The sequence below is a fragment of the Arthrobacter sp. P4_F10 genome (assembly GCF_056401435.1).
The window spans coordinates 112,253-339,116 of sequence record NZ_JBFUJJ010000005.1 but is presented as its reverse complement, the minus strand read 5'-3'; the positions used below and the strand labels follow the sequence as shown (position 1 = coordinate 339,116).

General features: G+C 67.3%; 207 protein-coding genes and 5 tRNA genes (2 of these 212 cut by a window edge). 81 read left to right on the top strand and 131 right to left on the bottom strand.

What is annotated here, in order from left to right:
- Positions 1–540, bottom strand: partial view of a class II fructose-bisphosphate aldolase gene (gene fbaA / locus AC1DR1_RS08825; protein WP_091565009.1) — the 5' portion only. Its footprint begins 480 nt before the window's first position; the window shows 540 of its 1,020 coding nt (coding positions 1–540); its start codon is at positions 538–540; its stop codon lies beyond the left edge, outside the window.
- A gap of 236 nt (positions 541–776) precedes the next feature.
- Positions 777–1,430 carry a TrmH family RNA methyltransferase gene (locus AC1DR1_RS08820; RefSeq protein WP_229995978.1) on the bottom strand — a complete coding sequence of 218 codons (654 nt, stop codon included), beginning with the start codon at positions 1,428–1,430 and terminating at the stop codon, positions 777–779.
- Between the two features lie 96 nt (positions 1,431–1,526).
- Between AC1DR1_RS08820 and AC1DR1_RS08815 the strand changes: the two genes are divergently transcribed.
- Positions 1,527–2,381 carry an HAD-IIA family hydrolase gene (locus tag AC1DR1_RS08815; protein ID WP_229995976.1) on the top strand — a complete coding sequence of 285 codons (855 nt, stop codon included), beginning with the start codon at positions 1,527–1,529 and terminating at the stop codon, positions 2,379–2,381.
- Between the two features lie 8 nt (positions 2,382–2,389).
- Here AC1DR1_RS08815 and AC1DR1_RS08810 read toward each other — a convergent pair whose 3' ends face one another.
- The 4 genes from AC1DR1_RS08810 to pyrE all read right to left on the bottom strand — a co-directional run bounded on the left by AC1DR1_RS08810 (position 2,390) and on the right by pyrE (position 5,622).
- On the bottom strand, positions 2,390–3,418 hold the full coding sequence (locus AC1DR1_RS08810) for a thioesterase domain-containing protein (protein ID WP_229995975.1): 1,029 nt from the start codon (positions 3,416–3,418) through the stop codon (positions 2,390–2,392).
- A 107-nt stretch (positions 3,419–3,525) separates the two neighbouring features.
- The gene (locus AC1DR1_RS08805; RefSeq protein ID WP_229995974.1) at positions 3,526–4,071 is read right to left on the bottom strand and encodes a hypothetical protein; all 546 of its coding nucleotides are present in this window, start codon (positions 4,069–4,071) and stop codon (positions 3,526–3,528) included.
- Between the two features lie 95 nt (positions 4,072–4,166).
- Entirely contained in the window at positions 4,167–4,940 is a 774-nt protein-coding gene (locus tag AC1DR1_RS08800) for a GAF and ANTAR domain-containing protein (protein ID WP_229995973.1), read from the bottom strand.
- A 97-nt stretch (positions 4,941–5,037) separates the two neighbouring features.
- A complete protein-coding gene (gene pyrE, locus AC1DR1_RS08795; protein WP_229995972.1) occupies positions 5,038–5,622 on the bottom strand; it encodes an orotate phosphoribosyltransferase in 585 nt (194 codons plus the stop codon).
- Positions 5,623–5,709: 87 nt separating this feature from the next.
- On the opposite strand from pyrE, the gene acsA reads away from it, so the two are divergent.
- From acsA to AC1DR1_RS08770, 5 genes are read left to right on the top strand one after another with little or no spacing between them, the layout of a single operon-like run.
- Complete coding sequence (gene acsA / locus AC1DR1_RS08790; RefSeq protein WP_476992464.1) at positions 5,710–7,572, top strand: acetate--CoA ligase; 1,863 nt, start codon at positions 5,710–5,712, stop codon at positions 7,570–7,572.
- The gene (gene pdhA / locus AC1DR1_RS08785) at positions 7,569–8,639 is read left to right on the top strand and encodes a pyruvate dehydrogenase (acetyl-transferring) E1 component subunit alpha (protein ID WP_476992463.1); all 1,071 of its coding nucleotides are present in this window, start codon (positions 7,569–7,571) and stop codon (positions 8,637–8,639) included. The genes acsA and pdhA overlap by 4 nt, the downstream gene beginning before the upstream one ends.
- Complete coding sequence (locus tag AC1DR1_RS08780) at positions 8,636–9,616, top strand: alpha-ketoacid dehydrogenase subunit beta (protein ID WP_476992462.1); 981 nt, start codon at positions 8,636–8,638, stop codon at positions 9,614–9,616. The genes pdhA and AC1DR1_RS08780 overlap by 4 nt, the downstream gene beginning before the upstream one ends.
- Positions 9,609–11,033, top strand: a complete 1,425-nt coding sequence (locus AC1DR1_RS08775) for a 2-oxo acid dehydrogenase subunit E2 (protein WP_476992461.1) — start codon at positions 9,609–9,611, stop codon at positions 11,031–11,033. The genes AC1DR1_RS08780 and AC1DR1_RS08775 overlap by 8 nt, the downstream gene beginning before the upstream one ends.
- Before the next feature lie 13 nt (positions 11,034–11,046).
- A complete protein-coding gene (locus tag AC1DR1_RS08770; RefSeq protein WP_476992460.1) occupies positions 11,047–11,289 on the top strand; it encodes an acyl carrier protein in 243 nt (80 codons plus the stop codon).
- An 82-nt stretch (positions 11,290–11,371) separates the two neighbouring features.
- On the opposite strand, the gene AC1DR1_RS08765 is transcribed toward AC1DR1_RS08770, so the two are convergent.
- The 16 genes from AC1DR1_RS08765 to AC1DR1_RS08690 all read right to left on the bottom strand — a co-directional run bounded on the left by AC1DR1_RS08765 (position 11,372) and on the right by AC1DR1_RS08690 (position 33,689).
- Positions 11,372–12,619: an FAD-dependent oxidoreductase gene (locus tag AC1DR1_RS08765; protein WP_476992459.1), complete on the bottom strand. Its 1,248-nt coding sequence runs from the start codon at positions 12,617–12,619 to the stop codon at positions 11,372–11,374.
- Between the two features lie 183 nt (positions 12,620–12,802).
- Positions 12,803–15,076 (bottom strand): gluconokinase, GntK/IdnK-type, encoded by a 2,274-nt coding sequence (locus tag AC1DR1_RS08760; RefSeq protein WP_364747103.1) that lies wholly within the window; start codon positions 15,074–15,076, stop codon positions 12,803–12,805.
- Between the two features lie 25 nt (positions 15,077–15,101).
- On the bottom strand, positions 15,102–16,331 hold the full coding sequence (manD, locus tag AC1DR1_RS08755) for a D-mannonate dehydratase ManD (protein WP_476992458.1): 1,230 nt from the start codon (positions 16,329–16,331) through the stop codon (positions 15,102–15,104).
- 32 nt (positions 16,332–16,363) lie between these two features.
- Positions 16,364–17,803, bottom strand: coding sequence for a glucuronide transporter (gene uidB, locus AC1DR1_RS08750; RefSeq protein ID WP_476992457.1), 1,440 nt, complete (start codon positions 17,801–17,803; stop codon positions 16,364–16,366).
- Positions 17,804–17,862: 59 nt separating this feature from the next.
- Positions 17,863–19,674 carry a beta-glucuronidase gene (uidA, locus tag AC1DR1_RS08745; protein ID WP_476992456.1) on the bottom strand — a complete coding sequence of 604 codons (1,812 nt, stop codon included), beginning with the start codon at positions 19,672–19,674 and terminating at the stop codon, positions 17,863–17,865.
- A 212-nt stretch (positions 19,675–19,886) separates the two neighbouring features.
- The gene (locus AC1DR1_RS08740) at positions 19,887–21,296 is read right to left on the bottom strand and encodes a mannitol dehydrogenase family protein (protein WP_476992478.1); all 1,410 of its coding nucleotides are present in this window, start codon (positions 21,294–21,296) and stop codon (positions 19,887–19,889) included.
- 20 nt (positions 21,297–21,316) lie between these two features.
- On the bottom strand, positions 21,317–22,723 hold the full coding sequence (gene uxaC, locus AC1DR1_RS08735) for a glucuronate isomerase (RefSeq protein ID WP_476992455.1): 1,407 nt from the start codon (positions 22,721–22,723) through the stop codon (positions 21,317–21,319).
- Between the two features lie 83 nt (positions 22,724–22,806).
- Positions 22,807–23,883, bottom strand: coding sequence for a LacI family DNA-binding transcriptional regulator (locus tag AC1DR1_RS08730; protein ID WP_476992454.1), 1,077 nt, complete (start codon positions 23,881–23,883; stop codon positions 22,807–22,809).
- A 94-nt stretch (positions 23,884–23,977) separates the two neighbouring features.
- Positions 23,978–25,144 carry a Gfo/Idh/MocA family protein gene (locus AC1DR1_RS08725; protein ID WP_476992453.1) on the bottom strand — a complete coding sequence of 389 codons (1,167 nt, stop codon included), beginning with the start codon at positions 25,142–25,144 and terminating at the stop codon, positions 23,978–23,980.
- 17 nt (positions 25,145–25,161) lie between these two features.
- Positions 25,162–25,998, bottom strand: coding sequence for a sugar phosphate isomerase/epimerase family protein (locus AC1DR1_RS08720; RefSeq protein WP_476992452.1), 837 nt, complete (start codon positions 25,996–25,998; stop codon positions 25,162–25,164).
- Positions 25,999–26,133: 135 nt separating this feature from the next.
- Entirely contained in the window at positions 26,134–27,009 is an 876-nt protein-coding gene (locus AC1DR1_RS08715; RefSeq protein WP_476992451.1) for an ATP-binding cassette domain-containing protein, read from the bottom strand.
- A complete protein-coding gene (locus tag AC1DR1_RS08710) occupies positions 27,006–28,859 on the bottom strand; it encodes a dipeptide/oligopeptide/nickel ABC transporter permease/ATP-binding protein (protein ID WP_476992450.1) in 1,854 nt (617 codons plus the stop codon). The genes AC1DR1_RS08715 and AC1DR1_RS08710 overlap by 4 nt, the downstream gene beginning before the upstream one ends.
- Positions 28,856–29,797, bottom strand: a complete 942-nt coding sequence (locus AC1DR1_RS08705) for an ABC transporter permease (protein ID WP_229995088.1) — start codon at positions 29,795–29,797, stop codon at positions 28,856–28,858. Before AC1DR1_RS08705 ends, AC1DR1_RS08710 begins: the two co-directional genes overlap by 4 nt.
- A 110-nt stretch (positions 29,798–29,907) precedes the next feature.
- Entirely contained in the window at positions 29,908–31,437 is a 1,530-nt protein-coding gene (locus tag AC1DR1_RS08700) for an ABC transporter substrate-binding protein (RefSeq protein ID WP_476992449.1), read from the bottom strand.
- Positions 31,438–31,765: 328 nt separating this feature from the next.
- Complete coding sequence (locus AC1DR1_RS08695) at positions 31,766–32,773, bottom strand: Gfo/Idh/MocA family protein (protein WP_476992448.1); 1,008 nt, start codon at positions 32,771–32,773, stop codon at positions 31,766–31,768.
- A gap of 67 nt (positions 32,774–32,840) precedes the next feature.
- Complete coding sequence (locus tag AC1DR1_RS08690) at positions 32,841–33,689, bottom strand: sugar phosphate isomerase/epimerase family protein (protein WP_364747045.1); 849 nt, start codon at positions 33,687–33,689, stop codon at positions 32,841–32,843.
- Between the two features lie 232 nt (positions 33,690–33,921).
- Here AC1DR1_RS08690 and AC1DR1_RS08685 point away from each other — a divergent pair, with 232 nt between their 5' ends.
- Together AC1DR1_RS08685 and nadE are read left to right on the top strand one after the other, a co-directional pair.
- Positions 33,922–34,947, top strand: a complete 1,026-nt coding sequence (locus AC1DR1_RS08685; protein ID WP_364747043.1) for a LacI family DNA-binding transcriptional regulator — start codon at positions 33,922–33,924, stop codon at positions 34,945–34,947.
- A gap of 227 nt (positions 34,948–35,174) precedes the next feature.
- Positions 35,175–35,996 (top strand): ammonia-dependent NAD(+) synthetase, encoded by an 822-nt coding sequence (gene nadE, locus AC1DR1_RS08680; RefSeq protein ID WP_229995093.1) that lies wholly within the window; start codon positions 35,175–35,177, stop codon positions 35,994–35,996.
- A 23-nt stretch (positions 35,997–36,019) separates the two neighbouring features.
- Here nadE and AC1DR1_RS08675 read toward each other — a convergent pair whose 3' ends face one another.
- Both AC1DR1_RS08675 and AC1DR1_RS08670 read right to left on the bottom strand, forming a co-directional pair.
- Complete coding sequence (locus tag AC1DR1_RS08675) at positions 36,020–36,925, bottom strand: NADP-dependent oxidoreductase (RefSeq protein ID WP_229995094.1); 906 nt, start codon at positions 36,923–36,925, stop codon at positions 36,020–36,022.
- A 263-nt stretch (positions 36,926–37,188) separates the two neighbouring features.
- Complete coding sequence (locus AC1DR1_RS08670) at positions 37,189–37,959, bottom strand: IclR family transcriptional regulator (RefSeq protein ID WP_229995099.1); 771 nt, start codon at positions 37,957–37,959, stop codon at positions 37,189–37,191.
- 222 nt (positions 37,960–38,181) lie between these two features.
- Here AC1DR1_RS08670 and AC1DR1_RS08665 point away from each other — a divergent pair, with 222 nt between their 5' ends.
- Genes AC1DR1_RS08665 through AC1DR1_RS08655 form a run of 3 tightly spaced genes read left to right on the top strand, consistent with a single transcriptional unit; the run spans position 38,182 to position 40,871 of the window.
- On the top strand, positions 38,182–38,928 hold the full coding sequence (locus tag AC1DR1_RS08665) for a CoA transferase subunit A (protein ID WP_229995095.1): 747 nt from the start codon (positions 38,182–38,184) through the stop codon (positions 38,926–38,928).
- 45 nt (positions 38,929–38,973) lie between these two features.
- Positions 38,974–39,684 (top strand): CoA transferase subunit B, encoded by a 711-nt coding sequence (locus AC1DR1_RS08660; protein ID WP_229995096.1) that lies wholly within the window; start codon positions 38,974–38,976, stop codon positions 39,682–39,684.
- On the top strand, positions 39,681–40,871 hold the full coding sequence (locus tag AC1DR1_RS08655; protein WP_476992447.1) for an acetyl-CoA acetyltransferase: 1,191 nt from the start codon (positions 39,681–39,683) through the stop codon (positions 40,869–40,871). The genes AC1DR1_RS08660 and AC1DR1_RS08655 overlap by 4 nt, the downstream gene beginning before the upstream one ends.
- A gap of 113 nt (positions 40,872–40,984) precedes the next feature.
- Here the strand turns inward: AC1DR1_RS08655 and AC1DR1_RS08650 are convergent, their stop codons facing one another.
- The 3 genes from AC1DR1_RS08650 to AC1DR1_RS08640 all read right to left on the bottom strand — a co-directional run bounded on the left by AC1DR1_RS08650 (position 40,985) and on the right by AC1DR1_RS08640 (position 42,372).
- Positions 40,985–41,503: an ankyrin repeat domain-containing protein gene (locus AC1DR1_RS08650; protein ID WP_356815803.1), complete on the bottom strand. Its 519-nt coding sequence runs from the start codon at positions 41,501–41,503 to the stop codon at positions 40,985–40,987.
- The gene (locus AC1DR1_RS08645; RefSeq protein ID WP_356815805.1) at positions 41,493–41,681 is read right to left on the bottom strand and encodes a hypothetical protein; all 189 of its coding nucleotides are present in this window, start codon (positions 41,679–41,681) and stop codon (positions 41,493–41,495) included. Before AC1DR1_RS08645 ends, AC1DR1_RS08650 begins: the two co-directional genes overlap by 11 nt.
- 109 nt (positions 41,682–41,790) lie before the next feature.
- Complete coding sequence (locus AC1DR1_RS08640) at positions 41,791–42,372, bottom strand: GlcG/HbpS family heme-binding protein (protein ID WP_229995100.1); 582 nt, start codon at positions 42,370–42,372, stop codon at positions 41,791–41,793.
- Between the two features lie 218 nt (positions 42,373–42,590).
- On the opposite strand from AC1DR1_RS08640, the gene AC1DR1_RS08635 reads away from it, so the two are divergent.
- The 7 genes from AC1DR1_RS08635 to AC1DR1_RS08605 all read left to right on the top strand — a co-directional run bounded on the left by AC1DR1_RS08635 (position 42,591) and on the right by AC1DR1_RS08605 (position 50,243).
- Positions 42,591–43,796 (top strand): sensor histidine kinase, encoded by a 1,206-nt coding sequence (locus AC1DR1_RS08635; protein WP_476992446.1) that lies wholly within the window; start codon positions 42,591–42,593, stop codon positions 43,794–43,796.
- Positions 43,793–44,419 carry a response regulator gene (locus tag AC1DR1_RS08630; RefSeq protein ID WP_229993498.1) on the top strand — a complete coding sequence of 209 codons (627 nt, stop codon included), beginning with the start codon at positions 43,793–43,795 and terminating at the stop codon, positions 44,417–44,419. The genes AC1DR1_RS08635 and AC1DR1_RS08630 overlap by 4 nt, the downstream gene beginning before the upstream one ends.
- A 104-nt stretch (positions 44,420–44,523) precedes the next feature.
- The gene (locus AC1DR1_RS08625) at positions 44,524–45,579 is read left to right on the top strand and encodes a zinc-dependent alcohol dehydrogenase family protein (protein ID WP_364747032.1); all 1,056 of its coding nucleotides are present in this window, start codon (positions 44,524–44,526) and stop codon (positions 45,577–45,579) included.
- Between the two features lie 81 nt (positions 45,580–45,660).
- Positions 45,661–46,017 (top strand): hypothetical protein, encoded by a 357-nt coding sequence (locus AC1DR1_RS08620; RefSeq protein ID WP_229993496.1) that lies wholly within the window; start codon positions 45,661–45,663, stop codon positions 46,015–46,017.
- Between the two features lie 120 nt (positions 46,018–46,137).
- The gene (locus tag AC1DR1_RS08615) at positions 46,138–48,912 is read left to right on the top strand and encodes a PEP/pyruvate-binding domain-containing protein (RefSeq protein WP_476992445.1); all 2,775 of its coding nucleotides are present in this window, start codon (positions 46,138–46,140) and stop codon (positions 48,910–48,912) included.
- 26 nt (positions 48,913–48,938) lie between these two features.
- Positions 48,939–49,892, top strand: coding sequence for an alpha/beta fold hydrolase (locus tag AC1DR1_RS08610; protein WP_364747028.1), 954 nt, complete (start codon positions 48,939–48,941; stop codon positions 49,890–49,892).
- 147 nt (positions 49,893–50,039) lie between these two features.
- A complete protein-coding gene (locus tag AC1DR1_RS08605; protein WP_009357211.1) occupies positions 50,040–50,243 on the top strand; it encodes a cold-shock protein in 204 nt (67 codons plus the stop codon).
- Positions 50,244–50,378: 135 nt separating this feature from the next.
- On the opposite strand, the gene AC1DR1_RS08600 is transcribed toward AC1DR1_RS08605, so the two are convergent.
- Positions 50,379–52,355: an APC family permease gene (locus AC1DR1_RS08600; protein WP_229993493.1), complete on the bottom strand. Its 1,977-nt coding sequence runs from the start codon at positions 52,353–52,355 to the stop codon at positions 50,379–50,381.
- Positions 52,356–52,754: 399 nt separating this feature from the next.
- Between AC1DR1_RS08600 and AC1DR1_RS08595 the strand changes: the two genes are divergently transcribed.
- Complete coding sequence (locus AC1DR1_RS08595; protein WP_229993492.1) at positions 52,755–53,813, top strand: magnesium and cobalt transport protein CorA; 1,059 nt, start codon at positions 52,755–52,757, stop codon at positions 53,811–53,813.
- A 61-nt stretch (positions 53,814–53,874) separates the two neighbouring features.
- Here the strand turns inward: AC1DR1_RS08595 and AC1DR1_RS08590 are convergent, their stop codons facing one another.
- The 3 genes from AC1DR1_RS08590 to AC1DR1_RS08580 form a co-directional block, all read right to left on the bottom strand.
- Positions 53,875–54,726, bottom strand: a complete 852-nt coding sequence (locus tag AC1DR1_RS08590; protein WP_364747025.1) for a universal stress protein — start codon at positions 54,724–54,726, stop codon at positions 53,875–53,877.
- Positions 54,727–54,922: 196 nt separating this feature from the next.
- Positions 54,923–56,059: a magnesium and cobalt transport protein CorA gene (locus tag AC1DR1_RS08585; RefSeq protein WP_414645522.1), complete on the bottom strand. Its 1,137-nt coding sequence runs from the start codon at positions 56,057–56,059 to the stop codon at positions 54,923–54,925.
- Between the two features lie 339 nt (positions 56,060–56,398).
- Positions 56,399–56,659 (bottom strand): hypothetical protein, encoded by a 261-nt coding sequence (locus tag AC1DR1_RS08580; protein ID WP_229993489.1) that lies wholly within the window; start codon positions 56,657–56,659, stop codon positions 56,399–56,401.
- 534 nt (positions 56,660–57,193) lie between these two features.
- Between AC1DR1_RS08580 and AC1DR1_RS08575 the strand changes: the two genes are divergently transcribed.
- From AC1DR1_RS08575 to AC1DR1_RS08540, 8 genes are all read left to right on the top strand, one after another.
- Positions 57,194–57,685 (top strand): hypothetical protein, encoded by a 492-nt coding sequence (locus AC1DR1_RS08575; protein ID WP_364747024.1) that lies wholly within the window; start codon positions 57,194–57,196, stop codon positions 57,683–57,685.
- Positions 57,686–58,031: 346 nt separating this feature from the next.
- Complete coding sequence (locus AC1DR1_RS08570; RefSeq protein ID WP_084475820.1) at positions 58,032–58,130, top strand: potassium-transporting ATPase subunit F; 99 nt, start codon at positions 58,032–58,034, stop codon at positions 58,128–58,130.
- Between the two features lie 7 nt (positions 58,131–58,137).
- Complete coding sequence (gene kdpA / locus AC1DR1_RS08565) at positions 58,138–59,805, top strand: potassium-transporting ATPase subunit KdpA (RefSeq protein ID WP_229993487.1); 1,668 nt, start codon at positions 58,138–58,140, stop codon at positions 59,803–59,805.
- On the top strand, positions 59,802–61,940 hold the full coding sequence (gene kdpB, locus AC1DR1_RS08560; protein WP_476992444.1) for a potassium-transporting ATPase subunit KdpB: 2,139 nt from the start codon (positions 59,802–59,804) through the stop codon (positions 61,938–61,940). The genes kdpA and kdpB overlap by 4 nt, the downstream gene beginning before the upstream one ends.
- 10 nt (positions 61,941–61,950) lie before the next feature.
- Positions 61,951–62,580, top strand: coding sequence for a K(+)-transporting ATPase subunit C (kdpC, locus tag AC1DR1_RS08555; RefSeq protein ID WP_476992443.1), 630 nt, complete (start codon positions 61,951–61,953; stop codon positions 62,578–62,580).
- 12 nt (positions 62,581–62,592) lie between these two features.
- Positions 62,593–65,271, top strand: a complete 2,679-nt coding sequence (locus tag AC1DR1_RS08550) for a DUF4118 domain-containing protein (protein WP_229993484.1) — start codon at positions 62,593–62,595, stop codon at positions 65,269–65,271.
- Positions 65,268–65,939, top strand: a complete 672-nt coding sequence (locus AC1DR1_RS08545; RefSeq protein WP_364747018.1) for a response regulator — start codon at positions 65,268–65,270, stop codon at positions 65,937–65,939. Before AC1DR1_RS08550 ends, AC1DR1_RS08545 begins: the two co-directional genes overlap by 4 nt.
- Before the next feature lie 39 nt (positions 65,940–65,978).
- On the top strand, positions 65,979–67,811 hold the full coding sequence (locus AC1DR1_RS08540; protein WP_476992442.1) for a sensor domain-containing diguanylate cyclase: 1,833 nt from the start codon (positions 65,979–65,981) through the stop codon (positions 67,809–67,811).
- On the opposite strand, the gene AC1DR1_RS08535 is transcribed toward AC1DR1_RS08540, so the two are convergent.
- Positions 67,808–68,941 (bottom strand): acyl-CoA dehydrogenase family protein, encoded by a 1,134-nt coding sequence (locus tag AC1DR1_RS08535; protein WP_229993503.1) that lies wholly within the window; start codon positions 68,939–68,941, stop codon positions 67,808–67,810. The genes AC1DR1_RS08540 and AC1DR1_RS08535 overlap by 4 nt on opposite strands.
- Before the next feature lie 308 nt (positions 68,942–69,249).
- On the opposite strand from AC1DR1_RS08535, the gene AC1DR1_RS08530 reads away from it, so the two are divergent.
- Positions 69,250–70,989: an AMP-binding protein gene (locus AC1DR1_RS08530; RefSeq protein WP_476992441.1), complete on the top strand. Its 1,740-nt coding sequence runs from the start codon at positions 69,250–69,252 to the stop codon at positions 70,987–70,989.
- A 2-nt stretch (positions 70,990–70,991) separates the two neighbouring features.
- A complete protein-coding gene (locus AC1DR1_RS08525) occupies positions 70,992–71,498 on the top strand; it encodes a MarR family winged helix-turn-helix transcriptional regulator (RefSeq protein WP_476966104.1) in 507 nt (168 codons plus the stop codon).
- A gap of 24 nt (positions 71,499–71,522) precedes the next feature.
- Here AC1DR1_RS08525 and AC1DR1_RS08520 read toward each other — a convergent pair whose 3' ends face one another.
- The 3 genes from AC1DR1_RS08520 to AC1DR1_RS08510 form a co-directional block, all read right to left on the bottom strand.
- Positions 71,523–72,293 (bottom strand): AraC family transcriptional regulator, encoded by a 771-nt coding sequence (locus tag AC1DR1_RS08520; protein WP_476966103.1) that lies wholly within the window; start codon positions 72,291–72,293, stop codon positions 71,523–71,525.
- Between the two features lie 227 nt (positions 72,294–72,520).
- On the bottom strand, positions 72,521–72,745 hold the full coding sequence (locus AC1DR1_RS08515) for a hypothetical protein (RefSeq protein ID WP_229993479.1): 225 nt from the start codon (positions 72,743–72,745) through the stop codon (positions 72,521–72,523).
- Complete coding sequence (locus AC1DR1_RS08510) at positions 72,742–74,181, bottom strand: glycosyltransferase family 2 protein (protein ID WP_229993478.1); 1,440 nt, start codon at positions 74,179–74,181, stop codon at positions 72,742–72,744. The genes AC1DR1_RS08515 and AC1DR1_RS08510 overlap by 4 nt, the downstream gene beginning before the upstream one ends.
- 187 nt (positions 74,182–74,368) lie before the next feature.
- Here AC1DR1_RS08510 and AC1DR1_RS08505 point away from each other — a divergent pair, with 187 nt between their 5' ends.
- Positions 74,369–77,548 carry a bifunctional cytochrome P450/NADPH--P450 reductase gene (locus tag AC1DR1_RS08505; RefSeq protein ID WP_229993477.1) on the top strand — a complete coding sequence of 1,060 codons (3,180 nt, stop codon included), beginning with the start codon at positions 74,369–74,371 and terminating at the stop codon, positions 77,546–77,548.
- Positions 77,549–77,596: 48 nt separating this feature from the next.
- Here AC1DR1_RS08505 and AC1DR1_RS08500 read toward each other — a convergent pair whose 3' ends face one another.
- The 4 genes from AC1DR1_RS08500 to AC1DR1_RS08485 all read right to left on the bottom strand — a co-directional run bounded on the left by AC1DR1_RS08500 (position 77,597) and on the right by AC1DR1_RS08485 (position 81,986).
- Positions 77,597–78,376: an enoyl-CoA hydratase gene (locus AC1DR1_RS08500; RefSeq protein ID WP_476992440.1), complete on the bottom strand. Its 780-nt coding sequence runs from the start codon at positions 78,374–78,376 to the stop codon at positions 77,597–77,599.
- A gap of 73 nt (positions 78,377–78,449) precedes the next feature.
- Positions 78,450–79,394, bottom strand: a complete 945-nt coding sequence (mmsB, locus tag AC1DR1_RS08495; protein WP_476992439.1) for a 3-hydroxyisobutyrate dehydrogenase — start codon at positions 79,392–79,394, stop codon at positions 78,450–78,452.
- On the bottom strand, positions 79,387–80,487 hold the full coding sequence (locus AC1DR1_RS08490; protein WP_476992438.1) for an enoyl-CoA hydratase/isomerase family protein: 1,101 nt from the start codon (positions 80,485–80,487) through the stop codon (positions 79,387–79,389). Before AC1DR1_RS08490 ends, mmsB begins: the two co-directional genes overlap by 8 nt.
- On the bottom strand, positions 80,487–81,986 hold the full coding sequence (locus AC1DR1_RS08485; protein WP_229993473.1) for a CoA-acylating methylmalonate-semialdehyde dehydrogenase: 1,500 nt from the start codon (positions 81,984–81,986) through the stop codon (positions 80,487–80,489). The genes AC1DR1_RS08490 and AC1DR1_RS08485 overlap by 1 nt, the downstream gene beginning before the upstream one ends.
- A 131-nt stretch (positions 81,987–82,117) precedes the next feature.
- Here AC1DR1_RS08485 and AC1DR1_RS08480 point away from each other — a divergent pair, with 131 nt between their 5' ends.
- Entirely contained in the window at positions 82,118–82,924 is an 807-nt protein-coding gene (locus tag AC1DR1_RS08480) for an exodeoxyribonuclease III (protein ID WP_229993472.1), read from the top strand.
- A 30-nt stretch (positions 82,925–82,954) separates the two neighbouring features.
- On the top strand, positions 82,955–83,872 hold the full coding sequence (locus AC1DR1_RS08475) for a DUF8083 family protein (RefSeq protein WP_229993471.1): 918 nt from the start codon (positions 82,955–82,957) through the stop codon (positions 83,870–83,872).
- Between the two features lie 71 nt (positions 83,873–83,943).
- Here the strand turns inward: AC1DR1_RS08475 and AC1DR1_RS08470 are convergent, their stop codons facing one another.
- The 16 genes from AC1DR1_RS08470 to AC1DR1_RS08395 all read right to left on the bottom strand — a co-directional run bounded on the left by AC1DR1_RS08470 (position 83,944) and on the right by AC1DR1_RS08395 (position 95,718).
- Complete coding sequence (locus AC1DR1_RS08470) at positions 83,944–85,011, bottom strand: LacI family DNA-binding transcriptional regulator (protein ID WP_229993470.1); 1,068 nt, start codon at positions 85,009–85,011, stop codon at positions 83,944–83,946.
- A gap of 102 nt (positions 85,012–85,113) precedes the next feature.
- Positions 85,114–85,368 carry a hypothetical protein gene (locus AC1DR1_RS08465; protein ID WP_229993469.1) on the bottom strand — a complete coding sequence of 85 codons (255 nt, stop codon included), beginning with the start codon at positions 85,366–85,368 and terminating at the stop codon, positions 85,114–85,116.
- Positions 85,369–85,378: 10 nt separating this feature from the next.
- Complete coding sequence (locus AC1DR1_RS08460; RefSeq protein WP_229993468.1) at positions 85,379–86,278, bottom strand: carbohydrate ABC transporter permease; 900 nt, start codon at positions 86,276–86,278, stop codon at positions 85,379–85,381.
- Entirely contained in the window at positions 86,275–87,309 is a 1,035-nt protein-coding gene (locus tag AC1DR1_RS08455) for a carbohydrate ABC transporter permease (RefSeq protein WP_229993467.1), read from the bottom strand. Before AC1DR1_RS08455 ends, AC1DR1_RS08460 begins: the two co-directional genes overlap by 4 nt.
- 7 nt (positions 87,310–87,316) lie before the next feature.
- Complete coding sequence (locus AC1DR1_RS08450; RefSeq protein ID WP_229993466.1) at positions 87,317–88,600, bottom strand: ABC transporter substrate-binding protein; 1,284 nt, start codon at positions 88,598–88,600, stop codon at positions 87,317–87,319.
- A 149-nt stretch (positions 88,601–88,749) separates the two neighbouring features.
- Positions 88,750–89,361, bottom strand: a complete 612-nt coding sequence (locus AC1DR1_RS08445; protein ID WP_476992437.1) for a hypothetical protein — start codon at positions 89,359–89,361, stop codon at positions 88,750–88,752.
- Positions 89,358–90,017, bottom strand: a complete 660-nt coding sequence (locus AC1DR1_RS08440; RefSeq protein WP_476966082.1) for a hypothetical protein — start codon at positions 90,015–90,017, stop codon at positions 89,358–89,360. The genes AC1DR1_RS08445 and AC1DR1_RS08440 overlap by 4 nt, the downstream gene beginning before the upstream one ends.
- Positions 90,014–90,397, bottom strand: coding sequence for a hypothetical protein (locus tag AC1DR1_RS08435; protein ID WP_229993464.1), 384 nt, complete (start codon positions 90,395–90,397; stop codon positions 90,014–90,016). The genes AC1DR1_RS08440 and AC1DR1_RS08435 overlap by 4 nt, the downstream gene beginning before the upstream one ends.
- Positions 90,394–90,585 carry a hypothetical protein gene (locus AC1DR1_RS08430; RefSeq protein ID WP_229993463.1) on the bottom strand — a complete coding sequence of 64 codons (192 nt, stop codon included), beginning with the start codon at positions 90,583–90,585 and terminating at the stop codon, positions 90,394–90,396. The genes AC1DR1_RS08435 and AC1DR1_RS08430 overlap by 4 nt, the downstream gene beginning before the upstream one ends.
- Positions 90,582–91,094: an Asp23/Gls24 family envelope stress response protein gene (locus AC1DR1_RS08425; RefSeq protein WP_476966081.1), complete on the bottom strand. Its 513-nt coding sequence runs from the start codon at positions 91,092–91,094 to the stop codon at positions 90,582–90,584. The genes AC1DR1_RS08430 and AC1DR1_RS08425 overlap by 4 nt, the downstream gene beginning before the upstream one ends.
- Positions 91,095–91,297: 203 nt before the next feature.
- Entirely contained in the window at positions 91,298–91,756 is a 459-nt protein-coding gene (locus AC1DR1_RS08420; protein WP_229993461.1) for a hypothetical protein, read from the bottom strand.
- Positions 91,757–92,027: 271 nt separating this feature from the next.
- Positions 92,028–92,116 (bottom strand) — tRNA-Phe (locus tag AC1DR1_RS08415).
- A 45-nt stretch (positions 92,117–92,161) separates the two neighbouring features.
- On the bottom strand, positions 92,162–92,401 hold the full coding sequence (locus tag AC1DR1_RS08410) for a tyrosine-type recombinase/integrase (protein WP_476966080.1): 240 nt from the start codon (positions 92,399–92,401) through the stop codon (positions 92,162–92,164).
- A gap of 184 nt (positions 92,402–92,585) precedes the next feature.
- Positions 92,586–94,094: a tripartite tricarboxylate transporter permease gene (locus tag AC1DR1_RS08405; protein WP_229993460.1), complete on the bottom strand. Its 1,509-nt coding sequence runs from the start codon at positions 94,092–94,094 to the stop codon at positions 92,586–92,588.
- Positions 94,094–94,741 carry a tripartite tricarboxylate transporter TctB family protein gene (locus tag AC1DR1_RS08400; RefSeq protein WP_476966079.1) on the bottom strand — a complete coding sequence of 216 codons (648 nt, stop codon included), beginning with the start codon at positions 94,739–94,741 and terminating at the stop codon, positions 94,094–94,096. Before AC1DR1_RS08400 ends, AC1DR1_RS08405 begins: the two co-directional genes overlap by 1 nt.
- A complete protein-coding gene (locus AC1DR1_RS08395; RefSeq protein ID WP_229993458.1) occupies positions 94,738–95,718 on the bottom strand; it encodes a Bug family tripartite tricarboxylate transporter substrate binding protein in 981 nt (326 codons plus the stop codon). The genes AC1DR1_RS08400 and AC1DR1_RS08395 overlap by 4 nt, the downstream gene beginning before the upstream one ends.
- 240 nt (positions 95,719–95,958) lie before the next feature.
- Between AC1DR1_RS08395 and tcuA the strand changes: the two genes are divergently transcribed.
- The 3 genes from tcuA (at position 95,959) to AC1DR1_RS08380 (ending at position 98,818) form a co-directional block, all read left to right on the top strand.
- Positions 95,959–97,452 carry an FAD-dependent tricarballylate dehydrogenase TcuA gene (gene tcuA / locus AC1DR1_RS08390; protein WP_476992436.1) on the top strand — a complete coding sequence of 498 codons (1,494 nt, stop codon included), beginning with the start codon at positions 95,959–95,961 and terminating at the stop codon, positions 97,450–97,452.
- A gap of 58 nt (positions 97,453–97,510) precedes the next feature.
- On the top strand, positions 97,511–98,194 hold the full coding sequence (locus AC1DR1_RS08385; RefSeq protein ID WP_229993456.1) for a GntR family transcriptional regulator: 684 nt from the start codon (positions 97,511–97,513) through the stop codon (positions 98,192–98,194).
- A 291-nt stretch (positions 98,195–98,485) separates the two neighbouring features.
- Entirely contained in the window at positions 98,486–98,818 is a 333-nt protein-coding gene (locus AC1DR1_RS08380) for a hypothetical protein (RefSeq protein ID WP_229993455.1), read from the top strand.
- Between the two features lie 247 nt (positions 98,819–99,065).
- On the opposite strand, the gene AC1DR1_RS08375 is transcribed toward AC1DR1_RS08380, so the two are convergent.
- The 3 genes from AC1DR1_RS08375 to AC1DR1_RS08365 form a co-directional block, all read right to left on the bottom strand.
- Positions 99,066–99,141, bottom strand: a tRNA-Phe gene (locus tag AC1DR1_RS08375).
- A gap of 48 nt (positions 99,142–99,189) precedes the next feature.
- Positions 99,190–99,263: transfer RNA gene (locus tag AC1DR1_RS08370), tRNA-Asp, on the bottom strand.
- Positions 99,264–99,378: 115 nt separating this feature from the next.
- Positions 99,379–99,451 (bottom strand) — tRNA-Glu (locus tag AC1DR1_RS08365).
- Positions 99,452–99,629: 178 nt separating this feature from the next.
- On the opposite strand from AC1DR1_RS08365, the gene AC1DR1_RS08360 reads away from it, so the two are divergent.
- Entirely contained in the window at positions 99,630–100,649 is a 1,020-nt protein-coding gene (locus AC1DR1_RS08360; protein ID WP_476992435.1) for a PHP domain-containing protein, read from the top strand.
- Positions 100,650–100,718: 69 nt separating this feature from the next.
- Here AC1DR1_RS08360 and AC1DR1_RS08355 read toward each other — a convergent pair whose 3' ends face one another.
- Together AC1DR1_RS08355 and AC1DR1_RS08350 are read right to left on the bottom strand one after the other, a co-directional pair.
- The gene (locus AC1DR1_RS08355) at positions 100,719–101,264 is read right to left on the bottom strand and encodes a methyltransferase family protein (protein WP_476992434.1); all 546 of its coding nucleotides are present in this window, start codon (positions 101,262–101,264) and stop codon (positions 100,719–100,721) included.
- A gap of 132 nt (positions 101,265–101,396) precedes the next feature.
- Positions 101,397–102,002: a LysE/ArgO family amino acid transporter gene (locus tag AC1DR1_RS08350; RefSeq protein WP_229993452.1), complete on the bottom strand. Its 606-nt coding sequence runs from the start codon at positions 102,000–102,002 to the stop codon at positions 101,397–101,399.
- A 65-nt stretch (positions 102,003–102,067) separates the two neighbouring features.
- Here AC1DR1_RS08350 and AC1DR1_RS08345 point away from each other — a divergent pair, with 65 nt between their 5' ends.
- The 4 genes from AC1DR1_RS08345 to AC1DR1_RS08330 all read left to right on the top strand — a co-directional run bounded on the left by AC1DR1_RS08345 (position 102,068) and on the right by AC1DR1_RS08330 (position 105,432).
- Positions 102,068–102,949, top strand: coding sequence for an ArgP/LysG family DNA-binding transcriptional regulator (locus tag AC1DR1_RS08345; protein WP_476992433.1), 882 nt, complete (start codon positions 102,068–102,070; stop codon positions 102,947–102,949).
- Between the two features lie 109 nt (positions 102,950–103,058).
- A complete protein-coding gene (locus tag AC1DR1_RS08340) occupies positions 103,059–104,039 on the top strand; it encodes a DMT family transporter (protein ID WP_364746979.1) in 981 nt (326 codons plus the stop codon).
- 9 nt (positions 104,040–104,048) lie between these two features.
- On the top strand, positions 104,049–104,501 hold the full coding sequence (locus AC1DR1_RS08335) for a metallopeptidase family protein (protein ID WP_229994756.1): 453 nt from the start codon (positions 104,049–104,051) through the stop codon (positions 104,499–104,501).
- 10 nt (positions 104,502–104,511) lie between these two features.
- Positions 104,512–105,432, top strand: a complete 921-nt coding sequence (locus AC1DR1_RS08330) for a cation diffusion facilitator family transporter (RefSeq protein ID WP_229994755.1) — start codon at positions 104,512–104,514, stop codon at positions 105,430–105,432.
- A gap of 216 nt (positions 105,433–105,648) precedes the next feature.
- Here the strand turns inward: AC1DR1_RS08330 and AC1DR1_RS08325 are convergent, their stop codons facing one another.
- The 11 genes from AC1DR1_RS08325 to AC1DR1_RS08275 all read right to left on the bottom strand — a co-directional run bounded on the left by AC1DR1_RS08325 (position 105,649) and on the right by AC1DR1_RS08275 (position 114,245).
- On the bottom strand, positions 105,649–106,092 hold the full coding sequence (locus tag AC1DR1_RS08325; protein ID WP_476992432.1) for a hypothetical protein: 444 nt from the start codon (positions 106,090–106,092) through the stop codon (positions 105,649–105,651).
- 63 nt (positions 106,093–106,155) lie between these two features.
- Entirely contained in the window at positions 106,156–106,965 is an 810-nt protein-coding gene (locus tag AC1DR1_RS08320) for a hypothetical protein (RefSeq protein WP_476992431.1), read from the bottom strand.
- Between the two features lie 2 nt (positions 106,966–106,967).
- The gene (locus AC1DR1_RS08315) at positions 106,968–107,867 is read right to left on the bottom strand and encodes an ABC transporter ATP-binding protein (RefSeq protein WP_229994752.1); all 900 of its coding nucleotides are present in this window, start codon (positions 107,865–107,867) and stop codon (positions 106,968–106,970) included.
- Positions 107,864–109,384, bottom strand: coding sequence for a PH domain-containing protein (locus AC1DR1_RS08310; protein WP_229994751.1), 1,521 nt, complete (start codon positions 109,382–109,384; stop codon positions 107,864–107,866). The genes AC1DR1_RS08315 and AC1DR1_RS08310 overlap by 4 nt, the downstream gene beginning before the upstream one ends.
- Positions 109,374–109,913 (bottom strand): PH domain-containing protein, encoded by a 540-nt coding sequence (locus AC1DR1_RS08305; protein WP_229994750.1) that lies wholly within the window; start codon positions 109,911–109,913, stop codon positions 109,374–109,376. Before AC1DR1_RS08305 ends, AC1DR1_RS08310 begins: the two co-directional genes overlap by 11 nt.
- A gap of 105 nt (positions 109,914–110,018) precedes the next feature.
- The gene (locus AC1DR1_RS08300; RefSeq protein ID WP_229994749.1) at positions 110,019–110,138 is read right to left on the bottom strand and encodes an aureocin A53 family class IId bacteriocin; all 120 of its coding nucleotides are present in this window, start codon (positions 110,136–110,138) and stop codon (positions 110,019–110,021) included.
- Between the two features lie 208 nt (positions 110,139–110,346).
- Positions 110,347–110,973, bottom strand: a complete 627-nt coding sequence (locus AC1DR1_RS08295; protein ID WP_229994748.1) for a response regulator transcription factor — start codon at positions 110,971–110,973, stop codon at positions 110,347–110,349.
- Between the two features lie 570 nt (positions 110,974–111,543).
- Entirely contained in the window at positions 111,544–111,999 is a 456-nt protein-coding gene (locus AC1DR1_RS08290) for a hypothetical protein (protein ID WP_229994747.1), read from the bottom strand.
- 148 nt (positions 112,000–112,147) lie between these two features.
- Positions 112,148–112,774: a phosphatase PAP2 family protein gene (locus AC1DR1_RS08285; RefSeq protein WP_229994746.1), complete on the bottom strand. Its 627-nt coding sequence runs from the start codon at positions 112,772–112,774 to the stop codon at positions 112,148–112,150.
- Positions 112,771–113,772 (bottom strand): hypothetical protein, encoded by a 1,002-nt coding sequence (locus AC1DR1_RS08280; RefSeq protein ID WP_364746966.1) that lies wholly within the window; start codon positions 113,770–113,772, stop codon positions 112,771–112,773. Before AC1DR1_RS08280 ends, AC1DR1_RS08285 begins: the two co-directional genes overlap by 4 nt.
- Positions 113,769–114,245, bottom strand: coding sequence for a hypothetical protein (locus tag AC1DR1_RS08275; RefSeq protein ID WP_229994744.1), 477 nt, complete (start codon positions 114,243–114,245; stop codon positions 113,769–113,771). Before AC1DR1_RS08275 ends, AC1DR1_RS08280 begins: the two co-directional genes overlap by 4 nt.
- Positions 114,246–114,701: 456 nt before the next feature.
- On the opposite strand from AC1DR1_RS08275, the gene AC1DR1_RS08270 reads away from it, so the two are divergent.
- Positions 114,702–116,207: a C40 family peptidase gene (locus AC1DR1_RS08270; RefSeq protein WP_229994743.1), complete on the top strand. Its 1,506-nt coding sequence runs from the start codon at positions 114,702–114,704 to the stop codon at positions 116,205–116,207.
- 43 nt (positions 116,208–116,250) lie between these two features.
- Here the strand turns inward: AC1DR1_RS08270 and AC1DR1_RS08265 are convergent, their stop codons facing one another.
- The 6 genes from AC1DR1_RS08265 to AC1DR1_RS08240 form a co-directional block, all read right to left on the bottom strand.
- Positions 116,251–117,000: an ABC transporter permease gene (locus AC1DR1_RS08265; protein ID WP_229994758.1), complete on the bottom strand. Its 750-nt coding sequence runs from the start codon at positions 116,998–117,000 to the stop codon at positions 116,251–116,253.
- Positions 117,001–117,187: 187 nt separating this feature from the next.
- Positions 117,188–118,237, bottom strand: coding sequence for an ABC transporter ATP-binding protein (locus tag AC1DR1_RS08260; RefSeq protein ID WP_229994742.1), 1,050 nt, complete (start codon positions 118,235–118,237; stop codon positions 117,188–117,190).
- Between the two features lie 40 nt (positions 118,238–118,277).
- A complete protein-coding gene (locus tag AC1DR1_RS08255) occupies positions 118,278–119,357 on the bottom strand; it encodes a LolA family protein (protein ID WP_229994741.1) in 1,080 nt (359 codons plus the stop codon).
- A 109-nt stretch (positions 119,358–119,466) separates the two neighbouring features.
- Positions 119,467–120,249 (bottom strand): hypothetical protein, encoded by a 783-nt coding sequence (locus AC1DR1_RS08250; protein WP_229994740.1) that lies wholly within the window; start codon positions 120,247–120,249, stop codon positions 119,467–119,469.
- Between the two features lie 80 nt (positions 120,250–120,329).
- Positions 120,330–123,038 carry a PEP/pyruvate-binding domain-containing protein gene (locus AC1DR1_RS08245; RefSeq protein WP_229994739.1) on the bottom strand — a complete coding sequence of 903 codons (2,709 nt, stop codon included), beginning with the start codon at positions 123,036–123,038 and terminating at the stop codon, positions 120,330–120,332.
- Between the two features lie 43 nt (positions 123,039–123,081).
- On the bottom strand, positions 123,082–124,119 hold the full coding sequence (locus AC1DR1_RS08240; protein WP_229994738.1) for a universal stress protein: 1,038 nt from the start codon (positions 124,117–124,119) through the stop codon (positions 123,082–123,084).
- A gap of 472 nt (positions 124,120–124,591) precedes the next feature.
- Between AC1DR1_RS08240 and AC1DR1_RS08235 the strand changes: the two genes are divergently transcribed.
- Positions 124,592–125,221 carry an NAD(P)/FAD-dependent oxidoreductase gene (locus tag AC1DR1_RS08235; protein WP_364747078.1) on the top strand — a complete coding sequence of 210 codons (630 nt, stop codon included), beginning with the start codon at positions 124,592–124,594 and terminating at the stop codon, positions 125,219–125,221.
- 59 nt (positions 125,222–125,280) lie between these two features.
- Here the strand turns inward: AC1DR1_RS08235 and AC1DR1_RS08230 are convergent, their stop codons facing one another.
- On the bottom strand, positions 125,281–125,874 hold the full coding sequence (locus tag AC1DR1_RS08230; RefSeq protein WP_229994737.1) for a copper resistance CopC family protein: 594 nt from the start codon (positions 125,872–125,874) through the stop codon (positions 125,281–125,283).
- Positions 125,875–125,995: 121 nt separating this feature from the next.
- Between AC1DR1_RS08230 and AC1DR1_RS08225 the strand changes: the two genes are divergently transcribed.
- From AC1DR1_RS08225 to AC1DR1_RS08215, 3 genes are all read left to right on the top strand, one after another.
- A complete protein-coding gene (locus AC1DR1_RS08225; protein WP_476992430.1) occupies positions 125,996–127,438 on the top strand; it encodes an NCS2 family permease in 1,443 nt (480 codons plus the stop codon).
- A gap of 170 nt (positions 127,439–127,608) precedes the next feature.
- Positions 127,609–128,568, top strand: a complete 960-nt coding sequence (gene hutG / locus AC1DR1_RS08220) for a formimidoylglutamase (protein WP_476992429.1) — start codon at positions 127,609–127,611, stop codon at positions 128,566–128,568.
- Between the two features lie 141 nt (positions 128,569–128,709).
- Complete coding sequence (locus AC1DR1_RS08215) at positions 128,710–133,587, top strand: NAD-glutamate dehydrogenase (protein ID WP_476992428.1); 4,878 nt, start codon at positions 128,710–128,712, stop codon at positions 133,585–133,587.
- Between the two features lie 129 nt (positions 133,588–133,716).
- Here the strand turns inward: AC1DR1_RS08215 and AC1DR1_RS08210 are convergent, their stop codons facing one another.
- From AC1DR1_RS08210 to AC1DR1_RS08195, 4 genes are all read right to left on the bottom strand, one after another.
- Positions 133,717–133,953 (bottom strand): hypothetical protein, encoded by a 237-nt coding sequence (locus tag AC1DR1_RS08210; RefSeq protein WP_229994734.1) that lies wholly within the window; start codon positions 133,951–133,953, stop codon positions 133,717–133,719.
- 152 nt (positions 133,954–134,105) lie between these two features.
- A complete protein-coding gene (hutH, locus tag AC1DR1_RS08205) occupies positions 134,106–135,698 on the bottom strand; it encodes a histidine ammonia-lyase (RefSeq protein WP_229994733.1) in 1,593 nt (530 codons plus the stop codon).
- A 118-nt stretch (positions 135,699–135,816) separates the two neighbouring features.
- Positions 135,817–137,514 (bottom strand): urocanate hydratase, encoded by a 1,698-nt coding sequence (gene hutU, locus AC1DR1_RS08200; protein ID WP_229994732.1) that lies wholly within the window; start codon positions 137,512–137,514, stop codon positions 135,817–135,819.
- Positions 137,515–137,776: 262 nt separating this feature from the next.
- A complete protein-coding gene (locus tag AC1DR1_RS08195) occupies positions 137,777–138,709 on the bottom strand; it encodes an IclR family transcriptional regulator (protein ID WP_476992427.1) in 933 nt (310 codons plus the stop codon).
- Positions 138,710–139,282: 573 nt separating this feature from the next.
- On the opposite strand from AC1DR1_RS08195, the gene AC1DR1_RS08190 reads away from it, so the two are divergent.
- The 3 genes from AC1DR1_RS08190 (at position 139,283) to AC1DR1_RS08180 (ending at position 141,722) form a co-directional block, all read left to right on the top strand.
- Positions 139,283–140,197 carry an alpha/beta fold hydrolase gene (locus AC1DR1_RS08190; protein ID WP_229993952.1) on the top strand — a complete coding sequence of 305 codons (915 nt, stop codon included), beginning with the start codon at positions 139,283–139,285 and terminating at the stop codon, positions 140,195–140,197.
- Positions 140,198–140,260: 63 nt separating this feature from the next.
- The gene (locus tag AC1DR1_RS08185) at positions 140,261–141,178 is read left to right on the top strand and encodes an SDR family oxidoreductase (RefSeq protein WP_229993953.1); all 918 of its coding nucleotides are present in this window, start codon (positions 140,261–140,263) and stop codon (positions 141,176–141,178) included.
- Between the two features lie 103 nt (positions 141,179–141,281).
- Entirely contained in the window at positions 141,282–141,722 is a 441-nt protein-coding gene (locus tag AC1DR1_RS08180) for a protein-tyrosine phosphatase family protein (protein WP_229993954.1), read from the top strand.
- Positions 141,723–141,741: 19 nt separating this feature from the next.
- Here AC1DR1_RS08180 and AC1DR1_RS08175 read toward each other — a convergent pair whose 3' ends face one another.
- Genes AC1DR1_RS08175 through AC1DR1_RS08165 form a run of 3 tightly spaced genes read right to left on the bottom strand, consistent with a single transcriptional unit; the run spans position 141,742 to position 143,365 of the window.
- A complete protein-coding gene (locus AC1DR1_RS08175) occupies positions 141,742–142,713 on the bottom strand; it encodes an NAD(P)-dependent alcohol dehydrogenase (protein WP_229993955.1) in 972 nt (323 codons plus the stop codon).
- Positions 142,710–142,943, bottom strand: a complete 234-nt coding sequence (locus AC1DR1_RS08170; protein ID WP_090579051.1) for a helix-turn-helix transcriptional regulator — start codon at positions 142,941–142,943, stop codon at positions 142,710–142,712. Before AC1DR1_RS08170 ends, AC1DR1_RS08175 begins: the two co-directional genes overlap by 4 nt.
- Complete coding sequence (locus tag AC1DR1_RS08165) at positions 142,937–143,365, bottom strand: hypothetical protein (RefSeq protein ID WP_476992426.1); 429 nt, start codon at positions 143,363–143,365, stop codon at positions 142,937–142,939. The genes AC1DR1_RS08170 and AC1DR1_RS08165 overlap by 7 nt, the downstream gene beginning before the upstream one ends.
- Positions 143,366–143,740: 375 nt before the next feature.
- On the opposite strand from AC1DR1_RS08165, the gene AC1DR1_RS08160 reads away from it, so the two are divergent.
- Both AC1DR1_RS08160 and AC1DR1_RS08155 read left to right on the top strand, forming a co-directional pair.
- Positions 143,741–145,237: an amino acid permease gene (locus tag AC1DR1_RS08160; protein WP_229993957.1), complete on the top strand. Its 1,497-nt coding sequence runs from the start codon at positions 143,741–143,743 to the stop codon at positions 145,235–145,237.
- A gap of 59 nt (positions 145,238–145,296) precedes the next feature.
- Positions 145,297–145,950 carry a LysE family translocator gene (locus AC1DR1_RS08155; RefSeq protein ID WP_229993958.1) on the top strand — a complete coding sequence of 218 codons (654 nt, stop codon included), beginning with the start codon at positions 145,297–145,299 and terminating at the stop codon, positions 145,948–145,950.
- Between the two features lie 52 nt (positions 145,951–146,002).
- On the opposite strand, the gene AC1DR1_RS08150 is transcribed toward AC1DR1_RS08155, so the two are convergent.
- Positions 146,003–146,752 (bottom strand): 3-hydroxybutyrate dehydrogenase, encoded by a 750-nt coding sequence (locus AC1DR1_RS08150; RefSeq protein ID WP_229993959.1) that lies wholly within the window; start codon positions 146,750–146,752, stop codon positions 146,003–146,005.
- 129 nt (positions 146,753–146,881) lie between these two features.
- Positions 146,882–148,264 carry an MFS transporter gene (locus AC1DR1_RS08145; RefSeq protein WP_364746950.1) on the bottom strand — a complete coding sequence of 461 codons (1,383 nt, stop codon included), beginning with the start codon at positions 148,262–148,264 and terminating at the stop codon, positions 146,882–146,884.
- A 131-nt stretch (positions 148,265–148,395) separates the two neighbouring features.
- On the opposite strand from AC1DR1_RS08145, the gene AC1DR1_RS08140 reads away from it, so the two are divergent.
- Complete coding sequence (locus AC1DR1_RS08140; protein WP_229993961.1) at positions 148,396–149,313, top strand: LysR family transcriptional regulator; 918 nt, start codon at positions 148,396–148,398, stop codon at positions 149,311–149,313.
- 28 nt (positions 149,314–149,341) lie between these two features.
- On the opposite strand, the gene AC1DR1_RS08135 is transcribed toward AC1DR1_RS08140, so the two are convergent.
- A complete protein-coding gene (locus AC1DR1_RS08135; RefSeq protein WP_229993962.1) occupies positions 149,342–150,283 on the bottom strand; it encodes a spermidine synthase in 942 nt (313 codons plus the stop codon).
- Between the two features lie 232 nt (positions 150,284–150,515).
- Here AC1DR1_RS08135 and AC1DR1_RS08130 point away from each other — a divergent pair, with 232 nt between their 5' ends.
- The 3 genes from AC1DR1_RS08130 (at position 150,516) to AC1DR1_RS08120 (ending at position 154,635) form a co-directional block, all read left to right on the top strand.
- Positions 150,516–151,442: a universal stress protein gene (locus tag AC1DR1_RS08130; protein ID WP_229993963.1), complete on the top strand. Its 927-nt coding sequence runs from the start codon at positions 150,516–150,518 to the stop codon at positions 151,440–151,442.
- Positions 151,443–151,497: 55 nt separating this feature from the next.
- Entirely contained in the window at positions 151,498–152,505 is a 1,008-nt protein-coding gene (locus AC1DR1_RS08125; RefSeq protein WP_290369362.1) for a zinc-dependent alcohol dehydrogenase family protein, read from the top strand.
- A 177-nt stretch (positions 152,506–152,682) separates the two neighbouring features.
- The gene (locus AC1DR1_RS08120; protein WP_229993965.1) at positions 152,683–154,635 is read left to right on the top strand and encodes a heavy metal translocating P-type ATPase; all 1,953 of its coding nucleotides are present in this window, start codon (positions 152,683–152,685) and stop codon (positions 154,633–154,635) included.
- Here AC1DR1_RS08120 and AC1DR1_RS08115 read toward each other — a convergent pair.
- The 6 genes from AC1DR1_RS08115 to AC1DR1_RS08090 form a co-directional block, all read right to left on the bottom strand.
- Positions 154,616–154,834 (bottom strand): three-helix bundle dimerization domain-containing protein, encoded by a 219-nt coding sequence (locus AC1DR1_RS08115; RefSeq protein ID WP_229993966.1) that lies wholly within the window; start codon positions 154,832–154,834, stop codon positions 154,616–154,618. The two genes, AC1DR1_RS08120 and AC1DR1_RS08115, sit on opposite strands and share 20 nt — an antisense overlap.
- 43 nt (positions 154,835–154,877) lie before the next feature.
- On the bottom strand, positions 154,878–155,666 hold the full coding sequence (locus tag AC1DR1_RS08110; RefSeq protein WP_476992425.1) for a glycosyltransferase family 2 protein: 789 nt from the start codon (positions 155,664–155,666) through the stop codon (positions 154,878–154,880).
- A gap of 5 nt (positions 155,667–155,671) precedes the next feature.
- A complete protein-coding gene (locus AC1DR1_RS08105; protein WP_476992424.1) occupies positions 155,672–157,219 on the bottom strand; it encodes a PIG-L family deacetylase in 1,548 nt (515 codons plus the stop codon).
- Positions 157,213–158,319: an acyl-CoA dehydrogenase family protein gene (locus AC1DR1_RS08100; RefSeq protein WP_229993969.1), complete on the bottom strand. Its 1,107-nt coding sequence runs from the start codon at positions 158,317–158,319 to the stop codon at positions 157,213–157,215. The genes AC1DR1_RS08105 and AC1DR1_RS08100 overlap by 7 nt, the downstream gene beginning before the upstream one ends.
- A 219-nt stretch (positions 158,320–158,538) precedes the next feature.
- A complete protein-coding gene (locus AC1DR1_RS08095) occupies positions 158,539–159,216 on the bottom strand; it encodes an O-methyltransferase (protein ID WP_229993970.1) in 678 nt (225 codons plus the stop codon).
- Between the two features lie 92 nt (positions 159,217–159,308).
- Positions 159,309–159,674: a thiamine-binding protein gene (locus AC1DR1_RS08090; RefSeq protein ID WP_229993971.1), complete on the bottom strand. Its 366-nt coding sequence runs from the start codon at positions 159,672–159,674 to the stop codon at positions 159,309–159,311.
- A gap of 176 nt (positions 159,675–159,850) precedes the next feature.
- On the opposite strand from AC1DR1_RS08090, the gene AC1DR1_RS08085 reads away from it, so the two are divergent.
- Complete coding sequence (locus tag AC1DR1_RS08085) at positions 159,851–160,483, top strand: TetR/AcrR family transcriptional regulator (protein WP_229993972.1); 633 nt, start codon at positions 159,851–159,853, stop codon at positions 160,481–160,483.
- Between the two features lie 37 nt (positions 160,484–160,520).
- Positions 160,521–160,937 (top strand): YkvA family protein, encoded by a 417-nt coding sequence (locus tag AC1DR1_RS08080; protein ID WP_229993973.1) that lies wholly within the window; start codon positions 160,521–160,523, stop codon positions 160,935–160,937.
- On the opposite strand, the gene AC1DR1_RS08075 is transcribed toward AC1DR1_RS08080, so the two are convergent.
- The 5 genes from AC1DR1_RS08075 to AC1DR1_RS08055 form a co-directional block, all read right to left on the bottom strand.
- Complete coding sequence (locus AC1DR1_RS08075) at positions 160,934–161,191, bottom strand: hypothetical protein (RefSeq protein WP_229993974.1); 258 nt, start codon at positions 161,189–161,191, stop codon at positions 160,934–160,936. The two genes, AC1DR1_RS08080 and AC1DR1_RS08075, sit on opposite strands and share 4 nt — an antisense overlap.
- Positions 161,192–161,298: 107 nt before the next feature.
- Positions 161,299–161,610 (bottom strand): AzlD domain-containing protein, encoded by a 312-nt coding sequence (locus AC1DR1_RS08070; protein WP_229993975.1) that lies wholly within the window; start codon positions 161,608–161,610, stop codon positions 161,299–161,301.
- Complete coding sequence (locus tag AC1DR1_RS08065) at positions 161,607–162,377, bottom strand: AzlC family ABC transporter permease (protein ID WP_229993976.1); 771 nt, start codon at positions 162,375–162,377, stop codon at positions 161,607–161,609. The genes AC1DR1_RS08070 and AC1DR1_RS08065 overlap by 4 nt, the downstream gene beginning before the upstream one ends.
- Positions 162,374–162,820, bottom strand: a complete 447-nt coding sequence (locus AC1DR1_RS08060) for a DoxX family protein (RefSeq protein WP_229993977.1) — start codon at positions 162,818–162,820, stop codon at positions 162,374–162,376. The genes AC1DR1_RS08065 and AC1DR1_RS08060 overlap by 4 nt, the downstream gene beginning before the upstream one ends.
- A gap of 99 nt (positions 162,821–162,919) precedes the next feature.
- Complete coding sequence (locus tag AC1DR1_RS08055) at positions 162,920–163,819, bottom strand: glycerophosphodiester phosphodiesterase (protein WP_229993978.1); 900 nt, start codon at positions 163,817–163,819, stop codon at positions 162,920–162,922.
- A 183-nt stretch (positions 163,820–164,002) separates the two neighbouring features.
- Here AC1DR1_RS08055 and AC1DR1_RS08050 point away from each other — a divergent pair, with 183 nt between their 5' ends.
- The gene (locus tag AC1DR1_RS08050; protein WP_414645521.1) at positions 164,003–165,208 is read left to right on the top strand and encodes a DUF445 domain-containing protein; all 1,206 of its coding nucleotides are present in this window, start codon (positions 164,003–164,005) and stop codon (positions 165,206–165,208) included.
- Positions 165,209–165,231: 23 nt separating this feature from the next.
- On the opposite strand, the gene AC1DR1_RS08045 is transcribed toward AC1DR1_RS08050, so the two are convergent.
- The 7 genes from AC1DR1_RS08045 to AC1DR1_RS08015 form a co-directional block, all read right to left on the bottom strand.
- Positions 165,232–166,455, bottom strand: a complete 1,224-nt coding sequence (locus AC1DR1_RS08045; protein ID WP_229993980.1) for an MFS transporter — start codon at positions 166,453–166,455, stop codon at positions 165,232–165,234.
- A 90-nt stretch (positions 166,456–166,545) separates the two neighbouring features.
- Positions 166,546–167,388: a respiratory nitrate reductase subunit gamma gene (narI, locus tag AC1DR1_RS08040; protein ID WP_229993981.1), complete on the bottom strand. Its 843-nt coding sequence runs from the start codon at positions 167,386–167,388 to the stop codon at positions 166,546–166,548.
- Positions 167,389–167,390: 2 nt separating this feature from the next.
- Positions 167,391–168,011, bottom strand: a complete 621-nt coding sequence (narJ, locus tag AC1DR1_RS08035) for a nitrate reductase molybdenum cofactor assembly chaperone (RefSeq protein ID WP_229993982.1) — start codon at positions 168,009–168,011, stop codon at positions 167,391–167,393.
- Positions 168,008–169,726, bottom strand: a complete 1,719-nt coding sequence (gene narH, locus AC1DR1_RS08030; RefSeq protein ID WP_229993983.1) for a nitrate reductase subunit beta — start codon at positions 169,724–169,726, stop codon at positions 168,008–168,010. The genes narJ and narH overlap by 4 nt, the downstream gene beginning before the upstream one ends.
- Complete coding sequence (locus AC1DR1_RS08025; RefSeq protein WP_364746938.1) at positions 169,726–173,436, bottom strand: nitrate reductase subunit alpha; 3,711 nt, start codon at positions 173,434–173,436, stop codon at positions 169,726–169,728. The genes narH and AC1DR1_RS08025 overlap by 1 nt, the downstream gene beginning before the upstream one ends.
- A 96-nt stretch (positions 173,437–173,532) precedes the next feature.
- The gene (locus AC1DR1_RS08020) at positions 173,533–174,282 is read right to left on the bottom strand and encodes a 5-oxoprolinase subunit PxpA (RefSeq protein WP_364746936.1); all 750 of its coding nucleotides are present in this window, start codon (positions 174,280–174,282) and stop codon (positions 173,533–173,535) included.
- Complete coding sequence (locus tag AC1DR1_RS08015; protein ID WP_364746934.1) at positions 174,273–175,163, bottom strand: hypothetical protein; 891 nt, start codon at positions 175,161–175,163, stop codon at positions 174,273–174,275. Before AC1DR1_RS08015 ends, AC1DR1_RS08020 begins: the two co-directional genes overlap by 10 nt.
- Before the next feature lie 125 nt (positions 175,164–175,288).
- On the opposite strand from AC1DR1_RS08015, the gene AC1DR1_RS08010 reads away from it, so the two are divergent.
- The gene (locus tag AC1DR1_RS08010) at positions 175,289–176,662 is read left to right on the top strand and encodes an MFS transporter (protein WP_364746932.1); all 1,374 of its coding nucleotides are present in this window, start codon (positions 175,289–175,291) and stop codon (positions 176,660–176,662) included.
- Positions 176,663–176,765: 103 nt separating this feature from the next.
- On the opposite strand, the gene AC1DR1_RS08005 is transcribed toward AC1DR1_RS08010, so the two are convergent.
- From AC1DR1_RS08005 to AC1DR1_RS07990, 4 genes are all read right to left on the bottom strand, one after another.
- A complete protein-coding gene (locus tag AC1DR1_RS08005; protein WP_476992423.1) occupies positions 176,766–179,096 on the bottom strand; it encodes a glycoside hydrolase family 65 protein in 2,331 nt (776 codons plus the stop codon).
- 94 nt (positions 179,097–179,190) lie between these two features.
- Positions 179,191–179,934, bottom strand: coding sequence for an HAD family hydrolase (locus AC1DR1_RS08000; protein ID WP_229993989.1), 744 nt, complete (start codon positions 179,932–179,934; stop codon positions 179,191–179,193).
- A gap of 164 nt (positions 179,935–180,098) precedes the next feature.
- Complete coding sequence (locus tag AC1DR1_RS07995; protein ID WP_476992422.1) at positions 180,099–181,145, bottom strand: LacI family DNA-binding transcriptional regulator; 1,047 nt, start codon at positions 181,143–181,145, stop codon at positions 180,099–180,101.
- A 174-nt stretch (positions 181,146–181,319) separates the two neighbouring features.
- The gene (locus AC1DR1_RS07990) at positions 181,320–181,937 is read right to left on the bottom strand and encodes an alpha/beta hydrolase (RefSeq protein ID WP_229993991.1); all 618 of its coding nucleotides are present in this window, start codon (positions 181,935–181,937) and stop codon (positions 181,320–181,322) included.
- A 275-nt stretch (positions 181,938–182,212) separates the two neighbouring features.
- Between AC1DR1_RS07990 and AC1DR1_RS07985 the strand changes: the two genes are divergently transcribed.
- From AC1DR1_RS07985 to AC1DR1_RS07960, 6 genes are all read left to right on the top strand, one after another.
- A complete protein-coding gene (locus AC1DR1_RS07985) occupies positions 182,213–182,476 on the top strand; it encodes a DUF6458 family protein (RefSeq protein ID WP_229993992.1) in 264 nt (87 codons plus the stop codon).
- Between the two features lie 596 nt (positions 182,477–183,072).
- A complete protein-coding gene (locus AC1DR1_RS07980) occupies positions 183,073–183,891 on the top strand; it encodes a DeoR/GlpR family DNA-binding transcription regulator (RefSeq protein ID WP_229995964.1) in 819 nt (272 codons plus the stop codon).
- Positions 183,888–184,874 (top strand): 1-phosphofructokinase family hexose kinase, encoded by a 987-nt coding sequence (locus AC1DR1_RS07975; RefSeq protein WP_229995965.1) that lies wholly within the window; start codon positions 183,888–183,890, stop codon positions 184,872–184,874. Before AC1DR1_RS07980 ends, AC1DR1_RS07975 begins: the two co-directional genes overlap by 4 nt.
- A gap of 2 nt (positions 184,875–184,876) precedes the next feature.
- Positions 184,877–186,958 (top strand): PTS fructose transporter subunit IIABC, encoded by a 2,082-nt coding sequence (locus AC1DR1_RS07970; protein WP_229995966.1) that lies wholly within the window; start codon positions 184,877–184,879, stop codon positions 186,956–186,958.
- Positions 186,959–187,028: 70 nt separating this feature from the next.
- Positions 187,029–187,310: an HPr family phosphocarrier protein gene (locus AC1DR1_RS07965; RefSeq protein ID WP_229995967.1), complete on the top strand. Its 282-nt coding sequence runs from the start codon at positions 187,029–187,031 to the stop codon at positions 187,308–187,310.
- A 304-nt stretch (positions 187,311–187,614) separates the two neighbouring features.
- On the top strand, positions 187,615–187,902 hold the full coding sequence (locus AC1DR1_RS07960) for a DUF7218 family protein (RefSeq protein ID WP_364746923.1): 288 nt from the start codon (positions 187,615–187,617) through the stop codon (positions 187,900–187,902).
- Between the two features lie 35 nt (positions 187,903–187,937).
- On the opposite strand, the gene ku is transcribed toward AC1DR1_RS07960, so the two are convergent.
- Positions 187,938–188,927: a non-homologous end joining protein Ku gene (ku, locus tag AC1DR1_RS07955; protein WP_229995969.1), complete on the bottom strand. Its 990-nt coding sequence runs from the start codon at positions 188,925–188,927 to the stop codon at positions 187,938–187,940.
- A gap of 40 nt (positions 188,928–188,967) precedes the next feature.
- On the opposite strand from ku, the gene AC1DR1_RS07950 reads away from it, so the two are divergent.
- Positions 188,968–191,553 carry an ATP-dependent DNA ligase gene (locus tag AC1DR1_RS07950; RefSeq protein ID WP_364746921.1) on the top strand — a complete coding sequence of 862 codons (2,586 nt, stop codon included), beginning with the start codon at positions 188,968–188,970 and terminating at the stop codon, positions 191,551–191,553.
- A 23-nt stretch (positions 191,554–191,576) separates the two neighbouring features.
- Here the strand turns inward: AC1DR1_RS07950 and AC1DR1_RS07945 are convergent, their stop codons facing one another.
- Complete coding sequence (locus AC1DR1_RS07945) at positions 191,577–191,834, bottom strand: hypothetical protein (RefSeq protein ID WP_229995890.1); 258 nt, start codon at positions 191,832–191,834, stop codon at positions 191,577–191,579.
- 369 nt (positions 191,835–192,203) lie between these two features.
- Between AC1DR1_RS07945 and AC1DR1_RS07940 the strand changes: the two genes are divergently transcribed.
- Both AC1DR1_RS07940 and AC1DR1_RS07935 read left to right on the top strand, forming a co-directional pair.
- Positions 192,204–193,796 carry an MFS transporter gene (locus tag AC1DR1_RS07940; RefSeq protein WP_229995891.1) on the top strand — a complete coding sequence of 531 codons (1,593 nt, stop codon included), beginning with the start codon at positions 192,204–192,206 and terminating at the stop codon, positions 193,794–193,796.
- A 194-nt stretch (positions 193,797–193,990) separates the two neighbouring features.
- Entirely contained in the window at positions 193,991–195,043 is a 1,053-nt protein-coding gene (locus tag AC1DR1_RS07935; RefSeq protein WP_229995892.1) for an FUSC family protein, read from the top strand.
- Between the two features lie 12 nt (positions 195,044–195,055).
- On the opposite strand, the gene AC1DR1_RS07930 is transcribed toward AC1DR1_RS07935, so the two are convergent.
- From AC1DR1_RS07930 to AC1DR1_RS07895, 8 genes are all read right to left on the bottom strand, one after another.
- Positions 195,056–195,838 carry an SDR family NAD(P)-dependent oxidoreductase gene (locus AC1DR1_RS07930; RefSeq protein WP_229995893.1) on the bottom strand — a complete coding sequence of 261 codons (783 nt, stop codon included), beginning with the start codon at positions 195,836–195,838 and terminating at the stop codon, positions 195,056–195,058.
- Positions 195,839–195,863: 25 nt separating this feature from the next.
- Complete coding sequence (locus AC1DR1_RS07925) at positions 195,864–196,610, bottom strand: hypothetical protein (protein ID WP_229995894.1); 747 nt, start codon at positions 196,608–196,610, stop codon at positions 195,864–195,866.
- A gap of 125 nt (positions 196,611–196,735) precedes the next feature.
- Positions 196,736–197,080, bottom strand: coding sequence for a GNAT family N-acetyltransferase (locus AC1DR1_RS07920; RefSeq protein WP_229995895.1), 345 nt, complete (start codon positions 197,078–197,080; stop codon positions 196,736–196,738).
- Complete coding sequence (locus AC1DR1_RS07915) at positions 197,077–198,417, bottom strand: acyltransferase family protein (protein WP_229995896.1); 1,341 nt, start codon at positions 198,415–198,417, stop codon at positions 197,077–197,079. The genes AC1DR1_RS07920 and AC1DR1_RS07915 overlap by 4 nt, the downstream gene beginning before the upstream one ends.
- Positions 198,418–198,603: 186 nt before the next feature.
- On the bottom strand, positions 198,604–199,464 hold the full coding sequence (locus tag AC1DR1_RS07910) for a class II fructose-bisphosphate aldolase (protein ID WP_229995897.1): 861 nt from the start codon (positions 199,462–199,464) through the stop codon (positions 198,604–198,606).
- On the bottom strand, positions 199,464–200,930 hold the full coding sequence (locus AC1DR1_RS07905; RefSeq protein ID WP_229995898.1) for a GntP family transporter: 1,467 nt from the start codon (positions 200,928–200,930) through the stop codon (positions 199,464–199,466). The genes AC1DR1_RS07910 and AC1DR1_RS07905 overlap by 1 nt, the downstream gene beginning before the upstream one ends.
- A 119-nt stretch (positions 200,931–201,049) precedes the next feature.
- On the bottom strand, positions 201,050–201,949 hold the full coding sequence (locus tag AC1DR1_RS07900) for an NAD(P)-dependent oxidoreductase (RefSeq protein WP_364746914.1): 900 nt from the start codon (positions 201,947–201,949) through the stop codon (positions 201,050–201,052).
- Positions 201,950–202,005: 56 nt separating this feature from the next.
- Positions 202,006–203,493, bottom strand: a complete 1,488-nt coding sequence (locus AC1DR1_RS07895) for a four-carbon acid sugar kinase family protein (protein ID WP_364746912.1) — start codon at positions 203,491–203,493, stop codon at positions 202,006–202,008.
- Between the two features lie 192 nt (positions 203,494–203,685).
- Here AC1DR1_RS07895 and AC1DR1_RS07890 point away from each other — a divergent pair, with 192 nt between their 5' ends.
- Positions 203,686–204,396: a FadR/GntR family transcriptional regulator gene (locus AC1DR1_RS07890; protein ID WP_476992421.1), complete on the top strand. Its 711-nt coding sequence runs from the start codon at positions 203,686–203,688 to the stop codon at positions 204,394–204,396.
- Between the two features lie 30 nt (positions 204,397–204,426).
- Here the strand turns inward: AC1DR1_RS07890 and AC1DR1_RS07885 are convergent, their stop codons facing one another.
- Positions 204,427–204,684 (bottom strand): metal-sensitive transcriptional regulator, encoded by a 258-nt coding sequence (locus tag AC1DR1_RS07885; RefSeq protein ID WP_229995104.1) that lies wholly within the window; start codon positions 204,682–204,684, stop codon positions 204,427–204,429.
- Between the two features lie 163 nt (positions 204,685–204,847).
- Between AC1DR1_RS07885 and AC1DR1_RS07880 the strand changes: the two genes are divergently transcribed.
- From AC1DR1_RS07880 to AC1DR1_RS07860, 5 genes are all read left to right on the top strand, one after another.
- Positions 204,848–205,783: an SGNH/GDSL hydrolase family protein gene (locus tag AC1DR1_RS07880; RefSeq protein WP_229995105.1), complete on the top strand. Its 936-nt coding sequence runs from the start codon at positions 204,848–204,850 to the stop codon at positions 205,781–205,783.
- A gap of 52 nt (positions 205,784–205,835) precedes the next feature.
- Positions 205,836–206,045 carry a dodecin gene (locus AC1DR1_RS07875; protein WP_011690139.1) on the top strand — a complete coding sequence of 70 codons (210 nt, stop codon included), beginning with the start codon at positions 205,836–205,838 and terminating at the stop codon, positions 206,043–206,045.
- Positions 206,046–206,144: 99 nt separating this feature from the next.
- Positions 206,145–207,116, top strand: coding sequence for an aldo/keto reductase (locus AC1DR1_RS07870; protein WP_229995106.1), 972 nt, complete (start codon positions 206,145–206,147; stop codon positions 207,114–207,116).
- 245 nt (positions 207,117–207,361) lie between these two features.
- On the top strand, positions 207,362–207,625 hold the full coding sequence (locus AC1DR1_RS07865) for a GlsB/YeaQ/YmgE family stress response membrane protein (RefSeq protein ID WP_018774889.1): 264 nt from the start codon (positions 207,362–207,364) through the stop codon (positions 207,623–207,625).
- Positions 207,626–207,783: 158 nt separating this feature from the next.
- Positions 207,784–208,215, top strand: coding sequence for a YtxH domain-containing protein (locus AC1DR1_RS07860; protein WP_229995107.1), 432 nt, complete (start codon positions 207,784–207,786; stop codon positions 208,213–208,215).
- A 39-nt stretch (positions 208,216–208,254) separates the two neighbouring features.
- Here the strand turns inward: AC1DR1_RS07860 and AC1DR1_RS07855 are convergent, their stop codons facing one another.
- The gene (locus AC1DR1_RS07855; RefSeq protein WP_476992420.1) at positions 208,255–209,088 is read right to left on the bottom strand and encodes a putative protein N(5)-glutamine methyltransferase; all 834 of its coding nucleotides are present in this window, start codon (positions 209,086–209,088) and stop codon (positions 208,255–208,257) included.
- Between the two features lie 261 nt (positions 209,089–209,349).
- Between AC1DR1_RS07855 and AC1DR1_RS07850 the strand changes: the two genes are divergently transcribed.
- On the top strand, positions 209,350–210,444 hold the full coding sequence (locus AC1DR1_RS07850; RefSeq protein ID WP_229995109.1) for a lactonase family protein: 1,095 nt from the start codon (positions 209,350–209,352) through the stop codon (positions 210,442–210,444).
- On the opposite strand, the gene AC1DR1_RS07845 is transcribed toward AC1DR1_RS07850, so the two are convergent.
- The 3 genes from AC1DR1_RS07845 to AC1DR1_RS07835 form a co-directional block, all read right to left on the bottom strand.
- On the bottom strand, positions 210,430–210,723 hold the full coding sequence (locus AC1DR1_RS07845) for a hypothetical protein (protein WP_229995110.1): 294 nt from the start codon (positions 210,721–210,723) through the stop codon (positions 210,430–210,432). The two genes, AC1DR1_RS07850 and AC1DR1_RS07845, sit on opposite strands and share 15 nt — an antisense overlap.
- A 64-nt stretch (positions 210,724–210,787) precedes the next feature.
- Positions 210,788–211,282, bottom strand: coding sequence for a MarR family winged helix-turn-helix transcriptional regulator (locus tag AC1DR1_RS07840; RefSeq protein ID WP_229995111.1), 495 nt, complete (start codon positions 211,280–211,282; stop codon positions 210,788–210,790).
- Positions 211,283–211,403: 121 nt separating this feature from the next.
- Positions 211,404–211,476 (bottom strand) — tRNA-Lys (locus tag AC1DR1_RS07835).
- 204 nt (positions 211,477–211,680) lie between these two features.
- On the opposite strand from AC1DR1_RS07835, the gene AC1DR1_RS07830 reads away from it, so the two are divergent.
- The 3 genes from AC1DR1_RS07830 (at position 211,681) to AC1DR1_RS07820 (ending at position 214,379) form a co-directional block, all read left to right on the top strand.
- Positions 211,681–212,334 carry a hypothetical protein gene (locus tag AC1DR1_RS07830; RefSeq protein WP_229995112.1) on the top strand — a complete coding sequence of 218 codons (654 nt, stop codon included), beginning with the start codon at positions 211,681–211,683 and terminating at the stop codon, positions 212,332–212,334.
- 409 nt (positions 212,335–212,743) lie between these two features.
- Positions 212,744–213,361, top strand: coding sequence for a DUF47 domain-containing protein (locus tag AC1DR1_RS07825; RefSeq protein ID WP_229995113.1), 618 nt, complete (start codon positions 212,744–212,746; stop codon positions 213,359–213,361).
- A 7-nt stretch (positions 213,362–213,368) separates the two neighbouring features.
- On the top strand, positions 213,369–214,379 hold the full coding sequence (locus AC1DR1_RS07820) for an inorganic phosphate transporter (protein WP_476992477.1): 1,011 nt from the start codon (positions 213,369–213,371) through the stop codon (positions 214,377–214,379).
- 12 nt (positions 214,380–214,391) lie between these two features.
- Here AC1DR1_RS07820 and pstB read toward each other — a convergent pair whose 3' ends face one another.
- The 4 genes from pstB to pstS all read right to left on the bottom strand — a co-directional run bounded on the left by pstB (position 214,392) and on the right by pstS (position 218,580).
- Positions 214,392–215,171, bottom strand: coding sequence for a phosphate ABC transporter ATP-binding protein PstB (gene pstB / locus AC1DR1_RS07815; RefSeq protein ID WP_229995114.1), 780 nt, complete (start codon positions 215,169–215,171; stop codon positions 214,392–214,394).
- A 48-nt stretch (positions 215,172–215,219) separates the two neighbouring features.
- The gene (pstA, locus tag AC1DR1_RS07810) at positions 215,220–216,329 is read right to left on the bottom strand and encodes a phosphate ABC transporter permease PstA (RefSeq protein ID WP_229995115.1); all 1,110 of its coding nucleotides are present in this window, start codon (positions 216,327–216,329) and stop codon (positions 215,220–215,222) included.
- Positions 216,330–217,262, bottom strand: coding sequence for a phosphate ABC transporter permease subunit PstC (pstC, locus tag AC1DR1_RS07805; RefSeq protein WP_229995116.1), 933 nt, complete (start codon positions 217,260–217,262; stop codon positions 216,330–216,332).
- Positions 217,263–217,458: 196 nt separating this feature from the next.
- The gene (pstS, locus tag AC1DR1_RS07800; RefSeq protein ID WP_229995117.1) at positions 217,459–218,580 is read right to left on the bottom strand and encodes a phosphate ABC transporter substrate-binding protein PstS; all 1,122 of its coding nucleotides are present in this window, start codon (positions 218,578–218,580) and stop codon (positions 217,459–217,461) included.
- Between the two features lie 309 nt (positions 218,581–218,889).
- Here pstS and AC1DR1_RS07795 point away from each other — a divergent pair, with 309 nt between their 5' ends.
- From AC1DR1_RS07795 to AC1DR1_RS07780, 4 genes are all read left to right on the top strand, one after another.
- Complete coding sequence (locus AC1DR1_RS07795) at positions 218,890–220,017, top strand: FUSC family protein (RefSeq protein ID WP_229995118.1); 1,128 nt, start codon at positions 218,890–218,892, stop codon at positions 220,015–220,017.
- A gap of 69 nt (positions 220,018–220,086) precedes the next feature.
- On the top strand, positions 220,087–221,460 hold the full coding sequence (gene radA, locus AC1DR1_RS07790) for a DNA repair protein RadA (RefSeq protein WP_229995119.1): 1,374 nt from the start codon (positions 220,087–220,089) through the stop codon (positions 221,458–221,460).
- A 138-nt stretch (positions 221,461–221,598) separates the two neighbouring features.
- The gene (locus tag AC1DR1_RS07785; RefSeq protein WP_229995120.1) at positions 221,599–223,755 is read left to right on the top strand and encodes a copper-translocating P-type ATPase; all 2,157 of its coding nucleotides are present in this window, start codon (positions 221,599–221,601) and stop codon (positions 223,753–223,755) included.
- A 16-nt stretch (positions 223,756–223,771) separates the two neighbouring features.
- Positions 223,772–224,407: a class I SAM-dependent methyltransferase gene (locus AC1DR1_RS07780; RefSeq protein ID WP_229995121.1), complete on the top strand. Its 636-nt coding sequence runs from the start codon at positions 223,772–223,774 to the stop codon at positions 224,405–224,407.
- A 156-nt stretch (positions 224,408–224,563) separates the two neighbouring features.
- On the opposite strand, the gene AC1DR1_RS07775 is transcribed toward AC1DR1_RS07780, so the two are convergent.
- A complete protein-coding gene (locus AC1DR1_RS07775) occupies positions 224,564–225,793 on the bottom strand; it encodes a fatty acid desaturase family protein (protein ID WP_229995122.1) in 1,230 nt (409 codons plus the stop codon).
- Between the two features lie 13 nt (positions 225,794–225,806).
- Positions 225,807–226,864: the 3' portion of a ferredoxin reductase gene (locus AC1DR1_RS07770; RefSeq protein ID WP_229995123.1), read on the bottom strand. Its footprint extends 25 nt past the window's final position; the window shows 1,058 of its 1,083 coding nt (coding positions 26–1,083); the start codon falls outside the window, past its right edge; the stop codon is at positions 225,807–225,809.

Below are 226,864 nucleotides of genomic sequence, written 5' to 3'. Positions count from 1 at the left end.
AAGCTTGTCGTTGATGGCGTTTTCGACGCCGTCCTCCTCGCCGCCAACGGTGCCGATCTCAACTTCGAGGATCATCTTGGCGGCAGCCGTGCGCTCGAGCAGTTCCCGGGCGATCCGCAGGTTTTCCTGCAGGGTCTCGGCGGAGCCGTCCCACATGTGCGAGTTGAAGAAGGGGTTGCGGCCGGCCTTGACCTCTGCCTCGGAAGCGGCGAGCAGTGGGAGCACGAAGCCGTCCAGCTTGTCCTTGGGGCAGTGGTCCGTGTGCAGGGCGATGTTGACGCCGTAGTTCTTGGCGACCTCGCGGGCGAAGGCCGCGAAGCCCAGGGAGCCGGCAACCATGTCCTTGGTGGAGGCACCGGACCAGTAGGCCGCGCCGCCGGTGGAGACCTGGACGATGCCATCGGATTCCGCCTCGGCGAAGCCGCGCATGGCGGCGTTTAGGGTCTGGGAGGACGTGACGTTGACAGCCGGGAAGGCGAAGCCACCCGTCTTTGCACGGTCGATCATCTCGGAGTAGATCTCTGGGGTTGCAATGGGCATGCTGACTCCTAAAGTGAATTTCGTCTACGGGCTGGTGCTCCTGGAGGGAACCTCGTCGGCTAGGAACCATCCTAGTCATTCCTGCGCCGGGGCAGTGTCTCCGGTCACTGTGCCTGTGTAACACTCGCTCCCCCGGCGGTCCCGCCTGCCGCTCACCGCCCGAGCTTCCCGCCCAGACGGCAGTTCGCGGCAGTGTTGGGCGAAAGCATCGCCGTGAAGTGCCATCTCGGCGGCAGTTAGAGGTGCTGGCCGAACACGTGGCGGCGGATCCAGGCGTGCATCGCGATCGCGGCGGCAGAGGCCGCGTTGATGGAGCGGGTGGAGCCGAACTGCTCGATCGACAAGGTGTCCAGCGCCGCGTCGTGGACCTCAGGGGTCAGGCCCGGGCCCTCCTGGCCGAAGACCAGGACGCAGTCCCTGGGCAGTTCGTAGGTTTCCAGCGGGACGGAGTCCGGGAAGATGTCGATCCCGATGATCGCCAGCCCCTCCCCCTGCGCCCAGGTCACGAAGTCCTCAACGGTGGGGTGGTGGCGGACGTGCTGGTAGCGGTCGGTAACCATGGCCCCGCGGCGGTTCCACCGGCGTCGTCCGATGATGTGGACTTCCTTGGCGAGGAACGCGTTGGCGGTCCGGACCACGGTGCCGATGTTGAGGTCGTGCTGCCAGTTCTCGATCGCGATGTGGAAATTGTGGCGCTTGGAGTCCAGGTCCGCCACGATCGCCTCGTGCTTCCAGTAGCGGTATTTGTCCACCACGTTGCGCCGGTCGCCGTCCGCCAGGAGGTCCGGGTCCCAGTGCTCGCCCTGTGGAAGTTCGCCTTCCCAGGGGCCGACGCCGACCTCCGCCTTCGGTTCCGCCACTGCCGCCGGGTCCGCTGACGTCTCTGGCACAGGCTCTACGCCGGCGTCGCCGGGGATCTCGGGTTCAGTCACGCCTCAACATTAGACTGGGAGGCAGGTAGCGGCACACTTACGGCGGAGGACACCATGGCAGATCAGCGCGAAGAGCAGGGGACCGACTCAGACGGGGCACGTTCATATGCCTCGATGTACCGCAGTGGCCAGGAAATCGAATGCTGGCTCACGGACATGGACGGCGTGCTGGTCCACGAGAACCAGCCCATCCCGGGCGCCTCGGAGCTGATCCAGCGCTGGGTGGACACCTCCAAACGGTTCCTCGTGCTGACCAACAACTCGATCTTCACGCCCCGGGACCTCGCGGCCCGGCTCAGTTCTTCCGGACTGGAAATCCCGGAGGAGAACATCTGGACGTCGGCCCTGGCAACTGCCCAGTTCCTCAAGGACCAGGTCCGCGGCTCCGAATCGGGGAACCGCGCCTACACGATCGGCGAAGCAGGACTCACGACGGCGCTCCACGAGGCAGGCTTCATCCTCACCGACCAGAACCCCGACTTCGTGGTGCTCGGCGAGACCCGCACCTACTCGTTTGAAGCCATCACCATGGCCATCCGCCTGATCCTGGCCGGCGCGCGTTTCATCGCCACCAACCCGGACGCCACCGGGCCCTCGAAGGACGGCCCCATGCCTGCCACCGGGGCCATCGCCGCCCTCATCACCAAGGCCACGGGCCGCGAACCGTACATTGTGGGCAAGCCCAACCCGATGATGTTCCGCTCGGCGATGAACCAGATCGACGCGCATTCGGAAACCACAGCCATGATCGGCGACCGCATGGACACCGACATCATCGCCGGCATGGAAGCGGGCCTGCACACGGTGCTGGTGCTCAGCGGCATCACCCACCGGGACGACATCGCCGCGTACCCGTTCCGGCCGAACCAGATCCTGAATTCCGTGGCGGACCTCAAGAACCAGATCTGAGGAAACCCCTAGAACGCGGTCTTCTTCCCGCCGCCGCCCGGCAGCGGAAAGAGGTCGTCCTGGAGTTTGTCGATGATGGGCCGGTAGACGAACGGGCTCCAGCCCGGGCTCGCGTGCTCCGGCCTCGCCCCGTCGGTGCGCAGGTCATCCGAGGCCATGTTGGCTTTGAAGGTCAGCGACCACGTATCCCGGGCGGTCTCGTAGTCCACGGTCTTGTCCCGGGGGTTGCCGATGAACGCCATCTTTGTTTCGCCGAGTTTCCCGACGAAACGGCTTGCCTCAAAGTGGTAGATGTAGGCGGATTCGGACTGGATCAGCACGCTGGACGGCGCGAGCGGAGACAGCTGTTCCAGGGTCTGGTCCACTACTTGGCCCCAACTGCGCTCATTCTTGTGCAGCATCCTCTCGCCGAGCTCGTAGCCACCGCGCAGCACCGTAGGGAAGCGGAACCCGCTTTCGTAGAGCAGCACCACGCCCTCAAACCAGCTCTGGTCCAGCACGTCGTGCCGGCTCGCCGGGCTGGAATCCAGGAGGATGAACGCCACTTCGACGCCGTGCAGCTCGCGCAGCCGGGCAGCCACCTGAGTTGCCACCATGCCGCCGAAACTATGGCCGTAGAAGTAGAGGGTGGTGAGATTGTGGGCGCGGACGTACTCGATCACGGCAATGACCACCTCGTCGATGTCCAGCCCCTCGTTGGAATACCCGACGGCGCCGAGCCGGCCCCTCTTGTTCAAGGATCCGCGCAAGGCGTTCAGGATCCACAGGGCTTCTTCCCAGCCCGTCTTGTAGCCGGGGAACAGGATCCAGCTGGCGTGGGGATAGTACAGTTCGGCGACGTCATCCGGCACTTCGAGGATCCGGGTGACACGCCGATCGGTCTGCACGCGCCGCGTGAACAGCATGTCCGCCGCCAGCAGTGAAGCGGACCCGGCGCCGATCAGGAATGTCCGCCGGGAAACCCGTTTAAGCTCGACGGCGCGGCGGAGCATGCGGGCCTCGGCAGCACCGGGGCCTCGCGGATGGTTCGGTTCCATCTCGGCCGGCACATTACTACCGTATCCACGGTCCGGCGGGGATGAGAAACCCGACCAATCCGGAAGACAGAAGGGCAGCCTGGAGCGGCGTTGCCGCCGCTGGCCGGCTAGACAGGCTCGGGCTCGCGGCCGACCTCGCGACGGCTGATCTCCATGCCGATCTCGTCATACGTTGCCAGCAGTTCCGAGCGGGCCATGTCAGCGGGGTCATCGAGCAGGCCGAACACACAGTCGCTCGCGGCGAAGAGTTCGTCGTCGGAGAACCGGGTCAGCCGCCGGGTGCCGGAGGGATCGACGGAGGACAGGAATTCCCCGGACATGTCCAGGGTGGGCAATGCGGCGGAATCGTCGCGGTGCGCGGTCAGCTCCAGGGAAACGCCGCCGGGGGCGGGCATGCCGGCGATGTCCGAGCCGGCGCTCCCGCCGTCGATCGCGTTGAGGTCGTTGCGCAGGCCGGCCAGCGCCGATGATTCCACAAATGCGGCCAGGCCGAGGTCGACGCGGATGTGCGAGATGATCCCCATGCGGCGAACGCGCTGGACAATGTGCGTCAGGGAGGGGCGGGAGGCTTGCGTGAGGCTCCCCCGGACACTAATCCGGACGACGTCGGAAACGACATCGAGTTTGACGTGGGCTTGCAGTGTCTGGTCCATAGGTACTCCAAAGAAGGATGTCTATGGCCGACGGCTCAACCTCATTCAGCGTATCCGCGCTTGTGGTTGCACACAAGTCATAGGTGGCTGCCGGTTCAGCCCGCCTGTCGCCGGTCCGGCTCTTCGTAGTGCGTCCGGGTTGCCGTTCCGCCCACAGACTGCACCAGGGAGGTGGCGATATCGCGGAGTTTGACGTTGCCGTTACTGGACGCATCGGTGAGGATCCGGACCGCGGTTTCCTGGTCGCAGCGGTTCTGCGCCATGACGATCCCGATCGCCATGTCGATGACGGTCCGGGATTCAAGGGTGGCGCGCAGGTTGGTGGCGCTGTCCGTGTGCAGCGAGAAGCGGACTGCCAGCCGCAGTGCCTGGGAGATTTCACGGGTGTAGCCGCGGGCCCGGACAGCGACGTCGCCGTCGAACTTGTGCGGGACATCGGAGTAGAGGTTCAGCGCCGCCTGGGCTTCGCCCTGGAGGTGGAAAGGCACCGACAACACCGAGCGCAGGCCGTGCGAGGCGACGGCGGAGGCATAGTCAGGGCCCCAGCGGTCCTCGTCGAAGAGGTCAGGGACGTAGACTTCCCGTTCCTCCTTGGCAGCGGTCAGGCATGGGCCCTGGGACAGTGAGTACTGGATCTCGTCCACTTCGCGGGCGGAGTCACTGCTCCACCCGATCGTGGCGGCCTTACGGTCCCGGAGCAAGGTAATTCCGCACAGCGCGTCGTCGCCGGAGCCCGCCACCTGGTGCGCGGAAAAACGCGCGAGTTCGTTCAGGAACACTTCGAAGTCCGCGCTGTCCAGGATCAGGTTCTGGATCTGGTCGACAGTGCCGACGGAGTCAGCCCTCAAGTCTTCGGGGTGCGGGAGCATGGCGCGTTTCTCCAGATGCGGGTACGGACGGGGGTATTTAAGAAATGATAAGTCACCCCCTGTACCCCGTCCATCCCCGTCAGCCGAGGGCGGAGCGCTAGTTGAGGCCCAGTTCGTCCTTGCCGAAGGCGAAGAGATACGGAACACCGGCTTCGGCCTCGATCTTTTCCTTGGCTCCCGTGTCGCGGTCCACGATCACGGCGACGGCCACCACGTTGCCGCCGGCCTTGCGGACGCCTTCGACGGCGGTCAGCGCGGAACCGCCGGTGGTTGAGGTGTCCTCCAGGACCAGGACCTTGCGGCCCTCGACCGAGGGACCTTCAACTTGGCGGCCCATGCCGTAGGACTTCTGCGCCTTGCGGACGACGAACGCGTCCACCGGGCGGCCGGCGTCGACGGCGGCATGCATGACGGCGGTGCCCACCGGATCTGCCCCCATGGTGAGCCCGCCGGCGCACTCGAAATCGATCCCGGCGTCCTCCATCAGGGAGAGCATGACCTGTCCCACCAGCTTGGACGCCTCGTGGTGCAGCGTGATGCGGCGCAGGTCAATGTAGTAGTCGGCTTCCGCTCCGCTGGAGAGAATGACCTTGCCGCGGACGACGGCCAGTTCCTTGATCAGTTCCAGGAGTCGGGCACGGGCAGAGGCAGCGTCAGCTGCGAAGTCACGGGTGGCAGTCATGGGTCCCAGTTTAGTGGCTGGTCCGGGGCCGGCGGCCCGGGACCTTTTACTCTTGGCGGCACCGGCACACGGGAGTCGGATGGAACCATGACGGCAGGAACCGAACCATCCATGCGTTGGCCTGCGATCACCAAAGACATCGGCAGTTTCCGGGTCCGGCCGAACCTGGTGGACTATGACGCGGCGCGCGCGGCGTTCACCTGGGATGAGGGCCGACGCGCCCTGTCCGGGCTCCCCGGAGGCCGCGGCCTCAACATTGCCTACGAGGCAGTGGACCGGCACGCGGCCGGCAGCGGCGCCGGCCGGGAGGCTCTGCGGTTCGTCCGGGCCGATGGCAGCACGCACTCGCTGAACTACGCCGAACTCGCGGAACAGACCAACCGCTTCGCCGGGGTCCTGCGCAGTCTGGGCATCAGCCGCGGGGAACGGGTTTTCTCCTTCACCGGCCGCGGCCCGGACCTGTACGTCGCGGTGCTCGGCACGTTCAAGAACGCGAGCGTGTTCTGCCCGTTGTTCTCCGCGTTCGGCCCCGAGCCCGTGCGGCAGCGCCTCTTGCTCGGCTCCGGCCGGGCGCTGGTGACCACGCGGGCGCTATACCGCCGGAAGATCGCCCAGCTCCGCGAGCAGCTCCCGGAACTGCGCCACGTCCTGCTCATCGACGCCGAAGGCGATCCGGAGCCCGGAACCCTGGACCTGACAGCCCTCATGCGGGAAGCCCCGCCGGACGGGGAGATCGCGGCAACCCAACCCGAAGACATGGCCCTGCTGCACTTCACCTCCGGCACCACCGGCACCCCGAAAGGCGCCATCCACGTGCACGACGCCGTGACCGCCCACCACGCGACCGGCACCTTTGCCCTGGACCTGCACCCCGGGGACGTCTACTGGTGCACGGCGGACCCCGGCTGGGTCACCGGAACCTCGTACGGCGTGATCGCGCCCCTGAGCCACGGGGTGACGGCCATCGTGGACGAGGAGGAAATGGACGCAGACCGGTGGTACCGGATCCTCGCCGAACAGGGAGTCACGGTCTGGTACACGGCCCCGACGGCCTTGCGCATGCTCATGAAAGCCGGGACCGGCCGGGCCGCGGGACACGACCTCTCCGCCCTGCGTTTCGTCGCCAGCGTCGGCGAGCCGCTCAACCCCGAGGTGGTGGTGTGGGGGCAGGAGGCGTTCGGGCAGCCGGTGCATGACAACTGGTGGCAGACCGAAACCGGCGGCATCATGATTTCCAACTACGCCGCCACTGAGATCCGGCCCGGTTCCATGGGCCGGCCGCTCCCCGGCGTCGAGGCAGCCCTCGTGGCCCGGGACCCGGACGGCAAGCCCGTCATCCGCGACGGCGAAGCGGCGCTGGTCACGGCCCCCGACGCCATGGGGGAACTGGCTCTCCGGCCCGGCTGGCCCTCCATGTTCCGCGGCTACCTGCACGAGGAGGAGCGCTACCGCCGCTGCTTCGCCGGCGGCTGGTACCTGACCGGGGATCTGGCCAGACGCGACGCCGACGGCTACTACTGGTTTGTCGGCCGGGGCGACGACGTCATCAAGTCCTCGGGGCACCTGATCGGCCCGTTCGAGGTGGAGAGTTCCCTCATGGAGCACCCGGCCGTGGCCGAAGCCGGTGTGATCGGAGTTCCGGACCCGGTGGCCGGCGAGGTAGTTAAGGCCTTCGTTGAGCTCCGGACCGGCTGGGACCCGTCCGGGGAGCTGGCACTGGAGATCATCGGATTCGCCCGCAAGCGGCTGGGCGCCGCCGTCGCACCGCGGCTGCTCGACTTCACCACCGCGCTGCCCAAGACCCGCAGCGGGAAGATCCTCCGGCGCCTGCTCAAGGCCCGGGAGCTCGGTCTGCCCGAGGGCGATACCTCCACCATCGAAACGCCCCCGGCCCCGGCGAGTGCCCCACACCCCAAGCAGCCGGCCCCGACACAGCAGGCGCCGAAATGACGGGCACGGCGGGCCCGCGCGGAGGCCCCGTGGACGCGGCCCACGGCCGGGAACTGCTGCTGCAGATGCTTCGTGTCCGCCAGCTCGAAGAGAAATGTGTCGAGCTCTACAGTGCCGCCAAGATCCGCGGCTTCCTGCATGTCTACATTGGCGAGGAGGCCGTCGCCGCCGGTGTCCTGTCGTGCCTGGGACCGGAAGACGCCGTGGTCGCGACCTACCGGGAGCACGGCCACGCGCTGTTGCGCGGCGTCTCTGCCGGGGCGATCCTCGCCGAAATGTACGGTTACGTTGAAGGGTGCTGCCGCGGGCGCGGCGGGTCAATGCACCTCTTCGATGCCGCCACCCGTTTCTTCGGCGGCAACGCGATCGTCGCGGGGGGCCTGCCCCTCGCGGTAGGCCTGGCGCTCGCCGACAAGATGGCCGGACGCACCAACGTCACGGTGTGTTTCTTCGGCGAGGGCGCCGTGGCCGAAGGTGAATTCCACGAGAGCCTTAACCTGGCGGCCCTCTGGCATCTGCCCGTGCTGTTCTGCTGCGAGAACAATCTCTACGCCATGGGAACGGCGCTGGCCCGCTCCGAATCGCAGACGGACATCGCCCTCAAGGCCGCCGTGTACGAGATCCCCGCGTGGGCCGTGGACGGAATGGACGTCCTGGCCGTCGAGGAGGGCGCACGCCGCGCAGTGGACGCCGTCCGCTCCGGCGGCGGACCGCACTTCCTGGAGCTGCGGACCTACCGCTTCCGGGCCCATTCCATGTTTGATCCCGAACGTTACCGCACGAAGGACGAGGTGTCGCGGTGGATGGAACGGGACCCGATCACGCTGCTGCGGACCGCACTGGAATCCGCGGGCCAGCTCCCGGCCGCCGGGTGGGAGCAACTGCAGGCGGACGCCCAGGCGGAAATCGCGGCCGCCGTCGACTTCGCCGAGGCCGGAACCCCGGAACCGGTGGAGGAACTGACCCGCTTTGTCTACAGCGAGCGTGTCGCCGGAGAAGGCACGGTCACTGGCGCCGGCACGCAGTCTGCCGGAAAGCGTGCCGGAGAGGAAACTGGCGCCCCATGAAGTCCAGCTACCGTGAGGCGCTCCGGGCGGGCATCCGCGACGCCATGATCCGCGATGAGCGGGTGTTCCTGATGGGCGAGGACGTGGGCGCTTATGGCGGCTCGTTCGCGGTCAGTCTGGGCCTGCTGGAGGAGTTCGGCCCGGACCGGATCCGGGATACCCCGCTGTCGGAATCCGGGTTCGTCGGCGCCGGGATCGGGGCGGCCCTGGGCGGGATGCGCCCGATCGTGGAAATCATGACAGTCAACTTCAGCCTCCTGGCCCTCGACCAGATCGTGAATAACGCCGCCACCTTGCTGCACATGTCCGGCGGCCAGTTCCACGTGCCGCTCGTGATCCGGATGACCACCGGTGCGGGCCGCCAGCTCGGTGCCCAGCACTCGCACAGCCTCGAGGGCTGGTACGCGCATATTCCGGGCCTGCGGATCCTCGCCCCGGCTACCCTCGAAGACGCCCGCGGCATGCTGTGGACGGCGCTTCAGGACCCGGACCCCGTACTCATCTTCGAGCACGGCTCGCTGTACAACGTCCCCGGGGAACTGGCCGACGGCGCCGGCCCCGTGGACATCAGCACTGCCGCCATCCGGCGCCACGGCAACGACATCTCGCTGATCACGTACGGCGGGACCCTCCCCGCGGTGCTCAGCGCCGCGGAACAGCTCGCGGCTGACGGGATCGACGCCGAGGTCCTGGACCTGCGCACGCTCCGACCGCTCGACGACGCCGCCATCCTGGCCTCCGTGACCCGTACGCACCGAGCCGTGGTGGTCGATGAAGGCTGGCGCAGCGGCAGCCTTTCGGCCGAGGTGAGCGCACGGATCACCGAACAGGCGTTTTTCGACCTCGATGCGCCGGTGGCCCGAGTCTGCAGCGCCGAGGTACCGATCCCCTATGCCAAGCACCTGGAACTGGCGGCACTCCCGTCCGAGGCGAAAATCGTGGCCGCGGCCAAAATGACGGTGGATACCAGTGGGTGACTTCCTGATGCCGTCACTTGGCGCTGACATGGAGCACGGCAAGATTGTCGAATGGCTGGTCAAGCCCGGTGACTATGTGCGCCGCGGGGACCTCGTGGCGGTCGTGGATACAGACAAGACCGTCATGGACGTGGAATCCTTCCAGGAGGGGGTGGTCGCCGAACTGCTGGTGGACCTCGGCGAGACTGTTCCGGTGGGAACCCCGCTGGCCCGGATCACCCAGACCCCGGCCGAGGTCGGGGTTCCGGAAGCGGTCCCGCCGCGGACGCCGTCGCCAGCCAGTGCGGCCAAGTCCCAGGTTCCGGAAGCGCCCGGCCCTGCGCCGGGTCCGCCGATCGCGCCACCGGTGCGGCACCTGGCGCACCAGCTGGGCGTGGACACCGGCAGGATCCAGGGCACCGGCAAAGACGGCACCATCACCCGGGCGGACGTGGAACACGCGATGGCGGCCAGGCCCGGCGATGCGGGCAGGGTGCGTGCCTCGCCGCGGGCCCGGCGCCTCGCGGCGGAGCTCGGGATCGGGCTGTCAACCGTGACCGGTACCGGGAGGAACGGCGCCGTGACGGTGGCCGACGTGCAGGGCGCCGCCAGCGCTGCGCGTCCGGGACTTCCGGAGACCGCCCTGCCCGTCGCCGGGCCGGAACTCGCAGGGCCGGAGCCAGGGGTGCCGGACCGCGGCATACCGGCACTGGCGACGCCGGAAGCGCCGGCGGCGCCTACGGCGCCAATAAAAGGGAGGCCGCCGTCGGAGCGCGTGGCCACCCTGCGCCGCGCCATCGGCGCCCTGATGACGCGCTCGAAACAGACCATCCCGCACTACTACCTAAGCACCACGCTGGATCTGCGGGCCGCCGTCGAATGGATGCAGTCCGTCAACGCGCACCGGCCCGTCTCCGCCCGGCTGGTCTCCTCGGCGCTCCTGCTCAAGGCCGCGGCGCTGGCGGCACGGGACGTACCGGAGGTCAACGGATTTTACGACGCCGGCGGGTTCCGGCCCAGCGCCTCGGTCCACCTGGGCATAGCGGTGGCCCTGCGCCAGGGCGGCCTCGTGGCCCCGGCAATCCACGACGCCGACACCCTGCCCCTGGACGTGCTGATGGAGCAGTTGCGGGATCTTGTCAGCCGGGCCAGGTCCGGGCGGCTGCAGCGAGCGGAAATGGCCGATCCGACCCTGACCGTGACCAATCTCGGGGACCTCGGCGTGGACAGTGTCTACGGCGTGATCTACCCGCCCCAGGTCGCCATGGTGGGATTCGGGCGCGTAATGGAACAGCCTTGGGCCCAGAACGGGCTCCTCGGGGTCCGGCACGCTGTCATTGCCACGCTCTCGGCGGACCACCGGGTCAGCGACGGACTGCGCGGCGGCCGCTACCTGGCCCGGATCGACGAACTGCTGCAAGAACCGGAGCACCTGTGAAACCGGAGGAACCATGAACGAACAAGACGCCCGGGCGGCGGTGCAGTCCGCGATAGGCAAGGTGGCACCGGACGTGGACCTGGCCGAGGTGGACGAGGACGCCCGGCTGCGGCAGGACCTCGAGCTTGACTCGCTGGATTTCCTTCGGTTGGTGGAAACGATCGACACGGACACCGGCGTGGACATCCCGGAGCGTGACTACCCGGCAGTGTCCACTCTCAAGGGGCTGATCGGGTACCTCGCGGCGCACGGCTGACCCATCGGCTGCTCCGTAACCGCCGTTTTGAGAGCTCTAAAGGGCGGCTACGGAGCAATCGACGGTGGCGGACAGGCCGCGGCTAGGGCTGCGGCTGGGGTTCGGCCCGGCGTGCGAAGGCCGGTGCGTGCTCCGGGCGCGGACCGAAAGCGATAAAGCGGGGAATGATGGTGCGGAACACCGGAACGTGCCGGGCAAGGAAGAGTGCCGCGGACGGCGCCTTTGACCGCTTACCGGTCATGATCGGGACGAAGACCGCCCGCTGCATGACACGTTGCACGGTCTGCACGATGACGGTGGGCAGCCGCCGGCGTCGTTCGACTTTCTTGAGGTCTTCCGTGCTCACGCGGCCGCGGAGCAGTGCGGGGGCAAGGTACTCGGCGGTGGCCACCGCGTCCTGGATGGCGAGGTTGATTCCGACGCCGCCAGCCGGCGACATCGCATGGGCGGCGTCGCCAATGCACAGAAGCCCGTTGATGTGCCACGAGCGCAGCCGGTTCAGGCGCACGTCCAGCCAGTGGAGGTCATCGAGGGAACGGATGGCGTCAACGCGGTCGGCGAGGTCCGGGCGGAGCGCCGCGACCCGCCGCCGGAACCCTTCGACGCCCTCCGCGCGAATCCGGGCGTCGGTGCCCTTGGCCGCCAGGTAGCCCATTTGGTAGTAGTCGTTGCGGAACAGCGCCAGCAGCGCCTCGCCGGGGCCGAAGGCCGGCACGATGCCCGCCACCTCGCCAGTTTCGGAGGCATACCGCGGCAACCGGAACCACCAGGTATCGAACGGCACGGGAAACTCTTTCGGCGCCAGCCCGGCCGCGGCGCGGAGCACGGAATGACGGCCGTCCGTTGCGATCACGACGTCCGCCAGGAGTTCGTCCTGCGTGCCGTCCGGGGTCCGGAAGCGGACTCCGCGGACACGGCCCCCGTTGCGGACCAGCCCGGTGGCCGTACGGCTCATGAGCACGGTGAATCCCGGCTCTTCGGCTGCGGCGGCGGCGAGGAAGTTCAGGAAATCCCATTGCGGCATCATGGCGACGTAGTTGTACGGCGGCGGCAGGGCGTTAAAGTCGCCCATGGTCACGGGCGGCCCGCCCGGGACGGGGAAAGCGACATTCTTCAGGCGGCTCTGCGGCAGCTGCCTGAAGTCCTGCCCGAGCCCGAGTTCGTCAATCAGCCGGATCGTGGAGGGGTGCACCGTGTCGCCACGAAAATCCCGCAGGAAGTCAGCGTGCTTCTCTAGGACTGTCACCTGCACCCCGGCCCGGGCCAGCAGCAGTCCAAGCATCATCCCCGCAGGTCCACCGCCCACCACCGCGCATCCGGTCTTCTCCATGGCCCCACGCTACGCCTGCACGGGGTGGCGCGGGAGGGGTTTTCGCGCAGGTTTTGGACCTGCGCTGCGGCTTCGGACCGGCGCGGCGGGGATCCGCGTAGCGCCGGCCCGAAACCCTGGCGCCAGCCCGAGAACGCAGCGGCGAGCCGAAACCTGGGCGCCGCGCAGCCCGGCGTCGCCGGCTTAGAGCCTGGTGTCGAAGGAGTCGCAGAAGACGTTCTCGTTGAACGTGCCCTGGAACTCCGACTTGCCCTGGATCTTCTCGATGGTCGCCCGAATGGCCTCGGGCGACCCGGCGTGGGCGTGGATGGCCGTCTTCACCATCGGCACGTCAATCAGGTGGTTGGGCTGGTTGAGCGAGACGAACACGGTGGGGACTTCGGTGGCGTACCAGGGAATCTCGGCCGCCATGGGTGTTGACCACTTGATCCGGATGGCTGCTTCCTGGGCGAAGCCTTTCACGTTGGCGAAGACAAACGCGGCGTCGTACTTCTGCGCGTAATCCGCCGTGGCTTCCTCGGAGATGACCGACATGAAATTCACGCCCTCCTCCCCTGCCGCCTTGCGCTGCGCCGCCGTCTTGAACAGATGGACTTCAAACCCGGCATTCTCGAGCTCGTCCCGGACGGTGTCCAGGTAGGCCAGAGGATCCGCCATGGTGAAATCCGCACCGCCGGAGATGCCGTACAGCCGGATCCGCTTGTGCGTCTCCGGGGTGATGGGCAGGTTCTGCGCAGTATCCTTCACCAACGTGACGGTCTTGTCCGCAACTTCGGCAGCGATGGCCAAATGGGCTGCGCTCCCGATCAGCTGCAGCGCTTCGACCGGCGGGACGAGGGATTCCCGTGCGGCCTTGTGCAGTCCGAGCGAGGCTTTCAGGCCCAGGATCCGGCGCAGGGCGTCCTGCAGCCGCACTTCCGTGATGACCCCGGACTTGAAGCCGTCCATCATGTACCGGAAATCTTCCGCGGGGTTGCGGAAGAACAGGAACATGTCACAGCCCGCCGCAATGGTGGCCGGCACAAGCTCGCTGCGCTTCATGGCCTGGGTGAGGCCGATCATCTGGGACGCGTCGGTGAGGATCAGCCCGTTGAAGCCGAGCTCGCCGCGGAGCAGGTCCTGGAGGAGTTCCGGCGCCAGGGTCGCGGGCAGGATGTCCTCCGCCGCCAGGCCGGGACGGAAATGCCGTGACAAGTCCGGCGCGCCGATGTGCCCGACCATGATGGACTGCACGCCGTGCCCGATCATCTCCCGGTACACATGCCCGTAGGTCCTGGTCCATTCCTCGTAGCCGAACGTGTTGTAGGACGTGACCACGTGCTGGTCGCGTTCGTCCAGGCCGTCCCCCGGGAAGTGCTTCATGGCGCACACGGTTGGCGATTCGCTGATGCCGTCGAAGTACTCCTTGGCCCGTTCCACCACGATTTCCGGGGTGTTGCCGAAGGCCCGGGTGGAGATGACGGTGTTGCGCCAGTTGTAGTGGATGTCCACGATCGGCGCGAAGGCCCAGTTGCAGCCCAGCGCGGCTGTCTCCACACCGGCAACGCGCCCCATCTGGCGGGCGATGTCCTTGTCCGGGTGCGAACCCGCCTGCAGGTGGGTCGAGACGAACGTCCCGTCGTCGCAGCTGCCGGCGCCGCCCATTTCGGGGTTCGACGCGATCAGCAGCGGCACCCGTGTCTTGGACTGCGCGTAGCGGATGTGTTCCTGCACGTCGGCTGATGGCCCCGGCCGGTACCGCATGCCGCCCACGTGGTACTGCTCCAGGACACCGTCGAGGTATTCCGGGGAGTAGTCGTTGTTGTGGTTGATGAACAGCTGCCCGATCTTTTCCTCGTCCGTCATGGAGTCGATGGTGGACTCCACCCAGGCGATGGCGGATTCGTCGAGGTTGAACGGCGCGGCCTTCAGGTCCACCAGGAACCGGGTTGCATCGCCCTGCGGCCCGGCGAGGGCCGCAACAGCGTCATCTACGATCTGCTTCACCGGCGTGGCGATATCCACTACAACACTTGCTTCGTCGGGCTGGAGTTCTTCCAGGGTTTCCAGCTGCGAATCCAGCAGTGAGAGCGGCATGAAGTGTCCCGGGCGTGCGGCCATGCGCTTGTGCAGCAGTTCCCGGGTGCCGTGCAGGTGCACGAACACCACGGATGAGTCCCCGCTGCGGATGATGTCGCGGTAGGAGCGCTTGAGCGCGCTGCACGCGATGACCAGACCGGAGTCCGACGCCGAGAAGCGCCTGCCGATTTCGGCCAGCCAGGGTGCCCGGTCGTCGTCGTCCAGCGGGATGCCGGAGGCCATCTTGTCGATGTTGGCCTGCGGGTGCAGCGAGTCGCCGTCGAGGAATTCCGCGCCGAGGCGGTCGGCGATGGCGGCGCCTACGGTGCTTTTGCCGCAACTCGTCACGCCCATCACCACGATGTGGGCGGGACCGGCGGTCTTCAGTTCACTTGTCATGGCCGGTTCACCAGTCATGGCCGGTTCACCAGTCATGAACGGTGCCGTCGACGAGGCGGTTGTAGGGCAGGTAGGCCTGCTGGTAGGGGTAGGCGGCGGCGGCTTCGGCGTTGAATTCGACGCCGATGCCGGGCTTGTCTCCCGGGTGCAGGTAGCCGTCCACGAAGGTCATGGACTGTTCGAAGACCTCGTTGGTCGCATCCGAGTGCTGCATGTATTCCTGGATGCCGTAGTTGTGGATCGCCAGGCCGACGTGCAGCTGCGCGGCGAACCCGACCGGGGAGATGTCGGTGGGGCCGTGGAAGCCGGACTTGATCTGGTACTGCGCGGCGAAGTCCATCACCTTCTTCAGCGGGCTGATCCCGCCGAAGTGGGTGGACGCGGCCCTCACGTAGTCGATCAGCTGTTCCTTGATCAGACTCTGGTAGTCGTAGACGGTGTTGAAGATTTCACCGATCGCCAGCGGGGTGGTGGTGTGCGCCCGGACCAGGCGCAGCGCCTCCTGGTTCTCGGCCGGGGTGCAGTCCTCGAGCCAGAACAGGTCGTAGGGTTCCAGCGCCTTGCCCAGCTTCGCGGCCTGGATCGGGGTCATCCGGTGGTGCCCGTCGTGCAGCAGCGGGATTTCCGGGCCGAACTCGTTCCGGACCGCCTCGAACACGGTGGGCAGGTGGCGGAGGTAGGCGCGGGTGTCCCAGTCCTCCTCCTGMGGGAACGCGCCGCGCCCGGCCGGTTCGTAGTCGTAGCGTTCGCCCGAGGCCTGCGCCTGGGCCGCGACGCCGTAGACGGCCTTGATCCCGGGSACCGCGGTCTGGATCCGGATCGACTTGTACCCCAGTTCCAGGTGCTCCCGGACCGAATCGAASAGCGAGGGGAGGTCCGCGCCGGAGGCGTGGCCGTASGCGCGCAGCCCGTTCCGGGACGCCCCGCCCAGGAGCTGGTAGACCGGCATGCCGGCCAGCTTGCCCTTGATGTCCCACAAAGCCATGTCCACCGCGGCGATCGCGGCCATCGTCACCGGGCCGCGGCGCCAGTACGAGGACCGGTACAGGAACTGCCAGGTGTCCTCGATCCGGTGCGGRTCCTTGCCGATCAGCAGCTGCGCGACGTGCTCCTTCAAATACGCGGCCACCGCGAGCTCGCGCCCGTTCAGGGTCGCGTCCCCGATCCCGGTCACCCCGTCCTCGGTAGTGATCCGCAGGGTCACGAAATTCCGGGAGGGGCTGGTCACGAAGACTTCAGCGGCAATGATTTTCACAACAGGTCCTTTTCTGGTCTAACGGGGGTGTCTTAGTTGCGGGGCGCCAGCGGCGCGGCCTCCGCGGAAGCGGCGTCGGCGGGAACAGCGGCAGCCGCGGCGGCATCGTCGGAAGCTCCGGCGCTATCGGAAGGTCCGGTGCCGTCGGTGCGGCGGGCCCGGATTTCGGTGAGGATCCGGGCGTGCATGGCATCGGTAAGCGTGTATTTGGCCATCACGAGCACGGCCAGGATGGTCATGACGGCCGGCAGGGCGCCGGCGGCGAGCTGGATGCCGAAGACGGCGTCGGGCGTCTGGACGGCGCCGGACTTGTAGCCGCCCAGGGCCAGGGCGTAGGCCGCGAGCGCACCGCCGACTGCCTGGCCGGTCTTGCGGGTGAAGGAGAACAGGGCGTAGGTGATGCCCTCGGTGCGGACGCCGGTCTTCCATTCGCCGTATTCGACGGTGTCGGCTTCCAGTGCCCAGACCACGATGTTGACCGCGAGGACGCCCACGAGGCTGATCACCAGGCCGGTGAATCCGAGCCAAACCTGGCTTGCCGGGGTGAAGAAGACGATGGCGCCGCCAATGACCGTGAGCAGCGACGAGAAGATGTAGACGCGCTTCTTGCCGAGGCTCCGGACCAGCTTGGGCATGAAGCCCGCCAGCACGAAGGTCAGGACGAGCTGGGTGATGGACAGCACGGGGTACAGGTCCAGCCGTCCCAGGACATCGCGGAGGTAGTACAGCTGGACCGAAGTGAGGGCAAGGTAGCCGGTCAGGAAGAAGAAGGAGCTCAGGCACAGCATCAGCAGCGGCCGGTTGCCCTTGAGCGTGTCCATGCTCTGCTTGAACGTGACGTTCGGGACGGTACGGTGGACCCGTTCCTTGGCGGTCAGGAAGGTGAAGAGGTACAGAGCCGCCCCGATGACGACGAACACCAGGGTGATGGTGGTGAAGGTGGCCTGCAGGTTGGCGCCCGGCTTGATCAGCGGGGCTACGAAGATGCCAAGGGCGGAGCCGACCAGCATCCCGCCGATCATCCGGGCGGAGCCGAGTTTGGCGCGTTCGGCCGGGTCCTGGGTCATGGCGCCGGCGAGGGAGCCGTAGGGGATGTTGACCAGGCTGTAGGCCAGGCCCAGGGCGGCGTAGGTGACGTAGGCGTAGAGCAGGGTGCCGGACTCGCCGAGCGCAGGGACAGAGAAGGTTGCCACGCTCAGCAGCAGCAGCGGGATGGAGCCGAACATGATGAACGGGCGGAACTTGCCGAACCGCTTGCTGTAGGTCCGGTCCACCACGCGTCCGGCGAAGACGTCGGCGAAGGCATCAAAGATCCGCACCACCAGCAACAGTGTGCCGGCGGCCGCGGCGGAGATCCCGGCCACGTCCGTGTAGTACACCAGCAGGAACATCGTGGCGGTGGTGAAGGCGAGATTGTTGGCGGCATCGCCGGCGCCATAGCCGATGATGCTGAGCTTGTTCAGCTTTTTCATGAATGGGCTCCTTTACCCGTTGCCGGACCTCGGGCCCGGCGAAAAATGTGCGTTAAGGCCTACGCCTCAGAAGTGATGTTCTTGGTGCCGGCCAGTGCCGTCCACCGTCGGCGCAGGGCATAGGCGGCGGGTTTGGGCCGCCTGTCCCGGGTGAAGACGCCCTTCTTGTTGCCGTCCACGCGCATGATGCCGTTGGAGGTCTGGAAGTCCGCGAAGTTCCAGACCTGCTCACCGACCATGGCGTCGACCCGGTCGAAGACCCGGTGGTACATGGCCAGGAACGCTGCCTGGTATTCCTCGCTCCAGGGCTGTTCATAGATGGAGTGGAAGCCGGGCATGGTGTCCGGCCCGTACTCGGTCATGATCATGGGCTTGCCGTACTTGGCTTCCCACTCGCGCAGCTCCTTCTCGAGGTGCTGTTCGGCCGTTTCGAGGTCGCCGTTATCGATGTACCAGCCGTAGTAGCGGTTGAGCATGATCACGTCGAACAGGTCCCCGAGCAGTTCCTTGTCCGGGGTGTCGAACAGGACGTTGACGTAGCCGACGGGCCGGGTGGGGTCCAGGCGCCGGGTCAGCTCCACGAGGGGTGCGAAGTACTCGCGGGCGCCTTCCTCGGAGCCGTTGGGTTCGTTGGCGATCGACCAGATCACCACAGAGGGGTGGTTCTTGTCGCGGGCGACGAGTTCGGAAATGGCCTGCCGGTGGTTGGCGGCGGTGTTGGCGTCCACTCCACCCTCTTCGTAGGTCTTTTTCGCGATGCCGCCGAAGACGGCGCCGAAGCCCAGGTGCAGCCCGACGGCGGCGGTTTCGTCGATCACCACGATTCCGTGCCGGTCCGCGAACTCCATGACTTCCTCGGCGTAGGGGTAGTGCGAGGTCCGGAACGAGTTCGCGCCCACCCAGTCCAGGAGCTGGAAGTCGTTGACCATCTGGGCATTGCTGTGGCCCTTGCCGATGGCCACGTGGTCCTCGTGCATGCCGAAACCGGTGAAGTAGAACGGTTCGCCGTTGATGAGGAATTCCTTGCCGCGGACTTCCACGGTGCGGACACCGACCGGCAGGGTGTAGCTGTCCAGCAGCAGGCCGGCGTCGCGGATTTCCGCCGTGAGGCTGTACAGGTAGGCGGCGCCTGGCTTCCACAGCACGACGTCGGCGATCGTCAGGGTGCCGCGGGCGCCGTCGGCGCGCGCGACCTCGACGCCGTCGGCGTCACGGACGGAAACGGTGACCGTTTCGCTGCCGGTGCCGCCGGCGGTGGCAATCGTGTAGTCGACGCTGCCGGTTCTGCCTTCGACGCCGGTGACGACGGTGATGTCATCGACCGTCACCGCGGGGGTGCTGAACAGCCAGAGGCTGCGGTGCAGGCCGGCGTAGTTGTAGAAATCGTGGAGGTAGCTCTGCTGCCGGCGGCCGTCCTCGGTGACGGTGATGGTGCCGGGCGGGATGGTGGCCTGCGTGAGCTCGTTGTTGACGGACACCGTCAGGCGGAAAAGCTGCCCGGGCGTGACGTGCTCGGTGATGTCCGCACTGAAGGGCATGTAGCCGCCGGTGTGCTGGGCCACGAGGGTGTCATCGACCCACACCATGCCCTCGTGCGTGGCGGAGTCGAGGCGGACGTGGATGCGTTCGCCTGCCCAGCCGCGCGGGACGCGGACTTCGCGCTGGTACCAGACGTAGCCAACGTGGTCCCTGATGGCCTTGTCCGGGAAGACGTCGTTGTAGCTGGCCGGGACGCCCATTTCCAGTCCGGTTTCCAGAGGCGCCTTGAACCATTCGTCCCGGTGGCCGGCACGGTCAAAGTCCACCTTGAAGCGGTACAGGCCGTCGAGGTTGACGATCTCGCGGGTTTCGCTGGCCTGGGGCTTGAGCATTTGGGAGGTCCTATCGCGTCTTTGCGGGCAGTGCCGGGGGGAGGATTTTGAGGGCCGGCGCTGGGGGCCGGTTTTTGCTCTTGCTGTAATCCTAATCACTTGGCAATCAAATGGCAAGCGGTTGCCATAATTTTTGTTGAAAGTTTGGCGAAACACTGCTGCCCGGCTCCAGATGGTCCGGGGGCCGGGCAGCAGTGCTTGCGCGCAAGGCGTTACGGGGAGAGCGTCTGCTCCCCGAACGTTCCGCTCAAGCTTTCCATCAGATCCACGACGGAACGCTCTTCTGCGAGGGCCGGATCCACCAGGGCCAGCAAGGCGCGGATCCGCTCGGCGCCGGCGAGCCGGTTGGCTGCGGCGACCTCGTCGGCCAGCGGGTCCTGGAACGCGGCGGAGGCGGCGCTGTAGTCCATCCAGGCAGCAATCATGAGAGCGGCGGCGGCGCCGGATCTGCCCGCGGCACGCTCGGCCTGCAGCACGGGAACGGCCCGCATCCTCAGCTTTGTACTGCCGTCCATCGCGATCTGTGCGAGGTGGTGGGCAATCCGGGCGTTGCCGAATCGCTGCAGCAGGGCGGCGCGGTAGGCCGGGATCTGAAGATCCGCGGCGTGGCCCTCCGGCCCGGCCAGGTTCGCCTCCGCCTCGTCCCAGAACTTCTCGACGGCCTGCAGGCACAGCGGGTCCGCCAGGGCCTGCGCCACGGTGGTGTGGCCGCGAAGCTGGCCGGCGTAGGCCAGCAGGGAGTGCGCGCCGTTCAGGAGCCACAGTTTGCGGTTCTCGTACGGCTCGATCTCTGCCACGAACACGGCACCGGCGTCTTCCCAGCGCGGCCGCCCGGCGGGGAAGTCCCCGCTGAGCACCCAGTTGGAGAAGGGCTCGGCCACTACGGGCGAGTTGTCGCGGTAGCCGCAAGCGGCCTGGACGGCGGCAATGTCCGCGGCCGTAGTGCGCGGGGTGATGCGGTCAACCGAGGTGCTGACGAAGCTGACGTTGGCGTCGATCCATCCGGCCAGCCCGGCGTCCCATGCCCCGGCCATGCCTGCCACGGCGTTGTGCGCCACGATGCCGTTGCTGGAGAGGTTGTCGCAGCAGACGACGGCGAGCGGTCCCGCCCCGGCAGCCCGGCGGGCAGCGAGGGCGAAGACCAGCCGGCCCAGCGGCGTCGTCGGGCTTGCGATGCCGGAAGCCAGCAGCGCAAGGTCCGCGGCGACGTCGGGCGCAGCTCGGTCAAGCTGCCCGTCTGCCCGGAGCCGGTAGGCCGCTTCGGTGATGGTCAGAGTGATCACCGCGGTGGCCGGAGCGGCAACCAGCTCCGCCAGCCGCTGCACATCCGCCCCGTCCACGGCTTCGACGATGCTGCTGACCACAGCGAAGGAGTCGCCGTCGTCGGCCCGGTTCACTACCGTGTAGAGCCCGTCCTGTTCAGCCAGTGCCAGCGCCGCGTCGGGGCGGCGGCCGGTGAAGGCCGCGATGCCCCAGTCCGCGGCGTCGGACGCCTGGTGCGTATACCAAGCCTGGTGCGAGCGGTGGAAGGCGCCCAGCCCCAGGTGAATGATCCGCACGGGCGCCTTGGCGGACGGCCGCAGGCGGCGGTTCAGTGGGGGCAGTTCGACGGCGGGTGCCACCTCGGAGTGCTGGTCGACGCTCACAGCTTGAACACCCGTCGGGGCGAGCCGTCCACGATGTCGACGATCAGTTCATGGGCGCGGTCCTCGCTGACGCGGTGTTCCGCGACGAGCCTGGCCAGGAAGGAGGCCTCGATCCGGCGGGAGGCGTCGTGGCGCGCGGGGATGGAGCAGAACGCGCGGGTGTCGTCGATGAAGCCGGACGAGCGGGAGAATCCTGCGGTTTCGGTCACGGCGGAGCGGAAGCGCAGCATGGCGTCCGGTGCGTCCAGGAACCACCACGGGGCGCCGAGGTAGACGGACGGATAGAAGCCGGCCAGCGGCGCGAGTTCGCGGGAGAACACGGTCTCGTCCATGGTGAAGAGCACCAGATGGAAGTCCTTGGCGGTGCCGAAGTCCTGCAGCAGCGGGCGGATGGCCTCGGTGTAGTTCACCGCAAACGGGATGTCGTGGCCGGTGTCGGCGCCGAAGGCGTTGAACGTGGGTTCGTGGTGGTTGCGGAACGAGCCCGGGTGGATGGTCATGACCAGCCCGTCCTCCACGGACATCCGTGCCATCTGGTACATCATGTGGGCTTCGAAGTCTTCGCGGTCCTGCGCCGTGGCCTGCCCCGAGCGGGCGCGGTCGAACAGCCTGGCCGCGTCGGCGGCGTCGAGCTTGAGCGTTGCGGGGGTACGGACGCCGTGGTCGGCCGAGACTGCGCCGTGGTCCACGAAGTAACGACGCCGGTTCTCCAGGGCGGTGATGTAGCCGGCGTAGCCGGTGGCGCCGTCGCCCGCTGCTGCGATGAGCCGGTCCACGTTCGCGCTCCACGTGGGGTGCGCGATGTTCAGGTAGGCGTCCGGGCGGAAGGTGGGCAGGACGCGGCCGTGGAACGTGGGATCCTCGGCGATCGCCTGGTGGCTGGCGAGGCTGTCCAGGGGGTCGTCCGTGGTGGCCAGCACCTCGATGTTGAAGTCCTTGAAGAGCTGGCGGGGCCGGAAGCCGGGTTCCAGCAGCTTGGCGGAGATCGCATCGTAGCTGGCGTCGGCGGTCTCGGCGCTGATCTCCTGCCGGAGGCCGAAAACGCTGTCGAACTGGGTGCGGAGCCAGTAGCCGGAGGCCGTCCCCTCGAACAGCGGCCAGGCTTTGCAGAACTCGCGCCAGACCGTGCGGGAGTCCGCATCGGCGGCGGCCGAGCCCCGCAGCCGGTCCAGCGGAACGCCGCTGGCGTGGATCAGCCGGGTGACGTAATGGTCCGGGCTGACCAGCAGCGCTGCCGGATCCGGGAACGGGCTGTTGTGCTCGATGACTGCGGCGTCAACGTGCCCGTGCGGGGAAATGATGGGGAGGTCCTGGACGCGCTGCAGGAGGTCTCGCGCAATGCTGCGCGTTCCGGGATCCGCGGGCAGGAGCCGGTCTGGGTTGGCGGCAATCGACTGTGACATAGATCAATGGTCCGGCTTGCTTCAGGCATTTGTCAACCGGTTGCCATTAATTGCCATGAAGTTGCGGGGCTTCGCCGGCAAGGCTACCCCGCGGGCAGCAGCCGTCCGCTCGAGCCCCGCAGCACCAGCTCCGTCTCGACGCGCAGGGTGGCGGCAGACTCCCCCGTGCTTCGCGGGAGATCGCCGTGCAGGAGATCAAGCAGCAGCGTGGCAGCGCCCGAGCCGCACTCCCCCAGCGGCGAGCGCACGGTGGTGAGCGGAGGTGTGGTGAAATCCGCCCCGAAGATGTCGTCGAAGCCCACGATGCTGATCTGGTCCGGGATCACCATGCCGGCGGCCTGGAGTTCCTGCATGAGCCCGATGGCCAGGAGGTCGTTGTAGGTCAGCACCGCCGTGGCACCGCTGGCCCGCACGTCGCGGGCCACCTGGCGGCCGCCGTCGACGGTGGGCTTGGTGGACTCCAGCCGCACGGCCTCGAGACGGGACCATTCGCAGGCCGCCTGCACGCCTTCCCAGCGGCGCGCGGACATCCAGGACTGCGGCGGACCGGCGACAAAGGCAACCTTGTGGTGCCCGTTCCCGGCCAGGCTGCGGACCGCCTCGCTGATGCCCTTGTTCACGTCGGGAACCACGCACGGCACGCCGTCGACCTCGCGGTTGATGACCACCACGGGCTTGTCACGGGCGATCGTGCGGATGTCGTCGTCGTCCATGCGGGGGCTGGCCAGGATGAGGCCGTCCACAGTAGCCATCATCCGGCGGGCTGCCGTCAGCTCCGTGACACCGGACTCGGCGGACTCAGCCAGAACCATGGTGTAGTCCCGCAGTGTGGCCGTCGTTTCCGCCCCGCGGATGATGTCGAAAAATGTGGGGTTGGTGATGTCCGCGACGATCAGGCCGAAGGTATTGGTACGGCCGGTAGGCAGCGCACGGGCGAACGGATTGACCTGGTAGTTCAGCTCGGCGGCGGCATCCTCGATGAGTTTCTGCGTCTTGGCGCTGACGCGGCCTGGCTTGCTGAGCGCACGTGAGACGGTGGATGGGTTGACGCCGGCAACCTTGGCGATGTCGTAGATGGTGGCGTTGGACTTTCCGGACCGGGAGTGCTTCTTGGCCGGGCCTGTTGTTGCGGCAGCGTCCGGCGTCTTGGGTTCAGTCACTGCCCCATCCTAACGAGGAAACAACCCAACTAGCTCGCAGCGGGGGCCGTTTTGAGCGCTCAAAACGGCCCCACCTGCGACTCAGTTGGGTGGGCTAGGGGCGCTCGGGGAACTTGCCTTCGTCTGCGATGCGTTTGTTCAGCTCGGCGAGGAACTCGTCCTCGTCGAAGTCCAGCCCCACCTCCGTGCCCCGCCAGCTGGAGAGGTGGATGGCGTTGGCCAGGCGGACACCCTTGATGCCGTCCGAACCCGGGGCCAGCAGCGGTGTGCCGTCCAGGATGTTGGCGGCGAAGTTCGCCAGGACACCGGAGTGCTGCGCACCCCAGGCGGACTCGAACTCGATGACCTCGGTGGTGTAGTACTCCTCGGGATTCAGCTCGCCCATGAAGAGCTTGCGGACATCGTCCAGGCCCATGCCGTCGCTGAGTTCACGCTCGGGCTTCGTCAGGCGGGTAACGGTGGCGGTCTTACTGTTTTCGACCACGATCTTGCCCTGGTCGCCCAGGATCTCGAAGCGGTCGGTCCCCACGAGGTCGTGCGTCGCGGTGACGAAGACGCCCGTGGCGCCGTTGCCGTAGTCCACCACGGCGGTGACTTCGTCTTCCACGGCGATGTCGCGGCGGAAGCCGTAGGCAACCTTGGAGTAGACGGACTTCGGTACGCCGCAGATCCACTGCCACAGGTCCAGCTGGTGCGGTGCCTGGTTGACCAGCACGCCGCCGCCCTCGCCGCCCCAGGTGGCGCGCCATTCGCTGGAGTTGTAGTATCCCTGCGGGCGCCACCAGTTGGTGATGATCCAGTTGGTGCGGCGGATGCTGCCGATCTCGCCGTTGTCGACGATCTCCTTGAGCTTCTGGTAAAGCGGGTTGTTGCGCTGGTTGAACATGATGGCGAAGGACAGCTCGGGCTTGCTGGCAGCGAACTCGTTGAGCGCCCTGACCTGCTTGGTGTACACGCCGGCCGGCTTCTCCACGAGGGCGTGGATGTTGCGCTTGAGGGTCTCGATGCCCATCTCCGGGTGCAGGAAGTGCGGCACGCAGGTGACGACGGCGTCGACGTCGCCGCTTTCCAGCATGGCGATGTAGTCCTCGTAGAAGGGTGCGTCGGGGTACCGGGAGGCGGCCAGTTCCTGCTTCGCGGGGTCGGTGTCGCAGATGGCGCCGATCACCATGTTCGGGACCAGCCCGTCGGTGATGAACTGGGCATAGGCGCCGCCCTGCTGGCCCAGGCCGATGATGCCAAGGCGTACTTTCTTACTCATGTGGTGATTCTCCCTGTCTAGAAAAGGTTCGAGTGGCCCATGGCCACGAGGTTGGTGTAGGAGGTCTGCAGCGCGTCCCACACCGTGCGCCCGTAAAGTTCGTCCTGCTCCACGAGCAGGTACCGGGCGCCGGCGGCCTGGGCGGCGGGGATGATGGCGGGGAAGTCCAGGTTGCCTTCGCCCACCTCGGCGAACTGGACCACGTCCTTGAACTCGGTCATGAAGCCCTTGAAGTCCCCGGTTTCCAGCAGCCCGAAGGCGCTCTCGGGGAGCTGGCCGATCCGGTAGTCCTTCAGGTGAACCATGGCAGTGCTGCCGGCGTACTTTTCCAGGGTACGGACGGGGTCGAGGCCACCGCGCTGTACCCAGTGGACATCGATTTCCATGCCCATGGCCGGGGAGTTCTCGGCAATGATGTCCAGCATGTACTTGCCGTCAAACTTCGCGAACTCGATGTGGTGGTTGTGGTAGTACAGGCCCAGGCCCTGCTCCTGTAGGCGTTCGGCATATTCGTTGGCCTGTTTGGCGAAGTCAATGACCGCGCCGATCGACTTCATCGCCGGGAACGGCAGCATGCCGATCCGCAGCAGCGTCGTGTCCAGGCGCTTCGCGTCCTCCACGATCTTGTCGAAGTGGTCCTTCAGCGAATCTCCGGGGCGGCCCTTGGGGGTCTCCATGGCCACGGACAAAGCTGCAATGTCCATGCCCAGTTCGCTGCGGGAACGGTCCAGTTCGGCGACGTTCTCCGGGGTCATCGGGATCTGGGAGATCTCGACGGCGTTGTAACCGATCGCACTGACCTTGCGGAGCGTCTCGAACGCCCCCACTTCGGCGAAGCTGTCTCGCAGCATCATCGCTTGTACGCCAATTTTGGCCACTGTATTCCTCCGTGGTGTTCCGGACCCGCAAGGGCCCTCGTTGCCGGTTGGGTGCTGCCGCCAGATTCTGGCGACGACGCCGGCCTGTTCTATCTGACGCCGCAGGTGTCCTCAGGCGAGGACGCCCGCTTGTTCGTGCTGCATCCGCTGCGATTCGAGCAGCCGATGCCGGTCCGCCCGGCGTTGTTCCTGCCGGTCCGGATCGGGTACTGGGGACGCCAGCAGGAGCCGCTGCGTGTAGGGGTGTTCAGGGTCTCGGGTAACGATATCGGCCGGGCCTTGCTCGACGATCTCCCCGTGGTACATCACAGCCACACGGTGGCTGATGTGCCTGACGACGTCGAGGTCGTGGGAGACGAAGAGGTAGGAAACGCCGGTGTCCTTCTGGATCTGCAGGAACAGGTCCAGTACGCGTGCCTGGGTGGAAAGGTCCAACGCGCTGACCGGCTCGTCGCAGACGATCAGCTTGGGCGAGAGGGCCAGGGCGCGGGCGATCGCCACGCGCTGGCGCTGCCCGCCACTGAATTCGCGCGGCAACCGGTTGATGGCGTCAGAGGGCAGGCCCACCTGGTCCAGCAGTTCCTTCACACGCTTTTTGGCCGCCGCGGCTTCCATGCCCTGCACGCCCAGTGGCTCGGCGAGAATGTCACCGATCTCAAGCGCGGGGTTCAGCGAGGTGTACGGATCCTGGAAAACCACCTGCAGGTCCCGGCTCAGGACCCGCCGGTCCTTGCGGGTGGCGTGACTGATGTCCTTGCCGTCGAAGCCGATCTTCCCGCCGGTCACCGGTGCCAGCCCCAGGATGGCGCGGCCCAGGGTGGTCTTGCCGGAACCGGACTCCCCCACCAGGCCGAGGGTTTCGCCGCGGCCGATGGTGATGTTGATGTCCGTCAGGGCTCGGAAGGGCTTTGCCCGGAACTTCTTGCTGGGGTACTCCACCACCAACTGGTCCACGGTGAGCAGCGGCGCGCTTTTGGTGGTGCTCATGCGACTGGCTCCTTTTGCAAGGGGGATACGAGCGTGGACATGGGTTCCTTGCCTTCAAGCATCGACGCCAAAAGTGTCTGTGTGTAGGGTTCTTGCGGATTGCGGAGGATGTCGCGGACGGGTCCTTCCTCCACGAGCCGGCCGTTCTGCATGACGGCCACACGGTCGCAGAGGTCCGCCACCACCCCGAAGTTGTGGGTCACCAGAATGACGCCGATGTTCAGGCGCTGCTGGAGCTCCCGCAGCAGGTCCAGCACGTCCGCCTGCACCGTGACGTCCAAGGCCGTGGTGGGCTCGTCGGCGATCACCAGGTCCGGTTCGCAGCTGATGGCTCCGGCGATCAGCACCCGCTGGGCCATGCCGCCGGAGACTTCGTGCGGGTAGGCGTTGAAGGTCCGTTCCGGGTTGACGATTCCGACGTCGGTGAGCAGTTTCAGCGCCCGTTTCCTGGCCTCGGCCTTGGATATTCCGAGGACACGCACCATGGGTGTGACCAGCTGGTAGCCGATGGTGAAGGCGGGATCCAGGTTGCTCATGGGCTCCTGCGGAATGTAGGAAATCCGCTTGCCGCGCAGTTTGGACAGGCGCTCCTGGCTGACGCGTTCCTCGCCCGGGGCCACGGTGTAGCTGCCGTCGAACTGGATGGAGCCGCCCACAATGCGGGCGTTGTCCGGCAGCAGCCCAAGGATGGAGAAGGCGGTCTGGGACTTGCCCGAGCCGGATTCGCCCACGATGCCCAGGATCTCGCCGCGGTCCACGTGGAAGGAGACGTCGTCAACAACCTTCTTGATGGAACCGTCCGCCTGGGGATAGCCGACGCCGAGATTGGTCACCTTGACGAGGTGGTGCTCCGTTCCGGGGTCGACGGCGGGCACGGACTTGCGCGACGGGCGCGCGGCGGCGGGCGCCGCCGTCGTTCCCTTTACCGAGATTGCCTTCTTCTTGCGGTACGTGATCTTTTCGCCGTCTTCGAGGGCGTCGCGGATGGCGTTGCCCAGCAGGACCAGGCCGCCGATGGTCAGCGCCATGGCAAACGCAGGCCAGAAAAGCAGCGTCGGCGTGAGGTAGACGTTCTTGAATCCCTCGCTGAGCATCACACCCCAGGTTGCCTTGGCCGGATCCCCCAGTCCAAGGAACTCGAGCCCGGACTGGATCGCAATGGCCACACCGGCAATCGCCGCCGTCTGGATAATGATCGGGGCCCGCACTACGGAAAAGATGTGGCGGGTGATGATCCTCAGGTCTGAGAGCCCGGACACCCGGGCTGCATCCACGTAGAGCTCGTTGCGGACCGACTGCACCGCTGACCGCGTCAGGCGGAAGTAGGACGGGCTGATCAGGACGCCGAACGCGATCATGGCAATCCACACCGAGGGGCCGAAGGCCGCGCGGATGGTCAGCAGCACAATCAGGCCCGGAAGGCTCATGAGGATGCTGACAATCCAGTTGGAAACGGCCTCGAATTTGCCGGCGTAGTAGCCCGCGATCAGGCCGGCGGGAAGACCGATCCCGATGGCGACGGCGGCGCAAAGCAGCGCGGAGAGGAGCGTTAGCTGCGCGCCGAACAGCAGCCGGCTCCAGACGTCGCGCCCGGAGCTGTCCGTACCCAGGAGGTTTACAGAGTCGGGGCTGGCCAGGGTTTTGGAGATGTTGGCGAAATTCTCGTCGAACGGGGCCAGAACATCCGCGAACAAAGCCAGCAGTGCCATCCCCAGCAGGATGACGAGGGCGATGATGCCTAGAGGATTCTTGAAGAGCCGTTTGAGAACCGTGGAACGGACTACGGTGCCGGTCTGGCCGGTCGCGCCGGGAACGGGCGTCAGGGCTGTGGTTTCGACGGACTCGGTCACGAGGCACGCACCTTCGGGTTGAGCCAGCCGTTGAGGAGGTCAACGATGAGGTTGACCAAAATAACAACGGCGACGGTGTACATGACGACGCCCATCACCACTGGCTGATCGCTCTGGCCGGTGGCAGCAACGGCGAGCGGGCCCATGCCGGGAAGGGCAAAGATCTGCTCGATGATGACCACTCCGCCCAGCATGCCGATCAGTTGCAGGCTGAGCACAGTGAGTCCGGCTGGAGCAGCGCTGCGCAGGACATGCCTGAACAGGACCTCGCGCTCACCTATCCCGCGGCTGCGCAAGGTGCGAACGTAATCGCGTTCGAGCTGCTTGATGACGGCACTGCGGATCTGTTGCGCACCGCCGGTGACTCCGTTTATCAGCAGGGCGATCACCGGAAGCGTCAGGGACAGCACCCAAGCGGACGCAGGTTCGCCCGGGGAAATGGTGCTGGTGGCGGGGAATATGCCCAGCTGGATGGCGAGGATGGTCACCAGGATGATGCCGATGACGAAGCCTGGAATGGAGTCGCCGACAATGGCGCCGATCTGAACCACCCGGTCCACCCAGCCGCGCTTCACCGCGGCGGCAACGCCGATCAGGGTAGCGATGATGGCGATGAGGATCATGGCCGCGAACACCATTGTCATGGTGACGGGGATGCGGGTGGCGAGAGAGCTGGCCACTGGTTCAGAAGTGAACCAGGATGTGCCCAGGTTTCCGCCCAGGGCGTCCGTGAGCCAGCTGAAGTAGCGCGCGGCGATGGGCTGATCCAGCCCCAGCTCCGCTTCCTTTACGGCCAGTTGCTCCGGTGTTGCCTGGTCTCCCAGGATGTTCCGGGCAATGCTGCCGCTCGATATGTAAAGCAGGAAAAAAGTAAGGACCGAGACGGCGAACAGGACCACTAGGCCGCTGCCGAGGCGTTTGAGGATGAATCTGGTCATTGCTGGCTCCATTGAACTGGCATGGTGTGGCTGCTGGATCCGGCAGCCCGCCGCTTGTGGTGGTCGGGCTGCCGGACCTGCGCCGGTTTTAAGTGGTTACCTGGCCCGTACTACTTGGCGGGTGAGTAGTTGTAGATCGAGGGAACGGCCATCTGGATCTGCGGCGTGACGTCGATCTTGGCGTTGTGGTAGTACATCTGGTTCACACGGAACAGCGGTGCGAACCATGCCTGCTCCACCACGTACTTGTTGACTTCCTGGGCCAGCTTGCCAGCATCCTTGCCGCCGTTCTGGACGGCATCGATCTTGGCCTGGAGTTCGGGTGTGGTGGTCTTGAAGGGGTTGTAGAGCGCCTTGGTGGAGATGATCTGGTTGATGGCCACCCACGGCTCACCCTGGAAGAGTGAGAAGTACATGCTGGTGAACTTCTGGGCTGCGACATCGGTGGTGTAGGTGTTCGTGATGGCGGAGCCCACTTCGAGGGTGACCCCGACGTCAGCCAACTGCTGCTTGATCACTGCCAGCTGCGTTTCAAACCCGGGTACGCTCGGGACCTGGAGTACCAGTCCGGCCTCGTAGCCTGCTTCTTTCAACAGTGCTTTGGCCTTGGCCGGATCGTACGGGTACTTGTTTTCGAGCTCCTCAACCCAGGCGCCGCTGGCCTTGCCGAAGGGCTGGGACGTCGGGGTGCCTTGACCCAGCATGACCTGGTCCAGGATCGTCTTGCGGTCAAACGCGTAGTTGATGGCCTGGCGGACGCGGACGTCCTTCAGTCCGGGGTTCTTGGCGCCGTCGCGGTCGAATAGAGTCAGGCCCTGCCAGTCCACCTCGGTCGCTGCCAGTTTCATCTTTGCGCCCTCTGCCTGCTTGCCGGTCTTGGGATCCAGCAGCGTGGCGTCCACCTGTCCGGAAACCAGGGCATTGGTCCTGGCAGTCAGGTCAACGAGGATCTTGAAGGTGACCTTCTCGAACTTCTGAACGTCCTTATTCCAGTAGTCCTTGCGGGCGGTGAACACCGACTGCGAGTCTTTGACGGTGGCGGCTTTGTCCATGACATACGGGCCGCTGCCCACGGGCTCGGTCTTGATGCCTTCAGTGCCCAGCGCCTTGGGGCTGCCCATCAGGCCCGCGGCCTGGCTGAGGTAGAACTCCAGCGAGGGATCGGGCGCCGTCAGGTCGAGCTCGATGGTGTCAGCATCCACCACTCTGACCCCTGAGACCGCGGTGAGCTGGGCCATCTGCGGGCCATTCGCCTTCTTGAAGTGATCCAGGTTCGCCTTGGCCGCGTCGGCGTCGAACTTGGCCCCGTCGCTGAAGGTCACGTCAGTCCGGAGATCAACGGTCAGCTTGGTGTTGGCGTCGTTGTACTTCCACGCCGTGGCCAGCATGGGGCTGAGCTTGCCGTCCGGTTCCCGCAGCAGCAAGGAATCGTATGCTGCCTGGTACGGCTGCAGGAAGTGTCCTACGTGCGCCTGGGCCGGGTCCCAGGAACGGATTTCCTGTACTGCACCCAATGTCAGCGTGGTTGTTTTGGAGCCGGCAGCGTTGTTGGCGCCCGAGGCGCCGCCGCCACAGGCGGTGAGCGCGAGGGACGCGCTGAGGATGAGGGCAGCAGCTGCTGCCTTGGGACCGAACTTCATTGTTGGCTCCTTTGGATCGCTTGACGAGGTCCGTTTCACGGGACGTTTGCGGCGGCTCTGTGGCCTGGGCCACAGAGCCGCTTGTGGGTTCAGCGTACGTTGGGTTGCCACATCTGGCAACCGGTTGTCATAACCTTTTTGAATTATTGCGGAACGGGGGTGGTTGGGCCGCACGACGGCGCGCCGGAAGCGCGCACGCACTGAGGCGGGGGCGCCCCGGCGGGCACGGTTGGGCAGCCGCGTAGTTGGGGCAATGGTGTAGCTGGGCAGCCGCGTGGCGCACAAGAAGTCCGCACGCGGGCTGGGAACGCCGCGGGGAGGCGTCCGGTTAGGACACTTTTTCCTCAGAGCCGGGGTAGGCCTGCCGGTAGAGTTCCTTCACGATCCGCAGCGACTTCGCCCCTTCGGCGGCGTCAATCCAGAACGGGCCCGGCTGCGCCAGTCCGGCATAGAAATCTGCGATCAGCAGGGCATGCGAAACACCCCAGTAGGAACGCCCGCCCGAGCCGATGGCGCGCTCACGCACCACCTCGCTGCGCCCGTCGTCGTAAGTGACCGTAAGGTCCCCGCGCAGGCTCAGCATTGCCGTCTCGGTACTGATGTCCAAGGTGACCGGTGCGTTGAGGGTGTTGGCGAGGGTGGCGTAGAAGACGCTGCGCGCGCCGTTGCTGTGGAGCGCGGCAAACTCTGCCGTGTCTTCCACCTCGATGGCTTCTGCCAGCGCATGGGTCGAGGCGCTGCCGGCGAGCGCGACGACGTCGCCCATCAGCCACTGCAGCAGGTCAACGGTGTGGATGGCCTGGTTCATCATCAGGCCCCCGCCGCCCTCGCTCCAGCTTCCGCGCCAGGGCCGGCTGAGGTAGTAATCAGGTTGCCGGTGCCACATGACCGTGGCCGAGGCTCCCAGCACCTTGCCCAGTTCGCCGGAGTCCAGCAGCCGGCGCATTGCCTGCACCGGGGCGTTGTAGCGGTTTTGGAAACACAGCCCAATTTTCGCCGTGCTTTCAGCAGCAGCGGCCAGCAGCCTTTCACCCTCGGCCAAGGTGTGCGCCAGGGGCTTTTCCAGCACCACGTGGACGCCGCGGCGCAGGCATTCGATGGCGATCGCTGCATGCTCGTGATGCGGGGTGGTGATGTGCACGACGTCCGGGTCGGCCGCCTCGAGCATGTCGCGGTAGTCCTCGAAGCCGGGGACCCCGTGAGCCTCCTGCGCCGCGGCGCGGCGCGCCGGATCCGTGTCGCAGACCGCCACCAATTCGGCGTCGGCCATTCCTGCAAGTGCTTCAAAGTGAACGATCGACACGTCGCCGCAGCCGATGATTGCCGCCTTTGGCATCCGGAGCTCCCTACTTCTTTAGTGGTGGCTTCTTCAGTGGTGGTGCATTCCTGCTAAACGGGTTCGATTAGACGAGTTCGATCTGGTTCTTGGCGGCCAGCGCGGCGAAGGCGCGCGCCGCGGTGCCGAAGGCCACCGGGCCCGAGAAGCCGCCCAGTTCGTGGGCGCTGGCCAGATGGGGTTCCAGCGAGGCGAAGCCGGCGTACCCGTCCGCCTTGAGGGCGGCGATGGTGGCGTCGAGCTCGCCATCGCCCTCGCCGGAGGGCACCACTTCCCCGGTGGCGGCGAGCGCGTCCTTGACCTGGAAGTACTCCAGGTAGGGGCGCAGCATGGCGTAGCCCTCGGTGTAGGGCTTGACGCCCACCTGGACGAAGTTGGCGTTGTCCCACGCGATCCGGAGTGCGGTTGAGTTTACGGACTCCATGATGTCCAGCACGCGCTGCGGCGTATCGCCGTAGATGCCCTTTTCATTCTCATGCAGGAGCACGACTCCGGATTCCGCGGCGAGCGCCGCGAGGGCGCCCATGCGGACCAGGACGTCCTCGCGGATATCTTCAGCGCTGCGGCCCTCGGCTCGGTAGAAGGAGAAGATGCGAACGTACTTTGTCTCCAGCCCCTTGGCCACCGAAATGATCTGGCGGAGCCGATCCAGTTCATGCTCCACCGGCAGGCTCACGTCCACCTTGCCGATGGGGCTGGCCACAGCCGAGACCTTGAGGCCCTTCTCATCGAAGATTTCCTTCAGCCGGGCAACCTGTTCGGGCTCAAGCTCGGAGACATTGGTGCCCCAGGCGCTGCGCACCTCGATGTGGCTTGCGCCCAGTGCCAGCAGCACGGCCGCCTGAACTGCCGGGTCCGGATCTATTTCGTCGCCGAAGCCTGAAAGCGACCAGACTGCGGTTGATGTGTTGCTCACGCGGATCTCCTGGGTTTCGCGGCCGCCGCGGGCAGCTTCCGGCTCCAGCGCGGTGACGCAGTTCACAAATGGTGTACACCCAGTTTAGTCAGTGCCGCAATCAAATGACAACCGATTGCCAAATGTTGGGAATCTGTGACATTCTTTGCTGACCGGTTCTGTGGCGGCAGTCACAGGGCCGCCCTTCCGACCCGGCCGTACGGCCCGGCCACCACGTTCAGAGAGGAGCGCCGTGGCGACGACGCAACCAGCAGCAGTGGACCGCCCGGCCACCATCCATGACATTGCCGCTCTCTGCGGCGTGGCGGCCTCCACCGTTTCCCGGGCGCTCTCCACCCCGGACCGCGTCAACATCAGGACGCGGCAGCGGATCGAGGCGGCCGCGGCCCAGCTGCACTACACCCCCAACAGCCAGGCGAAGGCGCTGAGTTCCGGCCGCACGGGCGCAGTGGGAGTCCTGGTTCCGGATATCACCAACCCGTTCTACTTCGACCTCATCAGGGGCACACAGCTCCAGCTCAAGGCGGCCGGGTACACCCAACTGCTGGTGGATACGGAGGAATCCGACGAGGTGGAGGCCAGCACCGTGGAGCAGTTGCGCAAGAGCGCTGACGGCATCATCGTTGCCGCATCCCGGCTCAGCGACGAAGCCCTGCTGGACGCGGCGGCGAAGATGCCCATGGTCACCATCAACCGTGACGTGCCCGGCGTTCCCGCGGTCCTGATCGACACACCGGCCGCCACCAGCCAGGCGCTGGACCACTTGATCTCGCTGGGACACACCCGCGTGGCCTATGTGGCTGGCCCGCCGACGTCGCAGTCCAGCGAACGGCGGTGGACTGCGCTGTCCGAGGCAGCCGAGGAGCGCGGCGTGGAGGTGCGCCGGCTGGGTCCCTTCGCCCCCAAGACGCAGTCTGGCGCAGCAGCCGCGGACGCCGCCGTACACAGTGGAGTCACCGCCTGCATTGCGTTCAACGACCTCATCGCGATCGGCATGCTCCAGCGCCTTCGCGAACGCGGCATCCGCGTCCCCGAGGACATGAGCATTGTGGGCTGCGACGACATCTTTGGCGCCGACTTCTGCAACCCGCCGCTGTCCACCATGGCCTCCCCAATCGAACAGGCCGGCCGCGTGGCGGTCTCCATGCTGCTGGCCCAGCTGAACCCGCTCGCCGGCGGCGGCACCCGAAGCCGGTCCGTGATGCCCACCCACCTCACGGTCCGCGGCTCCACCGGACCGGCGCGGCAGGCGTCGTGATGGCGTACGCGGTTTCCGCTGCGCAACCTGGCGGGCGCGGCGCAAAATACCCTGCGCTACGGGTATCTCCGCAGCGCCAACGGTTTGGCGCAGCGCCAGCGGTTTTGCGCAGCGCAGGGTATGGTGCCGCAGCGCCAACGGTGGTGCGCAGCGCCAGTGGTGGTGCGCAGCGCCCAGCTGACAGTCACAGTTGAGCGTTGTTGACAGCGCTGGCTAGGCTGAGGGTCATGCGTGAACTCCAGGCGAAGATCATCGAAGAAATGGGCGTGCAGCCCCGGATCGACCCTGCCGGGGAGGTGCGCAAACGCGTGGCGTTCCTCAAGGAATACCTGACGGCCACCCACACCAAGGGCTTCGTCCTGGGCATCTCGGGCGGCCTGGACTCCTCCCTGGCCGGCCGGCTGGCCCAGCTGGCGGTTGAGGAACTCGAGGCCGAGGGCACCGAGGCGAATTTCGTGGCCGTCCGGCTCCCCTACGGCGTCCAGCACGACGAGGACGACGCCCAGGCTGCCCTGGACTTCGTGCGCGCCAAGACCGAATGGATGTTCAACATCTCGGCCGCGGTGGACGGCTTCGAGGACGAATTCCAGAAGACGGTGGGCACGGAGATTTCCGATTTCCACAAGGGCAACACCAAGGCCCGGACCCGGATGATTGCCCAGTACGCCTTGGCCGGTGAGCACAACTATCTGGTGATCGGCACGGACCACGGCGCCGAATCCGTCACCGGGTTCTTCACCAAGTTTGGCGACGGCGGCGCGGACATCCTGCCGCTGTTCGGCCTCAACAAGCGCCAGAACCGCGCGCTGCTGGCCGAACTCGGGGCGCCGGCCCGGATCTGGGAAAAGATCCCGACGGCGGACCTCCTGGACGGCAAGCCCGGCCGCACCGACGAGGACGAGCTCGGCCTGGGCTACGACACGATCGATGACTACCTCGAGGGCCGCGACGTACCGGATGCCGCGGCCGAACGGATCGAGGCAATGTATCTGCGGACCCGCCACAAGCGCACGGTCCCGGTGACGATTTTCGATACGTGGTGGAAATAGCCTGAGCCCCGCTGAGGTTCCAGTTACGGGATCAGCACGAGCTTGCCCCGGACATGGCCTGCGCGGCTGATGCCCAGCGCCCGGGCCGCATCGGTGAGGGGAATCCGCTCCTGGATGCTGAAGCGGAGCTTTCCATCGGCGGACAGCCGGGCCGTCTCCGCTACCCGTCCGTCCAGCAGCCTGACCGGCGCAATTCCGGCAGCGTTGGCCTCTTTGCCAGGCACAGTGGTCACCGCGGCGCCGTGGCCGCCGAGCAACTGGACCGTCGCTGTAGTAGTCTCCTCGCCGCCATAGGTGTCCACGACGGCGGTGATGGTGCCCAGGGAGCGGACGCGTTCCACGAGCCCTTCGCCATAGGCCACGGGCTCGGCGCCGAGGCCGCGCAAATAGTCATGATTCTGCTCTGACGCGGTGCCAATGACCCGGGCGCCGAGGTGCCGCGCGATCTGGACTGCCGCCGAGCCGACCCCGCCTGCTGCGCCGTGGATGAGGACCGTGTCCCCCACGCCAATGCCAAGCTGGACCAGCGCCGAATACGCTGCGCCGCCGGCTATCGCGACGCACGCCGCCTGCTCAAAATCGATGCCCGCGGGCTTTGGCGTCAGCTGGCTGGCCGGAAGATTTGCCACGGCGCGGTAGCCTCCGGAAATGCCATTCCAGATGACCTCGTCGCCCACCTCGAACCCGGTCACGCCGGGGCCGACGGCGGTCACCGTTCCTGCCGCCTCACAGCCGGGAACTGCGGGGAAGTCCAGGGGAAGGTACCGATCCAGGTAGCCGGCAACGACTTTCCAGTCCACCGGATTGACAGCGGCGGCGCGGATTCCCACCTGGACCTCGCTCTCCCCCGGAGCCGGCAGTTCCTCCTCGCCCACAGTGACGAGGTCCGGGCTGCCATAGTGATCGAAAGAGATCTTGATGTTTTTCATGAGGCTGCGCTCCTTCGGCTCGACGCGATGGTGAGCTGTGCTGCCAGCTTCTGGCACAACCGGCGCCTGCGCAAGAGCCTCGAGACCAGGTGAACCGTCCGAGGTAGCCTGAGCCGAACCGGGGCACTTTGAACCCTGGCTGGACCGTTTCGGCCTCAATTGCCGACGTGTCCGCGTCAAAGTGCCCCACGATGGCCGGGCGGCGATCGAGCGGCGGGCAGCGCCGTCGAGATTCAGGCCCTTGGCGAGGGTCAGGCGCCTGGCTAGCCCTGCAGCAGCGTCGAGATGCGGTGGGCCTCGTCCATGAGCAGCCGCCCCAGCTGCGGGCGCCTGTCTTCCCGGAAGCGTGGCTCGATGCCGGTGAGGGACAGTGCCCAGGCGGGGCGGCCCCGCTGGTTGAAGACCGCCGCGCCCATCCCCCAGCTGCCTTCCAGGACCAGCCCCGGGTTGACCGAATAACCGGCCTGCCGCGTCGCCTCCAGATTCTGCCTGACACGGGCTTCGGTGTGCGCAGCCGCAAAACTGCCGGCGTGCGCTGCCCAGTCCGCGAGCAGTTCCTCCTGCTCTTCTGGCGGCAGGAAAGCCATGATGGCGGTGCCGGCGGAGGCAACCCCGAGCGGAAACCGCACGCCTTCATGCAGCACGAAGGAACGGACCGGGAAGCTGCCTTCCTCCCGGAGCAGGCACACCGTTTCGTTGCCGCGGCGGATGGAGAAGAACGCACTCTCGCCGGTCTCTTCGGCCAGGCGCCGGAGGCTCGGCCTCGCAATGTCCTCCAGGGGGAAACGCGCCGAGGCCACGGACCCCAGCAGCAGGATCTCCGGGCCCAGGACCCAGTTGCCGCTGCCCGGATCCTGGTCCAGCAGGCCCTCGGCCGCCAGGGAGCTGAGCAGACGGTGCACCGTGGGGCGCGTCAGCCCCGAGTCGCGCACCAGCTCCACCAGCGGGGAGCCTTCCGGCTTCTGGCCCACGATCCTCAGCAGGGCCGCGACCCGGCTCACCACCTGGGCGCCCTGCACGGGGACGGAGTTCATCATTTTCCTCGCGATTCCTCGGAATAGATCCACATTGTGGACACCGATTAGCCTACCGTCCACACTGTAAAAATGCACCAGTCCAAGCGGAAATTCGGCGTTGACAGTGCTTCACGCCACACCATAGGCTCCTTCTTCAGAAGAATAGTCCACAAAGTGGATCACGGCGGCGGGCTCCAGGCCCCGCCCGCCGGTGGCTCAAAAGCTCAATGAGGAGATGCAATGTCAAAGGTGAAATCCGGGGCAGCAGCCGCCCTGCAGGACGTGTTGCGGGACGGCATGACGCTCGCCGTCGGCGGTTTCGGCCTCAGCGGGATCCCCGCTGACCTGATCGAGGCAGTGCGGGACTCCGGGGTGAGGAACCTGACGGTGGTCTCCAACAACATGGGCGTGGACGGCAAGGGCCTCGGCATACTGATCGAAGGCGGCCAGGTCCGCAAAGTCATCGCGTCCTACGTCGGGGAAAACAAGCTCTTCGCCGAGCAGTACCTCGCCGGCCAACTGGAGGTGGAGTTCACCCCGCAGGGCACCCTAGCCGAGCGGCTGCGTGCCGGTGGCGCCGGCATCCCGGCCTTCTACACGAAGACCGGTGTTGGCACCCTGGTCGCCGAAGGCAAGCCGCTGGCGGAGTTCGACGGCGAGACTTTCGTCCTGGAACGCGCCATCAAGGCCGACGTCTCGCTGGTCCACGCCCACACCACCGACACCGACGGCAACCTGATCTACCGCTACACCGCCCAGAACTTCAATCCGGTGGTGGCTACGGCCGGCGCAGTGACGGTCGCCGAAGCCGAAGTGATCGTCGAGCCCGGCCAGCTGGACCCGAACCACATCATCACCCCCGGCGTCTTCGTCCAGCGCCTGGTCCAGGCCAGCGGCCGCGTCAAGGACATCGAACAGCGCACCGTCCGCCCCCGCCGCGATGCGGAAGCAGAAGCGGCGCAAGCGGCATCCGCCGTCACCGTCTAATCCGGCCTGCGCGCCGCCCACCCACACCTTTTCAGGAGAATCACCATGGCTTGGACCCGAGATGAAATGGCCGCCATCGCGGCCGAAGAACTGAACGACGGCGACTACGTCAACCTTGGCATCGGCATCCCCACGCTGGTGGCCAACAACCTGCCCGACGGCGTCCGCGTTGTCCTGCAGAGCGAGAACGGGCTGCTCGGCATGGGCCCGTTCCCCTACGAGGGCGAGGAAGACGCCGACCTCATCAACGCCGGCAAGCAGACCGTGACCGTTCTGCCTGGCGGCAGCATCTTCGACTCCGCGACGTCCTTCGGCATGATCCGCGGCGGCCACGTCAAGGTCGCGATCCTCGGCGCCATGCAGGTCTCCGGCGCCGGCGACCTCGCCAACTGGACCATCCCCGGCAAGATGGTCAAGGGCATGGGAGGCGCCATGGACCTCGTGGCCGGCACCCCGCGCGTCGTGGTCCTGACGGAGCACAACGCCAAGGACGGCACCGCCAAGATAGTCAGGGAATGCACGCTGCCGCTCACCGGGCTCAGCTGCGTGGACCGCATCATCAGCGACCTCGCGGTCTTCGACCTGGTGAAGGACGAACAGGAAACAGGCGCCGGCCGGCAGCTGACGCTGACCCGGCTGGCCCCCGGCGTCACCGTGGAGGAGATCCGCGCAAAGACCGAGGCAGAGTTCGGCGTCGGCCCGGAGCTCGAAGGAACCCTTGAGATCGAAGAAACAGTGGAGGTGGCAGGCGCATGAGCCTGAAAGACCAGTTCGGCAAGGATGTCCTGCTCATCGGCTGGGGCCACAGCCGCTTCGGCAAGCTGACCGACGACACCCTCGAGTCCCTGATCGTGCAGGTCGCCACCGAGGCGATCGGCAACGCCAGGATCGAGGCCGGCCAGATCGATGAGATCTACCTCGGCCAGTTCAACTCCGGCATGATGCCGCTGGCCTTCCCGTCCTCGCTCGCGTTACAGGTCTCGGACCAGCTGGCCAACGTGCCCTCCACGCGGGTCGAGAACGCCTGCGCCTCCGGCTCGGCCGCGTTCCAGCAGGGCACCAAGTCCCTGCTGGCCGGCACCGCGAAGACCGTCCTGGTGATCGGTGCCGAAAAGATGACGCAGGCCGGGGCCGACGTCGTGGGCGCGGCCCTGCTCGGTGCGGACTACGACATGGCCGGCAAGGCCTCCACCACTGGGTTCACGGGGCTCTTCGCCGAGGTCGCGAAGCACTACGGGAAGCGCTACGGCTCTGGCAGCCTCGGCGACGTCCTTGGCACCATCGCGGCGAAGAACCACCGCAACGGCGTCGACAACCCCTACGCCCAGCTCCGCAAGGACCTCGGCGAGGAGTTCTGCCGCACCGTCTCGGACAAGAACCCGATGGTGGCAGATCCGCTGCGCCGCACCGACTGCTCCCCCGTGTCCGACGGCGCCGCCGCCGTCGTCCTCAGCGTCGCGCCGACCGGGGGCGTCACCGCCCCGGTCCGGCTCGCCGGCTTCGGCCAGGCGAACGACTTCTTCCCGGCCGAGCGCCGGGACCCGACCGAATTCGCCGCCACGCGGGCTTCCTGGCAGCGTGCCCTGGGGATGGCCGGCGTCGGGCTGGAGGAGCTCGACTTCGCGGAAGTCCACGACTGCTTCACCATCGCCGAACTGCTGATGTACGAGGCCATGGGACTGACCGAACGCGGCCAGGGGGCCCGGGCGCTCGAGGAAGGCTGGGTCTTCAAGGACGGCAAGCTGCCGGTCAACGTCTCCGGCGGGCTCAAGGCCAAGGGCCACCCCGTCGGCGCCACCGGCGTCTCCCAGCACGTCATCGCCGCCATGCAGCTCACCGGGACGGCCGGCGCCATGCAGCTGGCCAACCCGCGCCGGGCCGCGGTGCAGAACATGGGCGGCGTGGGCATCGCCAACTACGTCAGCGTGCTCGAAGCCGTCTAGCCGGGGACGGACACCAAGGCGCCGCCGAACCTCCCCACCTTTGACCGCCTTGACCGGCGCGTTCCGGGCCGCCGCGCGGCCACCGGCGGCAAAGGTGGGGAAATTCCGCACCGTCACCGCGGCTGGTCCCGCTCCCGGATCAGCTTCGCGATGGCGCCGAAGCCCAGGCGTTCCGCGTTCTCCAGGGCTGTGCGGCCCTGGGGGTCACGGATGCCGGAGTCTGCGCCGGCTTCGAGGAGCTGGCGCACCACCTCCTGCTGCCGTGGCCCGCCATTGTTGAGCAGGACGGCTTCCTGCATGGCCGTCCAGCCCAGGCTGTTGACGTGGTTCACGGGCACGCCCGCAGCGATCAGGATCTTTACGGTGTCCACGTGCCCGTGTTCGCTGGCGGGAATCAGCGCCGTTCCGCCGAAGCGGTTGGTGCTCCGCACGTCCGCACCGGCGGCCAAGGTCAGCTGGAGCACCTCGTTGAAACCCTCTGCACCTGCGTAGAGGAACGCCGAGTCCTGGAGGGCGTCCTTGGCGTTGACGTTGCCCCCGGCCCGGATTAGCTCCGCTACAGCGCCGGCATCGTTGGCTTTCGCGGCCCGGATCAGCCTCTGGTCGAGGTCAGCCTGCGCCTCAGGGGACAAGGCGGGACCGGTGGACGGCGTTGCCGCGGCCGTTGGTGGACTTGCCGACGGCGCTGCCGCGACCGTTGGAGGACTTGCCGACGGCGCTGCCGCCACCGTTGGAGGACTTGCCGGCGGCGTTGCCGCGACCGTTGGAGGACTTGCCGACGGCGCTGCCGCGAACGGGCCGGGATCCCAAGCCTGTTGGCAGGATGCCAGGCAGGCAGCCAGGACTGTTGTTGCGATGACCGCCACGGATACCTGCCGTGCCCGCCGCCATGCCCTGCACCGCTGCATGAACCCAGCGCCTACTTCGAGGCCCCGGCAGCGATGGCCTCGGCCCCGGCACTTGCGCAGCCTTCGTCCAGCATGCCATCCGGGGCGCCGCCCACGCCGATCCCGGCCACGGAGACCCCGTTGACCTTGAGCGGGACTCCGCCGGCCAGGAAGAGGGTGCCGGGGAGGTCCGCGATGCTGGGTCCGTTGCCGTTAATGCGCTTGGCAAGTTCGCTGGTGGGCGTGCCGAAGGCGGCAGCCGTATAGGCCTTCTGCTGCGCCGCTTCAATGGTGTGCTCGGCAGCATTGTCGCCGCGGAGCAAGGCCTGCACTGTCCCGAACCTGTCCACCAAGGCCACCGTGACGAACGGCAACTTGTCCACCTGGCACTTGGCCAGAGCGGCCTTGACCGCGTCAGCGGAGGCGCCGACGCTGATCCGGTTCTGGGCAACCACGGTTTCGGGAACCGGCTGGATGTCGACGGCGGGAACAGCGGCGGGAGCGGCGGCCGCCGGAGGAGCGCCGGCTGGGGTGCCGGCGTTGGCTGCAGCCGTCAGCCCGCCCGTCAGGAGCAGTGCTCCGACGGCAGCGGAAGCGGCGATTTTCTTGGACATCTTCACGAGTACTCCTAGGAATCAGGTTCTGGGGACTGCCCGGATTCGTGCCCCGGGCCTCGAATCCATGCTTCCCTTTAGGACCTGGCAGGGCATCGGGCGTTAGTCTGCCGCAACCTCCCCCATCGGGCTGGGCGTATCAGCCAAAAGGCTGAGAGACCAGTAACGGCGCGGGTCATAGCATGGTGGGTAGCACTCCTCCACCGGAACCGGACCCCATGCCCTCCCCTTCACCAGCCCTCCCCACGCCGGGCCCCTCCACCGTCCCGCACAACACCGCTGCCGGAAGCGGCCCGCTGGGCCGGATTGACGCCGTCGTCCATCTTGGTTTTGCCGTCCTGCTGGTGGCGTCGGCGGTCCGCTACGTGATGCGGCACAGCCCGGCGGACAACCTGTGGGTGCTGGCCCTGGCCGCGGCGGTGTGTTCGCTGTACGCCGTGATCGCCGTGCTCTCGCAGCGGCGCCGGCCGTGGGCGGTGTGGATGTTCGTCCTGGTGGCGCTTTGGGCGGTGCTGGTGATCGCGGCGCCAAGCTTCGCGTGGTGCTCGTTCGCGCTGTTCTTCTTGTGCCGGACCGCCTTCAGCGGCCCCGTGGCGTACCTCGCGGGAGGCGCGACGGCGGCAGCCACCGCCGTGGGGCTGTTCCGGCTCAGCGGCGGCAGCGATATTGCCATGCTCCTGGGGCCGCTGGCCGTCGGCGTCATGCTGACGCTGATCTACACCCGCATCGAGCACGACGCCACCGAACAGCGCCGGCTGCACGCCGAGGTGTCGCTGGCGCAGGGCCGGCTGGCGGCCAGCGAGCGCAGGGCCGGCACGGTCGAGGAGCGCGAGAGAGTGTCCCAGGAAATCCACGACACCGTGACGCAGGGCCTGGCAAGCAGCCTCCTCCTTTTGGAAGCCGCGAACAGGTCATGGCCCAGCCCGGCGGCGCGCGCGGACGTCCAAACCGTCAGCGGAATGCTGCGCCGGAACCTGGCGGACACCCGCAGCCTGGTCCACGAGCTCGCCTCCCCCGGGCTGGACACGGCCCCGCTTCCGGATGCCCTGCTTCAGGCGGCGTCCCAGTACGTCCCAGGGGTGCGTCTGCTGGTCACGGGCGAGCCGCGCCCAGTCCCCGCGGATGTCCGGCACGCGCTGCTCCGCGTGGTCCAGAGCGCCGCGGCCAACATCAAACTCCACGCAGCGGCGGCCAGCGCCACGGTGACGCTGGGCTTCCTGCCCGGCGCCGTCACGCTGGATGTTTACGACGACGGCGCCGGCTTCGACCCGCAGTCGCTGGCACCGCCGTCGGACGCGGGAGGTTACGGGCTCCGGGCCATGCGCCAGCGGGTGGAACGGCTGGGCGGCGTATTCTCGGTGGAAAGCACCCCCGGCGAAGGAACCATCGTGGCCGCGCAACTGCCAACTGCGGAGGAACAGTGAATCCGATTACCGTCCTGCTGGTGGACGACCATCTGGTGGTGCGCAGCGGGCTCAGGGCACTGCTGGGAACGCAGCCCGATATACAGGTCGTGGCCGAGGCGGCCTCCGGCGAGGAGGCGCTGGTCCAGATGGAGCAGCTCGGTCCCGCCGTGGTGGTGATGGACCTCGCCATGGGGCCCGGCATGGACGGCATCGAGGCCATCAAGCAGCTGCGCCGCCGCAACAGCAGGCAGGCCGTCCTGGTGTTCACCACCTACGATTCGGACGCTGACATTGTCCGCGCCGTTGACGCCGGCGCCATGGGCTACCTGCTCAAGGACGCCGCGCCAGAGGAGATCTTCGCCGCGATCCGGGGGGCGGTCCAAGGCAAGAGCGTGATGAGCGCGCCGGTGGCGTCACGGCTGTTCCAGCAGCTGCGGAACCCGGACGAAATCCTGACGCCACGCGAAGCCGAGCTGCTGAGCCTGCTGATCGAAGGCCTCAGCAACCGTGAGCTGGGCCAGCGGCTGTTCATCTCCGAGGCCACCGTGAAAACGCACCTGGCGCACATCTATGCCAAGCTCGGAGTGGAAACCCGGGCCGCAGCGATCGCCACCGCGATCCGCCGCGAGGGCATGCGCTAGCGGCCGCCGTCCGCCCGGGACGCAGGGCACGGTTCGAAACGGCCAGCCGCGCAGGGACGACTAAACTCGGTCCAAGCCCACCCACCACCATGCGAGGAGCCCCCATGCGCGCCACCATCATCCACGGTCCCGGCGACATCCGAGTCGAAGACCGCGACTACCCCACCCTCCAGCGGCCCACCGACGTCATCGTGAAGGTCACCGCCTCCTGCGTCTGCGGCTCGGATCTGTGGCCCTACCGCGGGGTCAAGCCCACCCACAAGCCGTCCGCAATCGGACACGAGTTCATCGGGACGGTGGAAAGCATCGGCGAGGACGTCAAGGACCTTGCCGTGGGCGACCTCGTGATCGCACCCTTCGTGGTCAGCTGCGGCGAGTGCCCCCAGTGCCTCAACGGCGTCACGGTCGCCTGCGATCACCTCGCCGGCTGGGGCGGCAAAGATGACACCGGTCACGGGATCGACGGCGGCCAGGGCCAGGCTGTCCGCGTGCCGCTCGCCGAGTCCACACTGGTCAAGGTCCCGGGCGTCACCGATCCCGACGATGCCCTCCGCGCCAGCCTGCTCACGCTCTCCGACGTCATGGCCACCGGCCACCACGCGGCCCTCGCCGCCAAGGCCGGGCCCGGCCGGACGGTCGTCGTGGTCGGCGACGGCGCCGTCGGCCTCTGCGGCGTGCTGGCCGCCAAGCGCCTCGGCGCGGAGCGGATCATCGCCATGTCACGGCACGCCGACCGCCAGGCGATCGCCCGCGAATTCGGGGCCACGGACATCGTCGCCGAACGCGGGGACGACGGTGTCGCCAAGGTCCGCGAACTGCTCGGCGGCGTTCTGGCCGACTCGGTGCTGGAGTGTGTGGGGACCAAGGAATCCATGGAACAGGCGCTGCACAGCGTCCGCCCGGGCGGCGCCCTCGGCTTTGTGGGCGTCCCCACCGGCGGGGCCGAAGCCCCGCTGCGCTTCCTGTTCGACACCAACATCTCGATCGGCGGCGGCATGGCCCCGGCCCGGACGTACATCCCGGAACTGCTGGCCGACGTGCTGGACGGCACCATCAATCCGGGCCGGGTGTTCGACTCGGTCATGCCGCTCGAGGAGGCGCCCGAGGCCTACCGCGCCATGGACGAACGGCGCGCCATCAAGGTCCTGCTGACCCCGTAGCAGGACCCACGACGGCGGCGGCGCCGGAGGCCGCGCGACTGCTTGCCCCCGCCCTTGCACGGGCAGGGGCGAGGGTCTAGCGTGAAGCGCATCAGCATCCGCCGCCGTCGAGGAGCCGTCATGGCCAGGTTTGTGCAGATCATCGAGTTCCAGTCGTCCCGCATCGAGGAGATCGAACAACTCGGCCGCCCGTCAAGAACCGAGGGGTCCACGGCCCCGACCTTCCGCCGCATCATGGCCACCGCCGACCGCGACCGCCCCGGCACCTACCTCACGATCGTTGAATTCGACTCCTACGAGTCCGCCATGGAGAACTCCAACCGGCCCGAGACCTCCGAATTCGCCGCGAAGATGGCCGCCCTGTGCGACGGTCCGCCGGTCTTCCGCAACCTGGATCTCATGTGGGAGGACACCGGCGAGGCCGACGCCGGCCAGTAGGCCTGCAGCAACACTTGGCAGGGATGCCGCACCGGGCGCAGGACCGGCAACCGGCCACGGCTTCAAGCCGCGGCCTGGATACGCGGCTTGAATACGCGGACAGGACGTGGGAGCAGGAAAATGGGTTCTGCAGAGGGCAGGGCGCCGGAAAGCTTCGTCGTGGATCTCAGTGCATTGGGCTCCACTCCCCTGCAACTCGTCGGCGGCAAGGCCGTGAACCTCGGCAAGCTCACCGCAGCCGGGTTCCCTGTGCCGCGCGGCTTCTGCCTCACCACGGCCGCCTACCGGAAGGCCGCCCCGGCCGAACTGGACGCACTGGCGGCCCGCCTGGACGCCGCGCAGCCCGGATCCCCGAACGACGGCCAGCCGGGCCACGCCGTCTTGGACCACCCCGGGCCTGACCTGGGCGAGCTGGCGAGGCAGGCGCGGGAAATGATCGTGACCGCGCCGATTCCCGCCGACGTCGATGCCGCCCTCCGCGCCGCGTATGCCGCGCTCGGCAGCGGCGCCGCCGTGGCGGTACGGTCCTCCGCCACCGCCGAGGACCTGCCCTTCGCCAGCTTCGCCGGACAACAGGATTCCTTCCTCAACATTTCCGGAGCCGATGCCGTGGTCGAGTCCGCCCGCCGCTGCTGGGCCTCACTCTGGACCGAACGGGCCGTGGCCTACCGCTGCGCCAACGCGATCAGCCACCGCGACGTCGGGCTCGCCGTCGTCGTCCAGGACGTCGTCGCTGCCGCCACCGCCGGCGTGCTGTTCACCGCCAATCCGGTGACCGGCACCCGGACCGAAACGGTCATCGATGCGAGCGCCGGGCCCGGCCAGGCGGTGGTCTCCGGCAGCGTGAACCCGGACCATTTCGTCGTGGATACGGCCACCGGACGCATCCTGCTCCGCTCCCCGGAAAGGACCGCGGCCAGGCGGCGGCCGAGCCTGGACGACGCCCGGATCCGCGAACTCACGGCGCTGGGCGATACCGTCCAGCGGCTCTTCGGCGCACCCCAGGATATGGAATGGGTGATTGACGCCGCCGGCAAGATCTGGGTGACCCAGTCGCGGCCGATCACCACGTTGTACCCGCTGCCGGACCCGGCCGCCCCCGAACCCCTTGGCACAGAGTCGGCGGCCTCGGCTGAAACCCGCGTGTACCTGTGCGGCACGCTGCTCCAGGGCCTGACCCGGCCGCTCACCCCGATGGGGCTCTCGGTGCTGGGCTCCATGAGGAACCGAAATGGGCCGTGGCAGTACGTAAACCCAGGGCTGCGCATGTACATAGACATGACGCCCCTGGTTCACAACAAATACGGCCGCCGCTACCTGCTGCGAATGCTCCCGCTGGCGGACGGGAGGTCCGGCGCGGTTTTCCCGGCGCTCCTGGATGACCCGCGGTTCGGCGTGCGCCCACGGCCGTCCCGGCGAACCCGTCCGGCCGTACCGGGCGCGCCGGTCCCGCGGAAGCCCGGGAAGGTCGGCGCTGCAGCGAACACTGCGGCACGTATGGCCAACCTGGGCATGACGGTCCGGCTGATTCCAGCCATGCTGCGGGCCGCGGTACGGCCCGCAGCCGAACTGCGCAGCGCCTTCGACTACGGAAATCGCCTCGAAGCGGAGCTCGTACTGCCGGAACCGGCAACCACCTTTGGCCGGCTCGATCACGCCCAGCGCATCCTGGACAACACCGTGGACGGGTTGATCCAGGCGACGCTGCCCGGACCGTCCGTTGGCTACCTCCTGCTGGCCGGTGCCCGGAGGCTGCTGCGCGGCATCGCGGAACCGCGGGAACTCGAGGCGGTGTTGCGGGGGCTGCCCAACAACGTCACCACTGAGATGGACCTTGAGCTCTGGCAACTGGCCGTCTCCATCGGCGCGAATGACGCATCCCGTGAGGTTTTCCTGGCCCACGCTCCGAAGGAACTGGCTGCCAGCTACGCGGCCGGCGCGCTGCCCGCGGTGGCGCAGACCGGCGTGCACGGGTTCCTGGACCGGTACGGCCACCGCGCCGTAGCGGAGATAGACCTTGGCATGCCGCGGTGGTCGGAGAAGCCGGACCATATCTTCGGCATGATCTCGAACTACCTCCACGTTGAGGACCCCGAACAGGCCCCGGACCGGCAGTTCGCCCGCGCTGAGGAACATGCCGAGGCCAGGATCCGCGACCTTGTGGAACGGACCAGGGCCCGCAGCCGGTTCCGGGCGCATCAGGTCGAGTTCTGCCTGCGCCGGACCCGGCAGTTGTCGGGGCTGCGCGAACTGCCCAAGTTCTACATCGTCCTCGCGCTCGCGGAAATGCGCCGCCAGCTCAAAGAGGTCGGTACCGAACTGGCCCGGACCGGTTCGGTTGCCGCCGCGGACGATGTGTATTTCCTCGAATTCGACGAGGTCCGCGTGGGCTTGCGGGGAGCCGACCTCAAGGGCATCGTCGCGGACCGCCGCCGGCTCTACGACGTCGAACTGCGCCGGCGCCGGATTCCCCGGCTGCTGCTCTCCGACGGCACGGACGTGGAGGCCGCCGTGATGGCCAAGTCCCCCGCCTCCGGCGCCCTCGCCGGGACACCGGCGTCGGCTGGTACCGCCACCGGAACGGTCCGGGTCATCCTGGATCCGGTGGGCGCCCACCTGGAGCCCGGGGAAATCCTCGTGGCACCTTCCACCGACCCTGGGTGGACACCCCTGTTCATGACCGCCGGCGCCCTGGTGATGGAGATGGGCGGGGTGATCTCGCACGGCGCAGTGGTGGCCCGCGAATACGGCATCCCGGCCGTGGTGGGAGTGCCGGACGCTACCACCCGGCTCCGGACCGGCCAGAGGGTGACCGTGGACGGATCCGCGGGAACGGTGCGCCAGGTGGATACCCCGCTCTCCCCCGCGAAAGCCGCCGGCAGCCTGGCCGGCTAAGCAGATGAAGGGGCTATGTTAGGTCTATGGTGTCTGTCGGCCGCAACGCAGAGGGCACACCATTTCCCGAGCCCGAGGGCTTCGGTTCGGGGCTGGTGGACGATGCCGCCCGCCGGGACGCCGCGTTGCCCGACTTCGACTGGGCCGAACTTCCGAAAGGCGTGGTGCGCGGTGAGTTCGCGGCGCCCAGCGGCACGCTGGCGACCATCTCCACCGGAGATCCCGGGAACCCGCGCGTCGTGCTCATCCCGGGTGCAACCGGCTCCAAGGAAGACTTCATCCTCATGCTGCCCGAGCTCGCGGCGGCCGGCTACTTCGTCCTCAGCTGCGACATCGCCGGGCAGTATGAATCCGCCCCGGCCGGGCCGGAAAACCTCGTTCCGCCCCGGCGCCGCTACGATTACGAACTCTTCCGCGACGACCTCCTCGCCATGCTGGATGCCGAAGAAGGCGCGGTGCACGTCGTGGGATACTCCTTCGCGGCGATCGTAGTCCAACTGGCCTTCGCCCAACGGCCAGAGAAATTCCGCAGCCTGACCTTGATCAGCTGCCCGCCCGAGCCGGGTCAGAGTTTCCGCGGCCTGCGCCTGGCCGGCTGGTTCAGTCGCTGGGTCAGCAGCAGGGTCGGCACAGCGTTGATGATTTGGGGTATCCGCAGGAACGTTGCCCGTGTGGCGCCCAAACGGCTGCGGTTCGTGAAGAGCCGGTTCGCGTTTACGCGCCGCGCCTCCGTCATTGACATCATCGGCCTCATGAAGCACACACCGGATCTGCGGTGGGTCCTGGCCGCCGCGACGCTGCCGAAGCTTGTCGCCGTCGGCGAACACGACCTCTGGCCGCTGGCGCTGCACCGCAACTTCGCGCAGTCGATCGGGGCGCGAATTGCGGTCTACCGCGGCGGCCACAGCCCCAGCGAGACCTCGCCGTACCAGATAAGCCGGGACCTGATTGAGCTCTTCGACGCCTCCGTCTCGGCATGACTGAAGCAAGCGGCCGAGACGAAGACCGTCGCTAGACCCTTGCACCGCGGCCCGTCGCACCGTACGTTGGGGACAGCGGACGAATGTCTCCGCAGCCGTTGGCCGCAGGGCCGCCGGAGATCAGCAGCATTTCAGAAGGATAAAGGCATGGCTACAGGCACAGTTAAATGGTTCAACGCCGAAAAGGGTTTTGGCTTCATTGCCCCGGATGACGGGTCGGCCGACGTTTTCGCCCACTACTCGGCAATCGCCACGAGCGGCTACCGCTCGCTGGACGAGAACCAGAAGGTTGAATTCGACGTCACGCAGGGCCCGAAGGGCCCGCAGGCTGAGAACATCCGCCCGCTCTAAGTACGTTGGAATTGCCCCGGCCGCCTGGCCGGGACACTTCCCCGAAGACCACAACGCCCCTCCGGAGGACTCCTCCGGAGGGGCGTTTGTGTTCCCCGGCCCCTGCTGCCGGGCGCCCGGCTCAAGGGCCCGGCGTCAGCCGACGTGGACCCACGGACGCTTTGTGACGTCCGGCTCGGCCTCGCGCAGCACTTCACGGGTGACCGGCGCGATTTCGCCTTCGCCGAACGCCAGGAACCGCAGGAGGTTGGTGAACGGGTTTCCCTCCGTCCATCGGAAGTAGATGTGCGGCATCAGCCCGGTGACATCGCGGATGTGCAGCAGCACGGAGGCGATCGTGTTCGGTACAACAGGCCCGTGGACCTCCAGGATCTGGTACCCATGCCGGATCACCCCGCGGACCTCGAGCGCGGTCTCAAAGTCCGACGAGTCGTCCACCACGACTTCGAGGAATATCGCCTGGTAGTCCACCGGGAGGTGGCTGACCTCAATGGCGGACGTGAGCTTGTCCCGGTACGCCTCGGCGCTCAGCCGCAGCGGTTCGTGGGCAATGATCGCGATGGGGCCCGATTCATTGGCGGCCAGGAATTCCAGGGCAGGGGTGTCCATCCGCACGTGAGTGGCGTGGAGCTCGAAGGAGCGCCGGAGGCGGGAGAGCAGGGAGATCACGATGATCCCGACGATGAAGAGCGCCGCGATCCGAATGCCTTCGGGCCGTTCGAAGATGTTGGCCACCGTGGTGTAGATAAACACGACGGCGATGACGCCGAAGCCGATACTGCGCTTACGCTGCCGCCGGCTGCGCGCGGACAACGTCACGGCAATCGCCGCCGATGTCATCAGGACCAGGACGCCGGTGGCGTAGGCGCCGCCCTGGGCGTCGACGTCGGCGTCGAACAGCCAGGTGATCAGGAACCCCACGAGCGTGAACACCAGGACCAGCGGCCGGACCGCGCGGGCCCATTCCGGAGCCATGCCGTACCGGGGCAGATAGCGCGGCACGAGGTTCAGGAGCCCGGCCATGGCCGAGGCGCCGGCAAACCACAGGATGGCAATGGTACTGATGTCGTAGACGGTGCCGAATCCGTCGCCCAGGTATTGGTGGGCGAGGTAAGCCAGGGCACGCCCGTTCGCCTGCCCGCCCGGCTGGAATTCCTGCGCCGGGATCAGCACCACCGTGGTGAAGCTGGTCGTGATGAGGAAGGCACTCATGATGAGGGCCGCCGTCGTCAGCAGTCGGCGGGCCCCCTTGATCCGGCCCTCAGGGTTCTCCTCGGTGTCCGTGGCGTGACCGCGGATCTGCGGCATGACGGCGACCCCGGTCTCGAACCCGGAGAGTCCCAGGGCCAGCTTCGGGAAGACCAGCAGCGCGATGCCCACCACCATCAGCGGGCTCCCGTGCTGGGTGGTCAGGGCCAGCCACCAGTTGTCCACGGCCACCGGGTGGCTGATGACCTCGAAGATCGTTGTTATGACCACGATCACGTTCAGTCCGAGGTAAATACCCACGAGGACGACGGCGACGCCGATCGCCTCCTTGAAGCCGCGCAGGAACACCGCGGCGAGCAGGGCCAGGAAGACGAGCGTGACCGCGACGTTCTGGCCTTGCATCCAGTCGGGGGCGAAGGGGTTTTCGATGGCGTGAGCGGTCGCGTCGGCGGCGGAGAGCGTCATGGTGATCATGAAGTCTGTGGCGGCGAAGCCGAGCAGCACCAGGACGAGCAGTTTCCCGCCCCAGCGCGGCAACAGCCGCTCCAGCATGGCGATGGACCCTTCACCGCGCGGACTTTCGCCAGCGACACGTCGGTACACCGGCAATGCGCCCAGCAGGGTGACGGCGACGAGGACCAGGGTGGCCAGCGGCGAAATCACGCCGGCCGCGAGCGCGGCAATGGCGGGCTGGTAGCCCAGGGTGGAAAAGTAATCCACGCCGGTCAGGCACATGACCTGCCACCACGTGTGTTTCTTCAGGTGGCTGTCGCTCACGGCCCCGGGCCCTTGGTGGATTCCCTTGGCGTCCTGGAGGCCGAACAGCAGCCAGTTCCTGAAGTGCTCCCCTGCGCCCGGCCGGGGCGCCGAAGGATCTGCCGGGGGCCGGCTGAGCGTGGTCATGATGTCCTTTCTACGCGGCGCACCGCGCCGCTTCCGTCCGCGACAGTACCAGCCCCGGCAACCGCCGCTACCGCCAGGCGAACAATCCTGACGGTTCCTTAACGCGGGCAAGGTATAGCCCACCGCGAAGGCGAAGTGTTCTCCGCCGACGTCCGCGGCCCCCGCCTCATCGATCTCACCCGCGTTGCCTTCGTCAAGGCCTACGACGTCCAGCGGCGGCGTTGGGGACTCGGACCCGGAACGCGTCCGGCACCCTGCGCGACTAGCTGTCTGGACTCTGAATCGTGCGCGCATCCGCGCGATCCTGCGGGGTTGTCCCGCGTCCGGATACAGTGGACCCGCCGGCGCCTTGGCTGTGGGATCGGCCAGGGCTGCATGCAGGAGCGAGGGACAGACATCATGACCATGATCGACAACGCCGTCTACGTTGACGGTCTGCGGACGGACAACCCCAAGAATCTGGATGAAACGTATGAGGTCATGCGGGCACGCGGGGGGATGGCGTGGATCGGGCTGTACCGTCCGGGCCTGGATGAACTGACATCGGTTGCGAACGAGTTCAGCCTGCACGAGCTTGCCGTTGAGGATGCCCTCCACGGTCACCAGCGGGCCAAACTTGAACGCTACGGGGACACGCTGTTCACCGTGCTGCGCCCGGCACGGTATCTGGACGATGTAGAGAAGGTTGAGTTCGGCGAGCTGCACGTCTTTGTCGGTCCGGACTTCGTGGTCACGGTCCGACATGCGGAGTCCCCTAACCTGGCCAAGGTCCGCCGCCGGATGGAGGCCGCCCCGGAGCTGCTGGCGCTGGGCCCGCAGGCCGTGCTGTACGCAATCCTGGACGAAGTCGCGGACCAGTATGAACCCGTCGTCGCCGGCCTGGAAAACGACATCGACGAGATCGAGGACGAGCTGTTCAGCGCCGGCCCGGACGTGGCCCGCCGGATCTACGAGCTCTCCCGGGAAGTCATCGAGTTCCAGCGCGCCACGCACCCGATTCGGCCCATGCTGGAGGCTCTTGAACGCGGTGCGGAGAAATACCATCTTGATCTGGAGCTGCAGCGCAGGCTGAGGGACGTCCATGACCACGTCATCCGCGTCGTGGAACGCGTCGACGCTTTCCGTGTTCTGCTTCAGAGCGCGCTGACCGTCCACGCAACGCTGGTAGCCCAGCAACAGAACGAGGAGATGCAGCGTCTCTCTGAATTGAGCCTGGCCCAGAACGAGGAGATGCGGCACCTCTCCGAAGCGGGCCTGAGCCAAAACGAGGAAGTCAAGAAGATCTCTGCTTGGGCGGCCATCCTCTTCGCCCCCACCCTCGTGGGAACCGTATACGGGATGAACTTCGACGTCATGCCCGAACTGGCCTGGTCGATGGGCTACCCGTTCGCGCTCGGCCTCATGCTCGCCATGGGTGTCGTCCTGTACCTTTCGTTCAAGCACCGCAAGTGGCTCTGAACTGCCAGGCGAGATCCCTGCAAGTGTCATCGGACGTGCTCCGGGCCGGCACCCCGGACCTTCAGGTGCCGGAAGACCGCTGGTGCTGCCCCGGGCGGGTGATAAGCGTCGGGCATTGAACATCCATGAGGACATCCCGGGCGACCGAACCCACCAGGACGTCCAGGCCACCGCGGCCTTTGCATCCAATGACGAGGAGCACGGCATGCGCGCCGGCCCTGACCAGGGCCGGCGCCGGGTACCTGCCGCTCTCCAGCACCGGGTTAACCCGCAATCCGGGATGGTCCTGGGCCAAACTGGCGACGGCTTCAGCCAGAACCGAGCAGGTATCCGTGGCCATTCCGTCAGCTCCGGAGCCTGCTGGCCCGCCGCCGGGTTCTTCCTGACCGTTGCAGACATGGACCACCATCAGGTCCTGGCCAAGGCGGAGCGCTTCCGCGGCGGCCCATTCCACAGCGACGGCCGCGTCCGCGGACCCGTCGGTGCCGACGACAACACCGGACCGGTCTTCGTCGCCGGCCGCGGGCACGACCGCCACCACGCAGTTGCTGATGGCGGCCGTCTGAAAACTGACCGACCCGAAGCCCTCACCGTGCCTGTCCGGGCGCCTGTCGGTTCCTACCACGACCATGTCCGAATCCCCAGAGAGCCGCCGAAGGGTCCTGGCTGTCTCTCCTGTCCCGAGAGTCGTGCTGACCGGGACCGCGGGGTCCAGCGCCGACACCCGCTGGGCTTCCGCAGCCAGCAGCTCAGCGGCCCGGTTCATGGCCTCCTGATACCGGTCGGCGTGCCGGAAGGACCACGGACCAGGAACGACACGCACCAGATTCAGGGGTACATGAAACTGGGCGGCCCGCCTGGCCGCCCACTCCAATGCGGCGTGACCGGCCTTGGAATTATCGACACCAACCACGATCCGGCTGTGCACGATTCCATGCCCTTCGGGGAACTTGCCAGTACATCCAATATCCCGGCGTTGTCCTCGCGCAGCCTAGGGCCGGAAGGCCCCCCGGCACGGGTCCAGGGGATCGCAAACAGCCGCGATGACGGCTTTCAAAAGCAGGTGCCGCTGCGATGAACGGCACGCCGGCAGCTGAGGCTAATTCAGCTTAGATCCAGCTGCGCTTTCTGAAGATCCGATACAGGATGGTGCTGACGGCGATCATCGAAGCGACCGAAAGCGGATAACCGTACTCCCAGTGCAGCTCGGGCATGTTCTCGAAGTTCATGCCGTACACAGTGCCCACGAGGGTCGGGGCGAACAGTATGGCGGCCCAGGCGGAGATCTTCTTCACCTCTTCGTTCTGGGCGTTGCTGGACTCCGCGAGGTGTTTCATTTCCTCATTCTGGCTCTGTGCGACGAGGGTCGCGTTGACAGTAAGGATGTCCCTGAGCATGAACCGGAAGCCGTCGATGCGTTCGTTGACCTGGGCTGTGTGGTCGGCGACGTCGCGCAAGTATTGCTGCAGGTCGTCGGCGATCCCGTATTTCGTGAAGCCGCCGGCTAGGGCCTCAAGGATGCGCGTCAGCGGGTGGGTCGAGCGTTGGAATTCGATCACTTCGCGGGAGAGCTCGTAGATGCGCCGGGACACGGCGGGGTCGCCGCCGAAGACTTCGGTTTCGATTTCGTCGATATCGTTCTCCAGGCCCGAGACCACAGGGGCGTAGTCGTCCACGACGGCATCCAGGATCGCGTAGAGCACAGCCTCCGGGCCCAGCCGCAGCAAAGTTGCGTCGTGCTCGAGGCGCCGGCGGACCTGCACCAGATCCGGCGACCCGCCGTGGCGCACGGTGATGATGAAGTTCGGGCCAACGAAGACGTGAAGTTCGCTGAATTCGATCTCTTCGCGCGAATCCAGATAGCGGGCTGCCCGCAGGACCACAAAGAGGGTGTCGCCGTAGCGTTCGAGCTTGGATCGCTGATGGGCCACGACGGCGTCTTCCACGGCGAGTTCATGCAGGTCGAATTCGGCGGCCAGAGACTGCAGCTCAGAAGCCTCCGGCCGGACGAGACCGATCCACGCCATGGATCCCTCGAAGCGGCCCAGTTCCTGGAACGTCTCCTGCAGCGTCATCGGCGAGGACACCCGCCTGCCGTCCAGATAGATGCCGCTGTCGACAAGGCTGGGCCGGCCCGCGGCTGCCAGGTCCCGGGTCCCGGCAGAGGCCGCAGCGGGGACTCCGATGTCCGGGCGGGGGCGGGAAGCGAGCTTGTACAGGCGCGTGGAAATGCGGCGAGCATTCATGGTGGCGGTCCAGACGTAGGAAGTGCAGGGTGAGATGGCCAAGATGGCCTCTCCCGCCGTGGGCTACGTTCGGATGACGTGTGGAACCCGGGACACGGGGTTCAGGCGGGAGAGGAGATGTCCCCGGCGCCGGTACTTGGAGGCTCGGTGTACACGCGACACGTCCTCTCCCTCAGGTGAAACCCTACAAAATCCTGCCCATTACATCACGGCCGGTCCCGGCCGGACAAAAAATCCCCAGGCGGCAAGTCAGAGCCACCTGCGGCGCTTGAACATCGCACACAGCACGATGCCCCGAGTACCGCAGCAAATTCTTGCTAAGGCTGGCGCGCCTCATTCTCAGACGACTTCCACCAGTCTGATCGTCTCGTTGGTTCGTTCCAGCTCTTGGGACCAATAGCCGGGATCCTTGGCCATCTGCCGGTATTCATGTGCGAAGTCCCGGAAGAGCTCGCTCAGTAAGGTGTCATCGCCTTCCACCACTTGGCGGACAGCCTCGATGTTGAGAGGAACATTCAAAAGCCGTTCGGCAGGGACGACGACTTGGTGAATGTCGTCCTGGAACCGGAGCCGAAACGAGTATTCGATGGCCAATTTCATTGGGTTGCGCCAGCCTTTCGGTCGAGTTCGGTGGAGAACGAAGCGTACCGGGGAGACATTGTAGATCTGCGCCTAATGTAGCGGGGACCAAACCGTCGAGGTAGACCGCTCGGAATCACCGCAGGAGATGATCGCCGGGCCCCGGAAGCTCGCCTGCACGGGAAAAGGGGGCCGCTCGCCAACTCGATGACATGCTGCTGCCTCGGGTCGACGCCCAACGGATTCCCATGCGAGCCCATCTCCGGGCGGCTGCATCTGGGGCGCATTAAGATAGCGCAAATTTGTGGCCTCCCGCCATATGGAAAGCGTTAGGGCCTGTTCCGGTGACGCTCCGCCGGTGCTGTCATGAAACAAGGAACGCTGCAGCCACCGTGGCCGCAATCCGATCCCCAGCAGGAGTCAACCAGCATGCACACCACGTCCCGGCGGATACAGGACACATCCGGTCTTCCCGCCGGAGCCGGTCCCACCCGGGATTTCGTCGCCGTCGATGACAGCGGGGAGTTTTCGTATCACCGGTCGGAACAGGATTTTATGGGGGCCTTTGAATACATCGAAGAAGCTGCGTGCATCATCGACCGCAGCGGCAGTGCCTACCGCCTGGCCTTGGATCCGAATCGTCACCTGATCCTCGGGCGCTCCCATGGCCCAGTGGAATTCCAGTGGCTCCGCCACGCCTGGATGGACGCGCAAAGCGCGCACCCGGAAGGGCACCGGCTCCGCCGCTTCTACCCCGCTACCCGTTACGAAGTGGTCTCGGACCTGTTCGAAACCCTCGCCCTGGAAAGCGGGACAGCACCGGCCGCGGGCGCCTGGTCTCTGGACATCGACGGCTTTGCATCACGCCCGTCCAACATTGAAGAAATCGACCGCCTGCTCGCACGTCAGGACCGGCTGGAGCATGCCCGTGTGAAGGACCCCTTCGGACACATCTACCGGCCCGCAAGACACCGTAAACACCGGTACCTGCCGGCTGCCGGATCCATCCTCTACGTCGAAATCCCCGCCACCGCCGCAGCTCACTGAGACCGATCCTCCGCCGCCGGAATCAATTCGGCCCGGCACCGCCTGCGCTTCCCGCACCCGTTAGGTGCGCTTTTCGCGCCCGTTAAGGTGCGCTTTTCGCGCCCGTTAAGACAGCGTCAAGATCCGCCCTCAAGGCGTTAAGAAAGCATCAGGACCGGGTTTTTTCCCTTTGCGAAGGCGTTGACTTTCAGTAGCCCCGCAAACGGGGCGCAGATGAAAGGAACCCTGCAATGGCCGACCTGGCTGTTATCGGAATCCTCATGGTTGCCATGGGGTTCGTTATGTGGATCGGCCACGTCTTGGCCGGGATGGTCGGCGGTGCCGATGACCGGCCGGAGGGTGGCAAGTGAGCGCCGACGCGATCATGTGGCTCGTCCTGCTGATTGCCGGATTGTGCCTCTTCGGCTACTTGCTGGCCGTCCTGATTCATCCGGAAAAGTGGTGAGCGGATCATGACCTTCAACTCTGCATCTTTTGTTGTCCAGGTGGTGGCGCTGCTCATTGTTCTGGCAGCCCTGCACAAGCCTCTGGGCGTCTACCTGGCCCGGGTTTTCGAGGGCACGACGTCCAGCCGGCCCGAGCGTCTGTTCTACCGGCTGGCCGGGGTCGATGCCGACACCGAGCAGACCTGGTCCGTCTACCTTCGCAGCGTCCTGGCGTTCTCGGCCGTGTCCATTCTGGCGGTGTTCGGCCTCCAGCGGCTGCAGGGCGTCCTGCCGGGCAGCGGTTCCCTGCCCGGCGTGGACCCTTGGGTGGCCATGAATACGGCCATTTCCTTTGTGACCAACACGAACTGGCAGACGTACGTCCCGGAGACCACGGTAGGCATCTTCGTGCAGATGACGCTGCTGGCGGTGCAGAACTTCCTCTCCGCCGCCGTCGGGATCGTCGTCGTCGTCGCGCTCATCCGCGGCATCGCCCGCACGAGGACGCAGCGGCTGGGCAACTTCTGGGTGGACCTGGCCCGGACGTCGTTCCGGGTCCTACTGCCGCTCGCGTTCGTCGCGGCCGTGCTGATGGTCCTCGGCGGAGTGGTGCAGAACTTTTGGTTCACCGAGGTCACGAACCAGGCCACCGGCGTTTCGCAGCTCATCCCGGGTGGCCCGGTCGCGTCCCAGGAAGCCATCAAGATCCTCGGCACCAACGGCGGCGGCTACTTCAACGCCAACTCTGCCCACCCGTTCGAAAACCCCAACGCCCTGATCAGCTTTTTCGAGGTGTTTCTCCTCCTGCTCATCCCCTCCGCGCTGCCCTACGCTTACGGCAGGATGGTGGGCGACCAGAAGCAGGGCTACACGGTAGCCGCCGTGATGGGCACGCTGTGGCTGGCTTCGATTTCGCTGATGGGCTGGGCCGTGGCGTCCGGTCAGGGAACCGCGACGGCGGCCGCCGGCGGCCTGGGCGAGGGTTTTGAGCAGCGCTTCGGCCCTGTGCCGAGCGCGATCTTCGCCACGTCCACCACGCTGACCTCCACCGGCGCCGTCAATGTCGCCCACGATTCCCTGCCGCCGCTGGCCGGCGGAGTGGCCATGGTGAACATGATGCTCGGCGAGGTCGCCCCCGGCGGAACCGGTTCCGGGCTCTACGGCCTGCTGATCCTCTCTATCATCTCCGTCTTCATTGCCGGGCTGATGGTCGGGCGCACCCCGGAGTACCTGGGCAAGAAGATCGGGCCGACGGAAATGAAGCTCGCCGCCATGTACATCCTGGTCACCCCGACCCTGGTGCTGGCCCTGTCCGGCATCACCGTGCTGCTGCCGGACATCATGGCCAATGCGCCGGCCACCGGTCCACACCAGTTCAGTGAAGTGCTCTACGCTTTCACCTCCGGGGCCAACAACAACGGCTCCGCGTTCGGCGGCATCACCACCTCGGGCCCCTTCCTGTCGGTCATGCTGGGCCTGGGCATGCTGCTGGGCCGCTTCCTACCGATCGTCTTGGTGATCGCCCTGGCCGGTTCCCTCGCCCGTCAGGGCAAGATTCCGGCCTCCGCCGGCACCGTCCCCACCCACGGCCCGCTGTTTGGCTCGCTGCTGCTGGGCGTGACAGTGATCATGACCGCCCTGAGCTACTTCCCGGCCCTTGCCCTGGGCCCCCTCGCAGAAGGACTTCTCAAATGACCCGGTCTCACACGGCATTAGCCACGGACACCGACGCCCAGACCTACGCCGACGGCAACCCCCTTGGCACTCCGGGCGAACATAAGCACCACACCAAGGCCCCGGCAAAACTCACGCTCGCGTCCGTCGTCGCCGCCCTGCCACTTGCGGTCCGGAAACTCTCGCCGCGGCAGATGATCCATTCCCCTGTCATGTTCACCGTGCTGGTGGGGGCCGCCCTGTGTACGGCGATCTCGGTGTACCGGCCGTCGGTGTTCGGCATCGCCGTGACGGTCTGGCTGTGGCTCACGGTCCTCTTCGGCACTTTGTCCGAATCCATCGCCGAGGGCCGGGGCAAAGCCCAGGCGGACAGCCTCCGCGCCAGCCGCAAGGGCGTCCAGGCCCGGCTCCGGCAGCCAGACGGCTCCACCAAGGACGTCCCCGGCACGGAGCTGCGTCTCAATGACGTGGTGATCTGCGAGGCCGGGGACGTCATCCCCTCGGACGGCGAAATCATCGAAGGCCTGGCGAGCGTCGACGAATCGACCATCACCGGCGAATCAGCCCCGGTGATCCGCGAATCCGGCGGTGACCGGTCCTCCGTCACCGGCGGTACGAGGGTGCTCTCGGATCGGATTGTCATCCGCATCACGGCCGAGCCGGGACAGACGTTCATCGACCGGATGATCAAGCTGGTCGAGGGCGCCGTGCGGCAGAAGACCCCCAACGAGATCGCCCTCCACGTGCTCCTGGTGTCACTGACCATCGTGTTCCTGGCCGTCACCATGTCGCTGGCACCGTTCGCAGCCCTCGCCGGCGCCACGCCTTCCCCGATCGTGCTGGTCGCCCTGCTGGTCTGCCTGATCCCCACGACGATCGGGGCGCTGGTCCCGGCGATCGGCATCGCCGGCATGGACCGCCTGGTCCAGCACAACGTGCTGGCCACCTCCGGCCGTGCCGTGGAGACCGCCGGGGACATCACCACACTGTTGTTGGACAAGACCGGAACCATCACGTATGGCAACCGCCGCGCTGTTAATTTCTTCCCCGCCAACCAGGTGGAGCGGACCCGGATGATCGAAGCGGCCCGGGTCTGCAGCCTGGCCGACGAAACCCCCGAGGGGCGCTCCATCCTGGACCTCGCCGCGGACAAGGGCGTGACCGGGTCCGATCTGACCACACTCGAACGCTCCACCGGCAAGTTTGCCGTGGTCCCCTTCAGCGCCAGCACCCGCATGAGCGGGCTGGACCTTGACGGGCTGCAGATCCGAAAAGGGGCTGCCTCCACGGTGGCGGCATTCGTTGCCGAATTCGGTGGGCACACTCCGGCGGAGGTCGACCACCGGGTACAGGAAATCTCGGCCCAGGGCGGCACGCCCCTGCTGGTCGCCCAGGTCGACAAGGACGGCCGGGCGGACATCCTGGGAACCATCCACCTCGCCGACGTCGTCAAACCCGGCATGCACGCCCGCTTCGCCGAACTGCGGCAAATGGGCATCCGGACCGTGATGATCACCGGCGACAACCCCATCACCGCCAAGGCGATCGCCGCCGAGGCCGGCGTCGATGATTTCCTGGCGGAAGCAACCCCGGAAGACAAGCTCGCGGTCATCAAGAAGGAACAGGCCGCAGGCCGGCTCGTGGCCATGACCGGTGACGGCACCAACGACGCCCCGGCCCTGGCCGCGGCAGACGTCGGCGTCGCCATGAACTCCGGCACCCCGGCCGCGAAGGACGCTGCCAACATGGTGGACCTCGACTCCGACCCCACGAAACTCATCAACATCGTCGGCATCGGCAAGCAGCTGCTCATCACCCGCGGCGCCCTGACCACCTTCTCGGTCGCCAACGACGTCGCCAAGTACTTCGCGATCGTCCCGGCGCTTTTCACCGCCGCATTCCCGGGGCTCGGACTGCTGAACATCATGGGCCTGGCCACCCCGTCCTCGGCCATCCTGTCCGCGGTGATCTTCAATGCCCTGATCATCATCGCCCTGGTGCCGCTGGCGCTCCGCGGCGTCAAATACCGTGCCGTCTCCGCCAACCAGGCGCTGGCCCGGAACCTGCTGATCTACGGGCTCGGCGGCCTCATCGCACCATTCATCGGCATCAAAATCATCGACCTCATGATTTCGCTCATCCCCGGAATCGGCTAGGAACACCCCCATGAACATCCTCACCGGCTACCTCCGTCAGCTGGGCACCGCCCTGCGGTTCCTGCTCTTCGCCACACTGGTTCTCGGCGTGGCCTACCCCCTGGCCGTTTTTGGCACCGGACAACTGATCGCCCCGTACCAGGCCAACGGCTCCATCATCAAAGACAGCTCCGGGGCCCCGGCCGCGTCCGCCCTGATCGCCCAGGCCGCGGCCAACGATTCCGGCGCCCAGGACCCGCGCTGGTTCCACGCCCGGCCCTCGGCCGTGAAGTGGGACCCGGCGTCGTCCTCGGCCACCAACTTCGGGCCCAACGACCCGAAGCTGCTCGACGCGGTCGCCGCCAACCGGTCCGCCGTCGCCGCGGCTGAAGGCGTGGATGCGGCAGCGGTTCCGGCCGACGCCGTGACGGCCAGCGGTTCCGGGCTGGACCCGGACGTTTCACCCGAGTACGCCAAACTGCAGCTTGCGCGGGTGGCGGCAGCGAACGGCCTGAGCACCGACGCCGTCGCCGCCATGGTGGAGCAGTACACGAGCAGTGGGGTAGTCGCGTTTCTCGGCCAGCCATCGGTCAACGTGACTGCCCTCAACCTCGCCGTGGCGGCGGCCGCACGGCCGTCGCAGCCGGCTCAAACCAAGTGAGAGAATGACGGCATGGCACGTGGAACGCTGCGGATCTTCCTGGGGGCCGCGCCGGGGGTGGGCAAGACCTACGAGATGCTTGAAGAAGCCCACCGGCTCGGCGAACGCGGCGAGGACGTCGTGGTCGCGTTCGCCATGGACCACGGACGCAGCGAGACGCGGGCGCTCCTGGCGGGACTTGAGGTCATCCCGCCCCAGCGCCTGCCCTACCGGGGCACGGAGTTCGAGGAAATGGACCTTGACGCCGTCCTGGTGCGGGCCCCGGGGACCGCGGTCGTGGACGAATACGCCCACTCCAACGTTCCGGGCAGCCGCAACGAGAAACGCTGGCAGGACGTCGATGCGCTCCTTGATGCCGGCATCAACGTCCTCTCCACCGTCAACGTCCAGCATCTGGCGTCCCTGGGCGACGTCGTCAGCGCCATCACCGACGTCCATCAGGCGGAGACGGTACCCGACGACGTCGTCCGGAAGGCGGACCAGATCCACCTGGTGGACATCTCCCCCGAGCTGCTCCGCCAGCGCCTGAGCGACGGCAAGATCTACGCTGCCGAAAAGATCGACGCCGCCCTCTCGAACTATTTCCGCCTGGGCAACCTCACGGCACTGCGTGAACTGGCATTGCTGTGGCTGGCCGACCGGGTGGACGAGGGCCTGGCCAAGTACCGGGCCGAACAGGGCATCGATGCCAGCTGGCCGGCCCGGGAACGCATCGTCGTCGGGCTGACCGGCAGCCCCGAAGGGGAAGTCCTGATCCGCCGCGGGGCCAGGATCCTCAACCGCGTCAACGGCGGGGACCTGCTGGCGGTCCACGTCCGGTCCGCCGATGGCCTCGCCGAGGAGTCGCCCCACGCGCTGGAAGCCCAGCGCCGCCTGATCCTGGACCTTGGCGGCAGCTACCACATCGTGACCGGCGAGGATCCGGCCGCCGCCCTCCTGGACTTCGCCCGCAGCGTCAACGCCACCCAGATCGTCGTCGGCATCTCCCGGCACAAAAAGCTCGCCGGCCTGATCGGAAACCTGCTCGGCGGTGGGGTTGGCACCCGGGTGGTCCGCGATTCCGGGGACATCGACGTCCACATGGTCTCCCATCCCCTGGGCGGCCGCGGCGCCGGGCCGCGCCAGCACCGGGACCTTGGCCGCGTCCGGGTCGCCGTCGGGTTCGCCCTCGCTGTGCTGCTCCCCATGGTCCTGCAGCTCCTGCTTTCGCTCCTGAACCCGGAGCGGAATGTCGCTGCGGCCATGCTGGTGCAGCTCACCGGCTCGGTGGCGGTGGCGCTGATCGGCGGGTTGTGGCCGGCCATCCTGGCCGCACTGTGGAGCAGCCTCCTGGTGAACTACTTTTCGACCCCGCCGCTGGGCACGCTCACCATCAGTGATCCGCAGAACTTCCTGGCCCTGCTGGTGTTTGTAGGCGTCTCGGCCGCCGTTGCCGTTGTGGTCGACCTATCGGCCCGCCGTTCCAAGGAGGCCGCGCGGGCCCGCGCCGAAGCCACGACGCTGGGGGACCTGACGCGCAGTGCCGCCGGCTCGGAGGACACGGTTCAGGCATTGCTGGAACAAGCCCTGAGCGTCTTCCAGGTGCGTGGTGCTGCCGTTTTCAGCCTTGGCTACGGCCCCGCGGACGGCGACAGCGGCGCAGGACCCGACCGGCGATGGCAACTTCAGGCCGCCGTGGGAGAAATTCCAGCCCTGTCCGCCGGCGCGCCAAGGAACGATGGCACCGGCGACAACGTGGAAGAAATCGACGCCGTCACACGCCTCGTGTTGTTCGGACGGATCTTGCCGGCAAGCGACCGGCGCCTTCTGGGGGCGTTCGGAGTTCATCTGGCGGCACAGCTGGAACGCCAGCAACTGGTCGCCAGCCGGCGGGAGATGCTCCGCTTGGCCGAGAGCAACACGATGCGCACCTCCATCCTCCGCGCTGTCTCGCACGACCTGCGCACCCCTCTGGCCGGGATCAAGCTTGCCGTCGGCGGACTGCGGCACGACGACGTCCATTACACCCAGGCAGAGGAGCAGGAACTGCTGGCAACGATAGAGGAGTGCTCGGACAGGCTGGACGCGCTGGTGGGCAATCTGCTGGACATGTCCCGGATCACCTCGGATGCCGTCAATCCCCTGCTCAAACCCGTGCGGTGGTACGAGGTCATCCCGGGTTCCCTGAGCGCCGTCCCCGCGGGGCGCGTGCGAGTGGACCTGCCTCCCAACATGCCCGAGATCGACGCCGACCCTGGAATGCTGGAACGAGTGATTGCGAACATCGTCGAGAACGCCGTGAAATACGCCCCCGATTCGGATATCGTCCTGGTCGGGGCGGCCGGCGGGCTCAGCCCGGCGACTCTCGGAGGGCGCCCTGCCGGCGAGCTCCGGGTCATCGATCACGGCCGGGGAATCCCGGCGGAGAGGGTCATGGAAATGTTCCGGCCATTCCAGCGTCTCGACGACGCCCCGCAAACCACAGGAATCGGACTCGGGCTTGCGGTGGCGAAAGGGTTCACGGATGCCATGGGTGGCAGCCTGAGCGCCGAAGCGACACCGGGCGGAGGGCTGACGATGATTATCCGGCTTCCATTGTCCACGGGGACCCCGTATGACGGACACCGCGCCCAGGCCCCGTTCGAGCCCCGGTCGCTGGTGGCGCGCCGCGCTCATGCGATGCCCCTTTCGTCCGGACCGGACGCAACATGACGGCGGTCCTCGTCGTCGACGACGACCCGCATCTGCTCAGGGCCCTCCGGATCACACTCCAGGCCCACGGCTACGCCGTCACCACCGCCGTAGACGGGACCTCAGCGCTGCTGGCGGCCACCCAGAACCCGCTCTCACTCATCATTCTGGACCTCGGCCTGCCTGACATTGACGGGACCAGCGTCCTCAAAGAGCTGCGCGGCTTCAGCAGCGTGCCGGTCTTGGTGCTGTCCGCCCGGCACGGCTCCGAGGACAAAGTTGAGGCGCTCGACGCCGGCGCGGACGACTACATCACCAAACCGTTCGGCCTGGACGAGCTCCTCGCCCGGCTCCGCGCCCTCCTGCGCCGCAGCGTCGAACCGGACGAATCGCTGGTCGTGACCGAGGCTTTCACCATTGACCTGGGCAAGCACCGGGTTACCCGGGACGGCGAGGACATCCGGCTGACCCCGACTGAATGGAAAATCCTGGAGGAACTGGTCCGGAATCCGGAAAAACTCATCACACAGCAGCAGTTGCTCGCCAGAGTCTGGGGTCCGGCGTACGCCAAGGAGACCAACTACCTCCGGGTCTACATGGCCCAGCTGCGGCGCAAACTGGAGCCGGACACCGCCAACCCCCGCCACCTGCTCACCGAAGCCGGCATCGGCTACCGGTTCATGCCCTGATGGTTTTCCGATGCCGGGCCGGCAATGGATACTGGGGCAATGACTAATCGCAGCCCGCTCAACAGGGACGATGCCGGCCCGTCGGCGCTGCCGGAGATCCCGGCGCAGCTGCGGGCAGTCCTCAACGGGATCCCGGCCATGGTGGGTTACTGGGACATGGGTCTCCGCAGCCGCTTGGCCAACGATGCCTACTGCGAGTGGTTCGGGATCGAACCGCAGCAGTTGAACGGCATGCACGTCCGGGACGTGCTCGGTGACGTGGCCTTCGAAGCGACCCGGCCGATCATCGAACTGGTGCTCGCCGGAGAGGCGCAACACTTTGACCGGACCCTCGTGAATGCCGCGGGCGAGTCACGCTACACCGAGGTCACGTACACTCCCGATACCCGCGACGGCGCGGTGCAGGGCTTCTTTGTCGTGGTCACCGACATCACGGAGCGGGTGCTGGCCGACCGGCGCCGGCAACGGGACATGGACCGGTACCGCGCCTTGGCGCGCAGCGTCCCCGGCGTCTTCGTGCTCCTCTTCGACGCCGAGCTACGCTACCTGATCGCCGAAGGCCAGGAACTGGAGACCTTCGGCTACCGCACGGAAGAGCTCGAAGGCCGGCGCATCCAGGACGTACTCAGGGGCAATCTCGCCAGCGAGCTCGAACCGCGCTACCGCGCAGCCCTCGCCGGCCGCGAGGTCTCCTGGAGCCGGCAGATCGGCCACCGCACCTACCGGCTCAAGGCCGGACCGGTCTACTCCGACGAAGACGGCGCGGCCGGTATGGTGGTGGCCGTTGACGTCACTGAGCGCTTGCAGCAGCAGCAGGTATGGGAGGCCTTGCACGAGATAGCGACCGCCGTCGCCCGCAACGCCGCCCCTGCAGACATTTCCGAGCGGGTCGCCGCCATTGTCCGCGAGCTGTTCAACGTGGACTCCGCCGCCGTGGTCCGTTTCACGGGCCCGTCCTCGGCGGAAATCGTCGCCATGGCCCCGAGCCTCCCGCCGACGCTGAGCCGCCGGCACATCTTCGCCCCGACAGACGAGTCCGCCACCGTCCGGGTGGCCGTGACCGGCAAGCCGGCCCTCGTTGTGTACGGGCCGGAGGGCGGGCCGGCGGCGGAGCAGATGCGCGCCGGCGGATTCCAGTCCGCGGCGGCAGCACCGGTCCGCGTCCGCGGAAGCCTCTGGGGCGTGGTGAGCCTGACCTCGAAATCCCGCACAGGCGTCACGGAAGCCATGATGGAGCGGCTGGCCCAGTTCGCGGAACTCGTCGAGATCGCGATCGGCAACACGGAGGCATGGACCGATCTGGAGCTCCAGGCGACAACCGACGCCCTCAGCGGCCTGCCCAACCGGCGGGCGCTGGAACAGCACCTCGACGAACAGGTGGCGCTGGCCGGGAGACGTGGGACCAGACTCAGTGCCGTCGTCCTGGATATCGACCACTTCAAGAGAGTCAACGACACCCATGGTCACTTGATGGGCGACGTCGTCCTCGCGGAGATCGCGGCCAGGCTCCGGTCGGTCGCCCGCGCCAACGAGATCGTGGCCCGCTTCGGCGGTGAGGAGTTCGTGTGGCTGCTCCCGGAGACTGACGGCGCCGAGGCCCTGTTCGCGGCCGAACGGGCCCGCGAGGCCATCGCCTCCGAACCGTTCGGGGAAGTCGGTTTCCTGACGATCTCCGCCGGAGTCTGCGAGCAGGGCGACGCCACGGCCGGTTCCCTCCTGGATTGCGCGGACCGGGCCCTGTACGAGGCCAAGAACGCCGGCCGCAACCGCACGTCCCGGTACGGTCACGCCAGCCCGGCGGGCCGGACAGCTTCGGGCGGCCAGGCTCGGAACGGCCAGGCGCGGGACGGCACGGACACGCGCGGGGCCTAGACGAAGGCGGACTTCCCCGTCACGGCCCGGGCCACGATCAGCGAATTGATTTCGTAGCTGCCCTCATAGGTATAGAGGATTTCGGCGTCGCCGAAGAGCTTGCCCATCTCATAGTCGCTGCTGATGCCGTTGCCGCCCATGAGGGACCGGCCCATCGCCACCGAGGCACGCGCCAGCCGCGTCGTGGTCGATTTGGCCATCGCGGCCTGGACCATCTCGAGCTTGCCGTCTTCCTGGATCCGCGCCAGCTGGGCCATCAGGGCCAGGGAGGCCGTCGCGTTGCCCAGGATCTCGGCGAGCTGCTGCTGGATGAGCTGAAAGCGGGCCAGTTCCTTGCCGAACTGGCGGCGCTGCAGCGAATAGGCGCGTGCGACGTCGAACGCGGCCAGCTGGATGCCGGCGCCCTGCCAGCCCACCCAGGCCCGTGAATCCCGCAGGAGCTCATTGGCCTTGGAAAAGTCGGTGGCGCCGGGAAGGAGGTTGGCCGCCGGGATGCGGACCTCGTCGAGGACAATGTCGGCGTTCTGCATGATGCGCAGGCCGATCTTGTTGGCGATCTTCGTGGCGGTGTAGCCGGCACGGTCCGTCTCCACGATGAAGCCCTTGATGTGCTGGTCAGCAACGTCCCGGGCCCACACAAGGGCGAAGTCCGCGATGGTGCCGGCGCCGATCCATCGCTTGGCGCCGTTGAGGACCCATTCGCCGCCGTCCAGCCGCGCGGTGGTTTCCAGGCCACCGGCGATGTCCGAGCCGTGGTCCGGCTCCGTCAGGGCGAACGCTCCGAGCTGGGTGAACGCGGTGAGGCCGGGGAGCCAGCGTGCCTTCTGTTCCTCCGAGCCCAGCTCATCGATCATGCCGACAATCAGCTCGTTGTGGATGCCTACGAGCGCCGAGAGGGAGACGTCGGCGCGGGCCACCTCGACGTACATGAGCCCCTTGAAGAGCTTGGACGTGCCGTCCGTTTGCAGCCCGCCCAGACCGTATTTGCCGAGTTCCGCGAGCAGGCCGAAGGGGAACTCCTCGCGGTTCCAGTAGTCGATCGACGCGGCCCGGATCCGGGACTGCAGGAACTCCCGGACCTCCTGGTAGCGGAGCTGTTCGTCCGGCGGCAGCAGGTCCACGATGTACATCAGGTCGGCGTCGGGGAACGGCGGCTGCGCAACTGCTGCTGCGGCGCCTGTCTCCGCCGTGTTCGATTCCGTGTTTGTTTCGGCTGGCGCCGGCTGTCCGCTGGCACGTCCTTGTGGCTGCACGGGCACGTATCCCTTCCTCATGCGCGCCGCCTGCAGAGCAGCGCCGCTCTTCCAAACCCTTGGATGTCCTAGTATATTGCACAGTGATGGGGATCACTAGGCAGGCACCGTGCCGGACCGGCGGGATCCCAGGCAACGGCGCCACGCCCGGAACGGCAGCGCCAGAGTACTTCGAAAGGTGCACCATGACCGTGACTGAGGAATTCCGGGCCGCGCGGGACCGGCTGCTGGCCCTGCGCGGGGACTACGACGGCGCCCGCAGCGAATTCCAGTGGCCGCGCTTCGAGGAATTCAACTTCGCACTGGACTGGTTCGACCAGCTCGCGGCAGACCCGGCCAGGGCGGACAAACCGGCGCTGGTGATCGTCGAACAGGACGGGTCCGCGACCCGGCGCAGTTTCGCGGACCTCTCCCGGCGCTCGTCCCAGGTGGCCAACTGGCTGCGCGCGCAGGGCGTGCGGCGCGGGGACCGGATGATCATCATGCTCGGCAACCAGGTGGAGCTCTGGGAACTTATGCTCGCCGGCATCAAGCTGGGCATCGTCATGATCCCCACCACCACCCTGATGGGACCCGCCGACCTGCAGGACCGGGTGGAGCGCGGCGGCGCATCCTGGGCCGCCGTCGGCAGTGCCAACATCGCCAAGTTCGCCGACGTCGCCGGTGACTACGCGCTGATCGAAATCGGTGGCAGCCCCGCGAGTACCTCCGCAGCCCCAGACAATGTCCGGCAGTACGCCGGCGCTGCCGCCGCCGGAGTGGACTTCACCCCGGACGCCCCCACCCTTGCCAACGAGACCCTCCTGCTGTACTTCACCTCCGGCACCACGTCCAAGGCCAAACTCGTCGAACACACGCACACCTCCTACCCGGTGGGACACCTGTCCACGATGTTCTGGATCGGGATGGAACCGGGCGACGTGCACCTCAACGTGGCCTCGCCGGGCTGGGCCAAGCACGCCTGGTCCAATGTGTTCACCCCGTGGATCGCCGAGGCGTGCGTGTTCATCTACAACTACGAACGCTTCGACGCCAAGGCCCTCATGGAACAGATGGACCGCGAATCCGTGACCAGCTTCTGCGCCCCGCCGACGGTCTGGCGGATGCTGATCCAGGCCGATCTCACCCGGCTGTTGAACCCGCCCACCAAGGTGGTGTCCGCCGGCGAACCGCTCAACGCCGAGGTGATCGACCAGGTCCACCGTGCCTGGGGCCAGAGAATCCGGGACGGCTTCGGCCAGACCGAATCGACGGTGCAGATCGCGAACACCCCGGGCCAGCCAATCAAGATCGGCGCCATGGGAAAGCCGCTGCCGGGCTACGACGTCGTGCTCGTGGACCCCGCTACGGGTGCGGAGGCCGACGACGGCGAGCTCTGCCTGCGCCTCGACCCCCGCCCCGTGGGGCTCATGAAGGCGTACTACGGCGACCCGGACAAGACGGCGGAGGCTTTCCGCGACGGTTATTACCACACGGGGGACATGGCGAGCCGGGACGAACGGGGCATCATCACGTATGTGGGCCGCGGCGACGACGTCTTCAAGTCCTCCGACTACCGGCTGTCCCCCTTCGAACTGGAGAGCGTGCTCATTGAGCACCCGGCGGTGGCGGAGGCCGCCGTCGTCCCCTCCCCCGACCCGCTCAAGCTGTCGGTGCCGAAGGCGTTTGTGGTCCTGGCGGCCGGGCACCAGCCCGGCCCGGAGCTGGCCGAGGATATCCTGCGGTACTGCCGGGACCACCTGGCCCCGTTCAAGCGGATCCGCCGGCTGGAGTTTGCCGAACTCCCCAAAACGATCTCGGGCAAGATCCGCCGGGTGGAGCTGCGGCACAGCGAGGAGCTGCGCCACGGCGGCGGGCCTGTTCCCGAAGGCTTCGGCGTCGAGTACTCCGACTCCGATTTTCCCGGGCTCAAGAGTCAGGGGTGAGCGTGGGAACACCGCTGCCGCGAGATCCGATCGCCGACGCCCGGCTGAACTGGGAGCGCCACGGCTGGTCCGACGTCGCCGCCCCGATGGCCGCGATCACCGCCATCATGCGGACCCAGCAGATCCTGCTGGGCCGGATCGAGGCCGTTCTCAAGCCGTACGGACTCACGTTTGCCCGGTACGAGCTGCTGGCCTTGCTCAGCTTCGCCCGCAGCGGGGCGCTGCCCATGAACAAGGCGAGCGCGCTGCTGCAGGTCCACCCCACATCGGTCACCAACGCCGTGGACCGGCTCCAGGACGCCGGGCTGGTGATGCGCTCACCGCATCCCACGGACGGCCGCACCACCTTGATCGAGCTCACCCCCGACGGGCGCGCCCTGGCCAAACGGGCGACGGCGGTGCTGAACTCCGAGGTCTTCGGCCAATCGGGTTTCGGGGACCAGGACGTGGACCAGCTGATCCGGATCCTGGGCACGTTCCGCCGGAACGCCGGGGATTTCAGCGGCTGACTGGCCGTCTTGCCCGACACATTCCTAGACGGCCTGTGGTGTCGGCGGAGCATATTTGAGATGGCGGTAGGCCGTCGGGCTGAGGCCGAAACGGCGTTTGAAGGCCGCGCTCAGCGCAAACGGGCCCCCGTACCCGACCTGGCCGGCGACCTGGGCGGTGGTGAGGTTCGGGTCCGCGAGCAGCTCGCTGGCGAGCAGCATCCGCCAGTTCGTCAGGTAGGTCATCGGCGGCTCGCCGACGACATCGCGGAAGCGGCTGGCCAGCGTGGCGCGGGAGACGTGCAGGCGGGCGGCGAAGGTCTCGAGCGTCCAGGCTTCGGCGGGGGAATCGTGCATAAGCTCCAGCATCTGGGCCACCAGGGAATCCGTGCCTGCCGCCAGCCAGCCGGTGGCCCGCCCGGGATGCTCGGCCGCCCAGGCGCGCACGGCGTGGACCAGCAGCACATCCAGCATCCGGTCGACCACGCTTCCTTGTGCCGGGGCGTTCGTGGTGATCTCGCCGCCGAGGAACCGCGCCAAGGCTGCATCAACGCCGCCGGCGGGGATGATGGCGACACGGGGCAGCACGGCTGTTACCGCGGAACCGATTTCCGCCTCGGTGGTGTAGGTGCCGACGAGCACGACCGTTTCCCCTGCCGACGCATTGCCCCAGGTGCGAACGCCGTGGCTCATGCTGAGGTGGACAGTCTCGCCGGAAGACGTGGTGCATTCCTGACCGGGATGAATGATGATGGTCGCCGCCCGTCCGGGGTCGTCGGCCAGAAGATAGGGGTCAGGCCCGCGGACGACGGCGATGTCACCGGATTCGAGGAGGACCCGCTCGTTGTCCGCGGCACCCGGATCGACGCCGCTGGAGCAGGCGCGGCGGACTCCTGGCGGACGTTCGAGCGGGCCTGGAACCGGGCCAACACCGTGCGATGCGCATTGTCGATCGCTGGCGCGGCAGCCCTGGCCGCTTCGCTGGCCCGGTGATGCCGCGGCTTCCCGGGCAGGTTCACGGCAGGCCCGCCTGGTGGAAATCCTCAGCGGGGCGCGTCGGGGTGGATGCTCCGGGTCTCGCCGCGTTCATGCGGGGGCCGGAGCCAGCCGGGACGGTGGACCTTTGGCAGCACTTTGGTCACCGCCAGGGCCGCGTACATGACCGTATTGATGGCAACAAACGTCGCCAGGATGGCGAACCACTCCGAGTTCAGGAGCGCTTGCGGGAAGAGAACGCCCGTGGGGACGGGCACGCCGGTGAGGCTCATGCGGACTCCTTGACGGCCTCGGCGGCGTTGGTGCGGGTGACGTGTTTCCAGTTCGCGGTCCGGCCCAGCGAAATGTCGATGATGCCCTTGATGTAGACGACGTTCAGGAACATGTCGAAAAAGAGTTCGGGGAAGAGAGTGAGGGCCAAAATCCTGGCCCGCCAGCCGCCCTTCCAGACGGTGGCGACGCGTTCGATCATGAACACCCCGCCAAGTCCCAGCCAGAACGGGAACCAGATCCACACGTCCAGGGAGAACATCATGAGGAAGATCAGCAGCAGGTAGGCGCTGAGGGCAATCACGCCATAACCGATGCCGAGCTGCTGCACCCAGTAGCGCATCGTCTGGGACGTGACCCCGTACGCGCCAATGTTCTCCAGCGCTCCCCGCTGCCATCGCAGCCGCTGCGCCCACAGCGTGGACCAAGTGGGCATGAGTTCGGTAACCACGGTGCATGCCGTCGGTGAAATCATCAGGGCGCCAAGCGACTTGAGCGCTATGGTCAGTTCGTTGTCCTCAGTCAGCGCCGCGGTATCGTACACGTCGCCCTTCGTCCCGGGAAGCGAATCGCCCCGCTGCTCGGCGATGGTGCGCAGGGCGACCGGGCGAAAAAGCGACGCGGTCCCGGTCAGGACGAAAACCCTCCCCCGCCGGCGCTTGATTTCCCGGCCGTAGCGGAGGTACTCGTTGCGCTGGAACTGGCCGAGTACGCCGTGGCCTTCCTCCCCGTAGAACAGGCCGCCCACCGCCATCAGGGCGCGGTCGTCCACGAAGCGGTTCACGGCCGCGCCGAGGAAGCCGTCATCGAGCTGGGTGTCGGCGTCCATCACCATCATTAGGTCGTTGGCACCGAGCCTGGGAAGGATTTGCTTGAGCACCTGGTTCAGGGCGCCGGCCTTCTTTTTCGTGTTGTCGACCGACTCATAGAGCTCGACGCCGGCGTCGCGGGCGATCTCCACGGTGCTGTCGGTGCAATTGTCCGCCACCACGATGATTCGTTCGGGGCTGTGGGACTGTGCCCGCAGGGAGGCGATCGTGGAGGGCAGTGAGACTTCCTCGTTGTGGGCCGGGATGAGCACGGTGACGGTAACAGGGCCCGCATAGACTCCGCGGGTGGCTCCCATCACGATCTTCGGTGCCAGCGGAGCGATCCGAACGTTCGCCGACCGCCGCGACCGGGTGGTGATCCGGCGCTCCAGCAGGGCGACGCCGGCGGCCAGCAGCACGGCGAGCGCGACCGCCGCGCCCAGGATCCGGGCTCCGGGCGCGTTCGTGCTGTAGAGCACGTTCCACACCCCCAGGATGAACCCGTGCGGCTCCCCTTCGGCTTGTGCGCGTCCCCCCGCGGCGACGGCGGCCCACAGGATCGCCGCCGCGGTGCCGGCGATTACTGCGATGACCAGACCTACAGTCCGGTGAAGTTGTCCTCTGCCCACCGTTGGGATAGTAGCAGGGAATCATTGGCACCACCTGTCACATGAGAATCACCCGCCCCGCCTTGATGGGTGCCTATTTTGCCCGGAATCTGACGGGAGTATCGTGGTTCGGAGCCGGACGGTGCCGTCCGGCCAGGCAGCAATTAGTGCTCACAGAGCGTCGATTGGCGATCGCCTAGGAGGGGCCATGACTTCGCCCAGCATCCCCATACCGCAGCCTCCCACGAAGCCGGTGGTCGGCAATTTGGCCGACATCGACTCCAGCAAGGGAATCCTGGGAATAGTCGAGGTGGCCGAGCGGTACGGCCCCATTGTCCGCATCCAGTTCTTCAACCGCAGCATCATCGCCATCTCGTCCCAGCAGCTCGTCAACGAAGTCTGCGACGAGTCCCGGTTCGGCAAGGTACTGGGCGTTTCCCTGCGGCAGGTGCGGGATTTCATCGGCGACGGACTGTTCACCGCACGAACAGAAGAACCAAACTGGCAAAAAGCGCACCGGATCCTGATGCCGGCGTTCGGGCCGGCGGCGCTGAAGCGGATGTTCAACGGCATGGACGACATCGCCGAGCAGTTGCTGCTGAAGTGGGAGCGACTCGGCCCCGCGGCCCGGATCGATGTACCGGACAACACCACCCGGCTGACCCTGGACACCATTGCCCTGTGCTCGTTCAGCTACCGTTTCAACAGCCTCTACCGGGAAGACATGCATCCCTTCGTCGGGGCCATGGTCCGCGGCCTGGTCGAATCCGGGGACCGGGCGCGCAGGCTCCCGGTCCAGAACAAGATCATGCTGCGCAAACGCCACCAGCTCGAGGAAGACCATGCCCTGATGTTCGAGGTCGCCGACCAGATGATCAGCGACCGGCGGCGCAACCCCAGCCCGGCTGGCAGCGAGGACATCCTGGACACCATGCTCAATGCGGCGGACCCGGTGACCGGCGAGCGGTTGAGCGAGGAAAACGTCCGCTACCAGATGGTTACCTTCCTGGTGGCCGGGCATGAGACCACCAGCGGCCTGCTGTCCTTTGCGCTCTACGAACTGCTGCGCCATCCGGATGTCCTGGCCAAGGCTCGCGCCCAGGTGGACGAGGTCCTCGGCACCGAGAGCGCCCGGTTCGAGCACCTGCCCCGGCTGGGGTACCTGGACCAGATCCTCAAGGAGACGCTCCGGCTGTGGCCCACCGCCCCGGCCTTCAACGTCGCCCCGTTTGAGGACACCACGCTTGGCGGCCGCTACGAGGTCCCGGCAGGCCAGCCCATTATGGTCCTGATCCCGCAGCTGCACCGGGACAAGGCGGCCTGGGGCGAGGACGCCGGGATCTTCGATCCGGACCGATTCTCACCTGTTCGGGCCGCAGAAATCCCTGCCAATGCCTGGAAGCCCTTCGGCAACGGGCAGCGCTCCTGCATCGGCCGGGGATTTGCCCTGCAGGAGGCCATGCTGTTCCTGGCCAAGCTCCTGCAGCGCTTCGAGGTCACGGCGGCGGACCCGGGCTATGAACTTCAGATCAAGCACACGCTGACGATGAAGCCTGAGGGGCTGTTCATCCACGTGCGCAGGCGGGACGTCACGATCGCAGCCGGACCCCCGGCCGCCGTCCAACAAGCCGCGCAGGCTGAAGCGGCCGCGGCGGCCGCCGCGCCCAACGGCGTCCCGATTCGTGTGCTCTACGGTTCCAACGCAGGCACGTCCAAGGACTTCGCCCAGCGCATCGCCAACGACGCCGGACGGCGCGGCTACAGCCCCACCATCGGTCCGCTCGACGAGGCGGCCGGCGGGCTGCCGACGGGGGGCCTCGTCACCGTCGTAACGTCCTCCTACGAGGGCCAGCCGCCGGACAACGCCCGAAAGTTCGTGGCCTGGACCGAAGGCCTGCAGCCGGGCAGCCTCGCCGGGGTGCGGTACACGGTCTTCGGCAACGGCAACAAGGACTGGGCGCGAACGTACCAGGAGGTGCCCAAGGCCATCGACGCCCGGTTCGAGGCTGCCGGCGCGACACGGATCTATGACCGCGGCGAAGCCAACGCCCGCGGCGACTTCTTCGGCGATTTTGACGAGTGGTACGCGGGGTTCTGGCCCGCGGTGGACGCCGCCCTGGGGCAGAGGACCAGCCCGCCGACCGCGCAGCCCCAGCTGGAACTCCAGTTCATCGGCAACGTCCGGGATCCGCTGCTGCGCCAGAACGGGCTGGCACTCGGTACCGTCGTCGCGAACCGGGAACTGGTCGATCTGGCCAAGCCCGGCGCCCGGTCCAAGCGGCATGTCGAGATCGCACTGCCCGAGGGAATGAGCTACCGGACCGGGGACTACCTGGCCGTGCTGCCGCTGAACCCCAGCGCCCTCGTGCAGCGCGCACTGGCCCATTTCAACCTCGACTACGACTCGCACGTCCAGCTGAGCATGGAGCGCGGGGACACTTTCCTGCCCACCAGTGCGCCTGTGGCCGTGGGCGAACTGTTGAGCAGCTACGTGGAACTCGCGGTCCCCGCCACCCGCACCCAGCTCGAGGACCTGGCTGATGTCGCGGCGGATCCTGCCCACCGCGCCGAACTCGAGGCCCTGGCCCAGGACCGGGGGCGGTACGCGGCCGAGATTCTCGACAAGCGGGTCTCCCTCCTGGATCTGCTGGAGACGTATCCGTCATGCCAGCTCTCGTTCACCTCGTTCCTGCAACTGCTGACTCAGCTGACCCCCCGGCGGTACTCCATCTCCTCGTCCCCGCTCTGGAGCCCCGACCACGCGACCCTGACCTTCGCCGTCATCGAGGCTCCGGCGTGGTCGGGCCGCGGCGTCTTCGAAGGCGCCTCTTCCACCTACCTCGCCCAGGCCAGGCCCGGGTCAAGGGTGGCGGTTACTGTCCGGCCCTCGAACGCGGCATTCCACCCGCCACCGTCCCTGGAAGTCCCGCTCATCATGGTCTGTGCAGGGACCGGGCTGGCACCCTTCCGCGGATTCGTCCAGGACCGGGCGCTGCGGGCCGAAGCCGAGGACACGACGCCGGCGCCTGCCCTGCTGTTCTTCGGCTGCCGGGCCCCGGACACCGACTTCCTCTACCGCGCGGAACTTGCGTCGTGGGCCGAGCAGGCCAACCTCGATCTGCGGCCGGTCTTTTCCACCGCCCCCGAAGACGGCCTGAAATATGTCCAGGACCGGCTTTGGGCAGACCGGGCCGACGTCGTCGAGCTGGTCCGGCAGGGCGCCACGGTCTACGTCTGCGGCGACGGCAAGAACATGGCGCCGCAGGTCCGGGACACGTGCGCCCTCATCTACCAGGAAGCGACAGGTGCCTCCAAGGAGGAGGCCGAGGCGTGGATGGATGAAGTTGAACGCACGCATGGCAGGTACGTGGCCGACATCTTCACGTGATGCCGACGTACCGGCTTTTGGCGCCGCCGCGCCCTCGCCGGCAGCTAACTAGCGGTGGTTGAACTCCGGCTGCCGCTTCTCCGTGAAGGCTGCCATGCCTTCCTTCTGGTCCTCGGTGGCGAACAGCGAGTGGAACACGCGCCGTTCAAACAGCACGCCCTGGGCAAGCCCGGTCTCAAACGCCGCGTTCACCGCTTCCTTGGCCACCATCGCCACGGGCTTGGATTTGGAGGCGATCACCTCGGCAGCCTTCAGCGCTTCCTCGACGACGTCCGCGGCCGGGACCACACGGGAGACCAGGCCCGCGCGTTCGGCCTCCTCGGCGTCCATGAAACGGCCGGTCAGGATCATGTCCATCGCCTTGGACTTGCCCACAGCGCGGGTCAGGCGCTGCGAGCCGCCCATGCCGGGGAGCACGCCGAGGTTGATCTCCGGCTGGCCGAACTTGGCATTGTCCCCGGCGATGATGAAATCGCACATCATCGCCAGCTCGCAGCCCCCGCCCAGCGCGAAGCCGGACACGGCTGCCACGACGGGTATGCGGAGCCGGGTGAAGTCCTCCCAGCCGCGGAACCAGTCCGCCGCGTACATGTCCATGTAGCCCTTGGACTGCATTTCCTTGATGTCCGCGCCGGCGGCGAAGGCCTTCGCGGAACCGGTAACCACCACGGCACCGACCGCCGGGTCCGCGTCCATCCCGGTGACGGCCTTCACCAGCTCGTCCATCGTTGCCTTGTTCAGGGCGTTGAGGGCGTCAGGCCGGTTGAGCGTCACGAGGCCCACGCGGCCGCGGCGCTCCACCAGGATGTTCGCGTACTGTTCCGTCATGAGTGGTCCCCTTCGGTGGTGCTCGTCTGGTGCTGGTTCTGGTTCTGTTTCTGCGTGTGGCTTCGGTCCGGGACTAATCCCCGGCCGTGCCGGCTTCTGATTTGTCCCGGATGTCGGTGATGATGCCGGAGAAGTCCCGGCCGGCACCGCCTTCCGCGGCAAAGGTATCGTAAATTTCGGCGGCGAGCGGGCCGAGACGGGCCGCGACGCCGGTGCTCTGGAGCGCGTTCAGGGCCAGGTTGAGGTCCTTGGCCATGAGCGCCCCGGCGAAGCCGGGCTGGTAGTCCCGGTTGGCGGGGCTCGTCGGGACCGGTCCGGGCACGGGGCAATTGGTGGTCAGCGCCCAGCACTGTCCCGAGGCGGCGGAGGCGACGTCGAACAGTGCCTGGTGGGTCAGCCCGAGTTTCTCGCCAAGCACAAAGGCCTCGCTGACGACGATCATCGAGACGCCCAGGATCATGTTGTTGCAGATCTTGGCCGCCTGGCCGGCACCGTGCGCGCCGCAGTGGACCACGCGCTTGCCCATGACTTCCAGCAGAGGTTTGACGGCTTCGAAGTCCTCGGGGAGGGCACCGACCATGAACGTGAGCGTGCCGGCCTCTGCCCCCACCACGCCTCCGGATACGGGGGCGTCGACGGCACGGTGTCCGGCCGCGACCGCGAGTTCGGCGGCCTCGCGGGCCTCGTCCACGTTGATCGTGGAACAGTCCAGGAACATGGTGTCCGGGGCGGCCAGTTCAAGCAGGCCGGGCGCACCGCCGGTCCCACGGTAGGCATCGAGGAGGTGCTTGCCGCTGGGCAGCATGGTCAGCACGACGGCGGCGCCCGCCGCCGCCTCGGCTGCCGTCCCGGCGGTTGGAATGCCGTGCTCCCGTGCGGCGTCCAGGGCCGCCGGCACCACGTCGAAGCCGGTCACCCGATAGCCGGCCTTGACCAGGTTGACGGCCATCGGGCCGCCCATGTGCCCCAAGCCCAGGAAGGCGATGGTGCCGGTAACAGAGGCTCCTGTTTCAGACATTGTTCTTCTCCATGTTCTTCTCCTTCGGAGAAAGCTTCAGTTCGCGCCCGCCCAGCGGGGCGAAGTAGGCCGCGACGTCCGCTTCGGTGACCTCCGCGAGGGTGGCGGGCTTCCAGCGGGGATTGCGGTCCTTGTCCACCACCTGGGCGCGGATCCCTTCGCGGAAGTCCGGCCCGGCGAGGAAGCGCAGGCCCACGCGGTACTCCTGCTCCAGTGCCTGCTCCAGGCCCAGTCCGCGGACGCGGCGCAGGGACTCCAGTGCCACTTTCACCGCCGTCGGCGACTTGGCCTCGATAGTGTCCGCGGCGCCGGCGGCCTCCCCGCCCACCGTGCGCAGCCGGCGCAGGATCTCCTCGGCGTCGTCGCTGGAGTAGCAGGCGTCAATCCAATCCTGCTGTGCGGCGAGGACTGACTGCGGAGCCGGTTCGGCGAACCGGGCGACGGCGGCTTCCACCGCCTCGGTCTCGAGTGCCACCGCCAGTTCAGCCAGGGCGGCGGAGGGCACAAAGCAGTCGGCGAGACCCAGGAACAGCGCGTCCGCGCCGCTCAGGTGGGCGCCGGTCAGGGCCGCATGCGTACCGGTCTCCCCCGGCGAGCCGGAGAGCAGCAGCGTGCCGCCGACGTCGGGCACGAACCCGATCGTTGTTTCGGGCATTCCAGTGCGCGTGCGATCGGTGACGATCCGCACGGAGCCGTGCGCCGAGATCCCCACGCCGCCACCCAGGACCAGCCCGTCCATGAACACCACGTACGGCTTGGGGTATTCAGAAATGAGCAGGTTCAGCCGGTACTCGTCGGCCCAGAAGTCCGCGGTGGCGTCCCCGCCGTCGAGCATGTCCCGGTAGATGGCGACGATGTCGCCGCCGGCGCAGAGGCCCCGGTCGCCGGCGCCGCGGACCAGCACCGCGGCGATCGCGTCGTCGTCGGCCCAGAGCGTGAGCTGTTCCAGCATCGCGGCGGCCATCGCGGCCGTCAGGGCGTTGACGGCCGCGGGCCGGTTGAGGGTCACGACGCCCAGACGGCCGCGCCGTTCAAACAGGACTTCCTCGTTCAAGGCCTCGCCGGCCGCTTCCTGCGCAGCCTCCGCCCCCATCAGCTGCCTTCCGGCATGACGAAGCTGGCGCCCTGGCGGATGCCGGATGGCCAGCGGCTGGTGACCGTCTTGGTCTTCGTGTAGAAGCGGAAGGCGTCGGCCCCGTGCTGGTTGAGGTCGCCGAATCCGGAGGCCTTCCAGCCGCCGAAGGTGTAGTACGCGATCGGCACGGGGATGGGGACGTTGATGCCCACCATGCCCACCTGGACCCGGCTGGCGAAGTCGCGGGCGGCGTCGCCGTCGCGGGTGAAGATGGCCACGCCGTTGCCGAACTCGTGTTCGCTGCAGAGCCGGAGGGCTTCGTCGTAATCTTCGGCGCGGAGCACGCTGAGGACCGGGCCGAAGATCTCCTCTTTGTAGATCTTCATGTCCTTCGTGACGTTGTCGAACAGCGTGGGACCGACCCAGAAGCCGCCGTCATAGCCTTCCACCTTCAGGCCGCGGCCGTCGGTCACGAGGCTGGCGCCTTCCTCGACGCCGGAGGCGATGTAGCCTTCGATCCGCTCCTTCGCGGAGGCCGCCACAACCGGGCCGAAGTCGGAATCCTTGGCCAGGCTGTGGCCGACCTTGAGGCCGGCGATCCGCGCCTGCAGCTTCTCCACGAGGACATCCGCGGTCTTCCGGCCGACCGGAACGGCTACCGAGATCGCCATGCAGCGCTCGCCCGCGGAGCCGAAGCCGGCCCCGATCAGGGCGTCCGCTGCCATGTCCAGGTCCGCGTCGGGCATGATCACCATGTGGTTCTTGGCGCCGCCGAAGCACTGGGCGCGCTTGCCGTTCGCTGCGGCGGTGGCGTAGATGTACTGGGCAATGGGTGTGGAGCCGACGAACCCGATGGCCTGGACCCGGGGATCCTCCAGCAGCGCATCCACGGCCTCCTTGTCCCCGTTGACCACGTTGAAGACGCCGTCGGGGAGGCCCGCCTCGGTGAAGAGCTCGGCCAGGCGCAGCGGCACGGAGGGGTCACGCTCGGAGGGCTTGAGGATGAAGGCGTTGCCGGCGGCCAGCGCCGGCCCGGACTTCCAGAGCGGAATCATGGCCGGGAAGTTGAACGGCGTGATGCCGGCAACGACGCCGAGGGGCTGGCGCATCGAGTGCACGTCGACGCCTGTTCCGGCGCTGTCCGAGAACTCGCCCTTGAGCAGATGCGGGGCACCGGCGGAAAACTCGACCACTTCGATGCCGCGCTGGATGTCACCCTTGGCATCGAGGAAGGTCTTGCCGTGCTCGGAGGACAGCAGGGTCGCGAGCTCGTCCATGTGCTCGTTGACCAGGTCCACGAACTTGAGCAGGATCCGGCCGCGGCGCTGCGGGTTCATCGCGGCCCATTCCACCTGCCCCTTTTCCGCGCTGGCAATCACATTGCGCACTTCCTCTGCGCTTGCCAGCGGCAGCCGGGCCTGGACCTCGCCGGTGCAGGGATCAAACACATCGCTGAACCGGCCGGAGGTGCCGTCCACCCGCTGCCCGTCAATGTAATGGGATAGTTCTCGAACCATGACCGAATGCTCCTTTGCATGTGACCTAGATCATCTCTGCAGCCGAATATACTCGGACTTCCTACTAATTTCCAGAGGACAGAATCCGCTGGCGGCTTCGTCCGGGGGCCAAGTTCGGTAAGTTAGGGACTGTGAAGATAGCTACCTGGAATGTGAATTCGCTCCGCGCCCGCGCCGACCGCGTGGAGGCCTGGCTTCAGCGCACGGACTGTGACGTCCTGGCCATCCAGGAAACCAAGTGCAAGGACGAGAACTTCCCCTGGGAGCTCTTCGAGAGCATGGGCTACGAGGTGGCACACTTCGGCCTGAGCCAGTGGAACGGCGTCGCGATCGCCTCCCGCGTGGGACTGGACGACGTCGAACGCACCTTCCTGGACCAGCCCATGTTCGGCAAGAATGGCAAGGACGCCGTGCAGGAGGCCCGCGCCATCGGCGCCACGTGCGGCGGTGTCCGGGTCTGGAGCCTCTACGTCCCCAACGGCCGCGCCCTCGACGACGAACACATGCCCTACAAACTCAACTGGCTGGACATCCTGAAAACCCACGCCGGCACCTGGGTCAAGGAGGACCCCGAGGCGCAGATTGCGCTGATGGGCGATTTCAATATCGCACCCCAGGATGACGACGTCTGGGACATCGACTACTTCCGCGCCGAACGCCTCACCCACGTCAGCGAGCCCGAGCGGGCCGCCTTCCACGCCTTTGAGGAGGCCGGCTTCCAGGATGTGGTCCGCCCGCACACCCCGGGACCTGGCGTCTACACCTATTGGGATTACACGCAGCTCCGCTTCCCGAAAAAGGAAGGAATGCGGATCGACTTCATTCTTGCCTCCCCGGCCCTGGCGGCACGGGTCACCGGTGCGATGATCGACCGCGAAGAGCGCAAGGGCAAGGGCGCCTCAGACCACGCACCGGTGCTTGCGGAACTGGCGGACTAATGGCTGCCGCCCAGGAAGCGTCGTGATCCAATGACGGGGAACATTTACCATGGACAGGCCGGACTGCCGTTCTCTTCCGCGCTCCGGATCTATGAGCCCCTCGAGGCGTTCCCCGAGAAGCAGCAGGAAACCCTGCGGGCCGCCGGCGCCGGGCAGGCGTCCCGCGCTGCTGTGGAGAACGCCGAGCTCCTGGCGTCCCTCGGCCGCATCACCCGGTCCGACGGGGACCCGTTTCCCACCGGCCGGACCGACCTCGTCCGCGTCGTCCCGGCCCCGGCACGGCGGGCGCCGTCCGGCGCAGCGCACAACGACGCCGAGTCCGGTCCCGGGACTTCCGCCGCACCCCAGGCCGACCGGCTGCTGTACTGCCCCAGCCAGATGGTCCTCCGCGCCGGGCTGGCCGCCAATGCCCTGATGGAAGGCATCCACGGGCCCCTGGCCCAGCTCCTGATCCCGGAAGAACAGCGGGACAAGCACCAGGAACGCATTGATGAGGTGCGGGCCCACGATGGCCTGAGCCGGGTCCATACCCGGGCGTCCACGTGGGGCATTCCCTTCAGCTGGTTCTGCCTCTTCCAGGAATCGGATCCGACCGACGTCGTCGAATCCGAGGGCCACATCGTGACGGTCCGCATCCGTGCGGGCATCGGCAAGGCACTGGAGCGCGTGAGCTACGCGGTGGCGCACCTGGCCCTCGCCGCACCTGATCTCGACATGCTCGAGGACCTGACCCAGCTCACGGAATGGCTTGAGCTCTTCCACCCGGATTCGGCAGTGGAACTCGATTACGGCGGAGTGGCAGACAAGGTCTATCCGGACGATTCGCCCCTGGACGTGCGCCTCGGCATCGAGTGCCTGGCGGAGGGCGACATGACCGGCGCCGCCGCGGCCTACCGCCGGCTGGCCTCACGCTGGGTGCCGATCCGCCAGCTGGCCCGCGCTTCCTAGGCCTCACCGGACCGCAACCCCCTGCGGCGGGCGCGGGACAGCTGACACAGCTGATCCGCCGAACGCCGTCGCTAGCGGAGCCGAGCGGACTTCCGCAGCGGCGGCGCCGTCGTTGTCCGCACAATCAGCCGGTGCGGCGCCACGGCGGACTGAACGGCCCCGGCAATTCCGTCGAGCTCGTCCAGCAGCATCTTGGTGCCGAGTTCGGCTTGCAGGTCCGGCCGCTGCCCGACCGTGGTGAGCCCCATGGCCTCGGCGAAGTCGTGGTCATCGATGCCGATGACCGACAAATCCTCCGGGACGCGCACACCGGCCTTGTTCGCCTCGAAGATGACGCCCATGGCCATCTCATCCGAGGCGCAGAAGATTGCTGTGGGCTTGGACCCGTCGGCGGCCCAGAGCCGCCGGAACGCCTCCTGGCCGCTGCGAACGGTGAAGTCCCCCCACACGTCCCATTCGGCCCGGGCGGGCAGCCGCGCCTCGCGCATGATGTCGTGGAAGGCCTGGATCCGGACCCTGGGGACGTCGAAGTTGAGGTCGGTTTCGTCATCGCCGTGCAGGAGCGCGATGTCGGTGTGGCCCAGCCCGATCAGGTGGCGGACTGCGGTCGCGGCCGCGGCGTAGTCGTCAATGCCAATGTAGGGACACTCCTCGACATGGCCGCCCACCACCACCAGCGGGATATCGATCTTCTGGAGATGCTCGATTTCCTCGTGGGTGAGCGCCATACAGAGGACCAGCAGTGCGTCGATCTGCTTGTAGACCATGGTCTTGCTGAAGAGCCGCTCACGGTTGCTGCCGTGGCCGCCGAGGTTGAAGAGGGAAAGGTTGTACTGACGGGAGTGCAGTTCCCGGTCGGCGCCCTCGATGGCCTTGGAGAAGAACCAGCGGCTGACGAACGGTGCCAGCACCCCAATGGTCTTGGTCCGGCCCGTCGCCAGGCCCGACGCCGAGGACGACGCGACGTAGCCCAGGGATTCGGCAATGCCGAGGATCTTCTCCCGCGTTGCCGGGGAAACGCGGGGCAAACCGCGGACGGCCCGGGATACGGTGGCCGTGGATACGCCGGCAGCGGCGGCAACATCCTCAATGCTGACGCCGGAGTGGCCGCCGCGCTGCGCCCTTTCTGTCCGTGCCACTTGTGTCCCCTTGTTGACGGTCCGCGGAAGCCGGTCGGCTGCCCGCAGACGTGTTGCACCCGCCTCGCCGCGGCGGATAAATAGTCCTGGCCCCTGGGCTGCCTAGGCGCGCCGGCTGGCGGTCCGGCGCGGCAAGCGCCGGCGCAGCCGGATCATGCCGTAGAGGGCCAGCAGCATGGCGAGCAGACCCAGGGCCCAGAAGAGGGCCGGCTGGGCGGTCACCTCCATCCAGACGGTGACCACCAGCAGCACTACGGCCCAGAAGCCCAGGAACCCGATAATGATGTCGAAGTCCTCGCCGGAACGCACCTTTCGACGCGTCGCCGGCACGTGGCCCTGGTTCTGCTCGTCAGTCATGGCGCCGCAGTCACTTAACCGCGCCGGCGGTGAGGCCCGCAACGATCTTACGCTGGAACACGAGCACCAGGATGACCAAGGGAATGGTCACAATGGTGCCTGCAGCCATGATCGCGGTGTACGGAATCTGGTTCGGCTGCGCACCGGCGAAGCTGGCAATGGCCACAGTGACCGGCTGCGTTGCGTCGGACGAGAGCTGGCTGGCGATCAGGAATTCATTCCACGAGGAGATGAACGCCAGGATGGCCGTCGTGAAGATGGCCGGGGCGGCCAGCGGCATGATCACCTTCCGGAACGCCTGTCCCTGCGTGCAGCCGTCCACGCGCGCCGATTCCTCGAGCTCCCACGGCATCTCCCGGAAGAAGGACGTCATGGTGTAGACCGTCAGCGGCAGCACGAACGAAATGTTCGGGATGATCAGTGCCTGGTAGGTGCCCATCCAGCCGATGTTCGTGAACAGCTGGAACAGCGGCGTGATGAGGGCGACGCCCGGGAACATGGAAGCCCCCAGGATGAAGCCCAGCACGAGGTACTTGAACTTGAAGTTCAGGCGGGCCAGGGCATAGGCGGCAAACACGCCAATCACCAGCGAAACCAGGGTGACCACGGTGCCGATGAACAAGCTGTTGAGCAGCGCCTGGCCGAAGTGGTTGCCGAAGGACGTATCGAATGCTGTCTTGAAGTTGTCCAGCGTCACGTGGGTCGGCAGGATCGAAGTGTCGTAGGTGTAGCCGACGTCGCGGAACGCCGTCACCACCATCCAGTAAGCCGGAGCGAGGCACCAGAAGAGGATCACGACCGCACTGATGTAGGTGCGTCCCTGAGCCCACTTCTCGCGGTTCTGCGCGACCTTCCGCCCCCGGTCCTGCTCTGCGCGCAGCTCGGTTGCGGCGCTCGTCGAGGCGGTCATTTCTTCCCCTTACCTGCGCCGGTCTGCTCCACGACGTTCGCTCCAAGGAAGCGTACGAAGATGAAAGCCACCAGAAAGATGATGATGAATGTGATGGTGGACAAAGCCGCCGCCGCGTTGAAGCCCTGCCTGATCTGGTTGATCACCAGGATGGACAGCGTGGTGGTGTTGTTCGCCCCGCCCGTCAGGATGTACGGGAGGTCGAACATGCGCAGTGCGTCCAGGGTGCGGAACAAGATGGCCACCATGAGCGCCGGCTTCACCAGCGGCAGGGTGATCATGCGGAACCGCTGCCAGGCTGAGGCGCCGTCGACCTTGGCCGCCTCGTACACTTCCGCGGGAATCATCTGCAGGCCGGCAAGAATCAACAGCGCCATGAACGGCGTGGTCTTCCAGACGTCCGCGATGATCACGGCCCACCTGGCAGGCCATTCGCTGCCGGTCCACAGGACGGTGGTGTTGAAGAGTTTGTTGCCGATGCCTTCGAAGGCGAAGATGAACAGCCACAGCTTGGCCGTAACGGCGGTGGGGATGGCCCACGGCACCAGGACGGCTGCACGGACCAGGCTGCGGCCCTTGAAGGCCCGTGCCATGATGACGGCCATCCAAAAGCCGAGCACTGTCTCCAGGGCCACCGTGACGATGGTGAAGAAGAAGGTGGTGCCGGTGGCGGACCAGAACTGCGCGCCGAGGGTTCCCGGCGGGCAGTCTACGGTCCCGCCGTCCGGAGCCGGGCATTGCTGGAAGATCCAGTTGTAGTAGTTCGAGAAGCCGGCCGGGCCGCCCTCGACGAAGAGCCCCGTGGCGGGGTCCAGACCGGCATCCTTCTGGAATGACATCACAATGGCGGTGATGATCGGGTACACGATCACTACTGACAATGCGAGGATAGTCGGCGCCAGGAGCCAGGCTGCCCAGCGCCCCTGCGTCGCGATGCGGTTGTCCTCCCCAACACCCTTGGGTGCGTGGTGGATCGGTGCCCCGCCCGACGCCGGTGCCTTGACCGACGTCGGGCCTACTTCAGTTGCCATGATGGACCTACTGTCCCGCGCTAGCGGACTCGATGGACTTCTGCATGTCAGACAGGGCCGCGTCTACGGTCTTCTCGCCCTTGATGGCCGAGTACGCGTTTTCCTGGATGGCCTTGGTGACGGCCGGGTAGAACGGGGTGACGGGACGCGGCACGGCGTTCTCGATCGAGGTCTTCAGCACCGGCAGGTACGGCAGCTTGGCGACGAGCTCCTGGTCATCGTAGAGCTTGCCGAGCACCGGGGCGAGCGAACCCTGGGTGGCGAAGAACTTCTGGGTTTCTTCCGTGGTGAGGAACTTCAGGAAGTCCACTGCGGTGGCCTTGTTCTTCGAGTAGACGCTGATCGCGGCGCTGTGGCCGCCCAGGGACGAGGCGCCCGGGCCTTCCTTGCCGGGGAGGGCGGTCATGCCCAGGACGTCCTTGACCTTGGAGGATCCTTCGGTGGTGGCCAGGTTGTAGACGTAGGGCCAGTTGCGCAGGAACAGCAGCTTGCCGTCCTGGAACGCCTGGCGGCTTTCCTCTTCCTGGAAGGTGATGGCTTCCTTCGGGATCTCGCCATCTGCGTAGGCCTTGGTCAGGTTGGCCATGCCAGCCTTTGCTTCCGCGGTGAGCAGGTTGGGCTTGCCATTCTCGTCCAGCACGGCTCCGCCGGCGGAGTTAATCGCCTCGGAGGCGTTGACGGTCAGTCCCTCGTACTTCTTGAACTGGCCGGAGTAGCAGCCGATGTTGTTGGTCTTGGCGATGGAGCACATGCCCATCATCTCGTCCCAGGTTTTCGGGGGCGTGGGGACCAGGTCCTTGCGGTAGTACAGGATGCCGCCGTCGGAAGATTCCGGTGCCGCGTACAGCGTGCCTTTGTAGGAGGCGGCCTCGACGGTCGGCTTCAGCATGGCCGAGGTATCCAGCGCCATCTTGTCCTTGAGCGGCTGCAGCCAGCCCTTGGCGGCAAATTCGGCGGTCCAGACGACGTCGACGCTCGCAACGTCGTAGCCGGGGTCCTTGGCCTGGAAGTGCTGGACGAGGTCGTCGTGCTGCTGGTCCGCCTGGTCGGTCTGCTCCTTGAAGGTGACCTTCTCGTTCGGGTGGGCAGCGTTCCACTTCTCGATCAACGGGCGGACCACGTTGCTGTTGTCCTTGCCCTGGACGTAAGTGATGGGGCCGCGTCCATCCAGGCCCTGCGAGGCGGCGTCGCTGCCGCTGGTAGTGCCGCCACCTCCGCCGCCACACGCCGAAAGGGTGATGGCCAAAATGCCTGCCGTGGCGGCGGGAAGTAGGAAATTGCGGGTTTTCATACTGGAGTGCTCCTCGCTGAGTACCGGTGAAAAACGGCCGTACTGATGGTGTGCCGACCATCACAGTAATCAACACGTCATGCAGAATGCAAGCGTTTACATGAAACCTTTATGCAAAGGAGATTCCGTGGCCCCGTCGGGGAGCCGCCTCAGCGGACCCGCTCGGCACGGCCAAACCGCGACCGTGCCCCGGATCCGATGTGGATCWGGACGGGGGTGCGCTTGCCGATCACGGCGTCGAGCGCCTCTACCAATGAAGAAACCTCGGAGGCAAGCGCCTGCGGGGCGACGCCCTGTCGGGGCTCCACCCGGATCTTGAGGGCCGGCTCCCCCTTGATCTCGTAGGCGGTTACCGAGACTCCGGTCAGGTCGGGCCGATCCGCAAGGGCCGCGCGGATCGTCTGCTCCGCCACGCCGCCGCCGATTCCGACGTTGCCCGGCACGTCGCCCGGGTCCTCCTCGGCCACGATCAGGCTGGTCCGGCCCTTGCCCTGCTGGGCAATCCAGGCGACCATCAGGCCAAGCACCACCACCAGCACAAAGCAGATGACGAGCCACAGCCAGCTCTCCTGGCGGCGGGGGAACTGCGTCCGTTCGAACAAATCGAGCCAGAAGTTCAGGACGCCGCCCGCCCAGTCATGCCACCACACGCCGACGGCGGGGACGCTCGCCAGCAGCACCACAAGCACGCCAATGGCTAGAAGCTTGATGCCAAGGATGCCGATCAGGATGCGGTTCAGGACCCTGGGAGTGTTGTTCATGCCCCCACCACCCCTGCCGTGGAGACCTGGATCCGCACTTCCGGCATGGGCCAGGGGCCCATTTCCTGCAGCTCACGCCGCACAGCGTCCAGGACGGCGTCCGGGCGCAGCGGCACACCGGAGGTCGGCCGGACGTTGACCATGACCCGGTTCCGCGACACGACCACCATCACCTGTTCCTGAGTCACGTTGGCGGCCAGCCGGGCTCGGCGCGCCAGGGCCGCGGCGATCACCTCATCGTCAACCACGACGGCGGCCCGGCGGTCCGGGAGCAGGTGGCGCGCCCGCCGTCCGGGCAGCACGGCGTTGAGGAAGAAAAACAATCCGGCTATGGCGATCACGACGCCTATGACGAGCAGTAGAAGCGGGCCGATTCCGGCCGGGAGCGCGACCACCCGCTCGGCCGCGGTCTGCGGATCCACGAGCCACGGCGGCTGCCCGACCGCACGGACCGCAGTTTCAAGCAGCGCGTAACCGCACACCGCCATGACCAGGGCGGCGGCCAGCACGGAGACGACGGCCCGCGATGAGTGCGTCTCCCGTTTCAGAATCCGGTCCATGCCCGCGGCACCGGAGCCCAGGGGTTCGCTCCCCGCCACCGCATCTGCGTCGTGCGGGCCGGAGCCGATACCGGTGTTCTGGGTGTCCTGGCTCAACGCACCCGACCTCCCCCGCGCACGGTGGCCCCGCTGATGCGGATGTCCACCCGGCTCAGCTGCGCGCCGGTCAGTTCGGTCACGCGTCGCAGGATCTGGGCTTTGGCGGCGACGGCACGCTCCCAGATGGAACCGCCGAAGCCGGCGACGCGGCCGGGATCCCGGAGAACCACCCTGAGATTCGGGACCGCGACGGGCATGACGAGCGAGAGCGCGAGCAGCCCGTCATCGTCCGACCACTCGGCGCGCACATCGTGCGCCGGCACACCGAGGGCCTCACCCGCGGCGGCCCTCGCCACACTCGTCAGGGCCTGTGTGCTGATGCGGTTATGCCCGGCCATTGCGGCGCCGCGGATCGGCGTTTCAGCCGTCATGTTCATGAGGAGGAACGCCGGCCCGTGAGGGCGTCAAACACGCTGCGCAGGTCCAGCTTCCCGTCTGCGGCCCGGCCCAGGAGAGCGCCGATGCCCATGAAGAACAGGGCACCGAGGAAGCCCCAGACGCCGAACTGGAAGGACATGAAAGCCACAAAGGCCCCCATGGCGATTCCCACTACCGTCAGACTCATTGGATTGCCTCCCTGACCGGACGGGCCTCGGCGGACGGGGCCGGTTTGGCCGGGCCGGGCACATAAACGTCATTGATCTCGATATTTACCTCGATCACCTCGAGCCCCACCAGTTCCTCGACGGCGGAGTAGACGGCGGTGCGGATCTGGTCCGCGAGGGCATGCAAGGGGGTACCATACACCGCGACGAGATCGATGTCCACGGCCACCTGGGTTTCGCCGACTTCCACGCGGACGCCCGCTGCGTGATCGGCGCTGCCGACGGCGTCGCGGATCGCCCCCAGGGCGCGTGACGGCCCTGATCCCAACGAGTAGACCCCTGGTACCGATCGGGCGGCGATGCCCGCGACCTTGGCGATTGCGGCTTCCGATATAACCGTGCGGCCGGTGCCCGCCGGCACGGACAGACCTGCACCGGGCAGCCCGGCAACGGGACCCGAAACGGGCTGACCGGCAACGGGCTGACCGGCCGCGGGACCGGCAACGGGTTGAGAATTCTGGTATTCCATAACGCACTCCCCCTTCTCTTTGACACAACCCTAGTCCCTGCCTTGGGCCGCGCGGGGGAATCTTGCCGCGCCCGTTCCCACGGCCGGCGCAGGTGCGGGCCGTGGGAACCGGCGAAGTGCATCGCGGAGCAGGACTGGCGTCCGCTTGTCAGCTGCGGGACGTCAGCCGGGAGTCGATGCGGGCGGTGGCCTGATCTGACTCCCTACTTGCAGTTGGTGGCGATCCAGGTTGTTACGGGTGCCATGGCGGCCTGGAGCTTGCCGCTGGAGAAGACGGTCTGGTCGGTGACGCCCGCGACGGCCACTTCCTTGAGGTTGGCGAAATCGGCCTTCAGGCTGTCAGGAACGCGCTCGGCCGTCTCGGCCAGGTCGGCTTTGAACTGTTCCAGCTCCGCCGTCTTGCCTTGGGCGGCCGAGAGGGGAAGGAGCGTGGCGCCGGTGGCCTGCTCCGAGATCTTGGTGCAGGCCTCGCCGGCGCTGGCGAAACCGCCGAACGGCCCGGAGGTCTTGCTGGGGCTCGGCGTGCCTGAGGCTGAAGCAGTGGACGGGCCCGCGGCGGACGACGGCGCGCTGCCGGCCTGGGGTGCCGAGCAGCCGGCGAGGGCGAGGGCTGCGAGGAGGGTGGCGGCGGTGAGAGGACGGGCAATATTCTTCGAAATCACGTTGCAGAATCACTTTTCGGTTGAGATTGCGCCGCCTGCCCGGACCGGGCTTCCGACGGCCTTGGTGTTCTTTCCCCAGCGTGCGAGTCTAGTCCGGCCAGCGGCCCGGCCCCCAACCGGTCGCCGCCGTCGGCCCCCGTCGATGCGGCCGTCCGTCTCCCTGTCGATTGCTCCGTAACTGCCCTTTTGACCCTTCAGAAGGGCCGTTACGGAGCGATCGATGGTGTTAAAGAAGAAAAGCACCAGTTCTCAATGAACTGATGCTTCCCAGTGGTGGCTCCGACCGGCGTCGATCCGGTGACCTTTCGATTTTCAGTCGAACGCTGAATGGGCTTACATCCCAACGACAGCAAGGACGCCTCTCTGGCTACCAGAGGTTTACCAGAGGAGGGCTCTCGGTCTTCGTCATTTGGTCAGCGAATCCAGCCCGGCCGCAGCCTTGAAGAAGTCGTCATCGAACAGTGCGCCGTAGGTGTTGATCGTCGTCGTACCGTCCTTGTGACCGGCAATACGCTGCACATGCTTGACGTTCTTGGTCACGGACAGATACAGGCTGACGGCGGTGTGCCTCAGGTCATGGAACACCGGCGGCCGGAAGTCCATGTCCCCAAATTCGAGCACGATACCGGCGGACCGAAGCAGCAAATCGCGCCTGGTGGTTTGTAGCGGAAACGGTCGTATTTGAAGCGGCCGGAACCCGGTTTACTTGAACTGAGGACAGATGGTCGGCTTGCGGTTTTGTCAGTCCGGAAAGATGACAGGCCCCTGGCTTCTCGATTGTCCGTGCGGGCAATCGAGAGGCCAGGGGCCTCGTTTGCGGCTCAGGTGACTAGACCTTCCGGCTGGCCCGGTGGCGGAGGTGCTGGACGGCGCTGAGAGCGAGGGCGGCGGCCAGGACCAGGTAGAGAGTGATGGTGATGGGGCTGTCGATCAGGATGCCCAGGTTGCCCTCGGAGACTGCCAGTGCACGGCGGAGTTCAGTCTCGGCCATCGGGCCGAGGATCACTGCGATCAGAACGGGTGCCAGCGGGATGTTGTAGCGGCGCATCAGGAATCCGACGAGCCCTATGGCGATCAGTAGCCACAGATCAAGCACTGCGGAGCTCACCGCGTATACGCCGAGCATGGAGAAGACGGTGATGCCGGCGTAGAGGTAGTGCTTGGGGATGCTGAGCAGCTTTGCCCAGACGGAGGCGAACGGGATGTTGATCATCACGAGGATGACCAGGCCGATGAACAGTGAGGCCAGCAGGGCCCAGACCAGGTCACCGCTTCGTTCGAAGAGCAGCGGGCCTGGCTGCATGCCGTATTGCTGGAATGCTGCAAGCATGATCGCGGCCGTGGCCGACGTTGGCAACCCCAGTGCGAGCAGGGCGCCCATGGCGGTGCCGGCCGTTGCGTTGGCTGCGGCTTCCGGGGCTGCGAGGCCGTGGATAGAGCCGGTGGTGCCGAAATCCGGATCGTTCCGGCGCTTGGCCAGTTGTTTTTCGGTTCCGTAGGCCAGGAATGTGGGGACTTCTGCGCCGCCGGCGGGGATCAGCCCGAAGGGGGCGCCGAAGGCGGTGCCGCGCAGCCAGGCCGGGAGGGCCTTTTTGAAGTCTGCGAGGTTCAGCCTCGCCCGGCCCTTGGTTTCGATTCGCGTGGCGATCGGGTCGCGGTGGATGCGGGATGCGATGTGGAAGACCTCGCCGAGAGCCAGGAGCCCGACGGTGATGACGATGACGGAGATTCCGTCGAAGAGCTGGGGCATGCCCAGGGTGAAGCGGGCGGTGCCGCTGGGGCCATCAATGCCGACCAGCGCCAGGGCGAGGCCGATTCCGAGGGCTGCGATGCCGCGGATCACGGATTCGGACACGACGGCGGAGATGGCGAGGAAGGCGAACACTGCCAGGGCAAAGTACTCGGCCGGGCCGAAGACCGTGGCCATTTTGACCAGTGTGGGGGCGAAGAAGACCACCAGGGTGGTGGCGATTAGGCCGCCGATGAAGGCTCCGATGGCGCAGGTGGCAAGCGCTTTGGCCGCCTGTCCGCTTTTGGCCATCCGGTGTCCCTCGAACGTGGACGCGATGGCCGAGGAGTGGCCGGGGGTGTTGAGCAGGATTCCTGAGGTGGAGTCGCCGAAGAGGCCGCCGAAGTAGATGCCGGCGAACATGATGAATGCCGCGGTCGGTTCCAGTGAAAAAGTCACCGGGAGCAGCAGCGCCACGGCCATGGCGGAGCCGAGCCCCGGCAGGACGCCGACGGCGGTGCCGAGGAGTGCGCCGATTAGCACCCAGAGGAGGTTGATGGGGGTCAGGGCGCTGGCGAAGCCACCCATGAGGAGTTCGAGTTGTTCCATTAGAGGATCCCTCCTATGAAGCCGGAAGGCAGGCTGAGGCCCAGCCCGGCGCCGAAGGCCAGTTGAATGATTGAGGAGAAGAGCAGGCCCACGCCGATGTCGAAGAATCGTCGGTGGCTGCCGAGGGCGTAGGCAACAACCCAGAACAGCATCGTCGCGCTGATGATCCAGCCCAGCGGTTCCAGCAGCGCGACGAAGGCCACGACCCCGGCCAGCATCAGGCCGACCGTCCGCCAGTCCGAGTACGTCTTCCAGGTTTTGGCTGGGGTTTTGGATGGCGCATCGTCAAACGCTTCGGCTTCTTCCTTCCCCAGGTGACCGAGGTCGTGCAGCATGTCCGCCGAGAACTGTCCGTGTCCGGGGTGAATGGAATTGTCAGGGATCTGCGGTGAGCGGAGGATCTGGATGGCCAGCAGGGTCGCCACCAGATACAGCAGGATGCACACGATGATGGGGAAGAACTGCGGTCCGGGGGCCGATTTGCCCTGCACATGCATGGTCACGGTGCCGATGGTGAGGAGGATGGCCACTGCATAAAGCACGGCGACGACAACGAATTCGCTGCGGCCTGTCCCAAAGCGGCGCTTCGGTTTACCGTGCGGCTCCAGGGCGGATCCTGCTTCTGGCTGGTTCTGGGTGATGCTCATAGGCCGAGGTCCTTTACGATTTCTTGGGCCGTTGCAACTTCGTTGTTGATGAACTGTTCGAATTCTTCGCCCGTCGTGAAGGTGTCCGTCCAGTCGTTGCGCTTCAGCGCTTCCTGCCAGTGGTCGGTGCTGCGCATCTCGGTGACGATCTTGATGAACTCCGCTTTCGCCTCATCTGTGATGCCTGGCGCGGCCACAAATCCTCGCCAGTTGGACATCGCCGCGTCTACGCCCTGCTCCTTGAAGGTGGGAACGTCTACGCCTTCCAGCCGCTCTTCCGAAGAGATGGCCAGGGCGCGCAGTGTTCCGGCCTCGATCTGGTCGCTGACTTCGTTGTAGCCGGACATGCCGGCGGACGTGGTGTGGGACAGGAGCGAGGTCAGGGCCTCACCGCCGCCGGAGTAGGCGATGTAGTTCACTTCCTGAGGATCGATGCCGACCGTTTTGGCGACCATGGCGCTCAGAAGATGGTCGATCGAGCCCAGGGATCCGCCGCCGATTGAGGTTCCGCCGGGGTTTTGCTTCCATGCGGCCAGGAAATCGTCGAGGGTCTTGAACTCAGAGTCAGCCGGGACCACCAGCGCCGCGTAGTCATCGGCCAGCCGGGCGATGGGAACAACGTCAGCCATGGACTCCGGGTTGTCTCCGAGTTCGATGGCCCCCACCATCACACCACCGGTCGCCAGGAGGGCGTCTTCGCGCCCGGGCATCTGGACAAACTGGCTCAGGCCGATGGTCCCGCCGGCTCCGGGCACGTTGACCACCTGAGCGTTATTGACCACGCCGCCGCTCTTGAGCGCCTGCTGCCCTTCACGGGCAAATCCGTCCCAGCCGCCACCAGGTGCTGCCGGGGCGATTAGGGTGAGCTTGTTCCGGGCCGTGCTCGTTCCACCGGCCGTGCCGGCATTGATGAACGCCAGCGTGGCCACGACGGCCACGACCAGGCCGAACACGGCATTGCGTAGGGGATTTTTCATGGTTCTCGTTCCGTAACGACGTTGTTGGGCGGTGCGAAAGTACTCTGCTGGGGCCTTGGCCTCAGCCGCATCCCGGTGATCCACGACTCTCAGAGCACTCAGGGATACTGTTGTACACAATGAAATACAGTTATACCTGTGATGGCAGTCACGGGCAAGTTTTGATCTGCAATATCGATCTTGCGCCATATGCATACGTTTGTATACAGTTGGATTCATCAACCAGTGAAAGGACAGCCAATGTCGATCGGTAATGGAGCCGGACCGCGGATTACGGACAGCGTTGACGTGATTGTGGTGGGCGGCGGGAACGCCGGTTTTACGGCGGCGCACGCTGCAGCGGAGCGCGGGCGGCGCGTTGTACTGCTGGAAAAAGGCGAAAAGGACATGGCAGGCGGCAACAGCTTCTACACCGCCGGCGCCACCCGGATAGTGCATAACGGTCTGGATGATTTGCAGGGCCTGGTGGAACCGGATGAGCGGCACGGCCGCACTGTTGTTCCTCCCTACAGCGCTGAAGAATATGCAGCGGACCTGGAAAAGGTCACGGAGGGCCGGAACGATCCCGCACTGACGGAGGTTCTTATCGCGGAGAGCCAGTCCACTCTGCGGTGGCTCAACAGCCTGGGTCTGAAGTACCGCCTGATGTACGAGCGTCAGGCCTATGAGCGCGCCGACGGGTCCTACCATTTCTGGGGCGGCTTGCATGTGGGGAACGTGGGCGGCGGTGAGGGCCTGATCGAGGACCACACCAGGCTTGCCGCAGAGCTCGGCATCGATGTCCGCTACGGCCACGCGGCACAAAGCCTCGTCGTCGAAAACGGCCGCGTTGCCGGCGTCGTAGTCAAAACCGCCGAAGGCGAACTGCGCCTGACGGCAGAGTCCGTCATCCTCACCGCCGGCGGCTTCGAGTCCGACCCCCAGTGGCGCCAGGAGCACTTGGGCGAAGGCTGGGAAAACGCCAAGGTCCGCGGAACCCCGTACAACACCGGTGACATGATTGCCGCGGCCCTGGCGATCGGCGCGACCAAGGGCGGCGACTGGGGCACCTGCCACAGTGTCCAGTGGGATGCCTTCACGGCCACCAACGAGAGCAACCGCGAGCTCACCAACCGGCTGACCCGGCAGAGCTACCCGTTTGGCATCATCGTAAACACCGACGGCAAACGATTCCTGGACGAAGGCGCGGACTTCAGGAACTACACCTACGCCAAATACGGCAAGGAAATCCTCAAGCAGCCCGGATCAGTGGCCTACCAGATCTTCGACGCAACCCTGCGACCGATGCTGCGCAGCGAGGAATACGACATGCCCAGCATCTCCGTCGAGATCGCGGACACCATCGAGGACTTGGCCGCCAAAATCGGCCTGAACCCAGAGAGCCTGTCCAAGACCATCACGGACTTCAACAACTCGATCGACCGCTCCGTCCCGTTCGACCCCACCATCAAGGACGGCCGGAAGGCCACCACCCAACCGGTCAAAAGCAACTGGGCCGCCCCCATCGAAACCGGACCGTTCTACGCCTACGGCGTCACGTGCGGGATTACGTTCACGTTCGGTGGCATCAAGTCCGACACCCACGGCCGCGTCCTGGACGCAGACGGAAAGCACATCGACGGCCTCTTCGTGGCCGGCGAAATGCTCGGTGGACTCTTCAGCACCAACTACCCCGGCGGCACCGGACTTGCTGCAGGCTGCGTCTTCGGACGGCGCGCAGGCGTTCTGGCGTAAAGTTCCTTTCGAACAAGCACTCTGCGATGACCACTCCAACGCCTCAAGGACCAGCCACGTGACGGACACAGCAACTCCACGTATTGATGGAGAGAGCATCTTCCAGACCCTGCGCAGCGAAATCCTGTCCGGAGTCCATCAGCCTGGCACCGCCGTTCGGGAAACATCGCTTGCCACGCGTTTCGGCGTCTCCCGGACACCTGTCCGGGAGGCGCTCTCGCGCCTGCAGCAGGAACGGCTCCTCGAGCGCGTGGCCAGGGGCCTCCAGGTTCCCCAAGTGGACCCCCAGCAGGTCATCCAAATCTATGACATGCGGATTCTCCTCGAAGAGGAGGCCGCGCGCCAGGCAGCCCGTGCCAGGCAGTTCCCCGACCTGATGCGGCTTGAGGCGTTGCTGCAGCGGGACCGGGAACTTCAAGAACCGGATGACCACACCAGGATCACCACCAACCTGGAGTTCCACGCCGCCGTGTGGAACTGTGCCCACAACCCGGTCCTCCAGGACCTGCTGGATAGGTTGTCAACTCACCTCATCCACGCACCGCGTTCCACACTCTCCACCGCTAACCGCTGGGAGGCGGCACTGGACGAGCACGAGGCCCTGATACACGCCATCGAGCAGCAGGACGCCGATGAAGCGGGAAAGATCGCCCGGCAACACATGGAAACAGCCCGTACCCTGCGCCTGCAGCTTCTTCGAGAGACAGCACTGCAACACCCACTGACCGGTTCCCGCCGCTAAAGCAAGCCACCGACACCTGCACGCGCCGGGCCGTCAAGCCCGCGCGACGCGTCTCGTCGAACGTTTAGCCCGCCAGACAGCGCGCAGAATCCGCGTCATCAGGGCCAGAGACTCCACCGACCGCCGGATCCAATTCCGGCATGCGTGAACCCTAATCCTGCATGCCACCGCAACAGGCAACCCGAAAGACGGGGCGGGATAGAGCCAACGCGAAGGAGGCAGGGTGGCTGGAATGCCACCCTGCCACCTCCAACTCACATCCGCCGCAACCGGCTACCCAAGGACAAGAGCTTGACAACCTACCCACACGCGCCCGGGCCAAAGCAGGAAACACCCCAAAAACCGGAACCCATCAGCAACTGGTACAAACTCTCACGATACGACTACGTGGAAATCTACCGTCAGGGCGAGATCATCGCACAAGGAAATATAGACATGCTTGCCCTCGACGGCAGCGTTCTGTGGCTTCACCAGGACGAAGGAAAAGGCCGACTCATGTTCCTGCAAGATGAAGGCCTGCGAGTCTACAAACGGCCGCATGCCGGCCATACCGCCAAACCCCCAGCGAAGAATCGCGTCCGAAACGATCTCGCCACTCTCTATAACTGCCAAACCGAGCTGTGAAAAAACCGCCATCCCCATCGAACAGTCACACCTGCCGCAGTAAACCAGCCCTGCAAAGGAGAAGTGGCGTCCGGCCCCCGGTTCTCACAAATAGTTCTCGAAACAGGTCGATGTACCAAGGGGATACCAGAGGTCCGTCCCAGAATTTGGCTGATTCCGGCTGACACAGGCTGAATCCTGGGCTTCACGCAGCAACGAAAAAACCCCGCCGCTCCCGTGTAAACACTGGGAACTGCGGGGTTCTAGCTGGTGGCTCCGACCGGCGTCGATCCGGTGACCTTTCGATTTTCAGTCGAACGCTCTACCAACTGAGCTACAGAGCCTAGGTGACATGTCACCTTGATGGCCGGAATTTCTTCCGGCAATCAGAGCGACCCTGACGGGACTTGAACCCGCGACCTCCGCCGTGACAGGGCGGCGCGCTAACCAACTGCGCTACAGGGCCTTGCTTGTTTATTGCTTGTACTGCATGTTTCTTGCTGTCTGCGGTATCGCTACCGCAAATTTTCAAGGCCTTTAGCCTACCAGACTTTTCCATCCGGTTTGACCAGTTCCTTGCGTACCCCCAACGGGATTCGAACCCGTGCCGCCGCCGTGAAAGGGCGGTGTCCTAGGCCGCTAGACGATGGGGGCCAGGACGCCATCCGGTTGAACTTATCGGGGCAAAAATTAAGGGCCGAAGCCTGTCGTTTTTGTCCTTTCGGGTTCCTCCGAACTGGACTATAAAACTATAAGGGCAGACCCCCCGATTATCCAAAATCGGCCCATCCGCCGGTGCAAGTTGGGCGCAAGGTGGGTGCAAGATGGACGGATGGATGCCGTTGATGCCCTCAATGAGATTGCGTTCTGGCTCGAACGCGAGCTCGCCCCCACCTTCAAGATTCAGGCGTTCCGAAAGGCAGCTGGGATTATCGGCGCCTTGGAGCCGGACGAGGTCGCAGCGCGGGCACGCAGCGGCAGGCTGAAGAGCATGAAGGGGATCGGGGACAGAACCTTCGAAGTCATCAGGCAGGCGGTCGACGGCGGCGTACCCGACTACCTTGAGGGCCTGCGGCAACGCGGGCAGCAGCCGCTCGCGACCGGCGGCGCAGAACTGAGCTCCGCCCTCCGGGGCGACCTGCACAGCCACAGCGACTGGTCCGACGGCGGGTCCCCGATCGGACTCATGGCTGACGCCGCCCGGACGTTGGGTCGGGAGTACCTCGCCCTGACGGACCACTCCCCTAGCCTCAAGATCGCCAACGGCCTGAGCGCGGAACGCCTTCGGGAGCAGCTCGACGTTGTTGCGGACATCAACGGGGACGGCGGGGACTTCAGCCTTCTGGCCGGGATCGAGGTGGACATCCTGGAGGACGGCACCCTGGACCAGTCCCCGGACCTGCTGGTCCAGCTGGACATCGTGGTGGCGAGCGTCCACTCAAAGCTCCGCTCCGACCGGCGCACCATGACCGAGAGGATGCTGGGCGCCATCAACGATCCGCACATGAACGTCCTCGGCCACTGCACCGGCCGGCTGTTGCAGGGATCGAGGGGAACCCGACCCCAGTCCGAATTCGACGCCGAGCGCGTGTTCGCGGCCTGCGCCGAGAATAACGTGGCCGTCGAAATCAATTCCCGTCCCGAACGGCAGGATCCGCCGGACGAGCTGATCCGACTGGCCCTGGACGCCGGCTGCCTTTTCAGTATCGACAGTGACGCCCACGCGCCGGGCCAGCTGGATTTCCTGCAGTACGGCGCCGAGCGCGCGGCCTCGAACGGCGTGCCCGCCGAGCGGATCGTCACCACCTGGCCGCTGGATCGGCTGCTGGAGTGGTCCGGGCGCGGAAAGTAGCGGCCGCACCCATGCCTTAGGTCTCGCCCCAGCCCGGTACCGGCCGTGGGTTTGGCCCTAGCCCTGGCACTAGCCCCGGAACGGTTCCGGACCCTCGGGCCGCCACGGCGTGAGCCTGGGCAGCCAGCGCGGGACGTTACGGCGATACTCTTCGTAGGCCGCACCGAACTTCCGGGTCAGTACCGGCTCCTCGTACAGCCGGACGAAGGCCACAACCGGGACGGCGCCGATGCCCAGGGCCACGAAGAGCTTCGGCGCACCTAGCAGGAGTCCCTGCCCGGCGACGGCCGCCGCGACGGAGACATACATCGGATTCCGCACGTATCGGTAGAGCCCACCAACCACCAGCTTCTTGGGAGGGGCAAATGGCGCGGGGGTCCCGATGCCCTCCACGGCGAAATGCACAAAAGAGTTCGCGATCACCGCCGCGCCCGCACCGATCAGCAGGGCGCCGGTGATCTGCGCAGGCACCCCGCCGGGGACCGGGGAGGCCACTTCCCAGCGGGTCAGAAGCCACGGCACCAGGCCGGCGGCCGTTGCGGGGGCAACCGCGAAGACGGCCGTACCGATGGCTGCGCGCTTCCTTTCGCGGGCCGACACTGGGGATGCTGTCATACCAGCAATCGTGACCCCGCCACATTGAGCGGACAAGGGCCTACCGGCCCCTGACCTGAGGGCCGGCTCCGGACCGGCATGGGTTTTCCCACTCCTTGCGCGGTGCTCAGGAACGGGAGGCAGACGCGGTGCTCAGGCGAGCAGGAGCACGGCAAGGGTGATCATCACGACGGCGATTCCGGCGTCGAGCACCCGCCAGGCCGCCCGGCGCCGGAAGAGCGACGTCAGGAAACGCGCCCCCGCGCCGAGGGCGGTGAACCAGGCAATGCTCCCCAGGCCGGCCCCGGCGGCGAACCACCAGCGCCCGGCTTCGCCTTGAGCGGCGGCGAGGGACCCGAGCAGCAACACCGTATCCAAATAGACGTGCGGGTTCAGCCACGTGAAGGCCAGGCAGGTGCCCAGCACGGCGGCCCGGCCACCGGCCGGCTTGTCGCCGGGATTCTCCAGTTGCGACCCCCGGACCGCGCGCCGGGCCGCGAGCGCTCCGTAGACGAGGAGGAACGCGGCCCCGACCCACCGGATCACCACGATGGCAGCGGGCGCCCGGTCCAGGAGGACACCGATGCCCGCGACGCCCAGCAGGATCAGCACGAGGTCCGAAACCGCGCAGACTGCCACCACCATGACGACGTGGGAGCGCTGGATGCCCTGGCGGAGGACAAATGCGTTCTGCGCGCCGATGGCAACGATGAGGGACAGTCCGGCGGAGAGGCCGGAAAACAGTGGAAGGATCACCATTCCACGGTAGGGGTCCGCCGAAGATGAAGCCAGTTAAAGATTCTGCTGATACATAAGATGGTCTAATGATGGAAATTTCCCCCGAGCAGGCCCGGACGCTGGCCGCAATCCTCACGTACGGGAGCTTCGACGCCGCCGCAGCCCATCTGTCCGTGACGCCTTCGGCCGTCAGCCAGCGTGTACGGGCCCTCGAGGCCGCCGTCGGCCGGCCCGTCCTGACCCGAGCGCGGCCGCCCGGGCTTACCGAGTCCGGCGAGGCCGTAGTGCGGTTCGCCCGGCAGCTGGAACTGCTCTCCGCGGACCTGGCCGAGGAACTGCAGCCTGAGCAGCCCCGCGCAGGAACGCGCCTGACGCTGGTGATCAACAGCGATTCCTTGCACACCTGGGCGTTGGCCGGCCTCGCGGCGGCCAGTGAAATCGTCCAGCTGGAGATCCTGCGCGAAGACCAGGAGCACTCGTTGGACCTGCTGCGCGCCGGCGCCGCCGCCGCCGCCATCACTGAGACAGCCAAGCCCGTGCCCGGCTGCTCGTCCAGCAAGCTGGGCATCATGCGCTATTTTCCGGTGTGCGCTCCGGACTTCACCCGCCGCTGGTTTGGGGCAGGGGTGAGCGCCGCGACGGTGGCCGCGGCTCCCGTTGTGGTCTTCGACCGCAGGGACGATCTGCAGGACCGCTGGCTGCGCCGGCTCAGCCACGCACCCCTTCAGCCGCCGCGCCACTACGTGCCGGCCGCCCAGGAGTTTGGCGATGCCATCCGCTGGGGCATGGGCTGGGGCATGATGCCCGAGATCGAAATTGGCGAAGATCTGGAGACCGGCAGGCTCGAGACGCTCTCCCCCCGCGCGCACGTGGACGTCGCCCTCTACTGGCAGCAGTGGCGGCGCGGCTCGGCGGCGCTGACCGACGTCGCGGACGCCGTCCGGGCGGCGGCGCGCGTGCTCCGCTGAGGCCGTCCGGCACCTTGGCGGCCGGCCGTCCGGCAGGTTGGCAGGATCTCGGCTAGACGTGACCGATTACCGCCAGTCCTGACCGTGCTGTAGCGGCTAGATTGGCAGCATGGCTACAACCTCCGCATCCGGCCCCACTCCGTCCGCACGCCCCCACGAAGGGTCTGCGAACGTTGCCCCCGCACCCGCCCCGCAACCCGCACCAACCCGTCCCGGACAGCCGGCCCCGATCAGCAGGCTCGGTATCGCCGCCGTCGTCGTCACCGTGGTCCTGTGGGCCTCGGCATTCGTGGGCATCCGGGCCGTGGGCCCGAGCTTCTCCCCCGGTTCCCTGACGCTCGGCCGCCTGGCGGTCGCCGCCGTCGTGCTGGGCCTGCTGGTGGTGCCGAAGCTCAGGGGGCTGCCCCGGGGCCGCGAATGGTGGCCCATCCTGGCCTACGGCGTCATGTGGTTCGGCGGCTACAACGTGGCCCTGAACGCCGCCGAGCACATGCTGGACGCCGGCACGGCAGCCCTGCTGATCAACGTCAACCCCATCCTGGTCGCCGTGATGGCCGGCGTGATACTGAAAGAGGGCTTCCCGCGCTGGCTGATCATCGGCAGCCTGATCGCGTTCGGAGGCGTGGCCGTGATAGCGCTGGGATCCGGCCAGCGGTCGACGGCGGACGTGGCCGGTGTGCTGCTGTGCCTGCTCGCGGCCGCACTGGCCGCCGTGAGCGTCATCGTCCAAAAGCCGGTGCTGCGCAAGTTCCCGGCCGCCCAGGCCACGTGGTTTGGCATCATGGTGGGCGCGCTCTGCTGCCTGCCCTTCAGCGGCCAGCTGATCACCGAGCTGCAGGCCGCTCCCCTGCCGGCCACGCTGGGCCTGGTCTATCTGGGCATCTTCCCCACTGCGATCGCGTTCACCACGTGGGCCTACGCGCTCTCCCTGATTGACGCGGGGCGCCTCGCCGCCACCACCTACCTGGTGCCGGGCACCACCATCCTGATCTCCTGGCTGGTCCTGGGCGAAATTCCTACCGTCTGGGGCCTGGTGGGCGGCGTGATCTGCCTGGTGGGTGTGGGGCTGACCCGGCGCCGGTCCCGCTAGAGTTTCCCTATGCCTTCATCCCTCCCGCCCGGCCTGCCGATCGTTCCGAACGGCGGGGACGGCAGTGACGGCGGTGGCGGCGAGTCTGACGGACCCTTCCCGATGTCCGAGGCCGATTTCGAGGCCGCGGTCAGTGACGCCCTGGACCGGATCCCGCCGGAGCTGGCGAAGACCATGAGCAACGTCGCGATCTTCATCGAGGACGACTACACCCCGCAGCCCGGGGAGGATCCGGACACCGTGCTGCTCGGGCTCTATGAAGGGGTTCCCCTGACCGAGCGGGACTCCTGGTGGGACGCCGGCTCGCTGCCGGACCGGATCACCATCTTCCGCCAGCCCATCCTGGACATCTGCGCCTCACGGGATGAGGTGATCGAGGAAGTCACCGTGACCGTGGTCCATGAAATCGCCCACCACTTCGGCATCAGCGACGCGCGCCTGCACGAGCTCGGCTGGGGATAGCCTTGTAGGCATGGGACACGACCACAGCCACTCGCACGGTGTAACCGCCACCGGGAAGCACCGGAAGCGCCTGGTCGCCGTCCTGGCCATCACGCTCGCCGTCGTGCTCGTGCAGACGATTGGCGCCGTGGTCTCCGGGTCCCTGGCCCTGCTCGCCGACGCCGGGCACATGCTCTCCGACGCCGCGGGCGTCTTCATCGCCCTGCTGGCCGCGTGGATCGCCGCCCGGCCCGCCAGCGATCTGCGCACCTACGGTTACCAGCGCGCCGAGGTCCTGGCGGCGCTGGCAAACGCCCTGGTCCTGATCGTGATCTCGGTGGTCATCTTCACCGAGGCCATCCGCCGGCTCGGCGCCACCCCGGAGGTCCACACCGACATCATGCTCGCCGCGGCGGTCCTCGGCGCCGTCGCCAACCTGGTATCCCTGCTGATCCTGCGCGGCGCCCAGAAGGAAAGCCTGAACGTCCGCGGCGCCTACCTCGAGGTCCTGGGGGATCTGCTGGGGTCCTTTGCCGTCATTGCGGCGGCGGTGGTCATCATGGTCACCGGGTTCCAGGCGGCTGACACCATTGCCTCGATCCTCATCGCCCTCATGATCCTGCCCCGGGCCTGGCACCTGCTGCGCGACGTCGTGGACGTGCTCCTCGAGGCCACCCCCAAGGGTGTGGACGTGCAGATGATCCGCGAACACATCCTCGCCGTGGAAGGAGTCGTGTCCGTCCACGACATCCACATCTGGACCATCACCTCGGGCGTCCCCGTCTTCTCCGCCCACGTGGTGGTGGAGGACGCGGCGCTGGGTGCCCGGGGCGCCGACCGCGTCCTGGACAAACTCACTAGCTGCCTGGGCTCCCACTTCGACACCGAACACTGCACGTTCCAGCTCGAGCCCGCCACGCATTCGGAGCACGAGGCCCACCAGCACGCCTGACCCGGCACCGGCGCTCGGCAATGCCCTGCGGAGATCGGCCGCGTCTGGGATGGGGCAGCGTGTACGTCCCCTGAGGTGCGCATGCCGCGGGGGTGCAGCCCCTACCACCCCCCAAACCTGTCGTAGGGGCTACACCTTTGATGCCACTCAATGCACACGGTCAGGCCATAGTGGGCGCCTGGAGCATGTCACGCTCCAGAGTCTACTGAAAAAAATTCAGTAGTGAAAATTTCTCAGTCGGGCGGCGCAAGCCTCTCTCCGATGCCGCCGCTGCCAAGGACAGCAGCCGCCGCCAGTACCGGTTGCCGTCAATGACGGCGCCGGCCCGGCGGACCACGGTCCGGCGCAGTGCCAGCTGTCCCGGCCCCTCTGATGGCAACCGTAAACGACGACCAGCGGGACCGTCACCTGAGGGGTCCGGTCCCGCCGACCCACCCGTGCCACGCTCCGGTTGACCACGGTCAGGGTGATGGCGGCCGCGGCAATGCCAGCGACGATGGCGATGAGCCCGCGCAGGCCGATGTTCATGTCCGCCCACAGCGCCAGCCCAATGCTGACGACCAGGATGGTGACGAACAGTGCCACCATCGACGCCGGTTCACCGGGCGGCTTTCTCCGAGAGGAACTGTCCGCATGACGCCGGTCTTTGATCTCTGCCATGGTTTCCTTCGTTGTCGTGTGTGGTGCTGATACCGGCGGGTGAGCCGTGCTCAAGGGAAGGCGTTAAAGGTTCCGGCGGCGGAAGACGGTGAGCGCCAGTCCGCCGAGGACAAGGGCCCACACCGCAAGACCGAACTGGCCGATGAGCAGGCGACCCAGTCCCAGCTCCTCGACTGTCGTCGCGCTGATGGCCCGCATGAACAGAGGCGTCGGTGTCACGTTCACCAAGGCGTCTACAGCCCCGGCCGCCTGCTCAGGGATCATGGCGCCCACAGCGAAGACCGCCAGGGGCAGGAGGACGTTGACGCCGATGAGCAGTAACACGGACCCGAAGGCCCGTCCCACGAGATGGGCCAGGGCCACGGCAACCAGCACCATGCTGGTGCTGCCGACGACGGTTGCCGCCACGCCCAGCAGCCCCGACCCGACAAAGTCGCCTCCAGAAAGGACAAGTCCGAGTCCCGCGAGGACGATCGTGACGAAGGCCGTGCTGACTGCCGTCAGGGCAGCCCAGGACAGGGCCCTGGCCATGAAGAGCCGTTCCCGTTTCGGTGTCAGTGACAGCGCCAGGCCCAGCTGCCCAGTGTGGTCCCGCCCAACCGCGAAGACGGCGGCCACAGAGAGGACCAGCGCACTGACAAACGCACCGGTTTCGACGGATGTGGTGGTGATGACCCTGGTGGGTTCCGAGGCCAGTGACTTCATGATGAGCATCGTCAGTATCCCGCTCGCCACCGCCGCGGTGATCGCGACGATGACCGGGATGGGCACGCCGCCCTTCCGGAGGAGCCTGCGCGCCTCGGCCCTGGTCACGGCGCCAAACCTCTGTTCGGGTGCCATCGTGGTGCGGTCGTCGATCTGTGATTCGGTCATGGTCATTCCCTTCCCCCGGATGCGCTCCGGGCCAGGACCGCGAAGTAGGTGTCTTCGAGGCTTCGGGTCACCCGGGACAGATGCGAGATCCCCGCACCGGACTCCAAGGCGACGGAGGCAAGCTCGGTCGGGTTCGTATGATGGACCAGTATTCCCCCCCGTTCGCGCGTGGCGCGGAAACCCCTTTGTGCCATGGCAACCAGCAGGATCTCGGGGTCCGGGGACTCGAGGTAGTACCCCGTTTCGTCCGGATGGGACACGAAATCCCCGATGCTCCCCTGCCCGAGGATCCGGCCACCGCCAATCATAACGATGTCATCGGCCGTTTCTGCCAGTTCGGCCATATGGTGTGAGGACAGCAGGACCGTTGCACCCTGTGACGCCGCAGAACTCAGGAACGACCTGATCCAGGCAATCCCGTCCGGGTCGAGCCCGTTGATGGGTTCGTCCATGACCAGTACGTCCGGACGGCTCACGGTCGCCGTGGCGATGCCCAGCCTCTGACGCATGCCCAACGAGAAGGTGCGGACCCGGTGTTGGGCCACGCCTGCCAGTCCGACCGTCTCGAGGGTGTCTCTGCCCCACGAAAGTGGCAGTCCCTGCGTACGGCAGACGTAGTCGATGATGCCGGCAGCGGTGGCCTGCTCCGGGAGCCATTCCGCCGATAAGAAAAGTCCCATGGTCTTCCCCGGAAGCAGGGCTTGAGAGAAGTCTTTTCCGTTGACGCTGACGGTGCCCGCGTCAGGACGCACCAGCCCGGCAATGATTTTCAGCACGGTGGACTTCCCTGCGCCGTTGGGTCCGACGAATCCGGTGACCCGCCCCGGTTCGGCGGTGAAGGAAACGTCCTGGAGCACCCTCTTGCTGCCAAAGCTTTTGCTCAGGTTGTCGACGTGGATCATGGATGAACAAACTCCTCGGTGGTGGGCTGCTTGACAGTGGGGTGCCTCCGGAGGGCGGCGATTTCCGGTGAGGTGTCTTCCACCAGGCGGCCCATCTGATCCGGGACCGCCCGGGAGAAGCTGAGCGCAGCCAACGTCTTGGGCCGACCCGCGAAGTAGTGGGCCCGCACGAGGGACACCCTAGCTGCCCGAGCCCCGGTGGCGGACACGGAGTGCAGGCTGGTGGCGGCCAGGACCACCTCATGGTCAACGAAGGAACGGCTGACCCAACCGACCCTGTTTCCCGCTACCGAGAACCGGGCCCTGGCAAGGCGGACCACCAGGGAGAGAACGCACCAGAGGGCCACTGTTGCCACCGCGGCCAGGACGAGGGCGCCACCTGTCACGCGGTGCAGAACCCAACCGAAACCGAGTGCGGGTACGCCGATCGCTGCGAAGAGCACCAACGATCCGGCGACGGATCCGCGGCCCGAGGACTTCAGAAGGGCCGGGCGCGGAAGCTCGGGCAGCGATGTGTCGAGGATCTGCGTCACCTGCCTTCGCGGCAACGACGGGAGGACCATGTTGGTTCCCATCTGTGCATCCGAGTCCGTTGTAAGGAGCGCGACCCGGACCCGGTCGAGAAGCATCTCGATGAGGTTGCGGCGTGCCGTGATCCCGCCGACGGCCGAGGACCTCACGTCACGTTGATTGGTGGAGAGCCATCCGTATCTGATGGACAACCCAGCAGGATCACTGCTCACCGTGAATTCATGGTATTTCACCACCGCAGCGACCGATCCGCCGAGGAGGACCGCCCCGCACAGCGCCAAGCTTCCCGCCAAGGGATGCGAGCCGAAGACCTCCATGGCACCGTCCAAAATCGTCAGTTGGTCCGCCGTATCCACCACCGCGAGAACGGCACCGGTCCCCAGGACCACCACATGGCCATAGATCAGGTTGGCGGCCGCGAGGTCCCTCCGCCTGGCCGTGTACAACACGGTCCGGCCCGTCGTATCCGACAACCCCGGAACCGTGCCGTGGACGCCACTGGCCGCGCTGCCGGAGCGTGCAGACTGTGCCCCCGGAACCCCGTGGGCCCGTGCCAACCCCACGATGGCTTCAAGGTCTGCGTGGTCGATGCCGGGGACATCGATCTTCGCATCGTCCTGGCCGCCGGAGCGCAGGGAGACGACCCCCAGCCCGAACCGGCGGAAGGCCCAGGGTGAGTCGATGTCCACGACCAAGACGTCACGCCAAGCGGTCGTGCTCGTGGTTCTGAATAACAGCCCGCGGGTGAGGGAGAAGTCATCCTTAGAGATCGCGTACCTCAGCGTCGCCCAGGCGTAGACGGGGTGGACCAGCCGGAGGATGAGCAGGCCGCCGATCAGGTAGACGGCCGCCGGCCCGGGCCACAGCCCGGGCCGGTCCCAGTACAGGAATCCGCCGATCAACAGGCTGACCACGCTCGGGGCTCCACGGAGGGACATCGCCGCCATGGCCTTGGCGGGCAGCCGCTGCGGGGCGTCAGTGCCCACCGGTGGACGCCTCTATATAGGTGGACAACGCCTGCCGACGGATCTCTACGGCCACACCACGTTCCACGGGCCCCAGCGGTTCAACGTGGTTGAGGGTGGTGAACCTGACTTTAGCGAGGCCCAATCGCCGCAACAGCGGACCTTCGATGATGGAGACATTCAGGATCTGGGCGGTGGACAGGACCGTGTCCTTGGACAGGAGGTAACCCCGTTTGATCCGCACCGCATCGGCGCCCACGTGGTATGACGTGTGGCGCATCGTAAGGCGGCTGACAATCGGCACATCGACGATCAGACCGGAGATGATGAGGATCGCCATGACAACGAGGGTTGGCAGCCTCCAGCCGTCGGGGACGAGCCAGAGTGCCAGACCGCACGCAAGGGCTCCCGTCATCAGCACCTCGACGGTGGAGCGGATCATGAGGTAGTGCAAGGCCACCGGCGGCAGCGTCAGCGCATAGGCATGCGTACGCGCGGCCCGGCCCGACGCCGACCATTTGCCCCGGCCGTCAGCCTGTGTGCTGGCCACTGAGCCCCCTTCTGTATGTTCTGCTAACGACATGTACTCGGTATTCCCGGAGCACTGGTGTGGCCGGGGGCCGTGGGCCCCGGCCACACCAGTGCCAGACTCATGTCAGCCGATCCCGAGGATCTGCATGATCCACTGGGCGATCGTACCGAAGGTCACGCCCCGCTCAAGCCACCGCTGGACCGTCCCCCAGTTGTTTCTGGCCCACCGGGCGATCGAATTCACGACCCCGACTCCCCAACGCCAGAATTGCTGCAGGACCCACCAAACAAACCTCAATACGGCACCCATTTATAGTCCCCCTCTGAAAGCGAATGATGATGTTTCGGGAATCCCCCAATACGCTGTCAACATTATTTTTCAGATGGATCACTAAACAGTATTCTATTATCCTTTAGATATATACTTTTGGATAAATGACGAGGGAATTTGACTACCGGGTGGCAGCCGGTTCGAGCCCCTCGGACCCGAGCACATTCCCGACCTGCGGCCCGACGCGGAGCACGCCGGCCTCGAGGGCGGCGACGAGCACCTGCAGCCGATCCTGGACGCACCACTTCACCATGATGCGTGAGAGGTGGCCCTTGATGGCCGCCTCCGAGACACCGAGTTCCCTCGCGATGTCTCGATTGGACCGGCCCTGACCCAGGCACTCAACAACCTCGCGTTCCCGGCTCGTCAGTGCGGGCAGATCGGTGCGGGACAGCACCTGTTCGGCGGGACGCGTTCTCCGCACCACCTCCAACAAACCGATGAGAGCGGATCGGGACAAGAAGACGTGGCCCGCCGTAACGTCGGATACCGCACCCTGGATCTCGCGAACCGAAGCATCGCTCGTGAGAATTCCGCGGGCACCTGCATCCATGACGTCCCGGATCCTCTCGGATGCGCCGGCGTCGATGAAGACGATGAGATGGGCCTGTGGATAGAAGCTCAGTACGGGAAGGAGGTCGGGGGCCGCATGGCCGCGGTGCAACCGCGCATCAACGACGACAAGGTCGGCCTGATGCGCCCGGCAATCGGCAGCGAGCTCGAGTGGCGACGTTGCTCGACTGAACAAGGCTCGCGTCTGCGAATTGAAACGAAAGATTGCATTGAGAACTGAATGCAACTGAGCCTCCGAGACACCGACAACCACCGATAATTCCTGCACCGCGACATCATCCCCCTCCCCTTTGCCCCGTTCCCGGGACAAGATAATTCCAGCACAGCTTATGGCGACTCTTCGGATAGAATTTCGTCCTGCGGTACCCAGAGAACCAGTCCTGGATAAGACGTTCTATCAGGTAGATAAACCGCGGTTTCAACGCATGAACGTTGAAACCCCGACCAGGTCCACCACGCCCCTCTGCTCTACGACGCCGGGGACCAGGCCGTTCAGCGCATCGCCGATCCGATTCAGGTCCCGCGCTCCACGATCTACGACCACCTCGACAAACAAGCGCCGGACGGTGCCCCGCCGCCGGCACACGGGCCCGGCGTAACAGCGGCGCCGACCAGGACCCTTGCTACCTGGCCCCACCGGCCAAAGCGCGACGTTCCCGAGCATTGGTTCTCAAGCCCCCATGCGGGCGCCTGGAGCACCCCATGCTTCAGAGTCTACTGAAAAAAATTCAGTAGTGAAAATTTTTCAGTTGGACGGACTTTTTTTCTCGGGCCTGGGCGGAAGGTTTCGGAGAGCTTCAGTCACCGCGCGAAGAGCGTCCACGTTCACTTCTCCCAGGACCCTCGCGGCGAAGTGCTCTACCTCGGCAATGCGGTAAGCCTCTATCAGGCGGAGTTCAGCCTCGACGCGTTCCGGGATCGGACCGCTGCGCTGAAGCAGGTAGTTCTCGTCAACGTCAAAGAAGTACGCCAGTGCCTTCAGTAGCTCCGGATCCCAGCGGTTATCAGGAGAGCCGGCCAGTAACCGGTGCCACCGCGTCCTTGTGAGCGTGAGCCCTTGTTCCGCGAGACCCTGTCGAACGTCTTCATACGTGAAACTGTCGGCGTCTTTGGCATGCACGATGTCGAGAAGAAGCTGGATTTTTGAGGCTAGAACCTCTTTGTCGCTGCGGGAATCTATAGGGTTGTCGTTCGAATTCACGCGTGATCCTGCTCCCGGCCAACAAAGGCGGCCACATCCCGAGGGCAGCGCTTTCCCAGTTGTAGCGAAGTCACAGCCCTCCTTTTTAATCCGTCATGGTTGCACCGTTTGCCAGGCCTGGTGGCTTCGTGGGATGCCACGCGAAGAATCAGCCGACAATGAGAGTATATGAGGCTCCGAAAGCGACTACGCCAGTTATGAACCCGGTAATGACCTGTGGAGCTGAGTGGTCCCGGAGATAGACCCTGGACCAGCAGACAAGAGGGGCCGCCACAACGAACGGAAGCCCCAGCCAGCCGAACATCAGTACAGCTGACACGGTCGCGCCGCCCAATGTCATTGCATGGCCCGATATCTTCCAAATCGGGCTGACCAGAATGAGCGCCACAATCCCGCAGAGAATCCCGCCAACTAGCCCCCAGACTGGCTGGGGTGCGCCCATGATCGAGAGGATTGCGCAGCCAAGCAGCGACGAGCCCAAGGTCCAGAGCATGACCGGGCGGCGTTGTTTCTTGTCCCCAACATGGTGGTCCGTCAACTGGCCCCTCTTGGCAAGCAGCAGTACGACGGAAAACGGCACCAGGCAGATGAAGAGGGCAGCGATAATGCCCGACCAGATGGAGACCATCCACTGGTCACTCAGCAGAGAAGCCAAAATCAGCAGGAGGGACAACACCAGCGGCGGCTGCGCAATCTCGGTTGCGGACCGAGCCACACGCCCAATGGCCGTGGAGGACCTCTCTGATGTGGTTAGGGTCGTGGTTTCTGCTGTCACTGACGTGCCTTTACCGGCAGCACAGATTCCAGAGAACCGACGCCGCCATCAAATCGGGCTTGGACTGCGTCTAGGACACGGTCGGCAAGCATGGGTGTGGATCGCCCCGAGAGAGCGACCTTGTGATCGCTGGAGCGAATAACGTACTGGTACAGGCGGACGGAAGGGTGCTTCGCATAGAAGCCGGTCACAATGGCCGCCAGCCACGCCGCACGGGAGAGTCCCCAATATGCTCTGCCCAGCATGGCCGTAAGAAAGACCAAGGCGGCCCGGTCCCAAAGCTGCAGGCGGCGCCACACCTTAACCACTGGCGGGATGCCAAGCCCGAGAGAAGTCAGCAGAACCCCGCCGTAGAACAGCGGATTGAACAGGACGTACAGAACGTGGTGGAGAGACGAACCGCCCACATCGGTGTGCAAGGCGGTCATGTAGGCGATCTCTTCGACCGACGCGAGTGCGACCAGAGCCATGCCGGATGCAACAACCCGGGAACTCACGCGGACGGGCAGGCTTTCCTGGGGCCGGAGGCAAATTCGAAGAACAGAAACGGCCAACAGCGCCAAAATGCCCATGTAGACGCTGGCGTAGATGAAGACCGGCAACTGCTGGACGTTTTCCGGCACGTAGCTCTGAGTCGTCGGAACGAAGCGCTGGAACAGGAACGGAACGGTAATCGCAGCTGCTCCGAGGCCGGCAGCAAGCGGGCGGTGACTAAGGCGTGACCGGTAGCTCTCATCCGGAGAGTAGGCAGCGAAGATTCCCTCCCGTACCAGCCAGACGGCGCTTGTGACACACAAATTGCGAACAAGGTGCAGGAAGTTGACGCCGCCAACGGCCGCATCGATGGTTTCTTCGGGTACGACGACACCTGTAAGAAAGAGGCCGAGGACACCGATTCCGATCGCACCAACAAAGGCCGTTGAAGCGCCCCAGCGAGCGACAAAATATAGGCGAAAGGCAAATACTGTTGCCAAGATCCAGAACGCAGCGGCGGTCATAGGCCAAACACTCGTTCGGCCTTCGTGGCCTCCTTCACGGGCGTGGCATGCAGAACCCGGGCCAGGCCAAAGGCCAAATTTTCGGCGGCAGCCTCCGCCTCGTCCAGGGGAACGTCCACTGCACGGCACATCCAGCTGACGCCGTTCCGCTTGCCAATACCGGAGAAGAAAGACCCCGCGATAAGTCCGTCGAGAGGCTTCCCCTTATGGCCCAAGAGGATGTGGCTAAGTTCATGTAGCACGACGTGGACACTCCAGGCCTTGGCACCCCGCAGGTAGCGGACGATGCCATGGCTGGGGGTATCGATCCACTGACCGGTGACACCTTCTCCAAGGCTGTCCACTGTGCCTTCCTCGAAGACCAGACGTTTGCCGTACTTTTCTTCGACCGCAGTCACTAGATCGCCCAGATCAGGGTACGCGGGAAGGTTCAAGGTATCGATGACGTCAGCGGTCAGTGTGGACTGTTCCATGTCCCTGCGGCTCCGAAAATCCACTGAATAAATTTCAGTAATCTGGTATGACGCCTGACGGCGCCTTGGCAAGGAGCCACCCTACCAAGCTTCCGAAAACGCCAACTGTCACACACATTAAGGAATCCCAAATGAGTCGGAGCATCTTCATGCCGCGCGCCTTCCCACCTAATAGAACCTGATTCATTTCATGTTGTGCGGGAATTATCTTCGAGACGATCGACTTCGACCACATCACTGGCCAGGGAGACTTTGCCTATTGAGGCCAGTCAGAGACTGAAGGCCCGCTGTCGCGGCCTTCAAAAAGGCCAGTGTTGTTTATGTTATTCATGTGACTTGTGTTGCCAAAGTGACCATTGACCCGTAGCCTCATGCCTGCTGGGTGATCCGCAGAGGGGCTTTCATGTGTCAAATTCCGACCTCGCTCATTCCAGCCTGAGACCTCGAGGGTTGCCCATGAGCTGGACCGGATCCGGTCACAAGACTGCTGTGCTCTGCGCCGTCGTCGTCCTTCTTGGAACGCTCGCGCTCCCGGCACAGGCCGCACCGCTGACTTCCGCGCCGGTCTCCAAGCCGCTGGCGGCCGCCGTCCGGGTTCCGGCGTCGCCGGAGATCCCCTCACCTGAAGAGATCTCAGCCGCCAAGTCCAGTGAAAGCGCGACGGCGGCGGAGGTCACCAGGATCGATGGGCTTCTGGCCGACGCGTCAGCCGGCCAGGAAGCCAGCCTGGCCGCGTCCCTGCAAGCAAACAACGCGTACGGCGAGGCCCTCGTGGAGCTGGCCACGCGCCGTGACGCGGCGGCTGTAGCGGCCGCCAGGGCTGCCGCCGCCGAAGCGGAACAGGCCAAGTCCCGTAAGCAGATCGGCCAACTGGCCGGGGATCTGTACCGTAACGGCGGCCTGAATCCTGCCCTCAGCAGCTTTGTCAGCGGCACCGGACAGGCCCTCGAGGATGCAGCCACGCTGGAGGCTGTAACCGCCGGACGCGCGCGGGCGTTCGAGTCCGCGGAAACCGCTGCTGCTGCCGCGCAGTCACTGACCGAAGCCGCAGCGGACGCCAACCGTGCCGCCGACGAGGCCGCCGCGGCCGCGGAAGACCGCAAGGTCGACGCCGATCGCGCCACCGCGGCCCAGCGCCAGGTGGTGGCCGACGCCAAGGAGCAGCGCAGCGCGCTCGTGGACCAGCTGGCAAGCCTGAGAAACACTACGGCGGCGCTGGAATCGGCCCGGGTGGACGCCCTCGACCGCCAGCGCCAGCAGGACCGGCTCGCAGCACTGACCGCGGCGGCCGGTCCCGCGCCGCAGCCTGGCACCGGTTCACAGCCGGGCACGGGTTCGCAGCCTGCCCCGGCATCACCGGGACGGGACGACTCGGCCGCGCAGCAGCCGGCAGCTCCGGCTCCGGCCGAAGGGCCGGCGGCTCCCGTTCCGGCACCGGCTCCAGCACCTGCTCCTGCTCCAGCACCTGCTCCAGCACCTGCACCTGCGCCCGCCCCCGATCCGGCGCCTGCCCCTGATCCCGCGCCGATTCACGTTCCGGTTCCCGCACCTGTTCCGGTGCCGGCGCCCGTTCCTGCGCCGATTTCCGGCGGGTCAAACCAGACCGCCATTTCAGTTGCGCTCGGCAAGACCGGATCGCCGTTCTTCTACCAGTACGGCGGAACCGGGACCTATGGGTTTGACTGCTCGGGCCTGGTGCAGAGCGCGTTCGCCGCGGCCGGCAAGTACCTGCCCCGCACTGCCTCCCAGCAGTTCGCCCAGGCCCCCGTCCATGTCCCGCTCTCCCAGGCGCGCCCCGGCGATTTGCTTGTCTGGGGTTCGTCCCCGGGCTTCTACCACGTGGCCATTTACATAGGCGGTGGCCGCGTGGTCCAGGCACTCAACCCGGACGCCGGCATCACTGTGACCGATGTTGCCGCCATGTCCGGGATGCAGCTGTACGGCTACGCGGCCCGATACTGAGGCCCGGTTCCTGGGTCCGGTTACGCAGCGGCACGTCGGTCGACTACGAGAGCACGTCCTTGGTGATGAACCTGCCGTAGGCCAGCGCGCCGAAGACGGCGATGTAGCCGCCCTGCAGAAGGGCGTTGACGGCAAAGGAGTCCCAGGACACCGGCTGGCGGAGCAGGTCGCCAAAGTCCAGCCAGTAGTGGCTGAACAGCCAGGGATGCAGCCACTCAAGCTGCGGCAGCGCGTCCAGGACCTGGGCGACGACCGAGAGCACCACGGTGGCCGCCATGGCCCCCACCGGCACGTCCGTCAGGGTCGAGATGAACAGGCCGATCGCCGACAGCCCCAGCAGTGAAACGGCCAGGTAGGCTGCGATCAGCAGGAGCCGGACCACTGCCTCGCCGGGACCGATCGTGTCGCCGGACAGCAGCGTCACCGGTCCCACTGGGAAGAGCGCCGCGCCGATTCCGGCCCCGGTCAGGGCCACCACGAGCGGGGCAACGACCACGAACAGAGCCGTCCCGGCATATTTGACGATCAAGAGACGGACCCGCCCGGCCGGGGCCACGAGCAGGTAGCGCAGGGTTCCCTGCCCGGCCTCGCCGGCGATCGTGTCGCCGGCGACGACGCCGACGGTAAGCGGCAGGAACAGGGGAACGGACACCACCAGGGCCGTGACGCCCACGAACAGGCCGTTCTGGGCGATCCGGTCCAGGAAGGCGGGCCCGCGGCCCGGCGGTACAGCCGAGGAGACCCGCACCGCCACGGCGATCAGGATCGGGATGGCCGCCAGCGCGCACAACATGGCCCACGTCCTGCGGCGGCGGAACAGCACGCCGAGCTCGGACGCCAGCAGTCCGCCGGTCAGGGATCCGCGCCGGACCGGCGGACGGCCTGCCCCGGCGTCGCCGCCCGCGCCGCCGGCCGCTCCACTGCGGCCGCCGGCCGGGGCGACTGACGGACCGGCTGATGGATCGCCCAAAGATGAGCTGTTACTGGACAACGTCGAACCCCTCCCCCGTCAATGCCACAAAGCGGTCCTCAAGGCTGGCCTGTTCGGTCGCGAAGCCGCGGACCCGGACCCCCGCCGCCACGAGGGCAGCCACTACAGCTTCCGGTTCCACGGCCAGAGCCGAACTTGCATCTTCCCGGGCCGCCGCGCCTGGCGGAGCCGCAGGCAGCGAAGCGAACAGGGCTGCGTCCGTCCCGGAGCCAGCGGCACCCGAACCAGCGCCTCCGGAAGTGCGGCCGTCGGTACTCAGGGCGGCCGTAAGGCCCAGGCCGGTCAGCACCTGCGCCGCCGCGCCCGGATCCGGGGTCAGCACGCGGATCCTTGCCTGGCCCGCCCCGCGCAGTTCCGCCAGGGTTCCCTGCGCCACAAGCCGGCCCGCGCTCATGATGGCAGCATGCGTGCAAATCTGCTCGACCTCGGCCAGCAGGTGGCTGGAGACGAACACCGTAGCGCCGTCCGCCGCGAGGGAGCGCACCAGGCTCCGCACTTCACGGGTGCCCTGCGGATCCAGTCCATTGGTGGGCTCGTCCAGCACCAGGAGCTCGCGCGGAGCCAACAGGGCGTTGGCGATCCCCAGCCGCTGCTTCATACCGAGCGAATAGGCCCGGACCAGCTTGTCCGCGGCGTGCGTCAAACCCACCCGTTCCAGGGCTGACTGGACACGGGCGCGCCGCGTCGCCGCCGAACCGTAGGGGTCCGCGGCGTCCATGCGGCGCAGATTGGCAGCGCCGGAGAGGAACGGGTAGAACGCCGGCCCCTCGACCAGCGCCCCGACCCGGGGAAGCACGTCAGCAAGTTTCCGGGGCATGTCCTCGCCCAGGACGCGCATGGTGCCGCCGGTGGCCGTGGCCAGGCCGAGCAGGAGCCTGATGGTGGTGGTCTTCCCCGAGCCGTTCGGGCCCAGGAATCCGAAGACTGCGCCTTTCGGCACGGCCAGATCGACGCCGTTGACGGCCAACTGCTGGCCGAACCGTTTGGTCAGCCCCCTGGTCTCGATGCTCAGCTCGGCCCCCGGCCCGCCGGTGCTCACGCGGCCGTCACCGGACGGCCGCCGGATACCGCGCCCGTAATCACTTCTGCAAGACAGCGGCCTGGAGCCGCTCCAGGGGCACGGAGCCGACGAAGACCTGTCCGTCGTCGAGCACCAGCACGTTCACCAATGCAGTGGACAAGAGCCTGCCGCCCTGGACCGGAACAGTGGCCTGTTCAAGGAGTGCCGCCGCGTCCGGCGTCGAACCGGCGGTTCCCGCCGGGAACTCAGCGACCGATTCCCAGCCGGAGCCGGTAACAACCGGCTTGTGGGTGCTGTCCTTGGCTGCCGGCGGCGTAGCGTTCGCGGACTCCTTGCCCTCCTGATGCTCCGGGACCTGGATCTCCTTGACGGTGGCGCCCGGCGGCGGGCTGAACGTGAAGACCGACGCGTCGGGGGCACCGAGGGTCAGACTCGTGTAGGCGACGCGGAAGGCGGGTTCTGACTGCCCCCGGGCCTTGACCTCGACGCCCAGCGGCAGACCCGTCTGGCCGTCAACGGCAACCGCGATGGATGAGACCAAGGTGGCGTCAGACCTTGGCGTGAGCACCAGGTTGTAGGCCTCCCGTCCGGCTACCTGGACGTCGGCGCCGACGGACACGTCCGTGCTCGGGTCGACCTTGGCCAGGAACATCGCGGCGAGCTGGTCGGGCGTGGCCGTGACGTCTTTACCGGATCCGTAGTGGTCGGCGGTGCCGGCCGGGAGCTGGAGGTGGGAGGCCGTGTTGTCCTTGGAGTTGTAGAACCAAACCTCGTTGCCGTGGCGGACGGCGTTGCGCTCGGCCAGCCGGTCCAGCACCTGGATGCGGGCGTTGTCCGGGCCGTCGCGATAAACCCGCGCGGTGTGCGGACCTGTCAGCAGTTCGAGCCAGGCCGTGCCTGACGAGTCCGAGCCGGCTCCGGTCTTGGGGAGCTCGGGAAGACCAAGCTCGGAGGACTGTTCCAGGGTTCCGGAGAGGGCAGGCTCGCGGTGCTGGGCGATCAACTGCAGCACCTGCTCCGGCGTCCTGGGCGGCAGGGGATCCCCCGCCCTCGCGGGCAGGGATCCGGCCAGCGCGCCGGCGGCAATGACGGCAGGAACGGCGACGGCGGGCAGCCAGCGCAGCCACTTGCGGGTCATCGTGACCGCGCCCCGGCAAGAGATGATCCAAATATCCGCGTCTGAGGAATGCGCGCTTCAGTGCAGCTCATAGGTCAACAGTACGCCTGGCCCCGGCGGCCTGGTTGCCTCACTTCAGCACATTGATGGTCAGTTCCACGGAGCCAAGCAGGAGTGCGAGCACGGAGGTGCCAAGGCCCGCCACGAGCAGCAGCCCGGGGTGGGCGAGGCCCACCACCACGCGCTTCAGCCGCGGCCTGTCCCGCAGGAACTTCTTGGGCACAGTGCCAGGCTCCGGTGTTTGCTTCCAACCCCGGAGCCGGCGCAGGAACCAGGCGCAGCGGATGATGAAGGCCAGCCACAGCACGGAGACCACCAACGGGATCCCGGCCAGCAGGAGGTTGAAGCCCACCGCGGTGACCTCGCGTTCGGACTCGCCAACGAGCGTCTGAACGGTTGTTGAAATCGATGCGCTCATGACCACGGACACCCCCCACACGAGGAAGGCGGCGATCAGGGCAAGGAAGCGGACAAAGAAGTGGTCCAGCACCGAGTCCCGGCGCGGCTTCAGGTAGCGGCGCGGGGTGGCGTGCAGCAGGGCAAGGCTCGCCAGGAGCGTCGGCAGCGCGGCCATGCCGACCAGCACATACCAGGACCAGCCGGCCAGATCCAGGAATTCATCGGCCACGATCAGCACTGCCCAGAACCCGGCCCACGCCCAGCCGGCCGTGAGCGGACGCTCCACGAGCCACGCCGGCAGCCACGCGTCCGGGTCCGCGGACCCGGGGGCGCCGGACCCGGGGGTTTCGGAGCGGGGGTTATCGGGCGACCGGGTATCAGGTACCGGGGTGCCCGCGGCGGGTATTCCGGTGGTCCCGGGGTCCTCGCCCTCGGAACCGCGCACTTCGCTCATGGCCCCACTGTAGCGAGCCGGGGGCCCGCGCAGACGTGCGGGCCCCGCCGCCGTTGCGGCCCGGCGCTATTAGGCCGGCGCTACTTGGAGGGCGTCACGGTGCCGGCGGCGCCGTCGACCGTAAGGTTGTCGCCCGTGGCGATCCTCGCCGTCGCGTCGGGGACCCCCACCACCGCGGGGATCCCGTATTCCCGTGCCACGACGGCGCCGTGGGAGTTGGGCCCGCCCATTTCCATCACGAGGCCGCCGGCCGTCAGGAACAACGGCGTCCAGCCGGGATCCGTGGACGGCGCCACGAGGATCTCGCCGGGTTCCAGGTGCGCGCCCTGGGGGTCCAGGATCACGCGAGCCCGGGCCATGACGGTGCCGGCCGAGGCCGGCGTCCCGGAGAGCTGTCCGGCCCTGCCGTCAGCGCCGACCTGAACAGCGTTGGCCTGCACTGCCTCGGGCTCGGTGCCGTCCGAGAGCAGCACGCGGGGAATGCGCCGGCGGCCCAGTTCAGCCGCGTACGCCGCCCGGCGCTGCGCCACGACACCCTGCAGCGCCGCGCCGCCCAGCCCCCGGTGCGCCTCGGCCAGGTCAACGAAGAAGATATCGTCCGCCGCATCGATGGTCCCGGCCGCGGCGAGTTCGGCCCCCACAGCCGCAAGCTGCTGGCGGACGGCGCCGAGCGCTTCCACGAGATGGTACTTGGGCAGTTCACGCAGGCCCGCGAACATTCGGGTCCGCCGCAGCGCTGCCCGCACCAGTGCACCCCGCAGGCGGCTGCGCTGCCGCGCTGCAGCCACAAGCCGGCCGACCTGCGCCTCAGCCTCACGCGCCGCCTTGCCGAACTGCCGGTCCGGGGCGAGCGCGGGATCATCCACACGCAGATAGTTGGCCAGGACCCCGATGATGTGGGTCGGGTCGTCAGACCAGCGGGGCATTCCGACGTCGATCTCCGCCACGGCGCGGTGGCCGTACCGGCTCAAGAAGTCCGACAGCCCGGACTGCAGGACGCCGGGAAGATCCGCGGCCCGGTAACGCCGGGCTAACTCGGGCAACGGTTCTCCGAACACCGCAGCCGACGCCGGGTCGTTGCGGATGGCTGTAGCCAGCGACCAGAGGTCCAGATCCATTTCTGTTGTCACGTTGTTGGGCAGGCCCCGCAGGACTTCCTGCAGCGCCCCGTTCCCGGGGCTCCCCGCGAGTTTTCCGGCCGCGGCGAGCAAGGCGAACCCCAAAGCGGGCAGCGGCAGGATGGCCGGAACCACGGGAAAGACGTGCCGGCCAAGGATCCGCTCGACGTGGTCCAGGCGCTGTGTGGCGGTGGCGCCGGCGGGCACCGTGAGTGCGGCCCTGAGCTGTTCGCCCACCCGGTCGGACCGGCGCAGCGCCTCCTCGGGCCGGATAAGGCCGCGGATCAGGGTTTCCGGGACTCTCGCCCGCGCCGCCACCGGAATGATGTGGCGCAGGAGCGGCCAGGGCGATCTTATGGTGACGGAGAATCTGGGATCGGCGAAAAGGTTGCGCAGCACGGCCGCCGATCGCGCCTCCATGATGTCGAATACCCGGGGGACGATGGCGCGCCCGGGTTTGCTCCGGAGAACGGGCGTGAGATCGAAGAAAATGCGCTGCCCGGCCTCCGCGTACGGTGCGGGCCCGTCACGGGGCACCGGCACGGGAAAATGCGCTGCCCCCGCGACTGAGGACGCAATCAGCCGGATGCCGGCGAGGCCCATCGGCGTCAGGGGCCGGGTCAGCCCCTGGGCCAGGCTGAAGCAGAGATAGACGCGCGGCGCCGGTCCGGACGGCGTTCTGTCCGGCATCGGGTACAGCGTGGTGATGGGCCTGGACTGCGTCAGCCACACGGTGCCGTCCTGGCCGATGGCCCATTCAAGGTCCTGCGGCGAGCCGAAGTGCACCTCCGCGCGGCGGCCCAGGAGTTCCAGCGCGGCAAGTTGGGCATCGTCCAGGCTGGGCGCCGCCCCTGCGCCAGGTTGGGGCACACGCTCTGTGCCGCCGCCGGGCAGGGGACGGATGAGCATGCCCTTGTCCCCAATGCGCCGCTCGAGGATCCGTCCCGTGGCGCCGTCGATCACGAAGTGGTCCGGGTTGACGGCCCCCGACACCACGGCCTCGCCCAGCCCGGGACTGGCGTCGATGACGGCCTCGTGCCGCCGGCCGGTCACGGGGTTGGCGGTGAACAGCACTCCGGCCACGGCTGCGTCCACCATGCGCTGGACGACCACTGCGAGGGACACGGCGGAGGGCTCGATCCCCTGCACCGCCCGGTACGTCACCGCGCGGTCTGTCCACAGGGAGGCCCAGCACCGGCGGACGGCAGCCAGCAGGGCGTCCGCGCCGACCACGTTCAGGAATGTGTCCTGCTGGCCGGCGAAACTGGCGAACGGCAGGTCTTCGGCGGTCGCGGAGGACCGCACCGCGACCGCGGTGTCCGCGCCCAGCGCCGCATAGGCGGCGCGCACGGCGGCGTCGATGCCGGCGGGGACGTCGGCGTCGAGCACCAGCGCGCGGGCCTTCGCGGCAAGCGCAGCCAGCCCTGCCAGGTCATCGGGGGTGGTCGCGGCGAGGGCCCGGTGCACGTCCGCCAGCGCCGGAGATGCCGTGGCGTCCAGGTAGGCCCGGGTGGTCAGGCAGAAGCCGGGGGGAACCGGAAGGCCGGCCCGTGCCAGCTCGCCCAGGTTGGCCGCCTTGCCGCCGACCTTGGCCAGCATGTCCTGGCCAAGGCGTTCCAAGGCCAGGACCGGCCCGTCCTGGGCAGGGTCCGGCTCCCCGGGGTGCTCCATCCGCAAACCGTCCTTCCGACGCCGGACCTGTGGCCTCGTGACTTTAGGAGTCGCCGAGCATCGGGCCGAAGCTGGCCCTGTCCGCCAGCCGCGGGTCGTCACGGTCCGGCACCACCATGATCGGCCCTTTGGCGTGGTGGAGGACGCCGTCGGATGTGGAGCCCAGCAGCATTCCGGCGAAGCCGCCGCGCCCGCGGGTGCCGACCACCACAAGTTCCACGTGCCGGCTGGCGTCGACGAGGATGTCGACGGGAGAGCCGTCCACCAGCTGTGTCTCCACCTGGAGGGCGGGGAAGTGGCTCCGCAGCCAGGCAACGCCGGCGTCGAGCTGGACCTTGATGTCGGCGAACAGGGCGTCCCGGTCCATCGGGGTGGGCACCCAGGCCAGCGAGCCGGTGTACTGCGGCACGGCGCACACCACGCGCAGCCGGGCGGAGAGCCGTTCGGCCTGGGCTGCAGCCTCCAGTACCGCGATTCGGGCCTGCTCCGAGCCGTCGACTCCGACCACCACAACGTTCTCGACCGGCTGGTGGCCCAGCTTCGCCCGTTCGGCCAGGACATGCTTGTCGTCAGTGGTTTCGCCCAGCCGGTCCGCGCAGATCAGCGGCACAGTCACCGTGGGGCACTTCGCGTGGGCGGGCAGAGCGCTGCTGACGGAGCCGAGCAGCCGGCCCACAAAGCCGCCGCGGCCGCGGGTTCCGAAGACCAGAAGCTCCGCGGTTTCGCTGATTTCCAGCAGCACGCCGGACGCGTCCCCGTTCTCGACGGACGCGTCGACGTCGATGTTGTAAACCGCGACCTTGTCGAGGGCGTGCTTGAGAATGGCTTCGGCGCCCTCACGGATCACTGAGTCGTCCACCGTGGCGTAGCCGCCGTCGAGCCCGGAAGCGGCGAAGATCGGCACCGAATAGGCGGTCACGATGTGCAGCGGGCGGCGGCGGCGCTCAGCCTCGCGGGCTGCCCACACCAGGGCGCAGTGGCTGTGGTCCGAGCCATCCACACCAACAACGATTCCCCGGGGAGGCGCCGGTTCGCCGCCGGCCTCCCACGCCGGGTCCGGGTGCACCTGTTCACGGCCCATGGGGTCCGCCTCCTCGCGATTCTTGCCTGATGTTGCGGCTATTCTGCCAGAAGTACCGCCGCCCGGCGTCCACCGGCGAGGCGACCCGGAATCTGCGTGCAGGAACCCCTGATTTTCCTCACTATTCTCGGTTAATTGCGAACATTCAAGACGGCGGCAGGGCGTCCCTGGCGGCCCGCGTCCGAAGGATTTACGCAGAGTTAACACGCCGTTTCGTTGCGCGGGTTCCCGGGCTTTCGGGACGGTTTCCACAGGTTCCCGGGCACGGAAACCCCCGAAATCCGGGACCACAGCCAATGTCCTACCTCCCCTATCCACGGGCGGGAATCTTCGGTATCCTTCGAGGCATTGCTGAACCGAGACTGGTATTTCAGAACGCAGCCGCTGGGGCTGCGCAACCAGGCCTAGGTTGGCGTCCGGGGTCTTCCCCGCGACTGGCACCATTTCAAGGAGGAACCCTGCAGTGTCGAGCATGCCTTTGTACGGCGGGATCGAGCGGACCACCGCCGTAGTGATCGGGACGGGGCTTTCCGGCCTGGCTGTGGCCAGCGAGCTCCAACGCCGCGGTGTTGCGTCCATCATTGTGGACGGGCTCGACCTCCTGGGTGCCGGCCATCCGGCCAACACGTCCTCGCTCCAGCGCTGCGACGCGGCGGACGCCGCCAGCCTGAGGGAGCGCAACGAAATCCTGCGGCACCTGCGCAATTACGCCGCAAGCCACAAACTCGACGTGCGGAACAACATCCGGGCCCTGCAGCTGGACCTCCTTGAGGCCGGCACGGACGGGGCACCCACCGAGAAGTGGGCCGTCCAGACCCCGGGCGGCGTCCTGCTGGCCGACCATCTTGTCCTGACCCGCTGCGCCCACAGCCAGCTGCGCCGCATGCTCTCGGAGCTTGGCATGGCAGCCGGGCAGAACCTCATGGCGGCGATGCATGCCCTCGGGATGTACCTCGTGGGGGTAGGCGAGCTCATTACGCCGACGCCCAAGGAAGTCCTTCGCCAGGCCAAAGTCGTGGGACAGACGATTTCCGCCAAGGTCTACCCCAATGGCGTCCCCACGCTGCTGCCAGGCGGCTTTGCCCTGGCCGCCCCCGCCTGATACCCGGGATCCCCGGGGTCACGCGGTTCCCGGGCGTTGCTGTGGTTTCCGGTGTTGGGTCAGCTGTCGGCGTCGCTGCCTTCGTCCGGGGTGAGGCGGCGTTTGGCCATCAGGCCCAGGGCCACCAGGATGCCGACCCCCACGGCGACGAAGATCATGACGCTCCAGGGAAACTGCTCCGACCCGGCCGGCGCAGGGGCGGGCGCCTGCGTGGTGCCCGGCTGGGCGGTGCCCATCGTGGGGACCGCAGCAGCCGACGTCGGGCCCGCTGCAGCCGCCGTCGCGGTGAAGGTGAAGCTGCCCTCGATCGGGTGGCCGTCGGAACTGGCCACCCGCCAGTGCACGGTGTACTGCCCGGCAGGAGCGCCGGACTTCAGCTTCTGCGCAGCGACGCTGTCCACGATTTCCACGGGGCCGTCCGCCCAGTTGGCGCCCGTGGCGTCGTTGACCAGGATCTGCGACCCCAGGGCGAGCGGATTGTGGTTGAAAGTGACCGAGACCTGCTCCGGCGGTGCCGCGACGGTTGCTCCGGCAGCCGGGCTGGTGGACTCCGCGGTGTCGTGCGCCGACGCAGGGCTCATGGCTCCCAGCAGGACGGCCACGAGGACGACGGCACCCAGCAGGGCACTGCGAAGCTGGCGGATACGGGGCATGGGCAGGCTACTCCTAGTGTTGGCTTCCTTACAGACTAGGCGAAAACGCAGGGTTGGCCGTCGGGCTCCAAATAGGATTTAAGCAACACCCATCACTCCCGGAGGACTAATGCAAGACCTAATGCTCAAGCAGGGCTCCGCACTCGACCGGTATTTCAAGATATCCGAGCGGGGGTCGAACTTCTCGCGCGAGATCCGCGGAGGGTTCGCCACGTTCTTCGCCATGAGCTACATCGTGGTGCTGAATCCGCTGATCCTCTCCGGGCCCGACTCCACGGGCGCGACCCTCGGTTTCCCCGCCGTCGCCGCCGTCACCGCCTTCGTGGCCGGCATCCTCACCATCCTCATGGGCGCGTGGGCCAAGCATCCCTTCGCCCTGGCCACCGGGCTCGGCGTCAACGCGTTCGTCGCCGTCACCGTGGCCACGAACCCCGGACTGTCCTGGCCGGACATGATGGGCCTGGTGATGCTCTCCGGCATCACCATGCTGATCCTGGTCCTCACCGGCTTCCGGACGGCTGTGTTCAAGGCCGTTCCCGAGGGGCTGAAGACCGCGATCGTGGTGGGCATCGGCCTGTTCATCGCCCTGATCGGGCTCGTCAACGCCGGCTTCGTGCGCCGCATCCCGGATGTCGCCGGAACCACCGTTCCGGTCGGCCTGGGCTTCGACGGCAAGCTCCTGGGCTGGCCCACCTTCGTGTTCGTGTTCGGGCTGATCCTGACCATCGCGCTCGTGGTCCGCAAGGTCAAGGGCGCCATCCTGATCGGCATCGTGGCCTCGACCATCCTGTCCGTGATCCTGGAATCCATCCTGCACATCGGGCCCAGCTTTGACGGCACGAACCACAACCCGCAGGGCTGGTCCCTCGTGGCCCCGAAGTTCTCCGAATGGGCGGCCCCGGACCTGTCCCTGCTCGGCAGTGCCGACCCGTTTGGCGCCTTTGAGCACCTCGGCTTCGTCGCGGCGACCCTTCTGACGTTCGTGATCCTGCTCAGCATCTTCTTCGACGCCATGGGCACCATGGTGGGCCTGGCCACCGAGGCCGGCACCATCGACAAGGACGGCAACATCCCCAACGTCGACCGCGTGCTGCAGGTGGACGCCCTGGGCGCGATCATCGGCGGCGGCGCCTCGGTCTCCTCGAACCAGATCTACGTCGAATCCGGTGCCGGCATCGGCGAAGGCGCACGCACCGGCCTGGCATCCGTCGTCACCGGCCTGCTGTTCCTCGTGGCCATGTTCTTCACCCCGCTGATCAACCTCGTGCCGTTCGAGGCCGTGGCCCCCGCCCTCGTGATCGTCGGCTTCATGATGGTCTCGCAGGTGGGCAAGATCGACTGGCAGGACTGGGGCATCGCGATCCCGGCCTTCCTGACGTTCACCCTCATGCCGTTCACCTACTCGATCGCCAACGGCCTGGGCGCGGGCTTCATCAGCTTCGTGCTGATCCGCCTGTTCCAGGGCCGGGCCCGCGAGGTGCACCCGCTCATGTGGGCCGTGGCTGCCGCGTTCCTGCTGTTCTTCGCGATCGGCCCGATCGAGGCCGCCCTCGGGTTGCACTAGGGCCTGCTCCCCCGTTCCCGCCCGCCGAGACCGCACTTCGTGGCAGTATTTTTCGAAAACATTGCCACGGACTGCGGTCTCGGCGGTGTTTAAACGGGGATTCCGGGATTCCGGACAGTCCGACGGCGGCGCTGCTGGTTTTGCGGCCCGGCATGCGGTGAGCTAGGGGCATGGTTTCTCCCGCGCTCCCCGTTGATGTCCCGCCGCAGCCCTGGACCGGCCGGTTCGACGGCGACGGCGACGAGCACCGGCGCTGGTGGCAGGCCGTGACCCCCTCCACTGCAAGCACGGTTCCGGTGGCTTCCCCCGGTCCGCGCCCCGCCGTCATCCTCGGCTTCGGCAGCGACGCCGGGGTGCGGCGCAACAAGGGCAGGACCGGCGCCGCGGCCGCCCCCGCCGCCATCAGGGCCGCGCTCGGCCCGCTCGCGTTCCACCTGTCGCGGGTCGTCCACGACGCCGGTGACGTCACCGTGGCCGGGGACGCGCTGGAGGCAGGGCAGGCACGTGCCGGGCTCGCCATCACCAGGCTGCTCGACGCCGGCCGGCTTCCCGTGGTGTTGGGCGGCGGACACGAGACTGCCTTTGCCAGCTACCTCGGCGTGGCCGGGTCCGCGGCCGTGCGCGAGGGCCTGAGCGTCGGCGTGTTGAACCTGGACGCGCACTTCGACCTCCGCGACGAGTCCGTGCCGAGCTCCGGCACGCCGTTCCTGCAGATGGCCCGCGCGGAAGCCGCCGCCGGCCGCGAACTGCGCTACGCCGTCGTCGGGATTTCCGAGCCGAACAACACCCGGGCGCTGTTCCGGACGGCAGAGGAGCTCGGCGTGGACTACCTGCTGGATGAGGACTGCTCGGCGGAGGCCGCGGCCACGTTTGTGGCGGCGTTCCTGGCGCAGGTGGACGCGTTGTACCTGACGATCGACCTGGACGTGCTGCCGGCCTCGGTGGCCCCGGGGGTGAGCGCTCCGGCCGCTTATGGTGTGCCGCTGCCGGTGATCAGCGCCGTGTGCCGGCAGGTGGCCGCGAGCGGGAAGCTCCTGCATCTGGATATCGCCGAGCTGAACCCGGAGTTTGATATCGACGGCCGCACCGCCAAGGTGGCCGCGCGGCTGGTCAATACGCTGCTCGGGTAGGGGCGCGCAAGGGTTCGGAGACGGCGCTCCGGCCCCGCAGGGATGGACTGCCCGCCCTGCGCCAGCGATCATGAAAGCAGGCGCGAGGTTTCGGCGACCGCAGCAACACGGCTTCTCCTTGCGCGATGGAGGCGCAGCGCAATGTCCCCAACATCCGGCCCTGCAGATCATGCCCCGGCGGACGCTTCCGCCGGCTCCCCGGACACGTTCCTGACGGACTACTACGAGCATGTGGCCGACGACGACATCCGGAACTACACTGCCGAATCGCTCCGGAGCCGCGCGGAATACCATCGTTCGCTGGCCGCAACCCGGGCCCCGGGCCACGCCGTCATCGGAGTGCTGAGTGAGACGGACGCCAGCGTCGTGGCAATAGTGGCTGAGGACATGCCGTATCTGCTTCCCTCCATCACGGCGGCACTCGCCCGTGACAACGCCGCCATACGCCTGCTGGTCCACCCCACTTTCACCGTTGGCAGGACCCCCGGGACGAACAAGCTCGTGGGCATCCGGCCGGTACCGCTGCGCACTGCTTTGCCGGTGGGCAACGAACCTCCCGCGATGCCGTCGCCGCGTGAATCCACTGGAGATTTGACCTGCACGGAGGCCTGGATCGCCGTCGAAACCGCCAGAGTGCCGGATCAGGCCAGCGCCGATCGGCTCATCCATAATCTCCAAGCGGTCCTGGCCGACGTTCGTGCGGCCGCCGAGGATTCCGCAGCCATCCATCGGCACGTGGCCGCGGAAGTTGCCGCCCTGGATGCCAAAACCGCCGCGGCCAGCGCTGCAGATTCAGTGGTTGCAACAGTGCAGGCAGCCAGGGACTTGCTGCTCTGGCTGGACGAGGGCAACTTCGTGTTTCTCGGATACCGCGGGTATGACATCGCCGACGACGACGGACTGCCGGTCCTCGCGGCACAGCCGGGGTCCGGGCTCGGGCTCCTCCGGCACCGTGAGCAGAGCCGGCCGCTGCGGGGTTCCGCCAGGCCGGGGGCGCGGGGTCCGGCCCCGGCCCTGGCCCTCACGAAAGCAGGTATCCGTTCCACGGTCCTCCGGGACGCCTACTTGGACGAAGTCAGCCTCCTGAGGTTTGACATGGCCGGCAACCCTGCCGGGGAAGTGTGCTTTGTTGGCCTTTTCGCCCCCAGCGCTGCAAACCGGTCCGTACTTCAAATCCCGGTCATCCGGGACAAGGTGTCCACGGTACTGGACCGCTCCGGATTCCCGCCCGGGTCCCATGCCGGCAAGGAAATGTTGGGCGCCATCGAGGCCTATCCGCGTGACGAGCTCTTCCACATCGACGCAAACGATCTGGCCAGCCATGCGCGCGAAATCCTGCGCCTCCAGGAACGCCACAGCACCCGGCTGTTCCTCAGGCCCGATTCCTATGGACGCTTCATGTCCGCCCTGGTTTTCCTTCCCCGCCGCCGCTACAGCACGGCTGTTCGGCTCAACATCGAGCGGGAACTGCGGGAGGGCTTCAACTCGAAAGCCGTCGAGTTCGAAGTCCGTCTCAGCGAGTCGGCCATGGCCAGGGTGTTTTTCCGGATCCTGCTGCCGGGCGGCGGACGGCCCGCCGTCGACGCCTCAGCACTGGAGCTGCGCATCATTGCTGCCACGAGGTCATGGGCGGAGGGCTTGGACGAGGCCCTGCAGCACAAATTCCCCGCCGGCGACGCCGCCCGGCTGTCCATGCAGTGGGCCCAGGCGTTTCCGGCCAGCTACAAGGCCGACTACCAGGCGGAGGATGCCGTCGAGGACATTATCAAATTCGAAAGCCTGGGCGGGCCGGACGGCGGAAACCTCGATGACCCGCTGCTTTCCGTCTACGCACGCCCGGGGACTCCGGTGCTGGCCGAGGACGCCCGGATCCGCCTCTATCTGACACGGCCGAAGAGCCTGACGCAGATTCTGCCGTTCTTCCACAACCTGGGGCTCGAGGTGCTCGACCAACGGCCCTACGACGTCCGGCGTGCCGATGGACACACGTTCTTCCTGTACGACCTCGGGCTCAAATACCCCTCCGGCGTTGACCCCGCGGGCACCAGCGGGCTGCTTGCCGAGTCGTTTTGCGCCGCCATGAGAGGAGACATCGAGTCCGACACCTTCGACGCACTGGTTATCAGGGAAGGAATCGGCTGGCGCCAGACAGCCATCCTGCGCGGCTATGCGAAATACCTGCAGCAGCTCGGAACCACCAACTCCTACGGCTTCATGGCGGACACCCTGCGGACGAATGTCCGGGCCACGCGCGCACTCCTTGCACTGTTCGAGGCAAAGTTCGATCCGGATCTCGACCAGCCAACCCGCCTCGATGGCATGGACTCGGCCAGAAGTGAGCTGACGGCTGCCATCGACGCCGTGCCCGTCCTGGACGCCGACCGTCTGCTGCGGTCCTTCGCGAGTCTTGTCGAGGCGACCCTGCGCACCAATTACTTCCTGAACAAGCCCTACCTCAGCTTCAAGCTCAACCTCTCCGGCGTCCCGGCCGCACCTGCCCCGCGGCCAAAATACGAAATCTGGGTCTATTCGCCCCGGGTTGAGGGGGTGCATCTGCGCTTTGGCGCCCTTGCCCGCGGCGGGCTTCGCTGGTCCGACCGCCGGGAGGACTTCCGGACGGAGATCCTGGGACTCGTCAAAGCGCAGACCGTCAAGAACGCTGTGATCGTGCCAACGGGCGCCAAGGGTGGTTTCTATCCGAAGCAGCTGCCCGACGCCGCCACCGACCGGGCGGCCTGGCTGGCGGAGGGTCAGGAGAGCTACCGGATCTTCATCCGCGGCATGCTGGACATCACCGACAATCTGCTCACATCCCCCGACGGCGCCCACGGGTCCACCGAGCTGGTTGTGCCGCCCGAGCGGGTGGTCCGGCACGATGGCGATGACTACTACCTGGTTGTTGCCGCGGACAAGGGGACGGCCGCGTTCTCGGACATCGCCAATGCCTTGGCTTTGGAGTACGGATTCTGGCTCGGCGACGCCTTCGCCTCGGGCGGCTCGGTGGGCTATGACCACAAGCAGATGGGCATCACGGCACGCGGGGCCTGGGAGTCGGTCCGGCATCATTTCCGCGAACTGCTCATCGATTCCGCGGCCGAGGACTTCACGGTAGTGGGCATTGGCGACATGAGCGGTGACGTGTTCGGCAACGGCATGCTGCTGTCCCGCCACATCCTGCTAGTGGCGGCGTTCGACCACCGGCACATCTTCCTCGATCCAACCCCCGATCCGGCCGCCTCCTATGCGGAGCGGCAGCGGCTGTTCGGGCTTTCCCGTTCCTCCTGGGCCGACTACGACGTCTCGAAAATCAGCGCGGGCGGCGGCGTGTTCTCCCGGCTGGAAAAGTCGATCGAGATCACCGAAGCGGTGCGCCTTGCCCTGGGGCTGGAGCCGGGAACGACGGCGATGAGCCCACCGGAGCTGCTCAAGGCCGTCCTCCTGGCACCTGTGGACCTGCTCTACAACGGCGGCATCGGCACGTACGTCAAGGCCTCCACCGAGACCCACGCGGACGTGGGAGACAAGGCCAACGATCCCATCCGTGTCAACGCCGTCCAGCTGAGGACCAGGATCATCGCCGAGGGCGGCAACCTTGGCATCACCCAGCGGGGCAGAGTGGAAGCGGCGCTGGGCGGGGTCCTGCTGAACACCGATGCGATCGACAACTCCGCCGGCGTGGACTGTTCGGACCACGAAGTGAACATCAAGATCTTCCTCGACCGGATGATCGCCGCGGGAAGGATGTCCTCGGAGGAAAGGACAGGCTTCCTGCACTCCCTGCAGGAGGAAGTCGGACGCTTGGTCCTGAAAACCAATGTGGACCAGAACGTGCTCCTCCTCAACGACCGCCAACTGGTGGGTCAATGGAGCCCGAGCTTCGAGCGCACCATGGACTGGCTGGAGACCGTGACGGACCTGGACAGGAACCTTGAATGCCTGCCCAGCACAGAGCAACTGCACGCCCGCCTGCAGACCGGCGCCGGCCTGACATCTCCGGAGCTTTCCGTGCTGGCCGCGTATGCCAAGATCGAGCTGGCAAGGGAACTCACAATCAGCGGACTCGCCGATGACCCTTGGTTCGCCCGGACGGTACGCGGCTACTTTCCGCGCCAGCTGGCGGAGCGGTTCGGGGAGGAGCTGTCCACGCATCCGCTGCGGCGGCAGATCGTGGCCACTGTTATTGCCAACGACATGATCAACCTGGGGGGCATCGCCTTCGCCTTCAGGGCCATGGAGGAGACCACGGTATCGGCGGCCGCCGTGGCCCGCGGCTTCGTGGTCATGCGCAAGATTTGGGACTTTGGCTCCATCACCCAAGCCCTCGCACAGCTGCCGGCAAGCATCCCCGGCGAGCACGGGTGTGCGGTGGCACTCGACATGCGCCGCCTGCTGGACCGCTCGACCCGGTGGTATGTCACCCACGATTTCCGGGACAAGCCAATCGCCGATGCATTGGCCCGGCTCGAGCCCCCCATGTCGCTTCTGCGCCCAAAGTTCGGCAGCTACCTTCACGGCGTGAATCTGCAGCATGCGCTGATCCGGCTGGCCCACACCGACGCCGTCGGCCTGCCCCATGAACTGGGCGTGCGCGCCTCCGAGATCCTGGTCAGCTACGGTCTTCTAGACATCTCCGCCATATCCGAAGAGCTCCAAGAGCCGGTGGACACCGTGGCCGAAGTGTACTTTGCCGTCTTCGAGCGGATCTCGGCGGTCCCCATTCTTGAACACATCACGGCGCTGCCGCGGGAAACGCACTGGGAGGCCCTCGCACGGGCGGCGCTTAGGGACGACGTGTATTTGGTCCTTGCCGGCATGACGAAGGCTGTTGTGAGGAATACGCCACGCCCCTCCGCCCCCGGAGGCGATCCGGTCGAGCGCATCGTCGCCTGGGAACGCGAAAACATCGAACAACTCGGCAGGATCCAGGAAACCATCCAGGAGGCCATCAAGCCGGGCCCGGTGGACATCGCAGCATTATCCGTTGCGGTCAAGCTGTTGCGGGCCGTGGTCAGCCGCTAGGTAGCACCGCCCCGTTTCCGGTCTCCCCAAGTCCGTCCGCCACAGACAAAAACCGGGGCCCGTTCGCGACACCGCACCACCATGGTGCGGAACGGCGAACGAACCCCGGTTCCTGTTGAAGTGTTGAAGCTACGCCCGGCGCACCTGCACGCCGTCGGACTGCAGGAAAAGCTCCGTCTCGGACGGCCCGGCGGGGACCAACCAGAGCACATTTCCGCTCAGTGAGACTTCTTCGACCTCACCGGCTGCAATGACCTGTGCGTGCTTGACGATTTCGACGCGTTCGCCGACCCGGAGGCCGCTCCAGTCGGAAACCGTAGCTGCGGATGCAAGGCGCCTGGACAGTACCGTGCCGCGTGCTTTCATAGAACTCTTACCCCTTTGTATGTGTTCTTTGCCACAACTTCATTGGTGTGACTTTCCATTTGTACTACAGTTCCCGGGTCCCCGCCTTCCGTGTCGGCCAAAGATTTCGGGGACGCCGGGAATTGTTCAGCCGCCGTGCACTTTATTTCTCTTCAGGCGAGAGTTCCGACGGCGGATTCGGCCGCCGCCCGGACCTTGCCCGACGCCACCAGGACGTCCGCCGCTTCAAGCTCCGGGGACAGGAACCTGTCCGTGCCCGGACCGTCGACGACGTCGCGCAGCGCAGCGATCACGGCCGCGCCCGCAGGACCCGGAGTGAGTTCGCCGCCGGAGAGCTGGGTACGGATGTCCAGGGCACGGGCCGAGGTCACCAGTTCGATCGCCAGGACGCGGCGCAGGTTCTCGACCGCGCGGCGGAGCTTGCGGGCCGCGTGCCAGCCCATGGAAACGTGGTCCTCCTGCATCGCCGAGCTCGGGATCGAGTCCACCGACGCCGGGACGGCCAGCCGCTTGTTGTCCGAAACCAGCCCGGCCTGCGTGTACTGGGCGATCATGAGGCCCGAGTCGACGCCGGGGTCCGAGGCCAGGAAGGCCGGCAGCCCGTGCGAGCGGGCCGGGTCCAGCATCCGGTCGGTCCGGCGCTCGGCGATGGAGCTCAGGTCCGCAACGGCGATCGCGAGGAAGTCCAGCACATAGGCCACCGGGGCGCCGTGGAAGTTTCCGTTGGAGCTGACCCGGCCGTCGGGCAGGACCACCGGGTTGTCGATCGCGGCGGCCAGTTCGCGGGAGGCGACCAGGGCGGCGTGATCAACGGTGTCGCGGACAGCACCGGCCACCTGGGGTGCGCAGCGCAGCGAGTATGCGTCCTGGACCTTGGTGTCGTTGATCCGGTGCGAGGCCACGATCGGCGAGTTGGACAGCACGCGGAGCATGTTGTCGGCGGCGGCGGCCTGGCCCGGGTGCGGGCGCAGCGCTGCGTGCAGCTCGGGCAGGAACACCTGGTCGGTGCCGAGCAGCGCCTCGACGCTGAGCGCCGCGGTGATGTCCGCCGTCGTGAGCAGTTGGCGGATGTCCGCGATGGCCATCAGCAGCATGCCGAGCATGCCCTCGGTGCCGTTGACGAGGGCCAGGCCCTCCTTTTCGGCGAGCGTGACAGGTTCGATCCCGTGTTCGGCGAGGAGCTCCGCGACGGTGCGGCCGCCCTTGGTGCCATAGAGCTCGCCGTCGGGGCCGGTCGCTTCGCCTTCGCCCATCAGGACCAGGGCACAGTGGGACAGCGGCGCGAGATCACCCGAGCAGCCGAGGGAACCGAATTCGCGGACCACCGGGGTGATGCCGGCGTTGAGCACGTCCACCATGGTCTGCAGCACCACCGGGCGGACACCGGTCCGGCCGGAGGCCAGGGTCTTGGCGCGCAGGAACATGATGCCGCGGACCACTTCGCGTTCCACGGCCGGGCCCATGCCGGCGGCGTGGCTGCGGATCAGCGATTTCTGCAGCTGGGTGCGCAGCTCGTTGGGGATGTGCCGGTTGGCCAGCGCCCCGAAGCCGGTGGAGATGCCGTAAGCGGGGACCTCGCTGTGGGCGAGGTCGTCGATGTGGGCGCGGACCTTGGCGACGGCGTCGAGGGCGTCCTGGGCGATGGTCACGTGGGCGTCGTGGCGGGCGACGGCTACGACGTCCTCGGGGGTCACGCCGCTGGAGCCGAGCGTGACGGTGAGCGGTGAGTGGGTGGTGATGGTCATTGAAATCTACCTTGGTCTAATTGTTGGTCCGGCGTCCCCGTCGATTGCTCCGTTGCGGCCCTTTTCAAGGTTCAAAACGGCGTTTTCGGAGCAATCGACGAGGTTTTCGCGGGCTTGGTTAGCGGGACTCTGACATGGGGATGCGGACGCCGCGTTCCTTGGCGACCTCGACGGCGCGGTCGTAGCCGGCGTCGGCGTGGCGGATGACGCCCATGCCGGGGTCGTTGGTCAGGAGGCGTTCGAGTTTCTCCGCCGCGAGGTCGGTGCCGTCGGCGACGGAGACCTGGCCGGCGTGGATGGAGCGGCCGATCCCGACGCCGCCGCCGTGGTGGAGGGAAACCCAGGTGGCGCCGGAGGCGGTGTTGAGCAGGGCGTTGAGCAGCGGCCAGTCGGCGATCGCGTCGGAGCCGTCGGCCATGGCCTCGGTTTCGCGGTACGGGGACGCGACGGAGCCGGAGTCGAGGTGGTCGCGGCCGATCACGATGGGCGCCTTGACCTTGCCCTCCTTGACGAGCTGGTTGAACAGCAGGCCGGCCTTGGCGCGTTCGCCGTAGCCGAGCCAGCAGATGCGGGCCGGCAGGCCCTCGAACTCGACCCGTTCGGCGGCGGCGTCGATCCAGCGGTGCAGGTGCTTGTTCTCGGGGAAGAGCTCCTTGATGGCCTTGTCCGTGACCGCGATGTCCTCAGGATCGCCGGAGAGGGCAACCCAGCGGAACGGGCCCAGGCCCTCGCAGAACAGCGGGCGGATGTAGGCCGGGACGAAGCCGGGGAATTCGAAGGCGCGGCTGTAGCCGCCCTTGCGGGCCTCGTCACGGATGGAGTTGCCGTAGTCGAAGACCTCGGCGCCGGCGTCCTGGAACTCGACCATGGCCTGGACGTGCTTGGCCATCGAGGCCTGGGCCTTCTTGGTGAAGCCTTCCGGATCGGCGGCGGCCTCGCGGTGCCACTCCTCAACCGTGATGCCCTCGGGCAGGTAGCTCAGGGGGTCGTGCGCGGAGGTCTGGTCCGTGACGATGTCCACGGTGAGCTCGCCGGCGTTGTGGCGGCGCAGGATCTCGGGGAAGACTTCGGCGGCGTTGCCGACGTAGCCCACTGACCAGCCGCGGCGCTCTTCCTTGGCTGCCAGGACCTTGGCGATCGCAGCGTCGAGGTCCGTTTCGACCTCGTCGAGGTAGCGCTTGCCGGCCCGACGGCGCAGGCGGGTCTCGTCGACGTCGACGATCAGGCAGGCGCCGTCGTTCAGGGTGACGGCGAGCGGCTGGGCGCCGCCCATGCCGCCGCAGCCGCCGGTGAGGGTCAGGGTGCCGGCGAGGGTGCCGTTTTCGTCACCGGTGAGCTTGCGGGCGATCGCGGCGAAGGTCTCGAAGGTGCCCTGCAGGATGCCCTGGGTGCCGATGTAGATCCAGGACCCGGCGGTCATCTGGCCGTACATCATCAGGCCCTCGGCCTCGAGCCGGCGGAATTCGGGCCAGTTCGCCCAGTCGCCGACGAGGTTGGAGTTGGCCAGCAGCACGCGCGGGGCCCATTCGTTGGTGCGGAAGACGCCGACCGGCTTGCCGGACTGGACCAGCAGGGTCTCGTCCTTCTCCATGGTTTCCAGGGTCCGGGTGATGGCGTCGAATGCGGCCCAGCTGCGGACGGCACGGCCGGTGCCGCCGTAGACCACCAGGTCATCGGGGCGCTCGGCGACCTCGGGGTCGAGGTTGTTCATGAGCATGCGCAGCGGGGCTTCCGTCTGCCAGCTCTTGGCGGTGAGCTCGGTGCCGCGGGCTGCTTTGACCGGGCGGGCACCGGTGGTGAAATCGGCGGGTGCCATGAGGATCTCCTTTGTGGCTGGATGTGTTGCTGGATGGTGTCTGTACTGGATGGTGTCTGTGCTGGGGCGAAATCGGGAGGAATGAGGTTCTGTATCAACTAAAGCCCCTTCACGGCCGTGGAAACAGGCCCATCGCGGGGGTGCTGTCCGGGATTCCAGACCCTTCCCCTCCCCCGTTGCGCTATCAGTTCCGGTTGCCAAAACGGGCGAATGGGAGCCGTAAGTGATAGCGCAACCGGGAGGAGGGGCGGGTGGGGGTGGGTCAGGCGGGGCGGCCGTGGATCCGGACCGAGAGCTCGTCGGCGACCTTCTGGACCCGGGCGGCCAGGACCGGCCACTGGTCCGCGGGCAGCTTGTCCTCGAGGAAGGTCACGGCGACGGCGGCGGTGGGCCACCCCACGTGGTCGGTCACGGCGGCGGCGATCGAGCCGAAACCGGGGGTCACCTCGCCGTGTTCGGTGGCGTAGCCGCGCTGCCGGACCTGGTCCAGATGGGAGGACAGCGCGGAGTACTTCATGATGGGCGATTCGGTTTCGTGCCGGGCAGTGAAGGCGGCAGCGTTCGGGTACAGCGCCCGCACCTGGGACTTCGGCAGCGCGGCAAGAATCGCGCGGCCGCTCGCGGTGAGGTGGCTGGGCAGCCGGACCCCGACGTCGGTCACCAAAGACGGCCGGTTCTTGGCCCGCTCTTCCACGATGTAGAGCACGTCGCGGCCGTGCAGCACAGCCAGATGCGCGCTTTCGCCAATCACGTCCACGAGCGAGGCGAGCATCGGCCGGCCCAGCCGGGACAGCGGCTCCTGCCGCGAATAGGCCGAGCTGAGTTCGAAGGCGCTGATGCCCAGGCCGTAGCGCTGCTCCTCATGCAGATGGAGCACGAAGCCGTTCGCTTCCATCACTCCGAGCAGGTGGTAGACGCTGGAGCGCGGCAGCCCCAGCGCGGTGGCAATGTTCGACGCCGCCATCGGTCCGCGCCGGGAGGCCAGCAGCTTGAGGATGCGCAGGGTGTTCTCGGCGGCAGGGACTTTCGACGTCGCCCTGGTGCCGGCGGCTCGGCGGACCGGGGCGGGAGCCGGTGCCGGCTTGGCCGCCGCGGCGCCGGGCGCGGCAGCGGCAGCGGCAGCGGGAGCGGCAGCGGCAGCGGGCGAATCCGATGCCGCGGGTTGGTGGGTCAGGGTGGTGCTGCTGGCTGGCATGGGTCCTCTTCAAGATCGGGCGGTGTCCGGTATCCCGTACTTAAGAATGCCCCCGCCGGGCGGGTTGCGGTAGGCCATTCAGCCCCACCGGTGTCTGGAATTCCGGACACCTGCAAGGCCGACGTCGGACTTCTCCTAGGGCGACTTCCGAGGCAAGGCAGCAAGCCGCGCGTGCCTGTGGCTGGCGCAGGGGCTTTCAGTCAAATGACAGTGGGGCAATAAATCCAAACAAGTCTCCCCCGGGTGTTCCTTTTGGCCCTTCCCCCGAGCCAAAACACCGGATTACCGTTGAGTCGGCACCACGGCCCGCGGAACCACGGGCGTCAGGGCCGGGATCAGGCGAACAGGCATCGAGGGACTATCGGCGATGGGCTTCACGCAGCGGGTTGAGGACACTGGCGGCGACGACGTCGCGACCGCAGGAGGCAGGGGCGCCAACCTGGGAGAGCTCACCCGTGCAGGCTTCCCCGTCCCGCCCGGATTCGTCATCCTCACTGGCAGCGGCCGGTCCGGTACCTCTACGGCTCCGAATCAGTCTCAGCGACGTTTAGAGACTAGGACCAGGAAGTGACTATGAGTGTTCAACACGAATCCGGCCGCAATGGAGCGGCCACGCTGCGGCGGCACGTCCTTCCGACGGAACTGGGCTCCTGCACGGTGCGGGTCCAGCAGGGCACCGGAAGCCGGTGTCCCGCGCCCGGCACAGCGGATGTCTACCTTCACGGCGCCGCGGGATCCTGGACTTCCTTCCCGCCGTTATTATCCGCGGCGCCAGCCCATGACCGTGTGCTGATTGATCTGCCGGGCTGGGGCGAATCCACGAAGGGTGCCCGGCTGGAGCATTTCAGCATCGAGGCGATGGCACAGGTTGTCACCGAAGTTTTGAACTCGCTCGGCTACCGGCGGTGGAACCTGGTGGGCCACTCCATGGGAGGCTTCCTGGCATTGCACATTGCCGCGGCCTGGCCGGAGAGGACGGCCAGCGTCGCCACCATTTCGGCCACTACATTCGGCGTGTCCGAGGCGGCCCGGCGGCCTCTGCACAGCCTTTCAAGCTTCCCGACGTTTGTCGGCCTGCTGCTGCTCATGCGCTCCATGGCGGCCCTGGGCCCGGCGGGGCCGGCGCTGGTCCGTGCAGTCGGCAGCACACCCGTGACGGGACTGGTATTGTCCCCCTTCTTCGCAGAACCCGCAACCATCCCGGCGGGCGTGCTTCGCGGGCTCGGCGACGACGCCCGGCCGGCCAGCTTCTCCGCAGCAGTCCGGGCCGCGGCGCACTACGACTTTGGCCAGTGGCGCGGCATCAGCTGCCCGGTACTCGCGACGCGCGGGGACAGCGATTTGTTCACGCCTCCTTCTGACCTGAACCGGCTGGCCGAAATAGTCCCGCACGCCCAGCTCGTCACGATCCCGCGTTGCGGACACTTCGCCAATATCGAGCGGCCCGAGTACCTGCAACGGCTGCTCGATGACCTGCGGTCGCCATGAAGTGTCCGCTAAAGATGAATGCCCTGGGCCCGGGAGGGTTCCGCGGAGGAAGGTAGCGAAGGCATGGTTGCAGCGTTGTCGGGCAAGGTCGCCTTGGTAGCAGGGGCCACGCGCGGCGCGGGCCGCGGCACCGCCGTCGCCCTCGGCGAGGCGGAAGCGGTGGTGTACTGCACCGGCCGCACGACCTCCAGCCACCGCTCCGACTACAACCGGCCCGAGACGATCGATGAGACGGCCGGCCTCGTCAGCGCCGCGGGCGGCACCGGGATCGCCGTCGCGGTCGACCATCTCGTACCGTCCGAGGTCGAAGCCCTGGTCCAAAGGATCGACGAGGAACAAGGCCGGCTGGATATCCTGGTCAACGACATCTGGGGTGGCGAGGACTTCATTGAATGGAACACGCCGCTCTGGGCGCACAATCTGGACGCCGGGCTGCAGATGCTCCACCTTGGCCTCGACACCCACCTCATCACCAGCCACTTCGCGCTCCCGCTGCTCGCCCGCCGCCCCGGCGGCCTGGTGGTGGAGATGACCGACGGCACCGGCGAGTACAACGCGCGGCACTACCGGGTGTCGGTGTTTTACGATCTCGTCAAGACCGCGGTGCTCCGCCTGGCGTTCAGCCAGGCCGAGGAGCTGAAGTTGTCCGGGTGCACGGCGCTGGCACTGACGCCCGGCTGGATGCGCTCCGAGATGATGCTCGAACACTTCGGCGTCACCGAGGCGAACTGGCGGGAAGCCGCCAGCACGCAACCGCATTTTGCCGCGATCTCGGAAAGCCCGCTGTTCGTCGGGCGCGCGGTCGCGGCCCTGGCGGCGGACCCCAACGTGCTCAGCCGCACGGGCGGCTCATATTCCTCCGGAGCGCTGGCGCGCGAGTACGGTTTCACCGACACCGACGGCTCGCAGCCGGACTGCTGGAGATACCTCGTCGAAGTCCAGGAAGCGGGACTCGACGCCGATGCCGCCGGCTACCGCTGACCGCTGAGTCCTGGCCCACACCCTCGTGCGCCGGCGGCAGCCAGCCCGGGCACAGCGCGGGCGGACAAGGCCCCACCCCGGCGGAAGGACTACGATCTGGAACATGAAGCAGACGTGGGAACCATCCCAGGACGGCGTCCTGGTTCTTCCGTCCGGCCGAAGCGTCCGCGGCCGGGGACTGCACTACGCGCTGCCCGAGGGCCCGCTGCCTGATTTCGGCCTCTACCTGCTGGGCAAACAGCCGCCCCGGGTGGAGTGGGAGTCCAGATGGTTGCTGTGGCCCGACCTGCGGCTGCCGGCCGACGAGCATGACGCCTTCGACGCATTCCGCGAGGCCTGGCGCCGGGCGGCGGCCGAGCGGGTTGAAGTGGCCTGCTGGCGCGGCATCGGCAGGACCGGAACCGCACTGGCCTGCATCGCCATCCTGGACGGAGTCCCGCCCGCCCAGGCGGTGTCCTACGTCAGGCGCAAGTACCGGCGTCGGACGGTGGAGACTCCGGGGCAGCGGCGGTACGTCGCCCGCTTTCACGCGGACACGCCGTAGGCCGGCTCAGTAGGCCAGGTCAAACAGTGACGACGGCCTTGCCGCGGAGGTGGCCATCGCGCAGGTCCCGGATTGCCGCCGGAGCGTCCGCCAGGGCATAGCACTTGCCGATAACCGGGGTCACCGCGCCCGCCTCGATGAGCCCGGTCAGGAACCGGAGGTCCTCCGCGCGCTCTGCGGACATGACGCCCGTGAGCCGCTGGCCGACAAACACGGAGAGCAGAGCCGCGCCGAGCGAGCGTCCAATGCCTCCGGCCAGCCGCCCTCCGCCTTCCCCGCCGACGATCGCGAGCGTTCCCTTCGGCTTGAGCGCCCGCCGGAGGACGGCGACCGGGCGGTTGCCGGCGGTGTCGACAATGAGGTCGAACTGCCTGGCCCCGTCCGCGAAGTCGTCATGTTTGTAGTCGATGACATGGTCCGCGCCGATCGAGCGGACCAGATCGGTTTTCGCAGTACTGCACACCCCCGTCACCTGCGCCCCGAACGCCTTGGCGAGCTGCACCGCATACGCGCCGACACCGCCGGCCGCGCCGATGACGAGGACCTCCTGCCCGGCCTGGACCCTGCCGGCGTCCCGGAGCGCCTGGAGGGCCGTGACGGCGGAGATCGGGACGGCGGCGGCCTGCTCGAAGCTGAGGTTCTTGGGCTTCAGCGCGAGCCGGGCTTCCTTTGCGCACGCGTATTCGGCGAAGGATCCCTCGCAGGTGCCGTACACCTCATCCCCCGCGCGAAAGCCGACGACGTTCCGGCCGACAGCCTCCACCTGGCCCGCCACGGCCCGGCCCCGGATGCGGGTCTTCGGTTTCCTCAGCCCGTAGCCGACCGCACGGGTCAGGTACGGAAGCCCCGTCATGAGGTGCCAGACGCCCTGGTCGACGCCGGCGGCCCGTACCCGGATCAGCACGTCGTCATCGCCGGGCACGGGGGCTTCGGTCTCGCGCAGTTCCAGCACTTCAACGGAACCGTAAACATCCTGAACGATCGCTTTCATGGTGTTTCTCCTTCAAAGTCGGGGTATTGGAAGACGTCATCGAGCGGAACTTTGAGAACGTGGGCGATCTGGAACGCCAGTTCAAGCGACGGCGAGTAGCGGCCTTGTTCAATCGCGATGACCGTCTGGCGGGTCACACCGATACGTTCGGCGAGCTCCGCCTGGGTCAGCTCGCCGCTTTCGAAGCGCAGGCGCCGGATGGAGTTGGTGACCCGGGTCGGCTTCACCACGGCTGGAAGCCCTTGCGGTAGGCGACCACCTTGGCCACGGATCCCAGGATTGCCGAAAGGACGAAGGCCAGGTAGATGACGTTGGCGATCCAGAAGTGGTCGAGCTCGGCCATGGCCAGGAGGAGCGCCGTCACGGCCCCGACGACGAGGAAGGACTGGCCGATGTACTCGCCGAAGCGGTAGATCTCCTTGTCCCGCTGGTCTTTCATGCCGGCGTCCTTGGCGGACAGGGCCCGGATCACCAGGTGGAGCACGATCGAGAGGCCGATCGAAGCGCCGACCGTCCACAGCAGCGGCGCCACGTACGGCACTTCTGTGAGCGGCATAGTGCCGGCCAGACCAAAAACGACGGCGAGGTACGCGGTGTAGGTTGCGGCCGCAAGCACCCCCATGATCCAGGCGCTCTTCTCTTCAAATGACATCTGCCGCTCCCGCGCAACCAAATCGATGTAAAACAAACCTGACATCCCAAAAGTAAAGAAAACCTGACATGGTGTCAAGAGTTTTCGACTCGCTTTAGGTTTGGGTCCGACGGCGGCGGCGACCGTGCCGCCCGCGATCCGACCGCGCTTGGTCCCCGCGCGGAGTTTCCCCACCTTTGCCACCACGACGCCGGCACGCGCCGCCATCGCGGGACCACACGCCGCAAGGCCCCGCCAAAGGTGGGGAATCCCGGCGGCGGGGACGCCGCACAGTCTGAAATCAAAGACACGAAGTACCCGTGAGACTCATCACAGCAAGGCCGGACATGGTCTGCTGGATAGCGATCCCCCTCCCAATGACGAGAAGGTATTCGCATGCAACAAGCCCAAACCGCCACGAAGCCGGCACCTGACGAAGCAGGCACCGGCAGCGCCGTCACCACCGTCGGCGCAGCCGTTGACTCCGTACTCAGCCGGGGACTCAACGTCCGCCACATCCGCTTCATGGCGCTGGGATCGGCGATCGGCACGGGGCTTTTCTACGGCTCCGCCTCCGCCATCCAGAAGGCCGGGCCCGCCGTCTTGCTTGCCTACATGATCGGCGGCGCCGCAGTCTTCATGGTGATGCGGGCCCTGGGCGAAATGGCGGTGCGGCACCCGGTATCCGGGTCCTTCGGCCAGTACGCGAGCCGTTACCTGGGGCCGCTGGCCGGGTTCGTGACCGGCTGGACCTATGTCTTCGAGATGGCGATCGTGGCCATCGCGGATGTCACGGCCTTCAGCATCTACATGGGATTCTGGTTCCCCGACGTGGAGCGCTGGGTCTGGATCCTGGCCATCATCTTCTTCCTGGCGGCCCTGAACCTGCTCAGCGTCAAGGTGTTCGGTGAGCTGGAATTCTGGTTCTCCCTGATCAAGGTTGCGGCCATCATCGCCATGATCGCGGGTGGGGCGGCGATCATCGTCTTCGGTTTCCAGGCCGGCGGCGCCACCGTGGCGCCCGGGCTTGGCAACCTCGTGGACCACGGGGGCGTGTTCCCCAACGGGTTCGAAGGGCTCCTGGCCTCCTTCGCCGTCGTGATGTTCGCGTTCGGCGGCATAGAAACCCTCGGCATCACCGCCGGTGAAGCCGCCGACCCGAAAAAGGTCATCCCCAAGGCAGTCAACACCGTTCCCGTCCGGGTCCTGCTGTTCTATGTGCTGACCCTCGGCGTGCTGATGAGCCTGTTCCCGTGGGATGAAATTGGCAGCAACGGCAGCCCCTTCGTGCAGATCTTCAGCGGTCTGGGCATCCCGGCAGCGCCCCACATCCTCAACGCCGTCGTGATCACGGCGGCGCTCTCGGCAGTCAACAGCGACATCTTCGGCGCCGGCCGGATCCTCTTCGGCCTTGCCCGGCAGGGCCACGCCCCGGCGAGCTTCGGCAAGGTCTCCCGTCACGGGGTGCCGTGGATGACCGTGGTGATGATGACCGGCATCCTGCTGGTGGGAGTGGTCCTGAACGCCGTGATCCCGGAGGACGTCTTCCTGCTGATCGCCTCGATCGCCACCTTCGCCACCGTGTGGGTCTGGGCCATGATCCTGGCCTCCCATGTCGCCATGAAACGCGAGATCGCCCGCAAGTCCCTGCCGGCGTCGGAGTTCCCCTCACCGTGGTGGCCCGCCGCCTCCGTGCTGACCATCGCGTTCATGGCCCTCGTGATCGTGATTCTGGGCGTCTTCGAGGACACGCGCGTGGCGCTGTACGTGGGCGCCGTCTGGCTCGGCGTCCTGGTACTCGCCTACCGGCTCTGGGTCCGCGGCCACGGCCGGGCGCGGGCGGAACTCGTGGATGAAACGGCCCAGCTCCCGCAGGTTCCCGCCGGGCGGTAAACGGCGCCTCCCCCTCAGGGGCCGCTCCCGGGAGTGGCCCCGCGGGGTTAAGATCAGGCATGGTCCCCGTGCCCAACGTCCTCGCCTTTGCCCTCGCCTCCCTCGTGCTCATCGCCGTCCCGGGGCCCAGCGTGCTGTTCGTGATCGGACGGACCCTGGCCCTGGGACGCAGGGGCGGGCTGTTGAGCGTCCTGGGGAACGCTGCCGGCGAGGTGGTGCAGATCGCCGCCGTGGCCCTGGGCGTCGGCGTGGTGCTGGCCCAGTCCGTGCTGCTGTTCAGCGTGGTGAAATTCGCGGGCGCCGCCTATCTTGTCTACCTCGGGATCCAGGCGATCCGGCACCGGGGCGGCGGACCGGCGACGGCATCGTCCTCGAACCCGTCCTCGACCGCCCGCGTGCTCCGGGAGGGCTTCATCGTGGGTGCGACCAACCCCAAGTCGATTGTGTTCTTCGTGGCCGTGCTTCCGCAGTTCGTGGACTACTCCGCCGGCGCGATTCCGGTGCAGCTCGGAACCCTGGGGGCCATCTTCTTGCTGATTGCCCTGGTCTCAGACAGCACGTGGTCCCTCGCGGCGGGAACGGCCCGGCACTGGTTTGCCCGCTCGCCCCGGCGGATCGCCGCGCTCAGCACCACCGGCGGCGTGATGATGATCGGCCTGGGCGGCACGCTCGCGCTCGTGGGCAACTCTGCGGAGTTCCAGCCGGGCAATTAGCCGGGCAACCCGGCCGGCAAGCGAGCCGCAACCCAGCCGTGCCGGCGACCGGCTACCGCGCGGACCAGCCGCCGTCCATCGTGTAGCTGGCGCCGGTGACCATGCCGGCGTCGTCCGATGCCAGCCACGCCACGAGGGACGCCACTTCCTCGGGTTCCACCAGCCGCTTGACCGCCGATTCGGTCAGCATGATCTTTGCGAGGACCTCGGACTCCGGAATGCCGTGCACCTTGGCCTGGTCCGCGATCTGCGACTCCACCAGGGGTGTCCGGACGTAGCCGGGGTTGATGCAGTTGGACGTGACTCCGTGCGCCCCGCCTTCGAGTGCCGTCACCTTACTCAGGCCTTCCAGTCCGTGCTTGGCCGAAACATAGGCGCTCTTGAACGGCGAGGCCCGCAGCCCGTGCACGGAGGACAGGTTGATGATCCGGCCGAAGTTGTTGGCGTACATGTGCGGCAGCGCGGCCCGGATCAGCAGGAACGGCGCCTCGAGCATGAGGGTGATGATGCGGCGGAAGTCGGCCGGATCGAACTCCTCGATGGGGCTGATGCGCTGGATTCCGGCGTTGTTCACCAGGATGTCGCAGTCCAGGCTGAGCGTCTGGAGGGATTCAACGTCAAGTAGGTTGACGGCCCACACAGTGCCGCCGACCTCGTCGGCGAGTGCTGCGGCGGCGGACTCGTCCACGTCCGCGATCACCACTTTGGCCCCGCGTGCCGCCAGGGCGCGGACGCTGGCTGCGCCGATCCCGCCGGCGCCGCCGGTGACCAGGGCCTTGCGTCCGTTCAGCGTGTTTTCCATAACTCAGCCTTCCATATCTAAAGATTCGATGAGGCGGCCGGCTCCAGCGTGGCTGGAGCCGGCCCAAACTCAAGCGGCCCAGTTACTCAAGCAGCCCAGTAACGCAAGCGGCCCAGTAACGCAAGCAGCTCAGCGCATGGCTGCTACGGGCAGGCCTTCGCGTTCGGCGTCGGCCCGGTCCACGTCCTCCAGTGCGATGCCCTTGGTTTCCTTCAGGCTAAGCACTGCCACGGTGGTGATGGCGCAGGCGACCACCAGGTAGATCGCGGTGGGCAGCCACGAGCCGGTGTCCTTGAGCCACTGGGTGGCCAGGAGCGGCGCCAGCGAACCGGCGAAGATCGAGGTGACCTGCGAGCCCAGGGAGACCCCGGCATAGCGCATCCTGGTCGGGAAAAGCTCCGACATCAGGGCCGGCTGGCCGGCATACATGAAGGCGTGCAGGCACAGGCCGATCGTGACGGCCAGGACGATGATCACCGGATTGCGGGTATCGAACATCGGGAAGGCGAAGAACGGCCAGGTGGCGCCGGCGATGGCCCCGACAAGGTAGACCGGCTTCCGGCCCCAGCTGTCCACGAGGCGCCCGACCTGCGGGATGACCAGGAAGTGGATGACGTGGGCGATCAGCAGGGCCAGCAGCAGCGAGGAGGTGTCGTACTTGTGCACGGACTTCAGGTAGACGATCGCGAAGCTGACCACGAGGTAGTACATGATGTTTTCCGCGAACCGGAGGCCCATGGCCTGCAGGATGCCCTTGGGGTATTTGCGGATGACTTCACGGACGCCGTAGCTGACAGACTGCTCTTCCTCCAGCTGGGCCTTGGCCTCGAGGAAGATGGGCGATTCGGAGACGTGGGTGCGGATGTAGTAACCGACGAACACGATCACGGCGGAGAGCCAGAACGCCACACGCCAGCCCCAGCTGAGGAAGTCGGCGGCGCTGAGCACGTTGGACATGATGAACAGGACCAGGGTGGCCAGCAGGTTGCCCACGGGAACGGCGGCCTGGGGCCAGCTGGACCAGAAGCCGCGGGACTTGTTGGGGCTGTGCTCGGCGACGAGCAGAACAGCGCCGCCCCATTCGCCGCCGAGGGCGAAGCCCTGGATGAAGCGCAGGAAGACCAGCAGCGCCGGGGCCAGGTAGCCGATGGAGGCGAAGCCCGGGAGGCAGCCCATCAGGAAGGTGGAGACACCGATGATGATGATGGTCAGCTGCAGGGTGGGCTTGCGGCCGAGCTTGTCGCCGATCTGGCCGAAGACAATGCCGCCCAGCGGGCGGGCCACGAAACCGACGGCGTAGGTCAGGAACGCCTGGATGATGCCGTCCAGCTCGTTGCCGGTGGCGGGGAAGAAGTACTTGCCGAACACCAGGGTGGCGGCGGTGGCATAGAGGAAGAATTCGTACCACTCGACGACGGTTCCCACCATCGAAGCTGCGACGATTTTCTTGAGCCCGGAACCCTTGGATGCGGGTGCTGCGGGGGTTGTTGCAGAGCGTTCGTTTACGCTCATCTGGTTCTCCTTAGTGTCATCGGTGACACGCGCTGTGACGCACAGCACTGAAATGGCTCCATTGAGTATTGCCGCACATTTACGGCGATTCAATGGCCAAACTGGCACCCGGCATGTGCAGAATTGCAGATATGAACGCCAATCCCGATGACCTGTTGGTCCTGCTCGCGGTGTCCCGTTCGGCGAAATTTACGACGGCGGCCCAGACTCTCGGACTGAACCACACCACCGTCTCCCGGCGGATCGCTGCGCTGGAGAAGGCGCTGGGCGGCCGCGTGCTCTCGCGCGCGTCCGGCGGCTGGGAGCTCACCGAGCTCGGTGCCGAGGCCGTGCGGGTGGCCGAGCAGGTCGAGAGTGCCGTGCGCACCCTGGAGCAGCCCGGGCACACCCCGGACCCCATCACCGGCGTCGTCCGGATGACCGCGACGGACGGCTTCAGCGCCTACATCGCCGCCCCGGCCGTGGCCCGGCTCCGCCGCGACCATCCCGGCCTCAGCGTGGAGATCATCACCGTGACGCGCCGGGCGCTCCAGCAGCGTTCCGGCCTGGACATCGAAGTGGTGGTCGGCGAGCCGCAGGTGCACCGGGCAGAGGCCGCGCAGCTCGGCGAGTACATGCTGGGAATGTACGCCTCCCGCGGCTATCTGGCCGAGTACGGCACCCCGGCCAACGTGGAGGAACTGACGGCCCACTCGCTGGTCTATTTCGTGGATTCGATGCTGCAGGTGGACGATCTGGACGCCCCGCGTCGGCTGGTGCCCACAATGCGGGACGGGCTGAGCTCCACCAACGTCTTTGTCCACGTGGAGGCCACCCGCGCCGGCGCCGGGATCGGGTTCCTGCCCTGCTTCGCGGCCGACCTGCATCCGGACCTCGTCCGGCTCCTGCCCGAGGAATTCGCGGAGCTGCTCCCCTACTGGATGGTGCTCCGGCCCGATTCGATGCGCCGGCCGGCAGTGGCAGCCCTCGTGCAGGCACTGCGGGAACAGACCGCGGCGCACCGCGATGCCCTGCTGGGGCGGGGAGCCACCACATCGATTGCTCCGTAGGCGCCGTTATGGTGCCGCAAAAAGGGCGTTACGGAGCAGTCGGCGGCTCAGCAAGGGTCTCAGCAGGCGGTTCAGCCGGGGTTGAACGTGCCGGGTCGTGGCGGACGGCGGCGCCTGCCGCGAACGCCCGCACCTTCCCGTCGTTCCAGATGTGGGCCGGCACCGCTCCGCCGAGCAGGCGCCGCGCGAGGCCGGGATCGTCGTCGAACGGGCTGTCGCTGCCGGCCATGATCATGTTGCCGTAACGCCGGCCCTTGAGCATGGCCGGATCCGCGATGATCACGGTGTGGGCAAAGGCGTCGGCGATGGTGGCGGCGTCTTCGCGGGCATTCCTGAGGTCAGGGGCGTCGCCGGAGTTCACCACGTAGATCCCGCCGGGTGCCAAGACGCGCTTGGCGTGCTCGGTGAATTCCCGGGTTGTCAGCGGCCGCGGGGTCAGCGAGCCTGCGAAGACGTCGCGGATGATCAGGTCCCGGGTCTGCGGGGTCAGGCTCTCGGTGACTTCCCGGGCTTCTCCCACGCGCAGGCGCAGCAGCGGGGCCTTGGGCAGGTCAAACCAGCCACGGACGTAGTCGGCGAGCTTGCCGTCCAGCTCCACCACCACCTGGCGGGCGTCCGGATAGGCGGCGTGGAAGTAGCGGGCCAGTGAGCATGCTCCCCCGCCGAGGTGCAGGGCGCGGAGCTTTGGCTTCGAATCGCGCGGCCAGCGCGACTCGACAAGGGCGGCGATCCAGCGCATGTATTCAAAGTCCAGGAACAACGGGTCTGCGAGATCAATGTGCGAGCTCATGACCCCGTTGATGCGCAGGAGCCAGCCGGTGGAATTGTCCTGGTCCGGGATCAGCTCGCAGTCCCCCGTGTCGATGTAGTACACCCCGGCCACAGGACCGGCCGGCCGGGAACCTTTGGGCACTTCCACCACTCCGGGTTCCGCGGTTCCGGTGCTTCGCCCCCTGCCCCGCTTGGCCATCAGCTATCCCCCGCATTGTGCATGTTTCAACCCTAGTTCACCGGCAGTGGTTCACCGGCAGGGGTGCCCCGGACCCCGATCCCCGGCTGGAGTGGCCCCGCGCGGCCGGACGCTGGCCGTCCGCTGGCCGTCCGCGGGACCAAAGCCCCTACCCATTCCCGGATCGCAGGGTTCTACTGGGGCTGCACATACTGCCGGGCGAGGGGGTGCGTCCGCCGAGCCGGGAGGAAAAATGTCGGCACCCGCAGGGCAGCAGGGCGGCATCGTGGCGGTCGGCTACGGCGGGTCCGAGGCCGCCCAACTCGCCGTTCGCTGGGCCGCCGGCTACGCGGCCGCCGCCGGCCTGAACCTCCGGGTGGTCCATGCCTGGGTGTGGCCGGTCTTCACCAAGAACCTGGGCCCTGTCAAAGGCGTGGCCGGCAGCGGGCTGCGGCACTCCGCGGAAGCCATCCTCGCCGAGGGCATCGAACTGGCCCGCGCCACCGCCCTCGAAGCGGCCGGAGCCGCGCCGCCCGGCGTCGAGGGTGCCGTTCCCGATCGTGCCGTTCCCGAAAATGCGACGGAACACGCGGCCCCCGCCGTCGACGGCGTCATGGAGGCCGGGCTCCCGGCACCGGTGCTGCGCGACGCTGCCCGGGACGCACGGCTGCTGGTGGTGGGCAGCCGTGGCCTTGGCGCCGTCCTGGGCCAGGTGGCCGGCTCGGTCTGCATCGATCTGGCCGGATCGGCACCCTGCCCGGTGATGGTGATCCGGCGCCCGCGCCGCCCGCATCACCCGGTCGTCGTGGGAGTTGACGCCTCGCCCCGCAGCCCAGCCACCGTGGCCGAGGCCATCGCGCTGGCCGAAGTCCTCGGCGCCCCGCTGCAGCTCGTCCACGTGGATCCGCTCCGGGCCGGGGCACGGGAGGAGCACGGCCGCCATGCCCGGCTCCACGGCCAGGAGCTGCTGGACCGGGCCGTCGCTGAGGCCCGCGGGCTGGCATCCGGCCTGGAGGTTTCCGGGGCCCTGCGCGAGGGCCATGGTGCCAGGGAGCTGCTCGACGCCGCGGACGACGCCGACGTCCTGGTGCTCGGGACCCACAACCCCTCGGCAGGACCGGGGAACACGGTCTCCGCCGTGCTGCACAAGGCGCACTGCAACGTGCTGGTCACCCGCTAGCCGCCGCAAATGTAACCAATTCGGACCTGGGGATGCTGCAGAGAAGGAGGCCGCGGTGCGAGCCTGGCGAGTTGGACTTCCGGGGCCCATGTCCAGCGGTCCCCTCGTCGCCGCCGACTGCCCGGATCCTGTGCCGGGACGCGGAGAGGTCCTGCTGAAAGTGCGCGTCTGCGGTGTGTGCCGCACGGACTTACACCTGGCCGAGGGCGACCTCCGGCCGCGGCACCCCGGGACCATCCCGGGACACGAGGTGGTGGGTGAGGTGATCGGACAGGGACCGGGGGCGGCCAGGTTCGGCCTCGGCGAACGGGTGGGCGTTCCCTGGCTGGGCGGCACCTGCGGCGCCTGCCGGTTCTGCGTGCGCGGCCAGGAAAACCTCTGCCTTTCCCCCACCTTTACCGGCTGGGACCGCGACGGCGGCTACGCCGAGCTCATCACGGTGGCCGAGAACTTCGCCTACCGGATCCCGGAGACGTTCAGCGACGAGGAGGCCGCGCCCCTCCTGTGCGCAGGCATCATCGGCTACCGTGCCCTGAGCCGGGCGGAGCTGCCGATCGGCGGCCGGCTGGGCATCTATGGCTTCGGCGGATCCGCGCATCTGGCAGCACAGATTGCCCTGTACCGGGGTGCCCGCGTCTACGTCATGACCCGGTCCGCGGAGGCGCGCAAGCTGGCCCTGGATCTGGGCGCCACGTTCGCCGGCGGGGCCGAGGAGCAGCCGCCGGATCCGCTGGATGCCGCGATCCTCTTTGCCCCCGCAGGCGGGCTCGTGCCGATTGCGCTGCGCGCCCTGGACCGCGGCGGGACGCTCGCCGTCGCGGGCATCCACCTGAGCGACATCCCGCCCCTGCACTACACCGACGAGCTCTTCCAGGAGCGCCAGCTGCGCAGCGTCACGGCCAACACCAGGGCCGACGGCGAGGAGTTCTTCCGGATCGCCGCCGAGATCCCGCTCCGTCCCACCACCGTGGCCTACCCGTTCGAGGCCGCGGACCAGGCCCTGCGGGACCTCGCGGAGGACCGGATCACGGGGGCGGCCGTGCTGCACATGGAGCCGACCTAGCCCGGGTGGTCCCGCGCCCGCCGCCGTCGAAATCGCCGGAACGGTGCGGGCTCGCCTGACACACAGGGACGTTGCGGCGATCTGGCAGGTATCCGGCGAACTCGCGGCGACGCGGGCGCAAAGAGCGTCGAAGTAGGATTCAGTAGTGAAGGACAGGCCGTCGAAGGCAGAACTTTCGTGAAATTCGTGCTGCGGTATCCGCTCGTCACGGGGACATTCCTTGCGCTGCTGGCGGTGGTGGCCATGTTGGCCGCTGGCCACGAAGGCATAGCCCGGGTCGCCGCGAGCGCCTATGCCCTGACCGTGGCGGCCTACCTCGCCGTCGGGATGGCGCGCCGGCTGGCAGGTGGGCAGTGGGGCATCGACATCCTGGCCGTGACCGCAATCGTCAGCACGGTGCTGGTAGGTGAGTACATCGCCTCGATGATTATCGTCCTCATGCTCGCCGGCGGTACGGCCCTCGAAGACTACGCCGCCGGGCGGGCCAGGGGCGAACTCACCGCGTTGCTCGAACGCGTCCCGCAGACGGCACACCGGGAGCGCAACGGCAGCGCCGCCGCCGGAACCCCCACAGACGGCCAGAACGAGGACGTCGCCGCCACCGACGTCGAGATCGGGGACATCCTGCTGGTCAGGCCCGGCGAGGTGGTCCCGCTGGACGGCGTCCTGCTCTCCGATTCCGGGTCGTTCGATGAATCCTCACTCACAGGGGAAAGCCTGCCGGTGGAACGGTCCGCCGGGGACGGCCTCATGAGCGGGTCGTTGAACGGTGAGGTCGCGGTCCGAATGCGCGTCACGGCACGCGTGGAGGATTCGCAATACAGCAGGATCGTCGCCCTCGTTAAGGAGGCGGCGGATAGCAAGGCTCCCATGGTCCGGCTGGCCGACCGCTATGCCGTTCCGTTCACCGCCCTCGCGTACGTTCTCGGCGCCGTGGGCTGGATCGTCAGCGGCAGCCCGGAACGATTCGCCGAGGTCCTCGTTGTGGCCACCCCGTGCCCCCTGCTGATCGCCGCGCCGGTGGCGTTCCTCGGCGGGATGAGCCGCGCCGCGCGCTCCGGCATCATCGTCAAGTACGCCGGAGTGCTCGAACAGCTAAGCCGGATCAAGACGGCCGCCTTCGACAAGACTGGAACCCTCACGTACGGCCGCCCGGCCCTGGTCGGCATCCGGACCGCCGGGAGCCGCACGGCCGACGAGGTCCTCCAGTTGGCGGCGTCCGCTGAACAGTATTCTTCGCACGTCCTGGCCGCATCGGTGATGGACGCGGCCAGGAACCGCGGGATGGCCTTCTCGTCCGCCACCGAGGCCACGGAAGTCGCCACCCACGGGGTGCGGGCCCGGTTCAACGGCCGGGACGTCGTGGTGGGCAAGCCGGCGTTCGTGGCGGAGTGGGCATCCGGCGTGACGGAGGCGAAGCTCACCAGCGGCGAGCTCGCCATTTACGTCGGTGCCGGCGGCGAATTCGTGGGCTCGCTCGTGATGAGCGATCCCATCCGCAAAGAGGCCCGCCGCACCCTCGGCGAGCTCAAGGCGCTGGGCGTGGGCCGGACGGTCATGCTGACCGGCGACGCGCTCGCCACGGCCCGGCACATCGCGGAGGAGGCCGGGCTCTCAGACATCCGCGCCGAGTGCCTCCCGCCGGACAAGGTCGAGGCCGTCAAATCGCTGCCGGACCGTCCGGTCATGATGGTCGGCGACGGCGTCAACGATGCCCCGGTCCTGGCGGTCGCCGACGTCGGAATCGCCATGGGCGCCCGCGGCTCGACGGCGGCCGGCGAATCCGCCGACGTCGTGATCATCCTCGACGACCTCTCCAAGGTGGCGTCGGCCGTCCGGATCGGACGGCGCACCGTGCAGGTGGCCCTGCAGAGCATCTGGATCGGCATCGGGCTGAGCGTGGTCCTCATGCTGGCCGCCGCCGCGGGGTACGTGCCGGCCATCGCCGGCGCACTGACCCAGGAACTGGTGGATCTCGCCACGATCCTGAACGCCCTGCGCGCCCTCGGCCCCGGCCGCCGTCGAAATCGCCGGAAAGCTGCGGGTTCGCCGGGACGTTACGGCGATGTGGCCGGTATCCGGCGAACTCGCGGCTACCGGGACACTGGAGCTAGTCGTTGGCGGCGCTGATCCCGAACTGGCTCTTCAGCCGCACGCGGGCGCCGCGCTCAACCAGCGTGGGTATGTATGTCCTGATCCGGCCTTCGTTCAGGGCGTCGAATTCCTCGCCTACAATCCCGGCGATGTGCATCCGCGGAACGTGCGGAAACCGGGCGGCTAGGCGGTCGACAACCTGATCAATGCTGGGTTCTTTCGCATCGTCAGTCACTCCTTCAGTGTGGGGCGGTGCGGTCCCGGCGTCAACGAAATCCTCAGCCGGCAGGCGGAGGCAGCAACTGGCCCAGGCTCCGCAGGTACGTGCCAAAGCCGTGCGGTGCCCGGGCGTGGGTCCGGCCGGAGGTCAGGACCCGGGTGCTGTCCGTCGCCGTGACCGTAAAGGCGCGGCTGCGGAGGCTGTGCACCAGGGTCCGGTCTTCTTCGGACGTGACCCGCGCGAACCCGCCGGCGGTTAGGTAGGCCGAGGCCCGGACCCCGAAATTCGCGCCGTAGATGTGGGGATGGTCCTCGTGGAAGGGGTGACGTTCGCGCCAGCGCCGGAGCAGCTCAGGGTCCATCCCGGCGGGGTCCGGTTCCACGGATCCAAGCACAGCATCGGCCCCGGCTTCGGCGAACTCTAGCTGGCGCACCAGCCAGTTCTCCGGCACCCGGGAATCGGCGTCGGTGTTGGCCAGCCAGGTCCGGCCTGCCCAGGGCGGCGGCGTCCAACGCTCGCCGGGCGGCCGCCGCCGTGGCACGCCGATGCCGGAGGCCCGGACGCCCGCGGACCGGCTGGCGCCGGCGCTGCGGTAGCTGACCTCCAGCGCGCTGATACGCGGGTCCGTGGCAGCGTAGGCAGCGGTGATGGCGGCGGAGCCATCCGTACAGCTATCCAGCACCACGGTCACGCGGGTGTCGACGTCGGGCCGGACCTTCTGCAGGGCGTCCGCGGACCGCTGAACGGCCTGCAGTGCCTGCCCAAGGTGGTCTTCTTCGTCGTGCGCGGGCATGACGACGGCGACCCGGTCGATGCGGTGCCCGCGCGGCAACGGCAACGCCGCCATCCGGGTCACCCCGTCCGTTCGGGGGCGCGGTCCGGCTCAGTGTGAGGCGCGGTGTCCGGGGCGGTGCCCGGCTCGGTGTGAGTCGCGGTGTCCGGTGCGGTGTCCGGTGCGGTGTCCGGTGCGAGGAACACTTCGAGGACGAAGTCGCGTTCCTTGTAGATCCCGCCGCCGGTACAGCCCAGGTGCCGCCGGGCCGCTGCGTGGACCGAGTCGCCGTCGAGTTCCCAGCCGGAAACGGGGTGCCGCCAGTGGCACAGCGCGAGGGTCCCGCCAGGCATGAGAGAGCCCTCAATCCGGTCGAACAGTCCGGCGAGCTCTGCCGGCGAGAGGTAGTAACCCACCTCTGAGACCACGATCAGATCGAATGATCCGTCCGGCCACTCGTGCGGGACTGTCAGGTGCCGCGTCGTTGCCGCGGGCAGGTGGGCGAGCCGCCGGGCGGCGCGGTCCAGGGCGGTGCCGCTGGCGTCAACGGCGAGGAAGCTTCCGCACCGCGGCGCGAGCTCCGCGCTCAGGGTCCCGATCGAGCAGCCGATCTCCAGCCCGGCCGTGTAGCTGTCGCCCGGCAGCGCGGCCAGCGTGAGGGAACGCTTTCGCTGCTCGTACCAGCTCGAGGTGTACTGCCAGGGATCCTCGTCCCTGGCGTGGACCGCATCGAAGAGCCGCTCCGCGTCCCCCGCGGCGTAGGGGCGTGCGGATCCGCCCTCGGCCGGGGCTTTCGCCTCAGCGCCGGATCCGCCTTCGGCCGGGCCGTCCGCCGGATGCCAGGCAAATGTCTCCCAGGTCCGCTCAAAGTGCGCCAGGAAGTCCGGAGGCAGGAGCACCTCGTCGCCCGGCAGCCCGGAGAGCGGCTGCACCTGGGACGTATGCGCCGCCATGGCGGCAGCCTTGGCCTGCAGCTCTGCCGGGCGCAGCGGCAGCCGGAACCAGCCCCGCCATGCCCCGCCGGCCGGGTCTTCCGGTCCATCTGGTGCCGCCCACAGCCAGTACCAGATAGGGTATTCGAGCAAAGCGTAGCCCGCCGCGGCGCTGAGCTCTGCGGCAACGGATCCGAGGACGTCGTGGTCGGAGTGAGCGTCGGAGCGGTACGGCGCCACGAGAACTGTCTTGTCGGCGGTGCGCCCGCACGCGGCCGACGCCTCGCGGACCGCGGCCCGGATCTGCTCCCGGTGCCCGGCGAGTTGTCCGTCGGGCAGGCCAAGGCACTGCCAGTTCCGGTCCCCACCGCCGCCCCCGGAAAGGCGTTCCAGGGCGTCACCGAACTCCTGCAGCCGGACCGCGGCGAGCTGTTCCGGCGTCGTCGTTGGCGAGCCGGGATGCGATCCTTCCCCTGCCGTGCACAGCAGCACGCGGACCGTGGCGCCGACGGCGTGCAGCCGGGCCAGCAACCCGCCGGCCCCGAGCGATTCGTCGTCCGGGTGCGCGGCCAGGACAATGAAGGCCCGGCCGGCGAGTGCAGCGTCATCCAGCGGCAGTTCCGGCAGCCCGGCGGCACGGCTGCCGGCCCACGCGGCCTCGCTGGTCCCGGCATCGTTGTGGGTGAAATTCACCATGGGTTGCTTCCTGTCAGCGTCAGGGTGCCCAGTTGCGCGTCGTCGCGCATGGCGTGGTGCTGGCGGATGTACAGGGCGAGATCGGCCATCCGTTTTCCGTAGCGCTCGTCGAAGGCGAGCGGGGCCGGCCCCAGATTTTGGCTCACGAGCGTCTGGACGCGTTCGACGGCGGCGGCCACGCTTCCCCGCACGCGCAGGGCTTCCTTCCACGCGCCGCGGTCCGAGAGCTCCCCGGCGTCGATCCTCGCGGCCGTTCCGGCCAAGTAGGCGGTCAGGGCGGCAAGCGTCCGGTCAATCTCGCCGAGATGGGCCAGGGCTATCTGGTCCGGCTCCCGTCCGCCGTCGGCTGCTTGCTGCAAGGAGGCGGTGAAGCTGCGCGCCACCGCGACGGCGCCGCCCAGCCAGCAGGCGGCCACGCCCATGCCGCCCCAGGCGAAGCCCGGGCGCCGGTAATACCAGCCGGCGCCGCCGAGGGGCACGGCGGGGACGGCCTCGAAGTGGACGGTGCCGCTGGGAATCTCGCGCAAGCCCCGGCTGGTCCACTCCGGATTCGCGAAGCTCACGCCGTGCGCGTGGAGGTCGACGGCGAAGGCCGCCCGGTCCCCGTTCTCCAGATGGGCCGTCAGCACGGCATGGTCCAGCTGCGCGGCGAGCGAGCACCAGGGCTTGGACCCTTGGAGGATCCACCCGCCGGCGGATTCCTTGGCCTCAAGCCGCAGGGCGGGCGCCTCGGCGGCGAACACCCCCCAGGTCCCCTCGAACTCGGCGCCGTCGGGATTCGGGAAGTCGCCGCCGTCCTGTGCCGCCTTGCCTGCGGCCTGGGCGAGGATCGCCACGGCGTCCAGTTGCGGTTCCAGCACGCGTCCGGCAGCGACGTCGACGGCGGTCACGGAGGCCAGAATCTCCCACAGGAACGCGGTCCGGCCGTCCCCGGGCTTCGGCGCCGTCGCCGCTGCCGCCTTGGCCAGGTCCAGCAGCGCCGGGACATCGCCGACGGCGGCGTGTGCCTCGGACAGCAGGGGGCTGAGCGCGTCCAGGGCGGCGGCCGCGGAGCTGATCCTGACAGGTAGGGGGTAGTGGGCGGTGGGGATCCCGTTCATTGCGACTGCCTGTGTTCCTTCGGACTGGGCGGATTCGGGCTGTGCGGAAGGCGTGTGGGCTGGCTACGTGGCTGGAGTCCTGCGCGTCCGCGGCCGCGCCGCCATCGCTGGCGCCGTCGACAAGCAATCTAAGCATACTTAGCACTTGTTGCTGGCCGGCCGGCCCCACGCATGCGATGCCACCGGCGCTCGTGCGCCCTGGCGGACAACCTCCTGCACCTAGCGGACGATCGCGAGGGCGAAGCCGTCCCAGCCTTTCGAACCCACGGTCTGCATGACGGTGCCGTCCAACCGCGGGTCATCGCCCAGCATCTGGAGCGTGCTGATGATTCCGGGGGCGTTCACCGGGTCCATCGACGCGTCCAGCACGGCGCCTTCCCACACGACGTTGTCCACCACGATGGTGGTGCCGGGCCGGCCAAGCCGGATGGCCCAGTCCAGGTAGTGGGGGCTGTTTTCCTTGTCGGCATCGATGAACACGAAATCGAAGGGCGGTCCCGCCTCGCTTTCCAGCTCCTGCAGGGTGTCCAGTGCCGCGCCGACCCGGATGTCCACCTTGTGGCCCAGGCCGGCGTCGTCAACGTTCGCGCGCGCAACGCGGGCGTGCAGGGGGAGGTACTCGCAGGTGACCAGACGGCCGTCGTCCGGCAGCCCCTGGGCCATCCAGATGGTGCTGAAACCGGCCAGCGTGCCGATCTCCAGGACGCGGCTGGCACCGGAGAGCTGGACCAGCAATTTCAGGAGTTTGCCGGCGTTGGGGGCCACTTCGATTGGCGGCATGCCGGCCTCGAGGGCGCTGGTCACGGCGCGCTTGAGCGAACTATCCGGGCGGACCACCGCGTCGGAGAGGAAGTTCTCCACGGCGACCCAGCCGGGGGTGGACTGATGCTCGATCATGTCCCCAGTGTTCCAGCCGCCCGCGCCCGGCGGTAGTCTCCGGGCGCGGTTTCCGTCCGGTTTTGGGCCGGATTCCGGCGTGCGGACCGGCGCTAGGTTTCCGGCGTGGTTGGAATTTGCGGCCCGGTGCCGCCGGGGCCCTGCCCGTCGATGGCGTTTTCGAGCCGCTCCACCTTGCCGGTCAGCTCGCCGCTGTAGCCGGGCCGGATGTCCGCCTTGAGGACCAGCGAGACGCGGGAACCATAGGCGCCGACCGCGTCTGTGGCCCGCTTGACCACGTCCATGACCTCATCCCACTCGCCCTCGATCTCGGTGAACATGGAACTCGTCCGGTTGGGCAGACCCGACTCGCGGACGATCCGCACCGCGGCCGCGACGGCGTCATGGACCGACGCGTCGCCGGGCGCCTGTCCGTTGGCGGGGTCACCGGAGGGTGCTACGGAGAATGCGACCAGCATGTGGTGGTTCCCTTCACTCAGTTCGGACAGCGGGGCGAAAATTCCAGGGCTGTCCGACACTAGTCTTTCACGGGATTCCGCCCCGACAGCGCCCGGGCGAACCGTCGAAACCGTCACATAAATCACTACCCGCCGGTAACAGGTTCGCGCACCCGTCGCGTTGCTAACCTAGGCAAATGAACCGGGCAGTAGATCGCAGGCCGCTCCGCGCAGATGCCGCGCGCAACGTGGACAAAATTATCGCCGCGGCCCGGCAGTGCTTCCGCGAACACGGCCCCGAGGTGCCGTTGCAGACCATTGCCGTCACCGCCGGGGTGGGTCCGGCCACCCTCTTCCGGAACTTCGCCGACAAGGAAGAACTGGTGCTCGCTGCCCTGAACAGGCAGCTCCGGCTTCAGGTGGATCCGGCCATTGATGAGGCGCTGGCCGATCCGGACGCCGCAGCCGGACTCTTTCGGGTCATCGATGCCACGATGCGTGTTGCCAGCGAAGAGGCCAACCTCCTGGGAGCTGTTGCCGGCCGGCGCGGCCTGCTGGCGGGGATCACCGGCGGCCTGGTTGAATCCATCGCCGTGCTGCTGGGCCGTGGCCAGGGCCAGGGCACCCTGCGCAACGATATTTCCATGACAGACATGATCCGCCTGCTGGCCATGCTGATCGGCGCCGTCGACACGATGGAGCCGGGCTCCGACGCCTGGCGGCGCCCCGTGGCGCTGGTCGAGGACGCCATCCGGACGGAGCGGCCGGACCGGGCATTGCCACCGCAGGCCCCGCTGCCGGGCACCGCGTTCGACTCCGTTCTCGGCTAGGGCCGCCGTTCTTGGCAGAGTGGATAGGATCTAGCCCATGGGATGGGAAACCCTTGCCGGGGTAGTCGGCGGTGTACTGGTGGTCTATGCGGTCCTGCTGTTGCTGCTGTGGGGCTATGCCCGCCGGCACCCCGAGACCGTCACCATGAAGGATGCTTTGCGGCTGCTGCCGGACCTTCTTCGGCTCATCCGGCGCTTGCTGGCCGACCGTTCGGTGGCGGTGGGGGTCCGGGTCCGGCTGGCGCTCCTGCTCGTCTACCTGGCCTCCCCGATCGACCTCGTACCGGACTTCATACCGGTGATCGGCTACGCGGACGACGTCGTGATAGTGGCTCTGGTGCTGCGCTCGGTGGTAGCCCGCGCGGGGGGCGACGCCGTCCGGCGCCACTGGCCTGGAACCCCGGAGGGCCTGGCCGTCATGCTGCGGCTCGCCGGGCTCGGGACGCCAGTCTAAGCGTCCTCGGCTGGCTTTTCCTTGGCTTCGAGAAGGTGGTGCTGCAGCTTCTCTTCGGCTTCCCGGCGACGGCGGGACATTTCGCGCATTTCCCTGGTGGACTCAGCCCCTCCAGAAACGAACGGCTCGTGCTGCTTGGACCTCTGATCCTTGCGTGGCTCCGCGACCTCCTGCTCCGCAGCTTCATGCTCCGCAGCTTCATGCTCCGCAGCCGGCTGGTCGGCAGCCGCCTGCTCGCCGTCGTGTTCGCTCATGTTCGAATGCTCCCACGCGATCCCCGCGCCAAGTAGGGACTAAAGACCATTCCGGCCGTACCGCAATCGGATCGCCGAGCAGCACCGCTAGGGGTCCCCTGGGCGGGTCAATCCCAGCCCAGCAGCCGGAGCCCGGCGGCCGCCGCCGCGCCGGCGATCACCACCACCAGGAACGGCGCCCGCAACCACAAAGCGATGCCCGCCGCCGCCAATGCACCCAGCCGCGCGTCCAGGACAAGCGACTGGCCCGAGGCGACGGCATTGACCACCGTCAGGGACGCCAGCAGCCCGATCGTCATGGTGCCGGCAATCCTGGACATCCGCGGGTTGCGGAGCAGGCTGGCTGGCACCAGGTAGCCCAGCAGCTTCCAGGTGTAGGCGAGCAGGCAGGAGAGCAGCAGCCACATCCAAAGGTTCATGCGTCGTCTCCAGTGCGATCGCGGTGGTCGCCGGCGGGGTCGTGGTGGTGGTGCACGTGGTTCTCCGCGTAGGGATCGACGTCCGGTTCCAGGCCCTCGTCGCTGCGGCCGTGGCTGAACCAGCCGATTCCGGCCGCGACGACGGCGGCGACGAGGATCGGCACTCCCGGGGGCACGAACGGCACGGCCAGCACGGTGGCCAGCGCACAGACAACCGCGATGGCGACAGGCTCCCTGCCTTTCAGGCGGGGCCAGAGCAGGCCCAGGAAGGCCGCCACGGCGGCGCCGTCGAGCCCCCACTGTTTGGGATCCCCGAGTGCCCCGCCGGCCAGTGCGCCGAGGGCCGTGAACAGGTTCCAGAGGACGAAGACACCGATTCCGGCTGTCCAGAAGCCGCGCTTCTGCTCGTCCGGGTCCGTCTGCCCCGTGCTGGTGGCGGTCGACTCGTCGATGGTCAGCTGGGCGGCGGCAAACTTGCGCCACCCGCGCGGCTGCAACAGGGCGTTGATCTGCATGCCGTAGATGCCGTTGCGCATGCCCAGCAGCGTCGCGGCGCCCATCGCGGCGATTCCGGACCCGCCGCCGGCCACCACGCCGATGAAGGCGAACTGGGATCCGCCGCTGAACAGCAGCAGGCTCAGGGCCATGGTCTGCCAGAAATCCAGGCCCGAGGTGACGGACAGTGCGCCGAAGGAGACGCCGTAGAGACCGGTGGCAATGCTGATCGACAAGCCGATCCGCACTGCCGGCGACTGCAGGATTTTCACGGGCGCGGGTTCCGCCGCGTCAGAGTCCAGGCCCACGCGATGAGGGGCGCCTGGAGCGGGAGCCGCAAGGTATGCACGCGTCGCGCGCGCGGCGTGCCGTCTGCCCCGTAGGCCCGGCGCAGGGCGTCCACGTGGCCGGAAAGAAACGCGGTGAACAGTGCCGTGACGGCGCCGGCGGCGGCCCTCCGGGTGGCCGGGATCAGGAGCCCGACGGCGACAGCGGCTTCCAGCAGCCCGCTCGCCGCCACCCATTCCTCCCGGGACAGGACGGCCAGGGGGCCGTTCGGCTGCTCACCGGAGTCGTCCCGGCACAGGATGTCGGGAACCACCGGGTGGAAAAATTCGGGTTCGCGGAAGTGCTTGGCGGCGCTCGTGAGCAGCAGCGCGCACATCGCTGCCGCGGACAGGGTCTGGAGGTCCGGGCCGGACCAGCGAAATGGCATGCAACCACTCAACCACAGCGGTCACTCCGGCCGTAATCCGCCGGGGCGCGCAACGGTTTCCGCAGGAATCCGCCCCAGCTCCGCAGCGCGGCCGGGCTCTTAGCGGAGGGGCGGACTGACCGACATCAGCTGGGACAGGACCTGGGCCGGCCAGTTTGTGGTGATCTCGTGGATCCCCAGTTCCCGGCACCGTTCGACGTCGTCCTCGGCGTCGACCGTCCACACCCGGAACCGGAGCCCCGAGGCGAGCCAGCGCTGAACGGTGGGGGCGTGCGCGCGGACGTACCCGATTCCGGGGCCGGCAATGCCCGCCTCAGCCCCATCCAGGATCCGTTCGCCCTCCGCCTGGGCGGCCTTCATCACGTTGGCCAGGGCCCCGCCGGTCAGGGCACCGAGGCCCAGTTCCTCCCTGATGTCCGCCACATTGACGTTGTCCACGAGTTGGCAGACGGCCCCTGCCGGCACGGACTCGAGAAGGTGCTTGACGGAGTCGGGGCTAAAGCTCATGAAGGAAACGACGATCTTGTCCAGCATCGACGTCCGCGGATTCCAGCCTTCGTCCCTCAGGACCTCGAGGACGCGGTCCTCGAGTCCGAGCTGGTACGGGCTCGGGTGCTTGAACTCGATCGCCAGTCCGATCCCGCGGCCCGCCCCGCGCAGGATGTCGATCAGTTCCGGCAGGGTCAGGAGCTGCTCGGACTTGGCACCGTAGGCTTCCGGGATCCGGGCTCCCTTCCAGGAGGAGAAGTCCAGCGGCCGGAGCTCTTCCAGGGTCCGGTCGGCCACCTGGCCGGTGCCGTCCGAGGTGCGGTCCAGGGTGGCATCGTGCAGGAGCACCACGTGCTGGTCCCGGGTCAGGTGGACATCGCATTCCACACCGTCGGCGCCGTCGGCGATTGCCTGCAGGTACGCGGCCCGGGTGTGCTCGGCGAAGGCTCCGCTGGAGCCGCGGTGGGCATAGACCAGAGGACGGGCGGCGGCGGACTCGTCAGTCGTCATGGTGCCACGTTAGCGGACGGCCCGTTTCCGTGGCGGGACTAGGCTGGGCTCATGCAGGTGAATACTGAGCCAACATCCCTGACCGGTGCCGCGGGACTTCCGGGCGGTGTCCGCCCGGATGGTCCCCCCGGACAGCGTGCCGCTGCGTCCAGCGACGCCGAGAAGGCCGCGGCGCTGCGCCGGATGAAGCTCCTGGCCCTGGCGCTCCTGATCGTCATGGCCGTGATCTTCGTCGTCGCGTTTGCCCTGCAGAAGCAGTATCCGGGGCTCGAGTACGTCCGCGCCGCGGCCGAGGGCGGCATGGTGGGTGCCCTGGCGGACTGGTTTGCCGTCACGGCCCTGTTCAAGTACCCCATGGGAATCAAGATCCCGCACACCGCGATCATCCCGCGCCGCAAGGACCAGATCGGCGCCTCGCTGGGCGAATTCGTGGAGACCAATTTCCTCTCCGAACAGGTGGTCCAGGAAAAGCTGGCGTCCGCGGACATTGCGCGCAAGGCCGGCGCCTGGCTCTCCAGCCCCGGCGGCCCGGACCGCGTCGCCAAGGAGGGTGCCGCCGTCATCCGCGGCGCGTTCAAGGTCCTCAACGACGACGACGTCAAGGCCGTGATCGAATCCATGGTCCGCAAGCACCTGCTCACCCCGCCGTGGGGGCCGCCCGTGGGCCGGCTCGCTGAGCGGATCTTCGACGACGGGCACCACCACGCACTGGTGGACGTGCTCGTGGACCGGACGGTGGACTGGGTGCGGGACAACCAGGAGACGGTCAACAGGTTGGTCACCGACCGGTCCCCGACGTGGGTACCGTCGTTCGTGGACGGCCTGGTTGGGGACAAGGTGTACGTGGAGATCCTCAAGTTCACCCGCGCCGTACAGTCCGATCCGCAGCATCAGGTCCGCCTGTCGATCGATAAGTACCTCAAGGACCTGGCGCAGGATCTGCAGCATGATCCGGTGATGATCGCCCGTGCCGAGGGCATCAAGGCGCAGGTGCTCGGCGACCCCGAGGTCCGGGAGCTCGCCTCCCGCACCTGGGACACCATCAAGACGGCCCTGCTCACCGCCGTCGATGACCCGCACAGCGAACTGACCGTCAAATTCAAGGCAGCCATACATGACTTCGGCACCCGGCTGGTGGTCGATCCCGAGCTCGCCGGCAAGGTGAACGCCTGGATCGGCGACGCGGCGGGCTACCTCGTAAAGACCTACCGCTCGGACATCGCGGGGGTCATCACGGACACCGTGGCCCGCTGGGACGCCGAGGAAACGTCCCAGAAGATCGAACTGCAGGTGGGCAGGGACCTGCAGTTCATCCGGATCAACGGCACGGTGGTGGGCGCCTTGGCCGGGCTGGCCATCTTCACGGTGGCCAACATGCTGTTCGGCTAGCTACCCTCCGGTCCCGGCTCCGGTCAGGCAGCGGCGACCTCCGCCTTGGTCCGGCCCTGCATGGCGAAGATCGTGAAGGCCAGCGCCCCGAGCGCTGTCACCACGAGCAGCAGCAGCCCGATCGCGTAGCTGTGCGCTGCGGCGTCGTAGGTGGCACCCATGATCAGCGGCGGGAAGTAGCCGCCGAGTCCTCCGGCGGCGCTGACCACTCCGCTGATGCTGCCCACTTTGCCCTGCGGCGCGAGCACACCCACCCAGGCGAACACCCCGCCTGTGCCCAGGCCGAGCGCGCCGGCCATGGCGACGAACGTCAGGCCGGCGGGGACGTCGCCGTCGGGCTGCAGGTTCACCACCCAGGCGAGCGCCGCGACGCCGGCGAGCGCTACGATCACCACTGGCTTGGGGCCGACCTTGTCCGCGAGCACCCCGCCCAGGGGCCGCGCCAGCACGGCGGCCAGCGCAAACCCTGCGGTGCGGGCGCCGGCCGCGCTGGGATCGAAGCTGTAGACATCCCGGAGGTAGGTGGGCAGATACGTGGCGAAGGAAACGAAACCCCCGAAGAGGACGGCGTAGAGAAAGCACAGCTTCCACGTGACCGGGGTCTTCACGGCGTCGAGCAGCTTGGGCATCACGGGCGCGTTGCTGCGGGTCCAGCCCGGCGCCTCCTTCATTCGGAACCAGATGAGGGCGGCCATGCACGCCAGGATCGCGGCGATCAGCACGTGCGTGGGAACGTAGCCGATGCTCGCGACAAGCCGCGGGTTCAGGAAGGCCGCCAGCGCCGTTCCGCCCATGCCCGCGCCGAAGACACCGGTGGCAAAGCCCCTCCGGGCGGGCTCGTACCAGGCGCTGACGAAGGGGATCCCGACGGCGAAGACCGTGCCGGCGACCCCGAGCAACAGTCCGGCGCCCAGCACCAGCGCGAAGGAGTCGATGGTGCCGCCCACCGCCACCAGCAGGATCGGGATGATGGAGGCCAGCAGGACAAAGGTGAACATGGCGCGCCCGCCGTACTTGTCCGTCAAGGTGCCGACGACGATCCGTCCCAGCGAGCCAACGAAGACGGGCATGGCCACCAGCACCCCGGTGGTGGCCGGATTGAGGTGCAGGTTCTGGGTGTAGTACGCGCCGAGCGTGGCGATGGAGTTCCAGGCCCAGAAGCACGCCACCGACGCCGAGGTGGCGAGTGCCAGGTTGAGCGTCCGGCCGGCGGGGGCGGCGACGAAAGGGGACACTGCTCCGGCCACGGTGGTCTCCTTTTCGGTTCGGCAACGTTCGGTTCGGCAACGTTCAGTTCAGAATGCAGTTCAGCAGTGCAGGTCAGGAATCGCAGGTGTTCACCGGTTCCTGGTGTCGCGGTCCCGGGTCCCGACGGCGGACCAGCCCCGCCGCGCGCCGACCGGGTTCCGGGCACCGGCGGCGCCGGCTGTCCCTTTGGCTCCGGCTCCGCCGGTGTCCCGGTCCCTCGAGCGGTAGACGATGTAGGGGCGGAAGAGGTAGTGGAACGGTGCCGTGAAGGCGTGGACCAGCCGGGTGAACGGCCAGATCACGAACAGCGCCATGCCCACCAGGGTGTGCAGGTGGAAGGAAAACGGCGCCCCGGCCATGGCCGCGATGTCGGGCTGGAAGATGAACAGCGAGCGGAACCACGGGGCGACGGTCTCGCGGTAATTGTGCCCGTGCTCGCCCTCAAAGACGCTGGCCAGCGTGGTCCACAGCCCGAAGACGATCGCCGCCGTCAGCACCACGTACATGGTCTTGTCATTCCCGGTGGTGGCCATGAAGACGGGCCCGGTGGTGCGGCGGCGGTAGATCAGCAGGATGATCCCGCCCAGGGTCCCTACCCCGGCCACACCGCCGACGAACAGAGCGTTGAAGTGGTAGAACTCCTGGCTCATCCCAGCCGCTTGGGTCCACGCCATCGGAATGACGAGACCGAAGAAGTGGCCGGCGATCACGGCGAGCAGGCCGAAATGGAACAGCGGGGACGCGATCCGCAGCAGCCTGGACTCGTACAGCTGGGAGGACCTCGTGGTCCAGCCGAACTGATCGTATTTGTAACGCCAGACCAGCCCGCCAACAAGGACCACCACCATGACGTACGGCAGCACGCCCCACAGCAGGATATCCAGTGCGGAGATGTCGACGGCGGATCCGGTCTCGGCTTCGAATGCCAGCATGGTCAGGCCCCCTTCACGGGCAGCAGCCGCGGATCGTAGGGGTCCAGGCCCACGGCCTCGGTGGGTGGGCCGTAGCCGGCCATCCGCATGACGGCCTGCTCGTCGGCCGGTGATTTCCCCGACAGGGTGGCGCAGACGGCCTGCAGGATCCGGGCGTGCGGGAGCTCGTCCCGGAGCAGCCCGAAGCGGAGCATCTCAAGGCTCGCCCGGAAGCGCGTCAGCAACTCGCGGCCGGCCGCGAGGTCCACCAGCGCGGCGTATTCGAGGACCATCGGGAGGTAGTCCGGCAGTTCGCCGTGCGTGTCCACCAGGATGTCGCTTTGCCGATAGGTCTTCTTGAAGTTGCCCAGGACCTCGCCGCGGCGCCGGGTGTCCCCGTCAGTCCAGTAGGACAGGTGCAGGGCGTGGCGCTTGCCGAGGTCGAACTCGCGCACATACTGGGCCTGGATCTGAATGGGCGGTGTGGACTCCAGCCGGTCCAGGACCTCCACGAAGTCCGCCGCGGCCCCCGGGAACTCGGCCAGCGCGGCCCGCATCAGCGGAACCCGGCCGATCAGTTCCTCATCCGGGTAGGACAGGCACCACGCCGCGGCGAGGTAGAGGACCTGCTGGCGGCGGGTCATGGCTGTTCCCCCGCCGGAGGAGAGTCCGGGGAGTCCTCGGGGGCCGACGGTTTCATGGGAGGCGGTTTTTCCGGAAACAGCCCGGAGGGGGCGCCTGTGCCGTCCCAGTTCAGCAGGTTCACCCTGCCGCGCAGGGTGCTTTCGCCGGGCGCGGAGCCGGAGGTCTGCCGGTCGCGGAGGGCGTTGAAGGTTTCCACCGCCACCGGGACGGGCCTGCCGCTGGCTTCGCCGAACGGGGCCGAATCCTGCATGCCGGGCCCGCCCTCGAAATCGAGCGAACAGCCCATCTCTTCGAGGTCGTGGGCCTGCTCCACATGCGCCTTCGGGATGACGTAGCGCTCCTCGTACTTCGCGATCGCCATCAGCCGGTACATCTCGTACATGCTCTGGCTGTCCATCCCCACGGCCTCGGGGATGGCGTCGTCCGGGTCGTTGCCGAGGCTGATGCCGCGCATGAAGGACCGCATGGCCGCGAGCTTCCTGAGCACCGCGGCGACCCGTTCAGTGTCTCCGGCGGTGAAGAGTTCGGCGAGGTATTCCACCGGGATGCGCAGCGCGTCGATGGCGCCGAAGAGGTTGCCGGCGTCCTCGCCGTCGTGCCCCTGGTCGCGCAGCAGGTCCACAACGGGCGAGAGCGGCGGCACGTACCAGACCATCGGCATGGTCCGGTATTCCGGGTGCAGCGGCAGGGCCACCTTGTAGACCTTGGCCAGGGCGTAGACCGGCGAGCGCCGGGCGGCGTCGATCCAGTCTTCCGGGATATTCTGGGCCCGGGCCTCGGCCTGGACGGCTGGGTCGTTCGGGTCCAGGAGCACGTCCATCTGGGCGTCGTAGAGTTCCTGGGGGTCAGTGACGGACGCCGCAGCGGTGACGGCGTCGGCGTCGTACAAAAACAGCCCCAAATACCGCAGCCGTCCCACGCAGGTCTCCGAGCAGACCGTCGGCAGCCCCACTTCCACCCGCGGGTAGCAGAAGGTGCACTTCTCGGCTTTGCCGGTCTTGTGGTTGAAGTAGATCTTCTTGTAGGGGCAGCCCGTGACGCACTGGCGCCAGCCGCGGCACTTGTCCTGGTCCACCAGCACAATCCCGTCCTCCACGCGCTTGTAGATCGCTCCCGAGGGGCACGAGGCCATGCAGGAGGGGTTCAGGCAGTGCTCGCAGATCCGGGGGAGGTAGAACATGAAGGTTTGTTCGTAGGCGAACTTGATCTTGTCTTCGGATTCCCGCCGGACCTTTTCCACGATCGGATCCAGGTGGCCGTTCTCGGCGGAGCCGCCCAGGTCGTCGTCCCAGTTCGCGGACCAGGTGATCTTGGTGTCCTCCCCGGTGATCAGGGACTTGGGCCGGGCGACCGGGAAGTCGTCGCCGAGCGGCGCGTCCACGAGGGTTTTGTAGTCGTAGGTCCAGGGCTCGTAGTAGTCCTTGAGCTCGGGCTGGACGGGGCTGGCGAAGATCCCGAAGAGCTTCTTGACCCGGCCGCCGGCCCTGAGCACCAGCTTGCCGCGCTTGTTCAGCGCCCAGCCGCCGTGCCACTTCTCCTGGTCTTCGTAGCGGCGCGGATAGCCCTGGCCGGGGCGGGTCTCGACGTTGTTGAACCAGACGTATTCGGTGCCCGCACGGTTGGTCCAGGCCTGCTTGCAGGTCACCGAACAGGTGTGGCAGCCGATGCATTTGTCCAGGTTCATGACCATGCCCATTTGAGCCATGACACGCATCAGTACTGCACCTCCTGGGAACGACGCCGGACGGTGGCCACCATGTCGCGCTGGTTTCCGGTGGGGCCAAGGTAGTTGAACGCGTAGGCCAGCTGGGCGTAACCGCCGATCAGGTGCGAGGGTTTGACCAGCAGCCGGGTCACGGAGTTGTGGATGCCGCCGCGCCGGCCGGTGGCCTCGGACTTCGGCACGTCGATGGTGCGTTCCTGCGCGTGGTGCACGTACACCACGCCGGCCGGCATCCGGTGGCTGACGATCGCCCGGGCCACCAGGACGCCGTTGATGTTCAGGCACTCCACCCAGTCGTTGTCCTTGACCTCGATGGTTGCCGCGTCGGCGGGGCTCATCCAGACCGTGGGTCCGCCGCGGGAGAGCGAGAGCATCAGCAGGTTGTCCTGGTATTCGGAGTGGATGGACCACTTGGAGTGCGGGGTCAGGTAGCGGACCACCACCTCCATGGAGCCGTCCTGGCCGAGTCTGGGCTCGCCGAAGAGCCGGTGCATGTCCAGCGGCGGCCGGTAGATCGGCAGGGCCTCGCCGATGTCCCGGATCCAGTCGTGGTCGAGGAAGAAGTGCATTCGCCCGGTCAGGGTGTGGAAGGGCTTGAGTCGTTCCACGTTGATGGTGAAGGGTGCGTAGCGCCGGCCACCGGTCTCGGAGCCGGACCATTCCGGCGAGGTGATCACCGGCACCGGGGCGGCCTGGGTCTGGGCGAAGGTGATGAATTTTTCCTCGGAGCCCTCGGCCAGGTCCGCCAGTTTCTTCCCGGTGCGGACTTCCAGGTCCTTGAAGCCCTGGACTGACAGCGCGCCGTTGGTGGTGCCGGAGAAGGCCAGGATCGCCTCCGCCATTTTCGCGTCAGTGTCGATCGCCGGGCGGCCGTCCGCGGCGCCGCCGAGCATCACCCCGTTGGAGCGGCTGAGCCTCTCCAGCGGCCCCTGGAGTTTGTAGGTGACGTTCTTGACGGTGAAGCCGAGTTTGTCAGCCAGCGGCCCGACGGCGGCCAGCTTGTCGGCGATGGCGGTGTAGTCGCGCTCCACGACGGAAAAAATGGGCATGTTCTGCCCCGGGACCGCGGGAATGGACATGTCCCGCCAATCCCGCACGATCCCGCCCGGCTGGGCGAGCTGGCCAGGTGTGTCGTGCTGCAGCGGCACGCTCACCAGGTCCCGGCGGACGCCCAGGTGGGTTTTGGCCTGCCGGGAGAACTCCTGGGCCAGCAGGTGGAAGGCGTCGAAGTCCGTTTTGGTCTCCCACGGCGGGTCGATCGCGGGGCTGAAGGCGTGGACGAACGGGTGCATGTCGGTGGAGGACAGATCGTGCTTCTCGTACCAGGTGGCGGCCGGGAACACGACGTCGGAGAGCAGGGTGGTGGAGGTCATCCGGAAGTCCGCTGAGACCAGGAGGTCCAGTTTCCCTTCCGGTGCCTGCTCGTGCCATTTCACGTCCTTGGGCCTGAGCCCCTCGGCATGGTCCGGGCCCAGGACATTGTTGTGGGTGCCCAGCAGGTTCCGGAGGAAGTACTCGTTGCCCTTGGCCGAGGAGCCAAACAGGTTCGAACGCCACAACACGAGGGTCCGCGGCCAGTTTTCCGGGGCGTCCACGTCCTCGATTGCCGGATTCAGGGTACGGTTCTTCAGCGCGTCAGCGATGTAGCCGGGAGTATCCTTCGCGGTGCCGGCGCCGACGGCGGCTTCCGCCTCGTCCGCGAGGTCCAGCGGGTTCCGGTCGAACTGCGGGTAGAACGGCATCCAGCCCAGCCGCGCGGACTGGGCCAGCGCGTCCGCGGTATGCATGCCGTCCAGGCTTCCGGTGGAGAGCGGGGACTTCAGCGCGTCCGCGGAGTAGCCGTCCTGCCGCCACTGGTCCGTGTGCATGTACCAGTAGCCGGTGCCGATCATGGTCCGCGGGGGCCGGGACCAGTCCAGTGCGTTCGCCAGCGACAGCCAGCCCGTGACGGGCCGGGTCTTTTCCTGCCCCACGTAGTGTGCCCAGCCGCCGCCGTTGCGGCCCATGCAGCCGGTCAGCATCACGAGGGCCAGCACGGCGCGGTAGGTGGTGTCGCCGTGGAACCACTGGCAGATCCCGGCGCCCATGATGATCATGGACCGGCCCTTGGACTGCTCGGCGTTGCGGGCGAATTCGCGGGCCACCCGGATGCAGGCCTGTGCCGGGACGGAAGTGATCTCCTCCTGCCAGGCCGGGGTGTAGGGCGTCGCGGCGTCATCATAGCCGGCGGCCCACTCCCCCGGGAGCCCGTCCCGGCCGACCCCGTACTGGGCAAGCATGAGGTCGAACACGGTGGTGACCAGCTGGCCATCCAGTTCCAGGACGGGAACACCGCGGCGGAGCACGCTGCCGTTCCCGCCGGCGTCCTCGAAGCACGGCAGCAGGATCTCGGCGCTGTCCCCGGAGACCTCGCGGAGCGACAGGGCCGGTTCGATCCCCTCAAGGTCCAGGTTCCATTTGCCCTCGCCGCTGCCGGAGTAGCGGAACCCCAAAGAGCCATTCGGCACGGCCGGACGGCCGGTAGCTTTGTCGAACAGGACGGTGCGGAAGGCCGCGTCCTCGGCCCCGGCCTCGTCTGGAAGATCCTTGGCGGTGAGGAACTTGGCCGGGGTGAGGGAGCCGTCGTCGCGCCGTTCCAGCCGGACCAGGAACGGCAGGTCGGTGAACTGGCGGACGTAGTCGGTGAAGAACGGCACGTCGCGCTCGACGAAGAATTCCTTGAGCATCACGTGCCCCATGGCCATCGCCAGCGCGGCGTCCGTCCCGGCCTGGGCGGGCAGCCATTCGTCGGCGAACTTCGTGTTGTCCGCATAGTCCGGGCTGACCGTGACCACCTTGGTGCCGCGGTACCGCACCTCGGCCATCCAGTGCGCGTCCGGGGTGCGGGTCACGGGGACGTTGGAGCCCCACATCATGAGGTACCGGGCGTCCCACCAGTCCCCCGATTCCGGGACGTCGGTCTGGTCCCCGAACACCTGCGGGCTGGCCACGGGCAGGTCCGCGTACCAGTCGTAGAAGGACGTCATCACCCCGCCGATCAGCTGGATGAAGCGGGTCCCGACGGCGTGCGAGACCATGGACATGGCCGGGATGGGCGAGAAGCCGGCGCAGCGGTCCGGCCCGTAGGCCTTGATGGTGTGCACGTGCGCGGCGGCGGCAATTTCGATCGCCTCCTGCCACGAGACGCGCACGAGGCCGCCCTTGCCGCGGGCCTGCTGGTAGCGGCGGCGCCGCGCCGGGTCCCCCACGACGTCGGCAAAGGCCAGCACCGGGTCACCCAGCCGCGCCTTGGCCTCGCGGTACATCTCGATGAGGACACCCCGGGCATAGGGAAAGCGCACCCGGGTGGGCGAATAGGTGTACCAGGAGAAGGCCGCCCCGCGGGGGCAGCCCCGCGGCTCGTATTCCGGGCTGTCCGGGCCCACCGAGGGGTAGTCGGTCTGCTGGGATTCCCAGGTGATGATGCCGTCCTTGACGTACACCTTCCAGGAGCACGAGCCCGTGCAGTTCACCCCGTGGGTTGACCGGACCACCTTGTCGTGGCTCCACCGGTCCCGGTAAAAGATGTCGCCCTTGCGGCCGCCTTCCCGGAACACCGCCCTGCCGTCGTCGGTCTGGTCCCATTTCGTGAAAAATCGGCCCAATTTCAACATTGCATCCGAGGCGGGTCCGTCCAACCCCGCGGCGCCTCCGGCAGTCATGCCTTCAAGCTAGGATGCACTTTCTGGCCCGGATAGGGCCTTAGGACACGGTGCGCACGCCGGCCGGTGCCGGTTTGGGGGCTGCCCGGCCGCGGGTCAGGCGAAACTCTCCAGCTCCACGCCGGCGGCCTCCAGCGCGGCCCGCACGGCGGCGGCAACGCTGACGGAGCCGGGCGTGTCCCCGTGCAGGCAGAGCGAATTAGCCCTCACCGCGATCACCGATCCGTCCACCGCCTCGACCTCGCCCTTCGTGGCGAGCCTGACCGCCCGCTCGGCGACCTGTCCGGCGTCGAGCAGCACGGCGCCTTCCTCCGTGCGCGGCACGAGGGTGCCGTCCGGGAGGTAGGCGCGGTCGGCGAAGGCTTCGGCGAAGACGGGGTGTCCGGCGTCCCGGGCGATTTGCAGCAAGGCTGAGCCGGGGAAGCCCAGGACGGGCAGTCCGGGATCGTAGGCCTGGATGGCGGCGATCACTGCGGAGGCCTGCTCGGCGTCGCGCACGGTGCGGTCATAGAGCGCCCCGTGCAGCTTGACGTAGTCCACCGAGGCGCCCACGGCATGGGCAACGCCGTCGAGCGCGCCGAGCTGGTACAGCACCGCGCCGAACAGGTCATCGAAGGTCATGTCCAGCGAGCGCAGGCCGAAGCCGGCCAGATCCGGGTAGCCAAGGTGGGCGCCGACGTTGACGTCGAGCTCGTAGGCGGCCCGGCAGGTGTCGAGCATGGTCACAGGGTCGCCGGCGTGCATCCCGCAGGCCACGCTGGCGCTCGTGACAAGCGGAAACATCGCGGCGTCGTCGCCCATGGTCCAGGTCCCGAAGGACTCCCCCAGGTCAGCGTTCAGATCCAAAACGTGCCGCCGCCCTTCGTTGGGTTGTTCGGGGTGCCGCTGCTCGGGGTGCCGCTGTCCGGCGTCGTCCCCGGTGGCGTGTCCAGGGAAGTTTCGTAGAGCGCGAGCGGCCCGGTGGTTTCTGCCAAGGCCTGCAGTTCTCCCGGGATCGTGTCCGGGATGGGCCCGAAGGCTTCCTTGGCGTTCGCCACGACCGCATGGCCCATCACCCGGTTGCCCACTCCGCCTACGACGGCGCCGATGCCGAAGGGCAGGGCACGGCCCAGCCAGGCTGTGCCCTGGGTCTTGAGGAGGGAGCGCAGGAACATCGTCTGGATCTTGGCCCGCACGGCACCGAAGCCGGCGAGGGGGACGCGCCGGGTGAAGGCCGCGGCCCAGGCCTGGGTGGGCCCCTTGCCCCGGCCCGCCGCCTGTCCGCTCAGCGAGCTCAGCAGCTGGGTGCCTTCCTCTCCCAGCATGATCGCCATGACCAGGGTGCTGGCTCTGTCCGGATCCACCATCCGCACGCCGTGCAGTTCAGCGAGCGCTGTGGAATACAGTGCGGTGGCTTCGAGGAACCCGACGGCTGCGGCGGCCGAGAGACCGAGTGCGGCGGCAGTTCCGACGCCCGGAATCACGGCCGCCCCGCCCACCAGCGCGCCGCCGCCGGTGACGGCCAGCAGGTAGTCGCGTTCCAGGATGGCGGCGAGCTGCGCCGCGGTGGCGTGCGGGTGCCTGCGCTGGAGCCTGCGGATATTGGCCAGCACCAGGGGCCGCTGGACTTCAACCGCGCGCAGGAGCACCTTGTGCAGGCCGGGCCGGGGCTGGCCTGCGGCGTCGAACATCGCGCTGTGGGCTGTTTCCTGGGCAATCTTCATTGCCGGGTTGCTGCGCTTGGCCATGATCGCCTCTCGTCGGAACCATAAAACTAAGTGCACTTAACACTACACACGGGCCGGCCAGACCCAGCCCCGGGGCCGGCGCACCCCTCCGGTCCGGCCGCGTGGCCGGCTACTAGACTGGGCCCATGCCCGCCCTGCGAGCCCTCAGCCCCTTCGCGCACCGGGAGTACCGCGTGCTGATCACGGCGCTGGCCATCTCCATCTTCGGTTCCGGGATGTGGGCCGTTGCGATGGTCTACGAGGTGATCTATCTCGGCGGCGGTCCGCTGGAACTCTCGCTCGTGGCCGCGGCGGGCAGCGTCGGGCTCGTGGCATTTCTGCTGGCCGGCGGCATCGCCGCGGACCGCGTCCCCCAGCGGCTGCTGATCATCGCGGTCGAGGGCGCCAACCTCGCCGTCATCGCCAGCATCAGCGCGCTGGCCATGGCCGGTTTGCTGCAGCTCTGGCATCTGGCGCTGGGGGCCTTCGTGCTCGGCGTCGGGGCGGCGTTCTTCTTCCCCGCCTATTCCGCCATCCTGCCGCGGATCCTGCCGCCCGAGGACCTGCTGGCGGCCAACGGCCTGGAGGGGACCATGCGGCCGATCCTGCAGCAGGCCGCCGGGCCGGCCGTTGCCGGGGTCCTGGTGGCGGCCATGTCCCCCGCGTACGCCGTCACCGGTGTGGCGGTCTGCCACCTGCTGGCTTTCTGCATCCTGAACTTCCTCCACCGCCAGCCCGCGGCAGGGGCGCCGGGCACAGTGGGCAGCGAGGGTACGGCCGGCGGCGGGGCCAACGTTTCAGGCCAGACGCGGGCCAAGAAGTCCTTGCGCCACGACCTCCGCGAGGGCGTCAGCTATACCGTCCGCACGCCCTGGCTGCTGTGGACGCTGCTCTGGGCCTGCATTTCAGTGCTGTTCCTGATCGGCCCCATCGAGGTCCTCATCCCGTTCGTGGTCCGGGACCAGCTCGGCGGGGACGCGCGCATGTTCGGCTTCCTGCTCGCCATCATGGGCGTCGGCGGCGCCGCAGCCTCGCTGGCCACGGCCTCTTTTCCCCTCCCTCGCCGCTACCTCACCGTGATGATGGTGTCATGGGGATTGGGAAGCCTGCCGATCGCCGCCATCGGAATCATGGACAGTTTCTGGGCCGTGGCCGCCGCACTGTTCGTTTTCGGCGCCACCGGCAGCGTGGGCATGGTGATCTGGGGAACCCTGCTGCAACGCCGTGTGCCGCCGCATCTGCTGGGCCGCGTCTCGAGCCTGGACTTCTTCGTGTCGTTGGCCCTCATGCCGGTCTCCATGGCACTGGCCGGACCGGCCGCCGAAGTCTTGCCGCTGTGGCTGATCTTCCTCGTCGCGGGAACCGTGTGTCCGGTGATGGCCGCCGTCGCGATGGTGGTGGCGCGGATGCCGGCCGACGAGCTGGCCCATCCGCTCGCCGGCGGCGCCGAAGAGGCCCGTGAAACAGAACAATCCAGCGGCGCGGAAGAACCCGCCGAGGACGGTCTGGCGGGCAGTTAAGGGCGGATCGACGCCGCCGATCCGCCCTCATCTGCCCCCGCGGCGACCGCCGCAAACCGGACGCCCGCACCGTCAGGGCACCGGCGCCTCAGGCCGCGGGGGCTCAGACCGCGGCGCGCACCACCGGGATCGACGCCGTGGGAAGGCCGCTGGGGAAGATGGTGGGCTCCGGGTCCGTGACGGGCGCCAGCGGAACCCGGGCCGGGTTGCCGTCGACGGTGAGCAGTTCCCCGCGCACGTCGACCTCCAGCGGCGCGCCCTCACGGACGGTCAGGCTGATCGAGCCCTGCTCCAGCCCGATGTGCAGGAGCCTGCCCTGGATCTTCAGGTGGAACTCGAGTCCGTCCCATTCGGCCGGCAGCCGCGGATCTAAGTACGGCACCGCGCCCTGGTCCCGCAGACCGGCGAAGCCGCTGACCAGCGAGCTCCACACCCCGCCGGTGCTGGCGATGTGGACGCCGTCGATCGTGTTGCCGTGGGTGTCGTCGAGGTCGATGAACAGGGCGTGGGTGAAGTGGTCCAGCGCAGCCTTGCCGTAGCCGACCTCGGCCGCCATGATGCCCTGGACACAGGCGGACAGCGTGGAGTCGCCGGTGGTGATGGGGTCGTAGAAGTCGAACGCGCGGCGCTTTTCCTCGGCCGTGAAGTCCTGCCACTGCAGGAACATGGCCAGCACGCTGTCCGCCTGCTTGAGGACCTGGTGCCGGTAGATCACCAGCGGGTGGAAGTGCAGCAGGAGCGGGTACTTGGACCGTGGCGTGGTCCAGTCCCACGGCTCCAGGGTCATAAAGTCGTTGTCCTGGGAGTAGACCTGGAGGTCTTCGTCGTAGGGCAGCTGCATCCGGTTGGCGGCCTGCTCCCAGAACTCGCGTTCGGCGTCGTCGATCTCCGGGTGGTCCAGCGCCGCCGCGGCGCGCAGGTTAAACCGCGCCATGACGTTTGTGTACAGGTTGTCGTTGACGACGGCGGTGTACTCGTCGGGGCCGGTGACGCCGTGGATGTGGAAGAGCCCGTCCTTGCCGAAGAAGCCCAGGGACGCCCACATCCGGGCGGTCTCGATCAGCAGCTCGGAGCCCAGGGTGTCCTGGAACTCGGTGTCCCCGCTGGCCCAGATGTACCGGTTGGTCGCGAACGCGATCGCGGCGGCGATGTGGAACTGCGCGGTGCCTGCCGCGTAGTAGGCGCTGGCCTCGAGTCCGTTGATGGTGCGCCAGGGGAAGAGGGCGCCGTCCACGCTGAGCTCCTTGGCGCGGATCTTCGCCTCGGGCAGCAGGTCGTGGCGGAATTCCAGGACCTGGCGGGCGTTGCCTGGGTTCGTGTAGGTCAGGTAGGGCAGCAGGTACACTTCCTGGTCCCAGAAGTAGTGGCCGTCGTAGCCGGAGCCGGATACGCCCTTGGCCGGGATGCCGGCCACATCGGCGCAGGCAGTGGCCTGTGCGAGCTGGAAGAGGTTCCACCGGATGCCCTGCTGGAGCTCGGTCTGGCCCGCCACCACGATGTCGCTTGTGCTCCAGTAGCCGCGGTAGTAGTCCTCGCTCTGGGTGAAGATCTCGCTGACCGGCTTGAGGCTGGCTTCGGCGCTGTCCGCGAGGTCCTCGGCGGCCTGGCCCACGGCGTAGCTGACGCTCTTCTCCAGCACGAACGGTACGTCCGCGCTGACGGCGAGCACGAAGCGGACGCTGCTGTCGTCCTGGTCCACCTGGGTGTCGAACGGCTGCACCCCGGCCGAGGTCCAGTGGTCCACGGCCATCCCGAGCCGCTGCTTGGATTCGGAGGCTTCCCAGGACAGGCGCAGGGAGCCGTCCCCGCCGTCGAGCCTCAGCGGCAGCAGCACGCGCCCGGCGTGGCGGCCGGCGCGGCGCGGATCGTGGGCGGAGTGGTCGTCCACCGGCTGGTCCTGGCGGTTGATGACCGAGGACGTGACGTCGGCGGAGATATCCCGGTCCGCCGCCACTTCGAGGCTGATGCCCAGCGCGCCGCGGGATTCGTAGCCGACGGCACGGCGTTCGGTGGTGGTCACGGCCGCGCCGGAGCGGCACTGCCACGTGATCCGGCACTCGTAGATACCCGTGGCGAAATCGACCGAGCGGCGGTAGTCCAGCACCGTGGACTCGTCCAGGCTCAACGGCTCGCCGTCGATGATGACGGTGAAGTTGTTGGCATCCGGGACGTAGAGGATCCGCTGGCCGGTGCGGGCGAAGCCGTAGGCGTTTTCCGCGTGCTTGATGTCCCAGGTCTCGTGGAAGCCGTTGATGAAGCTGCCGGGAAGTTCGGCATCAGCGGCGCCCCAATGCGCGCCGCGGATGCCCAGGTGCCCGTTGCCGAGGCTGAACAGGGTCTCCAAGGTGCCGGCATTGCCGGGGAGATGGACGGTCTCGACCAGCTGCCAGGGATCGTTGGGGAACCGGGCGCGGTCCGAGGTGATGAGAGCCATGGTTTTAGGGGGTTCCTTCGGCGGGAGTGGGCAGTGGGCTAGGCGGTGGGAGCCGGGAGGGATGAGGTGTTAGGCGGCGGAAGCCGTCGCAGAGCTAGAGCAGTTCGGCGAGGTCGTTGACCACAACCGTGGCCCCGGCGTCGAGCAGCGTCTGCCGGCCGGCTCCGCGGTCGACGCCGATCACCGAGCGGAAGTCTCCCGCGCTGCCGGCCTGGACGCCGGAGACGGCGTCCTCCACCACGACGCAGTCCTGGCTCGGCAGATCCAGGAGCCGGGCGGCGTATTCGTAGGTGGCCGGGCTGGGTTTGCCGGGCAGCCCCTGGGTGACGGCGATGACGCCGTCGACCACCACCGGGAAGTAATCGGAGAGCCCGGCAGCCTTGAGCACGGCAGGGGCATTGCGGGACGAGGAGACGACGGCGAGCTTGAGTCCGCGGGCCAGTGCTGCGTCGACAAGCCGGACGGAGCCCTCGTAGGGCTGGACTCCGCCGGCCTCGACGATGTCGTTGAAGACCTTGTTCTTGCGGTTGCCCAGCCCATGGACGGTGTCATGCGCGGGCTCGTCGTCCGCCGGGCCCTCGGGCAGCACAATCCCGCGGGAGGCCAGGAAGTCCCGGACGCCGTCGAAGCGCGGCTTGCCGTCGATGTGGTCGAAGTAATCGCTCTCACGGTACGGCGCAGCCTCAGGGACCGAGGCCAGGAAGCCGTCGAAGAGCTGCTTCCAGGCCTGCTCGTGCACCACCGCGGTGGGCGTCAGGACGCCGTCGAGGTCAAAAAGGATGGCGGATGCGCCGGAGAGCGCACCGGCGAGGCCGGAGGTGTCGGGAACTACAGTCATGAGTCAAAGTCCTTTCAGACAACGGGCAGGCAAGACGGTTTGATCAAAGTTATGGTCTAAGGCAGTCAGTGCAGGGCAGTCGGTCCAAGCGCTGTCCGTTGCGACGGCGGCCCCGGCCTTTGCTGCTGTGTTTGGGTCCGTTCCGGCGGCGGGCACCGTCCGGATCAGCGGCGGCGCGTGCTGGTGCGTTCCAACAGTTTGGCGTCCAGCAGATGGTTCGACGGCGGACCGGCAAGGGGCGGATTGGGAAGTCCCGAGCAATGAAGTCTTTCAATCAGCAGGGTGGCCGCGAAAGCGCCCTGGTCGGCCACTGGCTGGGCAATAGTGGTCAGGCCCAGGAACCAACTCATCTGATGATCGTCTATTCCTATGATGGACACGTTTTCCGGCGCTGACAAACCGAACTCCCGCATCGCCATGAGCGCTCCGAAGGCTGTCTCGTCGCAGCCGGCGAAGATCGCGGACGGCATTCTGCGGTTTTCCACGAGCTCCACCATGGCCAGCCGGCCGCCTTCGATGCTGGAGCCGGCGTCGAGCACGAGGTCCGGATCGACCTCGAGGCCGTGGCCGGCCAGGGCCTGCTCGAAGCCCCGCCGCCGCTCGCTGGCGGTCACGAGGGAGGGCGCACCGGTTTCGCTGCCAGCGAGGATTGCAATGTCCCGGTGGCCCAGTTCCAGCAGGTGGTTGGTGGCGGCGCGGGCGGCTTCCGCGTTGTCGATCCCCACGTTGTCCCACGGCACGCCGTGCATCCCGACGCTGGCCACGGCGAGGCCCGACCCTGCGAGCGCGGCCATGTCGGCCTCACCGAGGCCGATGTTGAGCAGCAGCACACCGTCCACGCGCTGCGCCAGGCCCGCGAGGTCGCCGAAAAGCTTCTGCTGCACGCTGGGCCGGTTCCGGAGGCTGATCAGGACGGTGTCATAGCCGCTGTCGGCAAGGACTTCCTCGGCCGCTTCCACCGCCCGGGCAAAGAACCATGCCGTGGCGGTCGGGGCGATGATGGCCACGGAACCGGTGTTGCCGCCGGCCAGCCGGGATGCTGCCGCCGAGGCCTTGTAGCCCAGCTGGGCTGCCGCGGCACCGACCCTTGCCTTGGCTTGTGCCGAGACGTTGGGAAGCTGCCGGAGTGCACGGGAGACGGTGCAGATGGAGAGCCCGGAGAGCGCGGCGACGTCCTGGATTCTCACACGCGAGGTCTTGGCCTGCGGCACGGGCTCGACCCTTTCTCCCCCCGAAGTAGTGGGCCCGGTGTTCATGGCCGAGGTCGATTGTAAGCGCTTACAAATTTGGCATGCAAGTGGATGGTCCCATGTCGGGTGGGTGTTTGGGCGGCCGGCGGGACGGCGTCCAGGGCTGCGGGCGGGCGGCGGCTGCTCAGCGTCTGGTCAGCGCAGGACGTAGTGCCGCAGGAACGCACTGACGTCCACGAGTTCGGCCTTGGAAATCGAATGTCCCATGCCGGGGTACGTCCGGGCCGTGAGCTGGGTGTTCTGCTCCAGCCACTCCTCGGTGTGTTCGGCGGCGGCGTCGTTAATCACGACGTCGGCCCTGTCCCTGCCCCAAAAGAACGGCGGGCGGGAGGTGAAGGATTCGCTCATAGTCAGGAGTTCGTTGTCCAGGACAAAACCCGAGAGCCCGACCACCGCGCGGAACTGGTCAGGCCGGAGCCGCAGAAGCGTGCTGGCCATGGCCATCCCCTGCGAAAATCCGAACAGGCTGACGCTGCTGTGCCGGGACTTGACGGACTCGATCCAGGCGAAGACCGCGTTCGTGGAGGCGATGACGTCGGCGAAGTCGTGGGTGAGGAAGTAATCCAAAAGGAACCAGCCGTGGTGGTCTCCGATGTCCTTGGGCCCGCGCAGGGCAGCGCAACTGAACTCCGGCGGCAGGGAACCGAACAGCTTGGACATCCGCAACTCGTCCGTGCCGTAGCCGTGCAGCATCACCAGCAGCGGCGTGCCGGCGCGTTCGTGTTCGGGTTTTGACCAGACGACCGTCTCCATGGGCCCAGCCTATCCAGCGCGGGCTCGGGCTCCGCGCAGCATGCTTGGCGCAGCGTCCTTGACCGGCCCCGAGTTCCGCCGCGGAAGCGGACTTCTGCCCCCCGGATCCGCGGCGCGGCCGTCCGATTACGGGCCGGATGTCCGGAATCGGCGCGGAAATATCCCGGCCGGTCCGGGGGTGATTCATTGAAACAGCAGGGTCGGGGTTGTAGCGTGACGCTGGACAGCATGCTTAGCATCACCAAACTGCCCCTGCAGGCACCAAGGAGATCGTCTTGAGAATCGGTTCCGCCATCTTCCTCATCGCCATCGGCGCTATCCTTGCCTGGGCCGTCGCCCCGGGGCTGATCCCCAACGTGAACCAGGCCATGATCGGCTACATCCTGATGGCGGTCGGCGTGATTGGGCTCATCGCCTCGCTCGTCCTCGCCTCCCCCGGACGCGGCCGCACGCGCCGGGTCAGCGAAAGCCGCACGGTCGTGGACCCCAACACCGGCGAAACCATCACCCGCAATGAGAGCCGCGACGCGGGCCTCTGAGACTTTCCCGTGCACCCTTCGCGGCGCGGAATCCAACGACCCGGAAGCCGGGCCGGACCTTGAGGTCGGGCCCGGCTTCCGCCATGCGGGCTGTTTGTTCCCACCGCTGGACATGTCCCACGGCCCCACCCCAGGGAACACATGCCCAGCCCGGAGGCGCCCAGCCCAACGCAGCACATGCCCAGCCTTTCAAGCGAGCCGTGGACATAGTGCCATCATGCCCACTCCCCGCCCCAACCACTGGACATGTCCCGCAGAACCCGCCCCGCAGCCACCCCGGGCGGAGCACATGTCCCGCCCCCCGGAGGAGCCATGGACATAATCCCAACCTGCCCACTCCCCGGCCCGAACACTGGACATGTCCCGCAGAACCCGCCCCGCAGCCATCCCCGAACAATGGACATGTCCCCCGCCGCGGACACAACTTTCTGCGTTCATGTGGTTTTTCATTGACAAACCAACACGAACGAAGATAAAGTCAAACAATTCCACTTCATGTGACGGGAGTCACCGAAGCGGCGGGAACGGGTTTTCGAAATACGGAAGCCCGGGCAAGAACAAAAACCAAGTCAGACGCAGTACGCAATGGAGGGTAAGTGTTCGCCGAAGAGCGCCAGCAGCTGATCGTGGGGCTCATCTACGCCAGCGGCCGGGCCAGCGTCACGGACCTGGCCGAACGCTTCAGCATCACCACCGAAACCGTCCGCCGGGACCTCGCCGCCCTGGAAGCCGCCGGCAGCGTCCGCCGGGTGCACGGCGGCGCTGTTTCCCCCGACCGCTTCAGCACCACGGAGGAAAGCATCCTCGAGCGGACCGTTCAGCGGCAGCCCGAGAAGATCCGGATCGCCGAGGCCGCTCTTGCCCTCATGCCCCCGGGCCTCACCGGCAGCATCCTGATCGACGCCGGCTCCACCACGGAGGCCCTCGCCGAGCTCCTGTCCGCCCGGGCCGCCGGAGCCGCCGCAGCCGGCAGTCTGCCCGGACCCGGGTCCGACGCCGAACTCGTCGTCATCACCCACTCCCTGCCCATCGCATCCAGGCTCTCCGGCGAACCCGGCATCGCCCTGCACCTGCTCGGCGGCAAAGTCCGCGGCCTGACCCAGGCCGCTGTCGGCCAGTCCACGGTGGAGGCCGCGCGCCGGATCCGCCCGGACATCGCCTTCATCGGCACCAACGGCATCCATGCAGCCTTCGGGCTGAGCACACCCGATCCTGAAGAAGCCGCTGTCAAGGCTGCCTTCGTCCAATCAGCGCGCCGCATAGTGGTGCTGGCTGATTCCTCCAAGCTGGACGCGGAGACGCTTGTCCAGTTCGCCTCGTTAAAAGATCTGGACACCGTGATCACAGACACGCAACCCAGCCGGGAACTCGCCGACGCCCTTGCGGAAGCCGGAGTGGAGGTGGTGGTCGCGTGATTGTCACCCTCACCGCCAACCCCAGCCTGGACCGCACCGTAGCGCTGCCCGGCCCGCTCCTCCGCGGGGAAGTTCAGCGGGCCATCTCCGTCCGCCAGGAATCCGGGGGCAAGGGAGTCAATGTCTCCCGCGCCCTCGTCGCCTCGGGGCTCAAGACAATTGCTGTCCTCCCCGGCTCGGAGGCCGACCCTGTCCTCACGGGCCTGCGGGAGACCGACGTTCCGTTCGCGGCCCTCCCGATTGGCGAGCCGCTGCGCAGCAACGTGGCCCTCACGGAGCCCGGCGGCGTCACCACCAAGATCAACGAACCCGGACCGGTCCTCAGCGCGGATCAGCAGGAGGCCCTGATCAGCCTGTTGCTGGACCACGCACGCGGTGCCGCCTGGGTGGTCCTGGCCGGCTCGCTCCCACCCGGGGTTCCAGCCGACTTCTACGCGACCGTCACGCGGCGGCTGCGTTCCCTGTTCGACGGCGAGACCGCACCTCGGGTCGCCGTCGACTCATCCGGCGAACCCCTCGCCGCAGCGGTCTCCGGCGACACCTCGGGAAAACCGGACCTCTTGAAACCCAACGCCGAGGAACTGGTGGAACTGGCTGCCGCAGCCGGGTTCGCCACGAACAAGTCCGCCGAGGAGCTCGAAGCGGACCCGGAGGCTGCAGCAGCGGCCGCCTCCGCCGTCGTGCGCTCCGGAGTGGGTGCTGTACTGGCCACCCTCGGTTCCAAGGGCGCCGTTCTTGTGACGGCCGACGGCGCGTGGCTGGCCACGCACCCGCCGGTCACCGCGGTCAGCACTGTCGGCGCCGGCGATTCCTCGCTGGCCGGATACCTGCTCGCATCCAGCCAGGGCGCCGCCCCGGTCGATTGCCTCCGTCAGGCGGTGGCCCATGGTGCCGCCGCCGCTTCCCTGCCTGGCTCCACTGTCCCGGCAGTCAACCAAACCACCCCTGATGCCGTAACCATCACGGCCCTCCGGAAGGATTGACAGTGACACAGCTCATTACTACCGAACTGGTCGAGCTCGACCAGAATCTGGGCAGCTCGCCCGAGGACGTGATCCGGCATCTGGCAGGCAGAGTTGCAGCCACCGGACGCGCCACCGAGGCCGAAGGCCTCTTCGCCGACGCCTTTGCCCGGGAATCGAAGACCGCCACGGGAGTCCCGGGCGGCATCGCGATCCCGCACTGCCGCTCGACGGCGGTCACCGAACCCACCCTGGCGATGGCGCGGCTGTCCCAGCCGGTCGACTTCGGCGCCAAGGACGGGCCCGCGGACATTATCTTCTTCATCGCCGCTCCTGAAGGCGCGGACCAGGACCACTTGAAGCTGCTGTCGAAGCTGGCGCGGTCACTGATCAAAAAGGACTTCACGGCCAGCCTGCGCGCCGCGACCTCCCAGGCGGAGATTGTCGAGCTCGTCGACGCCGCCTTGGCGGACAAGCCGGCCGCCCACACCCCTGCCGAAGCGACCGGCGCCGCTTCCGCGGCCGCCGCCTCAGCCACTGTCGCGGGTGCTGAGGGAGAAGGTGCCGGCGCAGCGAAGGCCAAGAGGCCCAAGCGCCTCGTCGCCGTCACAGCCTGCCCCACCGGCATCGCCCACACCTACATGGCCGCCGACTCGCTGGTTGCCGCGGCCAAGGAAGTCGGCGTGGACCTGCAGGTGGAAACCCAGGGATCCTCCGGCGCCAAGGCCCTTGACCCCGCCGTGATCGCGGCCGCCGACGCCGTGATCTTCGCCGTGGACGTGGATGTGCGCGGCAAGGAGCGCTTCGCCGGCAAGCCGGTCATCAACGCGCCGGTCAAGCGCGGCATCGACGAACCGGACAAGATGGTCGCCGAAGCACTCGCCGCCGCGGACAATCCGCACGCCCACCGCGTGCCGCACTTCGGCGCCGAGGAGCAGGCCGAGCTCGCGGCCGAGGAAAAGAGCGAACACATCGGCACGAAGCTGAAGAAGGCCCTCCTGACCGGTGTCAGCTACATGATCCCGTTCGTGGCCGGCGGCGGTCTGCTGATCGCCCTAGGCTTCCTGTTGGGCGGCTACGACATCACCGCCTTCGCGGACAAGATCCTGGCGGAAAACAGCCTCTTCAACCTGCCCACCGTGTATCCGGAACTGGCGTGGGGCCCGCTGGGCGCATACCTCGGTGCCGTGATGTTCAAGATTGGCGCCCTGTCCCTGGGCTTCCTCGTACCCGCACTGGCCGGCTACATCGCCTACGCCATCGCTGACCGGCCCGGCATCGCCCCGGGCTTCGTGTCCGGCGCTGTTGCCGTCTTCATGGGCGCAGGGTTCCTCGGCGGCATCGTGGGCGGCCTGATCGCCGGCTACGTGGCACATTCGATCGGCAAGCTCAACGTGGCCCGCTGGCTGCGCGGCCTGATGCCGGTGGTCATCATCCCGCTCATAGCGTCGCTCGCGGCTTCCGGCCTGCTGTTCGTGTTCCTGGGCGCCTACATCGCCCGGGTCACTGTCGGGCTCAACGAATTCCTGTCCGGCCTCACCGGTGCCAGCGCCATCGCCCTGGGCGTCATCCTGGGCCTGATGATGTGCTTCGACCTCGGCGGTCCGGTCAACAAGGTGGCCTACTCCTTCGCCGTCGCCGGCCTGGGTGCAGCCTCCATCACCAACCAGGCCCCGTGGCAGATCATGGCAGCCGTCATGGCCGCCGGCATGGTCCCGCCGCTGGCCATGGCACTTGCTGCGACCGTGCTGAACAAGAAGCTCTTCAGCCTCGCGGAACAGGAAAACGGCAAGGCCGCCTGGCTGCTGGGCGCCTCGTTCATCACCGAAGGCGCCATCCCGTTCGCCGCCGCCGACCCGCTGCGCGTCATCCCCGCCAGCATGCTCGGCGGAGCCGTGACAGGCGCCATCTCGATGGCGGCGGGCGTGGGGTCCAAGGCCCCGCACGGCGGAATCTTCGTCTTCTTCGCGATCGATCCCTTCCTGATGTTCGTCGTCGCCATTGCGGCCGGTACCGTCGTGAGTGCCTTCGCCGTGATCGCGCTCAAACGCTGGGCAGTCAAGAAGCCGGTTGATACGGTGGAAACGGTTCCCGTAGCCGCCTGAACCAGTGCATGATTCTTTCAAGCAAACACCCACAGCTGATAAACACAGAAGCTGACTTCAAGGAGCAGAAATGACCGAACGTAACGCCACCATTGCCAGCCGCGTTGGGCTGCATGCCCGTCCGGCAGCCATCTTCGCCGAGGCTGCAGGCGAGTTCGACAACCTCGAGATCACGATCGCCCGCCTGGGCGAGCCGGAGGACGAGGCCATGGACGCCGCCAGCATCCTGTCGCTGATGAGCCTGGGCGCCTCCCACGGCGAGGTTGTGGTGTTGCGTGCCAAGGGCGAAGGCGCCGACGCGGCACTGGACCGCCTCGTGCAGATCCTTGAGACGGATCACGACGCCGAATAGCCTCACCTTCCGGCCCCGCGCCGGAACACCGGCAGCTTCAGAAGGCCCGGCCGCCCCCGATGAGGGGCCGGCCGGGCCTTCGCGTTGCCGGGCCACCCCTGTGGCTGCGCCGGCTTGAACTGGCTGGATTGGCTGAATTGGCTGGGCTGGCTGGGCTGGCTGCGCGGGAGACCGTGATTTTTGTCAGTGAGCTTAGTGAATGCTTGTCACGGCTCCGCGGCGCGGCTAGTTTGGAATCCCCGGCGGCACCGTCCGCGGGCCGCCGCCCAAGTGGTTCCCGGCCGAAGGAGATGATCGCGCAGCCATGCCAACAAAGAAGGGCGAGCCCCGCGGCTCAGAAAGCCCCAGCATCAAGGACCCCGAGCTCTACGAGAAGCTGCTCGAGGACGGCGCCTCCAAGCAAAAAGCCGCCAGGATCTCCAACGCCGCCGCCAAACGGGGCCGTTCCTCAGTCGGCCGCAAGGGCGGCAAGGCCGGAGACTATGAGGACTGGACAGTGCCGCAGCTGAAGGCACGCGCCAAGGAGATCGGCCTCACGGGCTACTCTGCCAAGAAGAAGAGCGAGCTCATCTCCGCCCTGCGGAACTCCTGATTAGCGTGCGCGACGGCGCCAGCCGGCTTCCGGGCTCAGGCACCCTTTCGGGCCGTCTTCGCGGCCGTCGCTGTGGGAGCCGCCGCCGTCTTGGAAGCCGCAGTCTTGGCAGAACCAGCCCTGGTGGAGGCCGCCTTGGTGGCTGTGGACTTGGACGCCGGCGTCTTCGCGGCTGCCTTGGGGGCGGCCTTGGCCGCCGGTCCGGAAGCCCCGGCCGGCGCCTCCGCGGCACCTCCCCCTCCGCCGCGCTTTTTCTCGATGCTGCGTTTGAGGGCTTCCATCAGGTCGATCACTTCGCCCTCGCCGGCCTCGGCAGGGGCGCCGAAGGTCTCCTCCGTATCCAGCGACTCCCCCTTGTCCAGCTTCGCCTCGATCAGCTGGCGCAACTGCTCCTGATAGTCGTCCGTGAACTGGTCCGGCTCAAAGTCGGAGGCCATCGAATCGACCAGGGCGGCGGACATCTCGCGTTCCTGCGCCGAGATCCGGATGGAGGTCTCGAGTGCGGGAAAGCTGGCTTCGCGGACTTCGTCGGCCCACAACAGCGACTGCAACACCAGGACCTCATCGCGAATCCTCAGCGCGCCCAGCCGCGTCTTGTCCCGGAGCGCGAACTGCACAACTGCCACACGGTCCGTGTCCTCCAAGGCCCGCCGCAGCAGCACATAGGCCTTGGGCGACTTGGAGTCGGGTTCAAGGTAGTAGCTTTTTTCAAACATCATGGGATCGAGCTGATCGGCCGGAACGAACTGGACCACTTCGATTTCGTGGCTGTTTTCCGCCGGGATGGACTTGAGCTCGTCGCGGGTCAGGACCACCGTGCGGCCATCGTCCTCATACGCCTTGTCGATGTCCTCGTAGTCGATGATCTTGCTGCAGACCTCGCAACGGCGCTGGTAGCGGATCCGGCCGCCGTCGGCGTTGTGGACCTGGTGGAGGCTGATGTCGTGGTCCTCGGTGGCGCTATAGACCTTGACCGGCACGTTGACCAGCCCGAACGCTATTGCGCCTTTCCAGATGGCTCTCATGGATCAAGTGAACATCACAGTTGCGCGGAGGTGAAGGGTTTTGCCCAACGGTAAAGAGCGCGTCCGGGTGGACGGACGCGAACTGGTGCTCACCAACCTGGAAAAAGTCATGTACCCGGAGACGGGCACCACCAAGGCCGACGTCCTGGCCTACTATGCCGCCGTCGCACCAGTGCTGATCCCCGCGGCCCGCAACCGGCCGGCCACGCGGAAGCGCTGGGTCCACGGCGTCGGGACCGCCGATGCCCCCGGGGAGATGTTCTTCCAGAAGAACCTGGACCATTCAACGCCCGGCTGGGTGCCCCGCGCCGCCATCACGCACAAGGACCGGACCATCCAATATCCCCTGGTCAATGATCCCGCCACCCTGACCTGGCTGGCCCAGATCGCGGCCCTGGAGATCCACGTGCCGCAGTGGCGGGTGGACTCCCACGGCAATGCCTTGCCTCCCGACCGGCTGGTGCTGGACCTGGACCCCGGCGAGGGTGCGGGACTGGCGGAGTGCGTGGAGGTGGCCCGGCTGGCCCGCACCATCCTGCAGGACGTGGGCCTGGATCCCGTGCCCGTAACGAGCGGCAGCAAGGGCATCCACCTCTACGCCGCCCTGGACGGATCCCAGAGCTCGGACCAGATTTCCGATTTCGCCCACGAACTGGCCCGCTCGCTCGAAGCAGACCACCCGGATCTGGCCGTCAGCGACATGAAGAAGACCCTGCGCGCCGGCAGGGTGCTCGTGGACTGGAGCCAGAACAACGCCGCCAAGACCACCATCGTGCCGTACTCGCTGCGCGGCCGGCCCCGGCCTACGGTGGCCGCACCGCGCACGTGGCGGGAACTCGGCTCCCCCTCGCTGCACCACTTGGACTTCCAGGAGGTAATGAAACGCGTCGCCGCCGGCAAGGATCCGTTCGCTCCCGTCTCCGGCGGCCGGCACGACGGCGGAGCCGCCGCGGCCCACGCGGCGGAACACCCACCCGGAGGACGGACCGAGACATCTCCCGAGCAGGCCGGCAACGGCGGCGACACCGACCCGCGGCTGGACGAGTACCGCACCAAACGGGACCGGGCAGGCACGCCAGAGCCCTTCACGGCGGAACGGCACCAGGCCGGGGACGACGGCGGGACACGGCAGGAGAAATTCGTCATCCAGGAGCACCACGCCAGGCGGCTTCACTACGACTTCCGGCTCGAACGCGACGGGGTGCTGGTGTCCTGGGCACTGCCCAAGGGCGTCCCCACCAGCAAGGCCAAGAACCACCTCGCGGTCCAGACCGAAGACCACCCGATGGACTACGCCGACTTCGAAGGTGACATTCCCCAGGGCCAGTACGGCGCCGGGACGGTCAGCATCTGGGACCGCGGATACTACGAATGCGAAAAGTGGATCGCCGGCAAGGAGGTCATCGCCACCCTGACCGGAGCGGAGGGCGGCGGCCTTGGCGGGCCCCGCAGGTTCGCCCTGATCCACACCGGTCAGGCCAACGACCAATGGCTCATCCACCTGATGGACCCGGCGGGCTCGGCCAAAGGCCACCCCGGCGCGCGGCGCCCGTCCGGCACAGCGGACGACGCCGACGACGGCGGCGGCGGCCACGTCGAGGGCGAAGTCGAGGGCGACGACGGAGCGGACGCCGGCACCGGCGCCGAACCGGCCCCCGACGCCTCCGGGTTCAGTCCGATGCTGGCCACGTCCGGGACCCTGGCGGACCTGCCGGACCTGGACTGGCAGTACGAGCTCAAATGGGACGGCGTGCGGGCCCTGGTCATCGGCGACGCCACCAGAATCCGGCTCATCAGCCGGAACGGCATCGACATGTCCGTGAGCTACCCCGAACTCACGGACCGGGCCCGTTGGCCGGAACAGGGCTTCGTCGCCGACGGCGAGATCATCGCCGTCGGGCGCTCCGGCCGGCCGGACTTCGGCCTGCTGCAGAGCCGGATGAAACTCAGCAAGGCCGCCGACGTCACCAGGGCGCAGGAGTCGACGCCTGTGCGGCTGATGCTGTTCGATCTGCTCTTCGACGCCGGCCAGGACCTGCGCCGCCTGCCGCTGAGTGAGCGCCGGCACCGGCTGGAGCAGTTCTTCCGCCCTTCCGCCGGCCCGGTGGAACTCTCCGGCGTGATTGACGGCGACGCCGCGCACATCCTGGAAAGCGTCGCCGAGCTGGGGCTGGAGGGTGTCATGGCCAAGCGGACAGACGGGCGCTATGTCGGCCAGCGCAGCCGGTCCTGGCTGAAGCTCAAGATTGAGCGGACCCAGGAGGTGGTGGTGGGCGGCTGGCGGCCCGGAAAGGGCGAACGCGGGGATTCCGTTGGCTCGCTGCTGCTGGGAATACCGGACGGCTCGAAGCTACGGTACGTGGGGCGGGTGGGCAGCGGCTTCAGCGACCGTGAACTCAAGGAACTCAGGCAACAACTGGACGCCCTGCCGCGGAAGACCTCCCCGTTCCGGGAGGTGCCCCACGCCGACGCCGCAGACGCCAACTGGGTGAGTGCAAAACTCGTCGGCGAGGTCACCTTCGGGGAATGGACCGGCACCGGGAAGCTCCGGCACCCGGTGTGGCGCGGCTGGCGCCTGGATAAGACGCCAGCCGACGTCGTGGTCGACCCTGCCGCCGGCCCCTAGTTAGGGGGCCGGTTGTGATGGGGCTAGTCGTGGTGGGGCATCTGTGGACGGCTTTGCCGGTGCATGGCTCCAGTGGCCACCTGCTGGCCTTGCCGCCCGCGGGCGGTATCGCGGTCCTTGGGGTGACGCTGCTTGCCACTGCCGTCCGGCCATTGCTGTCCTTGGCCCGCCCCGGGGGGAGCATGGTGCAGGGTCTCCGGTCCGGGCGCGTCAGCCATGGACTGCGCCAGATGGCCCGCGACCTCGGGCTCGATTTCTTCTCCGAATTGATGGTCCGCCATTGATCTTCCTTTCCGCTGTAATAACCGCTGTGAAGTGAAGTGTCCATCAATCGTAGGACTGCACGGATGAGATGTCTGTAGTGGCTGTGGCTGACTCTCCATTGGCCCGAATTCCGCCCAAAAATCCGCGTTTGCAAGGGCTGGTGCGGAAAATTTTGGCCGCGGCGCCGCCGGGATCGCCGGTTCCCAGTAATCGCGCGGCGAAACGGGGCAAAAGAAAATAGCGGAGTGGCCCCAAATGCCACCCGAAATGAGCGATCATACGGCACCAAACTCGGAAACTCCAGAGAAATCCCGTAAAATTGAAAGCCTGCCCAGAGCGGGGCAGCTACAAGTCGCAAGCAAATGACCTCCATAGGAGTGGCCCAAATGCCCACAGACCGAAGCACGACCGACTCTTCAGCAGGCGTTATTAACGCCAGCGGAACCAACCAAGGCGCGCCCAAGGGTGTGAAGAAACCAAAGCTACGTCGCCGTCGACTCCGCGAGTCCGACGTCAACGTTGTCGACCAGCCGATGCTCAAGAAGGCGCTCGGCGGCACCATCGTGGGTAACACCATGGAGTGGTACGACGTCGGCGTGTTCGGCTACCTGATCACCACCATGGGACCGGTGTTCCTGCCGGAGGCGGACAAGTCCGTCCAGACCCTGTTCCTGCTGGGAACCTTCGCCGCCACCTTCATCGCCCGCCCCCTCGGCGGAGTCGTGTTCGGCTGGCTTGGCGACAAGATCGGCCGCCAGAAGGTCCTTGCCACGACCCTGATGATCATGGCCGCCAGCACCTTTGCTGTCGGGCTCCTGCCCGGCTACGCGCAGATCGGCATCTGGGCTGCGGTCCTGCTGGTCCTGTTCAAAGTTATCCAGGGCTTCTCTACCGGCGGTGAATACGCCGGCGCCACGACCTTTGTGAGCGAGTACGCCCCTGACAAGCGCCGCGGATTCTTCGCCAGCTTCCTGGACATGGGCAGCTACCTCGGCTTCGCCCTTGGCGCAGCCCTCGTGTCGGTGCTGCAGCTGACCCTCGGCCAGGACACCATGGAGCAGTGGGGCTGGCGCATCCCGTTCCTCATTGCCGGCCCGCTCGGCCTGATCGCCGTGTACTTCCGGAGCAAGATCGAGGAATCGCCGCAGTTCCAGGCAACCCTGGATGCCCAGGAGAGCCTCGCCAAGGACGCAACCGCCTCGGACACCGCAGCCTCCAAGGGCCCGGTGGGCATCGTGAAGGCGTACTGGCGCTCCCTCATCGTCGCGATGATCCTGGTAGCGGCAGCAAACACCGCCGGCTACGCACTGACCTCCTACATGCCGACGTACCTCACGGAGTCCAAGGGCTACGACGAGCTGCACGGCACGCTGCTGACCATCCCCGTGCTGGTCATCATGAGCCTCTGCATCCCGCTGACCGGCAAGCTTTCTGACCGGATCGGCCGCCGCCCCGTGCTGTGGATCGGCGCCATCAGCACGGTGGTCCTGGCCACCCCCGCGTTCCTCCTGATCGGCATCGGCGAAGTCTGGTCCACGTTGGCCGGCCTTTCCCTGATTGCATTCCCGGTGACGTTCTACGTGGCCAACCTGGCTTCGGCCCTGCCGGCCCAGTTCCCGACGGCAAGCCGCTACGGCGCCATGGGCATCGCGTACAACTTCTCGGTGGCCATCTTCGGCGGCACCACGCCGTTCATCGTTGCTGCCCTGATCACCGCAACCGGCAACGACATGATGCCGGCCTACTACCTGATGGCCACCTCGGCGATCGGCGCCGTAGCGATCTACTTCCTCAAGGAATCCGCCCAGATGCCGCTGCCTGGCTCCATGCCGAGCGTGGACACCCAGGCCGAGGCCCGGGAACTGGTCGCGACGCAGGACGAGAACCCGCTGATCGACCTTGAGCACATGGATATGCCCATGGTCGCACCGGCCACCGCAGGGCGCGGGGAAGCCGAGAAAGTTCCGGCCTCAGTCTGACCTGCCCGGTCCGACCGGTCCCGGCAGCGGTAGCCCAGGCTACGTAGCTGACAGCCCCGCCCTTCGAGGCCTGTTCCGTATGTTTACCCGTTGGGGGAGCATCCGGAACAGGCCTTAGGCGTGTCCACACCACTTTCAGTCCCCGGGGACCCGGGGCCCCGGGGAAAAACACCGAAAACGGAGAGGCAGTTGTGATGACCCTGCTGCACCACATCCGTTCGCTGCACAGCCTGGCCCCGGCCAACAAGGACCACGTGTCGGCCTGGCGGGTGGCGATCAGCGTGGCCGTTCCGTCGTTGGTGCTGTTGGCGGCAGGGCGCCCCGAGCTGACCGGCTACGCCGTTTTCGGCGCGCTGACGGGCATGTACGGCCGCACCGAGCCCCATCAGCTCCGGCTCCGCCACCAAGGCCAGGCGGCTGTCCTGCTGCTCAGCGGTGTGGGGGTCGGCGTCTTCCTCTCCGTCCATCACATTCATTCGTGGGCCCTGGTGATCGCGGAGGCCGCGTTTGCCGGCGTGGCTTCGCTGTTCACGGACAGGACGGCCCTGAAACCGGCCGGCCCCTTCTTCGGGATCCTGGCCCTGGGCGCGTGCGCTTCTGTTCCGGCCGCAGTCCCTTGGCAGACGGCTGTTCTCATCGCCGCGGGATCGGCCGCGTTCTCGATCGTGATCGGCTTTGGCGGCTGGTTCCGGGGCCGCACCTGGCAGCGAGGTTGGCGGCGGGACGTCACGGTGCTGAGCGGGGCAGGCCGCCGGGCGGTGTGGCTGCATGCCGCCCGTTACGTGAGCGCTGTCGCCGCCGCCGGGACCCTCGGGGTCCTCAGCGGCAGCGGCCACCCGCATTGGGCCATGGCCGCGGCGGCGGTGCCGCTTTCCGGCGCGGATCTGCCCAGCAGCGTGTACCGCGGCGTCCACCGGATTGTCGGCACCCTCGTGGGCCTGGTGGTGGTTGCAGCCATCCTGTTCCCGTGGCCGGGCTCGCCGCTGCTGGCCTTCCCCGGACAGGAGGCCGCCGTCTTGGTCTGCCTGGTGATCGTCCTGCAGTTCAGCACCGAACTGTTCATGACCCGGCATTATGGCCTGGCCATGGTGTCCTTCACCCCGGTGATCCTGCTGGTCGGACAGCTGGCGGCGCCGACCGATCCCGGCGTCCTGATAGCCGAACGGGCCGTAGAGACCGGCGTGGGCGCCGCCGTCGGGATTCTGGTGGTCGTGCTGATACGGCGCGGGCGCCTGGCTATGCCCTGATGTGCCCGGCGCCTACTTGGCGCGCCGCGCCGGCCCAGCGACGAGCTTTGACGGCAGCACCCGTGAAACCGAGGTCAGGACCTTGTAGCGCTTGCTGGGGATGGAGACGGCCTTGCCCTTAGCGTTGTCCGCCAGGCCCTCGCTGACCACTTGCCGCGCCTCGAGCCACATCCAGCGCGGCGTCACGGTCTTGTCCATCCCCATCCGGTCGTGGAACTCGGTGTGGGTGAAGCCGGGGCACACCGCGGTGACCTTTACCCCGCGCGCCGCGTAGGCCATGTTGGCTGAGCGCGAGAAGCTCAGCAGCCAGGCCTTCGCTGCGGAGTACGTTCCGCGGGGCAGGAAGGCCGCCACGCTGGCGACGTTGATGATCCTGCCGGACCGGCGCGCGAGCATGCCCTGCAGGGCGGCGTGGCTGAGCTCCATGGCGGTTTCGACATGGAGTTTCAGGTGCTTCTTCTCCTCGGCAATGTCGTTGTCCTCGAAGGACCGCAACAAACCGATTCCCGCATTGTTGACCAGGATCTCCACCGGCCGTGCGGGATCGGTGAGGCGGGCGACGACGGCGGCAATCCCGGCGTCGTCGGTCAGGTCCGCGGCGATCGTCTCCGCCCCGGCCCCGTAGCTGTTCTCCAGCTCCGCCGCAGTGGCCGCGAGGCGGCCAGCGTCCCGGGCCACGAGCACCACGCGGTGGCCCTGTTCGGCCAATTGGCGGGCGAACTCGGCGCCCAGGCCTGCCGTGGCGCCCGTAATGAGAGCGGTGGTGTCCGGAGTGGACGCTGTTTGTGGATTCATAGCGACAGCCTAGCGGTGTACCGGCTCAGGCAAAGGCCGTGTCCGACGCCACTTCGTCCCCCGTCTGGCCGTCGCCCTCCGCCAGGCCGTCACCATCGGCCAGGTGGCGGTTCTGAAGCTCTTCGGCCGCGAGTTCATACCAGGTGTGCGCTCCGTACGACGGACTGCTGGTGTCGAGGTGGCGGTACAGGGCGTCGGCGAGCCGGCACAGGGCAGTGTCGGACAGGGCCCGGACCGTGGCCGCCGGATCCAGTGTGTCCTCGAAGTACTCCGAAAGCGCCAGCCCGTCCATGGCGCCAAGGTCACTGACGATGCCGGCCTCCGTGGCCAGCGGAATGTTGGCAGCCCCAAGCCCGGAGTCCAGGTCGGAGTCCAGGCCCGTGTCGAGCCCGGAGTTGAGACCGGCGTCGAGTCCGGCGAGGACTTCGGCGTCGGCGCCGACGTGGAGGAGGCAGATAGGCAGCTCAGCCGGTTCCTCGAGGGTGAGGCGGAATGGCACGGCCGCTCCGGGGTCCACGGCATCCTGGGGCTCCGGAAACGGCAAGGGGCTGGCATCCGCGAGCCGCCGGAGGTCCAGCAGCACATCCGGGTCCAGGTGGGACGTGCCGTGGAGGTCTACGATCACCTCGTCCCCGGCACCGATGCGGCCGGCGCGACGCACGATATGCATGAGGGCAGCCGAATCCGACGGGGCGACGCAGCCGGTAATTTCGAGCGTGACACGGGCGGGATCGATGTCCATCCGGACAAACACACGCAGTTTATGGTTCATGGGGTTCTCCAAAGGGACCTGTCCAAGAGCCAACTGCATAACTCTGCTCAAACTTTACGAGGTTGTTCTCCGGCTCACAAGCGGGCCCGGCACCCGTACAGATCCGGGCCTGCCGGATCAGGCGTTCAGGCCCCCTCAGGTACCCGCTCGGGCCAGTCCACATACTGGTGGTACGACTCATGTTTGCGCAGGTAGCGGTACATGAACGGGCAATTCGGGATGATCCGCTTGCCGGAGGCAACGACGTCATCGAGGGCGAAGTGCGCCAGCACCTTGGCGAGCCCCTGGCCCTGGAACTGCTCAGCCGTATCCGTGTGGATGAAGTCGATATGGCCCGGCCTGTCGATGAAACGCACCTGGACGGCCAGCTTGCCGCCGACACGGAGTTCGTAGCGGTGCAGCTCGTCGTTTCTGATGGTGGAGACGTCCGGGGCGAAGGTGTCTTCCGTGGTTGCCGAGTTCTCCGTCATGGTTCGACATTGGCACTTAATGGCGGGCGTGGCAATGGCGGTTCAGATCCGCTCTGCCCGTCATGTGGGGTGGTCAGCCGGATAGGAATCCGTCCCAGGAGCACGACGGCGAGCGCGAAGCAGGCGGCACCCCCGCCGAGGAGCCCAAGCATGAGCCCGTTGAGCGCCGCGTTGACCGCCGGGACAAAAACGGCGACCGCGGCCAGCAGCACGGCGGCCGCCGGGCGGCTCTGCGCCGGGCCGGACGCCGTCGGCCGCTCCTCCAGCCTGCCAAACAGCGCCAGCACCGGCAGCAACAGCGCGATGACGCCCATCAGCACCAGGGGCCGCCCCCACCACCAGGCCGCGCTTCCTCCGGCCGGCTGGGGAAAATCCGTCAGCAGCAGCAGCCCGGACATCGCCGCCAGCAGGGGCAGGTGCCACAAGTAGACGGTCATGGACCGCCGGCCGGCCACGCCCATCATCCGCCGCACGCCGGCCAGGGACGCGATCCGGGACAACCCCGGCCGGAAGAGCTGGAGGGCGGCGGCCTGGGAGATGCCCAGGAGCAGCAGCGTCACGTTGGGCGGATTGAGGTTCACCAGCATGTTCCCGGAGTACAGCCGCAGCAGCACTATCAGCCCCAGCAGCATGTTGCTGGCAACCATGATGCCAAAATGCGCCGGCCGGCCCGGCAGCAGCCGCTCGCCGTCTGCCACGATGAATCCGAGCTGCTGCACGGCGCACCACACGAACACCATGTTCAGGTAGGCCAGCGGCGGCAGCACTCCCCGCAGGCAATCGACCGCCACCACCAGGGAGGTCAGCCCGGCGAGGGTCAGCCACGGCGCGCGCGAGTGGAGAGCCGCCAGCCAGGGAAGGTTGAGTTGCGCGGCGAGGTACGCGGCCAGGAACCACAGCGGCATTCCGGCTCCGCTGGTCAGCAGCTCGATGACCTGGGCGTCAACCCCTGCCAGGCGGGCAGCGGACAGGGCGATGAACATGACAGCCAGCAGGACGGCAGCCGGACGGATCAGGCGCAGCAACCGGCCCTGCATGAAATCGAAGGCGTTGCCGCCCCTGGCGCGCAGCCGCTGCCAGGAGTGCAGACCGGTGATCCCGCCGGCCACAAAGAACAGCGGCATGATCTGGAAGACCCACACCACCGGCTCAAACCAGTGCTGATCGCCCAGGATGTTCTCGGTGGTCACGGTGCCGTCCGGGTGCAGGACCGGGCTGACCATCATCGTGTGCGCGACCACCACCAATGCCAGGCAGAAGAACCGGACAAGGTCGATCACCGGGTCGCGGTCCGGCATCGGGGCCGGGCCGCCGGCTGACCGCTGCTGTGGAACCATGGCGCCCCCTGGGAAGGCCGGCTGTGTCGCATCATTGTCGGCCCTGGGGCGCCTTGACGGCCAGAGCAGTTTGGCCCAGTTCCGTGCCGGTGTTCAGGCGCTAAGCAGCTCCAGCATGCCGAGGGAGGCCAGGATCATGGTTCGATCCCAGCCTCCCGTTCCGCCGGTTGCGGGTTGAACAGGCCGTCAGCGGGAGAGTGTGGCCAGGGCAGTTGCGGCGAACGTCCGCGCTGATGCATCCCAGTGGCCCAGCAGCGCCTGGAGGTTCTCGCCGTCGGCCCGGTGGGCGGCGGTCTGTTCCTCAAGGACCGCCAGGACGCCGGTGCGCAGCTCGGTGTTGAAGTTGACCTTGCCCACGTTCATGGCGGCGGCCTTGACCAGTTCCTCGGCCGGGATGCCCGAGGCGCCGTGCAGGACCAGCGGAATCCGGGTCCGCACGGCGATGTCCTGCAGCACGTCCCAGCGCAGCCGGGGCTCCCCCGTGTACTTGCCATGGACGTTGCCCACGGCTACGGCGAGCAGCTGCGCCCCGGTGCGGGCCACGAAGTCCTCCACCTGGGCGGAGTCGGTGAGGCCGGCGGGTTCCTCCGCCACGTCGGTCCCGAAGGCCCGGTCCTCGTCACCGGCGAGTCCGCCAAGTTCGGCTTCAATTACGACGTCGGCGCTGCCCTGCGCCGCCAAGGCCGCCCGGACGCCCTGGACCAGGGCGATGTTGTCCTCATAGGGCAGCGAGGACCCGTCGACCAGCACCGAGTCGGCCCCGGCGCTGACGGCGTCGGCGATCACCTGCGGGTCGGTGGCGTGATCGAGCTGCACGGCAATCGGAACGCCGGCGGCGTCGGCGAGTCCGCGGAGAGCGGCGATCAGCCGCAGCCCGTTGGGCGTGGCCGCGGTCTTCGGCGCGACCAGCAGGATGGCGCCCCGGCCGGATTCCTCGGCCGCCGCCACCACGGCGAGCGCGGTGGTGAAGTCGTAGCAGGTGAAGGCAGGGACAGCGGAGCCCTGCTGGAGGGCTGAGGCCACAAGGTGATCGAGTTGGGTACGCATCAGGCGCTCAAGCCCCCCACCAGGATCCAGGCCACGAACGTCAGCGCGAAGCCGGCGAGCCCGAGAATAGTCGTCAGCACCGTCCAGGTCCTGAGGCCGTCGGAGACGGTCAGGCCGTAGTAGCGCACGACGGTCCAGAATCCGGCGTCGGTCACGTGGGACAGGCCGAGGGCACCGAAGCCGATGGCGATCACAATCACGGCGATCTGGGCCGGCGAGTAGCCGCCGCCGGCAACGGCGGAGGTCAGCAGGCCGGTGGTCGTGACGATCGCGACAGTGGCTGAGCCCTGGGCGGCGCGGAGGGCAAGGGAAATGATGAAACCAAGAACGATGACCGGCAGGCCCAGGTGGTCCAGCGTCTGGGACAGGGCTGCACCGATACCGGAGGTCCGCAGGACCTCGCCGAACACACCGCCGGCCGCGACGACCATGAGGATGGACGCGATGGGAGGCAGCGCGCCTTCGAAAATTTCGCCGGTTTCCTTCAGTGACCAGTTGCGACGGACGGCCAGCAGGAAGAAGGAGAGTGCCACGGCCACCAGCAGGGCGAAGAACGGGTTGCCGATGAAGGCGGCCAGGCCGTACCAGCCGTTGTCCTTGGGAATGGTGAGGGTGCCCAGGGTGCCGATCAGGATCTGCACGATCGGGGCAGCGATGAGGAAGATGATCAGGGCCGGACGCGGCGGGGCAACGGCGTGGGCACCTGGACCTTCGTGGCCCACGCGCACCAGGGAGTCTGAACCGTACTCGTCCACCTGGGCTTTGACGGCGGGCAGCAGCTCGTAATCCCTGCTGTTCATGATGCTGGCAACCCAGTAGGACAGGAAGCCGAGCGGGATGCAGATGAGCAGCGAGATGAGGGTGATCAGTCCGATGTCGGCGCCGAACACCCCGGCACCGGCCACGATGCCCGGGTGCGGAGGCACAGCCACGTGAATGGACAGCATGATGCCGGCCATGGGGAGGCCGAACTTGACCGGGTGCACGTTGGCGATCTTCGCGAAGGCGTAGACGATCGGTACGAGCACGATGATGCCCACCTCGAAGAACACCGGGATTGCCACAAGGAAGCCAACCCCGGTGAGGGCCACGGCCACTCGCCGGGCGCCGAGCTTGGCGGTGAAGTGCGCCGCGAGGGACTGCACGCCGCCGGAGACCTCGATCATCCGCCCCAGGATCGCGCCGAGCGCGATCAGGAGGGCGACCTTGCCCATGGTGCCTCCCACTCCAGCGGCAACCACGGTGAACACGTCTTTGAGCGGGATCTGTGCGGCCACGGCCACCAGGATGCTGACGGTCAGCAGGGCCACGAAGGCCTGGATCTTGAACCGGATGATCATCATCAGCAGCAGGGCGACGCCGGCAGCCGCGATTGTCAGCAGCAGCGGAGTTCCCAGCTCCACGGCCGGCTTGATGACGGGCGCGTCGGCCGCGCGCACCATCAGGGAATTGAGCAGGGGGGTCATGAAGAGGCGTCTCCTTCGACAGGAAAGTCGCCCGACGARTCAGTCGTCGGGACCAGGGGCGGGGAGGGGCCCGACGACGGCGGAGGGGGGACCGCCGTCGTCGGGGGTGGGATGGCTGGTTAGGCGGTGCGCTTGGTGGGCGCGAGGACCTTGATCACGGCGGAGTCATCCGCGGCGGCCAGGCCCTGGGCCTGGCCCAGGAGGTAGAGCTGCTCCGCGGCGGCGGCCACCGGGGCGGCGAGGCCGGCCGCGCGGGTGGCCTTGCCGACGATCCCCATGTCCTTGACGAAGATGTCCAGGCGGCTGAGGACCTCGGCGCCGTTTTCCGTGTAGGCCTCCAGGATGCGCGGGCCGCGGTTGGAGAGCATGAAGGAGCCCGCCGCGCCGGCTTCGAGGGCGGCGAGGGTCTTGGCCTGGTCCAGGCCGAGGGCGTCGGCCAGGGCCATTGCCTCGGCGGCGGCGGCGATGTGGATGCCGCAGAGCAGCTGGTTGACGGTCTTGAGGGCCTGGCCGTCGCCGGGCTTGTCGCCGACCACGGTCAGGGTGGAGGCCAGCAGCTCGAGGGCCGGGCGGGCCTTTTCCTGGGCCTTGGGCGATGCGCCCACCACGATCAGCAGGTCGCCTTCGCCGGCACGCTTGGGGCCGCCGGAAAGCGGGGCATCAACCAGCTCGACGCCGTATTCGGCCAGGCGGTCCACCGTGGCGGGGATGGCGTCGGTGCCCACGGTGCTGCCCAGGATCACGACGGAGCCCGGTTTGAGCACGGAGGCCACGCCGTTCTCGCCGAAGAGGACATCGTTGAGCTGCTCGCCGTTGCGCACTGCCAGCAGCAGCGCATCGGCGCCTTCCGAGGCTTCCCGGGCGGAGGCGAACGTGCGGATGCCGGCCTCTTCAGCCAGCTTCAGGCGCGGCTCGGCGATGTCGAAGCCGTGGACGGTGAGCTGGCTTGCCAGGCGCGTGGCCATCGGCAGGCCCATGGCGCCAAGGCCCAGGACGGTGACGGTGTAGTTGCTGGTCATGGTGTTCTCCATCGAATGACGTGTTGTGGCGTGCGGTGTTGAGCAGAAGATGTTGGTCAGAAGGTGTTGCTGAGCTTGCGCGTGACATCGGCGAGGGACTGGTCATCGCCCACGTTGCCGGCGAAAACGATGTAAGGGATGCCCTTGGCCGGGCCGTCCACCGGCTCCCACAGGCTGACAATGCCCGGCAGCATGGGCCCGCGGACAATGGCGTGCCGGATCTCCAGGCCGTGTGCGGCCACGTCCGAGGACGTGATGCCGCCCTTGGCGATCACGAAGCGGGGCGGGAAGGTCTTGAGCGTGCGGTTCACCACGGCGACGACCGCGGCGGAGACGGTGCGGGCGATCCGCAGGCTTTCGGCGGCGTCGGCGGTCTTGATCAGGAGCCGGCTGGTGTGGACGATCACGTCGCCGCCGCGGAGGGCCGTGACAACCGTGTCGACGGTTTCGTCCAGGTACTCCCGCGCGCTCTCGCCGAGCAGTTTTTCGACGTCGATCTCCACGATCCGGGCCGCGCTGTGCTGCTCGGTGAGGGCGTTGAGCTGGCGGGTGGTGACGCCGACGTGCGAGCCGACGACGATCAGGCCGCCGGCAACCGAGGGGGTGTTGCCCGCATAGGCTTCTTCGCCGCTGAGTTCGGTGCGGATTTCCTGTCCGATCCGTGCCCGGACGAACGGCGGGCCCACACGGTAGAGGAGCTTCTTGCCGCGGCGTTCTGCTTCTTCCAGGCCCAGGGACAGGGCGCGCAGATCATTTTCGGTGACGATGTCTGCCACGATCGGGGTGGAGTCCGTGGCGGCGTCGATGGCGTCGGCGATGGCCTTGGCGGAGATGTTCGGATCGGTGGAGGCCCGGATGATGTCCAGATCCAGCACGATCACCGAATCCGCGGGGAACCGGCCGTTCGATTTCTCCTCAACGTACTTGGCCATCTCCGAATTCGCGAAGCCGAAGCTGGCGTCCCGGGCGAATTCGGTCTCGGCCACGGGGGTGAGCTGTCCGGCGTCCTCGCCGGTGCCGCGGGTGAAGTGCACGCCGCCGATCGTCACGCGGCCGGCGTCGGGGAACGCGGGAACGATCACGACGCCGTCCGTCGTCTCGCCGTTGACGGCGGTGACAGTGGCGGCGATGACGTCGGGTTCGAGCGGGTAGTGGCCGCGGAGCGTGGAATCGCTGCGGCTGACAAAGCTGAGCCGCAGCGCGGGGTCCGCGGATGCGGCGGCCGCGAGGGCATTCCGGACGATTTCCTCATTGCGGGCGGCCGCCTCGGCAGGGTCAAGGCTGCGCGTGTTGGTCAGCACGTAGACCGCGCGCTGGCGCTGGCCGTTGACTTCGTAGCCGAACGCCCAGGCGAAGTCCGCCACGTCCCAGCGGGTGAGGACCGGCAGGTTCGACACGGACTGGGTGCCGGTGGGGTCGTCGTCGAGCACTACCAGGACGCGGGGAGATGCCTCGGACGAGGCAGCCACGCTGTCTGCCACTAGCCGGGCGGGGATCTGTACTTCCGCGGGGAAGGCGGCCAGCACGTCTGCTTCGAGGGGCACTATGCACTCCATTGTGTGGGGATCAATCGGTGGAAACCTGCGGCTCTACGGGAGCCACAGAATTGAGTAAATGTAAGATGTCAGACATTTTATTTCTGGGTGTTAGTGTGGCATATGGCACAACGACGCGCAAGTAGACTTGGCCATCAGGAGCACGCCATCAGGCAAAGCCGGGTCGCTGGACGGGGAGAATTGGCTAGGAAATCGCTGGTCGGCGTTGTGGCCGACGAACTGCTGGACCGGATCATTGCCGGCGAGTTTCCGCCCGGCGCGAGCGTCCCCGGCGAACTTGAGCTCAGCTCCCGCCACGAAGTCAGCCGAATGRCCGTGCGCGAAGCCATGAAGACCCTTGAAGCCCAGCGGATTCTCAGCGTGGAGCGGGGCCGCGGCACGTTCGTGAACCCGGTCAACCGCTGGGGCTCCCTGGACGCTGTGCTGCGGGCGGCCTCGGAGGGCGAGAACGACGCCTCAGCCGCCATTCAGCTCATTGAGCTGCGCCGGATGCTGGAGACGGGCGCCTGCGAACTGGCCGCCGGGCGGATGGCGGATACGGACATCGAGGCCCTGCGCGCGCAGGTCGAAAAGATGCGGCTCGCGCATGAGAACAACGATCTTCCGGCGTTCGTCGAGGCGGACCTCGCCTTCCACGACCTCATCCTGCAGGCCTCGGAAAACGTGTTCGTCGCCGTGTTGTTCGAACCCTTGCACCGCGTGCTGGAAAAGCGGCGGACGGAAACGTCCAAGGTGCCCCAGATCCAGGAGCATGCCATCGGGCACCACCAGAACATCGCGGATGCGCTGGCCTCACGCGACCCGCACCGCGCCCGTGACGCCATGGACGCCCATATGCAGCAGACCCTCGACGACCTGAAGACGTTCGTGCTGGCCGAGGGGACCGCCTGACGCGAAACCGCGCTTCGCCGGATGCCCGGCTCAGGCGAGCGAGAGGAAGAGCTTCTCGAGCTCGGCCCGGTCCAGAGTGGGGTCGTCCTGCTGCATGCAGCGCTGCAGACCCGTGGCGATGATGGAGAATCCCGCCTTGTCCAGGGCGCTCGAGACGGCGGCCAGCTGCGTCACGACGCTCTTGCAGTCACGGCCCTCCTCGATCATCCTGGTGACTGCCGCGAGCTGTCCCTGGGCGCGGCGAAGCCGGTTGATGACAGGCTTCATGTCGGTGGGATCGAGTTCCATTGGTTCCTCCGGTTCGATGCGTCGGGCTTCACATCATACCCCCCTGAGTATTTTGGCCGCCTGGCGGCCGAGGGGCGCGGTGCGGGCGCGGACGCCTCCAGGATGCCTCGCTAGGGGCATAAGTACCTAGCGCGGCATGGAATATCGGCGTAATGCTGGTGATGTGAACGCCGCCAGGTTCCTTGAACCGGACGCCGGCCATACCGGCGTCAATATCCCCGCCGCGGGGCCGTGGCATTCAGGGGATCAGAGCTCCGCACAAGGGCATTCCGGCATCCGGCGTTCGCGGCCCTGGAGCCGGTACGTCGCCTTGGGGGATTCGTTTACGGCTGGCGTCGGCGACCCGGAACCGCTGAGCCCCGGCGGCATGCGGGGGTGGGCCGACCGCATTGCCGAGGAACTCGGTGAGGGCCGCGGCGAGTTCGGGTACGCAAACCTTGCCATTAGCGGACTGGTCCTGCGCGAAATTCTCGACCAGCAGCTCGGACCGGCCCTGAGCCTTAAGCCGGACCTTGTCACCCTCTCAGCCGGCGGGAACGATCTCGTGTTCCATCGCGGCGATCCGGACCGGATGGCCGCCGCGCTCGACGACGCCGTGGCGGCACTCTCGGCCACCGGGGCCACGGTGGTCCTGTTCACCGGCCCGGACTGGGGCGAGACGGCCGTGTTCGGACACATCCGGGGGAAGGTCGCGGTATTCAATGAACATATCCGCGTCATCGCCGCCCGGCACGATGTCGTTATCGCTGATCTGTGGGCATTGCGGCAACTGAGCGATCCGCGGATGTGGGACCCGGACCGCCTGCACTTTTCGCCGCTGGGGCACCACACCATTGCGGCCATGGTCCTGGACACGCTCAGCGTGCCACACCGCCTGCGGCCGCTGGAGCCCAAGCCCATGCCGCCGGGCAACTGGCGGGAAGCCCGGGCCGGTGACCTGGCCTGGGTGGCGCACTACATGCTGCCCTGGGTGGTGAGCCGGATCAGGCCGCGGGCGGACGCCCTGCCGCGGCAGGCCAAACGCCCGCTGCCGGGTCCGCCTCCCGGGGTTCCCGACTCCGGGCACAAACCCCTAGTCCGGCCGGGTTCAGTCGGCTAGTCTGCAGGAACGGCCCACAGCCGGGAATCGATGGCGATCACGAGGAGCGAAGTTGTCTAATCACACTTACAGCATTTCTGAAATTGTCGGAACCTCGAACGAGGGCGTCGATGCGGCCGTCCGGAACGGCATCGCCGAGGCCGCCAAGACCCTCCGAAACCTTGACTGGTTCGAAGTCAAGGAGATCCGCGGCCACCTTGAAAACGGGCAGGTCGCCGACTGGCAGGTCACCATCAAGCTCGGGTTCCGCCTGGAGCGCTGAGCCCAGCCTCCGGAGCGGCGGCGGCACGCGCTGGCACGCCTTCGGAGAAACCCCGCAACACGTCAGGGCAGAGGAGGTCAGGACGGAGAGGAACGCTTCATGCGCTACACGCATCTTGGCCGCTCCGGCCTGACGGTCTCGCGCCTGTGCCTGGGGACCATGAACTTTGGCCCGCAGACCGAGGAGACCCAGGCCTTCGCCATCCTGGACACCGCCCAGGCCGCCGGCATCAATTTCGTCGATACCGCCAACGTGTACGGCGGCTCGAGCCACCGCGGGTGGACGGAGGAAATACTCGGCCGCTGGTTCGCCCAAGGTGGCGAGCGCCGTGAACGCACGGTGCTCGCCACCAAACTGTTCGGCACCATGACGGACCGGCCCAACGAGTCCAAGCTCTCGGCCCTGCACATCCGGCGGGCGCTCGATGCCAGCCTGAAACGGCTGCAGACGGACTACATCGATCTCTACCAGTTCCATCATGTGGACCGGAACACGCCCTGGGAGGAGATCTGGCAGGCTATCGAGGTCGCCGTCCAGCAGGGCAAGATCCTGTACTCCGGCAGCAGCAACTTCGCCGGATGGCACATCGCCCGCGCCCAGGAAACCGCCGCCCGCCGGAATTACTACGGGCTGGTCAGCGAACAGTCGATCTACAACCTGCTGACCCGGGGCGTGGAACTGGAAGTCATCCCTGCCGCCCAGCAGTACGGACTGGGGATCCTGCCATGGTCGCCGCTGCACGGTGGCCTGCTGGGCGGAGTGCTGAAGAATGAGGCCGACGGCGTCCGCCGCATCGCGGGCCGCGCCCTCGATGCGCTCAAGTCGCACCAGAAACAGATCCGGCGATACGAGGACTTCGCCGCCGAACTGGGTCAGGACCCGGCGGACGTGGCCCTGGCGTGGCTGCTCCACCAGCCGGCAGTCACCGCTCCGATCATCGGCCCGCGTACCCTCGATCAACTCGAAGGCTCCATCAGGGCGCACAAGCTGAAGCTCGACGCCGACGCACTCAAGCGCCTTGACGAGATTTTCCCTGGCCACCGCACGGCCCCCGAAGACTACGCATGGTAGGCGTCGGGCATCCCAGCGAACAACTGGACTACCGAACAACTGAACGACGCCCGAACAACGCCCGCACACGGCATGAACTTCCGTGAATCGTCCGGCCACAGTTGGCTGTTTTGGCACCCCGCCGCTCAAACCCACGACAGGCCGGGTGGCTCTTTGATACTAAGCATGATTAGTATTGAGGCAGAAGGATGAAGCGCACCCGGCGATCCGGGTGCCTCCTCTATGAAAGAAGAAGGAACGAAAAAATGGGTTTTCTCGCATTTCTGATTCTGGGCCTCATCGCCGGAGCAATCGCTAAGGCCATCCTCCCGGGCCGTCAGGGCGGTGGCATTATCATCACCCTGATCCTCGGCGTCGTCGGCGCCCTCCTGGGCGGATTCATCGGCAGCGCACTGTTCGGCGTGGGCATCAATGAGTTCTTCTCGCTGTCGACCTGGCTGCTGGCCATCGGCGGTGCGATCATCGTCCTGCTCGTTTACGGCATGATCAGCAAGCGCTCAGCCCGCTAACACGGAGACTGACCGGAAACCGGTCCCGGGATATTCCCGGGGCCGGTTTTTTGCACTACTTTGACAGGGAAGGTGGCCTGCGGACCGCTTGAGTCGGCCCCGCCACCCCTGTTCAGAAACGTCTACTTTTCACCTACGTCAGGGAGCAGGAGTACAGCATGAAAGGCAAACTTCTTTTCGGCATCGGAGTGGCAGCAGGATATGTCCTGGGATCCAGGTCCGGCCGCGCCGCCTATGACCAGCTCAAAGCCCGGAGTGCAGAACTGTGGCGCAGCAAGCCCGTCCAGGACAAGGTGGCCGCGGCCACCGAAACGCTCAAGGATAAAGCCCCCGAGGTCTCCGAGCAGCTCGGCGAGGCCGCCCGCCGCGCGGGTACTGTCATCAGCTCCGCCGTTCACCGCGATGCCGGACACGGGAGCACCTCCGCGCCCACGCAGGGCACAGCCACGCCCGGAACGCCCGTGACTGTGGCCCCTGATGTCCATTCCGACCCGGCGCTCACCGATCAGCACGGCCAGGACTGGTCGGACGAGGGCGGCGCCACCCCGGCGGGTCCGGCCACCAGTGTGGGCGGGGACAAGCTGCCCTAGGCGTTCCCGGCAGGGACCGCCTGAGCCTCCCTCGGGCAGCTACCGCCCGCCGGAACGCACCAGCGCGCCGGCCACCACCGTCGCCCCCAGCTCCTCCGAGCGCAGAACGCGGGCCGCCAGCCCGTGCCCGCGAAATATTCCGGCCGTCTGTGCGGCCTGCCGGCGGCTGGTCTCTATCAGCACATGGCCGCCGGGCACCAGCCACTCCCGCGCGCCGGCGGCGACCCGCCGCTGTACCTCCAGCCCGTCGGCGCCGCCGTCGAGGCAGGCCCGCGGCTCATGCACGCGCGCCTCCTGTGGCATGGTTTCAATGTCCGCCGAGGGAACATAGGGGGCATTGACGGCCAACAACCGGACGCGCCCCCGAAGTCCAGCGGGGAGCGGAGCATAGAGATCGCCTTCGTGGACCTCCCCGCCCAGTGGCAGGACGTTGGTGCGTGCACATGCCACGGCCGTGGGGTCGATATCCGCGCAGTGGAGTTCGGCGGGGCCGGCCAGCGCGGCAAGCGCCGCGCCGACAGCACCGGATCCGCAGCAGAGATCGACGACGACGGGCGCCGCGCGGCCAGGACCGGGCACTATGCGCCAGGTGTCCAGCAGCGCGGCGGCCTGCCGGACGAGGAATTCCGTCCGGCGCCGCGGCACGAAGACTCCGGTATCGACCGCGATGCGGAATCCGCAGAACTCCGCCCAGCCGAGAATGTGTTCCAGGGGCAGGCCGGCAACCCTCCGGCTGGCCATCGCCTCGAGTGCCTCCGGCGTCGGGGCTGCGTCGATCAGCAGGCGGGCTTCGTCTTCGGCAAACACGCAGCCGGATGCACGGAGCCTGGCCGTGAGGGTCTCGTGCGGGGAAAGATGGCGGATTGCTGGCATGGGAGCGCCTTTCGGTCGGGTGTCAGACGCCCTCACCGTGAGCTGGCCGCAGCCGGCGCTGGGAGGGCACCCTTTCTGGACTTGCGTGAACGGGACCCACCTCCTTTTGCTGCAGTTGCTCGGACTCCCCCATGCTACCGAAGGCGCAGGTTCCCAGGTGATTGGGCCCGCGGTGATTGCTGCTGCGGTTCGTGACGTTTGTTTGGGACGGTTGTTTGCTGGGGTGCCGCACCTTGGCCGGGCGGCTGGCAGGATGTCAGCATGGACTCCATCCCTGCACACGGCCTCATCTGGACCGGCTCCTACACGGCAGACTCTGGCGGCAGCGGCGCGGGGATCGGCGCGGTTGCCACGGCGGCCGACGGCACCCTGCACTGGCTCGGTGTCGCAGCGGCGGCCGACTCTCCGTCCTTCCTGGCGGTACACCCCTCACTTGAAGTGGTCTACGCCGTGGCCGAGCAGGCCAGGACTGTCCGGGCCTACCGCCGGGACGGCGCGTTTGGCCTGGAGCCCGCGGGCCCCGCATGGCCGGCCGGTGAGGCGGCCTGCCATGTCGCCGTCGAGCCCTCCGGCAGGTTCCTCGTGGTGTGCTGCTGGGGCGACGGCCAGGTGTTGTTCTATGGGCTCGACGCCGACGGCGGGATCACGGCCCGGACCGCCGCGACGGAATCACGCGACCCCTACGGTGACGCTCCCGACGGCAGTGCCCCCGAACAACAAAAGCGGCCAAGCCGCGCCCACGCCGCGCTCATGCTGGCCGACGGCCGGGTGATGACCACCGATCTAGGCCACGACCTCCTGCGGATCTGGAAGGTCCGCCCCGGGCCGGGGCTGGCTTTGGGACCGGTCCTGGACCATGAGGTGGTCCTGCCGCGGGGCAGCGGCCCCAGGCACCTGGTCCAGCACCCGGGCGGCAACGTCTTTGTGGTGACCGAGTATTCAATTGACGTTGCCGTGGCCGGGCTGTCGCCGGAGTCCGGGGCCTTCCGGCTCGGTTTCGTCGGGTCCGCCACCGCCGGCGGGGCGCTGCCGGGAGATTCGGCGGCCGAGATCGCGCTGGCGGCCGACGGCAGGCACGCCTACGTGGGCGTCCGTGGCTCGAACCGGGTCAGTGTGCTGGAGGTGGGGGCCGGAGGCGCGGCGCTGCGTCCGGTGGCCGATGTCCCCAGCGGCGGCAACTGGCCCCGGCACCACCTGGTCCGCAATGGCCTGCTGCACGTCGCCCACGAACGCTCCGGCGACGTCGTGACGTTTCCCCTGGACGCGGAATCAGGGCTGCCGGAAAGTCCCGCGGACCGGCTCCCTGTGGCCTCCCCTACCGCGCTGGTGCCGGCCCGGCCCTCAACGCGAGATTGAGGGACTGACGCCCGCGTGATCCTGTTCGAGACCGTTCGGCTGGAAATCACCGTTCAGCTGGAAATCACCGTTCGGCTGGAAATCACCGTCCAGCTGGAAACCGCAGGGGCAGCGCCACACAGCCGGGAGGGCCAAGGAAGGGTCGGCTGGCCCGAACGAGTAGGAGGACATGGCGCCCGGCTCCGGCGAGCGCCACTGCATGGGTGCGCCGCAGTGCAGCGGGGCCCAGGGCGAGGGAACCGTTGCCGGGTTCCCGGCAAGGGTTGCGGATTCAGCCACGTCGCCTACTCTCGTCTGATGTCGAAAATCAAGTAGTAAGCATACATATGAATAGTTAAACGAGCTAGTTGCGCCGCTCGTCGCCAATGGCCGCGCCCATCCGGCGCAGAAACGTAATGACCACCCAGGCGTCCTCGGCGCTCATGGACTCGGCCACCTCCATTATCCGCCGGTGCATGTGGCCGAGCATGGCGCGGACTTCGGAATCCGTCTCCACCGTAGGCACGATCACGAGCGAGCGCCGGTCGGTCGGGTGCGGCTCGCGCCGGACATGCCCGCTGGCCACCAGCCGGTCGATCAGCGACGTCGTGGAAGCGGTGGTGATGCCCAGGACGCGGCTGAGGTCCTTCGGCCCCACCCGTTCGCCGGTCGCCTTGGCCCGCAGCAGGTAGCGCAGGGCCAGCAGGTCCGTCTCGCCCATCCCCATCGAATCGCGGGTGGACCGCCTGGTCGCCACCTCCGAGATCCGATAGTCGCGGAGAGCCTGCAGGATGGCCGCAGGGGGGTCCAGGCTGCCATCGGGGCCATACCAATATCCGGAGGCGCCGTGGGAGTCCATCCGCCAAGCCTAGCGGAACTGGTAAGTAGCCTGCCGTGCAATCCAGGCCGACGGCGGGCACAAAAAACCCCGGCCTCCTGTTGCCAGGAAACCGGGGATTTTTCCACTCTTCGCTAAAGAGTGGGCCCTGTGGGGATCGAACCCACGACCCACGGATTAAAAGTCCGATGCTCTACCAACTGAGCTAAAGGCCCCAGCCGATAGCTCCGAACCAGCGGATAAATCCGCTGCTGCGGCGCGTTTCAGCCCAGTCCATTTCTGGACGTTAACACTGTACCCCAGACCTGGGCCGGCTTTTTTCACATTGCCCGGACCGGCGTCGTCGTCGGTCCGGGCGTCACCGGCAGCAGCGCCGGCCCATCCTCGATTCCCTTGCGGCACTGGAGTAGCGTGGGGGCATGAGCGAGCAAGCAGGATCAAGCGCCCCCGCCCCGCGGCACCACAAGCCGAAACCCTTCGCGCCGATCGACTTTGAGCCCTTCGCCGGCGGGGCCGATCCCGCCCGAGTCTCGGAGGCGGCCCATCTGGCCGCGCAGGCGCTGGTGCGCCGCGGCCGCGACAGTGACGATCCCAAAGTCACCAAGCGGCTCGTGAAGCTTGCCGATGAGCAGGGCCTGGAAGCGATCGCCGAAATGTGGGCCGAAAGCCCCGCCCGGTCCCTCCCCGGCGCGCTCTGGCGCCTGTACGCCCTGCGGGCCGCCACCATCCAGGATCCCGAGCGGATCTCCGTCTACTTCAAGGCGGGCAAGGACACGGCCCAGGTTTCGCATGTGGTGGCCGGCGCCGCCGAACCGCCCGGCGCGGATGAGATGAAGTCCATGGCGGACGCCATTCTCTCCGGGGCGTTCGACGGCGAATTCGACGTCGCACTGGAACGTTCTGCCGCATTCTGCCGCGTGGTGGCCCTGGGCCAGGCGACGCTTGCCGACAACGCCGAGCACAGCAACGAGAACCACGCCAGCAAGCTCACCCGCAACTCGCATCTTCTGGTCAAGACGGCCGAAGACCTCGAGCACGCCGCCAATGCGTGGCGGCTCGGCGAACTGGACTGAAGGGCCAGCCGGCCGGGCGGCGGGCACCCGGCCGCCGGGCCCGCACCACCGGCGGCCACGCACGGCAGGGGCAGGCTGTCAATGTTGACTTGCAAGAACCTACGTAGAAAACTGAAAGCGGTGCCGAACCGCGAAACCCCCGGGCTTCAACATTTAGCCGCCTAGAGCGGCCTACCGCCGAGAGGCGTATCCGGTTCGGCACCATTTTCATGTCCTTTTTAGCTGCCCTATTAGCGGCCGTTTGAGCTGCCCTTTTAGATGCGTTCCTGCCTGCGCCGTCATATGCCGCGTCCCGCCGGTCCGGGCCCAACACGGACGGTAAGGTAATGCGTATGCGCTGGTCTCCGTCAAGTCACACGGCCGGCCGACTCCACCCGCGAGCCCCTCTTCGGAAGACCGGTGACACCACGTGAAGCTGCGCCTGTTCCCGCAAGAGTCCGCCGGACTGAACCTGCTCTCCCAGATGGCGCGCCAGATCGTGCTGGCGGCTGGCACACTCTCGGAGATCCTCGGCGCCCCGGCCAGTGAGCATGCCCGGCTCGTGGAAGACATGCACAACCATGAGGCCAAATCGGCGGAACTGCACTTTGCCCTCCTGACCCACATGCGGACCAGCTTCGTAAACCCGCTGCCCCGCGAGGACATGTACACGCTGTCCCGCTTCCTCAACGAGGCCATGGAGAAGCTCGACGCCGCCGCCGAGCTCGTGTCCCTCTACAAGCTCGAACGGCTGCCCAAACGCGCCGCGGACCAGCTGGAAATCATCAGCCGCCAGGCCGAACTCACGGTCGAGGCCATGCGGCAGCTGAACAATCTGGACGACCTTGAGGACTACTGGATCGAGATCCTGCGCCTGGCCAAACGTGCCGAACGCACTCACCGGGTCTGGGTCGCGGACATGCTCCACGAGATGAAGGCGATGCAGTACGCGCGCAACCGCGATGTCGCGAACCAGCTCGTGGAAGTCACGAAGGACATGCGCCGGATCGCCACGCAGGTGGGCAGCATCATCGTCAAGGAATCCTGACGTGGTGATGTTCTTCCTTGCCCTGGTGCTGCTCAGCGCCGGGGTCTTCGCATTTCTCAACGGCTTCAGGGATGCGTCCTCGTCGGTGGCCCTGGCCGTGCGGACGCGGGCGCTGACTCCAACAGTGGCGGTGCTGCTGGCAAGCCTGTTCAACTTCATCGGCGCCAGTCTCAGCGCCGCCCTGACGCTGGCCGTGAGCCAGGCGTGGCTGTCACTGCCGCCGGGCACGAACGGCCTGACGATCCTCCTGGCCGGGCTGCTCAGCGCTATCTTTTGGGGCCTGTACTTGTGGTGGCGCGGCATCCCGGCGTCCTCCACGCACGCCCTGGTCGGCGGGCTCGCCGGGGCGGGGGTCGCGAGCGTCGCCGTCGGCGGTAACCCCGTGACGGGCGTTGACGCCTCGCTCCTGTCCCAGGTGGTGATCCCGCTGCTGGTCTCACCGGTGATCGCATATGTCGGGTCGTTCCTGCTGGTCTGGCCTGCCGGCTGGGCCGGCCGTTACACGCCGCCCAACGTCGTCAACACCCGCTCCCGGCGGGCCCAGGCCATCGCTGCCGGCGCCGTCGCCTTCGGCCACGGGCTGCAGGACGGCCAGCGCACCAGCGCGGTGGTGATCCTGGCGCTGCTCGCGGCCGGGCTCTCCGACGGCGGATCCGTGCCCGTCTGGGTGGCCCTGCTGACGGCCGTCATGATGGCTGCCGGGACCCTGGCAGGGGGCTGGCGGATTTCGTACACCATCGGCTACCGGCTGACCCGGATCGACCCCCTGCGCGGCTTTGTCGCGCAAATGTTCAGCACGGTAATGCTGCTCGTGGGCGCGATCGGGCTGCACTGGCCCGTCTCCACCTCGCACACGGTGACGGCGGCAACCCTCGGCGCCGGCGCCAACCAGAATTTCCCGGACACCAACCGCCGGCTGGTGATCCGCATCCTGGCGTTCTGGGTCCTGACCCCGATTGCCACCGCCGGCGCCGCGTTCGTCCTTCAGCTGGCGCTCTCGCCGGTGGCCCGCCTGTAAGGGCCTCGCCGGTTATCCGAAGCGGCCGGAGACGTAGTCCTCGGTGGCCTTCTCGGTCGGGTTGCTGAAGATCGTCGGGGTGTCGCCGAACTCGATCAGCTTGCCCGGCTTGCCGGTACCGGCAATGTTGAAGAAGGCCGTCTTGTCCGACACGCGGGCAGCCTGCTGCATGTTGTGGGTCACGATCACCACCGTGTACTGGTCCTTGAGCTCGTTGATGAGGTCCTCAATGGCCAGCGTCGAGATCGGGTCCAAGGCGGAGCAGGGCTCGTCCATGAGGATCACCTGGGGCTCCACGGCTATAGCGCGGGCAATGCACAGGCGCTGCTGCTGGCCACCGGAGAGTCCGGAGCCGGGCTTGCCCAGACGGTCCTTGACCTCGTTCCACAGGTTCGCCCCTTGCAGGGAGCGCTCCACCAGGACATCGGCCTCGCCCTTGGAGATCTTCGTGTTGTTCAGCTTCACGCCGGCCAGCACGTTGTCCCGGATGGACATGGTGGGGAACGGGTTGGGTCGCTGGAACACCATGCCGATCTGGGAACGGACCGTGACCGGGTCAACGCCGGGCCCGTACAGGTTGTCACCGTCCAGCAGCACCTCGCCCTCAACCCTCGCACCGGGGATGACCTCGTGCATGCGGTTCAGGGTGCGCAGGAAGGTGGACTTGCCGCAGCCCGAGGGGCCGATGAAGGCAGTGACGGATTTGGCCTCGATGTTGATGTTGACGTCTTCGACGGCCAGGAATTTGCTGTAGTAGACGTTCAGGTCCTTGACGTCGATGCGCTTAGACATGGTGTTCCTTCACTTGCTGGAGGTATGGGCGGCGGGCGCGGCGGTGGCCTAGCGGCCTGTCTTGGGGGCGAACATGCGGGCGATCAGGCGGGCGCCAAGATTGAGCAGCATCACCAGGATGATGAGCACCAGGGCCGCGCCCCAGGCCCGCTGGGAGGACGGATCCGGGTTGGACGGCGAGGTGGGGTTCAGGATTTGGGTGTAGATGAACGTCGGCAGGGAGGCCATCCAGCCGCTGAACACGTTGGTGTTGATGGTGGTAGCGAATCCGGCGGTGACCAGAATCGGTGCGGTTTCGCCGATCACGCGGGCGATCGCCAGGGTGATGCCGGACGCGATGCCGGAGATCGCCGTCGGGAGGACCACTTTGAGGATGGTCCGCCACTTGCGGACGCCGAGGGCGTAGGCGGCCTCGCGGAGTTCGTTCGGCACGATCTTGAGCATTTCCTCGCTGGAGCGGACCACCACCGGGATCATCAGCACCGAAAGTGCGACGGCGGCAACGGCGCCTGTCTTGGTGCCCGGGCCGACCACGGCGAAGAAGGCGGCCGCGGCGAACAGGCCGGCGACGATCGAGGGGATGCCGGTCATGACGTCCACGAAGAAGGTGATGGCCCGGGCCAGCGCGCGGTCCTCGCCGTATTCCACGAGGTAAATCGCGGTCAGCAGGCCCACGGGGACCGAGATGATGGTGGCGAGCACCGTAATCAGCAGTGTGCCCATGAGCGCGTGGTAGATGCCGCCCAGCAAGGGGGCGCCTTCCTCGACCGTCTTGTTGTCGAAGGCGCCGGTGACCCCGTTCATGGAGGTGGTGAGGAATCCGGGGTCCAGGAGCCCGGGGAGCCCGTTGACCAGCACGGTCCAGATCACCGAGAACAGGGGCAGCAGGGCAGCCAGGAAGGCGCCCACAACCAGGCAGGTGGCCAGCTTGTCCTTGGCTTTGCGGGCGCCTTCCACAACCAGGCTCCAGCCCACCAGGCCGGCGGCGAAGAGGATGGCGGAGACGATTGCCCAGCCGAAGGCATTGAAGCCGATCAGCGCCAGGATCGCCGCGCCGAGGACCAGGGCAACGGCCAGGACAATGTACGGCGCAGCCTTGGGCAGCTGGCCCTTGGTCAGTGCCGAGCGCTTGCGTACCGGAGTCAGGGTGGAGGTCATTTAGTTGGCTCCCGAGAATTCTTTGTGCCGGGTGATAATCCCGCGGGCAATCATGTTCACGCCGAGGGTAATGACGAACAGCACCAGGCCGGCGGCGATCAGCGTGCTGACCTTGAGCCCGCTGGCCTCGGGGAAGTTCAGGGCAATCTCGGCGGCGATGGTCTGGTTGCCGCTCTGGATCAGGCTGGCGGTCAGGGCTCCGGAGGACAGGACCAGCGCCACGGCCATGGTCTCGCCGAGGGCCCGGCCTAGTCCCAGCATCACGGCGCTGATGATTCCGGGCCGGCCGAACGGCAGCACGGTCATCCGGATCATCTCCCAGCGGGTGGCCCCGAGCGCAAGCGCGGCCTCTTCGTGCAACTTGGGGGTCTGCAGGAAAATTTCGCGGCTCAGGGACGTGATGATCGGCAGGACCATGACGGCGAGCACGATCCCGGCCGTGAGGATGGTCTTTCCGGTGGCAGAAGCGGGACCCTGGAAGATCGGCAGCCAGCCCATGTTGTTGGCCAGCCAGTTGTAGGCCGGGGAGATTTCATGGGCCAGGAACGCAACGCCCCAGGCACCGTAAACCACGGAAGGAATTGCTGCGAGCAGGTCAATCACGTAGCCCAGGCCGGAGGCGAGCTTGCGAGGTGCGAAGTGCGAGATGAACAGCGCGACGCCGATCGCGATCGGCGTCGCGATCACGAGGGCGATCACCGATGCGATGAGGGTGCCGATGACGAGCGGCCAGATGTAGGTGAAGAATCCTTCGCCGCCCTGGATCTTGTCCGGCGAAGCCACGAGGGCCGGGAACGCCTGGATAACCAGGAACAGTGCCACGCCGAAGAGCACGACGAGGATCAGACACCCTGCCGCCAAGGTGGCTGCGGAAAAGACTTTGTCACCGACGTGGCCTGCGCCCCGGGACTTGGTCAGGGAGGTGGTGGTCACTTCACGGCCCTTCGGTTTGGATCGGGATCCGGCTGCCGGCTGCGGAAAGCCCCGCGGCCGGCGCCCGGCAAATCTTGATGTATGGAACAAACGCGTCGGTTCCCTGCTCCATGGCGGCCGCCGGTGACGGCCGCCATGATGCAGGGAACCTTGATTAGGCTCGTGTTTCCACTATGCCTCGCGGTGCAGCGTAACCCTAGGCCTTGGCCTTGACGGTTTCGACGGCAGCGATTGCCTTGTCCTGGAGGGTCTTGGACAGCGGCGCCGACTTGGCGGCGTCGGCGGCGGACTGCTGGCCCGCGTCGGAAGCGGCGTACTTGACGAACGCCTTGACCAGGTCAGCGGTGGCCTGGGTGTCGTAGGTGGTGCAGACGATGTGGTACGACACCAGAACGATCGGGTAGGCGCCTGCGACCGTGGTGGTGCGGTCCAGCTTGATGGCGAGGTCGTTGGCGCTGCGGCCTTCAACCGGCTTGCCCTCGTCGACTGCCTTGGAAGCGGCATCGGCGGAGATCTTCGTGAAGGAGTCGCCGACCTTGATCTGCGCGGTACCGAGCTTGCCGCTCACAGCGGAGTCGTCGGCGTAGGTCACGGCGCCGGGGGTGTCGGTGACAGTCTTGACGACGCCGGAGGTGCCCTTGGCGTTCTCGCCCTTCAGGCTCGCGGGCCAGATGCCGGCGGCCTTGTCGGTCCAAACCTCAGGGGCGACGGCGGCGAGGTAGTCCGTGAAGTTGGTGGTGGTGCCGGAGTCATCGGAGCGGTTCACCGGGGTGACCTTGAGGTCCGGAAGCGTGACGCCCGGGTTCAGTGCCGCGATGGCGGGGTCGTTCCAGTTGGCGACCTCGCCGCGGAAAATCTTGGCAACGGTGGGAGCGTCAAGCTTCAGGTCCATGATGCCAGGCAGGTTGAAGGCCACGGCGATCGGGGAAATGTAGACCGGGATGTCGATGGCCCCGTCGGGACCGCACTTTTCCTTGGAGCTGGCGAGCTCTTCATCCTTGAGGTAGGCATCCGAGCCGGCGAACTGGGCCGAGCCGTCAAGGATCGCCTTGCGTCCGGCGCCGGAACCGTCCGGGGAGTACTGCACATTGGCGCCCGGGTTGGCTGAAGCAAAGTTGGTCTTCCAGACATCCATGGCTGCGCCCTGGGCGGAAGAACCGATACCGGTCAGGGTGCCGGTGACCGCGGGACCCGAGGCGGACGGCGCCGTGGTCTGGGCCGTGTTGGTTGCGTTGTCCGAACCGCAGGCGGTCAGCGCGAGTGCGCCGACGGCGATTACAGCGATAGCCGCGTTGCGGCCGAAGCGGAGTGCCTTCACTGAGTTGTACCCCTTCCAGGGCTGTGAGTGCCGGGCCAGGAGAAGGCCCGCAGGGATGCGTACGGTTTGTACCTTTACCGACCGTAGGTGGCCCAGGTAAAGAGAATTGCGGACCAAAGTGAACAGCCGGTTAACGACGCAGGGCTATTGGCTTACATATGCCGGGCAGGCATTGTGTTCTGTGCGTCACAGTCGTATCGGCTTCAGTGTGATGGCGGGTGCTGTCCCGGCTGATTGGCCCGGGCTCCGTCCTGCCGCGAACGGCCTGCCGCGAACGGCCGCCCCCGGGCAGCAAATAGACTGGAGGGCATGGCCTCCGCGACTGGACTCACCGCAAGCGCACGATTCCTGCGCGGCCGGGTCCGGACCGGCTTTGTCCGGAGCCGGAACTCCCTGGTCCCGGCCATCCAGATGACCGCTTGCGCCGTCGGCGCCTACGCGTTCGCCGAATACGTCCTGGGCCATTCCGCGCCGTTGTTTGCGGCGACGTCAGCCCTGATTGCCCTCGGGTTTTCCCGCGACCCCCGGCTGCGCCGCGTCATCGAGGTGGGCATGGGCTGCACAATCGGAATCGTGGTCGGGGACCTGCTGCTGCACTGGCTGGGCTCCGGAATCTGGCAGGCCGCCGTCGTGCTCCTTTTCTCCATCCTGCTGGCCAGGTTCCTGGACAGCGGGACGATCTTCACCACCCAGCTGGGCCTGCAGTCCGTGCTCGTGGTGCTCCTGCCCGCGCCCCTCGGGGGGCCTTTCACCCGCAGCATCGACGCCGTGGTGGGCGGGGTATTCGCGCTCCTGGTGACCATCCTCGTTCCCAAGGACCCCCGGCGCGAACCCCGCAGTGACGTCAAGAAGCTCCTGCACGAGCTCGCCGAGGTGCTGCGGGAATGCGCGTCGGCGCTGAGCTACAGCGACTCCACCCAGGCCTGGCATGCCCTCATCCGGGGCCGGAACTGCCAGCCCCTCGTCGACGCCATGCGCCAGTCGCTGCGCGCCTCCGGCGAAGTGGCAACCCTGGCCCCCGCCTACCGGCGGCACCGGGAAGAGCTGGACCATATGGAGCAGTCACTGGACTACATCGACCTCGCGCTGCGCAACAGCCGGGTCTTTGCGCGCCGCCTGACCAGCGCCATCAACCATGCGGCGCTCTCGGACGAGGCCACCCAGAACATTTCCGAGGTCCTGCAGGAGACGGCCGCCGCCGTTGACGAGCTCTCGCGCGGCCTGGCGGAAGTCCACGACGGCGCCCGCCGCGCCCACCTGCGCACGGCCCGGTCCGAGCTGCGGGAGATCGCCGTCCGCCTGCATCCGCGGATGCTGGACGTCCAGCTGCTTGAGGGCGAAACGGTGGTCATGCTGTTCCGCCCGCTCATGGTGGACCTACTGGAGGCCGCCGGGCTGGATTCCAAGGAAGCCCGGGACATTCTTCCCCCGCTGTAGCCCGCCCTGGCACTGCTGACCCCACCGCCGGCGCCCTTGGTTGTCGCTGGGCCCCGATAGTGTGGACCAATGGCTACGAAGACTTCCCGGGGGCCGAAGGCACCCGGCTACAAATGCGCCGAATGCGGCTGGACTACGGCCAAATGGGTGGGCCGCTGCGGCGAGTGTCAGGCGTGGGGCAGCGTGGAGGAGACCGGCACCGCCGTCGCCCGGACGACGGCGGCCACTACGGTCCTTGAACCGGCCCGCCGGATCGCCGACGTCGACGCCACCACTGCCGCTTTCCTGCCCACCGGGGTGGATGAACTCGACCGCGTGCTCGGCGGCGGGCTGGTGCCCGGCGCCGTCATCCTCCTCGCGGGCGAACCCGGGGTGGGCAAATCCACGCTGCTGCTGGATGTCGCGGCCAAGTTCGCCCGCACGGCGCAGGACGTCCTCTACATCACCGGTGAGGAATCCGCCGCCCAGGTCAAGCTCCGCGCGGACCGGATCGACGCCGTGGCCGAATCCTTGTATCTGTCCGCCGAAACGGACCTCGGGCAGGCCCTGGGGCAGGTGGAGAAGCTGGAACCGCGGCTGCTGGTGGTGGACTCCGTGCAGACCCTCAGCAGCGCCGACGTCGAGGGCAGCGCCGGTGGGGTGTCCCAGGTGCGCGAGGTCGCGGCCTCCCTGATCGCCGCGGCCAAGCGCCGCAACATGACCACGCTGCTGGTCGGGCACGTGACCAAGGACGGCTCCATCGCCGGGCCCCGGCTGCTGGAACACCTCGTGGACGTCGTCTGCCAGTTCGAGGGCGAACGGCACTCGCGGCTGCGGCTGCTGCGCGCCGTCAAGAACCGCTACGGACCTACCGACGACGTCGGTTGCTTCGATTTGAACGAGGACGGCATCGAGGGCCTCGCCGATCCCAGTGGACTGTTCGTTTCACGGACCAAGGAGCCCGTTTCGGGAACCTGCATCACGGTCACGCTGGAGGGCCGCCGCCCGCTGCTGGCCGAGGTGCAGGCGCTGCTCGCCGAGAGCGCCAGCTCCCAGCCGCGCCGCGCCACCAGCGGACTGGACAGCTCGCGCGTGGCCATGCTGCTGGCCGTCCTGCAGCAGCGCGCCGGCTGCCTGCTGCACAAGGACGACTCCTATGTCGCAACGGTCGGCGGGGTCAAGCTCAGCGAACCCGCCACGGACCTCGCCGTGGCCCTGGCGGTGGCTTCCGCCAAGGCCAGGAAGCCGCTCCCCCAGCGGCTGATAGCGTTCGGCGAGGTGGGCCTGGCCGGCGAAGTCCGTCCAGTGCCCGGCATTAATCAGCGCATCCAGGAGGCGCACCGGCTCGGCTTCACCCATGCCGTGGTGCCGGCCAGCCCGAACGGGCACGGCCCGGTTCCCGCGGGCTTTTCGGTCCGCGAGGTCGGCCACCTGGCCGAGGCGCTGGGGCTGCTGATCAGCTGACGCCGCGGAGGCCGCGGCGCGCGGGATGATGCGTGTCATCCAGGTCCGCTGAAACAGATAAGCTCTTGCCAAAGATACCCCCCGGGGGTATCTTTGGCGTAGCCGCAGATGACTGAACTTCCTTCAGGAGCACGCACCATGGAACACCGGCACAGCAGCCCAGGCGCGGACCAGGGCATCCAGAATCAAGGCACGCACCCGACGCCGCACGGTAACCATGCTGCGAAGCCGGGCGCCTCCCCCGCCGCCGTCCCTGCCACCGCAGGCTCCGCCGGGGACGACCACACCGTGCACAGCCACGGCCAACACGCCGGGCACAGCGTCGCCATGTTCAGGGACAGGTTCTGGCTGACGCTGGCCCTGGCCGTGCCGGTGCTCTTCTTCAGCCCCATGTTCGCGGAGCTCCTGGGCTACGCACCTCCCGCCTTTCCCGGCTCTGCCTGGATCCCGCCCGTGTTCGGTACGGTGATCTTCCTTTACGGCGGCCGGCCGTTCCTCAAGGGCGGGCTCAATGAACTGAAGACCCGTAAGCCGGGCATGATGCTGCTGATCGCCATGGCCATCAGCGTCGCCTTCATCGCCTCCTGGGTGACCAGCCTCGGCATCGGCGGTTTCGATCTCGACTTCTGGTGGGAGCTGGCGCTGCTGGTCCCCATCATGCTGCTGGGCCACTGGATCGAGATGCGCGCCCTCGGCTCGGCCCAAGGCGCACTGGACGCCCTGGCGGCGCTGCTGCCCGATGAGGCGGAACGTGTCACGGACGCCGGCTTGGAGACTGTCAGCGTCTCCCAGCTCCGCGCCGGGGACACCATCCTGGTCCGCCCCGGCGGCCGGATGCCGGCCGACGGCACGGTCAGCGACGGCCAGGCCGACTTCGACGAATCGATGATCACCGGCGAATCAAAGACCGTCCTGCGAACACCCGGTGATCCCGTGGTGGCCGGTACCATCGCCACGGACAGTTCCGTGCGGGTCCGGGTGTCAGCCATCGGCGAGGACACCGCCCTGGCCGGGATCCAGCGCCTCGTGGCCGAGGCACAGGCATCCTCCTCCCGGGCCCAGGCCCTCGCCGACCGGGCTGCGGCGTTCCTCTTCTACTTCGCCGCCGGCACCGGCGTCCTGACCTTCATCTTCTGGACCCTGATGGGCAGCGTCACCGACGCCGTCACCCGCACTGTGACCGTGCTCGTGATCGCATGCCCCCACGCGCTGGGGCTTGCCATCCCGCTCGTCATCGCCATCTCCACTGAGCGGGCGGCCCGGGCGGGCGTCCTGATCAAGAACCGGATGGCGCTGGAGCGCATGCGGACAGTCGACGTCGTGCTGTTCGACAAGACCGGAACCCTGACCAGGGGCGAGCCGGAGCTCAAGGAGGTCGCCGCCGCAGGCACGGGCACAGCAGCCGGCCAGGACGCAGTGCTTGGACTCGCGGCCGCCGTGGAGGCGGACAGCGAACATCCGCTGGCCCGCTCGATCGTTGCCGCCGCCCGGGACCGGGGACTAAAGATTCCGACGGCGGACGGGTTCACCTCGCTGACCGGCCGCGGAGTCCGCGCCACGGTCGATGGCCGCACGGTCCAGGTGGGCGGCCCGGCCCTGCTCCGGGAGCTGGGTTTGCAGGAACCGCGGTCTTTGGCCGCCACCACCGGCGCCTGGCTGGAGCGCGGCGCGGCGGTGCTCCACATCGTCGACGGCGGCACAGTCGTGGGCGCTGTCAGCCTCGAGGATGCCGTGCGGCCCGAGTCCCGCCAGGCCGTCCGGGCCCTCCAGGCACGCGGCATCAAGGTGGCCATGGTCACCGGCGACGCCCGCCAGGTGGCGCACGCCGTCGCCGCGGAACTTGCCATCGATGAAGTGTTCGCCGAGGTCCTCCCCGCCGACAAGGACAAGAAGGTGGCGGAACTGCAGGGCCGCGGACTGAAAGTGGCCATGGTGGGCGACGGCGTCAACGACTCCCCCGCACTGGCACGGGCGGAGGTGGGGATCGCGATTGGCGGCGGCACGGATGTGGCAGTGGAATCCGCGGGCGTGGTCCTGGCCGGCAACGATCCGCGGGCCGTGCTGTCGATGCTGGATCTGTCCAAGGCGAGCTACCGGAAGATGTGGCAAAACCTCGTGTGGGCCACCGGATACAACATCATCTCGGTGCCGCTGGCGGCCGGGGTCCTCGCCTTCGCGGGGATCGTCCTCTCCCCCGCCGCGGGCGCCGTGATGATGTCGGCGTCGACCATTGTGGTTGCCCTCAACGCCCAGTTGCTGCGCAGGCTCAAGCTCAACCCGGCCGCTGTCGGCTGACCGCAAGGACGCCCCCATGCCGGAAACCAGCCGCCGCGAGTCATCCTTCGGGAGATCCTATGCCCGCGTGGGTCCGCGGATGGATGCCCGCGGGGCAACGGAGCACCGCCGGCGGCTCGTGGCAGCGGCTCACGGCGTCGTCATCGAAATCGGGGCGGGCTACGGGGCCACCTTCGCGTTTTACCCTTCAGCGGTGACCGGTGTGCTGGCCCTCGAACCGGACCCCACGCTCCGGGGGCTGGCCCTCGCCGCCGCGAGCAAGGCACCGGTGCCTGTCAGGGTGAAAGACGGCGTGGCGGAAGCGCTGCCGGCGGCGGACGCCTCGGTGGACGTCGTCGTCTCCAGTTTGGTGCTGTGCAGCGTGGCGGACCAGTCCGCCGCGCTGGCGGAGGTGGTCAGGGTCCTGCGCCCCGGCGGCTTGCTGCTGTTCTATGAACACGTCCGCTCCGCACACCGCGTCCTGGGCGCCGCCGAAGACCTGGTCACCCCGCTATGGAGCCGGGTGGCAGGCGGCTGCCACCCGAACCGCGACACAGCCGCCGTGATCGCCGGGGCCGGCCTCACCGTGCAGGGCCTCGAGCGCTTTGGCTTTTCGGTCCTCCCCGGCAACCCGCGGCTTGCCCACGTTCTTGGGATGGCGAGCAAGTCCTGAGCCCCCGGCCCGCATACGCCGTTACAACGGAGGGGGCGCACGACAGAGGGGCGCCTGCCGCGATGGCAGACGCCCCTCTGGTCAATCATTTAAACCCGGCATTCAAACCCGGCGTTCAAACCGGGCCGCTGGGCCCTGGAAGTTGGGCCCGGCCGGCTAGGCCTTCTTCGGAGGCAGGGCCAGCTTGAAGACCTTGGCCCACGTGGAACCGACCTGCTTCAGCAGCGGACCCGTGGTGTACGGCAGTCCGTAGCGCTTGCAGATCTCCTGCACCTTCGGTGCCACTTCCGCGTAGCGGTTCGAGGGCAGGTCCGGGAACAGGTGGTGCTCGATCTGGTGCGAGAGGTTGCCGGTCATGAGGTGCATGAACTTGGAGCCGGAGATGTTGGCCGAGCCGATCATCTGGCGCACATACCAGTCGCCGCGGGTCTCGCCTTCCACCATTTCCTCGGTGAAGGTGTCAGTGCCTTCGGGGAAGTGGCCGCAGAAGATCACCGCGTGCGCCCACACGTTGCGGACGGCGTTGGCGGTCAGGGTGCCGTAGAGGGCCTGTTTGCCGGAACCGGTCAGCATGGCGACGGCGGGCGTGGCGGCGTAGTCCTTGGTGAACTGCGTCAGGGCCTTGCGGCCGAGGGCCTTCAGGTCCTTGGTCAGGGCTTCCTTGGATTTCCGGCCCTCTTTGTAGTCCACCAGTTCGAGGTCGTAGATCGCGATGCCCCACTCGAAGACGGGTGCCAGCAGTGCGTTGTAGAGCGGATTGCCCAGGTTGAAGGGCGTCCATTCCTGGTCCGGATCCATCCGCAGCAGGTTGTATCCGATGTCGTTGTCCTTGCCGACCACATTTGTCCAGCGGTGGTGGAGATCGTTGTGGGTGTGCTGCCAGGAGCGTGCGGGGGTGACGAAGTCCCATTCCCACGTGGTGGAGTGGATGTCCGGGTCCCGCATCCAGTCCCACTGGCCGTGCAGGATGTTGTGCCCGAGTTCCATGTTTTCCAGGATCTTGGCGAAGCTCAGCAGTGTGGTGCCGGCGATCCAGGCGGGCTTCTTCTTGCTGACCAGCAGCAGGGCACGGCCGGAGAGCTCCAGGCCGCGCTGGATCTTGATCATCCGCCGGATGTAGGCGGCGTCAGATGCGCCGCGCTTGGCGAGGATGTCGTCCTTGATGGCGTCGAGTTCGCGCCCCAGCTCCGCCACCTGCTCGTCGGAGAGGTGGGCGGCCGCGGGCGGGCGCAGCAACGGGCTGCCGGTCTCGGCCAGGGCGCCGGGCCGCGTCTTCGCGGCCGTTCGCACCTCTGCTGCTGGGGCGCCGGCGGCTGACCCGTCTGTACCGCCTGCGGCGGTGGCGTCGTTGTCGGAAATATCCGGTTTGTTGGAAACAATCGTCATGCGGTGATACTCCTCAGAGGTCGAGGTTAACGGGGCCGGCGGCTGCCGACACGCACGTCTGGATTAGTTGGCCGGGCTCGCCGTGCACTTCGTTCGTGCGAAGGTCACGGACCTGGCCGGCACGCAGCGGGATGAGGCAGCTGTGGCAAATGCCCATGCGGCAGCCGCTGGGCATCAGGATGCCGGCGTCCTCGCCGACATCGAGCAGCGGGGTGTCCCCGTCTGCCTCGACTTCGCGGTCGGAGGCCTCGAAGGTGACCAGTCCGCCGTCGTGCCCGGCACCGCCGGCGAGGCTGGTGCTGAAGCGTTCGATCGTCAGGGTGCCCGCCCGGGCCGCCGCGGCCTGCTGAGCGTCCTCGGCTTCGGCTTCCCACAGCGCCTCGGCGTCGTTGAGGAAGCCTTCCGGGCCGCATGCGTAGGCGGCGCGCTGGCGCCAGTCCGGGCACAGCCGGTCCAGGTCGGCGGCAGAGGTGAAGTCCAGCCGTCCGCGCTCCCCGGTGAACCAGTGCGTGACGCGCAGGTTGGGGAACTGGTCGGCGAGCTCGGCGAGTTCTTCACGGAAGATGGTGTCCGCGGCGGTGCGGGCGGTATGGATCAGGACGACGTCGGAGTCGGGGCGGTGCGGCACGAGGGTGCGGATCATCGACATCACCGGCGTGATTCCGCTGCCGGCTGTGAGCATGAGCAGCGGGCGCGGGTGTTCCGGCAGGACGAAGTCGCCCTGCGGAGGCGCCAGGAACAGGACGTCGCCCGGTTTGGTGCCGCGCACGAGGGCCCCGGAGACGGCGCCCATGTCGGTAACGGTGATTGCCGGATCCTGTCCGGCGGGGGCGCTGAGCGAATAGGACCGCCAGTGGCGGACGCCGTCGAGCTCGACGCCAATACGGGCCCACTGGCCGGCAAGATGCGCTTGCCAGCCGCGGCCGGGACGGAAGAAAATGGTGGCGGAATCGGCCGTTTCTGGAACCACCTTGGTAACCACGCCGCGCAATTGGCGGGCGGAAAACACAGGATTGAACAGCGACAGAATGTCTTCTGGAGCTAGGGGGGTGGTCAGTAGAGATGCGGCGC

Coding starts and splice junctions, on each gene's coding strand:
- AC1DR1_RS08325 (WP_476992432.1), bottom strand. CDS start 106,092: ATGGCAGAGATCAAAGACCGGCGTCATGCGGACAGTTCCTCTCGGAGA.
- AC1DR1_RS08355 (WP_476992434.1), bottom strand. CDS start 101,264: ATGACAGCATCCCCAGTGTCGGCCCGCGAAAGGAAGCGCGCAGCCATC.
- AC1DR1_RS07920 (WP_229995895.1), bottom strand. CDS start 197,080: ATGACGGAGAACTCGGCAACCACGGAAGACACCTTCGCCCCGGACGTC.
- AC1DR1_RS08595 (WP_229993492.1), top strand. CDS start 52,755: ATGACCATGATCGACAACGCCGTCTACGTTGACGGTCTGCGGACGGAC.
- AC1DR1_RS07820 (WP_476992477.1), top strand. CDS start 213,369: ATGTTCTTCCTTGCCCTGGTGCTGCTCAGCGCCGGGGTCTTCGCATTT.
- AC1DR1_RS08585 (WP_414645522.1), bottom strand. CDS start 56,059: ATGAATGCTCGCCGCATTTCCACGCGCCTGTACAAGCTCGCTTCCCGC.
- AC1DR1_RS08545 (WP_364747018.1), top strand. CDS start 65,268: ATGACGGCGGTCCTCGTCGTCGACGACGACCCGCATCTGCTCAGGGCC.
- AC1DR1_RS07860 (WP_229995107.1), top strand. CDS start 207,784: ATGAAAGGCAAACTTCTTTTCGGCATCGGAGTGGCAGCAGGATATGTC.
- AC1DR1_RS08330 (WP_229994755.1), top strand. CDS start 104,512: ATGGGACACGACCACAGCCACTCGCACGGTGTAACCGCCACCGGGAAG.
- AC1DR1_RS07900 (WP_364746914.1), bottom strand. CDS start 201,949: ATGACCAGCAACTACACCGTCACCGTCCTGGGCCTTGGCGCCATGGGC.
- AC1DR1_RS07960 (WP_364746923.1), top strand. CDS start 187,615: ATGCCAACAAAGAAGGGCGAGCCCCGCGGCTCAGAAAGCCCCAGCATC.
- AC1DR1_RS08095 (WP_229993970.1), bottom strand. CDS start 159,216: ATGATCGAGCATCAGTCCACCCCCGGCTGGGTCGCCGTGGAGAACTTC.
- AC1DR1_RS08145 (WP_364746950.1), bottom strand. CDS start 148,264: ATGAGCGTAAACGAACGCTCTGCAACAACCCCCGCAGCACCCGCATCC.
- AC1DR1_RS07945 (WP_229995890.1), bottom strand. CDS start 191,834: ATGGCGGACCATCAATTCGGAGAAGAAATCGAGCCCGAGGTCGCGGGC.
- AC1DR1_RS07885 (WP_229995104.1), bottom strand. CDS start 204,684: ATGGAACTCGATCCCACCGACATGAAGCCTGTCATCAACCGGCTTCGC.
- AC1DR1_RS08725 (WP_476992453.1), bottom strand. CDS start 25,144: ATGAGTAAGAAAGTACGCCTTGGCATCATCGGCCTGGGCCAGCAGGGC.
- AC1DR1_RS08265 (WP_229994758.1), bottom strand. CDS start 117,000: ATGTTGTGCGCGCTGGCGGCCATCCCGATCCTGATCGCCGTGGCGGTG.
- AC1DR1_RS08340 (WP_364746979.1), top strand. CDS start 103,059: ATGGCTACAACCTCCGCATCCGGCCCCACTCCGTCCGCACGCCCCCAC.
- AC1DR1_RS08100 (WP_229993969.1), bottom strand. CDS start 158,319: ATGAACGGGATCCCCACCGCCCACTACCCCCTACCTGTCAGGATCAGC.
- AC1DR1_RS08015 (WP_364746934.1), bottom strand. CDS start 175,163: ATGGCCAAGCGCAGCAACCCGGCAATGAAGATTGCCCAGGAAACAGCC.
- AC1DR1_RS08180 (WP_229993954.1), top strand. CDS start 141,282: ATGAAGCAGACGTGGGAACCATCCCAGGACGGCGTCCTGGTTCTTCCG.
- uidB (WP_476992457.1), bottom strand. CDS start 17,803: ATGAAAAAGCTGAACAAGCTCAGCATCATCGGCTATGGCGCCGGCGAT.
- AC1DR1_RS07870 (WP_229995106.1), top strand. CDS start 206,145: ATGCGCTACACGCATCTTGGCCGCTCCGGCCTGACGGTCTCGCGCCTG.
- AC1DR1_RS08550 (WP_229993484.1), top strand. CDS start 62,593: ATGGCACGTGGAACGCTGCGGATCTTCCTGGGGGCCGCGCCGGGGGTG.
- AC1DR1_RS07785 (WP_229995120.1), top strand. CDS start 221,599: ATGGAACACCGGCACAGCAGCCCAGGCGCGGACCAGGGCATCCAGAAT.
- AC1DR1_RS08210 (WP_229994734.1), bottom strand. CDS start 133,953: ATGAAAGCACGCGGCACGGTACTGTCCAGGCGCCTTGCATCCGCAGCT.
- AC1DR1_RS08195 (WP_476992427.1), bottom strand. CDS start 138,709: ATGCCAGCCAGCAGCACCACCCTGACCCACCAACCCGCGGCATCGGAT.
- kdpC (WP_476992443.1), top strand. CDS start 61,951: ATGAACATCCTCACCGGCTACCTCCGTCAGCTGGGCACCGCCCTGCGG.
- AC1DR1_RS08405 (WP_229993460.1), bottom strand. CDS start 94,094: ATGGAACAACTCGAACTCCTCATGGGTGGCTTCGCCAGCGCCCTGACC.
- AC1DR1_RS08490 (WP_476992438.1), bottom strand. CDS start 80,487: ATGGGGGCGGAGGCTGCGCAGGAAGCGGCCGGCGAGGCCTTGAACGAG.
- AC1DR1_RS08245 (WP_229994739.1), bottom strand. CDS start 123,038: ATGGAGCACCCCGGGGAGCCGGACCCTGCCCAGGACGGGCCGGTCCTG.
- AC1DR1_RS07930 (WP_229995893.1), bottom strand. CDS start 195,838: ATGAATCCACAAACAGCGTCCACTCCGGACACCACCGCTCTCATTACG.
- AC1DR1_RS07905 (WP_229995898.1), bottom strand. CDS start 200,930: ATGACCCCCCTGCTCAATTCCCTGATGGTGCGCGCGGCCGACGCGCCC.
- AC1DR1_RS08085 (WP_229993972.1), top strand. CDS start 159,851: ATGAACCGGGCAGTAGATCGCAGGCCGCTCCGCGCAGATGCCGCGCGC.
- AC1DR1_RS07850 (WP_229995109.1), top strand. CDS start 209,350: ATGGACTCCATCCCTGCACACGGCCTCATCTGGACCGGCTCCTACACG.
- kdpA (WP_229993487.1), top strand. CDS start 58,138: ATGACCTTCAACTCTGCATCTTTTGTTGTCCAGGTGGTGGCGCTGCTC.
- AC1DR1_RS08675 (WP_229995094.1), bottom strand. CDS start 36,925: ATGAAAAACATCAAGATCTCTTTCGATCACTATGGCAGCCCGGACCTC.
- narJ (WP_229993982.1), bottom strand. CDS start 168,011: ATGACCCGCCGCCAGCAGGTCCTCTACCTCGCCGCGGCGTGGTGCCTG.
- AC1DR1_RS08025 (WP_364746938.1), bottom strand. CDS start 173,436: ATGACTGCCGGAGGCGCCGCGGGGTTGGACGGACCCGCCTCGGATGCA.
- AC1DR1_RS08000 (WP_229993989.1), bottom strand. CDS start 179,934: ATGACTGTAGTTCCCGACACCTCCGGCCTCGCCGGTGCGCTCTCCGGC.
- AC1DR1_RS08655 (WP_476992447.1), top strand. CDS start 39,681: ATGAGCCTGAAAGACCAGTTCGGCAAGGATGTCCTGCTCATCGGCTGG.
- AC1DR1_RS08395 (WP_229993458.1), bottom strand. CDS start 95,718: ATGAAAAATCCCCTACGCAATGCCGTGTTCGGCCTGGTCGTGGCCGTC.
- AC1DR1_RS07990 (WP_229993991.1), bottom strand. CDS start 181,937: ATGGAGACGGTCGTCTGGTCAAAACCCGAACACGAACGCGCCGGCACG.
- AC1DR1_RS08465 (WP_229993469.1), bottom strand. CDS start 85,368: ATGACTGACGAGCAGAACCAGGGCCACGTGCCGGCGACGCGTCGAAAG.
- AC1DR1_RS08430 (WP_229993463.1), bottom strand. CDS start 90,585: ATGAGTCTGACGGTAGTGGGAATCGCCATGGGGGCCTTTGTGGCTTTC.
- AC1DR1_RS08435 (WP_229993464.1), bottom strand. CDS start 90,397: ATGAACATGACGGCTGAAACGCCGATCCGCGGCGCCGCAATGGCCGGG.
- AC1DR1_RS08165 (WP_476992426.1), bottom strand. CDS start 143,365: ATGTCATTTGAAGAGAAGAGCGCCTGGATCATGGGGGTGCTTGCGGCC.
- mmsB (WP_476992439.1), bottom strand. CDS start 79,394: ATGTCTGAAACAGGAGCCTCTGTTACCGGCACCATCGCCTTCCTGGGC.
- AC1DR1_RS08805 (WP_229995974.1), bottom strand. CDS start 4,071: ATGGACCAGACACTGCAAGCCCACGTCAAACTCGATGTCGTTTCCGAC.
- AC1DR1_RS07910 (WP_229995897.1), bottom strand. CDS start 199,464: ATGCGTACCCAACTCGATCACCTTGTGGCCTCAGCCCTCCAGCAGGGC.
- AC1DR1_RS08080 (WP_229993973.1), top strand. CDS start 160,521: ATGGGATGGGAAACCCTTGCCGGGGTAGTCGGCGGTGTACTGGTGGTC.
- AC1DR1_RS08765 (WP_476992459.1), bottom strand. CDS start 12,619: ATGGAGAAGACCGGATGCGCGGTGGTGGGCGGTGGACCTGCGGGGATG.
- AC1DR1_RS08140 (WP_229993961.1), top strand. CDS start 148,396: ATGAACGCCAATCCCGATGACCTGTTGGTCCTGCTCGCGGTGTCCCGT.
- AC1DR1_RS08110 (WP_476992425.1), bottom strand. CDS start 155,666: ATGGCGGCGTTGCCGTTGCCGCGCGGGCACCGCATCGACCGGGTCGCC.
- narH (WP_229993983.1), bottom strand. CDS start 169,726: ATGCGTGTCATGGCTCAAATGGGCATGGTCATGAACCTGGACAAATGC.
- AC1DR1_RS07775 (WP_229995122.1), bottom strand. CDS start 225,793: ATGACGATTGTTTCCAACAAACCGGATATTTCCGACAACGACGCCACC.
- AC1DR1_RS08610 (WP_364747028.1), top strand. CDS start 48,939: ATGGTGTCTGTCGGCCGCAACGCAGAGGGCACACCATTTCCCGAGCCC.
- AC1DR1_RS08485 (WP_229993473.1), bottom strand. CDS start 81,986: ATGGTTCGAGAACTATCCCATTACATTGACGGGCAGCGGGTGGACGGC.
- AC1DR1_RS08135 (WP_229993962.1), bottom strand. CDS start 150,283: ATGGCCAAGCGGGGCAGGGGGCGAAGCACCGGAACCGCGGAACCCGGA.
- AC1DR1_RS08760 (WP_364747103.1), bottom strand. CDS start 15,076: ATGACAAGTGAACTGAAGACCGCCGGTCCCGCCCACATCGTGGTGATG.
- AC1DR1_RS08695 (WP_476992448.1), bottom strand. CDS start 32,773: ATGCCAAAGGCGGCAATCATCGGCTGCGGCGACGTGTCGATCGTTCAC.
- AC1DR1_RS08615 (WP_476992445.1), top strand. CDS start 46,138: ATGGGTTCTGCAGAGGGCAGGGCGCCGGAAAGCTTCGTCGTGGATCTC.
- kdpB (WP_476992444.1), top strand. CDS start 59,802: ATGACCCGGTCTCACACGGCATTAGCCACGGACACCGACGCCCAGACC.
- AC1DR1_RS08070 (WP_229993975.1), bottom strand. CDS start 161,610: ATGAACCTTTGGATGTGGCTGCTGCTCTCCTGCCTGCTCGCCTACACC.
- AC1DR1_RS08670 (WP_229995099.1), bottom strand. CDS start 37,959: ATGAACTCCGTCCCCGTGCAGGGCGCCCAGGTGGTGAGCCGGGTCGCG.
- AC1DR1_RS08315 (WP_229994752.1), bottom strand. CDS start 107,867: ATGATCCACGTCGACAACCTGAGCAAAAGCTTTGGCAGCAAGAGGGTG.
- AC1DR1_RS08505 (WP_229993477.1), top strand. CDS start 74,369: ATGACTTCGCCCAGCATCCCCATACCGCAGCCTCCCACGAAGCCGGTG.
- AC1DR1_RS08010 (WP_364746932.1), top strand. CDS start 175,289: ATGCCCGCCCTGCGAGCCCTCAGCCCCTTCGCGCACCGGGAGTACCGC.
- AC1DR1_RS08530 (WP_476992441.1), top strand. CDS start 69,250: ATGACCGTGACTGAGGAATTCCGGGCCGCGCGGGACCGGCTGCTGGCC.
- AC1DR1_RS08450 (WP_229993466.1), bottom strand. CDS start 88,600: ATGAAAACCCGCAATTTCCTACTTCCCGCCGCCACGGCAGGCATTTTG.
- AC1DR1_RS08700 (WP_476992449.1), bottom strand. CDS start 31,437: ATGAAGTTCGGTCCCAAGGCAGCAGCTGCTGCCCTCATCCTCAGCGCG.
- AC1DR1_RS07865 (WP_018774889.1), top strand. CDS start 207,362: ATGGGTTTTCTCGCATTTCTGATTCTGGGCCTCATCGCCGGAGCAATC.
- AC1DR1_RS08060 (WP_229993977.1), bottom strand. CDS start 162,820: ATGCCATTTCGCTGGTCCGGCCCGGACCTCCAGACCCTGTCCGCGGCA.
- AC1DR1_RS08240 (WP_229994738.1), bottom strand. CDS start 124,119: ATGGGCCGTGAACAGGTGCACCCGGACCCGGCGTGGGAGGCCGGCGGC.
- AC1DR1_RS08050 (WP_414645521.1), top strand. CDS start 164,003: ATGAAGCTCCTGGCCCTGGCGCTCCTGATCGTCATGGCCGTGATCTTC.
- AC1DR1_RS08155 (WP_229993958.1), top strand. CDS start 145,297: ATGGTCCCCGTGCCCAACGTCCTCGCCTTTGCCCTCGCCTCCCTCGTG.
- AC1DR1_RS08600 (WP_229993493.1), bottom strand. CDS start 52,355: ATGACCACGCTCAGCCGGCCCCCGGCAGATCCTTCGGCGCCCCGGCCG.
- hutG (WP_476992429.1), top strand. CDS start 127,609: ATGGTTTCTCCCGCGCTCCCCGTTGATGTCCCGCCGCAGCCCTGGACC.
- AC1DR1_RS08275 (WP_229994744.1), bottom strand. CDS start 114,245: ATGGAACAGTCCACACTGACCGCTGACGTCATCGATACCTTGAACCTT.
- AC1DR1_RS08215 (WP_476992428.1), top strand. CDS start 128,710: ATGTCCCCAACATCCGGCCCTGCAGATCATGCCCCGGCGGACGCTTCC.
- pyrE (WP_229995972.1), bottom strand. CDS start 5,622: ATGACTGCCACCCGTGACTTCGCAGCTGACGCTGCCTCTGCCCGTGCC.
- narI (WP_229993981.1), bottom strand. CDS start 167,388: ATGCTGGCATTCGAAGCCGAGACCGGATCCGCCGTCGACATCTCCGCA.
- AC1DR1_RS08280 (WP_364746966.1), bottom strand. CDS start 113,772: ATGACCGCCGCTGCGTTCTGGATCTTGGCAACAGTATTTGCCTTTCGC.
- AC1DR1_RS08575 (WP_364747024.1), top strand. CDS start 57,194: ATGGGGGCCTTTGAATACATCGAAGAAGCTGCGTGCATCATCGACCGC.
- AC1DR1_RS08535 (WP_229993503.1), bottom strand. CDS start 68,941: ATGTACATCGTGGACCTGCTGCCGCCGGACGAACAGCTCCGCTACCAG.
- AC1DR1_RS08360 (WP_476992435.1), top strand. CDS start 99,630: ATGGATGCCGTTGATGCCCTCAATGAGATTGCGTTCTGGCTCGAACGC.
- AC1DR1_RS08515 (WP_229993479.1), bottom strand. CDS start 72,745: ATGAGCCTCACCGGCGTGCCCGTCCCCACGGGCGTTCTCTTCCCGCAA.
- AC1DR1_RS08320 (WP_476992431.1), bottom strand. CDS start 106,965: ATGACCGAATCACAGATCGACGACCGCACCACGATGGCACCCGAACAG.
- AC1DR1_RS08500 (WP_476992440.1), bottom strand. CDS start 78,376: ATGACGGAACAGTACGCGAACATCCTGGTGGAGCGCCGCGGCCGCGTG.
- AC1DR1_RS07855 (WP_476992420.1), bottom strand. CDS start 209,088: ATGCCAGCAATCCGCCATCTTTCCCCGCACGAGACCCTCACGGCCAGG.
- AC1DR1_RS08160 (WP_229993957.1), top strand. CDS start 143,741: ATGCAACAAGCCCAAACCGCCACGAAGCCGGCACCTGACGAAGCAGGC.
- AC1DR1_RS08540 (WP_476992442.1), top strand. CDS start 65,979: ATGACTAATCGCAGCCCGCTCAACAGGGACGATGCCGGCCCGTCGGCG.
- AC1DR1_RS08075 (WP_229993974.1), bottom strand. CDS start 161,191: ATGAGCGAACACGACGGCGAGCAGGCGGCTGCCGACCAGCCGGCTGCG.
- AC1DR1_RS08780 (WP_476992462.1), top strand. CDS start 8,636: ATGAAGTCCAGCTACCGTGAGGCGCTCCGGGCGGGCATCCGCGACGCC.
- AC1DR1_RS08800 (WP_229995973.1), bottom strand. CDS start 4,940: ATGCTCCCGCACCCCGAAGACTTGAGGGCTGACTCCGTCGGCACTGTC.
- pstB (WP_229995114.1), bottom strand. CDS start 215,171: ATGTCTAAGCGCATCGACGTCAAGGACCTGAACGTCTACTACAGCAAA.
- AC1DR1_RS08185 (WP_229993953.1), top strand. CDS start 140,261: ATGGTTGCAGCGTTGTCGGGCAAGGTCGCCTTGGTAGCAGGGGCCACG.
- pdhA (WP_476992463.1), top strand. CDS start 7,569: ATGACGGGCACGGCGGGCCCGCGCGGAGGCCCCGTGGACGCGGCCCAC.
- AC1DR1_RS08005 (WP_476992423.1), bottom strand. CDS start 179,096: ATGGCTCTCATCACCTCGGACCGCGCCCGGTTCCCCAACGATCCCTGG.
- AC1DR1_RS08190 (WP_229993952.1), top strand. CDS start 139,283: ATGAGTGTTCAACACGAATCCGGCCGCAATGGAGCGGCCACGCTGCGG.
- AC1DR1_RS08235 (WP_364747078.1), top strand. CDS start 124,592: ATGCCTTTGTACGGCGGGATCGAGCGGACCACCGCCGTAGTGATCGGG.
- AC1DR1_RS08055 (WP_229993978.1), bottom strand. CDS start 163,819: ATGACGACTGACGAGTCCGCCGCCGCCCGTCCTCTGGTCTATGCCCAC.
- AC1DR1_RS07840 (WP_229995111.1), bottom strand. CDS start 211,282: ATGGACTCCCACGGCGCCTCCGGATATTGGTATGGCCCCGATGGCAGC.
- AC1DR1_RS07915 (WP_229995896.1), bottom strand. CDS start 198,417: ATGGTTCCACAGCAGCGGTCAGCCGGCGGCCCGGCCCCGATGCCGGAC.
- AC1DR1_RS07935 (WP_229995892.1), top strand. CDS start 193,991: ATGACCCTGCTGCACCACATCCGTTCGCTGCACAGCCTGGCCCCGGCC.
- AC1DR1_RS08640 (WP_229995100.1), bottom strand. CDS start 42,372: ATGTCCAAGAAAATCGCCGCTTCCGCTGCCGTCGGAGCACTGCTCCTG.
- AC1DR1_RS08230 (WP_229994737.1), bottom strand. CDS start 125,874: ATGCCCCGTATCCGCCAGCTTCGCAGTGCCCTGCTGGGTGCCGTCGTC.
- uidA (WP_476992456.1), bottom strand. CDS start 19,674: ATGCTCAAGCCCCAGGCCAGCGAAACCCGCGAGATCGTCAACCTCGAC.
- AC1DR1_RS08625 (WP_364747032.1), top strand. CDS start 44,524: ATGCGCGCCACCATCATCCACGGTCCCGGCGACATCCGAGTCGAAGAC.
- AC1DR1_RS07940 (WP_229995891.1), top strand. CDS start 192,204: ATGCCCACAGACCGAAGCACGACCGACTCTTCAGCAGGCGTTATTAAC.
- AC1DR1_RS08715 (WP_476992451.1), bottom strand. CDS start 27,009: ATGAGCACCACCAAAAGCGCGCCGCTGCTCACCGTGGACCAGTTGGTG.
- AC1DR1_RS08250 (WP_229994740.1), bottom strand. CDS start 120,249: ATGAGCGAAGTGCGCGGTTCCGAGGGCGAGGACCCCGGGACCACCGGA.
- AC1DR1_RS08665 (WP_229995095.1), top strand. CDS start 38,182: ATGTCAAAGGTGAAATCCGGGGCAGCAGCCGCCCTGCAGGACGTGTTG.
- AC1DR1_RS08770 (WP_476992460.1), top strand. CDS start 11,047: ATGAACGAACAAGACGCCCGGGCGGCGGTGCAGTCCGCGATAGGCAAG.
- AC1DR1_RS08335 (WP_229994756.1), top strand. CDS start 104,049: ATGCCTTCATCCCTCCCGCCCGGCCTGCCGATCGTTCCGAACGGCGGG.
- hutH (WP_229994733.1), bottom strand. CDS start 135,698: ATGACCATCACCACCCACTCACCGCTCACCGTCACGCTCGGCTCCAGC.
- AC1DR1_RS08270 (WP_229994743.1), top strand. CDS start 114,702: ATGAGCTGGACCGGATCCGGTCACAAGACTGCTGTGCTCTGCGCCGTC.
- AC1DR1_RS08705 (WP_229995088.1), bottom strand. CDS start 29,797: ATGACCAGATTCATCCTCAAACGCCTCGGCAGCGGCCTAGTGGTCCTG.
- AC1DR1_RS08580 (WP_229993489.1), bottom strand. CDS start 56,659: ATGAAATTGGCCATCGAATACTCGTTTCGGCTCCGGTTCCAGGACGAC.
- radA (WP_229995119.1), top strand. CDS start 220,087: ATGGCTACGAAGACTTCCCGGGGGCCGAAGGCACCCGGCTACAAATGC.
- AC1DR1_RS08175 (WP_229993955.1), bottom strand. CDS start 142,713: ATGAAAGCGATCGTTCAGGATGTTTACGGTTCCGTTGAAGTGCTGGAA.
- acsA (WP_476992464.1), top strand. CDS start 5,710: ATGACGGCAGGAACCGAACCATCCATGCGTTGGCCTGCGATCACCAAA.
- AC1DR1_RS07830 (WP_229995112.1), top strand. CDS start 211,681: ATGAGCGAGCAAGCAGGATCAAGCGCCCCCGCCCCGCGGCACCACAAG.
- AC1DR1_RS08660 (WP_229995096.1), top strand. CDS start 38,974: ATGGCTTGGACCCGAGATGAAATGGCCGCCATCGCGGCCGAAGAACTG.
- AC1DR1_RS08345 (WP_476992433.1), top strand. CDS start 102,068: ATGATGGAAATTTCCCCCGAGCAGGCCCGGACGCTGGCCGCAATCCTC.
- AC1DR1_RS08815 (WP_229995976.1), top strand. CDS start 1,527: ATGGCAGATCAGCGCGAAGAGCAGGGGACCGACTCAGACGGGGCACGT.
- AC1DR1_RS08425 (WP_476966081.1), bottom strand. CDS start 91,094: ATGGAATACCAGAATTCTCAACCCGTTGCCGGTCCCGCGGCCGGTCAG.
- AC1DR1_RS08605 (WP_009357211.1), top strand. CDS start 50,040: ATGGCTACAGGCACAGTTAAATGGTTCAACGCCGAAAAGGGTTTTGGC.
- AC1DR1_RS08455 (WP_229993467.1), bottom strand. CDS start 87,309: ATGGCAACTGAAGTAGGCCCGACGTCGGTCAAGGCACCGGCGTCGGGC.
- tcuA (WP_476992436.1), top strand. CDS start 95,959: ATGTCGATCGGTAATGGAGCCGGACCGCGGATTACGGACAGCGTTGAC.
- AC1DR1_RS08475 (WP_229993471.1), top strand. CDS start 82,955: ATGACGGGGAACATTTACCATGGACAGGCCGGACTGCCGTTCTCTTCC.
- AC1DR1_RS08460 (WP_229993468.1), bottom strand. CDS start 86,278: ATGACCGCCTCGACGAGCGCCGCAACCGAGCTGCGCGCAGAGCAGGAC.
- AC1DR1_RS08720 (WP_476992452.1), bottom strand. CDS start 25,998: ATGATGCTGCGAGACAGCTTCGCCGAAGTGGGGGCGTTCGAGACGCTC.
- AC1DR1_RS08105 (WP_476992424.1), bottom strand. CDS start 157,219: ATGGTGAATTTCACCCACAACGATGCCGGGACCAGCGAGGCCGCGTGG.
- uxaC (WP_476992455.1), bottom strand. CDS start 22,723: ATGTCACAGTCGATTGCCGCCAACCCAGACCGGCTCCTGCCCGCGGAT.
- AC1DR1_RS08635 (WP_476992446.1), top strand. CDS start 42,591: ATGCCCTCCCCTTCACCAGCCCTCCCCACGCCGGGCCCCTCCACCGTC.
- AC1DR1_RS08810 (WP_229995975.1), bottom strand. CDS start 3,418: ATGGAACCGAACCATCCGCGAGGCCCCGGTGCTGCCGAGGCCCGCATG.
- AC1DR1_RS08225 (WP_476992430.1), top strand. CDS start 125,996: ATGCTCAAGCAGGGCTCCGCACTCGACCGGTATTTCAAGATATCCGAG.
- hutU (WP_229994732.1), bottom strand. CDS start 137,514: ATGGCACCCGCCGATTTCACCACCGGTGCCCGCCCGGTCAAAGCAGCC.
- AC1DR1_RS07925 (WP_229995894.1), bottom strand. CDS start 196,610: ATGAACCATAAACTGCGTGTGTTTGTCCGGATGGACATCGATCCCGCC.
- AC1DR1_RS07795 (WP_229995118.1), top strand. CDS start 218,890: ATGGCCTCCGCGACTGGACTCACCGCAAGCGCACGATTCCTGCGCGGC.
- AC1DR1_RS08150 (WP_229993959.1), bottom strand. CDS start 146,752: ATGGAAAACACGCTGAACGGACGCAAGGCCCTGGTCACCGGCGGCGCC.
- AC1DR1_RS08350 (WP_229993452.1), bottom strand. CDS start 102,002: ATGGTGATCCTTCCACTGTTTTCCGGCCTCTCCGCCGGACTGTCCCTC.
- AC1DR1_RS08130 (WP_229993963.1), top strand. CDS start 150,516: ATGTCGGCACCCGCAGGGCAGCAGGGCGGCATCGTGGCGGTCGGCTAC.
- AC1DR1_RS08255 (WP_229994741.1), bottom strand. CDS start 119,357: ATGACCCGCAAGTGGCTGCGCTGGCTGCCCGCCGTCGCCGTTCCTGCC.
- AC1DR1_RS07780 (WP_229995121.1), top strand. CDS start 223,772: ATGCCGGAAACCAGCCGCCGCGAGTCATCCTTCGGGAGATCCTATGCC.
- pstA (WP_229995115.1), bottom strand. CDS start 216,329: ATGACCTCCACCCTGACTCCGGTACGCAAGCGCTCGGCACTGACCAAG.
- nadE (WP_229995093.1), top strand. CDS start 35,175: ATGCGTGAACTCCAGGCGAAGATCATCGAAGAAATGGGCGTGCAGCCC.
- AC1DR1_RS07965 (WP_229995967.1), top strand. CDS start 187,029: ATGACCGAACGTAACGCCACCATTGCCAGCCGCGTTGGGCTGCATGCC.
- AC1DR1_RS08400 (WP_476966079.1), bottom strand. CDS start 94,741: ATGAGCATCACCCAGAACCAGCCAGAAGCAGGATCCGCCCTGGAGCCG.
- AC1DR1_RS08090 (WP_229993971.1), bottom strand. CDS start 159,674: ATGCTGGTCGCATTCTCCGTAGCACCCTCCGGTGACCCCGCCAACGGA.
- ku (WP_229995969.1), bottom strand. CDS start 188,927: ATGAGAGCCATCTGGAAAGGCGCAATAGCGTTCGGGCTGGTCAACGTG.